The sequence below is a fragment of the Rufibacter latericius genome (assembly GCF_003721515.1).
Taxonomy (GTDB): Bacteria; Bacteroidota; Bacteroidia; order Cytophagales; family Hymenobacteraceae; genus Nibribacter; species Nibribacter latericius.
The window spans coordinates 1-230686 of sequence record NZ_RJJD01000005.1 but is presented as its reverse complement, the minus strand read 5'-3'; the positions used below and the strand labels follow the sequence as shown (position 1 = coordinate 230686).

Here is a 230686-nt window from a genome sequence, read left to right as displayed (position 1 = left end):
CGTCAAAACCTGTGTATGAAGCAGTCTTTGAGTCTAGATTAACTTCATGATCCAACAGTTCTGGTTTAGGAGTTAGGTATGTTTGTTCCCACTCTTTTAAACCCCCACGCCTAGTCAGGTCTATAAAAAAGGCTAATGCTTCCATATTGTGAGCTGCTGTTGCTTCAGATAGCTTTTCTGTTGGTCTGTTAAATGTAAAACATCACCTCAAACACTAATTACACTGCTTTTGTAGGACACTTACGCTCAAGGTCGCTTCTGCAGATGTCTGTAGGTTATCGTTCATGACGCAGATGTAAAGCGCGGTTGCTCCTTTGGGGATGGCTAAGTTGCGCGTGTTTTGGGGAACATTGGTCTCCTTAAAGAAGCAGGAATTTTTCACAGGCATAGAGCCCTTCGTCTGTTCAAAGTATCTTGCGTCTTCCAGACTGGTTGTTATATAGTAATGACATTTGGTGTTTACTGGCGATTTGGTTGAGCTGGAACTGGTTTTATCCAAAGCCCTCGCGCCAGCTAAAAGTATCTCGCTGGTTCCCCCAGTCATTGATAAAGTGGCTAATCTGGCTGCAGTGGACCAATCTATAGGTGGCTCTCCTTCGTCGCGAATGTCTATTTTGAAAACTATCCCTTGGGAATTTGCTGGTAGTTCAATGGCTTGTACAGTCCTGGAGCTACCTGTGTTGTAATAAGAGTGAAGCTTCGCCTTGGTGAGGGGTAGGGCGTCCACGAATTGATATTTGCAGACTACCTTGGTGCCATCCTTATGCCACTCGCGTAGGTCTTCCTGTGGTTTCCCATTCTTGTAGGTGACAATAGATTGGATCTTCCCATTTGGATACCAATAGGTGCAGAGTCCATTAGGAATGTCTGGGCTTTCGCTTAGCAGTTTCCCTTCCCATTGCTTTTTCCAAGAAGGATAGTAGAAGTCCCTGACAGTCCCAGATGGCTTACCATCAGGGGTTCTCTTTATGATGCGCGCGTATTTCGAGTCCTCTCTAAGGTCTGTTCGCTCCCAATCCTGATCAAAGTATACAGTATCTGTAGTAACCACTAATACCTGTTTGGCTTTAGTGTTTTGGGGCAATACCTTAGTGGTGATTGCTAATAGGCAGATTAAGAGTAGGGGTATTTTCATATATTGTTTTGTTGTTCTGAATATTATCCATTCATTGGTTTTGTTGCTTTAGGACCAGCAAAGCAAATTAAGAGTATTCTTCCTCAGCAGCTATCACTAATTCTTTAGAAGTGATCCTTTGACTTATTCTCCCAAACAACAGCTTTTCGTCTGTTTCCAGCTTCTCAATGTTGCTTTCAACGAAGGTTAAATATGTCCTCACTTCTGACTTATTTTTTAACCCATGATAGGCTTGGACTAGAAAAATAGAAGCTGCCAAGGTACTACTGTTAGGGAACTTGAAGTCAACTTCGTTTATAAGGAGCTTTATCCCCTCATCGTATCTGCCTGAGGCAATAAGCGCAGAGCCACGCGTGCCCCTTATATGCTCGCTTGTGGGTAGAATACTGTAGGCCAGCTCAGAGAATCTGTCTGCCTCAGCAAGGTTTTCCACCAGCAGGTAATTCCACGCTAACCCATTGTAGACGATGGGTCTATAACCAACATTCTCAGTCTCTTCCATCATTGGGATAAGGGTCTCTAGGTAATGTGTGGATTGTTGGTAATTGCCTAGTTTCAGGTATGCCAGTCCTATGTTCATGATGGGCAATACCAATCTTGGGTTCCTGGTCAAACAGTACTGATAGATCTTAATGGCCTGGGCATACTCCTTCGCCTCAAACAGGTCATATGCATCCATGAACTTTCCAGTAAGGCTTACTTCTGTTAGGTTTTCTTGTTTGTAGAATGGAATCCTGAAGATCGACAGGCCATCAGAGAAGACCCTCATCCCTTGGTAACTGCTTTTGGTTGGGATTAAACTGGTCACGCCTGTAAGGAGGCAGACCCAACCAATGACAGAAGAGGCATGTACCCCAGTCTCAGGGTCGATCCCAAACCCATTGAACCAGAAGAGTAGGGCTGCAGTCGCGAAATTGACAATGAAACCACCACTGGTGAATAGGATGAGTTTCAACTTGATCAATTTTGGGCTGTCGAAGTTGGCGAAAGCAAGCCCTGAGTTGACGTTGGAGTTTATGATTACCTTGACCCCCATGATCTCTGTACGATAGACTTCATGCCCTCTGCCCAGCACCATTCTCCTTGGGGTGCCCCCAACTAACTTAGCGAACAGAAGATGCCCCAGCTCATGGGTGATTAACGCTATCCTGTATCCAACATATAGCAAGAGCAGGTTTAAGGCTATGTTGGACCATTTGATGGCAATAGGTCCTTCTGGTATCCTCAGCAGGAGTCCAATACATAAGAAGATCCAATACGATTTAGGGGCTAACGCTAGAATGATTCTTGTATTCAAGGCTTTATTCTTTTGATTGATACTTTATGATTGGCTTACTTCTGATAATACTAACTTGTCTAGTAGCCTTGGTTGTGAGTGGTTATTAGGATGGTATTCTCTCGTGCAGCATCTCCATAGATTTCTTTTACTGCTGCGTTAAGCTTCAATGAGTCGATTGAGATTAAAACTGAGGGAGGTAACTCCTTAAGTCTGATGACATCCTTTGCATCCACCAGTATACCATCCTTCACGAACAGGTATTCAGAGGGGCTCTTCTCAAATGCGTTTACATGCTCAACCAGGGAAAGGAAGAGGGTTTTTCTCTTAGTGGCTTTAGAAAGGTCTGTCTCCACTTTGATGACCCCATCTTTCGCTGCTATTCCATAGGTCATACTGAGGTATTTTCTGTTCTTCTTGGTGTTTTCGATAAGCTCCACAGATTCTACGTCTTCCTCGTTTACATAGTGTTTCAATGAATCTTGGGGTGTTGGTCTGCCATCTAGGAGTATCAGAGGCTTCTTGCCCTTGAAAGCATCCAAAGGAGAGCTCTTGTGGCCTGTCTTCTTTGATGATGTCTTCTTCTGATGAGTTTGGGTAGTCTGTGCGAAACTGGCAATATGCAGTAAGGAAATGAAAAGGATAAGTAGTGGTTTTCTCATGCCAGGTTTGATAGAGGTATAGAATATTAATTCCATAATATATGCAATTAATATAATTTCAAAAACTAATGTTATTTGCTTCTAGATAGGTCTTGAAGGTGTCAAATGGATTTCCTATCGACTGTTTAGTTGAGTTTAATCATGAACTGATAGCAGCAAGGAGAACTTTGCCTCCTTGCAATGTCATGGGACAAAAAATATGAAAATGGTGCATGAGAACAAGGGTATGTACCAAGATGGGACATGTTGTAGGAAAGGTTTGAAAAGATTTGGTTATGATTCAACCAGCACAATCTTCTCTTTTGAGCTATGCTACCATAAAGGTTAGAATGGAACTCCTTGTCAAAGTAATTGAAGTAACGAAAGTGGTGAGACAGCAGATGAGACAGCAGGTCTTGATTTCTTCGATCTTTTAGCTTGTTGGATCGTTTATGCGTATCTTGTAAGAGATCTCACTTGATGATCACAATAGGGTAACAAGTGCTTCAAGGGCATAAAAAAACCTCCCTAGTTTCCTAAGGAGGTCTATGCTGGTGGTGATGATTGGAATCGAACCAACGACACAAGGATTTTCAGTCCTTTGCTCTACCAACTGAGCTACATCACCAGCATCTTTTAGAACCTTTCCGGGAGGTGTTTCGCTACCGTTCTGGTTAAAAAGTATGCAAATGTAAGGAGCCTGCGCGGATTTGCAAAACTTAGAGCAAAAAAATCTTTTCTGCCTTTTAAGAATACTTTGTTAAATTCGTTCGTAGTAGAAGCAGTTTCCATGTCTAAAATATCCTTTCTGTGATCAGTAATATTATCTTTTTGGTGGTGGCGTTGGTAGGTATCGGCCTGTTTGTGTGGCAGATCCGTAAGATTGTCTCCAACATCAACATGGGGCGTGACAAGACCATCTCGGGTGATGTTTCGCAACGCATAAATACCCTGTTGCTGGTGGCTTTTGGCCAGCAAAAAATGTTTAAGCGCCCGTTGCCGGCCGTGTTGCACCTGTTCGTGTACATCGGATTCATCGTGATCAACGTGGAGTTGATAGAGATTCTGATCGATGGCGTATTCGGGACGCACCGCATTCTGGGCGTTCTTGGGCCGGTGTACAGTGTGCTGATGGCGATCAATGAAGTGCTGGGGCTATTGGTAATCATCGCCTGTGTAATCTTCCTGGCTCGCCGGAACCTCACCAAAGTACCTCGCCTGACCCGCGGACCCGAGATGCGGGCCTGGCCCAAGATGGACGCGAACGTGATCCTGATCACCGAGATCGTGCTCATGCTGGCCTTGTTCGCTTTCAACATCGCCGACCAAAAACTGGCGCAGCTGGGTGGACATCAGTTACCGGGGGATTTCCCGGTCAGTGGCCTGATGGTAGATTTGTTCGGGAGTGACGTAAGCACCTTGCAGGTAATTGCCACCACTGGCTGGTGGGTGCATATTGTGGGTATCCTGGCGTTCATGAACTACCTGCCCAGCTCCAAGCACTTCCACATTATTACCTCGTTCCCTAACGTGTACTACACTAAATTGGAGCCGAAAGGCCAGTTCAGCAACGTGGAGAGCATCACGCACGAGATCAAAGCCATGTTGGACCCCAGTTACGTAGTGCCACCCGCACCTGAGGGCGTTGACCCTCAGAAGTTTGGCGCCAAAGATGTGGAGGACCTTACCTGGAAACAGCTCCTGGATTCCTACACCTGCACCGAGTGCGGACGCTGCACCAGCGTATGTCCGGCCAACCTTACCGGCAAGCTTTTGTCGCCCCGGAAGATTGTGATGGATACCCGTGACCGGATGGAGGAGAAAGGCGAGTCGCCGCTCATCTTCAACCCGGCTAAGTATACCGAGGAATCGGAGCGCGTGAAGGCTACCGAGGAACGCACCTTGCTGCGTGGCTACGTGACGCCCGAGGAACTGTGGGCCTGTACCACCTGCAACGCCTGCGTGGAGTCCTGCCCGGTGAACATCAACCAGCTGTCTACCATCATTGACCTGCGCCGCTACCTGGTGCTGGAAGAATCGGCGGCGCCGGCGTCTTTGAATACCATGTTCAACAACATTGAGAACAACGGCGCGCCGTGGGCGTTCTCACCGAGCGACCGCTTCAACTGGGCCGATGATTTGTACACGGTTTCTAAAAACTAGGCCATAATCAGAATAAACCTAACGCCCATTAGCTTTTGTGCAGCATGCCTAATAAATTAGCAGATGAGCACATTTTCTAATTAGCATACTACCCTAGATGTCAGAGAAAAAACAGATACAAGTACCGGTAATGGCAGATTTAGCTGCCCGTGGCGAAGTTCCAGAAGTATTGTTCTGGGTGGGCTGCGCCGGTGCTTTTGACGACCGATATAAAAACGTTACCCGCGCCTTCGTGCGGATTTTGGAACACGTAGGCACCAAGTACGCCGTGCTGGGCATGGAGGAAACCTGTACCGGAGACCCTGCCAAGCGCGCCGGAAACGAGTTCCTGTTCCAGATGCAGGCCATGACCAACATCGCCACGTTTGACGGCTACGGCATTAAAACCATCGTGACGGCCTGTCCGCATTGCTTCAACACCATCAAGAACGAGTATCCAGCCTTGGGCGGGAACTACGAGGTGATTCACCACAGCACGTTCCTGCAGAACCTCATCAACGAAGGCAAAGTGAAGATTGCCGGCGGCGGCGAGTTCAAAGGCAAGCGCATCACCTTCCATGACAGCTGCTACCTGGGCCGCGCGAACAACATCTACGAGGCGCCCCGCGAGGTATTAGCCGCCCTGGATGCTGACCTGGTAGAAATGAAACGCAGCCGTGCCAACGGTTTGTGTTGCGGTGCCGGCGGAGCCCAGATGTGGAAAGAGCCGGAGCCCGGAAACAAAGACATCAACGTAGAGCGTGCCGAAGAAGCTATTGGCACCGGCGCCACTATTATTGCATCGGCCTGCCCGTTCTGCATGACCATGATGGCCGACGGCGTGAAAAGCCAGAACAAAGAAGACTCCGTGCAGGTGTTTGACATTGCGGAACTCATTGCGCAAGCCGAGGGAATCAACGCGTAAGTTTGCGTAGCAAGTAGGGCAGCGATGTGGCAAAAGTGAAGCAAGAAGGAAAGCGTTTCAGGGCAGTTTAGAGGAAAACAGGTCTGAAACGCTTTTCTACTTTATAGAAAATAATGCTTCAAGTTTTTAACTTGGAGCTTGCCTTGCCGCAAGTTTGCAACTTGCGTAATCCACATGGAAGATTCGGAAGTTACAAACTTCCGCCATGGAAGCCACAAGTTATAAACTTGCGGCATGTGTTTGCTGGCAATATAGCTGTTAGGAAATAGGTTTGGAATATGACGTTACACTGTAACGTCGCTACAGACCGGAAATGTAGCCTCGTTACACTGTAACGAGGTGGTAAGGCAGGAGATTAAGGTAGAAATGGTTCCACCTTCGCCCTTGTTGGTGTTATCACCAACAAGCACGTTGCCGTTAGAAGTTGTAAACAGTATTCCGTTTTCCGGTTGTTTTCAGAAAATCAGCGGGAAAACACAGGTAAGGCACTTGCGTCTTGATACATGATACGCGATACTTGTGTCTAATTAAAATTAGCATATTACAAAAAATGTACGTTCCTTTTGAGCAATTACCGCCGTATAGCCGGGTGTGGGTGTACCAGATCAACCGTCCGCTGACCGAAGGGGAGGAGGCGCGCATGAACCAGCTGCTTCAGGATTTCGTAACGGAGTGGAGCAGTCACGGCCGCGATTTACAGGCCTCTTTCAGCATAAAGGAACACCATTTCCTGTTTCTGGCCACCAATGAAGAAGTGGCCTCGGCAAGCGGGTGTTCCATAGATAAATCAGTAGCCTTTCTAAGGCAATTAGAGCAGGAATTCAACGTTCAATTATTTGACCGTACCCAACTGGCTTTCAGGCAGGAAGGGGAGGTGCGGACGCTTCCAATGGCCAAAATAAAGGCCGAGGTTGCGGCCGGTAGTTTATCGCCAGATTCGCTTTATTTCGATACTTTAGTTCCAACGGTGGGGGCACTCCGGGAAGAGTGGCCTAAACCGGCAAAAGATACTTGGCTGGCTCGGTATTTCCAGGGCCAATAACGCGCAGGAATGCACATGATGCGACAGAACAAAACGCTTGTATTGGGGATGGCCTTGTCTTTGGCGGTGGCGGCTTGCGGGCCCTTCAAAAGCTCCGTGCAAAAAGGCAACAAGAACTTCGAGAAGGAAGAGTACCAGTTAGCCATAGATCACTACCAAGCTGCGCTGAAAAAAGGTCGCACCGGGGCCGAGGTCAATTTCAAGCTGGCCGAGGCGTATCGTTTGTCTAACCGTTTGTCGCTGGCGGAGCAATACTACAAAGCCGCCCTGGATGCCCGCAAAACCGAGGAAACCATGTTCCGATACGGCATGGCGTTGAAGGCCAGCGGAAAATACGAGGAAGCTGCCACGCAACTGCAGAGTTACCTGGCCGTGGCCTCTAACAAGACCTTCATTAGGTTGGCGCAACGCGAGGTGGAGAACCTGAAAGAGGTGGCTTCCATTCTCAACACGCCTACCTATAAGATTGTGAAACCAGTGCCGGCCGCCAATACCGCCGCCTCTGAGTTCTCGCCCATCATCCTGAACAATGAGGTCATTTTCTCTTCCTCCCGCGAGGACGTCAAATACAAAGGCAACGGAGAAGGCTTCCTGAACCTGTACGTAGTGCCCGTAGCCGACACCGGTAACACAGCCGCGCCGGTTCGTCCTTTCTCGGCGCAACTGAACGCCCCCGAGGTGCACGATGCTTCCCCGGCGTTCACCAATGAAGGCCGTACCATGATTTTCGCGAGGAGTAACTCTGGCAAGAAGAGCGGCACTGCCAACGTAGACCTCTACATCTCGCAATACAAAACCGGCGAGTGGTCTGAGCCGCGTTTGGCAAGCTTCAACGATCCGGTGGCCTGGGATTCCTCTCCGGCTTTCGCGCCCGATGGCCGTACGCTGTACTTCTCCTCTGACCGTCGCGGCGGCCAGGGCGGACGGGATATCTGGAAAACCACCCTGGACGAAGGCGGCCGTTTCTCCCGCCCCGAGAACTTGGGACCCACCATCAACACGCCGGGCAATGAGTCGTTCCCGTACGTGGCGGCAGACAGCACCCTGTACATCGCTTCAGACGGTCACCCAGGTTTGGGCGGACTGGATGTGTTCCGGATTAACGGTGATTCGGTCATCAACATGGGAACGCCCATCAACTCGGTTGGCGATGACTTCTCCATCCTGATTACCGGCAAAGACCAGGGCTTTTTCGCCTCTAACCGTTCCGGTGGGCAAGGCGGCGATGACCTGTATTCTTTCACGAAACGTCAGCCAAAATTGGTCAACTTCTTCGTGGATGGCCGTGTGCTGGAGCGTAACGAGAAAACCAACGCCACCACGCCTATGCTGGGCACGCGGGTGACGCTGCAAAATGCCCAAGGCGTGAAGATATCTGAGGCCACCTCAGACGCCAGCGGAAACTTCACCTTCAAACTGGACACGGCTAGCGTGTACTCCGTAATTGCAGAAAGAACGGGCTACTTTGCGGCCCGGAACTCGGTGATCACCCAGGGTAAAACCCCGCCACAAGACCAACTCACCAAACCAGTCACCGACATCCGGCTGACGACCACGCTTACGCTCTCCAAAATCGTGAAGAACAAAGCCATTGTGGTGGAGAACATCTTCTACGACTATGACAAAGCCAACATCCGTCCGGATGCGGCTGTGGAGCTGGACAAACTGGTGCAGACCCTGGTGGATAACCCCACCATCACCATTGAGCTGAGTTCGCACACCGATAGCCGTGGTAAGGACATCTACAACCAGGACCTGTCACAGCGCAGAGCGCAATCAGCGGTAGATTACATCATCTCCAAAGGCATTGATTCTAAACGCATCACGGCCCGGGGCTACGGCGAGTCAAGACCGGTGGTGCGCAACGCCAAAACTGAGGCCCAGCACCAGCAGAACCGCCGCACCGAATTCAAGGTGACCCGCATTGACGAACCCGCTCCGTAACCAAGAATTGTAAAGAACTGAAATACCAAAAGAAAAGCCTCCCAGAACCGGGAGGCTTTCTTATTTTTGCCCAGCAAAGGGTAGCTCCTCGTTTTGGGGCTGCTTTGGTGAAATCTGGCCCTAAACGGCTTTTACTTTTATCTTTCCCGCCATGGAAAACCGGTATCTGCAGCGCGGCGTGTCCGCCTCCAAAGAAGATGTGCACAACGCCATCAAGAACATTGACAAAGGCTTGTTCCCCAAAGCGTTCTGCAAAATCATTCCGGATCTGCTGGTGGGTGACCCCGAGTTCTGCAACATCATGCACGCCGACGGCGCCGGCACCAAATCTGCCCTGGCGTACCTGTACTGGCGCGAGACCGGTGACCTCTCCGTCTGGAAAGGCATCGCCCAGGATGCTATTGTGATGAACACCGATGACCTGCTCTGCGTGGGCGCCACGGATAACATCCTGCTTTCCTCCACCATAGGCAGAAACAAAAACCTGGTGCCCGGCGAGGTCATTGCCGCCATCATCAACGGCACCGAGGAAGTCCTGCAGATGCTGAGAGACAACGGCATTGGCATCTACAGCACCGGCGGCGAGACTGCTGATGTGGGCGATCTGGTGCGCACCATCATCGTGGACAGCACCGTGACGGCCCGCATGAAACGCAGCGAAGTCATTTCCAACCACACCATCCAGCCCGGCGACGTGATCGTGGGCTTCTCGTCTTACGGGCAGACTACTTATGAGAGCGAGTACAACGGCGGCATGGGCAGCAATGGCCTCACTTCGGCCCGTCATGATGTGTTCGCCAATTACCTGGCCAAGAATTACCCCGAGAGCTTTGACCCCGCCGTGCCGGCTGACCTGGTGTACTCCGGAAGTTGTAAACTCACCGATGTAAACGAAGAAACCGGCCTCACGGTGGGCAAACTGGTCTTGTCGCCAACCAGAACGTACGCGCCGCTGGTGCAGGCTATTTTGAAAGACTGCCGTTCCCAGCTGCACGGCATGGTGCATTGCAGCGGCGGGGCGCAGACCAAGGTGCTGCACTTCACTGAGAATGTACACATCATCAAAGATAACCTGTTGCCGATGCCGCCGCTGTTCAGGCTTATTCAGGAGCAGAGCAACACCAGCTGGCAGGAGATGTACAAGGTCTTCAACATGGGCCACAGATTGGAACTGTACGTACCCGAGGTCATCGCGCAGGATTTGATCAGCATCAGTAAGTCCTTTAACCTAGATGCGCAGATTATTGGCAGGGTAGAAGCCAGCGAGAAAAACGAACTCACTATTCAGAGCCCGTACGGCCAATTTTATTACGAAGGATAAGCTTGGAGAAGATTCAGGTAGGATTCCTTTCTGTTTAAGAGCCGTTTCTGGAAAGATGGCCTCTAAACAGAAAGGAATTTTATTTTATATATAGGTTTGGCATAATATTAGCATAAGTATTATTTATATGACTTAGCCAATATTGTTATGAAACGTTTATACATCCTGAGCTTTTTACTGCTGTTTCTGGGACAGGCGCTTCACGCGCAACCTGATCTGGATGCCGCTCTGCTGGTAGAAACCCAACGCGGCGAATTCTTTCAATTATCGGTAGGTGGGAAGCTTATCAACCCGGCGCCCGCAGACAGAGTATCGGTGGGTGATTTGCCTTCGGGGCGACATATTTTGAACATTCGGGTGCTGGGTAGGGGCCGGAGAGCGCAAAACATTACGGCTGAGGTGATCCTGACCCGAGGCTTTGAGAGCGTGTACGTGCTGGCACCGGCCGTGCCCGGAAGGACTTTCCCGTTGGTGTTGCGCAAGGTGGAGGAGATACCCTGGTCCAGGCCGGTGCCGCCTTCCGGTGGAAACGAGGTCTGCCGGTATGTGATGGAGAAACCTGATGTAGACCGCGTGTTGCGCTTTATGGAGGAAGAAGGCTTTGACGACCGTCGGCTGGAGATCGCCAAGGGCGAGATAAAACTGGCCGGCGGCATCATGACCGATGACCTGTTTCTGCTCATGAAAGCCATCACTTTTGAGGAACGCCGGGTAGCGCTGGCCAAATATGCTCATGCCTATGTGTGCGACCGGCAGCGTTTCAGCCGAGTTCTGGATGCCCTGGAGTTCAACAGCAGCAAACGGGAATTGCAGGATTTTATCTACAAGCAATAACCTGGAATGCTGGAAACAGAAAGGCCCCGCTTGTTCGCAAGCGGGGCCTTTCTGTTTAAGAAAAGATGCGATTAGCGCAAGCGGTCCATGGAACGTACGAGGTCTTCGTCACGCTTGATGAAACGATTGGCCAGTACGTTCATCAGTAATCCTACAGCCGGCAGATAAAAGCCTGAGAGGTACTCGCCCCGGGTCTGGGTTTTAACCAGGTCTTCGCCTACGTAGGAAGAAAAGTAGAAGGCTGCGAACATCAACGCTGCCATCACCAGGGAATTCAGCAAGCCCAGTTTCATCTGGGTGAGGCGGCTCTTGTACTGGAAAATCTCGTACAAGGCAATCAAAGCGGCCGCACCGGCCAGAATAGCAATGAAAATGGTGTTGGTAGAAGCAGCATCGGCAGCGCCATTTACCGGTCCTAAGGAATAAGCGGTTAAGGCGTACTCCTGTCCGTTAGCAGGGTTGGTCTTGGCCCAGATTGGCACAAAGAACATGGCAACCATGGCAACTACAATCAAAAACAGGAAAACGCTCTGGACTCTCTGTATCATATCTGTTTGGTTTCTATAACTTTTGCAAAACTACATAAAACTTTGCTATCAGAAATACCTGTTAGAGGCATTCATTTAGCGCAAGAAACGATTTTGCAAGAGATTGAAGAAGAATGGTTTCTGTGGTTTATGCACGTTTTAAGGATGGTTTTCCACAGCTCTGTGTGCAAAGAAAAGATTTTTTGGTTTGGGCAAAGCGGCTAAATTGCCTTACTGGCATGAACGTTGTAAAAGCCAGTTATATCTAAATCTTGGAATTATGAAAAGACTCGCGGTATTCAGTTTAGTAGGGTTGCTGTTAATGAGTGGCGGAACAGCATCGGCGGCAAGCGCCGGGACTAAGTATTCAACAGGGATCAGAGACAAGCAATCTGCCAAAGCTGAAAAGAAGCGAGCGAAGTTACTGGCCAAGTCGGCCCGAAAAGATGCCAAGTACCAGCAGGCCCTGGCCAAAGCCAAGGCCAAATACGAGCGCGACCAGGCCAACCTGAAAGAAGAATACAACAGAAAGCAGCACAGGCTGAACGATCATTTCGCCAAAAATGCCAACAGTGCCAGTTCCCTGGAGCAGGAGATGACCCGCCTACGGAACGACTATGAGCAGGAGAAACAAGCCTTGCAGTCAAAGTACGAACGCCAGCGCGATGCGCGTCAGGCCGCCTGGCAGGCCGAACGGAATGCGCCTACCGGCAATTCCTTCGCCAATCCTTTCTAAAAAGAAACCGGCTTCTGATAAGGGGCCGGTTTTTTCTTTTTGCCATCTTTAAGGAATCTGTTTTAAGGCTCTTTTTCAGAAAACGGGGGCTAAACCGAAGGGCTTTACGGTCAAGGCACCGTGAGAACCTATGCGGCAAGCGGCATTTGCGTATCTTTGCGACATGCGGTATTTCTTAGAAGTAACCTATGACGGCACCAGGTTCCACGGGTGGCAACTCCAGCCGAATGCCCTCACCGTGCAGGAGATTTTGGACGATTGTCTGCGCAAAGTGTTCCGGGTGCCCCTGGTAGAGACCGTAGGCAGCGGCCGCACCGATACCGGCGTCCACGCCACCCAGCAGTGGGTGCACGTAGATTTGCCGCAGGTACTGCCCAGCGCAGAAATCCAACACAAGCTCAACCGCATTTTGCCGCCCGACATTTCCATAGGGCAGGTTTTCCCGGTAGGCCCCGAGGCGCACACCCGCTTTGACGCCATCTCCAGGACATACGAATATCGCATCACGCTGCAGAAGAATCCTTTTCTAGTTAGGCACGCCTATTACCTCTCCCGGACACCCGATGTGACTCAGATGAACGAGGCCGCCCAGGTGCTGCTGCAACTGGAAGATTTCACCACCTTCTCCAAAGTCAAAGGCGACACCAAGCATTACCGCTGTACCATCACGCAGGCATATTGGCGCGAAGAAGGCAACCAGCTCATCTTCACCATTAAGGCTAATCGGTTTTTGCGCGGCATGGTGCGGCTGGTAGTGGGCACGCTTCTGGATGTTGGCAAAGGCAAACTGACGGTAGCCCAGTTCCGGACCCTGATTGAGCGGCAAGACCGAAGCCTGTCCAGTGGGGCCGCTCCCGCCGAGGGATTGTTCCTGCACCGCGTGGAATACCCCAAGGGGTACTTTGAGCAGCAGCAAGCCCTTTTTGAGCAGGCCGCGGCTTTGATGCCCAAAGAAAACGAGTAGCCCTGCTATCCAACGGCTTTAGGCCCGATTTCCAGAAAACAGGGGTAAAGCAAGGTTGATTTCGGGCTGGAGGCTTTGCATGGTCAGGAGATTTCCCTGGTATCCTTTTGCACCCCGACGGATAAGGTAGTAGCGATGTGGGAGGTGCCTTAATTCCGTGGTTTATTGCGTACTTTTGTATTTACAAAACAAAGGGTGTTTACGGGCCGTTTTACCAAATTCAGGCCCAAAACCGTTTTGTAGGGCGCTGAGTAGCACCGGCATGGCCTTGTTCTGCAGTAGCGGCAACAGAGCGGCACATTTATATCATTAGCGACATCTGTATACATGAGTGAAATAGGAGGAAGCAAAACCGGAAGCGCGTTTGACTGGGAGGTGCTGCGGAAGATATTCCGGTTTGTGAAACCGTACAAGAAGGTCTTTTACCTGGTGATTTTCCTGACGGTCGCCTCGGCTTTCCTGGCTACCGTCCGGCCGTTCCTGATCCAGGAGATGGTAGACAAGCAGATTCTGCAGTACGACTGGCAAGGCGTGAACCGCATGTTCATCTGGCTTATTGTGTTGCTGGTGGCCCATACGGCCGTATCGTACTTCCACACCTACTTCGCGGGTTGGCTGGGGCAGTACGTGGTACGCGACATCCGGGTAAAGCTTTACGAGCACATTCTCAAACTGAGGCTGAAGTTCTATGACCGCACGCCTATCGGGACGCTGGTGACTAGGAACGTAAGCGACGTGGAAACCCTGTCAGATGTGTTCTCTGAAGGCCTGGCCGCCATGATCGGGGATGTGCTTCAGTTGATCTTCATCCTGGGCTACATGTTCTGGATTGACTGGAAACTCACGCTGGTGAGTCTTTCCATGTTCCCGCTGCTCATTGTGAGTACCTATATCTTCAAGGAGAAAGTGAAGGAATCGTTCCAGGAGGTGCGTGGCGCGGTGGCCAAACTCAACGCCTTTGTGCAGGAGCACATCACGGGCATGATGGTAGTGCAGATCTTCAACAACGAGGAGCGCGAGATGAAGAAGTTCCAGGCCATTAACAAGGAACACACCCGCGCCAACATCAAATCAGTGCTGTATTACTCCATCTACTTCCCGGTAGCCGAGGTTATCGGCGCAGCCGGAACGGGTTTGTTGGTGTGGTACGGGGCCAAAGGCGTGATCCAGGATACGGTGACGCTGGGCTCGCTTATCGCCTTCATCATGTACATCGCTATGTTCTTTCGGCCCATCCGGCAGATCGCCGATCGGTTCAATACGCTGCAGCTGGGCGTGGTGAGTTCTGAGCGGATCATGAAACTGCTGGAAAGCCAGGAAATGATCTCTGATTCCGGCACGTACGCCCCTAAAGAAGTGCGCGGTGATGTGCAGTTTGACGATGTCTGGTTCGCCTACAACGACGAGAACTGGGTTCTGCGCGGCGTTTCCTTCGATGTATATGCCGGGCAAACCGTAGCCTTGGTAGGCGCGACTGGGGCCGGAAAGACCTCCATCATCAACCTGCTCAGCCGGTTCTACGAAATAAACAAAGGCACCATCAGGGTAGACGGCCACGACATCCGCGAGTACGATCTGGACTTGCTGCGCCGTCAGATTGGCGTGGTGCTGCAGGACGTATTCCTTTTCTCCGGCACCATCGCCGATAACATCAGCCTGGGTAATAAAGAAATCACCGAAGCCCAGATGTGGGAAGCCGCTCGTCTGGTAGGTGCCGATAGGTTCATTGAACGCTTGCCCGGTGGCCTGCACTACAACGTGATGGAACGCGGGGCTACTCTGTCTGTAGGGCAACGCCAGTTGATCTCGTTTGTGCGCGCCATGGTGTACAACCCCAAAATCATCATCCTGGACGAAGCCACCTCCAGTGTGGACTCTGAGACCGAGGAACTGATTCAGTTTGCCATTGCGCAGTTAATGGAAGGCCGTACCTCCATTGTGATCGCGCACCGCCTCTCCACCATCCAGAAAGCCGATAACATCATTGTGCTGGACCGCGGCGAGATCAAGGAAAGCGGCCGTCACGAAGAACTGATCCAGTCTGGTGGGTATTACGCCCAGTTGCATGAGATGCAATACAAGAACTTTGTGTAAGGAAACAAATCTGTTTAGGGACTGTTTTGCTGAAATCAGCCTCTAAACAGGCTTTTGAACCTCAGGTAAGGCATTGTAGCAAACGTGCCCTACCTTTGCCTTTCCTGCGGCAGTTAAAGCGGGAGTAAAAAGAAACAGATGCGTAAGAAGTTATTGATTTTCCTGGCGATAGTGGCCATTCTGGTGTTGGTGGGCTACACGTACCTGGGCGGTTTTGCCGAGGTGAAGGTTTCCCAAACGGTGTCTACTCCTGTGTTTATCGCGGGCAAGTACTATGCAGGCTCCATTGAGTCAGAGGCTCTGGGGCAGATTTACCAACAGGCGGGCAAGGCCGTAGACCAGAAGCAGTTGACCGGTGACTTTGCCGGCATCTACTACAACAATCCAAGTAAAGATTCTAAAACCATCAAGGCGTTTATCGGCGTAGCCATTCAGGACACTACCGCTGCCCTGCCCGCTGGGTTTACGGTACGCGTGGTGCCCGCCGGAAGGCCGGTGCTACGGGGAGAATTGGAGGCCAACATCATGCTGGCCCCCAAACGCATTTACGGTGAGCTGTTCGACTACGCCGAAGAGCAGAACCTGGCCTTGCAGGAGTTCTACGTGGAACGATTCCCCCAAGGCAAACCCGCCGTGATTGAAGTAGGGTTGGCTAAAAAGTAAGCTTCCGTTTCTGGGCTGGTTTCCTGAAAAGAACCCTAAAACAAACCTGAAAGCGCCTCTGGAGATCTTCTCCGGAGGCGCTTTTCCTTTAGGGCAAATCAGATTAGGTTTAACCGGGCATTTGGTGCTTTCAGGTGATCTTTAGAAGGTCAACACTTGAGCACGCGAGCAAGGCTTCTGCTTACTGAGGAAGCACTTTTGCCTGCCGGAGTTTGGACGGGGCGGCGGCTTTACCGATCGGTTCTGCTTTTGAGGTTTGCGGGAGGGCATATTCTACCTTTATCAGTTGGTGCAACTCATTGTCGCGACCTCGTATCTCGAAATCCACGACGGCCGGGGTTTGGTCCCAGTGGAAGCGCATCACGGCGAAATTGAGTTTGTCGTGCATCTCGCCCACGCGGTGTTGGTTGGGTTCGTTGACCAAGCCGCCTTTCCAGTAGTGGGTGAGGCCGCTGGTAGTAAAGTCGTAGATAGGGTAGGGCACACCCGGCCAGGTGATCTTGGAAAGCTCGGCAAAATGCCGGTCCCCGGAAAGTAGGATCACGTTGGCGGCTTTGGTTTTGGCGATCAGGTTGAACAGCCTTTGGCGGGACTTGGGGAAGTTGCCCCAGCGCTCAAAGCCATGGTCATTGGCGATGATCTGCAGCCCGCTGCCGATGAGGTGAAATTGGGCCTTACTGGTTTGTAGTTCTTTCTCCAGCCATCGCCACTGGGTTTCGCCTAAGATGTCGCCTTTCAGGTTGGGTTGATAATTGGGTTCTTTGCCCCGCAGCGAATCACGCTGGGAGCGCACATCCAGCAGAATGACTTTGACCTGTTTTCCGGCCGGCCCGAAGGTATGGGCGCTGTAGACTCCTTTCTGTTTTCGGCGGAGGCTTTGGAGGGGTTCGCCCATGAAGTCCCAGAAGAGTTGGGCGCTTTGGCCTTTGTGTTTGTATTCTTTGCCGGCGTTGTTTCGGCCGTAGTCGTGGTCATCCCAGACGCCAATGACGGGCACCGTCTCCACCAGTTTCTGATAACCCTCGTTTTGGAGCTGTTTTTCGTATTTCGCCCTCAAAACCTGCATGTCATCAGTGTCGCCGTAGATGTTATCACCTAACCAAACCCAGAGTTGGGGCTGGTTCTTAAGGATCTCGCGCCACAGCGGCTGCTCCCGGTCCTGGGAGTTGCAGGAACCCAGCGCAATCACCGAAAGCGGAGTTTGGCTACTGGCAACTGGCAATGATTCCAGGCGGCGCTCCGTATCTGCGGAACTGCAGGAGAAAAGGGTAATGACAAGAGAAAAAAGGAGCCAGTGTATGAGGTGATACATACGTAAGGGTACGGCAGTGTATTGAAGATGGATGCCGTGAGCGTTGGGTAATAACCACAAAAGCCACAGACAGGTTGTGGCTTTTGTGTTGATATAGAATGATATGTTTATTCAGCGGTAGTTCGGCCCAGATACAGAGAGAGGCCTAAAGATAAACTACTTAGCCCGAAACTGGCGTTAAATGAATTGCTTTTAGAACTGTAGTCTGATCCATCCGTTCCATATTTCATCTGGGAGTAGCCAATGGTTCCCATCATGAACTCCAATCCGATGGTATTAGAAGGAAAGAAAACGAAACCGGGCGTAATGTTTACCTCGCCTCCTTTGTTGGTGCTGGGAGTGGAAATATAATTGACAGGGAGTTCCTCATACTCTGACTTGACATAGATGTAGTTGGCGCTAGCTTGCCCAAAGAAGGCCGCTTTATTTCCCATAGCTTTGTAATACCGCACGAACGGCCCTGCTGTATAGGAATGAGAGTCATAATCAACAAGCAAATTGATGTAGTTGCCGTTAACCAGAACGATAGCAGGGCTGGGAGAGGTGCTTGACTCATAGCCAGCAGAAAGACCCATAGCCCAATTAGGGCTCACGAAAAAGCCAACCTTGGGGTTAATGGCAAACCGGTGATTCTTCTGGTTATCGTCGGAGAAATTGCTTTCTGTTTTAGAACTAGAATAACTTGCTGAGCCGGAGATAAGGGTTTTACCAAAGTCTTGGGCAAATGCCCAGATGGGGGTACTGCAAAGGACAGCAGCAATAAATAGTTTTTTCATGAAGATTGATTATAGAATAAAAGGTGTGTGGCTAGAGTAGTTTCTAAGCTTTATAATGATGAATAATTATATTCAGGTTTAATATATACCTGCAAATCTATAGAATTATTCACTAATGGAGTGAAGGTGTTATTATTATTATTATTAAGAATGGAAATATAATTATAGCACAAATCTTATTTTCTACTTGGTACTAGCTCAAGCCCACTTTAGAGATTAATCTATGAATTCTAAAGTTTATAGATGGGGCAGCAGATACAAAAAAAGAAGGACCAGCTTTCTACGGCTGGTCCTTTCGTTTAATTGGTGGCTTGCGCCTTATCTATTATATACAAGCCCCATGTAGGGGTACAGTTTAGCTTAGGCGCGCGTGTTCATGATCCTGAACGCTTCGGCCCGGGTGATCTCTTTTTTCAGCAACAGCAGATTACTCGGATTCACAATCAATAACTGAAACTGATTTTTCAGGTCATGATAGTAAATCAACATGGTTAAGTCTTCATAACCACGTCTGAAAATCTTGCGGGCTTTCGTCTTCAGATTGAATAGTTCCAATTTTATTTGCCTCCATTTTTCCATCATACCCACTACCTCCCCTCATCAAGAGTTTGTAGAGTAGTTATACTAAGATTTAAACTCCCGGGTTACTGTATGAAAAGCAGAAGTAAATTGCATTATACGGCCTTGGTTTAAATCATTGGCGTTGGTAAATGGCTTGTTTCATGCATTTTGTAGGTATTGTTTACTCGTTCGCCTATATTTTGTTTAGGCTTTTTCAGGGAAGGGTCAAACGCTAAGGAAAGGTGGAGAGAAACACCGCTCGTCTTAGTGGTAAATTCCGGTACAGTAGCGTGTTTTTACTAGACTTAGTACAAAACCTTTCTTAGAAAGTGTACAATTACACCGTTTTAGAGCCGACTTAGGCAAAATACGGGTAAAAGAGCCTACACACTGCTTGGGGCGGGGTAGGGCAGAGGGGTGATGTAGCTACTTACAGGAAAAGAAAGAAAAGGGAGAATAGGATGGAAGGCTATAGGAACGCTGTTTAAAAAAAAGAAACTGGGGTAATAAAAAGCCCAAGCACCAGTGAGCAAGGCGCAACTCAGTGCTTGGGTATCTTTCTCGTAACTTTGATTCAGTTCTCTGAGAACGTATAACCGCAGAAGTTATAGATCTCGGCCAGAGGGGCTACTGGGCGCATGGTTTGCTGCACCACCAGCGGGGGATTGTGGGTTGAGACAAAACCCCATCGATTACGGTTGCAGTAGTGCAACTCTTTCGGTAATTCCAGTTTTCGGTGTTGTTCCATGATATACTTCCTCCTGTTATAAAGATTGAAATATTGGGCGTTACCCCTACCTAAACACGGTACTTTTTGCAATATTATTCTTAAACCCAGTGCCGCCTTGTACCTTTGTTTCCTGTTGCACACCTTAGGCACTATATCTCCATGAAAACGAAAACCGGACGAGTACTGGCAGTGGCCATTCTGCTGGCGGTAGCGCTGCTGCAAGCCTTCACGTATGAGTACCTGGCAGCGGCCGCCTGGGGCAGTCTGGCGTTGGCAATGGCCTTATCCGGAGAACGGCTTCCAGCCGGACAAAGAACCCCTAAAACCCCCAAACAGTACCTGATGGCGTTTTGCCTGGTACTGGCACTGGGGTTGTTTGGTTACCAACTCTACCGAGATCTAACTGATAAAGGCGCCAGCCGGCTTCCTTCTACCACCCCCGTACATGAGTAATCCGGTTTTCAGGTAAGCTGCTAAAATTATGCCAGAAACGGGGTTAGATGTGCCTGGTGAGGTCCCTGATTTTGCTTCGTAGCTGGTCTAAGTGCGTTTGCTGTTGCTTCTGCTTGTCAATCTCCTCTAACTGATGCAAAAGCGCCTGCATTTCGGCTAAGTAAGCAGACCGGTCTTTCTTTAAGTGAGGGTGCTCTCCTTCTTTCCCCTCGGTTTTGAATACATTGCCTTCTCCGTAAATGACCCACTTTGAGTTCAGGTCTGGCAATTGCTTGAGCAGGGTGACCAGGTCATCCATACAGTAATCTTCCCCTTGCAAAATACAGCCCACTACATCTGGAGGCGTTTGGGTGAGCACGCTGAGTTGGTACACATCCAGCTCTTTGATGCGCATGTAGAAATTAAGGCGGGCGCTGGTTTGCTGTAGATTAATGGCCATGTTCACTTGGTTTTAGAGGTACGAGTAAACGGGTGCATCCAAATCTTTGTACAAAGGGAAATGCCGTACGAGGAGAGCGATGTCAATCCAACTCCTCATACGCAATTCCCAGGTTTTGTGTTAAAGCAGCCTTGGCAGACGAAGGAGGGCGTTTTGCATTTTGGGCCGGGTTTTCCCAAAATGGACCCAAAGCAGTGGGGAGAGTAAGGTGTTGCGGTATAGAAAACAGCAGGGTTTCCTGCTTGCCAATAGCCTACCCACTAAGGGATGTTACCCAAAGGACATTAAGCCCATTAGAAATTTACCTCCATAATTTTTCCTTCAAACCCAACGTTTTGAACCTTGAGGCAGTATTGGACTTAAGTTTGATAAAACAAGCCGAAAACCCAATTGGCAGATTTTTACTATATTTACCCGTTGTTTAAGGAAAATTCACAGTTCACTCCCCCAATAAAAACTTTTACATGAAAACCCAGTTTGAGCCGTTGGAATTGATCATGTTGGTAGACGACGATGATACAACCAATTTTGTAAATAAACGCCTGTTGACGAAACTGGGAGCCGCCAAGGAAATCCTGATCATGAAAAACGGGGCTGAGGCCCTGGAATACCTGAAGAAATCTGCTCAGGAGGGAGTGCCTTATCCAGACCTTATCTTCCTGGACATAAAGATGCCCGTGATGGATGGGTTCAGTTTCCTGGACGAGTACCACAACCAGGCTTTGTTCCAAAACGGCAGCATGATCATCCTCATGTTAACCTCCTCGGCCAGCTTCTATGACCTGGAGCGCCTGAAAGGATACACCTCGGTGAAAAAGCACTTCTCAAAAGCCCTCACTGAAAGCGATGTGAAAGAGATTCTGGCAGATTACTACCAAAAGAAATAAGACAGGTTATTTTCCTGAAAGCAGAAAGGCGCAGTGTGAACTGCGCCTTTCTGCTTTTAAGCCCGGGTACTTTTATTTCAGGTGGTAGACAGCCTTGGGCAGAGATTCTGAGGCAAGCGGCCAGGTGAAGTGCATGGCGGTTCCCCGGCCCTGAGACCGAATCCACACCCGGCCTTCCTTCTCCTGCATGATCTTCCGGACAATTGCCAACCCAATGCCGGTGCTGTCTGGGCGGTTCACATCGCTGGTGGTCTCAAACAGTTCAAAGACCTTCTCCTGGTTTTCGAGCGGAATACCGGGGCCGTCATCTTCTACCACAAACTCCCAGTGGCTGTCTTGCTCGGTTGCCTTTATCCAGATGTTGCCAACAGGCTGATCATGGTATTTGAGGGCGTTGTTTAAAAGGTTGCTGAAAATCTGCTGCAGGTAAATCTCCTCGGCCTCTACCACTGGCAGGTTATTGGGCACATGGATGCGGAACCCCACCGGAATGGTGAGCGTGGTGAGCACGTTTTCTACCAGTTGCCGTACTGGCACAAGCTTCGTCTGTATCTGCTGCCTGCCGGTCAGGGAATACGCCAGCACATCGGTGATGAGGTGTTCCATGCGCCGGGCCTGCGCCTGAATCATGGGTAGCACTTCCTGGGCTTCAGTGGAGTTTCCTTCACCCAGGTAGTCGGTCACGGCATCGGTTAAACCCAGGATGTTCTGCAACGGTGCTTTCAGGTCATGGGTGACCGTGTGGGCGAACTCATCCAGGGTTTTGTTTACTTTTTCAAGCTGATGGTTCTTTGTTTCCCGTTCCTGCAGCAGGGCGTTGATTTCCTGGTTAGAGGTTTGCAGTTCCTGGTTCAGGTGCTGGATTTCCTGCAGTTGGTACTCGGCCTCAATGGTGCGCACGCGCAGTTGCTCCATGAGTTCTATCAGCTGCATGTTCTGCCGCTTGATCTCGGCGTAGGGCGAAATCTCTGACTCTGTGTTGAAATATTCTGCCCACCCCTGAATAATGGCTTTGTTGATGGGCGGATGGTTAGAGGGAATGCGCTTTTGCAGCCGTACCCGGGTTCCTTTCTCAAAATCACTCTCTATCTGGAAAAGGTCTACCAGCTTACGCGAGCTGTAGATGCCCTGGCCTTTGCCGCCGGTGGGCATGTATTCCCGCCTCAGGAGATCGGAAACATTAGGAATGCCACGGCCTCTATCGGTTACAAAGGCTTCCAGCGACAAGATGCCCCGGTGCTCTACCATGCTGTATCGGATGGTGCCGTTGCCTACGTGCTCCAGCACGTTGCGGCAAATCTCAGACACGGCCGTGGCAAACTTGGTTTGGGAGGCCGTGGGCAAGCCAGAGAACTCAGAAAGCTGCATGGCCCGCTTGTAGGCCAGAACCACGTCCAGTTCATTCTGCAGCTTTATGGTGGTGATAGGTTGGTCCATGGCGGGTTTAGTCTGTGGCACGCACCACCACAACTAACGTGTCATCGGTGGTGCGGGTGTTGTCTTTATAGAGTACTGCCGCTATCAACGTAGGGTCATGCCTGCTCAGTTCCGGGTACTTGGTTAAATCCCAACGGGATTTTAAGCCATCTGAGTGCAACACCATAAGATTTCCGCGTTCCCAGGAGTGGTGTTGGTCATTGAGGGTGGTAGGCACGCTCATGCCCAGGGTTCCATTGTAGGACAGCAGGCTTTTGGCCTTGTCTGGTCCCAGCAACCGGCCGGCAATGTTGCCTACGCCGCAGAAAAACAAAGAGCTTGTTTCTGCGCTCCAGTGAGCTACGGCACCTACCGCACCCCGGGTTCTTTTGATGGCGGCGTGTACCCCCCGCAGAATCTCAGCGGGCGGCTGTTTGGGCTGCTGCTGAAATGCCTCCAAAGCGGCGGTAGCGGCGGCATGGGCGTGTTCCCCATGCCCTAACCCATCCAGCACTATTAAATAAGCCCCCTGATGCGAGAACCGAAGGCCCCAGCCATCGCCGCTTACCTTTTCGCCGGGTTTGGGTACCAGTACTGCTCCAATCTGAAACTTCTGTTCGCTTCTGGCCGCCGATTTCGGGGCTTTCCCTTTCCGGTAAATGCGGGAGAGGATCACCGTGCCAATGCCGCGCTGGGAATAGATGTCAAAGAAATCTGACTGTCGTTTGATGGCCCCCAGTCCCTGCCCCATACTCCCGAAGGTAGAGACCCCGTCTTCCATCATGCGCACCGGATCGCTCATGCCGGGGCCATTGTCCAGGCACAGCAATTCAATGCCGCAGGATTTTCCGTTTGCCTGGCAGATAGGTTTAACTAAAAGCTCTCCTCCTTTAGAGGTCGCATGCTTTACCAGATTCGTGGCCATTTCTGTGACCACTAAGCTTACGCGGCCTACTTCGGCCTCAGAAAACCCAGCAGCCTCCGCTATCTTGGCAATGTCACGCCGGACAATGTTCTGAAAGGTTCGGTCTGCGAGGGGGAAGTGATGATGTTCAGCAAAATTAAAGTCCATTTTTCCAACGGATAATGGTGACCGTGGTGCCTTTCCCGGGTTCGCTCTTGATGTCAAACTCATTCACGAGTCGCTTGGCTCCCGGCAACCCTAGTCCTAAGCTTTTTCCGGTAGAATAGCCGTCTTTCATGGCCAGGGGCAGGTCTATGATGCCGGGCCCTTCGTCCACAAAAATCAGGCGCACTCCCGGAATACTGTTTTTGCTGACAATCTCCAGGTGAGTGATGCCGCCGCCGCCGTAGCGCAGCATATTTCTGACTAACTCACTGGCTGCCGTAATAAGTTTGGTCTGGTTGACCAGACTCATGCCTATTTTGGTTGCCAACTCTTTGATTCGGTTCCGGAACAAAACCACGTCCTGCTCCTTTTGTATGGAAAGCTTCTCTTTAGATAAAACTATCATAGAGGCCCTCTTCATCAGTGTCAAGTTGGCCAATTTTAGTACGCAGTAGTTCCATGCCTTGCTCCACATCCAGTGCGGTATGCACGCCGGAGAGTGTAAGGCCTAATTCAACCAGCGTAATGGCTACCGCCGGCTGCATGCCTACCACCACGGTGGCGGCGTCCATGATCTTTGACATGGACGCGATGTTACCCAGAATGCGGCCCATGAAGGAATCCACAATGCTTACTGCAGAAATATCAATCAATACTCCTTTGGCCTCGGTCTTACTCACCATGTTGATGAGGTCGTTTTCCAGGGTGAGGGCCAGCCGGTCATATAAATCCACTTGGATGGTTACCAGCAGGAAGGGGCCCATTTTTAAAATAGGAATTCTTTCCATGGCAGTGTTTTCTTAAAAGCCGAAGTTTTGTTTAGATCCAATCTGGCCATTTAAACCAGCCTTTGATACCTGGATGTTCAGCATGGAGAAGGACATCTTCAAGGCGCTGGCCAGGGTGGCTTTGGTGTAAATGTTGGTCAGGTCAATGCCCAGGTGCACAATGGTCTGGGCAATCTCGGCTCTGATGCCGCTGATGATGCACTCGGCACCCATCAGGCGGGCGGCGCTTACGGTTTTGATCAGATGCTGGGCTACCAGTGAGTCAACGGTAGGTACGCCTGAGATATCCAGAATGGCAATACGGCTGCCGGTGGCTACAATCTCTTCCAGCAACGCTTCCATCACCACCTGGGTACGGGCACTGTCCAGGGTCCCGATGATGGGCAGGGCCAAGATTCCTTCCCACACCCGGATTACCGGCGTGGAGATTTCGCTCATCTCATTGGTCTGGCGCAGGATCACCTCTTCGCGGCCTTTGATGTACGTTTCGGTGGTAATCAGGCTCAGGCTGTCCATGATCTTGTTCATGGAGATGATCTCGCGGTACAGAACGGCGGTGTCATCTTTGAAACGGTCCTCCAGCGTATGGCTCAGCACTTCTTTCAGGCTAAGAATATAGGCGCTGGTCTCGCGCGGAGAAAACCCTTGGCGGGCGCGGGAAATAGAGATTTCGCTCAGGATATCGTGGATAGACTCGTAGCCCGATGACTCTGTGTCTTCTGCTTGAGGAGAAGCAAAAGCTTTCAGCAACGAGGACAGGAATTCTTCTGACTGCTGCTGCAACTCTGATACACTCATCAGGTCATCGCGGAGGGCGGCATCTTTCAATTGATTGGCCATCCAAGCTTCCAGAATTTGTTTTTTCTTTCCTTTAAGGGCAGCGGCGCTTTCTTTATTCATAAAGGGATATGTGTTGTCGGGGATAAAAGACGGTGAAATGGTTTATGCCTCTTTTCCGGAAAACAAACCGAAAACCACGGATGGCAGGCATTTCGGTAAAAGTAAGAAATAAAGCAACGAAACAGCCGTGTTCGCAATTTGTTTTTCAAGTTACCAGATTACGTGTGTGACATGCCAAAAAAAATCCCCGCCGTAAAAACAGCGGGGAGCAGTTGAAAGGACTAGATCAGAAGTGAGTTCAGAGGCTTTTCTGTTTCGGGCCTGTTTTGGTCAAAAGGGCCTGAAAGCGGAATTTGCCAGAGGGCTACTCGGTTTTAAGCGCCCGAACCGGGTTAGAGAACGCGGCCCGAAGGGCTTGTACACTTACGGTGGTCAAAGCAATCAGGAGCGTGAGCGCACCGGCGGCCAGGAACACCCAGTAGCCAATGTGAATGCGGTATGTGAACTCCTGCAGCCATTTATCCATGAAGTAATAGGAGATAGGCCCGGCAATGACGAAGGCAATGAGCACCAGTTTCACGAAGTCTATGGAGAACAGCCCCACGATGCTCGCCGAGGAAGCGCCCAGCACCTTGCGTACACCCACTTCTTTGGTGCGTTGCGCCACCATAAAGGAAACCAACCCGTAAAGACCCAGGCACCCGATGAGGATGGCAATCACCGAGAACACTTTGAACAGATGCGCCTGCCGTTGTTCCTCTTCGTAGAAGCGGGCAATGGAATCATCAAAGAACTCATAGTAGAAGACATCGTCTGGGTAAGCGGTCTGGTAGATGTTCTGCAGGTGCGCCAACGCGGCCTTCGCGTTTTTCTGCTCCAGCTTCACGTTCAGGTACAGGTAGAAATCAGAGAACGTAGACATGACCACCGGCGGAATATCGTCGCGCAGCGAAGAAAGGTGGTAGTCTTTCACCACGCCCACAATCTTGCCTTTGGACTGGTCACCGTTGACCATCACCATCTTACCGATTGCGTTTTGCGGGTCTTTTTCGCCAACCTGCCGCAAAAACGTCTCATTGACCAGGAACTCCCGCATGGTGTCGCTTTTCTCGTACATGCGGCCAGCCAACAACGGAATGTTGAACGTCTTCAGGTAATGCTCATCGGCTATTTTCATGTTCACGCTGAAGTTGCGCTGCAAAGAAAGGTCGTCGTACTTGAAAGAGGTGTTCATGTCAATGTTGGCCGAGGGCGGGGCAATGGCAAAAGACGTGGATTTGATAGCCGGATGCGCCTCCATCTGCGGCCGGAAAGCCATCAGTTCCTTCCCTCTTCCTGAGGGTAACTGGATGTTCACGATTGCCTCCTTGTCAAACCCCAGCGAGGCACTCCGGAAGTACTCCATCTGGTTGTGCACAATGATGGTGCAGATGATGAGGACCTGGCAGACGGTGAACTGCAACACCACCAGCGTACGGCGCAACGACAATCCGGCGGCCCGGGCCGTGGAAGCTTTGCTTTTGAGCGCCGAGATAGGCTGAAACCCCGAGATAACTAGGGCCGGATAGAACCCCGCAAAGAACGTCACCGCTACCAGCACCGCCAGCAGGAACAGCAGCATCTGAGGGTCTTTCAAAATAGAGAACGAGATCTGCAGTTCCAGCAACTTGTTCAAAGAGGGCAGCAGCAACTCGGCAAAAACCACCGACAGGGAAAGTGCTGTAAGGGTAATCAGGCCGGTTTCCAGCAGGAACTGCGTCATGAGCTGCGATTTGCTGGCCCCCAGTACCTTGCGCATGCCCACTTCTTTGGCTCGGCGCAACGCTTGCGCAGTAGCCAGGTTCACGAAGTTGATGGAAGCCACCAGCACCAAAAACATCCCGATGAGTCCCAATGCCCACAACGTGGTTTTGCTGATGGTGCGGTTGCTAAGGTTGCCGTATCGTTCATCAAAGTGTACTTGGCTGAGCGGCTGAAACGTGTACCGTTCTTTCTCGCCCGGAGAGCGGGGACGGTATTTGGCCACCACTTCGTTCAACCGGTCCTCGGCTTGTTTCAGAGACGCTCCCGGAGAAAGCGCAAAGTAGATCTGCTGGTTGCTGTTGGTGCTGTTCCAGCTGTCGTTGGTGAAGGTGTTGATCTTTTTGGAAGACTCATAGTCAATGAGCATCTGGAAAGGCAAATCAGTGTTGTCAGGCGCATCAGGAATCACGCCGGTCACTTTCAGGTTCACCTTGTTGTTCATGCGCAGTATCCGACCCACCGGGTTCTCGCTGGGGAAGAACTTGTCGGCGATGGTTTGGGTGAGCAGCACCGTGTTCACGTCTTTGATGGCCTGCTTGGCGTTGATGCCGTTGGTGTCAAAGTCGAACAGGTCAAAGAAGGCCGGCTCCACAAACAGGACGTTTCGCTCCTCCCTGAACTTGCGGGGCGCTTCTTTGGCATTGGTAGACAGAACGGTGAAAGTGCCGCCTTCTTCATTGTATAAGTGGGTGGCCGGGGTGAGCTCTGGCAGGGTTGCTTTAAGGGTAGCCAGCATGGGAACCGGAGTTCCTGCGGTGTTTTCGGGCCCGTTTTCAGAAATCTTGTCTACATTGATGCGGTAGGTACGGTCTGCCTTGCTATGAAACGTGTCATAGCTGAGTTCGTGGCGGATCACCAGGAAAAGCAGCAGACTGCAGGTGATGCCCAACGCCAGCCCGATGATGTTCAGGGAGGTGTAGCCCAGGTTGCGTTGGAGTGTGCGTACCGCTACTAAAAGGTAGTTTTTGAACATGGCAACCAGCGTTACAGGATAGCGAGCTCTTTCACATTCTCAGAGATAATCTGCCCGTCAAACAGGTTCACAATGCGGTGAGCGTAGTCGGCATCGGTGGGGGAGTGGGTCACCATCACAATGGTGGTGCCTTGCTCGTTAAGGCTGCTCAGCAGTTGCATCACCTCTTGGCCGTGGGCCGAGTCCAGGTTACCGGTGGGCTCATCCGCCAAAAGCAATTTAGGTTTGGACACTACCGCCCGGGCAATGGCCACCCGTTGCTGCTGACCGCCCGAGAGTTGCTGCGGGAAGTGGTTGCGGCGGTGCGCAATCTGCATCTGCTCCAGTACCTGTTCCACGCGCTGTTTACGCTCGGCATTGCCCACCTTCAGGTAAATCAAAGGCAGTTCCACGTTCTCGTATACCGTCAGTTCATCAATCAGGTTGAAGCTCTGGAACACGAAGCCCAGGTGCTCTTTGCGCAGGTTGGCCCGCTGCCGCTCACTGAACTTAGAGATTTCCTTCTCCAGGAAGTAGAACTCGCCGCTGCTAGGGTTATCTAGCAGCCCGATGATGTTCAGCAACGTAGATTTTCCACACCCAGACGGACCCATGATGGCCACGAACTCGCCTTGACGCACGTTCAGGTTCACATTCACCAGTGCGGTGGTCTCCACCTCATCGGTGGTATATTTCTTCTGAAGATTGACGGTCTTTAACATATGGTTGGTTGTTTATTGCTGGTTGGTGATTGTTATTTTATCCTATTGATCGGGTTTATTTTGCATTCTGTCCCCCTTTGAAGGGGGTAGGGGGATGATTACTCTTGCTGATCATGGTATTCCCGAAAATCGTTTTTAATTATTCCATCGCAATTGTTCTTTGGTTCTCCAACTGCCTTTGTCATCCCCCCACCCCCTTCAAAGGGGGACGAAATGCGTGAATCTTTTCAACTCAGGACTCAAAACTCAGGACTCAAAACTCAGGACTAGAGCTGAAGTAGGTCGTTTTGAAGCTCCTTTGGCAAAAACTGCCTTAAACCGACTTATTTCAGCTCCAGCTTGTCTTTGTCGTTGAAAGCATCATACGATGAGACAATCACCTGCTCGCCGGGTTTTAGGCCTTCTAGGACTTCATAATATTCTGGGTTCTGGCGACCTAAGCGGATGCTGCGTTTAGTGGCTGCTTTGCCGGTTTCATCCAGCACGTAGGCCCAGGCGCCACCCGTACTCTGGTAGAACCCGCCTCTTGGCAACAACACTGCCGGAGCCGGATCTGAGAGCTGCAATCTGATCTGAAGGGTCTGTCCGCGCCGGATGCCCTCCGGAACCTTGCCAATGAACTTCATGTCAACGGGAAAGCGGCCGTTGGTCACCTCTGAGTACACCAGGGCAATCTCCAGCGGGTAAGTCTGGCCGTTGTAGGTGAAGGATGCCTGCTGTCCGGCGAAGACGCGGCTTACGTAGTGTTGGTCCAGCTCGGCTTTCACTTTGAAACCGCTCAGATCATCAATCTGACCAATCACCTGCCCCGACTGTACCGGGGTTCCCAATTCTACCTGAATAGAGGAAAGCTGCCCTGAGATGGGTGCTTTGATATAAAGGTTCTTGAGGTTGTCTTCCATCATGCGCAGGTTGCGGCTGGTGCGGGCAATGGTGGTTTCCAGTTGGGCAATCTGCTGGCGGGCGTTGTTCTCCTCAAACCGCTGCGACTCTTGCTCAATGGCCCGTTCGGCTTTCAGGCGGTCATATTCTCTTTTGAAACTGAAGAACTCCTGCTGCGATACTGCTTTGGCTTCATACAGGGCAATGTTGCGCTGATACACATCCTTGGCGGCATCTACCTGGGCATCTAAAGTGGCCAACCGCCGACGGAGGTTGAATTTGTTTTGCTGCAAACTCAACTTGGAGTTCTGCAGGTTATTGATGAGGTCGTTCATGAGGGTCTCCTGATTCATGAAATCCAGCACCAGACGATTGTTGGTGAGTTTTAGGATAGGGTCACCTTGCTTCACGGGCTTGCCGCCTTCCAGGTACTTCTCGTCTACGGTGCCGCCTTCCACCGCCGGAATCAGGATGGTTTTGATGGGGTGCACGGTGCCGTCTACCGGAATAAACTCCTGAAAAGAACCCTGACTCACGGTAGCCATGGTAATCTTCTGGCTCTCCACGTTCAGCTTGGAGCTGTTATCACCGAAGGCGATGAAGTACGTGGCCAGGGCAATGAGGGCCACTGCCGTCGTATAACCGGCTATCTTCTTAGGCGTGAAGCGTTTCTTTTCTATGATGCGGTCCATGGTAGTAAGCGATTTGATTAATCCTTGTCAATTGCTGTGCCGGATTTGTAAAATGCATATTTACAGCTATTTAGGCAATCTGAGATTTTGAGAGTGTGCGCCAGCGGACACTTTTTGTTCATGCCCGAACAATCCCGGTCCCCGTGTGCAGCCCGCGCCGGCTTTCTGCGTCTTTTCAGGAAAACAGGTGTAAAATAGCTTTTCTTTCTGGGGCAAGGAAGCCGCAAGGTTTGGATGCCTGTCTAGCACCTCTGTTCCAAACCATACATCTGTGATACATAACCGAACACAAGTTCTTTGCTATAGGTCGATTAAACCAATGATTAACAGTTGATTACTAAGTTGGTCTGTTCTTTGAGGTCTTTTGCAGATAAAACCTAACCAAACGCTACTAACATATGAAGAAGCTCTTCTCTGCCGTTCTGTTTTCCCTTTTCCTGTCTTCTGCCTGGGCGCAATGCACTTCCACGGAGCAAGACAAAGCCGGGGTCACCGCTGCCTGCCAAGACTACATCCAGGCTTTCTACAAAGCCGATACCACATTGGCCTACCGCAGTGTGCATCCCTTGCTGCAGAAACGCGGGTTCTCCTATTCGGCGGCCAACCAGACGTATTCTAAGCAACTGGAGATGCCTTTCCCGGCGCTGGTAAGTCTGGCCAAACGCTGGAATGCCAACGGCAAGCAAGCCAATGAAAAGTCAGTTCAGGACGTCCAGATTCTGGACATCTGTGATAAAACCGCTTCGGCGAAGGTTACGGCGGTGTGGGGTATTGACTACATCCACCTGGTGAAGGAGCAGGACAAGTGGTGGGTCATGAACGTTTTATGGCAGTCTGTGCCGGCCCAAAGCAAGTAAAGTTTCTCTACTTCTGATTTAGCCCTCTTTTCAGGAAAACAGCCCGAAAAGAGGGCTTTCTTTTGCCCAAAGTAGATAACAGGAAAACGCAGGAGATGCTTGGAGAGGGGAAGCAAGGAACATTTAAAAAGCAGACTTCAGGAAAATCAGGGCCCAAAGGAGAAAAGATTTCAATCTGGAATAAGGTTTTAAGCCTGTAAGAGCCTTTTTTAAAGAAAAGAAAAACTTTTTTGAAATAATGTATGTATATACATTAAATGTATATACATTTGTCTCGTTCTCTTTCAGGGAACACCTTCAAAGTAGAATTTAAAACCTTAAAAAAGCAAAGACATGGCAACTATTAAATGGGCAGTAGACCCAATGCACTCAGAAGTTCAGTTCAAAGTAAAGCACTTGATGATCACCACCGTGACCGGTTATTTCCAGAGCTTCAACGTGGAGGCCGAGACCGAAGATGAACAGTTCACCAGCGCCAGCAGCGTGGAGTTCACCGCCGATGTGAACTCCATCAACACCAACAACGAGCAGCGTGATACGCACCTGAAATCAGCCGACTTCTTTGATGCGGAAAACCACGGCGAGATTCGGTTTGTGGGCAGCAAATATGAAAACGTAGGCGGCGATGATTACCAACTGCACGGTGACTTAACCATCAGAGGCGTGTCTAAACCTGTGACATTGAAAGTAGAGTTCGGCGGTATTGTGGTAGACCCTTACGGCCAGACCAAAGCCGGTTTCACGGTGAGCGGTAAAATCAGCCGCAAAGAGTTTGGCCTTACCTGGAATGCTGTGACTGAGGCCGGCAGCGTAGTGGTGAGTGATGAGATCAAACTACAGGCCGAGGTGCAGTTGGTGAAACAAGGCTAAGGCCTTGTCATAAAGGCAAGTGGCGTCTCGCTGCGTACCCGTGGATAGACCGAAGTAAACAGCTGTAACAGATTCTTTTTCAGCTGGTACCCGTACAAACTCATAAAAAAAGAGGGATGCAAACAGAAAAATATACCCCCGCCCAAAGAGGGGTAAAAGACATAGGTTGGCTGAAAAGCAATTTCATATTCAGCTTCTCCAGCCACTATAATCCGGTACGGGCAGGCTTCGGTTTGCTGCGGGTCTTCAACGATGATTACGTGGCGCCGGAGAACGGCTTCGGCATCCATCCGCACGCCAACATGGAGATCATCTCGGTGATGCTCTCGGGGTCTATGAACCACATAGATTCGCTGGGCTACAAAGAGGTGGTGCACAAAGACTGGGTGCAGATCATGAGCGCGGGCAGCGGCCTTCGGCACGAAGAGCACAACGTGGGCCAGGACGAGGTCAATTTCCTGCAGATCTGGATTGAGCCCAAACTGCAGAACATTACGCCCCGGTACCAGCGCCGCTTTTTCCCTGAGGAGAAGCGCCTGAACCAGTTGACTACCATTGTGAGCAACGAAGAAGGCCAAAGCCATTGCTGGATCAACCAGAACGCCAAACTGTCTCTGGGGTATTTTGAGCAAGGGCAGACATTGACGTACCGGTTCAATCCGGTGAACAAAGGAATTTTTGTCTTCAACATCAGCGGTACGCTGGAGGTGAATGGGCAGACGGTGAATGACCGTGAGGGCTTGGGTATGTGGGAGACAGATCAGTTAGATTTCAATTTTTCATCCGATAGCAGATTCCTCCTCATTGAGGTACCTATCAACCTTTAATCAGCAGAGTCATGGAAAACAGAATATTAGGCCTGCACCATATCACGGCTATTGCCGGATCGGCCAAGAAAAACGTGGATTTCTACACCAAAGTCCTGGGCTTGCGCCTGCTCAAAAAGACCGTCAACTTTGATGACCCGGGCACTTACCACCTGTACTACGGCGATGAGCGCGGCAGTGCCGGCACCATCTTAACATTCTTCCCCTACGAAGGCGCCCGCCGCGGCAACGCCGGCACCGGCATGGCCACCAACATCGGGTACTCAGTGCCCGCGGGCAGCTTTGATTTCTGGATCAATCGGTTTGAGAAGCACAACGTCATCTACAACAAGCCCTCAGAGAAATTCGGGGAGCAGTACCTGACGTTCCTGGATCCAGACGGCCTGAAACTGGAGCTGGTTATCCCTAAAAACCAGGACAACCGCGTAGCCTGGGAAACTGATGAGGTGAACGCCAGCGTGGCTACTAAAGGCTTCCACAACGTGACCTTGACCCTGCGCGACATCAAAGGCACCGCGGCCGTTCTCACCGATGTCTTTGGCTATACCTTGCTGGAGAAAAGCGGCAACCGTTACCGCTACATCACCGATGCCGTGGAGCACGCCGCCATCATTGACTTGGTAGAGTTGCCTAACGAAGCGCGGGGAATCGGCGGGGCCGGTACTAACCACCACATCGCGTTCCGGGTGAAAGACGAAGGAACGCTCATGCAGTTTCAGGAGAAAGTAAGACGCGCCGGCCTGGGCCTGCAGATCACCGAGAAGATTGACCGGAACTACTTCTACTCGCTGTATTTCAGGGAGCCGGGCGGAGTGCTGTTCGAGATTGCCACCGATAATCCGGGCTTCGGGATTGATGAGCCTTGGGATCAATTGGGTTCCAGCCTGTTGTTGCCGCCGCAATACGAGCCGCGCCGCGCCGATATCGAGGCCGTTTTACCGAATCTGGACTAAAAACGGAAAGGCTGCTTCAACGCAGATTTCAGTTGCCTTTTAAGGCCATTTTCCCGAAACTTGACTGAAAATGGAAGTATTCCACATTACCCGCGTGTACGCGGATGCTCACGGAGAAAGCCATTTTGACCTGATCGCCAAGCCCCTGCAAGCCGCAGGGGATATTGGCTTTCTGTCAACGCCCGAAGCGGTAGAAAGTATTATCTTTAGGAAAGTGCTGCCCAGCTATGACTATGACTTCCATACGGCTCCGGCCCGGCAGTACATCATTCTGCTGGACGGCGAGATAGAGATAGAAACCTCTCTGGGCGAAAAACGGCAGTTCAAAGCCGGCGATATTCTGCTGGTAGAGGACACCACAGGCAAAGGACACCGCACCCGTAATCTGCTTTCTGCAGTCAGGAGCTCCATTTTTGTGAACTTGAAAGACAAAGCAGAAGCATAATACAGTCTCTTTATTTATTTCCTTAAAAGTAAACCATGAACCTAGTAGTAGTATCCGGAAGTGCCCGCCCGCAGCGGCAATCGCACCAGGTGGCATTAGAAGTAATAAGTAGACTGGAAGAAAAAGGGCATAGCGTGCACTTGCTGGATGTGCGGGCCTTGAATTTCCCTTTGCTGGAGAACACCTTTGACAAAACCCCAAATCCATCAGCGGAAATGAAGGAAACCAGTGCCGCCATTGCCCAGAGCGATGGTTTGATCCTGGTTTCGCCAGAACACAACGGAAGCTACTCTGGTGCCCTGAAAAACACCCTGGACTATTTCTACAAAGAGTATTTCCATAAGCCCTTCGGGATTGTGGCGGTGTCAGCGGGCATGCTGGGCGGCATCAACGCAGCCAAAAGCCTGCAGCACTACGCCCTCACCCTGAACGGGATTGTGCTGCCTAACCCGCTCATCACCCCTAAGGTGCAGACGCTTTTCCAGGACGGACAGTTGATAGACGCTGCCTACGGAGGTCGTCTGGATAAATTCTTAGAGGATTTTCTTTGGTTAGGGCAAGCCATTCAGGCCACCCATGTTTTACCTTAAAAGGAACCAGATGTATACACACAAGAAACAGGTCATTACCCAGGGCAAGCCTTTATCAGAAACCGGCAAGGCGCTCATCATGATCCACGGTCGGGGGGCTTCCGCCGAGAGTATTCTGTCGTTGGCCGACCATCTGCCGGTAGAGGACTTTTCTTTGTTCGCGCCGCAGGCCACCAACCACAGCTGGTACCCTTACAGTTTCATGGCACCCACCGAGCAAAATCAGCCCGCGCTGGACTCTGCCTTGCTGGAAATCCATGACCTGGTGAAAACGATCGCGGGGGAAGGCATCAGCAGCCAGAACATCTATCTGCTGGGTTTCTCGCAGGGAGCGTGTCTCACCGCCGAATACGCGGCTAGAAATGCCCAGCCGTTTGGCGGCCTCTTCCTGTTCACCGGCGGCCTGATCGGCCCTGAGCTGAACACAAGCAAATACAAGGGAAACTTCGGGAACACCCCGGTCCTTATTACCACCGGCGACCCAGATCCGCACGTGCCGGTGAGCCGGGTAGAGGAAACGGTCAGCGTCATGGAAGCCGCCGGCGCCGTGGTCACTAAAAAGATCTACAAAGGCCGGCCCCATACCATTCTGCCCGAAGAAATAGCCCTGGCGCAGGAGATGCTGATCCAGGCCCAGGTAAGCGAATAACCAGAACACGGAAGCAAAAACATGGAATTAGATATCAGAAACAACCCGGCCGCGCATCAGTTTGAAACCACCGTTGACGGGAAAACCGCCGTGGTGCAGTACAGACTGAAGGATGACGTCATGACGGTGCTGCACACGATTGTCCCTGAAGAGTTGGAGGGCCGGGGAATTGCGGCCGCTTTGACCAAACAGGTCCTAAACTACATTGCCGCCGAAAAACTGCAACTGGTGCCTTTGTGCCCCTACATGGCCTCTTACCTTAAAAAGCACCCCGAGTACCAGCCGCTGGTGAAGAAATAACGCTGCTTTGTCCGCCAAGGCAAGCCTCCACGTGTAGAAGAAACTGTTTTACGTCCTTGTCTTATGATGTTCCAGGTTGATTTTAAAGGAGAAAAGGTGATCAGGGCTTCAAAGTACCAAACCATTCTGGAGGCGTCTTTGCAAGCCGGCATTCCGCATTACCACGCCTGCGGCGGAAAGGGCGAGTGTACCACCTGCCGCGTTCTGGTGCTGGAAGGGGCAGAGCAACTCTCAGACATCAACACCTGTGAACGGACGGTACGCGTGGTCCGGAACCTTCCGGAGAATGTACGGCTAGCCTGTCAGACACACGTGCAGGGCGAAGGCGTGAAGCTGAACCGACTCATCAAAGATGACCTGGACCGGTTTATTTTCATCCACGGCGAGGCGGAAAACACAACCCAGGTGATGGGGCAACGCGGTAAAATGGCCTTGTTCTTCATTGACATCCGTAATTTCACGCCCTTCATGGAGACCAACCTTCCCTTCGACGTGATCCACATCATGCGCCGGGTCTTCACCTTGTTCCGGAACGCCATTGAGCAATACGAGGGCAGGATCATAGACACGGCCGGTGATGGCCTGTACGCCGTTTTCGGGCTGAATTCCAGAATAAAGCAGGCAACGGAAAACGCGGTGCTGGCGGGAATCAAAATTCAGGAAGATGTCAAGGTTTTCAACAACACGTACATGAAAACCTACTTTGACCATGCCTTTGAAGTAGGCATCGGGCTGCACGTAGGGCAAGTGATCTACGGAAACGTGGGCATCGGGAACAACGACAGCCTCTCGGTGATGGGTTTCCCGGTGAATGTGGCGGCCCGCCTGCAAGCGTCTACCAAAGACCTGAACAACAGCTTTGTGATCTCTGAGACCGCGTTCAGCTTGCTTCGGAACCCACCCTATGTAGCGGGTTCAGCGAACATTCACCTGAAAGGCGTGAGCAATACCTTTCAGGTGAGGCTCATCGGCAAGCCCTTCCAGTATACCGCTACTGCCGTTCCTCCTGCAGAGTAAGCTCCCTGCAGTTTCAAGCCCGTTTTAAAGAATACAAGGGATTGGCCCTACAAAATATTGTAAAGACCAGGCACCGCCTTGTCTCTTTTACCGCCCTAATTTTCTCCTCTTTCCAGGTGTTCACCAGCGGACACTTTTTTGTTCAGCCCCGGACACCACATGTCCATGGATTTTGTAAATTCACCTTGCCAGCCACAGAAATGCCTTTTACCCAGTCTGGCACAGTTTAGGTGTACTTTTTACAAAACGTAACCAAAACCCGTGGAACAGAGCCTAGGTAAGATCCTGATCATAGACGACAACGAGGACATTCTCTTCTCAGCGAAGATGCTGCTGAAGAAGTATGCCCAGCAGGTACTCATTGAGAAAGACCCCCGCAAAATCCCGTTCCTGCTGAACCAGGACACCTATGACCTCATCCTGCTGGACATGAACTTCCACGAGGATACTACCAGCGGCAACGAAGGTTTTTACTGGCTCAAGGAAATCCTGGCCAAAGACCCTAGCGCGGTAGTCATCATGATCACAGCCTTTGGCGATGTGGAGATGGCGGTGCGGGCCCTAAAAGAAGGCGCCACTGATTTCGTGCTCAAACCCTGGCAGAACGAAAAACTCATTGCCACGCTCTCGGCGGCGTCCAAGCTCAAGACGTCCTATAAAGAGATCACTACTCTCAAGAAAACCAACAGCGCGCTTGCCTCGCAGTTAAGCCAAGGCGTGAACCTGGTGACAGGGCAGAGCCCAGCCATGCAGCAATTGTTGCACCTTATGAACCGGGTGGCCAAAACCGATGCCGATGTCCTGCTCCTGGGCGAGAACGGCACCGGAAAAGAAGTCATTGCGCGCAGCCTGCACCAACAATCGGCGCGCGCCGATAAGGTGTTCATCTCCGTAGATATGGGTTCGCTCACCGAGACTTTGTTTGAGAGCGAGCTCTTCGGGCACAAGAAAGGCGCGTTCACCGATGCCAAAGAAGACCGCGTAGGCCGGTTCGAAATGGCGAACGGCGGCACGTTATTTCTGGATGAAATCGGCAATTTATCCATGGCCATGCAGGCTAAACTGCTCACGGTGCTGCAGCGCCGCGAGGTCATCAGGGTAGGAACCGGGCAGCCCATTCCCATCAACGTACGCCTCATTTGCGCCACCAACATGCCTTTGCAGCAGATGGTGCAACAGGGGCGTTTCCGGCAGGATTTGCTGTACCGCATCAACACCATTGAACTGAATTTACCCGCATTGCGCGATAGGTTAGAGGATCTGCCGCTGTTGGTAGACCATTTTCTCAAGCGCTACGCCCAGAAGTACAAACAGCCCGCCAAAGGAGTCTCCGCCGCGGCGCTGGAGCGATTAAAGAGATATGACTGGCCTGGCAATATCCGGGAACTGGAGCACGTGCTGGAGCGCGCGTCCATCATCTCGGAAAACCACGTGCTGCAGCCCCAGGACTTCTTCTTTCTGCAGATGCAATCGCCTTCTTTTGGTGAAAACGTGCCCCAAACGCATAACCTGGATGAGGTAGAGCGGGCCACGGTAGTCAAAGCCATGGGCAAATACGACGGCAACATCTCCAAAGCCGCCAAAGAACTGGGCTTGTCCCGCGCATCGCTGTACCGCCGCCTGGAGAAGTATGGGCTTTAAGAACTTCCGGTTTCAGGTCATTTTGCGGGTGCTGCTGCTGGTAGCCTCGGTGTTCCTTTTTTTTGAGGTCGATTTCAAGTCTTCCCTGGTAGCTACGCAGGTGGCGGTGGGCATGCTCATTGTGGTGCAGACCGTGGCCCTCATCCTGTTCATTGAAGGCACTACTGAGCGGCTCATCAAGTTCCTGAACACCATCAAGTACGATGATTTCTCCGAGGTTTTCTCCTCGCGCGGTGAGGGGAAGGTCTTCGACGAGCTTTATCAACGCTATAATGAGGTCATCCGGAAGTTCCGCGACATTCGTTCGGAGAAAGAAGCCACCACGCAATATTACCAAACCGTGGTGCAGCACATCGGCATAGGCATCATCACGTTCAAGAAATCGGGCGAGATCCAGCTGATCAACAACGCGGCTAAGCGCCTGTTGCAGGTAGGGCAGCTTTCCCACGTGGAACATCTTAAAAATGAGGCGCCTCAGCTGGTGGAACAGTTGCTGGCTTTGCCCGCCGGACAGAGTAAGGTGCTTCAGTTGAAACACGGCAAAGAGCGGGTGCCGGTATCATTGTTTGTGGTGGATCTGGTCATGCGCGGCGAGGATTTTAGGTTGGCGTCTATCCAGAACATCCAGCGTGAGTTGGAAGAAAAGGAGATGGAAGCCTGGCAGAACCTCATCAGGGTACTTACCCACGAGATCATGAACTCCGTGACGCCTATTTCTTCCCTGGCAGGCAGCGTGGCCGCCGATATCCAGGACGTGCTGGAGGCTCAGACCAACGGGCAGATTCTTTTGCAGCGCGAGGAAACCGAAGATATGGGCATGGCTTTGCAGACCATTGAGCGCCGTAGCCAGGGACTGGTGCGTTTTGTGCAGGATTTCCGGAGCCTGGCCCGCGTACCGGTTCCCAAAAAGCAGTTCTTCTCCGTACCCGATATGCTCCGGCAACTTCAGACGCTGTTCCAGGAAGAACTGATGCACGAGAACATCCTGCTGCTGGTCAACTGCCCGTCGGGCGGGCTGCAGGTGCTCGCTGACCGGGAGTTGGTGGAGCAGGTTCTCATCAACCTCATCCGGAACGCTATCCACGCCCTCGCCGAACAGCCCACCAAAACCCTGCAGATAGAAGCCTTCCCCGACCAGGACAGCCGCGTGGTCATCCAGGTCACCGACAACGGGAGCGGCATCGCCGAGGAAGCGCAGGAACAGATTTTCCTGCCGTTCTACACTACTAAAGCCACCGGCACCGGCATCGGGTTGAGTTTGTCAAGGCAGATCATGCGGTTGCATAAAGGCTCGCTTACGGTGAGTTCTGAATTAGGGCAGGGCACCACATTCACCATGCGCTTTTAGGCTGATTTCAGGAAAAGAGGCCTAAAGCAAGTTCTCCAAAAAAGCTGGCGTAAGCTTTCCAGAAGCAGGAAAGTGTTTTCTAAATTGTTGCTACAGCGACGATAGCCTAAGGATCATAAAAAAGCCTAATTTTAGGAAGTTGTTCCTGTACTTCTTAAAATACTTATATGTGCCTTGCTGCGCCCTCTTCTCTCCGGTGGGTTTTATTCTTGCTGCTTTCCTTTGTTTCTCATCTATCCTTCGCCCAGGAGCCGCCGGTGAAATATGGAGTAGTTTCTGAAGAAGAGGTGAAGATGCAGGTGTATGCCAAAGACACCAGTGCGGCAGTAGTCGTATTGGCAGACTATGGTTACCTGCGCTTTCCAAACCCCCTGAGCTAAAAGTTTATCCTTGAGCGGGTTATCCGCATCAAAATCCTGAAAAAGGGAGGTTTGGAGTGGGCCAATGTAGAGATCCCTTATTACCAAAAGAGTGCCTCCCTGAAAGAGGAAGTTCTTCACCTTGCTGGGGCTACTTACAACTGGGGAAACGGGCAAATAGTCAAAACGGAACTGGAAAATACAGCCATATTGGACGAGAAGAAGGCAGAAGCCTGGTACATGAAAAAGGTTGCTATGCCTGCCGCTAAAGAAGGAAGCGTGTTGGATATTACCTATTCTATTGCCTCTGAGTTTATTTATAACCTCAAAGATTGGAGTTTTCAGAGCTCTGTGCCCGTTGCACACAGCGAATTCAGGGCCCAGATTCCTCAGTATTACAACTACCGCCCCTTTTTGCTTGGGTTTGAGCCTCTTTTGGTAAACGAAGTGAAGGCGGGTGTGCTGCCTTCAGGAAAAGTGAAAACCAAAGAATACAGATGGGTCATGAAGGATGTGCCCGCCATTACCCCAGAAGCCTACACCACTACCATTGAAGACTATGTTACCCGCTTGGAGTTTCAGTTGCTGTCTGTCAATCTGCCCAACGTGTCTTCGGGCCGGTTAGCGCTTACTTGGATTGGGTTCGCAGACGCATTGCTGGAAGAGGAGAGCTTTGGGCAGTTGTTAGAGAAAGCCGATTTCTATCAACCTGAGGTGCTCAAGTTTAAAGACATCCGTGATCCGGTGGAGCGGATAGCTGCCGTTCAAGAATTTGTGAAAAACCAGGTGAGATGGAATGGGCAGGATGGGTTTTTGGCTACGCAGAGTTTCCGGAAGACCCTTTCCACGAAAACCGGCAACGTGGCAGATATCAACCTTCTGCTTATTGGCATTCTTAGAACCACGGGGCTAGCAGTGCAACCAATAATTTTGAGCACCCGCGAGCACGGCATGGTTCCCCGGCATACTCCCATTCAGGAGAAGTTTAATTATGTGGTGGGTTATATACAGATAGGCGAGAAGAAATTTCTGCTGGATGCCACAGACCCCATTTTGCCGGTAGGTATGCTGCCAGACCGTTGCTTGAGCGGTGAAGGTTGGATGGTGAGTTCTCCGGGAGGGGGATGGGTATCGCTCCAGACAAGTGAAAAATCCATGAGTTTTCTAACTGCTGATGTTCAAGTTTTGCCTGATGGTTTGCTGAGTGGGAAGGGAAAGGAATCATTCAAGGGGTATTTAGGAGCAGGCATGCGTAAAGCTATTTTGGCGGCGGGCGAGGCTAGCAAACTTGAGGCCCACGCTGGCGCAAACCAGAGAATCAGGCGGGAGAAGGTTCTCGTCCAAAACCTGACGGATTACCGCAAACCGCTAAGTCTGGAATTTGATGTGGCAAGTGAAGGCAGCTTGGCCGGTAGCGAGCTCCTTTACCTGCAGCCCATGCTGTTAAAAGCCCCCATAGAGAACCCATTTAAACTAACCACAAGAAAATTTCCTGTTGACTTTGGTTACCCTTTAGAAGAGGTGTATATGTGTGCCTTCACGTTGCCCGAAGGCTACGTAGTAGAAGAATTGCCTAAGAACCTGAAACTCATTCTCCCAGAGGACGGAGGCACCTTCACCTATGCTTTAGAAGTGGCAGAAAACAAAATAAGGGTCACCAGCAAGCTGGCTATTGCCAGGCCTCTTTTCAAAGCCGAAGAGTATGGTTTGCTGAAGGAGTTCTACAGCCAAGTGATCGCCAAACACGCAGAGCAGGTTGTTCTAAGAAAGAAAGGATGAAAATGTTGTGTTTTCTCCATTTCTGTGAACCAGGCGGTTTAAACAAAAAGTACTGGCTCCAAATACCCTTTTCTCCTCTGTTTTAAGCGTGGTTTCACCAAAAGATGATTAAAGCGAAATACTGCCCCTTCTGTTTTCATCTGGCAGATTTGTATCTTTCACGGGTTAAATAGCTGTTATGCTGCTCTTGTTAGTGAGATATTCTCGGTTGTGTTGGTCTTTGATTATCCTGTTCTCTCTGTTATCTACTAAGGGGGAGGCATTTGGTCAGACAGGCAGCCGGGGAACCGTGGCGGGCACTATTATAGATGCCCAAACCAGGCAGCCGCTGGGTTTTGCCACTGTCTACATCGCGCAGACTACCTTTGGCACCAACTCCGCAGAAAACGGCACGTTCAAGCTTACGGACTTGCCTGCTGGAACGCATGAGTTGGTGGTATCTTTTCTAGGCTATGAAACGCTTACCCATAAGGTAACCCTTACGGTCGGTCAACAGCTTTCCTTCCGGTTTGAGCTTTTGCCCAAGGCTAATGCGCTGCAGGAGATTGTGATTCGGCCAGACAGTAACTGGCGCTACCACTACAGCGTCTTCGTGAAGAACTTCATCGGGCAGACGGCGAACGCTGCCAAAACCCAGATCCTCAACGCTGACGTGCTGTATTTCCATTTCAATTCAGAAGCTACTCTGTTGACAGCTGAGGCATCTAAACCGCTGGTTATTGAGAACAAAGCCCTGGGGTATCGGGTGTATTTTGAGTTGGCGGATTTCAAGGTCAATTTCGGCAACCACGAGACGTTCCATGCGGGGTACCCTCGGTTCGAAGAGATGAAGCCCCGCAGCAAGGCGCAGGAAAAACGCTGGCAGGAAGCCCGTCTCAAGGCCTACCATGGTTCGCTCATGCACTTCGTGAGGGCTTTGTATGGAAAAAAGTTAGAAGCCGAGGGCTTTAACGTGAGAAAGCTGCAGCGCCGGCCTAATCCCAATCGTCCGCCCGAAGAAGAGGTCCAGGCGGGTTTGCGGCGGGCCAGAGGTCTTCAGCCGGGAACCATCATGGTGAACAAAGTCGGTGCGCCGGAAGACAGCCTCAGTTATTGGCTGCGCATGCAACGTCTTGACAAAACCGTGGCTTACCTGTTCAAAGACCCTATCCCATATGAGCAAATGGTAGCTTCAGACGCATCTGGTGACCGGTTAAAGCTGCAGTTCACCGATATCTTGAACGTAGTGTACACCAAAGAGAAAGAGGAGCTGGCTTTTGTAAACCAAAGCGTTTTCTCCAAACGGCGCGCGCCATCCTTTCAGAACTCTCTGCTTTCCTTGCTAGAGCCCTCCACCTTCATTGAGCCCAGCGGCATAATCCTGAACCCGCATTCGCATTTTGTGGAAGGATACTGGGGTTGGGAAAAACTGGCTGAGATGCTGCCTCTGGATTATACTCCCTCAGCCAAATAACTTGCTGGATGCATGGGAAATACCGGGTTTTCGGCCTTGGCTACGTAGCTACGTCAAAATTGTTATAAATTTTAGATACTCATAGTAATTAGTATGTGAAATAGGGATATATTGTGTTCAAATTCTTCAGGAGCAGCAATAATTACTATTTTCTGTAAAAAAGAGCAGGGATTCTGCGGGAAAGAAAGAGGGGATGTGCTTTGTTTTTTATTCCAATTGTTACATCCACGAAAACAATACAAGAACTTATTTTGGGTGAGAAGGAAGTTCCTTAAAAGCATTCTTACCCAGAGAGATAAAATATAACAAAAAATCTATTTTCCAGGTCTTCACTAGAAGCTATTCATAAAAATTTTATAACTTAAATCAATTCCATTCCAAAAACCCGCTCTATGCCCACATCTACCCTTTTTAACACGCGGTCTTTGCTGGCCGTGGTCCTTGTTATGTTCCATTTTACGGCTTTCGGCCAGGAAATTCCCGTCAAGTTCGGGAAGGTGACCGAACAGGAGCTTAACATGAAAGTCTATGACAAAGACACCAGTGCCGCCGCCGTTATCCTAGCCGATTACGGGCGCTCTTACTTTACCTACAATGAAGATTTCAAAGTGAATTTTGAGCGGGTTACCCGCATCAAGATCTTAAAGAAAAGCGGTTATGACTGGGCCGACTTCGTGATTCCGTATTACCAGAAGAACAGCAGCAGAGAGCAGGTTACCAACATCAAAGGAGTTACCTACAACATGGAAGGCGGCAAAATGGTGAAAGTGAAGATGGACGACAAAGCCGTTTTCGATGAAAAAGAAACCGTCAACTGGTCAAACAAGAAATTCACGTTGCCAGCCGTGAAAGAAGGATCGGTGCTGGAGGTTTCGTACACCATCAGCTCAGATTTTCTCTTCAACCTGCATGACTGGAGCTTCCAGAAGTCTATTCCGGTAGTGCACAGCGAATACAGAGCCGCTATCCCTGAGTACTTTGAATACAAGCATATCCCCCAGGGGTATGAGCCCTTCGTGGTGAACGAGGCGGTACCCGCTAACATGACTTTCGCGGTGCGCTATAGTGGCCAGGATGTAGGCAGTGGACTTTCCTCTGGGCGAATTCCCGGAGGGATAGAGAACATCACCGCCAAAAGCGTAAACCACCGCTGGGTAATGAAAGACGTTCCTGCCATTGCCTCTGAATCTTACATCACCACCCTCAATGACTATGTCTCCAAGATTGAATTTGAATTAGAGTGGGTGCGCTATCCAAGCCAGGTTCCTAAGCGGATTGCGGGTAACTGGAGCAGCCTCACCGAGGAGTTGATGACCGACGAGCGCTTTGGCTTGCAGCTGAACCGCACCGGTTTCTTCAAAAACGAAGTAGCGGCCTTGCCGGCAGCCACTGATACGTTGGCCCGCCTCAACACCATCTATGAATTCGTGAAGAAGTCGGTGAAGTGGAACGGACAAGGCGGCAAATACGTCACCTCCAGCCTCCGGAAAGCCTTTGATACCAAAACAGGTAACGTAGCCGATATTAACCTCATGCTGGTGGCCATGCTGCGCGACGCTGGTTTTCAGGCCTATCCGGTGGTGCTGAGCACCCGCGACAATGGGCGGGTTCCTTATTCGCCGGTTTTGAGCAAGTTCAACTATGTGATCGCCTATGCCAAGATCGGGAACAAAGAAGTATTGATGGACGCCACCGATCCTTTGATGCCCCTCGGCATGCTGCCGAAGCACTGTTTGAACGACAAAGGGTGGTTGGTTTCCAAAGAAATTAGCGACTGGGTAACGCTCCAGTCAGCTAACCGCACCACAGAACTCATCAACGCCGATGTTCAGGTCCTGGCCACCGGTGTGCTAAGCGGGAAAGTGATGCAGTCTACCAACGGTGTTTGGGCCTTGAGCATGCGGCACAACGTGCAGGAAGCCGGCGAAGCCAAATTCCTGGAAAAACTGGTGAGTAGCCAGACCCAGTTGGAGCGCAAAGCCCCGGTACTGCAGAACCTCAAAGACCTGCACAAACCCATGGGCCTGCAGTATGAAGTGGCCAGCGCGGGAGATACCCAGCCCAAAGACATCATCTACCTGAACCCCATGCTCCTGAAGGCCCAACAGGATAACCCCTTCAAGAACGAGAACCGCAAGTACCCGGTAGATTTCGGGCACCCCACAGAGGAAGTGTACGTCTGCAATTTCACCATCCCAGAGGGGTATTCGGTAGAGGAGTTGCCTAAAAACGCCGTCATCGCCCTGCCAGAAAACGGTGGAAGGTTCACCTATGCCTTGCAGGTAACCGGCAACAAGATCCAGGTGATGAGCAAAGTGACCATCTCCCGGCCTATCTTCTACGCCGAAGAATATACTTACCTCAAGCAGTTCTACACCCAGGTGGTGGCGAAACATGCCGAGCAGATCGTGTTGAAGAAAAAAGGGTAATCTGGTTTTAGGCTTAATTTTCGAAAACCCATGCAAAAACGACTAACCCTGCTCTTGCTCGGCCTGCTGGTAAGTGCAACTTCCTGGGCCGGCGACACCCCCACGTATGCCGCGCTCACCATCAGCCCTGCCTTGTCTAAAGGTGCCAACGCCGTGATCCGGACCGAGGAAACCGTTTTTACGGTCACTTCCCCGAAATCGGCCACAGAACGCATCAAAAGAGTCATCACTGTCCTCAACGAGGAAGGGAAAAGACATGCCCAATTGGTAGTGCCTTATGACAAACTGAACAAAGTAGACTACATCAAAGGAGCGGTCTATGACATGCTCGGCAAGAAAGTAGGTACCCTGAAGGCGTCTGAGATCAAGGATTACAGCAATACCAGTGATTTCTCGCTCTATGAAGACAACCGGTTAAAGGTAGCGGCCCTGTCCACGCCTTCTTTCCCGTACACGGTGGAGTTTGAATACCAGACTACCTCCAACAACATGCTGTTCTACACGCAGTGGGCACCGCTGGACGGGGAGAAACTGGCCGTTGAAAAAGCCACTTTCCAGGTGGTGATGCCCCCCGGCATGTCTTTGCGGTACCATGAGCAATTGGTGCCCGAAAAAGTAAGTGTAAAGCAGGAAGGTGCGCAGCAGGTGTACAACTGGCAGGTGAAAGACCTGGCTCCCATAGAAGGAGAGATGTTTGGCCCTTCTTTCTGGGAGTTAGTGCCCAGAGTACGTACAGCGCCGGCTGCTTTTGAAGTGCAGGGCTACGCCGGAAGCCTGGAGACGTGGCAATCGTTCGGAGAGTGGCAGAACAAACTGAACGTGGGCCGTGACCTGATTCCGGAGGCCACCAAGCAGCAAGTCTTGGCCTTGGTGAAAGATCTGCCCACACCAGAAGCTAAGGTGAAAGCCATTTACCAGTTCATGCAAAACAAAACCCGGTACGTGTCTATCCAATTAGGTATTGGCGGGTGGCAGCCCTTTGAGGCTTCCATGGTGGACAGCAAAGGTTACGGCGACTGCAAAGCACTCAGCAACTACACCAAAGCCCTGCTGGAAGTAGCCGGTATCAAGAGCCATTATGCCCTCATCTACGCCGGAGAAGACAACCGGCCGGTTCTGAAAAGCTTCCCTAATAGCCAGTTCAACCACGTGGTGGTGTGCGTGCCCATGCCCAAGGACACGGTCTGGCTGGAATGCACAAGCCAGATGGCCGATGCAGGGTATACCGGTTCCTCTACCGGAGACCGCTACTCTCTTCTGATAACCCCAGAAGGCGGCAAGCTGGTATCCACGCCCAGATTCACTGCTTTTGACAATACCCAAAAGCGCACAGTGCAGGTAAAACTGAATGCCCAAGGCAACGGAACGGCAGAAGCTTTCACCCATTACGCCGGTACACAGCATGAAGACCGCAAAGGTGTCATCCAGCATTACACGCCCGAGGCGCAGCTTAAGTGGCTTTACAAAAACACGCAGATTCCAGCCTTCGAGATTAAGAGCTACAACCTGGAGAAAGTGAAAGACAAGCCGCAGGTCAAAGAGAAGCTGCAACTGGAACTGCCTCGGGTAGCATCGGTGAGCGGGAAACGTCTCTTCATCACGCCTAACCTCATGAACCGCTGGACCTCGTCGCCTACGGTGGTGGAAGGCCGTAAGTACGATGTCATCTGGCCCATGGCTTTTCAGGACGTAGACTCGGTGGAGTACGAGATTCCGGCGGGATATAAAACTGAGAGCATGCCGCAACCGGTGAAAATCGCCTCTATTTTCGGTGAGTACCAGTCCCAGGTGCAGATGAAAGGCAACAAGCTCATTTACGTGCGCCAACTGACCATGCACAAAAGCCGTCACAAGGCAGACCAATACAAAGAACTGGTCAATTTCCTGAAACAGATCTCCCGGGCAGATCAGCAGCAAGTGGTGCTGGCCGCCGAGACGACCTGATGCTTCAAGCCCCTAAACTGTGTCATGAACGGTTTAGGGGCTCTTTTTGTGAAAACAACCCCAAAGCCATCCTTATCCCTTTAATATATGAACACCAGATTTCTGAAGTCTTGGCTGGCGCTGCTGCTGTTGGTGGTAGGCGTGGCCACGCCGGGCTATTCTGAAGATCCTTTCAAGATGGGCCAGGTCACGCCCGAAGACCTGAAGATGACCTCCTATGCCCCAGACACCAGCGCCGCCGCCGTGGTGCTGTATGACCTGGGTGAGTCCAACTTCCTGTTCACCAAAGGAACCCAATTGCAGTTCAAGCGCATCATCAGAATCAAGGTGCTGAAGAAGAACGGGCTGGACCAAGCCGATTTCGTGATTCCGTATTACACCAGACGCGATGGAAGCAAAGAGGAAGTGTTCAATGTGAAAGGCGTTACCTACAACCTGGAAAACGGCCAGACCGTGAAGATGAAGCTGGACGAGAAAGCCATCTTTGACGAGAAACGCGATGCCAACTGGCGCCTGAAAAAACTCACCATGCCCGGCGTGAAAGTAGGCTCTGTCATTGAGCTGAGCTATATTATCAAATCAGACTTCATTAAACTACTTCGCGAGTGGGAGTTTCAGCACCGTATTCCGGTGAAGTGGAGCGAGTACCGCGTAGGCATGGTGCCCTTCTTTGAGTACAACCACGTGTCGCATGGATATCATCCGTACCACATCAAGGACGCGAAAGTAGAACGCAAGACAGTGTCTGTGGCCTGGAAAGATAATGTAGGGTTGGCGCAAGTAGACAAAAGCGGTGCCATGTCCATGTCGGTGGTGCAGTATCAGTGGGCTATGAAAGACCTGCCGGCCTTCACCGAGGAACCTTTCCTCTCCGGGGCCCAGGACTACATCTCCAAGATTGAGTTCGAGCTCTCCAAAGTGCAGTACCCAGACGAGCAGCCCACCTTCACCTCCGGCGATTGGGCCAGTTTCACCAAAGAACTCCTGAAAGAGGAAGAATTTGGAGGGCAACTGACCAATACCGCTTACCTGAAAAAGACCGCCGACGGACTGATCGCCGGAAAAACCGATACCCTGGAGAAAGTAAAGGCGGTAATGGAGTACGTGAAAAACAACCTGCGTTGGGACGGCAAGCACCGCATCTACACTGAGAACCTGCGCAAAGCCTTCGATGCCCGTTCCGGCTCGGCCGCCGAGATAAACCTGGTGCTCACCGCCTTGCTGCGCGAAGCAGGGGTGGCCGCTTACCCCATGTTGGTAAGCACCCGGGAGCACGGCAAACCCATGGTAAGCTCGCCTATGATCAGCAAGTTTGACTACGTGATCTCGTACGTGCAGCTGCGCGGGAAAAACTACCTTCTGGATGCCACCGAAAAAGACCTTCCCTTCGGGATGCTGCCTTTGCGCTGCCTCAACGATAAAGGCTGGGTGGTGCAGGGAACCGAAGGGAAATGGGTGCCCCTCACCGGTTCCGAAAAGAACATCCAGCTGGTCTCTGGGAGCCTTAAGATCCTGCCTACGGGCGAAGTGACCGGCACCCTTGCCGAGGATTTCCGCGGCGTGCCCGCTCTGCAGGCCCGTTCCGCCATCCGGGACAAAGGACAGGAGAACTACATGAAAGAGTTTGCCAATGCCGGTACAGACTGGGTTCGTCAGGAGATCAAAATCCACAACCTGGACAATTTGCAGGAATCTTTCCGGAAGGAGTACAAGCTGAACCGGGCCGGAGACCTCCAGCCCGCTACGCTCCTCTATCTTTCTCCCATGCTTACCCATGCCCAGGGAGAGAACCCGTTCAAGCTAGCCACCCGGCAATACCCCATTGACTTCGGCACGCCCGTAGAGGAAACCTACGCCTTCACCTACCAACTCCCCGAGGGTTACGAAGTGGAGGAGATGCCCAAGGCGGCCTCGGTGACCTTGCCCGGCAACGCCGCCAAATTCACCTACTTCGCCCAAATGACGAACGGCCAGTTGCAGATCATCAGTAAGCTCAACATCAACAAAACCTTTTATGAACCCACCGAGTACGGTAACCTGCGGGAGTTCTACAATAGGTTGGTGGCTAAACACGCAGAGAAGATCGTACTTAAAAAGAAGGGTTAAGCTTTAGGGGTGTTTTACTTAAAAGGCACTTAAAACCGCTCATGTACGCAGAATCTCTAAAAGAACCAGCTTATAACCAGAAGAAGCCTTGCCGTCCGCAAGGCTTCTTCTGGTTTAAGAGAGGGCCTATTCAAACCAATGAAGGTTCATAAATGCAATGTGCATGAGAGGTAAGGTAAAGTTGCTGTTGGGAGTGCTTTTTGTGATGAGCGGGATTGGTGTAGCATCTAGTGTGCAGGCTCAACCCAACAGACTTAACCACTGGGTGCAGTACACGGGAGTCTACTGGTTTAACCCCCAGTGGGCGCTCAACGCCAACCTACAATACCGTACCTACAAGCCGTTCAAAGACCCCCGTGTAGGCTTTGTGGGGGCCGAGGTGCAGCACCTGTTCAAGGACCTGCCAATCATGTTGGGAGCAGGGTACGCCCACCTGTTCAACCGCAACTACATCACCCCAGAGGAAACCAACCTCACCAATGAAGACCGGTTCTACCAACAGATCACCTTGCGCGGCAACCTCGGAAAGGTGGGCATCACGCACCGGTACCAGGTAGAAGAACGGTGGCTCACGCAAGGTTATCATACCCGCCTCCGCTATCTGGTAGCACTCCGGCTGCCCTTAGGACCGAAAAATCAGGAAGTGCGGCCCTGGTACGGCATCGTCCGGAACGAGGTTCGGGTGATCATCCGCGACCAGCCCTTTGACTCTAACCGGGTCTTCGGCGGAATTGGGTACACCTTCAACAAGCACTTCACCCTGGAAGGCATGTGGATGTCGCAGCTGGCCGGCGGCGGAAACCACCAACATTTCACCATGTTCGTCCTGCGGCATGATTTCGGACGGATGGAGGAATAGATCTACTCGTCCTGTTTAGGGTTCATTTCCCAGAAAACAGCCCCAAAGCGGAAAGCACACAAAAGAAAAGCCCGTTGCTCTGGAAGGAACAACGGGCTTTCATAATATTTCGTCGGAATGGCAGGATTCGAACCTGCGACCTCCAGCACCCCATGCTGGCGCGATACCAGGCTACGCTACATCCCGATCATTGGTATCTGTTACAAAGAAAGTGAAAATTCTCTTTCAGCGAAAGGGTAGAAAAAAAATGCTGCGGCTTTATGCCGATTTTCGCCAAAACAGGTCCTAAACACTTTGCTTGAATTTATCAGATTTTGCCCCGTAGCCTGAACTTCGCCGGAGGGCTTACTTCAGCACGAAGCCCTTGGGCAGTTCCGGTTTCTGCAGACCCGGGATGTAATACGTAGCCAGGGTTCTGGCCAGTAGCGGGTAGAAACCCCGTTGATTCGCCAGCACAATGAAGGTAAGCTTCTGGTCATCGAACCGGATGTAATCTGCCAGGGCCGGTCCGCCGGTATGGCCCGACACCTTATGGCCTTGATAGGTATCGGAAACAAACCCTACCCCGAACGGGCCTTTCTTACCGTCTTTCAGCGGAAGTCCGTTGACCAGCAGCGCCTGGGTGGCGGGTGTCAGGAAGGTACCTTGGTCCAGGGTTTGGGCAATCTTGGCCATGTCTTCAATGGAGGTGTAAATGCCGCCCGAGGTGTAGCCCGTGGCCCCAAACTGCATGTCGCTGACCTGGTACCTGTCTCCGTGATACGCATATACGGTGGCTTCTTTGGGCAGCACATCGGCCGTCCTGATGTGGGTATTGGGGTCTTCCTGGCCGTTGTTCACAAACGTGTGTTTCATGCCCAACGGCTCCAGCACATACTGCTTGAGGGCAGCGTAGAACGGTTTGCCGGTTTTCTTCTCAATAAGGTGCTGTAGAATCCAGTAATCGGCGCTCACATAAAAAGACTGGGTGCCGGGCTCGTAGGTCATCTCGTTTTCCTTGGCCAGCTCAAAGGCTTCCTTGGGTGTTTTCCCGGCGAAGACGTTTCCAATCCAGATGCCTGATTGGTGGGCGGCCAGTTGCTTCACGGTGATGGGTTTCCAGTAGTAGGGGATAGAGTCGAAGAGTTCGCCCATGGTTTGGTCGGGCCGCAGGATTTTCTCGTCGAACAGTTTGCCCAGGAGCAGGGCCGTGAAGAGCTTGGAGCAGGAAGCCGTCTGGAACACCGTCTCCTGGTCTACCGGCGCTTTCCAAGCCAGGTTCGCGAAACCCATCTGCCCCTGGTGGATGACTTTCCCGTCTTTGACCACGGCAAACGCGAGGCCGGGAATGTGGTAATCGGCCATGGCTTGCTGCAGGGCCAACTCGGCTTCTTTCCTGGGGGTCTTCTGCCCGAAAGAGGCGGTGCAAAAGAGAAAGCAAAAGATCAAACTAAGGGTGATGCGACTGAGAGATGCGTTCATGGGTTATCAGGTTAAAAGGTGGATTGTACCGCCGAGGGCTCTTGTAAGGGAAGTGAAATCCGATGAAAAGTACCCTAACCGGCTCTTAGCAAAGGTGATGGAAAACAGGGGAGAGGGCAATCCCATAAAAGGGTGATTTTTAGGGGGAGCACTACCCAAGGCTGCGGCAGAATGCTACATTTACAGGAGAATCTGCGCCGTATGCCTCTCCGGATTGTCTTTTGTTTTCTGTTGCTCCTGGCGATGACCAGCCGAAGGGAAGGCCATGCTGCCCCACCAACGGCGTATGTGTTCCTGCACCTGGACCAGGAAGACGGCCTGGCCAGCAGCCACGTGCTCGCCTTGGTGCAAGACCGCACGGGCTTTCTCTGGATCGGTACCAACAACGGCCTGCAGCGCTACGACGGACGCCGATTCATCCACTACCGTTATCAGGCCCAGAACCCCAATAGCTTGGCCTCTGACATTGTAGATGCCCTGCTGGAAGACAAAGCCGGAAACCTCTGGATTGCCTCGGCCACTACCGTAACCGTGTTCCATCCCGGGCAGCAGCGTTTCCGGCGCATACCCGTAGAAAAGGGGCTGAACAACACCCGCGTGCGGGACATTCAGCTGTACCAGGATGCAGAAGGGCGCATCTGGCTGCTCTCCGGCCAGAACAATGAGGCCTTGGTGTATTCCCCAGGGCGAGATGCTTTCGTGCCGGTTTCAGAAAAATGGCCCCAAAGCAGCAGAGCCCAACTGTTCCAGGCCTATGCACCTTTGGCCGGAGTGAGAACCGAAGACGAGTACCTGTTCCTGAAAGACAGTCGGGGAGCGGTATGGGGAGCCGGCGGCGAGTTGCAGGTCCTGTTCCCCGGGGAACCTGCCTTCCAAGTGATTCCGAAGCAGAATGCCCACCGCTACAGCCTGGACTTCAACCGTATCCTCAGCCTGCTGGAAGACCGCGAAGGCACCCTGTGGCTCGGCACCGATAAAGGATTGTATTACTTTCACCCGGGGCGGCAGCGGTTTTTCTCGGTGCAGCCGCCAACCTCATCTCCGGCCTCATCTGCCGCCAGAGGCGTCACCGATTTCCTAGAGTTGCCCGCCCGCAAGGAGCTGTGGGTGTCATCTGTAGAAGGTGACATCATGGTGTATGACTTGCAGTTCAGGTTCAGGCGACGGTACCAGTTCAGAGATGCCCAGGGAAACCCCTCGGCGGCGTGGTGCCTGCTGCCCGGCCCCGGCGGAGCGGTTTGGGCCGGAGGTTACGGAGGCCGGTTGCTGCAAATCAATCCGGCAGGGGCGGCGCCGTTACGCTATGTGCAGCCCACCGCGTTAACCGGACACATGCTGCTGCGGGCGGCGCAGGACAGATCCGGAACCCTGTGGCTAGGCACCGATCAAGGAAAGCTGGCGTACTGGCACCCCGAGAAGCAGGATTTTGTGCTGCTGCCGGTGCCAGATGCCCAAAACTGGGGCCGCATCCAGCGCATTCTATCGGGGCCGCAGAACGACCTGTGGGTGGCTACCTCGCACGGCGGGGTGGTCCAGTTAGACAAGGGCACTAGGGCCATCAAGAGAAAGTACACGACACAAAGCCAGCCTCGCCTGCTTTCAGATGAGACAGGAGACATGACCTGGTATGATGCCAACACCTTGGTCGTTACCTCTATTTCGGGCCTCCATTTCATAAACGTGCCTGAAAACAAGATCCGTGTGCTCACCACCGCCCAGGGGCTGCCAGCCAACGCGGCGCTTAACGTGCTCAAAAACTCCGGCGGTGATTTGTTTCTGACTACCCAGTACAACGTGTTCAGGTGGAGCAGGGCTTCTGGGAACATCACCCCGTACGGAGCCAAGGACGGTATTCTGCACCAGACGTTTCCGTTTCACGCGTCTTCGCAGTTGCAAGACGGGCGCATGCTGCTGGGTACGCTGCAGGACTTCTTTTATTTCCATCCAGACAGCCTTCTGGAGAAATTACCGCCGCCAGAGGTGCAGATCACCGGAGTGCAGATTTTTAACCAGCCTATTTCCCTGGATTCGGCGGTAAGGAACGGGCAGCGGCTGGAGTTGAGCCATCGGCAGAATTTCTTCACGGTGGAGTTCGCGTCGCTCAGCTACTATGACCAGGACAAGATCACCTATTACTATCGGTTGCAGGGCATTGATCCCCAGTGGGTGAAAGCGCAGCAGGGGCAAGCGGCCAGTTACACCAACGTGCCTGGCGGCCAATACCTGCTCCAGATCAAAGCCGAACGGAACGGGCAGTTCTCGCCGCATGTGACTATCCTGGCCATCCAGATCAGGCTGCCTTTCTGGAAAACGGGCTGGTTTTACGCACTCCTTCTAATCATTATGGCGGGAGTGTTGTATGCGCTTTACCGTTTGCGCATCCATCGGTTGATGGCCTTGCAGCAGGTGCGTACCCGCATTGCCCGTGACCTGCACGATGACGTAGGTTCCACCCTCAGCACCATCAATATTTTAGCCGAAGTAGCCCAGAAACAGTTGCCGGAAGACCCCGAAAAAGCCAAAGGCTACCTGCACAAGATCAGCGGGTACTCTCAACAGATGATGGACCGCATGGACGATATTGTCTGGTCCATCAATCCGTTAAATGATTCCATGCAGAGCCTTGCGGCCCGCATGCGGGAGTTTGCGGTGGAGATGCTGGAGCCCAAAGAAATTGCCTTTCGCCTGAATGTGGAAAAGCCGGTGCTCTCTTTGCAACTGCCCCTCAACATCAGGCATGACCTGTACCTTATCTTCAAGGAAGCCCTCAACAATGCCGCCAAATATGCCCATTGCCGGCAGGTATCGGTTACGTTGGATATGCAGGGCTCCCGCTTGTGCATGAATATCCAGGACGATGGCCAGGGATTCACTCCCTCCGCCAACTCCGCCGGAAACGGGCTCGGGAACATGGAACGTCGGGCCCAGTCGCTGCAGGGGCATCTGCAGATTCGCTCCCGGAAGCACGAAGGCACCACTATCCAGTTAGAAGTGCCCCTCAGAAAACCAAAGAAAGGCCTAACCTCTGCTACCCATGACCAAACTGCTCCTCTATGAAGACAATGCGCCACTGCGCGAAAGTCTGTCGTTGCTTTTGAACCATGCCGAGGGGTTCACGGTAGCCGGGGCTTTTCCCACCTGTGACCAGGCTCTGACCGATTTGGAGAAGCTGCAGCCAGACATCGTCCTGATGGACATTGACATGCCTGGCATCGGCGGCATAGCCGGATTAAAACTCATCAAAAGTCACTACCCGGATGTAAAGGTGATCATGCTCACCGTGTTTGATGACAACCAAAATGTGTTTGAAGCCATGAAAGCCGGGGCAGACGGATACCTCCTGAAGAAAACGCCACCCGCCAAACTCCTGGAGGCTATGCAAGATGTCTGCGATGGCGGCGCGCCCATGACTTCTTCGGTGGCAAGGCAAGTGTTGCAGTTGTTCGCTCAACCGCCCCAAACAGCACCCCCGAAGGATTACCAACTCAGCGAGCGGGAGAAAGACGTGTTGCAGGGACTGGTGAACGGCTACAGCTATAAAATGATTGCCGCAGAACTGTACATCTCCCTGGAAACCGTGCGGTCACACATCAAGAAGATCTACGAGAAACTGCAGGTGCACTCCAAAACCGAAGCCCTCAATAAAGTCTACAAAGGGAAAATCCTGTAAGCAAGGTTTCCCTCCTTATGGCTGATGGTTAGGATTTCCCTTCAGCGTGTTTTTCGAACCTTTTCCTGAAAACACGCTGAAAACAAAAAGGTAGAGCTGCTTTATGAGAAGTGTTTTTTATCGAAGTGATCTAACAGAAAAGCCATCTTCCGCTTCAAAAGGGAAGATGGCTTTTCTGTTAGTTTCTGCAAAACAGGCTTGAAACGGGCCTACTCCAGATCTTCAGTCTGCAGCTGACGCTCATAAAGGGCGCGGTACAGGCCCTCAGATTCCAGCATCAGTTCTTCGTGGGTGCCGTGCTGCACTACTACGCCATCGTCTAAAACCAAAATCCTGTTGGCCAGTTTCACGGAGCTTACCCGGTGCGAGATGATGATGGAGGTACGGTTGGCCATCACGCGCTGCAAACTGTTCAGAATGGCATTCTCCGTTTTGGTGTCTACCGCCGAAAGTGAGTCGTCCAGAATCAGGATTTTAGGCTCACGAGCCAGGGCACGGGCGATGGACACGCGCTGTTTCTGTCCGCCGGAAAGGGTGATGCCGCGCTCGCCCAGTACGGTGTCAAACTGCGCCGGGAAGTGCATGATGTTCTCGTAAACATCGGCGTCTTTAGCGGCCTGCAGCATCTTGTCCTCGGGCAAGGCATCTACCCCAAACCCGATGTTGTTTCTAATGGAGTCTGAGAACAGGAACACGTCCTGCGGCACGTAGCCAATCTGGCTGCGCAGGTTACTAATCTTGTAGTTCCTGATGTCTTCGCCGTCCACCAGAATACGTCCGCCGGTGGCGTCATACAAACGGCAAACCAACGCAGCGATGGTGCTCTTGCCCGAACCCGTGTTGCCAATCACTGCCAGCGTATCACCGGGATTGATCTGGAAGGACAGTTTCTTCAAGGCATGGATGCCGGTATCTGGATACACAAAGTCCACCTCGTCAAAGACAATAGCGCCTTTGATGTCTTTCTCCAGGTTCTTCTGTGAGATGATATCGGTTTTGGTGTTCAGGAACTCGTTGATGCGCTCCTGCGAGGCCGCAGCGCGCTGCACCAGAGAAGTCGTCCAACCCAAGGCCGTCACGGGCCAGGTGAGCATGTTCACATAGATCAGGAACTCCGCGATGACCCCTGGGGTGATGCTGCCGTTAATCACCTGCTTTCCGCCCAACCACACGGTAATGATGGTGCTCAAGCCAATCAAAAACAGAATAAGCGGGAAGAACAGCGAGTTTACGAAGTTCAGCTCCAGCGATTTGTCTTTGTACGTGTTGCTGGCCGTGGTGAAGTTGGCGTGCGAGTCCTGCTCGCGCACAAACGATTTCAGCACCCTGATGCCCGAGAACGCCTCCTGCACAAACGTAGTGATTCCTGAAAGGCTCCGCTGGATTTCGTCTGATTTCTTCTCAATGATGTTGTTCACATAATAGATGCTCACCGAGAGAATAGGCAGCGGCAACAACGTGTAGATGGTCAACTCCACGTTCACCGAAAGCATGTACGGGATTACCATCAGGAATAGAACCACCAGGTTGATGCCGTACATAATGGCCGGTCCAAGGTACATCCGCACGCGGCTTACATCCTCAGAAATACGCGCCATCAAATCGCCGGTGTTGTTGCGGCGGTAGAAGGAGAGGGGCAAGGTCTGATAGTGGGCGTAGATCTCGTTTTTGAGGTCGTTTTCAATCAGGCGGCTCATTACAATGATGGTCTGCCGCATGAAAAACAGGAAAATTCCGCGCAGCAAAGCCATGAGCACAATCACAGCCCCATAGAACAAGGTGCTTCGGGCGAAGGAATCGTAGACCTGCTCTTGCTGGGCAAAACCGTCATGCAGGTTGTACATGGTAATGCCCTCGCGCACCAGGTCAAAGGCGTGCCGCACCACCTGCGCCGGAATGATGGCGAAGATGTTGGAGACAATCACAAACACAATGCCCCAGAAGAACCGGAACTTGTATTTGAGCAGATATTTATTGAGGTATTTGAGCGATTTCACAGGCTGCGGTTAAAGAAAATACGTACTAACACTTGTTAGGATTTTCTTGGTCTTCAAAAATATAAAATTAATTTTGCATCAAAATTACCGATTCGCTTCCCCAAAATCTAACAAAGTCCAATTGGTATTTAAGGTAAAACAAACATGATAGAAGTTAAAGATCTAACTACTGAGCAGGAAACCTCGGTTTTCAGCCAAATAAGCGAATACAACCATGAGCAAGTGGTGTTCTGCCACGACCATGACACCGGCTTAAAAGCCATCATTGGCGTGCACAATACCGTTTTAGGTCCTGCTTTGGGTGGTACCCGTATGTGGACATACGCAACTGAGGCAGAAGCGCTGCGCGATGTGCTGCGTCTTTCGCGCGGTATGACGTTTAAATCTGCCATTTCGGGTTTGAACCTAGGCGGCGGGAAGGCCGTGATCATCGGCGATTCCAAAAAAGACAAGACTGAAGCCATGATGCGCAAGTTCGGTCGTTTCGTGAACAACCTGAACGGAAAGTACATCACCGCCGAGGACATGGGCATGACCACCCAGGACATGGCCTACATCGGCATGGAAACGAAGTACGTAGCTGGTTTGCCAGAATCACAGGGCGGAAGCGGAGACCCATCGCCGGTGACTGCTTACGGAACCTACATGGGCATGAAAGCCGCCGCCAAGAAAGCGTGGGGCAACGACAGCCTGGCTGGAAAGAAAATCTCCGTGCAGGGAACTGGTCACGTAGGTGGTTATTTGATCGATTACCTGGCCAAAGAAAACGCCCAGTTGTTCATCACCGATATTGACCAGGACCGCTTGAAGCGTATCTCCGCGGCTACCGGTGCCACTGTAGTTGGTCTGGACGAGATTTATGACGTAGACGTGGACATCTATTCGCCTTGCGCCATGGGAGCCACCATTAATGACAATACCCTGTCTCGCCTTAAGTGCCAGGTGATTGCCGGTTGCGCGAACAACCAGCTGAAGAACGAAGACATCCACGGACCAGCTTTGGTAGACATGGGCATCGTGTACGCGCCAGACTTCCTGATCAACGCCGGTGGTATCATCAACGTGTATTCAGAAGTGAAAAAGCTGAACCGCGAGTGGGCCATGCAGCAGACCGAGCAGATCTACAACACCACGCTCAACATCTTCGCGAAAGCGGAGGCTGACGGTACGCACACGCAAAGAGCAGCTACTGAAATCGCGCAGAAACGCGTAGATGACATGGCCAAAATCAAGCAGACCTACTAGGTACCGCTTCTTCCTTTGGGAGAGCTAAAGATAGTGAATGCGTTTTCGGACTGGTTTGAAGAAACCGGGCCGGAGACGCATTCTGCTTTTAGAACTACCCCTCCGAGGAAGGGAATCCCGCTATGTGTCAGGAAGCGGTTGAACGGCAGTTCTGGTTGTCGGTGATAACACCAACAACGGCGAAGCAAAGTCGGGTCAGATATGCAAGGGCTCTCTTGAGAGGTCCTGGTAGCTTTTGTTCTTTGCGCCAGAACCATGGAGACAAGGCATGCCTTGTCTCCATGGTTCTAAATAATCCAGATTGAATAACCTATCCAGAAGCCAGGAGTGTATGTTCCCTGTGGCAGGTTGGGGCGAAGGCCTACAGTGAGGCCGAGGCACGGCCTGCTGCAAGCAGGGACTGTTCAATTGGCATTGCCCTAAGTGAGCTATGAAACAGAGGACGGCAGCCAGGTGGTACGAAGAGGTGAAGAAAAGACTGTTTGAGCGTCAGCGAGTTTCTTTTCTTCTTGATTCTTTTGGTCACTTTTCTCATCAAGGAGAAAAGTGACAAACCCCAGCAGACCGCGGCTTCAGCCTTGAGGCTTGGTAAGAAGGAATTAGAAAGTAAAGGCAGAAGGAAAGTCACTGAGGTAAATCCGTACCATAATAAACTTGAGGCTGACGCCTCACGGAAGTTGCAAACTTCCGACCATGGTAGGTCCAAGTCACAGACTTGAACCAGAGAAAGGGGGAGGAAGGAACAACAACAAAAGAAAAGAAGGAGAAGAAAACAAGGCTTTCCGTTTCACGCTTCATTTCCAAAAAGAAGCCTCAAAAGAGAAATAGGGAAGCCCCTTCTTTTAGCAGAACTAAATTAAAAGAACTCCGGTTTGCTTCTTGCTCCTTTCCTTCGGACCTTTGCGGCTGAATTGGGAGCCGGGTCGTATAAGCCTCTAAGGCCGCCCGCTTCAACCCAACTTTTACCGTAATTTACACGTTCACCACGTTCTTTCCTTATTATCATGCTCAACCGCAGAATACTCCGAATCAAAGCGATGCAAGCTATTTACGCCTACGTGCAGGCGGAGGGCTCTGACTATCAGTTAGCCCTGGACTTGATTTCGGATAGGTTTGCCCCAGACCTGATGGCCATTGAGGCGCAGGACCGTAGAAAACTGGAGGGCCAGAAGCAGATCGCCAGCCTGCTGTTCAAAGAGTGGTACGAGACCCGTAAGTTCGATACGGAAGAAAAAGACCGTGAAATCTTAGACGCCACCCAGGCCGCCGTGAACTTCTACCAGAACTCGCTGCGCAAAGACTTGAAGTTCTTCGGGAACCAGATGCTCACCGCCGCTGAGGAAATCTATGACCGCTACCTGCTCACGTTAATGGTTGGCCAGGAACTGGTGAACCAGATTGAGGGCGAGGAGCAGAAAGCCGCCACCCGGTTCACTGAGCGAAAAGACGTAAACCTGCGCAAACTGCTAGACAACAAAGCCCTGCAGAAACTGCTCAGCAATAAATTCCTGGAGCAGCGCGTGATCCGGAGAAACCTGAGTTGGGCCGGCGAGATGGAGGTAATCCAGAAAATCTACCGCAACAACCTCAAGAAAGACGAGGAAGTATTGGCCTACCTTGAGATTGTAGAACCAACCTATGAGCAGGACCACGAATTGCTCAAACATATCTTCAAAAACGTTATCTTTAAGGACGAGAACCTGCAAACGCTGTTCGAGGAGAAAGACTTGAACTGGGTAGAGAACAAATCGGTGGTCAAAAACCTGGTGAACAAATCCATCAAAATGCTGGAGGAGAACACAGATGAGAACCTCGCCCTGTTAGATCTGTCGGCCAGTTGGGAAGACGACAAGGCGTTCTTTGAGGACCTCTACAACGAGACCCTGAAGGACGACGAGAAGTACGAAAAAATGATTGCGGAAAGCGTGCAGAACTGGGATGTGGAGCGGGTGGCCTTGATGGACAAAATCATCCTGAAGATGGCGCTTTGCGAAATGCACATTTTCAGAAGCATTCCCGTGAAAGTGTCTATCAATGAATACATTGATATCTCCAAAGTATACAGCACGCCAAAGAGTAAGCAGTTCATCAATGGCGTTCTGGACAAATTATCACAAGACCTGATTGCGAGCGGAGCCATCCGGAAGTCGGGAAGAGGGTTGCTGGACAACAAATAATCCCGGCCAGATTTCGTTCGTATGGATATAACGAGTTTCCGAAGCCTCGCTTTGGGTCTGTTTCCCTGAAAACAGACCCAAAGCGAGGCTTCGGAAACTCACTCATAACAACCTACTATAACACTACCTGAAACTATGGGCAAAAAAACCAATGCTATCCTTGCCTTTTCCACCGGTATCGCCACAGGGGCGGTATTAGGGATTTTGTTTGCACCGGAGAAAGGCCGTGAGACCCGTGACAAACTGAGTTTTCAATTAGAGAAATACCGCGCCAGGCTGCTGGATCTTTCCAATGACCTGATTGCCGGAAGAGAAGAGCAGGGTTCTGCCGCCAAAACCGAAGGACAGCGTGTCATCAAAGACGCCCGCGACAAAGCCGAGCGCCTTTTGCTGGACGTAGACTCCCTCATCAACGAAATAAACAGTAAAAAGGAAATATAAGCCCTGCCCATGACAACCGTTACCCTTATTCCCGGCGACGGGATAGGTCCTGAGATCACAGAAGCCGTGAAGGCGATCTTTGCAGCCGCAGAAGTGCCCATCACCTGGGAAGAAGAAAACGCCGGACAAACTACCTTTGACGCCAAAGGAGAATTGATTCCTCAGTCTTTGATAGACTCCCTGGAGCGCAACAGAATCGCGCTGAAAGGTCCTATCACCACGCCGGTGGGCAAAGGCTTCAAGAGCATCAATGTGCAGCTGCGCCAGAAATTCGATTTATATTCTAACGTACGCCCCGCCAAAACCACGGCCGGTGTGAAAACCCGCTTCGAGAACGTTGACCTGGTGCTGTTCCGCGAGAACACCGAAGGGCTTTACTCCGGTCTTGAGATGTACGATGAGCGTTTGGGTATCTCTGACTCCGTGGCTCGCGTGACCGTGGAAGGCTGCCATAAAATTGTACGCGCCGCTTTCCAGTACGCTGCTACGCACAAACGTCCTAAGGTAACCGTGGCCCACAAAGCCAACATCCTGAAATCGGCCGGAAGACTTATTCTGGAGGCTGCCGCCAACGTGTCTAAAGAGTTTCCGGAGGTACAGTGGGACGAGAAGATCATCGATAACATGTGCATGCAGCTGGTGAGCAAGCCAGAGCAGTTTGAGGTGATTGTGACCACCAACCTGTTCGGGGATATCCTTTCTGATTTGTGCGCTGGTCTGGTAGGCGGTCTGGGCGTGGTGTCCGGAGCGAACATCGGTGATGACATGGCAATTTTTGAAGCCGTTCACGGTTCTGCTCCTGATATCGCGGGTCAAGGCCTGGCGAACCCAACCGCTTTGCTGCGTTCGGGCTTGATGATGTTGCAGCACATGGGCTTGCATGAGCACGCTGACCGCATTGAGAATGCCCTGGAGATTACCCTGCTGGACAAGAGCTGCTGCACCCGTGATTTGGGTGGAACTGCCTCTACCTCAGAATTTGCGCAGCATATCATTTCTAATTTGTAACTTGTCCTGTACTTAAACTAGGCTAAACAATATATGAAGAAGCAATTTGTAATCGCATTGTTGCTGGCCGGAGGCCTTTGGACCTCTAGCTGCGAGAAAAAAGCAGCAACAGAAGAAACCGCCACTGCCACTGAGCAGAACGCATCTGAAGGCAGCGCTCCCGTTGCCGCCAATGACCCGGCCACTAACCCTAATGTCGCCAGCCAGGAAGCCGTGAACCCCAATGCCCCTAAGCCGGTCATGACGTTCAAGGAAACGGAGTTTGACTTCGGAGACATCAAGGCTGACAAGAAAGTAGAGCATACCTTCACGTTCACCAACACCGGAAAAGCGCCGTTGATCATTGAGAACGCCAGCGCTACCTGCGGCTGTACCGTTCCAGAATGGCCACATGAGCCTATTGCGCCTGGTGGAACCGGTAACATCAAAGTGGTATTTGACCCAACCGGCAAAACCGGTCAGCAGTCTAAGCAAATCACTATCACAGCTAACACTGATCCGCAGATCAACCAGGTAAGCATTAAAACCAATATCACCGGCACAGTGCCACAGGCCGGAGCAGACGGACCTGTTCGTATGTAATCTTGAACAACCTTATGCTAACTGTATTATTGCAAGCTACCCCCGGGGGAGCAAACCTTTATTCCAACTTCCTGTTCATCGGGTTAATCATTCTGGTGTTTTATTTCTTCATGGTGCGGCCGCAGCAGAAGAAAGCCAAAGACCAGAAGAAGTTCAGGGAAGAACTGAAGCGCGGCATGAACGTGGTCACCATTGGTGGTCTGCATGGCCGTTTGCTCAGCATTGACGATGACACCGTCTGGATTGAAGTAGATAAAGGAATTAAACTAAAGTTTGACAAAGTAGCCATTGCGGTAGAAGCCACTAGCCGGGTGAATGCCAACACCCCCGCAGATACTACTACCACTTAAAAGTTACCTTGCCGTTTCATAGAACAAAGCATGCCCTCCTCTGGTTACTAAGGCCGTTTTCGCCCAAGCAGAAACAGTACTGGAGGGTGGTATTGCTTTGTTTTTTTACGGCCAGTACGTTCTGGCTGCTCAATGCCCTGAACAAGAGCTACACCACCCAGGTGTCTTACCCTATTCAGTTCAAGTACAACCCCAAAGCGCTGGTGCCGGTGAAGCCTCTGCCCGAGGAAGTGATCATCAACGTGACCGGCAAAGGCTGGAAGCTGCTCCGCAAGAACCTTTTCTTCAACATCAAGCCCGCCGAGCTCACCATCAGGGGACTGCCGAATTTAAAGCGGTTGCCCGGTCAGGCGTTGCGCCCGGCTATCTCCAATGTGCTGGATGGCCTGAACCTGAACTTTGTGGTGACAGACACCATCAGCTTTGATTTTGACCGGCTGGTGACCCGTAAATTCCCGTTGGCCATTGACACCACGCAGGTGAAGCCAGTGCCAGGTTACGTGTTTCAGGGACCGGTTAAGATTCTGCCAGACTCCGTTACGTTCACCGGGCCAGAGCTCATCCTGAACCAATTCCCCAACCCCTTTCTGCTGGATTTGCCTGAGCAGAAATTTGCCGCGCCTTTCAAAGGAGATGTGCCGCTCACGCATGACTATACTTCTTTAGTGAAAGCAGACGTGAGCGAAGCCGAGGTGCAGTTCAACGTCATCTCTCTGGAGCGGAAAGAGGTCACCGTGCAGCCGGTTCTACAGAATTTTCCGGCGGGGCATAACCTGCGGCTGGTGAACGGACCGCTCGTGCTCAGCTATTCGTATTTGCCGCGTTACCGTGACTCTATCCGGGTAGAGCAGTTTCAGGTTGCCCTGGACTTCCAGAAATTCAACGCCGCAGACTCTTCTATTGTACCTACCATCCTGCAGAAAGGTGCCCACGTAAGGCAGGTTACTGTTCTGCCGGGTAAGGTGCAGATTTCGCTAACGCCTCAGTAAACCATGCTTAAAATAGGAATCACCGGCGGAATAGGCTCTGGTAAAAGCATTGTGTGCCGCTGTTTCCAGTTGCTGGGCGTGCCTGTATATGATTCTGACACCCGAGCCAAATGGGTGATGAACCATGACCCCGAACTGCGCGACCAACTCATTTCCACCTTCGGGCCCGAGACGTTTGACGCCCAGCAGAACCTCAACCGACCTTACCTGAGTCAGAAAGTTTTCCACAACGCCACCGAACTAGCCAAGCTGAACGGATTGGTACACCCGCAGGTGCGCAAGGATTTTTACCGCTGGATGGAGCAACAGCAAGTTCCTTATATTCTCAAAGAAGCGGCCCTCATGTTTGAGTCCAACGCCTACACCCAGGTAGACCACGTGCTCACCGTCTCGGCACCTTTGAACCTCCGGCTAACCCGCACTCTGCAACGCGATGCCCACCGCACCGCCGCCGAAGTAGAAGCCATCATCGGCAAACAGCTCTCCGAGGAAGAACGCGTCAGCCGCGCACAATTTGTCCTCTACAATGACGATGAGCAATTGGTGCTGCCACAGGTAGTAAGCCTGCACGAACGCTTTCTGCAACTAGCCCGGTAGGGTGTTTTGAGCCTGTTTTTAAGAAAATAGGGTATAACCAACAAGTGTAAACACGCTATCCCTCCCTTCAAGGGGTTAATCTCTGCTTTTTATAGTTCTTTCGGTAAACACCGTACCCGTTGAAAGAACCCAATTCCAGCCTTTCGGTTGAGCGCCTTGTCAGGTTCCGGTGCCGCCAGGCATTGCGACTGCAAGGAGCAAAGGAAGCTGGCGCAGCGCGATGCCGGAAGGCGGGGCCTCGCGGCCGTGAGCGCTCGGAGGGAAACTATGCAACAACTCAGCTTATGAGTTAACGGAAACAGCGGCGCCACGGCAGCACAAGCGGACTAAAGTTCCAGAAACAAGCTTAGTAAATTGTGGACACCAGAAAGCAGAGGCATGCCCAAGCCAAAGAATTAGCCCACGCCCACGCCCAAGCAAATAATCCATTTTACAGCTTCTTTTCAGAAAATGCACCTGAAACAGGTAAGTCCTATTTAATGATCGGGTAGCGGGTGAAGGGTTTGGTGGGGTCAAAGATCTTGCGGTACGTGACGTGGGTTTTGTAGATGCGGGCACCCAGGCCGCGGGTCACCAACATCATCTTCGGGTTGAAGTCGCCTACCCAGTTCATCTCAATCTCGCGGGCACCGTACTCGTTCAAAGGTCCCTGGGCATGCACGATCATGTAAGAATCCACCCCTTTGGCCTGAAACTCGGGCACCACGCCAAAGATGACTCCAAACACTTTCTTGTCTTTGCGCTTGCTGTAGCGCCATTGGTGGTAGAGGAATTTGAGTTTGGCTACTAAATCGAATTTGCCGTTAAGGTGCTTGAAGATCTGGTTAAGCTCAGGGAGCATGATGAAAAAGGCGATGGGTTTCCCTTCAAAATACACGAAGTTGATGATCTGCTCCACCATCACGGGTTTCATGCTTTTCACCATCTTGAGGGCTTTCTCCATGGTCATCTCGTTGATGCCGGAGTGGCCCGCCCAGGCTTTGTTGTACACCTCCAGGAAATCCTGCGCCAGTTTTTCCAGGTTGTTTTTGGAAGGATGCCCAAAACTGTAGCCCGGGGTAGCATCCAGCACTGCTGACCGTTGGTAAACCTTGTCCCCGAACCGCGCGTGAGTGTCCATGTAGTAAGTGTACTGCTTGAAATACACCTGAAAACCGTAGTTCTCAAACAACTGCTGGTAGTACGGCGGATGGTAGAACATGCCGAAGTTAGGCTCGGTGAATCCCTGTACCAGTAAGCCCCACCACCGGTCCCGCTCCCCGAAATTGATGGGCCCATCCATGGCTTCCATGCCCTGCGCCGCCAACCAGTTTTTACAGGCATTGAACAGCACATCGGCCGTGGCCTGGTCATCAATGCACTCAAAGAAGCCTATGCCGCCAGTCATGTACTCAGACGCGTCTTTGGTTTTGTTGTTCACGAACGCCGCCACCCGGCCAATGGTCTGCCCTCGGTTGTCCTGGAGAATCCACCGGATAGCGGTGCCGGTCCTGAAGTTAGGGTTCTGCTTCGGGTCAAACACCTGCTCAATGTCCTTGTCCAGCGGCCTGATCCAGTTGGGGTGGTCCTTGTAAATGGAAGAAGGCAGGTCAAGAAAGGCTTTGACGGTGGCAGCGTTTTTTACTTCAAGTAAGTGCATAAGCGGCAGGGCTAAGAAAGGCAAAACTACGCAATCTGCGGCACATGCGTTTATTGGCTATTTAGAGGAAAAGAGGATAGAAGAAATAACAAAGCTGCTTTTAAGGGAATTTCAGGAATTCGGCCCCTAAATGGATGGAAGCCTGCCAGAGATCTAGGGTTTGAGTTGGCTTTTAAAGCAGGATGGCAGGAGGGGCGCAGCAAGAAGGACGCAGTAGAAAATAGGATTGAACAAACACCTGAAAAGCCGCTCCAGAGATATGGAGCGGCTTTCTGCTTGATTTGCAACCTAAAACTATTGGACTTCTTAATCTACCTTATAGATACTTCCTTTGGCATTGTTCCCGAACCAGTTTGCGGTTTTGGCATCTGCATTAATTGTGCTAGAAGGGGCGGCAAAAACTCCCCACCCTAAACTGTTGTAGATTTCACAGTCAATTAACTTTACGGCGCCTCTCACGGTTATATTAGCCGTTGGGCCTATTTCTCCCGGTATATTTGTTCCGCCGTAGCTCACGTTCACTTCGTTCAGCTCATTAAGCGGGCTTCTGCTTTCGAAAATAATTCCCTGCCAGTAGGCTAACTTATTCTGCCCATGAAAACCGGTAAAGGAGACATCAGAATCTTTCAACCCCTTGGCCACTAAATACCCATTGTTTTGTACTCGTAGCACTCTGTTCTCGTTGAACTGTACAACAATGGGCTTTTGGGGTTGAGAAATCATTTTCACCCCGGTTCTTATGTACAGATCGCTTAAAACATGCACATAAAGTCCGCCTATAGGTGTGGGCCAGGCTACTTCTCCTCCTTCACTCACAACCCCTTCTGTCTCAAGGCCGTTGTAGCCGTTGTTTAAGTTGAATCTGGAGTGGTTGTCTAATCTATAGATCTGGTTAGGATCAATAAACAGCGCTGCCCCGGTATTATGGCTGAAAACGTTGCTCGCAAAATCTGACAGATATCCTCCCCCGGGTGCTACAACCAAACCATACCCGCCGCTGTTGGTGATGGAGGAATGGGTAAGTTTCAAGACGCCTCTCGTGCCGGGCTGATTAGGATTGGCCCAAAGCAGCACATTGGCTTTTAAGTCTCTATTGCCTACTCTATAGCTGGTTTCACCCCCATAGGCCACTTCCGTATGAGTTAATTCGCTGGTAACTTTTGCAGAATTGATCACAATTCCTTTCCAGGCTCCTTTCAATTTACTCCAGCCGGTAAAGGTGATTTTCTTGTCTGCAGTACCTATGGCTTTTAAGGTACCCATTCCCCTTACTTCCATTCCTTTCCCGCGCATGAATTCTACGGTAACGCCAGGGGCAACGGTCAGGTCTCCTTCTACCGTTATATCATCAATTGCAATATACTTCACCCCGTTTTTCAGGGCTGGCCAGTTTGAGGTATGGTATTCTGGAATGCTCCCTGAAATAGCCACCCCTTTTGAATCGTTCTGAACCACAAAGGTGGAAGCGGCATCTAACATGTGAGCAACCGAAGCCGCCACGTTTAAGGGCATGGTGCTGTTATCAGTGAAGGTATTGTTTGCGAACTGCGTAAGGTTGCCTGCTGACATGCCGTAGCCATTTGCGTGTTTGAAAGTAGAGTTGGTCACTCTAAAGCTGGCATTAGACATATAGCCCCCCACAATGCCCACGTTTGTCTTCACATTCATCAACAGAGGGTCAAGGTCACTGCTTCCGCCGTACGCTACTTCCACATAATCAAAGGCATTTAAATCACTTGTAGATTCAACCATGATTCCTCTCCAGAACCCAGGGGTCTTGTTTCTACCGGTGAAGACAATCTTTTTGGTAGCGTTGCCTATGGCATTCAGGGAACCTCCATAGGCTATTCGCAATCCTTTGTCAGCCTCAAATTCCACTACCACACCAGGCTCCACCCTCACCGGGGCCGACACCCGCAGAAATCCGGTCACTATATAATCGGCTTTGCCGGGTTCTGAGAACTTGTCTTTCAAAACGAGGTCAGAAATGATATCGGTGCTCAGGATGGTGGCGCTATTGGGGTCTGAAACAGGAGTGGCGGTAACCTGTACGGTATCCTTTTTCTGCCCGTTTTTGCTTGAAACGGTTAATTCCAGTTTGTAGTCGCCGGCGGCATCTGGCACGAAGGTGGGTTTCACCTTTTTGGGGTTGGTGAGGTCAGGCGTACTTCCGGCGGGCTTCAGCACCACAGACCAGTTGTATGAGATGGAGTCGTTTCGGCTGTCTTTGGAGCCGGAGCCATCCAGGGTAACGGTTTGGCCTACCTGGGTTGTCTGGTCTGCGCCGGCATTGGCCATGATGGTTCCTATCACGGGTGCAGGAGCATCTTCTTCGTCTTCCTGGCAGCTTGCCAAGAGGGTAGAGAGCGCCACCAAAAGCAGTGTCAAGGTTTTGGCGGTGCCTGAAACAAGGCCCGCTTTACGGATGGAGAATAAGGCGCGCCTTCCTTTTTGAGGCGCAGAAAGTAAGGTGATGGGCGAATTTTTCATAAGATTTATACATAAGGATTCTTTGTCATCCTGGGGGAGCGGGACTACCAAAGGGTTGAAACAAAGGGTTTGATTGACTGAGCTGGAATCGCGGTTCTGTGGGTAAGACAGGCCCGAAAACAGAACGGTTGCCCGGCTCTGGAAAAAAATCAGAAAAAAAATCAGACGGGTATGAAACGGCTTCTTTTTACCAGGCAACCCTGGATGATGTCTGAGAGGAAAGGACTAAGGCTTCGCTCAGTTCCATCTAAAAGATGCTCTAATGATATTGACTGCTGCCCGGCTGGGTGAAACTGTTTTAGGGCCAATTCATTTAAACAGGGCAAAAAAGGAGGTTCACTATAATTTTTATAAATTTATTTTAGCTCAGGCAACGGTTCGTTGAGGGGGCCTGTCTTACCAGCAGAACCCCAAACCTATGATGATGAAAAAATATACCGCCTACGTCTCCGCCCTCCTGCTTTTGGTGCTGGGGCTTTTCAGCTGGGGCTGTGACCAGGAACAGGGAGATGAACTGCCGCTCTCGTTCCAGGACTTCAAGATCTACCCAGATGAGATGTATACCCTCAAAAACAACGGCGGATGGAGTACATTTGAACTAAGGCCCTTGGTCAATGACAGCATCAGAACCCAGGTGACCATCAAATACAGCCAACCCGTTCACGGGCAACTTGCCTCGGGCTGCAACGGGGGCACCGAGATGTGCTACGTGTTCAAAGAAGATTTCGTGGGAGATGACAGCCTCACCTACACCGTGTGTAGTGATAAGATCTGCAAAACAGAGAAAATCCTGCTGCACATTGAAGAGCCTCTGCCAACCTCCCAGTGCATCTCTAAGCTTGGCGCCGATTCTCTGGAGACGACCATGAACACGCCTAAGGAAATCAAACTCTTCGCCAATGATATCCTTTTCTGCCCGGGTGGTAGCTCGTACGGGCCCATTGTGGTGCAGCCGCGGCATGGGAGCCTTCGGTTCTATGATTATGGCGGCACGTCTTATAAAAGCGTCACGTTCATCTACACGCCGCACGCCAATTACGTGGGCGAAGATTCTTTTACCTACCGTGCCGATATGGGCTACGGGGTTTCGCAGGATATGCCCGTGAAAGTGACGGTAAAAGCCAACTGAGAGACCTTATCCAAGATTGTATATACCCTCCATCAGAATACCAGATCATATAAAATCGAATTGAATAAAGAATAAAGCGTCTTCCCAGATTTAAAGAGAACCGGTGGCCACTGAAGAAGAAATCATAGCGGGTTGTAAGCAGGAGAAAGCTGCTTTCCAGGAGAAGCTGTTTCAGCTGTACTCCCGCCGGATGATGGCGGTCTGCACGCGCTATACCAAATCCAGGTTTGAGGCCGAAGACATTTTCCAGGAGGCTTTTGTGAAGGTCTTCAAGAACATAGCCACCTACAACGGAGGGTCCTTTGAGGGCTGGATGCGCCAGATCTTCGTGCATACGGCCATCAACCACTTCCATAAAAACAAGAAGTACCAGGAACAGCTGGATTACAGCACCGTGGAGGAGGTGGTTCCCAATGACGATGACATCATCAGCACCATCTCGGCCCAGGAACTGCTGGGTCTGATCAACCAACTGCCCGAAGGCTACCGCCTTGTTTTTAACCTGTATATTGTGGAAGGCTTCAACCACCGCGAGATAGGGGACATGCTCCAGATTGCGGAAGGAACCTCCAAGTCACAGTTGGCCAAGGCGAAAAGCTATCTCAAAAAGATGCTCCAAAAACATTCAATCTCTGAACAATGCTGACGGATAAAGAACAAGAAGAGATAAGGCGCAAACTGCTGGGGCTGGAAGAAGAACCGCCTCTGGAGAGCTGGAGCAAAATAGCCGCGCAGATAAGACCGCCCAAAAAACGGCGGCCGCTGGGCTGGTTTTTCCTGGCCGCCTTGCTGTTGCTGGTAGTGCCCGGCGGCGTGTATTACCTCATCCAGAACAAACCAGAGACATCGCTTACCCAAGTCAGCCGAAACGAGAGCCCGGAGCCTGGCTTTAAGGCAGAAATTCCCAAAACAGCCGAAAAACAGGAACCGCTTGCACCTACTCCTGAATCTCGCATTTCCCGCCGGGTGACTCCTGAGAGCAGCAATATAGACACAAAAGAGCAGTCCCCGGTTTCACCGGAGATTGGCCAGAACGAGCCCAAAACACCTGGAGAAACCCAGAAAACCAGACGGAGCCGAAGAGGCGTTTCATTACCGGTTCCGGTACTACCAGGAGGAAAGATCCTGGTGCAGGTTCATCCTAAAGATTCCCTTCCGCAGGATAGGCCTGATACCCGCGCCCCAAGAGCCGCCAAAGATGTCCCTATAGCAACAGTAATCGCCAAAGACTCAGTAAAGAGCCTTGAAACCGTTCCGGCAGAGGAACAGGCCCGGGTAACGGTAGATTCTGCCAGTACAAGTGTAACGGCGGCAGATTCTTTGCAGCAGCCAATGCCAATAGACAAGCCAGAGACACCCGTGGCAGATTCTGCGGCCACGACGGCAGAGGAGAAGAAAGTAAAACCAGCCAAGCCCTGGTTTTTTGGCTTTACGGTGGCGCCGCGCTATTCGTTCAGGTCGTTTAAGCCGGTGACGGCAGACGAGGTGTACATCTACAACGTAGCCAGCCGCAAGGGCATGGACCCTGAGCGGATGGGCTATGAATTTGGCCTGAACCTGGGACGAATGATCAAACGGAACCTCTACCTGGAAACGAGCCTGTCTTTGATGAAGCTTCGGGAAAACGTTTCGTATTCGTACTCCTCGGGGCAGATAGACTCCGTGGTGACCACCGCCGCGCCAGATGGTACCCAGTTGTTGAAGCCTTATTATACCGTAGACGAGCGCCAGCTGAAGAGTTCGTTTGTGTACGGAGGACTGCGGGTAGGCCTGACCTATTTCTTCCTGGAGAAGCCGCGCAGCCGGTTCAACCTTACCGTGGCCGGCGGAATGAATCTGCTGGTCAAGGGCCGCACCCAGGAATACATCAATGGCGAGTGGATAGAGACCATCACTTTCCCCTCAAAGGAAAACCTGCTGGAGCAGTCCAACTACAACCTGCTCATCGGGGCCGGGTATAACGTCATGCTGTTCAACAAAGTGGAGCTGATGTTCATGCCTAGCCTCAATTACTTTCTGGGCTCTACGTTCAAAGAACGGGAGCCTTTTGGGTTGCGTCCCTACACTTTGGGCTTCAACCTGCAGATAAGAAAACGGTTCAACGACTAATCTTGGAGAAACAAAAAGAGCCGCACCTGAAAAGTGCGGCTCTTTTTGAGCAGATTTAAGAAAAACAGGCGTAAAGCGGAGGCTTGATCAGATCACCAACCGTACGCCGCCCAGTTCCTGCAAGCCATAAACGAAACGGTCGCCGGGCGAGCCGATGAACATGAAGTTCTTCGGGATTTTCCATTTGCTGGAGAGTTCCTGGATGAGCTCCGGCCCGAAATGTCCTCGGATGACCACGAAATCCACCTCCAGCTCAGGATAGGCCTTGTCCAGTACTTCTACCTCGTGCATCAGTTTCTTGGGCGGTTGCTCTCCCTCCCTAATGACGTTCACAATCTTGATGCGGCTGGTTTGCTCATTCTCTACCACGTAGCGCATCACTTGATTGATATTCGCGATGTTGTCGCCCCGGGTGAAGAACACGAATTCCTGCGACCGGATGGTGTTGATGAGGCGCATCATGGTGTACGAGGTCCAGGGGAGGATTTTCTCCAGAGGTTTCCCCATCTGCTGCAGCACGTAGGTGAGCAGACGCAACAACCTTATGCGGAACAGCATGATGAACACCACTGACACCGTCGGGATGAAGTACTTCAGGAACACCCACACGTAGGCCGGGTTTAGGATGGCATTTCCCAAAAGGGCCGCTAAAACAGCCATGATGGCCATGAACACCACCAAGCCCGAGGCCCGCACCGGACGTGGCAGACGGTTTCGGCGCATCTTAAGCAAGATATTCCCTACCCCAAACAAGGCCATCACTGAGAGGAAGGAGATGGTGTACACGCCCGCCAAAGCCGCAATGTCGCCGCCGGTAATGACCAGAATAGAGACACACAGCAGAAAGAAGCTGATCATGATCAGGTACGCAGAGCCCCGTTTGTTTGTGGTCAACAAAAACTGAGGCAGGCAACGGTCCAGCGTCATCCGGTGCACCAAACCCGTCACCCCCACATAAGACGTGAGTACGGCCCCACTCAGTACCATGGCGGCATTGACAGACACCAGCACCGCCAGCCAGTTACCACCCGCAATCTCCCCTAAGTAAGCCAACAGAGCCGTCTGGTGCTCGGCTACCTGGGTCATAGGAATGATGGCGATGGCCAGGAAAGCGGTAAGCGGATTGAAGATGGTCACCGCCAGCCACATGTTGCGCAGCGTTTTGGCGAACACCCCCGGTGCCTGCTCCTCCACGAAATTAGCCGAACTCTCAAACCCCGAGATCCCGAGCATGGCCGCCGCAAACCCAAAAAACAGGGCTCGCCAGATGCTTCCCTGTAGTGGTTGACTGTAATTGAGCACCAGCGTGTCAAACCCGTGGTTGAAAAGGTAGAAGAAGCCTATTAGAACCAGCAGCGTGAGCGTGCAGATGTGCGTGATGAAGATGACAATGGCCACAATGGAAGACTCGCCAATGCCCATGATGGTCAGACCCATGAAAAAGGCCAACAGCCCAACAGTGGCATAGATAATAGGGAGCCCTTCCCAGAGATGGTGCACGTAGTGCATGGCTTCACTGGCCGAGATCACAGCAGTGGCCATATACGACAGCAAGGTGAGGCACGCCGCCAGAGAAGCCGTGCTTTTGCTGGTAGTATTGAGCAGCGCGTTGTAGGCGCCTCCGTTCAGAGGCAGGGCACCCACCACTTCTCCATAAATACTCCGGAACAGATACAAGACCCCGCCCACCAGCAGAAGAGCCACCCAGGCATACTGCCCCGAGTAGATAATGGCCAATGCCGAGACATACAGACAGGAAGAGGTGATATCGTTCCCGCAGATGGCAGTGGCTGCCAACTCCTTCAGCTTAGGCGCATGAGTAGGGGAGATGGCATTCGTAAGATCTTTTTTCATCAGTTTGTTAGAAAGAGCACGCGTTTGGTTTCTTTTTTAACCAAGCTATCAGGGATTCTCAGTTGTCCTGTACTCATGGGGTAAAGGTATCTGAATACAATACATAAATCCAGTCTCTATACGGAGGAAGTTATAAACGAAGATATCAAATCCATGGATTGTATTTGGCAAAGAATCTCAGGAAAAAGCGGGGCAGACCATCCCTCCAGAACCTCCAAACGCGCGGGCTGTTGTTAGCGGCAAGGCAGCAAGAGGGGCAGGGGAATTGGGAGGGAAATATGCTGCGGAGTAGAGGTTTGTAAAGAACCGATGATCCGCAAAAGGAAGCACCTGCAAAGAAGGTTTTTTGAAGATAAAGAACGGCAGATCAGGTGGGTGGAAATCTCCTTTCGGGAGGAAAGTCAGCATTGATTCTGCTTGTAAGTCATAGAGTAGGAGAAGTGAATTCTTCTTATTTGCTATTTTATTTAGCAATTTGCATAGCCTTTGCTAATTTTATCCGTAAATAGCCACAAAATAGCAGAGACTGAATGGAAGCAGCGATTATCCCTTTGCACCCCGTAGAAGAGCAGCGGTTCCTTGTCATCATTGACCAAGGCAACTCCCTGCCCCTGTACACCACCACCGTGCAGGCCGGTTTCCCGAGCCCTGCCACCGATTACTCCGCCGATCCCATCGACCTGAACACGTATGCGAGTAACCACCCGGCTAGCACCTTTCTGGTGAAGGTGGTGGGCGACTCCATGATCGGGGCGCACATCATGCCCGGAGATCTGGCCATCGTGAACCGTGATATCAGGGCATCCAGCGGCATGGTGGTACTGGCTTTCGTGGAGGGCGGCTACACTATCAAGCGGCTGGAGGTGAAGCAGGAGGCGGCCTATCTGGTGTCTGAGAACGAGAAATATCCGCCCATCAAGATAGACTCGCCGGAAGGAGGCCTTATCTGGGGCGTGGTAGTGGGCATTCACCGTAAGTTCTAGTCTCATGACAAGCCTTTTCGCTCTGGTAGACTGCAACAACTTCTACGCCTCCTGCGAACGGCTCTTCCGGCCGGAGTTAAATGGGCAGCCCATTGTGGTGCTCTCCAACAACGATGGCTGCGTGATCGCGCGGAGCAACGAGGCCAAGGCACTTGGCATCAAGATGGGCGTGCCCTTGTTCGAGATCAGGGAACTGGCCGAGCGGGAGGGCATCCATGTCTTCAGCTCCAACTACGAGCTCTACGGCGATCTGAGCCAGCGTGTGGTGAGAGTGCTCTCAGAGTACTCGCCCAACGTGGAGGTCTACAGCATAGATGAATCTTTTCTGGACCTGGGCAATTTTCTCCACGTGGATTTAGAACAACACGCCCGAGCCATCTGGGAACGGATGCCCCGCGCCATCGGTATTCCCGTGGCTGTGGGGGTGGCTCCCACCAAGACCCTGGCAAAGTTGGCCAATCGGCTGGCCAAGAAATCAAAGAAAGCCAACGGCGTGCTGGTGCTCACGGACCCATCGCACATAGAAGCGGCCCTGAAGGCTACGGAGATTGGCGATGTCTGGGGAGTTGGCCGGCGCTACGCCAAAAAGCTGGCGCAGTACGGGGTGTATACCGCCTATGACCTCACGCGGCAGACTGACAGTTTCGTGAAAAAGCATCTGACCATTGTGGGACTCAGGACCGTGAAAGAACTCAGGGGGGAACCCTGCATAGAACTGGAGATGGTACCGCCGGCTAAGCAAAACATCTGCACCTCCCGGGGATTCGGGCAGCCGCTCACGGAAGTCGCAGATATTGAGGAGGCCCTGGCTACGCATGTTGTTAGGTGCGCCTCCAAACTCAGGAAACAGAAAAGCTGCGCCAACGCTTTCACTGTTTTCCTGGAGACCAGCCGTTTCCTGAACCCGGGACAAGGGTATTTCAACAGCCGTACCGTACGCCTGGACAGCCCCAGCAGCAGTGAGTTGGTGCTGGTCCCGGCGGCGATGGAGGCGCTCAGGGCCATCTTCCGGCCAGGCTTCCGCTACAAGAAGACTGGCATCATCGTCACAGGCCTCTGCCCTGCCACCCAAGTGCAGGAGAACCTTTTCACGGCCAGTACCCGGCAAAGGGACAGCAGCCTCATGCAGACCCTTGATTTCCTCAGGCAGCGGTTCGGACACAGTGCCCTGCGTTACGGGGTGCAGGGAACGGGCAAGAAATGGCACATGCAGCGTTTTAATCTTTCCCCGTGTTATACCACCCGCCTGGAGGACCTGATTCAAGCCACTTAACCCAAAGCAGGCCTAAAGCTATAAACCAACTCTGTTATAGCTATAGGCCTGAAGATTAGAGAACGGTTTGCCTGTCGCCTGTTTTAGGGCTCTTTTTGTAAAATCAAGTCCAAAACGCCTGTAAGCGGAGGTCTGATGCTGTTAGGAAAGGTTCTGCCGGAACTTTCGGTCTGCCGACCTTATTTGGTCTGACTGGAACTCACCAGCCTGCCAACCGTCTTCCTGAAACCATTTGCAGAGGTAAAGCCCTGCTTTGGTTCTGTAGTCTATGGTCATGATCTTGTCGCCCATCAGGAGCTGAACCGCATCCCCGGCCTTGAATAAGTGCTTTTGCATACGTTTAACTCTTTGGTTTTATAAATAAGCAGCGACGGATCTTTTTAGGAGAATGCAGGCTGCCGGGAAAGTTCTTCTCTTTTCTCATGTTCTTCTTTTCCGAACCTGAGCAACAGGCGATGGTGCGAACGCAAAGCCATCAGAAACGACTTGTTCTCCAGGTACGGTAAGCCGAACTCAAGCGCCGTCTCCTGCACGATGCCGGAGATGGCCGGGTAATGGATATGGCAGATTTTGGGGAAAAGGTGATGCTCTATCTGGCGATTTAACCCTCCGCAGAAGAAGGCCGCAAACGCACTGCGGGGCGCGAAGTTGGCCGTGGTCTGCATTTGGTGCGCCGCCCATGACTCCTCAATATTCCCTTCCAAGTTAGGCTCTGGAAACGAGGTGCCCTCCACCACATGGGCCAACTGGAATACCGAGCCCAGAACCATACCTTCGGCGAAGTGCATCAACAGGAAACCTAACGCAAATTGCCACCAGGTGACATCTAGCACCACCAGCGGCAAAGCGATAAACAGCCCGTAATACACTGCTTTGTAAAAAAAGAGGTTAAAATATTCTTTTCTGGGGTGGTTAAGGGTAGGTACCTGCCCAATGCTCTTCTGAAAGAACTTGACATAGTCCTTCCTGAGAACCCACGAGAGGGAAGCCAGCCCGTAAAGCGCCAAGCCATAAAGGTGCTGGTACCGGTGCATCTTGGAGAGGGGCTCGTCTTCGGTGATGCGCACCAAACCCGGGGCAATCTCAAGATCCTCGTCATGGCCCGGGATGTTGGTGTAAGTGTGGTGTACCTGGTTGTGGGTGATGCTCCACACGTAGGGGTTCGCGCCGATGAAGTTAAAGATCAGACCCAGAGTCTTGTTCACCCTCCTGTCAGAAGAGAAAGCCCCGTGGATGGCGTCATGGCAGATGTTGAACCCAATGCAGGCACTGAGCACCCCCAGCAGAACTCCCAGGGCGGCCATTGCCGGAACAGGGAGATCCCCCAAAAGAATAAGCAGGTAGACAGAGACGAAGCTCGCCAGGAAAAAAATGGTTTTGCCCCACATGGCTGTGTTGGCATGTTTAGAGAGGCTATGTTCTTTGAAATAAGTGTCTACTCTTAAGCGTGTAGTGGAGAAGAAAGCCGCGTGGGCATTGTTGATGAATCTAAGTTTTTGGGGCATTTTGTGGAAATCAAGATAAAAGTAGGCCAAAGAGCCCATTTAAGCCCCGAAAGGAAAAAAGCAGGTGATTTGGTTGATAAAGGTAAAGGCATTTCTCACCTCCAGGTCAGTGCTGGAAATAGAGTTATAGGTTGATAAACAAAGTTAAAGCAATTAAATCGCCTTCTGGGCGAGGATTACGTCAGAAAAAGGTTACCTGTACAAAGGCCAATACCCTTCTGTAGATACTGTTGTAGATACTGTGCCTTGGTTTGTTGCATGGAGATTGAAGAAGTGCCTTTTGAGCAGGCTTGAGGCAATTACTGAGTAAAGGAAGCTAGCTAAACAAGATGTTTGAAAAATGGGGATCTAGAGTATTAGAACGGATGAGGTTAGTGATATGTTGTTTACCTGCTTGATAATTTCTTGAAAGCGAGGGGCACTAAATGAATCTAGCCGAGATTATTGATGGTATTTATCTGCTTCCTGAAGAATCAAAATCGATGTTTAAAGGGAGTGTTATGGAGGTAAAGCCGTCAAAAGGTGCCATTCTATTGCAAGCAAGCAGGGTTGAAACTAGCATTTGCTCTATAAAGAAAAGAATTGCCCGGGCCTATGCCCGCCGAGGCGAAAATGAGGTAACCTTCTGGTTCGGCAAGCTACGGCAGGAGATTTCAATGCCGGGACCTAAGGCAAACATTGGGGATAAAGGAAAATCAAGCAGAAATTGAGCCCCAAAGTATAAGGCATCACCAGTACGATACTGGTGCCCAAGGTACATCTTACTCAATGACAGAATCATCCAGGGAGGTTCCTTGTAGCTTCACCTGGTAGGGCCATTGCTCGTCGTTTTCATCCTTCCCATCGGCGAGATGCTCCCAATGCTCCGTGGGCGCCCCACTTACCACTAACCAAAGGTACTTTGTCTTTTCAGGGACGGAGAAACTCCCGGTGCCTGATCTTGAAGAATACACCTTGCCGTATACCCGGCTCCCGTCCTCTTTCACTGCCAGGAAACCGTACCGCCACCCGGCTTTCTGGGTCTCGATTGCCCTGAAGCCTTTCGCCCCGGGAACTCCTTTGAAACCAAGCTTTACCTTGGTTCCGGCGGCCGGTACCTGCAACTTTATTCCATTGTAACCATAGTTCTGCGGGCATTTATTCTCCGCGATTTGGTACCATCCATTCCCAACTGCTTTCAGCGAACTGAGGTGCTGGTTAGCGTATTTGCTCGAAACCTTCTCGACCCGTTCCATGTCCCAGGTGATAAACCTGCGGGCCGCATCAAAGATCTCATCGTTGAACTCCCGCTGGCTGGTGGAAGTCAGCCGTTTGTAGGCCATGACGGGGTCTTCTCCCTTCAACGCTTCCCGCCAAAGTCTGCCAATGAACTCAATCCCGTGTTTCTGTGACCAGTACTCCAGTACAAAAGGGGAATGGTATTGGTTGGTCTCGTGCAGGAACGCATAGTGGGTCTTCTGCATGAAGCTTGCCAGGTGGTAATTCTCAAAGGTTATCCACTCAGGGTAGACTTGCCACAGCATGTATTGGGAGGTCATTTCGAAAATGGGTTGGCCACCTCCTTCCGGAGCCGAGGAAAAGCCCCATGCTCCGTCCGCATGGACCAGGTATTGGAAGGCGTGCCCCAGTTCGTGCGCCAAAGCACCGTAAGGCGCCTTGGCCATTCGGGAAGGAGGTGTCCAGAGGATACCAACCTTTTGTTCTTCCCCTCCGCCATAGGCTGTCCCATCCTTGCCCCCGAATATGTAGAACAATACTTTGTATTTATCTGTCACTGAATTCCCCTTCTCCACAAACTTCAGCCTGTCTACATAAAATTTATAGAACCTTTCGCTCTCCTCCAATGCCTCCTCCACCTTGAAATGTGAGGCAACATCAGGGTGCTTCAGTGGGTCATCCCCCAATTCCTTCGTCCAGAAAACCGCGATATTCTCTGATTCGGCCATCCTCCGGAAACTGTACTCACTCCCATTGTCTGTATAGTCATTGCCTTGCGGCACTTTCCATACCTTGGCGGGTAGGTATAGCTCCTTTTTAGGGAGGCTGTCATTTCCTTCTAGTAGCCCTGGCGCTGGTAACGGCAAACTTTGGTTTGTCGCAAACGAAGTTGCCAACGCCAATAGCATGCTTATGGAGAAAGGGTTTGGGATCATTATAGGAAATATTTTATGCAGCGGTGACAGAACCGTTGAGTTGTCCACAAAGAAGTTAAAGGAAGAGCAGATTAGTAAGTAAGCTCATCCTTTAAAGTATTTTCTACAAGCCTTGTATTATAATCTGATAGGTAGCTTGGCTTTAGCAGTCTGTCTGAACCCAGCAGATTCTCGGCCTCCAAGCCGTGATCCTATACTCTCGCTTAGTTCAGGTATAACAACGAACCAGTAAGTCAAATGTAAATTTTCGTGCGGGATGGGACTCTACTGATATTAGCGTATGTCAATACAATATTAACATACATTGAAAATAAATGGAATGATTACACCTAAGCTCTTGGGTGCCTATAAATTACGGTAAAAAAATGGAGAGGAGGAGATTGGCAGTTTGTAATTGAAGGGTCGGGATAGGTTGACTTGATTGGAAAGCTATGGGTTAGGGTGGATAGGTCTGTTCTGGTCAGCCAACCTTTCTTCTGATGCCTAGGGTAAGACTCTGAATGGGAATGGCTTCCTTGGGAAACGGAAACCCGAGTTTTCCATATAGTTATCGGTTTTTGCCGTTAAAGCAATTGGCAGTCAGGCAGAAATCGTCTGCGGCAGGGTTGCACATCTGGCATTGGCCTCCCAGAGCGAGGCACTCCAGATTTGGTGGACTACCTAGAGGGGGCAAATTCTGCTCTGCCTTACTTATTAAGTAAACAACAAGGAGGCTCTACGCTGGGAAATACTGGGAAATAACCTAAGATGGCGCAGTAGCTGTTTTCCTGGTCCACGGTCAAGGAAGATGAAGGGCAAGCCTATGAAGATCACTTCGCACCCAAGCATTGCTTTCTCTTAAGCATCCTCTCGTTTAGGGTTCCGGGCATTATTTCGGCCTCCGCTTCTTTATGGAATGACCTGGCTTCACAGTGTTTTAGGCTCGTTGGATAAAATACGGAATTTTCAAAAAGGGCTCAAATCAGGTGATGATTTTCAAAGGGTATGCAGGATTAAATGTGTAAATTATATAAGCAAAAGAATAACTGGTTTTAACCTTCAAACAATAAAACTATGTTGGTACATTCAAGCATTTTCATCTACAAACCCCCTTCACATTTCCGAAGTAATCAAGGGGTAACTCCCTTTAAGTGGTTCTGCGTCCTAGGTAGTATTCTCTGGTTAAGTCTGTCCGCCTCCTGTTGGGCTAAGGTGCCCTTACCCGCTAAAGTGGATGTCCTAAACGCAGTAACTTCCGATTCCTCGCCTATGCTGTCGGGCAGGGGTGGCAAGAGGGCAGTAAATCGTCGGGTAGATGGTCCCGGGTACACCCCCATCAACGTCTCCTCTCTGGAGACCCTAATAGGCAAAAAGATTGTGAGCATAGCGGAAGGGAAGGACCGAACCTTTGAGTTTGATGCTATACAACCAGATGTCGTTACTGCGTACACCCTTCTCCTTGCCGCAGATGGGACCGTGTATATGTACTATTTCGGGCAATATGTGGAGCCGGTCCCGGGGCTTACCGGGGTGAAGGCCATTGCGGTAGGCTACCACCATTATCTAGCATTGGGGGCAGACGGAAACGTATATGGCTGGGGAGAGGGCAACTACTGGCAACTAGGGGAGGGTTATTACGAGGGCTCTCCTACGCCGGTGCAGATACAAGGCCTTTCCAACATCAAGGCAGTCGCCAGCGGAGGGTACCATTCCCTCGCCTTAGATGAAGCAGGGAACGTTTTTTCCTGGGGAGACGGTGGATTCCAGCTTGATAATTATTATGCCCCTGGTGGAAACAACCTCCATATGATGAGGAAGGTATGGGGCCCAGGAGCAACAGCCATTGCGGCGGGCGACTGGCACTCTCTCCTGATCGGGGCAGACGGGATGGTCTACGAATGGGGATACCATAGATCATCGCAGGGAATCCACCCGGATATTCCAGCTCGGAAGTCGTTCTGGCAATCCCCTCTCCCTATAAAGCAGGTACAGGGCATAGTGGGGGCACGGGCGGTTGCAGCTGAGCTTTTCACCTCTCATGCCCTGAGCGTTGAGGGGAAAGTGTACCAGTGGGGGTATGTCCGGAAAGAATTCCAAGGACTATACCCGGTTCCTGGGGGAGAGGGGGAAACCATCTCCTACACCTACTACGAGGACAAATCATCTTATACCGCGGAAGAGGTGCAGGTTCCCTTTCCTCCAACCTGCGTGGATCCTGTTGTCGCTTTCACTGCCTCCACAGCCACACTGGGTTTTTCCACCACTTTCACGGATCTCTCCACTAACGTGACCCAGGATGCAGTTTACGCCTGGGATTTTAACGGGGATGGTGTCTCTGATAGCAACGCCAAAGGAAACGCCTCCTTCACCTATCCCGCAGCGGGCACGCACACGGCCAGACTAACCATTGGTAACGGCATCTGCGAAAAGAGTCATGTGATCACCGTCACGGTGAAAGCACCTATTGTCTCCGGTGTTCAATGGGATTACCGCTTTGGTGGAACGGGCAATGACCAACTCTATACTGTACTCCAAACCAGTGACGGAGGATTTCTTCTGGGTGGGACTTCCACTTCCTCCAACACAGGCGATAAAACAGAGACCACCCGGGGAGGCAAAGACTACTGGATCGTGAAGGTAGACAGCACGGGCATCAAACAATGGGACAAGCGTTTCGGAGGCTTTGCCGATGATGAACTGCGGTCCCTGACCCAAACCAGCGATGGTGGCTTCCTGCTGGCCGGCAGTTCTCTGTCTGAGACAGGCGGAGACAAGTCAGAAGTGAGCCGAGGCGGTCTGGACTACTGGATCGTGAAAGTGAACAATAGTGGCGTCAAACTCTGGAACAAACGTTTTGGCGGTTCCGCCGATGATCAGCTGCGCTCTGTCACCCCAACCTCAGACGGAGGCTTCCTACTGGGTGGTTACTCTGCCTCAGATATAAGCGGAGACAGAAGACAGAGTAACCAGGGACTCACCGATTACTGGATAGTGAAGGTTACCGGCACCGGCACCAAGCAGTGGGACAGGCGTTTTGGAGGAGCGGCTGCGGATGAACTACACACCATGGTCAATACTCCGGATGGCGGCTTTCTCCTGGGCGGCTTTTCTGCCTCGCGCATCAGCGGAGACAAGACAGAGGCAAGCCGGGGAGGCAAAGACTTTTGGATAGTAAAGGTGGGTAGTACCGGAGCCAAGCTATGGGATAAGCGCTTTGGGGGAACTGACGAAGATGTACTGAACTCCCTCGCCGTAACCCCAGATGGTGGCTTTCTGTTGGGGGGAACCTCTCTCTCAGGAACGGGACCCGATATGTCAGAAGTGAGTAGGGGAGGTATGGATTACTGGGTAATCAAAGTGAACAGCGCGGGCACCAAGCTTTGGAATCGCCGTTTCGGCGGCTCCGCTGACGATGAACTGAACGGTGTAATCCTGACCAGCGATGGTGGTTTTCTCTTGGGTGGCCGGTCTGCCTCAGGCATCAGCGGGGACAGAAAGCAAGCCAGCCAAGGCCTCACCGATTACTGGATCGTGAAGATCAGCGGCCCCGGTGCCAAGCAGTGGGACAAACGCTATGGAGGTTCCGCCGAGGATGAATTGCACGCCATGCTTCAAACCAGGGATGGTGGCTACCTGCTGGGAGGATTCTCTGCCTCCGGCGTAAGTGGGGATAAGACGCAGCCCAGCCAAGGGCTAACCGATTACTGGATCTTGAAGGAAGGAAACGCCGGTACCAGCCAAGCCTCCTTAACCACTCTGGATGACGGGCACTCAAACCAGGTAGCTGGAACCGCGGAAACCGGAGAGCAGGTCTTAACCGCCGATCCTAATCCCTTTGCTGAGAAGATGCTGGTCCGGTTTCATCTCGCCCGTCCAGGCCACATGAGCCTCAAAGTATACAATGACCATGGGCTTGAGGTCGCAAGTCTGTTTGACGGAGAAGGAGAGCAGGGTAAGCAATACGCCTTTGAATGGTCTGCGGAGAAACTAGCACCGGGTATCTACATTGTTAGGCTGGCCACCGCTAAAGGGAAAGCGGTCCACAAGAAGGTGCTGCTAGTCAGGTAGGGAGATGATCCCCGTGCGAACGGTAGAAAATGTGGGCTGATCGCATGCGCAAAGGAGCTTACAAGTTTCAACCAGGCTTTATAGCTGGCAAAATCCCCACCGGTTACGTCTTATGAGGGAGTCGGGGATATGCGTCAAATGAGGACCCGGAAAAAAGCCGGGTTCATGCAGCAGGAGTTCCTTGCAGCGCTGGATTGGAACGAGAGCCTGTAGGTGCTTATCGAGAAACTGCGGGAAGCCCAAAAGAGTGCTATCCCTGAAACCTGATTATTAGGGTTGTAATATATAGCCTGGGTGCTTGTGCCGCCCAGGCCATGTCCCATTCCTTGCCTCCGGGACGCAGTTGGACCATGCTCCTTCTACTTACTGGCATCTCTAAACCATCTCATTGAACAACTTTGTTGATACTATAAAGAAATATCTCCAACATGCGTCAGCAAATTCTAGCGTTTTGTATACGCTTCCATATAAGTTGTTGGCGGTACCCCGTAAAGCTCCTTAAAGGCTGTTGAAAATGACGTGAGGTTTGTAAATCCTACAGCAAATGCCACCTCAGAGATATTAAGACGTTTGCTGGAAAGCAGGTCTGCCGCTTGCTGCAGGCGAACGTTCCGAATAAAATCACTTGTGGATTGGTTTGTAAGTTCTTTCATCTTACGGTGTAAGTGGACGCGACTTATTCCAATTTCTCTTGTGATCATTTCTATGTTCAAGGCCGGATTATCAATGTTCTGGTTGATGATGGCGATAAGTTTAGTCAGCAGTTTCTCATCGGCTGACTTCATGGTTACTTTCTGGACTTTGTCATTCTGGTACTGATTTCCACTGAAGTTGTTGCGGAGCATCATGCGGTTCCTGATGATGTTATGCACCGTCGTTTTCAAGATCTCCATGTTGAAGGGTTTCACCAGATAAGCATCAGCGCCTATGCCCAAGCCCTCCAATTTGTCTTCCTCCTCTGATCGGGCGGTCAGCAGGATAATGGGGATGTGATTGAAGTTCACATTCTGTTTGATCTTCCGGCAGAGCGTAATCCCGTCCATTTCTGGCATCATTACATCACTGATAATCAAATCAGGTGCTTTATTCAACAAAATGGAAAGCGCTTCTTTCCCGTTAGCGCTTTCTGTCATGAGGAACTCAGCGGAAAGTTCCTCACAGATATACCTCCTTATTTCTTCATCATCATCCACGACCAAAACGCGGCTTTTAGCTTTTGATTTGATTCTAACCTCTTCCATGTCCGGGAAAATCTGGACTGCTGCTGGTTCTGGCTGAGGTACTGGAAGCTGAGTGGGTAGGAGTGCTTCGGGCTTCAGATGGTCTTTCCCTAGGGGTAATTGCATGACAAAGCGAACTCCCGGGCCTTCCTGGTTACGTTCAGCCTTGATGCTGCCGGAGTGGAGCTCTACAATAGACCGCGTTAAGTGTAACCCAATACCCGTTCCGCCCACAAAATGATTATGGGGCGACTGGACTTGGTAAAAGCACTCAAAGATTTTCTCTGCCTCGCTTTCCTCAATGCCGATCCCATTATCTGAAATCACAATCTCAAAATAGTGGCGCAATTCATCTGTGGCTGTTTCATCCTCGCCTGCACGGAGGTTAATATCGATTCTTCCGTTGTCGGGGGTGAATTTGAAGGCATTGGACAGCACATTTAGAATGACCTTGTCAAATTGATTAGGGTCGATCCATGCCGATAGCTGTTCCATCTGGTGGTGGAAGACGAAGTCAATGTTTTTGGCCCGGGCTTGCTCATCAAAGATAGCGCAAAGCTCCTGCAGGAAGCCCACCATTTCCGTTTCCTGGAACCGTAACTGTAGTTGGCCCTTGTCAATCTTGCGAATGTCCATGAGCTGGTTGATCAGGCGCAAGATGCGGTCTGCGTTGCGTTGCATGGTGGCGTAAGATTTCTGCCGGTCTTGGTCTTTGTCTATAGATATCAGCTTTTTAAGCGGGCTAATGATCAGGGACATTGGTGTGCGAATCTCGTGCGAAATATTGATGAAGAACTGCAGCTTGGCATCGTTGATCTGTTTTGCCTGCAGGTGCTCCTGCATCTTCTGGCGGGTGCGCTGCCGCTGCTTAATCAGCATCGCTGCTAACAGGAATACCGCTGCCAGTATAAGCGCGTAGAACACCTTTGCCACGGTAGAGAAATACCATGCCGGGGAAATAATGATGGAAATCTCCTTTACTTCAGAAAAAACGCTGTAGTCTTTTGCTCTGACCCTAAAGCGATAGGTTCCGGGAGCCAGATCAGTAAAGTTTACGGTGTTGGTTCCTGGGCGTAGGCTAACCCAATTTCCGTCATGCAGCGAGTATTGGTAAGTGATCCGCTCAGGATTGGCAAAATCCAGCGTGGATAGTTCTATGCTGAAGGAATTATCATGGTGCGAGAGGTGGAATACGTCAGCATCCATCACGGCTGTATCCACAATAGAGTAGCTGCCGGATTTCATGCCTTTTTTCACGGCTTGGTTATGCAGGTAAAAGCCTGTGATGCGAACCGCCAGCCTTTTCTCCGGAGAGGAAATTACATCAGGGATTTCCCTAGGGTGGAAGTAGGTGATGCCATTGATCCCGCCGAAGATGATTTGTCCCTTTCTGTTGACATAGGCAGCCCCTTTGCTGAACTCATTTCCCTGTAAGCCATCGTTGGCATAAAAATTCACAAACCGACCTTTGGCCGGGTTTAGCTTTGAAACCCCGTAGTTCGTACTAATCCAGAGATTGCCGCTTTCATCCCCTTTGACGGCGCAGATGACATTGCTTGGTAATCCATCCTCCATGGTGAAGGACTTTATCTTCTTTGTTTTGCTGTCCAAATGCTTCAGGCCCTGAGAAGTACCTATCCAGATGTTGCCTTTTGGGTCTTCATACATGGAGTAGACAATGAGGCCATGCAATAGCCGGTTAACCCCGTGGGTGGAAGTAAAGCTCTTGGTTTTTAAGTCTAGGCAGCCAATGCCGTCATAGGTTCCAATGTAAAGCTTATCCTTGCTCGTAAGCAGCAGGTAGTTTATCCAGCGGTTATGCAGGAAATTTTCTGACCCCGTGTTTGCTGAACCTGGAACGGCGTCATAGTGCGTGACCTTCTGTGTGCGTAAGTCCAAGGAGAACAGGCCGGCACCCATACTGGCGATCCACAGCGTTTTTTGCCGGTCTTCCGTGATACTATAGATACGCTCCACCAGATTAGAATTCTCATCCCGAAGGGTAGAGATGTAGTCACACGTGCCAGTCTTTGGGTTTAATCTCGCCAAGCCATTTTGGTAGGAGCCCAACCACAGATTTCTATCGGAGTCCTCAAAGATGCTCATGATGGAAGAAGGCACAGAGATAGAACTGCTCGTGCGGCTGAAATGGGCAATTTGTTTGCCGCTTGCATCTAACCCGTAAAGGCCATCGCTGTCAGTGCCAACCCAGAGCGTGCCCTGGTGGTCCTCAAAAACATTCATGATGGCATTGGAGCCGATGGAATTGTTATTGATGGACTTATAGCCAATATACTTGAAGTTGCTGGCGCTGGCAGGTAGCAGCATGACGCCTTTCTGGTAAATCCCCAACCACAGATTACCGGCCTGGTCCTCCAGAAGGGAGTGCACCTTTGACTTTTTGAAATCAAAGGTGGCGACATTGAAATTCCCTTCTGTGATAGTCTTTTTCTTCAGGTCATAGATCTTGACTCCCTCACCATCGGTTCCCAGGTAAAGCATACCCTTTCTCCCCAGGTGCATCGCCCGGATGGGTAGATTAGGGGAGGGAAGGTAGGGGATCTTATCAAAGCTGTCGGTGGGTTTTCTATGGACAAAAAGCCCGTTGCTGGCACTGCTCACATACACATGACCCTCCTTGTCCTGGCAAATACCGGTAATGGTGTTTCGGGGGGATGATTCGGATCCGGGGAAATCCTTTTTCTTGCCATCCTTGCTGATCCGGAAGAGGCCTTTGTCTTGAGAGCCTACCCAGAGGTTTTGGTTTGTGTCTTCAAAGAGGTAATCGATGACATCGGCTGGGATCTGCTGTTTGATCTGGTGGATCTTAGGTTCCGTCCCGGCAAACGTCAGCGAATAAACCCCGAAGCCAGAGGTCCCAATCAATACCTCACCATTCTGCCGTTCGGTTATATGGAGAACGTGGGCATCGTATCCCTCGCTGCCTTTGGGGAGCAGGGGTATTTGCTTAAAGGAATCTGTGGCATGGTCATAGAACTGCAACCCATTATAATACCCGACGAGCAGGTGGCCTTTACTGTCCTCATAGAGGAGGCGGACATAATTGTTTAGTATGGAGTGAGGATCCTTCTTATCATGTTTGTAAACGGTAAACTTAGCCCCGTCAAATTTATTCAGCCCGTCTTGGGTAGCTACCCAGATGATGCCCTTGCTATCTTGAAATACCTGGTGGATGAGGCTGTTGGAGAGTTCCACATCCACGGAAAACATCTTCCCAGACTGGCCAACCGCAGTATGGTAGGTCCAGAGAAGTAGAAAAAGAAGCTTAAGACAGATCTTCACTTAGAAAGAGATAAGGTATAGTATAATATCGTCAAAGGCTCCTTTGGGAAGCCTGGTTTTTGCCTTAGTGCAGACTTCTTCCACATTCTGAGAACAGAAGGATAAGCTATTTACTCAAAAATAATGGGATGTTAAAAGATACTTGTGAAAATGACAATAATAGTCTTTGAAGCGCTCATCTCATTAGGATTTCTGTTCAATATCTGTGTTTTAGCGCTGTTTTTTAAAAAATAGGCTCAAATCAAAGAAGTAGACGAATCTAGCAGGTAGCCAGGCTTTCAAACGCCGAAAAGGGACACCCTCTACACTGGTTCTACCATGATAGCCTGCGGAGAGTGACTGGTTTTGTCTCGCTGTGAAGTACCTCTGTTTTTGGCTTGTTTTTGAAAAACAAGGCAAAAACGACCGGTAGAAGTCAGTATTGGGTACATCGGAGCTCGTTTCTCTGCCTATTGTTGGCATAATCTTAAACCTGCAACTGCTGCAGGTGCGTGCTGGGCAGCCCCTATCCAGAGCAGATTCAATCGCTGGTTCGCGCCGGAGCTGGATTCAAGTTACGCTAGGCCATTGAAGATTCTGCCAGCTCAGTTTGGCTTCTGTGTTTAAGGTATTCCCACAAACATCCTGCACCTGGAAGATCGGAAAAAACCCATCAAGATACCGCGTGGGTTAGCAGGTGACACAGCTCATCTTTGTCTCTCCTTTTCCTGTCTTTTCTTCCGGCCTATCTATCCATGAATGGGCTTTAGATAGTTGCCTTTTTACGTTTTTGTTAAAAAGTAGGTGGTGGAGTGTAGCCATCCCTAACCATACCCAACCGGGTTTTTAGCCAGATTTTGATGTTATGTAACATCAGACAAATGATATGTAACACAGGAATTTGCCAATGAAACATGGCATGAAAGACGTGTTTCATAAATAAGTCCATCTTAACCCTTAGCAAAATACATTAGCATATGTTTTTAAAAACATAGGAAGCCCATCCAGTCCATTTACCTCTGAAATTTAAGAATAGCACAAATTAAATTCCATTATGTTAAACAGCGGAAATCCTTTAACGAGAGAGAAGCGACAATTAAAAAAACTATAAGTGCCCATCTATAAAGGTTCTATTACAAGGTTGGGAGGGTTGAAATCCCTTCATCTGATTTTCACACAACCAGGATGAATACTGAAGGAAGCAAAGTATCAGAGTTGTTCAATTGTACACTAGCGTAATTCATATGAAGAAATTTCTACGACAAAACCAGAATTTGCTAAAATATGCCTGCATGGGGGTTTACGTCCAATGGTTCCTTGTTGGGACAGCATGGGCGTCTAATAGTATCCCCCAACCAAAAAGCAGTAATGAAATCAACCTGATCGCAGAGAACGCAGATTTCCTGGTGGGCAGGAGCGCTGCTCCACAAACCAGGACTATTACGGGCAAAGTGTTACTGAGCGACGATGACCAGGGCGCGCCAGGGGTAAGTGTCTATGTGAAAGGCACCACCATAGGTACCTCTACTAGCATAGATGGAACCTACACCATCAATGTGCCTTCGCAGGAGGCCGTATTGGTTTTCAGCTTTATCGGGTACGTTACGCAGGAAATGGCTGTAGGCAGTAAATCGCAGGTCAATGTTACCCTGAAAGCGGATGTCAACAGCCTGGAAGAAGTAGTGGTGGTGGGGTACGGTGAGCAGAAGAAAGAAAGCGTGGTTGCCGCCATTACCCAAACCACCGGCAAAGTGCTGGAGCGTGCCGGGGGGGTATCCAGTATCGGGGCGGCATTAACGGGAAACGTACCGGGCGTAGTTACTTCAGCGAGTACGGGTATGCCGGGTGAAGAAGACCCATTAATTGTAATTAGGGGATCAAGCTCCTGGAATAATTCTTCGCCTTTGGTGCTGGTGGATGGTATTGAACGCCCCATGACCAGTGTGGACATCAGTTCCGTTGAATCTGTCTCCGTGTTGAAAGACGCTTCCGCTACGGCGGTGTATGGTTCCAGAGGGGCCAACGGCGTCATCATTATTACCACCAAAAGAGGAGCCGAAGGTGAGGCGATGATCAGGGGACGGGTGAACTCCACCGTGAAAGTCCCTTCTAAATTACCCGGCAAATATGATGCGTATGATGCCTTGTGGGTCCGTAATCGGGCCATAGAAAATGAATTGGCGCTTAGGCCATCGGCCTGGAACGATTACCTCCCGTCAGCCATCATTGACAAATACCGCTTCCCGGCCAATGAAGCAGAAAGGGAACGGTACCCCAATGTAGACTGGGCAAATACGTTGTTCAGAGACTATGCCATGTCTTATAACGCCAGCTTGAATGTAAGCGGAGGTTCTAAATACGTGAAGTACTTTACCAGTGCAGATTTCCTGCGTGAGGGAGACCTCATGCGGCAATTTGACAATAACAGAGGCTACGAGCCCGGCTATGGCTTCAACCGGTTGAATGTGCGCAGCAACCTGGATTTCCAAATCACTCCCACCACTGTCTTCAAAGCAAACCTCTCCGGTTCCTATGGTGTGAAGAAAAGCCCCTGGGGAGCAAGCGGCAACGAATACGGCATGTGGATTGCCGCTTACAGCAATGCCCCTGATGTGTTTCTTCCCCAGTACTCAGACGGTTCTTGGGGGTATTTCGCCCAAAATCCAGGCTTAGCAGAAAACTCAGTGAGGTCCTTGGCCATCAGTGGAATTCAATACAGGACTACGGCGCGCCTGAACACAGATTTTGTGCTGGAGCAGAAATTGGACATGCTCTTGAAAGGACTCGATTTCAGAGGGATCATCGCCTTAGACAATACCTTTATTGAAAGGGACAGAGGCGTAAATGACTTGTACAATACAACCCAGGAAACCTGGATAGATCCGGTTACCGGCACCGCTGTCTTCCGCCAAAGCTTTGACCCTAATAACAGGTTTGATTTCCAGGAAGGTGTGAAGTGGTCTGCCACTCCCGGGGCAGTAGACAATGGGGCTTCCCAACGGAGGCTATTCTATCAGGCTCAGTTGAACTACAAAATCAACATTGCAGAAGACCACGACATTACCGCCATGGGGCTGGTGAACCGCAATGAATTAGCGATAGGCAGCCAGGTGCCGCAATTCAGGGAAGACTGGGTATTCCGGACTACTTACAACTATGCCGGCAAGTATATGCTGGAGTACAACGGCGCCTACAATGGATCAGAAAAATTCAGCAAAGAGAACCGGTTTGCCTTCTTCTCCTCCGGGGGTATTGGGTGGCTACTTTCCAGAGAGAAATTCATGGAATCCATCTCTTTTCTGGATATGCTGAAAGTGCGCGCATCCTACGGAGAAATTGGGGATGATAATATCAATGGAAGGTGGCTCTACTTAACCCAGTGGGCCTATGGCGGGCGGAGCCGCCTAGGTATTTCTGGAGAAGCGGCTGAGCAGAGTCCGTACACCTGGTACAAGGAAAACTCTGTCGGGAATGAGGATGTTCGTTGGGAGACGGTAAAGAAATACAACGTTGGTCTTGACTACGGCTTTCTCAACGGGGCTATTCACGGGAACATAGATTTCTTCCGGGACGAGCGGAACGATATTCTCCTGGCTGGTGGCAGCAGATCAATCCCTTCTTACTATGGCACGGTTGCCCCGGTTGCAAACTTAGGGAGAGTGCAGAACCAAGGATATGAATTTGTGCTGAACCTTGAACACAAACTAAGAAACGGAATGAGGTTCTGGTCTAATCTTAACATGACTCATTCCCAAAACAAGGTCCTTGATGCCGATGACGCCGGGCTTCTCCCGGAATACCAGAAAAGGGAAAACAAGCAGATCGGGCAAGCTTATTCTTACGTGAACCAAGGCTATTACAACAATTGGGATGAATTGTATGCCAGCACGGCGCACAACACCAATGATAACCAGAAGATGCCCGGCAATTATCTGATCACCGACTATAACGGAGACGGGGTTATTGATCAGTTTGACAACATCCCTTACGGCTTTACCGGCACCCCGCAAAACACCTACAACAGCACCGTTGGGTTTGACTGGAAGGGATTCAGTGCCTTTGTACAGTTCTACGCTGTGAACAATGTTACCAGACAGGTGGTGCTTACCAGTCTGAGCTCACAAAACCACGTGGTCTATGAGGAGGGGAGCTACTGGAACAAGGAGAATTCCAATGCAGACACGCCTATGCCGCGTTGGCTTTCAACCCCCAGCGGATACAACAGCGGCAACAGGTACATGTATGACGGTTCTTACCTGCGCCTGAAGAATGCCGAACTGGCCTATACCTTCAATTCAAAGGCAGTCAAAAGAATCGGGTTCAACAATGTGCGGGTTTACCTGAACGGAAACAACCTCTATGTATGGACCAAGATGCCAGATGACCGCGAGTCCAATTTCGCCGGTACCGGATGGGCCTCACAGGGAGCTTACCCTACCGTGAAGCGCTACAATTTAGGAGTTGACATAGTTTTTTAGCAGAAAGAAGATGAACAGATATATAAAGACCTTAGTAAGGTGGAGCCTTGCGCTCAGTATGATGCTTACCGCATCCTGCGAGAATTATTTAGATGTCACAGACGAATCTGTCATATCGCCGGAGGAGGCATTCAAGAACTTCACCAACTTCCAGGGATATACCGAGGAGCTTTACCATTGCATTCCGGACTTCTCCAACGCTTACTGGACAAATTCCTGGAATTGGGGAGATGATGAGATCCAGTCCACCGCCCGCGATTTCCACTTTGCCGTGAAAATAGACAACGGGAATTTCTGGGGATGGCAGTCAGAGCACGATGGCTGGCAGGCCGGCTGGATGGATAGAAACACCACCTCCACGAATGATGACCGGTTTAACAAATCTATGTGGAAACTAGGCTGGTACGGAATCAGAAAAGCCAACATGGGCCTGGCGAATCTGGATAAAATGACCGATGCCACCGAGGAAGAAAAGAACCTGATCAAAGGGCAATTGCTGTTCTTCAGAGGCTGGTTCCACTTCCAGTTCATGCAGTACTTTGGCGGGCTGCCGTACATAGATTACGTACTTCCCAGCGACGAGAAATTAACGCTACCCCGTCTGAGCTACCAGCAATGCGCCGAGAAGGCGGCCCAGGACTTTAGAGCCGCCGCCGATTTATTGCCGGTAAACTGGGACAACACCACCGCCGGGAAAAGAACCTTAGGGAAGAATGAGCTGCGCATCAACAAGATCATGGCGCTGGGGTACCTGGGTAAGAATTACCTGTGGTCTGGCAGCCCCTTGATGAACCTTGAATCAACCGGTAGCAGAAGCTATAACCCTGAGCTGTGCAAAAAGGCCGCTGGGGCATTTGCCGAGTTGTTGAAGTTGTCAGAAAGCGGTGAGGCTCCCCATAAACTGGTGCCTTTTAAAGACTATTACAAGAACTTCTACACCACCGGGCAGAACTGGCAGATACCAGGCAGCACCGAAGCCATTTTCCGGGGCCCTTACTACGGGGCCAACGGATCAAACTGGGGAACCAGTAAGCAATACCAACCTTCGCCTATGCTAACCGACGGGGATGTGAAATTCCTGCCTACGGCTAACTATGTGAATTACTATGGCATGGCAAATGGGTTGCCCATCACTGACATCACCAAGGCTGATCCTGAATCTGGTTATGATCCTGAGTACCCTTGGCGGAACCGTGATCCCCGTTTTTACAATGACATTGTGTATGATGGGGTAAAAGTTGTCCAAGGGTCTATTCCTGATGCGGTGAAAGATGATCGGTATGCTAACCTTTTCACCGGAGGTAATTTCAGGAACATTAGTACGGGTAGCCGCACCGGCTATCTGCTCTACAAATTCATTCCCATCACGGCCAATAAGTATGACAACGGATACGATTACGGTAATAGCCTTAATATTCACCTTCCCTGGATGCGGTTAGGGGATGTGTACACCATGTATGCCGAAGCTGCCGCGCAAGGCTATAGTTCTCCCGTTGGCAAAGACCTAGGATACAGCAAGACCGCAGTAGAGGCTATCAATGCCCTCCGTGACAGAGCTGGTGTAGGGCATGTCGCTGATAAATTCTTAGGTTCCCTGGATATGTTTATGAGTGAAGTACGGCGCGAACGGGCAGTGGAACTCGCTTTTGAAGGCCACCGCTTCAATGATTTACGCCGTTGGTTGCTGTTGATTGAAAGCCCTTATACCTTAAAGACCTCCCTGGAATTTAACCGCGCGGGAGCTTTAAACACGACTGATCCTAAGCAGAACAAAGTAGTCAACCTACGGGAGCAGGTCATACTAGAACGCAAATTCAGCAGCAAACACTATTGGTTACCCTTGAAAACAACTGATGTGAGCATGTACCTGGAATTCAGCCAGAACCCAGGATGGTAAAGGGGTAATAATCCAAAATAGGTAATCTAAACTTGAGCATGATGAAAAACATCTATATAGTACTACTATGCGCAGTCGTCACGGGTCTTCCCTTGGGATTGCAGGCACAGGTAACTGACAAAATTGATATTAAAGCCACCGTGCGCGGCGTAGAGGGAAAGCCGCTCAAAGGGGCGGTAATCAGCAGCGGTGACGATGCCGCCAATACCGTCACCGACTCTCTGGGCGCGTTTTCTTTAATGGTGTCTCCCAATGCCACTTTATCGGTGAGCGCCTCTGGGTACGAGAAAAGAGCAGTAGGCGTGACGCCAGCTTTAAGCGAAATCAACCTGGTGTCCAGTGGCAATACGCAGCCGGTGCAGGTCGCTTTCCGGAAAGTAAATCAGGTTAATGTTCCTCAAGGGGTCTCGGTGGTGAACCTACAGGAGATCTTGGAAAACAATTACACGACTAGCAGCCTGGAAGGCATGGAAGGTTTTGCCGGAGGATTCAGCGGCAATATCTGGGGAATGGACAGCTACCTCATTCTGGTAGATGGAGTGCCCCGCGATGCGGGCAGCGTCATGCCAACGGAGATCGCCCAGGTGACTTTCCTCAAGAGTGTGTCTGCGGTGGTTCTTTACGGAAGTAGGGCAGCTAAAGGGGTTGTGTACATCACCACCAAAAGAGGAGAGGTGCAGGAGCAACAAATCAAAGCACGGGTAAATGCGGGCATGTTCGTCCCGAAGGCGTATCCAAAGTACCTCGGCTCCGCTGAGTACATGACCTTGTATAATGAAGCCCGGCAAAACGATGGCTTGGATCAGCTCTATAGTGACGCGACAATTTATAATCACGCATCCGGTGCTAACCCTTTCCGGTACCCAGATGTGGACTACTATTCCCCTGATTATCTGAAAAAGACCTATAATCGGTATGATGGTACCATAGAAATCTCAGGAGGCAACAAGCAGGCCCGTTACTATACCAACATGGGCTTCAATACCGCTGGGTCTCTCCTCAACTTTGGCGAAGCGGTAAAGAACAACCGGAACGAACGCTTTAACATCCGGGGCAATGTGGACATTGACCTGAATAGCTTTATCACCACCAGAGTAGACGCTTCTGCCATCTATCAAAATGGGTTTGGGGTGAACACCAATTACTGGAATGGTGCCGCCACGCTGCGCCCCAATCGGTTTGCTCCGTTAATTCCCATCAGCATGATTGAGGAAAGTGATGAGGCCTCCCGTCAGCTGGTAGAAAACAGCAATTACATCATAGACGGCAAGTACTTGTTGGGAGGAACCCAGTTAGACCAAACCAACCCTTTTGCAGCTATCTACGCTGGAGGTAATAACAAATTTACTAGCCGTCAATTTCAGTTTGGCACAGGAGTAGGCGTGAACCTGAATAATGTTCTGCAAGGATTAACCTTCGAGACGAATTTCGGGGTTGATTACTCCACCTCGTATAACCAGTCATTCAACAACAACTATGCGGTATACCAGGCCAATTGGAACAATTATGCCGGGGGTGACCAAATTAGCAGCCTGACCAAATTTGGGCAAGATTTCAAAACTGGGGCTCAAAACGTCAGCAATAGCTGGTACCAGCAAACCCTTGCCTTTTCAGGCCAATTCAATTACCTGACCACCGTTCAAGACAACCACCATATATCGGCTATGCTTATAGCCAACGGGTATCAACAGTCTCAGTCGGCGGTTTACCACGAAACCAGCAACGCCAACCTGGGACTCCACCTCGGCTACGATTTCCTGAATAAATATTTTGTTGACTTCAATGGAGCCTTGGTGCATTCCGCCAGATTGCCCGAAGGGAACCGGCAGGCCTTTTCACCCACCGTATCCTTAGGATGGCGGATCAGTGACGAAGCCTTCATGAAGAATTCATCCGTGGTAGATAACCTGAAAGTGTCCGTCACAGGAGGGGTGCTGCACACAGACCTGACCATCAACGACTATTATCTATACCAGAGCATCTACACGCAGACAGACGGAGCCTGGTATAACTGGAGAGATGGGGCCCTGAGCCGAACCACTGACTCAAGACGCGGGGAAAACCCTGACCTCACGTTCTCCAAAAGAAAAGAAGTAAGCCTTGGGGTTGAAGCATCCTTTCTTAACAGGCTAATTACTTTTGAAGGGTCTGTCTTTGCGAATAAAATCACCGGCAATGTGGTGCAGGCTTCCGTTCTGTATCCCAGTTATTTTACTACGGGTTGGCCAAATTCCTCCTTCATTCCCTATGTCAACTATAACGATGATCAACGCGTCGGCTTTGACTTCAACCTGAATGTGAACAAACGGCTGGGGGAAGTAGACCTGACTTTTGGGTTGGTAGGAACTTACTATGATTCTAAAGCCACCAAGCGCGCCGAGCTGTACGAAGACAGTTATCAGAACAGGCAGGGGAAACCGCTGGATGCCATCTGGGGGCTGCAAAGCGCCGGGTTCTTCATGAACCAGGAAGACATACAGAACTCACCTACGCAGTCCTTCGGGCAGTTAAAACCCGGTGATATCAAATATGTAGACCAGAATGGCGATGGCATCATCAATACCCAGGATGAAGTCTATCTTGGGAAAGGCGGTTGGTACGGGTCTCCGCTTACCACCGGCATTAACATTACCGCTAAGTGGCGGAACCTGACCTTCTTTGCTTTGGGAGTAGGCAGGTTTGGCGCCCATGCCATAAAGAACAACTCCTACTTCTGGGTAGACGGCGAAGACAAGTATTCTGAGGTGGTGCGTGGTCGCTGGACCCAGGAAACCCAGAATACGGCTACCTATCCGCGGTTGACAACCCTCAACAGCGACAACAATTTCCGCTCCTCTGATTTCTGGCTGTACAGCACCAACCGGTTTGACCTGGCCAAAATACAGATCTCCTACAGCCTTCCTACAACCATTCTGAAAAAATCCTTCCTCCGGGAGTGGGATGTGTACCTCAGTGGCGCTAACCTGTTGACGATCTCTCCGGAACGGGAAGTGATGGAGTTGAATGTGGGGAACTCCCCCCAAACCCGCTTCTATAATTTTGGTTTGAAGGCGTCCTTCTAATTGGGTTTTGAATAAGCATAATCATATGAAAAAGAAATTACTCTTATTTCTGGCGGTCGCTTTTATGGCTGGCGGCTGTGATGATTTGATTGAACCAGGCTTAGAAAACCTTCGGGGCCTGGATGATATGTATGAAGAGGCAGAATATGCCCAGGGCTTCTTGTTGAACGGCTATGTGCGTATCCCCACCAACGGGTGGGCCTTCAATGATGTGGCTACTGATAATGCGGTCAGTAACGACCGGAACAACGCTTACCAGAAAGTGGCCACCGGCCAATGGACCTCAAACAACAACCCGTTTGATGAATGGCGGAACTCCAAAGCAGCCATCCAATACCTGAATATTCTGCTTCAGGAAAGTGAAAAGGTGAAATGGGCAAAGGATGAGAAAGTAAGCCAGATGTTCAAAGACCGTATCAACGGGGAGGCATACGGGTTACGGGCCCTTTTCATGTACCATCTGCTGAGAACCCATGCAGGCGAGAGCGGAAGTGGAGAACTACTGGGAGTACCCATCGTTTTGGAGCCGGAAAAGACAAACTCAGACTTCAACAAGCCTCGGGCCACCTTTGAAGAGTGCATGCAGCAAATCTATCGCGATTTGGATAAGGCAGAAGAACTACTCCCCCTGGATTTTGAGGATGCAACTACGCTGCCTCCTGCCTATAGCGGAAGCAACCAAGCCGAATACAACCGGGTGTTCGGGCAATTTGCCCGCCAACGCATGTCAAAGCGAATTGCCATGGCCATAAGAGCCCAAGCTGCCTTATTAGCAGCCAGCCCGGCCTATGGTTCTGGTAATACCACCACCTGGGCCAATGCCGCTGACTACGCAGGAAAAGTATTGCAATTGAAAGGAGGCGTAAGCGGGCTAGATCCCAATGGACTAACCTGGTATTCGGCTGCTTCGGTGATCAATGAGTTGGCGGCAGGAAATAACCCACCAGAAATACTTTGGCGGAGTGATGTGGCCTTAAGCAATGACCTGGAGCGGCAGCATTTTCCTCCCACTTTGTATGGCAATGGCCGGTTAAATCCTTCCCAGAACCTGGTAGACGCATTCCCAATGGCGAACGGCTACCCTATCATGGAAGCTTCCAGCGGATACAAGGGCACGGCTCCCTATGATAACCGCGACCCGCGCCTGAAACTCTTCATCTCGGTAAACGGGAGTACGGGTGGCCCGAACAATACGGCCATCATCACCGCCTCCGATGGCACCACCAATGATGCCCTAAACCGGGTGGAGACCTCAACCAGAACCGGGTATTACCTCAGGAAGTTGCTTCGCCAGGATGTCAACCTCAACCCAGTCACGACCAACACCCAGAAGCACTACAAGCCCCGCATCCGGTACACGGAGATTTACCTCATCTACGCCGAGGCAGCCAATGAAGCGTGGGGGCCAACCGGAACGGGAGCTGTGGGGTTCTCTGCCTATGATGTGATCGCTGCCATCCGGAAACGGGCCGGTATCAGCCAACCCGATAATTACCTGGAGTCTATCAAAGCAGACAAAGAAGCCATGCGGGAACTCATCAGGAATGAGCGCCGGCTGGAGCTGTGTTTTGAGGATTTCCGCTTCTGGGACCTGCGCCGCTGGAATGCCAACCTCACCGAAGAAGCGAGAGGAATAAGGATACAGAACGGAAACCATGAGATCATATCCGTGGAAGCGAGGGTGTACGGAGCGCATATGAAATACGGCCCAATCCCTTACAGTGAAATTCTGAAGTTCAATAACCTGTCACAGAACAGAGGGTGGTAACAGAGCCATACCTATTCCCTTTAAACATAGGGCACTTTATTAAAAAATACGAAAGATGAAGAAGATATATCTTAGCTTTTTAAGCTTACTAGTTACCTTGACTTCCTGTGAAAACGAGGAGTGGGAGTTCCCCGATAATGAATTCCAATCCACGTACTTCGCCTACCAGTATCCGGTACGTACCATTGTGCTGGGGGAGGATATTTTTGACACAACGCTGGACAATCAGCATAAGTGTAACATTATGGCTACCACCGGTGGAGTCTATGAAAACAAGAAAGACGTCACCATTGCCGTAGAAGTAGACAATTCTCTGAGCGCCGGGTTGCTGTTCAGCCCGAACGGGGATGCGCTCACGGCCATGCCCAGCAATTACTACAAACTGGCTTCAGACAAAATCATCATTCCGCAGGGCAAGACCATTGGAGGTGTGGAGGTACAACTCACTGATGAATTCTTTGCCGATCCTTTGGCCTTGAAGAGGAACTACGTCATTCCCATGCGGATGACTTCGGTACATAATGCAGATTCCATCTTGTTAGGCAAGCCCCTCATTGAGAATCCCAACCGGGCGGTGGCAGGGCATTGGAGCATCGTTCCCAAGGACTTTGTGCTGTACGCAGTAAAGTATGTCAACCCGTGGCATGGATTTTACCTGAGAAGAGGCAAGGATGTGATAGAAGGGAAGAACGGTGATGCCTCCCTGAACCAAACCATTGTAAGACACAAGCCTTACGTGGAGAATGATGAGGTTGTGAAGCTCACCACCCAGTCCTTAAGCCAGGTGGAGTTACCGGTTGTATTTAAAGACAAAGCCGGAAAAAGCATTACGTGCAACCTGCTACTGTCCTTTGCCGAGCAGGGAAGTTGCACCATTTCAACCAACGCATCGGAATACAAAGTGACAGGCACCGGCAAATTCGTGAAGAGAGGAGAAAAGAAAAGCTGGGGGAATGCAGACAGAGATGCCCTTTACCTGAGTTACAAGATTGAGTTAGAGGACATGAACGTCACCTCCACCGATACCGTCGTGTTGCGGGACCGGGGGGTTGCGATGGAAACCTACACGCCGGTGCTCAAATAATTGTCTAATCGTTTGTTTTTGACAACATGAAACATTTATACAAAATAGGGTTTTGCCTTGCCAGTGTATTCCTGACAACCGCCTGTGACTATGAGCCGCTTGAATTTGAGGCGGAAAAACCGCCGAGCATTGTATTGCAGGAGGAGATTGACGCCTATGATGACTTGAAAGCCTACATAGCCAGAGAAGCCAATCCGGGATTCAAACTTGGAGCGGGAATGGTCTGGACCGATTACAGCCAGAAAGGAGTGTTATACCGGCTCGTGAACCGGAACTTCGATGAAGTCACCTTTGGGAACGCCCTGAAGCATGGTGCGATCGTCCAAGCCGACGGTAGCCTGAATCAAGCTACCCTGGAAAACCTGAAGGAAACAACGGGCAAGGCGGGAATTTCTGTGTTTGGCCACACGCTTGCCACGCACTCCAACCAGAATGCGGCGTATCTGAAAAGTCTGATCGCTCCCACCATCATCCCTGCCACAGGCAACGGGGGTACTTCGGGAACTGATGTAGTCGCTAACTTCGAGACCGATGAACTAGGGAAGACCTATGCCATGACCAACGGGGGCAGCGGCACAGTGGTAAATGACCCAACCGGAGAGTCGGGCAAGGTGCTCAATGTGAAAGGTGTGCAGTCCCATCCCCAATTCACGGTTACTTTACCTAACGGAAGAACGCTGGGCAATTACCTCTCTTTGACGCTGGATTTCTACGGCACTGGTTCCACCGGACTGTATGGCCAGGGCATGAGGATGAGCATTGATGGCGGCGCCTTGGTTGGTTTCAACTCCCCTTCCGCTTATGGGAGTCCAGACGGAGGATGGGGAAGAGGAAAGATTGTGATGCAACTGGCCACGCTTAACTTAACCGAGGCGCAGAAGAAACTGACGAGTTTCACGGTGGCCGTCGGCTCAGGGACTGGCTCTGCCAATTATTACATTGACAACGTCACCATGCAGTGGAAACTCACCGACATCATCGTGGAGAAAACCGCTGAGGAAAAGAAAACCATCATCAACGATGCCTTCCAACGCTGGATCTCCGGCATGGTCACCGCCTCCAAGGGCTTTGTAAAGGCCTGGGATGTCGTAAGCGAGCCCATGGATGATGAGAAGCCTTCTGAGGTAAGAACCGGAACCGGCAAAACCGTAGCCTCTGATGAGTTTTACTGGCAAGATTACCTGGGCAAAGAGTACGCCGTGACGGCTTTCAAAACTGCCCGGGCCAATGCCAACGCCACAGACCTGCTATTCATCAATGACACCAAACTAGAGCAAAACTTGGATAAAACCAGAGGACTCATTGAGTACATGAAGTACATTGAGGCAAATGGCGGGAAAATAGACGGCATAGGAGCCCGACTGAACCTTACCCTTACCTCAGATAAGCAGAACATTTCCACTATGTTCCAGTTGCTTGCCGCCACCGGTAAAATGGTCAGGATCTCCGGGTTAAGCGTGTCACCAGGCGTTACCGCAGACAAAGTGACTCCAGAGCAATACATGGCCCAAAAAGAAATGTTCCAATACGTACTGGATGAATACGTGAAGACAGTGCCTGCTAAACAGCGGTACGGGGTCACTATCTCCAGCCCTGTAGACGCCACCGAGCCTTCTGGCCTCTGGACCCAAGGACTCATTAGAAAACCAGCGTACTCCGGCTTCGCCGAAGGTCTGAAAGGATTGAAGTAATTGAAAACTTCTCTGGTGAAATAAACCAGCGTTTAAGGGCTGTTTTTCTGAAAATGGCCCTTAAACGCTGGTTTTTTCCTGTAAGCTCAACGTGAGATTAGCCAAGCTGTAGGAAGGTGCTATCTCCATAGTTACAAGCATGATGTAATTCGGTTTCCAACGCTGAGAAGTCTCGTTGAAACCAATCTTGCAAACAGGCGGGGCAAAGCTGCGCCATTTTATTGCGGGGTCATCTCCTGTAATGGTTTTGAGTACAATTTGCAAAAAACGGCCACTAAACGGAATTCCATGAACTGTTTCCGTTCACTCAAAAGAGGGAACCTCAACGCCGTAGTTCAGCAATACACCTTATCTTTATTCCACTCCAACAAACATTGTGACAACCAAGATTAACCTATGAGAAAGCTTTTACTAACCGTCCTCACCATCTCCCTTTGCGTCATAAATTCCTGGGCTCAGGAAACGGTGAAGGTAGCTCCCGCGGGGTTTGACAAACTCCGGCCAGAAATTCCGCACGGGAAAATTGATACGGTGGAGTACACGGCAAAGCAACTGGGCACCAACCGGAAGGCGTTGGTGTACACGCCTCCGGGCTATACCAAGAAAAAGAAATATCCGGTCTTGTACCTGCTGCACGGCATTGGCGGCGATGAATTTGAGTGGCTGCGCAACGGCCAACCGCATATCATCCTGGATAATCTCTATGCCGAGGGTAAACTGGAACCCATGATTGTGGTGCTGCCCAACGGGCGGGCCATGAAAGACGACCGGCCCGTCGGCAATGTCTTTGACAGCCTCAAAGTGCAAGCGTTCACCGCGTTTGAGAAAGATCTGCTGGAGAACCTGATTCCGTTCGTGGAGAAGACCTACCCGGTAGAGAAAGACCGGAAGCGCCGGGCCCTGGCCGGATTATCTATGGGAGGCGGACAGTCTCTGAACTTCGGGTTGAAGAACCTGGACACATTTGCCTGGGTAGGCGGGTTCTCATCGGCACCCAACACGAAAATGCCTGCGGAACTGTTCCCCAATCCGGCGCAGGACAAAGGCAAGCTGCAGTTGCTCTGGATTTCCTGCGGCGTGGAGGACAACCTGATGAACATCACTCAACGCACCCATGAATACCTGGAGCAGCATGGCGTGCCGCACGTGTACTACCTGGAGCCGGGCGGCCATGACTTCAACGTTTGGAAAAACGACCTGTACATGTTCTCACAACTTTTGTTTAAACCCGCCAAGGCAACTAAGAGCGCTAAATAAGCCACCGGTTTTACTAGCCGAGGTTTGTAATCAGGGCAAAAGCATCGTAGGAAAGTTGGTTCTGAGGTGATTTCCGGAAAACAGGTCCTAAACGCTTTTGTTCCCTTGCTTCGATGAGAGGAAGAGTGGCCGGTGATCTAATGGGTAACACGTTTTACGCATTCTGGGGCAGGTTATGTAACATGAGCGCAAACTTTTGGTACAGCTGGCCCGCTGAATGTAACATGAAGCGGAAGAAATGAACGGCTTTTATGGGGGCTTCTCCTGCGGCTTAGATACATTTGATTTTTGTACCTCTTAGTAAAGAAGCAAGAGGGGTGAAGTCTGGTAAGTTACATCATGAAGTGTCCGGCAAAGGCTGGAAGCTGGGGCACCGAAGACAGAGCCTGAGTGCCTGAGATAGCTGGTTAAAAGCAAGTAGAAGAAATGAAGATAACAACATTCTATAGCACGGTAAGAGCCGCCCTTTTTGGGGTCGTGCTTTTAAGTGGAGCCTGTAAAGTTGCCCAAAAAGAGACAAGTGAATTGACGCTGAAAGACGCGTTCAAAGGCAAGTTCCATATTGGGACGGCGCTTAATACGCAGCAGATTACGGGGCAAGATGCGGCTTCGGTGCAAGTGGTGAAGGAGAACTTCAACGCTGTGGTGGCCGAGAACTGCATGAAAAGCGGAATGATACAACCGCGCGAAGGGCAGTTCAAATTTGACTTGCCAGACCAATTCGTCAAGTTTGGGGAGGAGAACAAGATGCTCATCAACGGGCACACGCTCATCTGGCACTCCCAGGCGCCCCGCTGGTTTTTCACCGACAGCCTGGGCCGTAACGTGTCTAGAGAGGTGTTAATCCAGCGTATGAAAACCCATATCTATACCGTGGTGGGCCGCTACAAAGGGCGGGTGCATACCTGGGATGTGGTGAATGAAGCTATTCTGGAGGACGGTTCCTGGCGAAAAAGCAAGTTCTATGAGATTATCGGGAAAGACTTCATCAAGCTCGCCTTCCAGTTCGCGCGCGAAGCTGATCCCAAAGCCGAACTCTACTACAATGATTATTCCATGGCTCTGCCTAAGAAAAGAGCGGGCGTGGTGGAGATGGTGAAAGAACTGCAGCAGCAGGGCGTTAAAATAGATGGAATCGGTATGCAGGGCCACATCGGGTTGACCTATCCTACCACAGAGGAGTTTGAGAAAAGCATTCTGGCGTTCGCCGGTTTGGGGGTGAAAGTGATGATTACGGAACTGGACCTGACGGTATTGCCTTCGCCCGGCGGAAATATAGGGGCCGAGGTATCAGCTAACTTTGAGTACCAGCAGAAGATGAATCCTTACCCGAATGGCTTGCCAGATTCGGTGAGCCAGGCTTTCAATGAGCGGTACTTAGATTTCTTCAAACTCTTTTTAAAGCATCAGGATAAAATCTCCCGCGTGACTTTGTGGGGCGTAAGCGACAAAGACTCCTGGCGCAACGGCTGGCCAGTACGCGGGCGCACGGATTATCCGTTGCTATTTGACCGAGACAACAAACCCAAGGCCGTGGTGAATTCCATCATTCAGGCTGCCAAACAATAAACTACGTATGCGTTTTCAAAAATTGAAAAGAACATTTCCGATCTTCCTTTATTTAGTAATCAGTATTTCCTCTTTGGCACAGGCGCAAAATACTACTGTTAAGAGTCCTGACGGTCGGCTTCAGGTAGAGGTGCTTTCGCAGAACGGTCAACCGCAGTACCGGGTCAGCTACGCCGGGGAACCCATTCTGGAGAACTCGCCGCTAGGCCTGAAAACCAATCTGATTGATTATTCCGGTAACCTGACCCTGGAGGGCGCGAAGCAGAACAAGATTGACCAGACCTACCAGCAGGAGAAATCCAAACGGTCGCAGGTGCATTACCTGGCCAATGAGTTGGAATGCACGTTTGTGAACAAAGACAAGAAAGTGCTGCAGGTGGTGTTCAGGGTAAGCAACAATGACATCGCTTTCCGGTACCAACTCCCCGAGCAAGGAGACCCGCGGGCGCTGGTGGTGGAAAAAGAAACAACCGGCTTCAACTTCCCCACACAGGCTAAAGGTTTCCTGACGCCGCAGTCCAAATCCATGGTGGGTTTTGCCAGAACCAAGCCGAGCTACGAGGAAGGGTACCAAGTGGAGCAGGACATCGCGGCGAAATCTGCGCATGGGCAGGGCTACACGTTTCCGGGGCTTTTTAGAATCGGCGCAAACTGGGCACTTATTTCAGAGACCGGCGTGAGAGGCCTTTACTGCGGTTCCCACCTCAGCGACCCTACGCCAGACGGCACGTACACCATCGCGTTCCCAGACATCACCGAGAACAACGGGTTCGGGAGCACCGGAGCCGCCATCGGCGTGCCGGGTACTACCCCTTGGCGCACCATCACGGTAGGCAAAGGTTTGAAGCCCATTGTGGAGACCACCGTCGCCAATGACGTGGTGGAGCCGCTGTATGAACCGTCCATCCAATACGATTACGGCAAAGGAACCTGGAGCTGGATTATGTGGCAGGACCAGAGCATGAAATACGACGACCAGGTCACGTACATTGACTTAGCGGCGCAGTTGGGGTACCAGTTTATCCTCATTGATGCCCTGTGGGATAAGAATATTGGGTACCCGCGCATGGAAGAGCTTATCCAATACGCGGCGTCTAAAAAGGTAGGCGTCTTCCTGTGGTACAACTCCAACGGAACCGTCAATGATGCGCCCCAAACGCCCCTCAACAAAATGAATACCGCCATCGCCCGCAAAAAGGAAATGCAGTGGATGAAAAAGAACGGGGTGAAAGGCATTAAAGTCGATTTTTTCGGAGGAGACAAACAGGAAACCATGCGCCTCTATGAAGAAATCCTCTCGGATGCGAATGATTACGGGCTGATGGTGGTTTTCCATGGAGCCACGCTGCCGAGAGGCTGGGAACGCATGTTCCCCAATTACGTGGGCAGTGAAGCCGTACTGGCCTCCGAGAACCTGATGTTCAGCCAGCACGCCAACGACCGCGAGGCCTTCAGTGCCACCTTGCACCCCTTCATCCGGAACGCCGTGGGTAGCATGGAGTTTGGCGGCGTGGTCCTGAACAAGCGCTACAACCGCACCAATAACGGCGGCAACTACCGCAAAACCACCGATGTATTCCAGTTAGCCACGTCGGTGCTGTTCCAGAACCCGGTGCAGTTTTTCGCCCTTGCGCCCAACAACCTGCAAGATGCTCCCGCTTTCGCGATTGATTTCATGAAGCAGGTGCCCACCACCTGGAACGACACCAAGTTCCTGGATGGATACCCCGGTAAGTACAGCGTACTGGCCCGGCAACACGGAGCCAACTGGTATGTGGCCGGCGTAAATGCCCAATCTGAGCCCGTGAACCTGAAACTCAGTTTACCCATGTTTTCCGGAAAAGAGGTCGTTTTCTACGGCGATAACAAAGACGGCAGCAGCTACACCAAAAAAGTGAAAGTAGCCAAGAACGGTGAGCTCAAAGTCACCATTCAGCCACAGGGCGGCATTGTGATGGTGGGCCAGTAATGTAAAAACCTGTCTTGCGTTTTGGGGCTGTTTTTCTGAAAACGGGCCCAAATCACTGAGCTATTACCTACATTAAAAAGTTCTCAAAGAGTAGGAGCGTGCTCTGTTTCTTAACCCTGTTTGGGGCTTGATTTTAGAAAAACAGGCCTCAAACAGCTTAGGAGCCAAGCGCATTACCCGCTGTAACCAACGTTACCCAAAAGGAGAGATTCGCCCCATGCACAGATTTCAAAAAAAGGCTTTACGGATTTTTATCGGTTGTCTGGTAATCAGTATGGCCTTGCTGTGCCCTGTGTCTGCTCAAACTTCCGCCCCCCTAAAGCTTTGGTACACGCAGCCCGCCAAACAGTGGGTGGAAGCCTTACCCGTGGGGAACGGACGGTTAGGGGCCATGGTGTTCGGGAATCCGGTGCAGGAAACCATTCAGCTCAATGAGAATACAGTGTGGGCCGGGCAGCCGAACCGCAATGATAACCCGCAAGCAAAAGAAGCCTTACCCGAAGCCCGGAAGTTGATTTTTGCCGGGAAGTATGAGGAAGCCCAGAATCTGGTGAACCAAAAATTCATCAGCAAAACCTCCCACGGCATGCCGTATGAGACCGTGGGCAACCTGAAGCTTTCGTTCCAAGGCCATGAAAACTACACCTATTATCACCGGGAACTGGACCTGGAAAAAGCCGTGGCTACGTCGCGTTACCGGGTGAATGGGGTGAACTACCAAACCGAGGTCTTTTCCTCGTTCCCAGACCAGGTGATGGTGGTAAGGATTTCCGCCGATAAACCGGGTTCCATCAGTTTCTCAGCCACCATGGACCGACCCAAAAACGCACAGGTTTCTACCCAAGGCAAGGACATGCTGCTCTTGTCCGGTAAAACGGGTACGGTAGATGGCGTGGAAGGCAAGGTCCAGTTTCAGGCCAGAACCAAAGTACAGGCCACCGGCGGAACTGTGCAGGCCAATGAAACCAGTGTGCAAGTGGAACGGGCAAATGAGGTGACCATTTACATCTCCATCGCCTCCAACTTCAGGAACTACCAAGACATCAGCGGCAACGCCGGGAAGCAGGCCGAGGCCTATCTTCAGAAAGCTCTGAAAAAGAAGGTTAACGTCCTCTACCAGGACCATGTGGCGGACTATAAAAAGTACTTCGACCGGGTAAGTCTTAATCTAGGAAAAACCGAGGCCGCTAACCTGCCCACCGACCAAAGAATAGAGAAATTCAGGAACGGGAACGACCCTGATCTGGTCGCGCTGTATTTTCAGTTTGGCCGCTATCTGTTGATTTCGGCCTCGCGGCCCGGGGGGCAGCCTGCCAATCTGCAGGGCATCTGGAACGACCAACTTACCCCGCCCTGGGACAGCAAGTACACCGTGAACATCAACACGGAAATGAATTACTGGCCCTCGGAAATCACCAACCTCACGGAACTGAACGAGCCGCTGGTAAAGATGGTGCAAGAGGTAGCGGAGTCCGGGCGGCAAACGGCTCAGGATATGTACGGTGCCCGAGGCTGGGTATTGCACCACAACACCGATATCTGGCGCATCAACGGTCCCGTGGACGGGGCTTTCTGGGGCATGTGGCCCATGGGCGGTGCCTGGCTTTCGCAGCATCTGTTTGACAAATATGCGTACTCCGGAGACAAAGCGTATCTGGCTTCGGTGTACCCCGTCTTAAAGGAAGCCTCGCGGTTTTTCCTGGATTTTCTGGTGGCTGAACCCGTGAATCAATGGTTGGTAGTGGCCCCTTCCATTTCGCCGGAGAATGCGCCCGGTCTGCACCATAAAGCGTCCATCGCAGCAGGTACTACCATGGACAACCAACTGGTGTTTGACCTGTTCAGCAAAACCATCAAGGCGGCGGAAGTCCTTAAAACCGATGCTGCTTTCACCGCAGAACTAAAGGCAAGTCTGCAAAAACTGCCGCCCATGCAGGTGGGCAAGTGGGGACAGCTTCAGGAGTGGATGGCTGACTGGGATAACCCCAAGGACAACCACCGCCATGTCTCGCACTTGTACGGACTTTACCCGTCTAACCAGATCTCTCCGTACCGAACCCCGCAGTTGTTTGCGGCGGCCAGAACGTCGCTGCAGGCCCGCGGCGATGAGTCTACGGGCTGGTCGATGGGTTGGAAAGTGAACCTCTGGGCCCGGCTACTGGACGGAAATCACGCCCTCAAACTGATTCAGGACCAACTTACGCCCTCCATCCAGCCAGACGGTGAGCAAAGGGGAGGCACCTATCCTAACTTATTTGACGCACATCCTCCGTTTCAGATTGACGGAAACTTCGGGTGCACGGCCGGCATCGCCGAAATGCTCCTGCAAAGCCACGACGGAGCCCTTCACCTGCTTCCCGCCTTGCCAGATGCCTGGCAGAAAGGTAGCATCAAGGGACTCCGGGCTCCGGGTGGGTTTGAAGTGGATTTAAACTGGGCCGGTGCGAAGCCCAATGAGATAATTGTTCAGTCTTCTTTAGGCGGGACTTGTAGAATCCGGTCGTATTATCCGCTTTCTGGCAAAGGGCTGCAAAAAGCAACTGGTACCAATCCGAATCCTTTTTACCAGGTCCCGGCCACCAAAGAACCGCTGATTGCCTCGGGCGCCAGTTTGAAGAATACGCCACCTAGAACCATCTATGAGTATGACCTGGCCACCAAAGCTGGTAAGGTATACAGGTTGCAGCTGGCAAAGTAAGGCAAGCGGACCAGTTCTATTACTGGTGAAAGTAAGCGAAAGCGTTTAAGGCTGTTTTTCTGAAAACAGCCTTAAACTAGGTTTAAGTGAGGGTTTTGAATAACCCTTTGGCAGCATTCTGAACCTTAGAAATACAGTATTTGATGGAGAACTAACCCGTAAACACATGAACTATAAAAGAAGTCTTTCCCTCCTGGCTGTCTTGTTTTGGCTGCATACGGCGGCCTTAGCCCAAGACCCTAATTTCTACATCTTCCTGTGCTTCGGGCAATCCAACATGGAGGGTCACGCCAAATTTGAGCCACAGGACACCACCGCCAACAACCGGTTCAAGGTCCTGGAAGCGGTGGACTGTCCCGAACTGGGAAGGAAAAAAGGTGAGTGGTACCCGGCTACTCCTCCACTGGCAAGATGCAACACCGGTCTTACCCCCGCCGATTACTTTGGTCGCACCTTGCTCGCTACCCTTCCGGAAAACATCAAAGTGGGGGTGATCAACGTGGCGGTGGGAGGCTGCAAAATAGAATTGTTTGAAAAAGGCACCTACCAATCCTACGTGGCGACGGCCCCCGACTGGATGACGGCGGCGCTGGTACCCTATGACAAGAACCCGTACGGCCGACTGGTGGAAATGGCAAAACTAGCTCAGAAAGACGGCGTTATCAAAGGCATTTTGATGCACCAGGGCGAGTCTAATACCGGAGATGAAGCTTGGCCTTCCAAGGTGAAAGGCGTGTACGATAATTTGGTGAAAGACCTGAACCTCAATCCCAAAAAAGTGCCTTTGCTGGCCGGCGAAATGGTAAGTAAGGAGCAGGGCGGTAAATGCGCCAGCATGAACGCCATCATCGCCAAGCTGCCTCAGGTAATACCAAAGGCCCACGTCATTTCTTCGGAAGGTTGCCCGGCCGTGACTGACCAACTGCATTTCTCGGCTGAAGGATACCGCAAGCTGGGCAGAAGATACGGCGCTAAAATGCTGACTTTGTTGGGGTATAAAAACGTTCGGGCGGAGTAGTGGCTTTCCAAAAGAGAATATAGATACGTATGAGTAAGAAACTTTCGCGCATAGCTTTACTGACCCTTCTTTCCCTCTGCTGGACCTTGCCTTCACGAGGGCAAGGTGCCCAGAACCCTATCATCCACGCCGATGTGCCGGATATTGCCATCATACGGGTGGGGGACACCTATTACATGAGCAGCACCACCATGCACATGAGCCCGGGCGTGCCCATCATGAAGTCAAAAGATCTGGTGAACTGGAACCTGGTTGGCTATGCCTATGATACCTTGGCTAATTTGGATGAATTGACCCTCACGAACGGGAAAAGCACCTACGGAAGAGGCTCGTGGGCCAGTAGTCTGCGGCACCACAAGGGCACCTTCTATTTGACCACTTTTGCGCAAACCACCGGAAAAACGCATGTGTACACCACCAAAGACATCGAGAAAGGTCCCTGGAAAGCGATTTCTTTCAGGCCGTCTTACCATGACCACACCATTTTCTTTGACGATGACGGAAAGGTGTATTTGATCTACGGGGCCGGTAACTTGAAAATACTTGAGCTCCGGGAAGATCTATCAGGGCCGAAGCCCGATACCGAACGGGTACTCATCGACAACGCCAGTGCCCCGGCCGGACCAAACGTGGGTTTACCCGCCGAAGGGTCGCAGCTTTTCAAGGTAAATGGCAAGTACTACCTGTTCAATATCGCCTGGCCCAAAGACGGCATGCGCACGGTGATTGTGCATAAAGCAGATAAGATCACGGGTCCCTATGAAGGCTGGGTGGCTCTGCAGGACAAAGGCGTAGCCCAGGGGGGATTGATTGACACGCCAAAGGGTGATTGGTACGCCTACCTGTTTCGGGATTATGGGGCCGTGGGCCGTATTCCGTATCTGGTGCCGGTTACCTGGAAAGACGGCTGGCCTGTTTTGGGAGTTGAAGGCAAAGCGCCCGATAACCTGAACCTACCTGCCAGCAAAGGCCTGATGCCGGGCATTGTGGCCTCAGATGAGTTCACCCGCAAGAAAGGCGAGGCGACCCTGCCTTTGGTTTGGCAGTGGAACCACAATCCAGACAACAAGCTATGGTCCGTCACCAAACGGAAGGGCTACCTGAGCCTGACCACCGGCCGGATAGATACCTCTATCCTGCTGGCCAGAAACACGCTTACCCAACGCACCATCGGGCCGGAGAGCACTGGTTCAACTTTGATAGATGTGTCCAACATGAAGGACGGCGATTTTGCTGGCTTGGCCTTGTTGCAGCAACGGTATGGCTTAGTAGGGGTGAAATCAGAAAACGGGGCCAAATCCATTGTCATGGTCAATGCTCAATCCGGAAGGCCAGAGGAAGTGGGGCGGATTCCCCTTCAACAGAATAAGGTGTATCTGAAGGCCGAGTGTGATTTCAAGGAGCGGAAAGACGTAGCGAATTTCTTCTACAGCCTGGACGGAAAAACCTGGACCAAAATCGGCTCGTCGCTGAAAATGGCTTATACTATTCCGCATTTCATGGGTTACCGTTTCGGGTTATTCAACTATGCTACCAAAACGCCCGGCGGTCAGGTAGATTTTGATTATTTCCGGATAAACGGGCAAATAACCCAAGCAGAGTAATTCCCAGTTTCAGCAATACAGACAAAGCTGCTAGAGGGTGACTTTCAGAAATTTGAGTGTTAAACATGAGTAATCCTTTCAAGACAATCAGCTGGGTTGGGGCGCTTTGGCTGGTGTCGGGTTTTGCCCAGGCGCAGAATCCCATCATCCAGACCACCTATACTGCCGATCCGGCGCCCATGGTGTATAACAACAGACTGTACCTGTATACCAGCCACGATGAGGACGAATCTACTTGGTTTACCATGAACGACTGGAAGTTGTATGCCACCGATGACATGGTGAACTGGACCGATCACGGCACTATTCTGTCCTATTCAGATTTCAGCTGGGCCAAGATAAACGCGTGGGCCCCGCAGTGCATTGAGCGGGGAGGTAAATTTTACATGTATGTTCCCGTCACCACCAAGGATAACAGAGGTGCCATTGGGGTAGCGGTTGCCAACAGTCCGTACGGGCCATTTACAGATCCCCTGAATAAGCCCTTGGTCCAAAGCGGGGTGGGTGACATTGATCCTAATGTGTTCATAGATGACGATGGGCAGGCCTATCTGTACTGGGGCAACCCCAATTGTTATTACGTCAAGCTGAACGAAGACATGATCTCGTACCAGGGAGAGGTGTTGAAGGTACCCAACACGGTAGAATCGTTCGGCAAGCGCGAAGGCAACCCGGAAAGGCCCACCACCTACGAGGAAGGCCCGTGGCTCTACAAGCGCAAAGGGCTGTATTATCTGCTCTTCGCCGCAGGCCCTATTCCAGAGCATATCGGCTATTCCACCAGCTCCAGCCCCACAGGCCTCTGGAAATATCAAGGTGTTTTGATGCCCACCGAAGGCGGCAGTTTTACCAATCACCCGGGCATCATTGACTTTAAAGGGAAGACCTATTTCTTCTATCACAACGGTGCCTTGCCGGGCGGAGGCGGTTTTACCCGCTCCGTTGCGGTGGAAGAAGTGGCCTTCAAAAAAGACGGTACCATACAGCCTCTGAAAATGACGAAGGGAATTACCAAAGGCTTGGCTCCTGTGAATCCATTTGTGAAGAACGAGGCAGAAACCATGGCTTGGTCTGAAGGGGTGAAATCTGGGCAGAATGCCAACGTTGGCGTATTCGTGACCGCCCTGCGGGACGGGGCTTACACCAAAGTAAAAGACGTTGATTTCCGGAAAACAGGCGCCTCCAAACTGACCGCCCGGCTCGGAACCACCCACAATGGCAATGTGACCATGGAAGTCCGGTTGGGAAGTGTGGAAGGCGAGTTGATTGGTACCGTGAACGTGCCACTCACCGGCGGGAATGACCGCTGGGCCCTGGTATCTACTGATGTTAAAAAAGTAACCGGCGTGCACGATGTCTATTTTGTCTTCAAAGGAAAAGCAGCCACCAACATCCTGTTTTTCGACTACTGGAGATTTTCAGAATAGTCCTTAACAAGTAATCCCATCAAACTTGTCTGAAGCTCCTGTTTTAAGGGGGATTTCAGGAAATCAGGCTCAAAACAAAACAGCTAATATTTTAAGATGAAGAGAATGAAATTTGAATTTGCTCCTTTTAGAAGTCGCCGGGCAGGTTTGCTCTGTGCTTTGATGGTCATTTGTTTTTCGATCGGATTTAATGCAAACGGCCAGAATTCGAAAAAACGTGCTCAAAACGCCCCGGTGTTTTCCAATTCTGTCTATGAAGGAAACGATCCTGTATACAATAACTATCCGTTAAAGGAGGGCGAATTTTACAACCCTATTTTGCAGGGAGCTTATCCAGACCCGGCCATCACCCGCAAAGGCGATGATTACTACCTGGTTGCTTCCACTTTCGCTATTTTCCCTGGGGTTCCCGTTTTCCATTCAAAAGATCTGGTAAACTGGACGCAAATAGGGCACGCTTTAGACCGAGTTTCACAGCTGGATGTGCATGATACGCCTATCAGTGCCGGGGTGTATGCGCCAGATATAGAGTACAACCCCAACAATGACACCTTCTACATGATTGTGACGGCATTTGCCGGAGGAGCAGGGAACATTGTGGTGAAATCGAAGGACCCGGCCAAAGGCTGGAGTGAGCCCTACAAGCTGAAATTCGGCGGAATAGATCCCTCTATGTTCTTTGATGATAACGGGAAAGCTTATGTAGTACACAACGATGCCCCACACAAAGGCAAAGAACTGTACGAAGGGCACCGTGTGATCAAGGTATGGGAATATGATCTTGCCAAAGACCAAGTCATTGCCGGTACCGATAAGATCATCGTAAACGGTGGCGTGGACCTCGCGAAAAAACCCATCTGGATTGAGGCCCCGCATATCTATAAGAAAAACGGACGCTATTACCTGATGTGCGCCGAGGGAGGTACGGGCGGAAACCACAGCGAAGTGGTTTTCGTGGGCGACTCCCCAATGGGGCCCTTTATCCCGGCTCCCAATAACCCTATCCTGTCGCAGAGAAGTTTGAACCCTAACAGACCAAACAAAGTAGATTGGGCCGGCCACGCCGATTTAGTGCTAGGTCCGGATAACAAATACTACGGCGTGTTCCTGGCCATCCGTCCGAATGAAAAGGGCAGAGTCAACATCGGGCGCGAGACGTTTATCCTGCCGGTTGACTGGTCAGGTGAGTTCCCCATTTTCGTTAATGGATTGGTGCCTATGGAGCCAAAGCTGAAAACACCAGCAGGGGTGGTAAACAAAACCGGAAAAGAAGGTTTCTTCCCTAATGGCAATTTCACCTTCAAAGATGACTTCACTTCCAAGAAGCTGGACTACCGCTGGGTTGGGTTAAGAGGCCCGCGTGAGGCGTTTATTTCTCCATCCAAGAAAGGTTTACAGATCACCCCGTTCGCTACCAATATCAAAGAACTGAAGCCTACGTCAACGCTCTTCCACCGCCAACAGCACAATACCTTCTCTTACACCACCACCCTTGATTACAAGCCTGCTTCAGAAAAGGATTTGGCGGGTATTACGTTGCTGCAAAGCGAGAAATTCAACTACGTTTTCGGGCTTACTAGAAAAGGCAAAGACTATTATTTAGTGCTGGAAAGAACAGAGAAAGGTACCTCTAAAATTATCGCCAGCCAGAAGATAGATGTTAAGAAGCCAATTCAATTGCAGGTGAAAGCCGCCGGAGATAGCTACCAATTCAGTTATGCCCTGAATGGAACCGACTTTGTGAATGTAGGTGGCGCTGTGTCGGGTGATATTCTTTCCACCAATGTGGCGGGTGGTTTTACGGGTACTTTGATTGGTTTGTACGCCACTTCTGCCAACGATGCACTTCCTCAGTAAAACTGCCTAACTATCATAGAATCAATTGCACGGTGACAAAGGAGATTCGTCTACTGTTTGGGTAGACGGAACTCCTTTGTTCGCCTTTCAGAAATTACATACTCCTATTGAATAAGAAGCTGTTTAGCGTTTTTATTTCAGGTTATGCCGCAAGCGTCCGCTTGTGCATTTAGATATTAAGCTTCTGTTTAGGGGCCCTTTTTGGGAAAGTAGCCCCGAAAAGGAGACACAAGCAGACGCTTGCCCCAGATCAAGGCGTCCATCCTTCAGAAATTGTATAACCCTATTACATAGTTAAACCTTACCTATCCATCATCTTTATGACTTATAAACCGATAAACGTAGCAAAAGCGTGGCTTTTCGCCTCCTTCCTGATTTTTGCCGCCCCGGCCATGGCGCAGGACGGTACCATCTATCCACTCAAAGCTCCTGCCGAGCCTAATGCAATCAAACTCGGCCCGGGTGGGGTAGAGGGCCAGAAAGCGCCCGAGACCTGGTTTAAGCAGTGGGGCGACCCTATGGCCCGGAACATCTCCACGGCCACGCTCACCCCTTTTCTGCCTGCCCCGGGCAAGGCGAATGGCACCGCCGTGATTGTAGCCCCTGGCGGCGGTTTCCGTTGGCTTTCTATGGATAACGAGGGCTGGGAAGTAGCAAAAGCGCTTGCGGATAAAGGAATTGCCGCCTTTGTCCTGAAATACCGGCTCCACCCCACGCCAGAATCACTCGACGACTTCAAGGCTTGGATGGATAGACCCCGTACGCCGGCCCCGGCTGCGTCTTCCACTACTTCGGGAGGTGCAACTCCGCCCGCTTCGCAGCTACCTGACTTGTCTAACCAGCTAGAGGACGCTGAAGCTGCCTATGTCATGATCCTGAAACGATCCAAAGAATGGGGGGTAGATCCTAATAGAATAGGCATGATCGGTTTCTCAGCCGGTGCCGGGCTCACCATGCATTCCACCCTCCACTCCAAAACCATGAAACTTGCCTTTATCGGACCTATCTATGGCGGCATGGGCCCGGTGGAAGTACCTAAGAACGCTCCGCCCATGTTCAACGTTATCGCGACCGATGATTTTCTCTTCCGCGGTCAGTTTGGCGTGATTGATTCCTGGTACAAAGCAGGCATCCCAGTTGAGTTCCACCTCTACCAGAACGGTGGCCACGGCTTCGGCCTCGGTAACCCCGACAGAACCAGCAACCGTTGGTTTGACGCCTTCATGCACTGGCTGAACGTGAACAAATTCCTCACCGCCAAGGCAGGGAAGTGATCAGACAGTCAGTTGATGAACGTTGCACTTAAGAACGTACTGCCAGCTCAGCGGGAAATTTCAACGGCACTTTCCGCTGGGCGGCATAATGGCAACCATTAGCCATGTGAAAGCTTGAACCAACTTTATAACATCAGCAAGATGGAATCTCTCAATTATCAGCAATATGGTATTCATCAAATGAAACCCACTAGCGGAAGGATGAAGTATTCGGGCCAGACGAGGGTTCATGTTGCGGTTGATTGTATCATTTTCGGGTTTGACGGCGAGAACTTCAAACTGTTATTGATTAAAAGGGGCTTTGAGCCGGAGATGCACAGATGGAGTTTAATGGAGGGCTTTATACAGCCAGACGAAAGCCTGGGGGCGGGTGCCCAACGGGTTCTTAAACAGCTTACCGGGTTAGAGGGCGTGTACCTGGAGCAAATTCCGGCGTTTGGCGAACCAAACCGCGATCCTATGGAGCGCACTATTTCCGTTCCGTACTTTGCCCTGGTTGACATCCAGAAATATGAGGCGCAATTAAGCTTTGACTACCAGGCCGAGTGGTTTCTGCTCAGTGAAACGCCAAACTTGATCTTTGACCATAACGCTATGGTGAAGATGGCCAAGACGAGGTTACGCTATAAGGCAGCGTTCCACCCTATCTTGTTTGAGTTGTTACCCGATAAGTTCACCCTCCAACAGCTTCATACCCTTTATGAAAAGCTATATGAGAACACCTTTGACAAAGGTAACTTCACCCGAAAAGTACTATCCACTGGCTTGCTAGTCCGATTGAAGGAAAAGGATAAAGAGCACTCCAGAAAGGGAGCGTTCTACTTCAAGCTGGATAGAGAGAAGTATCATAACAACTTTGAGGCTTTTTTGAATTTTATTCCAAGCTTAGATAAAGTAATTGGGTAAAAGCAGAGAGCTGATAATGGGCTGCAAGTATGAGCGGGGTAATTGTATTTCAAAGGTAGGGTGTGACTTTTCAATTGGAATGGCTTAGGCCGGAGACCAGATGGATCTATTCTGGCTTAATTGCTCATTGGGAATTCAATAGTGTAGAAAGTGCAAGAAGTGCTGCCCCTCTAAAGTATTGTTTTCAGGTTCATTTCCAAGTAAACATAAATGACTATCTCTCTTTGATTTTGAAAAGCTTCAACCCAACTGATTGTGGAATTTTTAAGATGTGCTTCACTGTTAGTATCTGCTAGACTTGAAGAGAAAGTAACCGGCAGAACCTAGGCAGACAAGCAGCAAACAGATTGTTTGAAGCAGGAATCATTTTGAAGTGAGATGCCTAGGCTAGGTAAATACTTGTGAATATACAAAGTATATTCGGTAGCCTGTTCAGTTTTCCGCACAGGTTAGCCAGATATAATATGTATGTTTGGCCCCTACATAAGGCAATTACATGAATGACTCAACGAATATTTGTTTGTCCTGTGGGTTCTGCTGTGACGGTACCGTGATCGGTTTCGTACAGATCGGCCGTGAAGAGGCGCCGGCATTGAGGGAATTGATGATGGATACTGAGAATGCAAATGGCGAGGGTTTTTTCCTTCAACCCTGCAAAAGCTATTGCGATGGCTGCAGTATCTATTCCAGAAGGCCGAGGCAGTGCGCCAGTTTCGAGTGCGCGCTCTTGGAATCCTTCGAACAAGGGGAGTTGGATTTCAATTCGGCTATCGGGATAGTCGATGAGGTCAAGCAAAGGAAAGCCGATATTGAAGGAAGGTTGGCGCTACTGCAGCTTGAGCTACAATCCCAATCCTTTTACTTTAAGATGGCTGAACTGAACAAGCTGATCATGAAAAGCAAGCCAGGATTATTATGGACGCATAACCATCTGGATCTGGTATCGGACCTCAAGCAACTTGACACCCTGCTGTCAAAAGAGTTCGGGGTCTCACTGTTGGAATAGCAAAAGATTATCGGTCTGATAAAAAGATTCTAGGTAATCACCTTTGCTGATGATTCAACGAAAGTGGGGTGCCTCCCGGTTTCAACGACACCTCCACATTTCAATATTCCCCGAAAATGTCGTCCCGGGAACCGGGCGATGGTTTAGTTCGTGAGCCGAGTACCTGCGGGGACAGAATAATCGGATTCAACCCAGGATACCTGCCAAATCCTCATAGGTGAGCGGCTTGGGGAAAAAGGAGGCTGAGGGAACCTCAACGGGCCAGTCCAGGTTGGCGTAGCTGGCCTTCCCGCTGTTCAGGATAACCTTCGTGTGACGGTAATCCACCAGTCCGAGTTTGGCGAGCTCCTTTGCGAAGGCAATCCCGTCCATGCCGGGCATCTGGATGTCGGTGATAATCACCTGGGGGAGCGTTCCCCTCTCAGCGTCCATCCTCAGCATCGCCAGCGCCTCCGAACCTTCCTTAGCGGAGACGACCTCCCCTACGGAGCCGAGTCTCTTCAATAACCTTTTCAGCAGGAAGATGTAAATCCCGTCATCATCCACGAGCAGCACTTTCTTAGTCGGATCCATCTCCATCGGCATTATGTCACTACAATGACACCCTGCCAATGCTTTTGAAGCCGCCTCTCGCAACGGTAGGGTTGAAAGGTGAGCGTCCCTGGAAGCGCTGTGCGTTCCCATGGGGGGAGGTCCAGTGAGTAGAACCTCCCTTGACCTATACGTGCCCTGCGTAAAAACAGACGGCTATAAAGATGCCAGTGACCGGGGTTTAAAAGCATCTGCCTTTTAGGAGTGTTTCAGCACCCTGGAATATGCCCGTCGAAGGGATTAGGTGATTGTAATTCCTTGGCAATCATTGTCACCAGGCTTGGAAGAACAGCCATTGGCATCCTCTTAAACTTTGAACGATCACTTGGATGCGCAACCCAGTGCTTATCCAATGGGGGGAAGCTTCCCCTTGAAATATACTTTGAAGGTGGAGCCTTCCCCCACGACACTCTCCACCTGAATCTCTCCGCCCATGTCCTCCACCATGTTCTTGACAATAAACAGCCCGATCCCGGTGCCTTCCACCTCATCCCTCAGCCGGGTGTAGCGGGTAAAGACCGCCTCCTTTTTGCCTTCCTCAATCCCTGAGCCATTGTCGCTCACGGTCAACAGAATGGAATCTGGCAACTCCTCCGTTTTGATGAGGATCTCAGGCCGCCTGTCAGGCGCCTTGTACTTGATGGCGTTGCTGAGCAGGTTGTAGATGATGCTTCTGACGTTCTTTCTGGAAAAATTAATCTCTGATACCCCCACCTCTGAGGTGATTTTAGCGTTGGTCTCAGAGATTTTGTCTTTCAGGGAGAGGATAGCGTCCTCTATCACGTTCTCGAAGTTCACCCGCTCGGGGGCTTTGGTGAAGTCAGTGTCGTTCACGCCAATGTCTACCAGGTCATCCACCGTTTCCTTCAGTTTGGCAATGGACTGGCCTAACCTCTCCAAGACCTGGATCGTCTCTTCCTCGTCGCCGTTTCTCTCATTGAGGATGCCCACCAGGGCCTCTATGTTTGAGATAGGCCCCTTGATGTCGTGGTAGAGCGCGTGGATAATGATCTCATGGTTCCGGTTGAGCTTCTCATATCCCTTCAGGATCTGAATGCGGTCGTTGATATCGATGAACGTGATGATGACGCCATTGCTCCTGTTCTCCTTCCTGATGATGTAGGGCAGGATGTTCATCTGGTACCAAACCTTGTCTGTGGTCTGTATCTCCTTCTCCAGGCTTTTGTTGCTGTCAATCACCTCATGGATGTTCTCGATGATGGTGGGGAAGCGGATGTTATTGGACACCTCATTTATGTGCCGCCCCACGTCACTGTCGGAGAGCTTGAAGTGCGTCATGGCCGCCGGGGTGAACTTGCGAAGGATCATATCCGCATCCACGAAAAGCTGCGGGATGATGGTGTTGCTGAAGTAGTTCTCCAGCTCATCGTTCAGCTCGATGAGTTTATCCAGTCTATCGGTGTTCCCAGGTGAGTTCCCCATCAAAATAAAGGCGGCTAAGGTTATTAAATTCGAGAAGGTAGTATTTAAGGGTGTTTTCAGGACCCAACTATGGCTTATCCCAGAAGCATGCGGCAGGCCGTCTCCCAGCCGAGGCATTTGGATCATCTCCCGTGCGCCACGTTCACGGGGTCTGGCCCTCCTACATAGAAGAAACGGCACCTACGGGAGTGGCTGTCCAGGGCCGGTGCAATTATAGCCGCGTTTGGCGAATCGCCTCACCGGCCTAACTCCCCGGCAGGGTTCGCCGTAGCGGATACGCAGTTTCCCTACGGGTATTGGTTTTCCATCATTCAACCCTATACGGGAAAGGGGGATTCCCGGCCGGTTCCTGACCAAAAGGCGCTTTGCCCCGAATCGCTCTGGGTAAGGTTCGGCACCGCTTTCCGGGATTCCCACCGATTTCAGGGATTGGTCCTCCACTACGACCAGGTAGGTGGTAGAGAGGATGGAATCTTGCCTGGCATCCTCCTCTGTGCCGGGGCTTAGCTGGGGGGCATGCCTTAGATGCGGAACCCGTTACCCAGTAGGTGGGTGACCTGATGGGCGGTGTCGTTCGAGGGCACCTGGTTGTTGCCGGGCTTGGGGCACTCCACCTTACCTAGTACTGTAATGAATCTCTGCTCCATGGTTTCCTGCAAGGTGTTGTCTACGCTAGGTCCTGCTACTATCCGGGAGTGCAATGCTGGCAGGGGAAAAGTTTCAGGGGAGGGAACGGGATACCTTCCTAAAAGCGGGTTGATATTGAGGATGCCGCACATATGCGGGCTCTATCCATTCATTCAAATTGGACTGTCGAGGGGGAATACGCAGCAGACATACCGTAAAATCCAGGGGCTTTATCAACTAGGCAGGCCGCTTTATGCGGGATGATAGCCGCTGCGTGAAAAGCTGACCTTCTTACTGCTTTAGTAAATGGTCCACATTGGCGATGCCTAAGCCTGCCAGCACGCGGGTTTGTACGGTCAAGGCGCCAATCAGACGCACCTCCGGCTGAGGCCATTTCCTGATAAGGGTGGGAATAGCCAGAATGCCGGCTTCCTCTGCCTTGTCCGGATTTTCCTGAATATCTATAATCTCGAGCTGGTAGTCACCAGGGAAGTATTTCTTGAGGATAGCATTCAAATTTTCCTCAGCCCCCACGGAGGTGGTGCTGTTTCTGTTTATGAATAGTTGTATCCAGTAATTAGTCATTATTTTTTGTGCTAGGTACTTTGCGTTCCTTTGGGCCCGGGAAGGTCTTTCCCATGAGAGTACTTCCTTAGGCTACTATAGGGGTGTTGGAGAGCAGGCCGCTTATACCGGTGATAGGCTGGCCAATCTGCATTCCCTCCTCGTTTATCAAGATCTGGCGGATGGAGGCGTCATGCCGGGAGCCGCGCATCTTGAGTACGGTGATACTCCGCTGCATCTCGCCAGTCAACTCCACGTACCTCAGCAAGATGATGGTGTCAGTGATGGTGGCGATGTCGCCCTCGGTGATGGAGGCCCCGCCAGTGAGCATGTGCGTGGTGGCGGTGAACATCGTGGTGACCTTTTCGTGCCTCAGGAAATTGGTGAGCGCCACCACAAACTCCTGAAATCCCTTTTCGGAAGGGTTGCGGGTCAGGGCCGAGATGCTGTCAAGGGCGATGCGGTCGGGTCTGAATTCCTTTACGAGTTCCTGTATGTTGATGAGGTGGTCTTCCAGCGAGCAGACCTCCGGATAGGTGGAGACTACCTTCAGCAATCCCTCGGTCTCCAGTTGCCCCAGGTCCTGGCCCCAGCCCTTGGCATTCCTGAGGATCTGCTCCCTGCTTTCCTCGAAAGCCAGGAGCAGGCAGCGCTCCTTCTTCTCTTTGGCGCCGTTTATGAAATTAGAGGCCAAAAGCGTCTTACCGGCTCCCGTGGCTCCGGAAACCAGGACAATGGAGCCTTTGAAAAACCCGCCGCCGCACATCTGGTCCAGTTCACGCACCCCAGAGGAGACGCGTTGGTCCGATGCCTGCTGGGTCAGTCTCATGGCCGAGATAGGGACGATCACTATCGCCTGCGAGGGCACGATGGTAAAGGGGCTCTCCCCTTTCACGTGGTTGCTGCCCCTGAATTTCAGGATCTCGATGGTGCGCCGGCGCCGCTCGTTCGTGAGCACATTGCGCAGGATCATGACATTGTCCGCCAGGAACTCCTCCACTCCGTATCGAGAGATAGCCCCGTATTCTTCCGTCCGCTCAGTGGTGATGAGGGCCGTGGCTTTCACCCGCCTGAGCGTCATGGTCACCTTGGACATCTCCTGCCGGATGATATTGTGCTCGGGGAAGTGGGTGAAGATGCTGCCGATGGAGTCAATGACAACTCGCTGGGCGTTGTTTTTGGCGATGGACCTTTCCAGCCTTATCCTGAAGGCGCTCAGGTCAAACTCCCCGATGGTGATAACGTCTTCCTCCTTGGGGGAGGCATCTATGAACGTCCATTTTCCCTCGGACTCCCATAGGTCTATGTCCCAGCCGAACCCTTTCAGGTCATTCCGGATGTCCTCCACCTGCTCCTCAAAGGTCACGAACACTCCATTCTGGTTGAATTTCAGGATTCCCATGGCCAGGAACTGGGCAGCGAACAGGGTCTTGGCACTCCCGGAACTGCCGGCTAGTAACGTAGTCCGCCCAACAGGCAAGCCGCCCTCTGAGATAAGGTCAAAGGCATCAATACCTGTCTGAAGTTTGGGAATGCTCATAAACGGTTAACTAAGAAGGTGTAGGGTGGTGGAAAGATGGCAAACGCGCGACAGGTGAACGGTAGTGATTTTCAGGCGCCTGGAGACAAAAGTAGTGGAAGGCAGCCAATAAAAGAACTGTAGAGGGATATATAGTAGCCTGCAAGGGATTGATGCTCCTAGGGGCTTTCTTGTGGTGACCTATTTTGATCCTTATAAAGTTTGAAACCATCAAAAGAGGGACGTCTCCCGACCCTCAACGGGTATTCCATTAATGGAGCGAACTACCACTGATATGTTAACCAAGGATGGAATAATCTGGGAGCAGAGAGATGAGGACTTGGTTGGCAGGGGGAAGTTAAAGGGTTTGGTAATAAGGGGAGGTGCCCTTGTCAACATTGCCCTACTAGGATTTATTCCTAAGTTTGGGAGAATCCATAACCCCATTGATAAAATTCTACGCTCTCCTGTTCTTTAGCCTTCTAGCCCAATTATACCTTCTTACCCCCCTCGCTACGCAAACCGCCGGTTTCTCCTAGGCAAGGAGCATCACCAGCCCAACCATGGACCACATAGCCTCAGGGCAGGCGGTAGCCTGCGACCTCAACGGCATTCCCGCCTCGCTTCGGGGGAATAGACGGAGTAGATACTAAGATGCCCTGAATGTTAAAGAAGAACTGATGGAAAATCTTTTTCTTGAAGAGAATGGAAAACTTCGTTCAGGCGTGAAAGAAGCCAGATGCTTGCAAACAATTTGCAAATAAAAAAGCACTTACAAGTTTAACCTCGTAAGTGCTTTTTAGTAAGTGGGACGTGCTGGATTCGAACCAGCGACCCTCTGCTTGTAAGGCAGATGCTCTGAACCAGCTGAGCTAACATCCCTTTTTTTGTTTTTCGTTGACCTTTTGTCCCCGTTTGATGATGCAAATATGGGGGTTGTTTTTTAATCTACCAAATCCAGTTTTGAAAAAAATGCTAAAATTTCTGAAGAACCGTTTCACCATTGGAGGGGCGCTAGGCTTGCCGTATATTTAACGCCTGAAAATCAGAAAGTTTGTGAAAAGCAGAAAACGGGTAAGTCGGTTGATTTTTTTTGGGGTAGCCGGAATTTTTTTCGTCATGGCCTTGGCCGTAGGGGTGCTGTACCTGTATCAGGATAAAATCATAGGGCTTTTTGTGGCCGAGGCCAATCAGCACATCAAGACCAAAGTGGCCGTGGAGAAGATAGAGGTGACCTGGTGGGAGCAGTTTCCGCAGGTAGCCATCCGGATGGAGAATGTAGAGATAACCGAGACCGTGCCGGGCAGCAAGGTTCCGCTGGCCAGAATGAAGAAAGTCTACAGCACCTTTGACATTTGGGATTTGTTGCGCGGCACTTACCACCTTCGGGAAATGCACCTGGAAGACGGAACCGTACACGCCCGGGTGTTGCCTAATGGCGAGGCAAACTATCTTTTTTACCAGAGTACAGATACCGTTCAGGGAGACAAACTCAGCTTTGAACTACAGCGCATCAGCCTCCGGAGGGTGCAGGTGATTTACCAAGACCTGAAACGGAAGCAGCGGTTCCAGGCCCAGGCGCACGCCGTCTCGGCCAGTCTGTCAATGGAGGAGCCCATCCTGAAGATTGAGGCGAGCGGCAATACCCGCATCCATGCCATCAGCATTGGCAGCAATGATTACTTCAGAGACAAGGAAGTAACCCTGCACAGCCACCTAAGCCTGAACACACAGAAAAAAGAAATTTCCATAGAACCTTCTGAGGTGAAGATCGGGAGGGCCGTGTACGAGGTAAACGGTCAGATTGCTCACCGGGGAAAAACCCAACTGGACCTGCAGGTCAAAGGCAAGAACACCGATGTGCAGTCTATCCTAGCCTTGCTGCCACCCAAATTCTCCAGGCAATTTTCAAAGTACCGCAGCAGCGGGAATGTGTATTTCAGTGGCGGGGTGAAAGGAGAAATGTCTTCCAGGAAGAACCCACAAGTGACCCTTTCTTTTGGGGCGCGAAATGCTTCTTTCTTCCACCCAGACTACCGCGAGAAAATAGAGCAGGTGAACCTGGAAGGGCGCTTTACAAACGGGGCCCAGCAAAGTTGGCAAACCTCGGTGCTGGAGTTACGCAAGATCCAGGGCAAGCTGCAGGGCAATCCTTTCAGCGGAGAGGTGGTATATAGGAACTTCGCCAACCCAGACCTGCAGGTGCAGTTGAAAGCCCAAGTTGATGTGGGGCACGTTTTGGGGCTGTTTCCGGTAAAAGACATCAAAAGCGGAAGCGGGCAGGCTCAGGTGCAGTTCGCCTTCAGTGGAAATGTAGGGGCCTTCAGGAGAAACCCTAATGGGGCGGGAATCAGCGCCAGCGGCGAGGCTACCTTGAAACAAGTGCGCCTGCAGTTAAGGCAGCACCCGGTGCCTTTGACGAACCTGACCGGCTCGTTCCTGTTCCGGAAGAATGACGTGGCGGTCTCCGGTCTCAAGGGCCGCATGGGCAACTCTGATTTTCAGGCCAATGGTACTCTCCATAACGTGCTGGCCTGGCTTTTCCTGAAGAACCAGACGCTGCGGGTAGGGGCAGAGGTGAAGGTTGGGTCTCTGGATTTAAATCAGGTGTTGACGGCTTCCTCGGGCGCGAAAAGTCTATCTGGTTTAGGAAAAGGCAAGGTAGCTTCTTCCTACGCGTTCAACATGCCCGCCCGGCTGGAGTTAGACCTTAAAACCTCGGCGCAAAAAGTGAAATTCAGGCGGTTTAGAGGCAGGCAATTACACGGGCGCATCCAGCTCAAAGACAAGGTGCTCTCTACCCCCGGAATGGCGGTGCAAGCCGGTGGAGGGACTTTCAGTATCCGGGGCCGGATGGATGCCCGCAGGCCGTTGATCAAGGTCACCTCTGTCGCTAACCTGGAGAACATCCGGGTGGACAGCCTCTTTTATGTGTTCGAGGATTTCGGGCAGAACTTTATCATGCAACGGCACCTGCGCGGCGAGCTAACGGCCCAGATTGAGTCAGACACCTACCTGGACCATCACCTGTCACCCCGAACCGATCTGGTGCAGGCCCAGGTTAAAACCATCCTGCGGAACGGCCAGCTGATCCAATTCGCGCCCATGCAGAAACTCAGTTTGTTTGTGAAACGCGACGAGCTGGCGAATCTCCGGTTCTCTGAGATCAGGAACAACTTCTACATCAGGAACCGCATCGTCTACATCCCCGAGATGGAAATCAAATCCAGCGCCACCCGTTTGTCATCTATGTCGGTCTCGGGCACGCACACCTTTGACCAGGTAATGGACTACCACGTGCGTCTGCCGCTCAAAGCCAACCGCCGCGACAAAGACGAACGCTTTGGCGTGGTAGCCGCCGGGCCCACCTACAACCCCAACTTGTTCCTCACCATCAAAGGCCGGGAAGGCAACTTCAAAGTAGCCTATGACCAGCAGCGGGTAAAACAGAAAGTGGCCACTGACCTGAAGCGCGAGAAGAAGGTGCTAAAGGAAATTCTCCAAGGCAAACATCCAGAAAAGAAAGAAACCAAAACCGTAAAGCCCTCAACAGAATACTTTGAGTTTTAAGGCTGTTTTGTAGAAAACGGCTTGGAAACGCCTTTTGAATTTGGTCTCCTTTTCAGAATATGGGCGGGAAACGATGCTCTATGTTAGAAGTCTTTCTATCTTGCTTTTCAGCCAGCACCTTAATCCCCTATGAGAAAAATACACCATCGGCTTCTGCCGTTTCTGTGGCTTGGGCTTTTTGCCTGTCAGACCAACCCAACTGCTACTACCCAAAGCGCCTCGGCGGATGCCAAAGTCTATTACCCCGAGAAAGGCGATAAATGGGAGCAGAGAACGCCAGAGCAGGTAGGCATGGACCCCGAGTTGCTGTCACAGGCGGTGCTGTACGCCCAAACCCAGGAAACCAAGATGCCGAAGGATTTCTCCACCCAGGAAGAAATCTTCGGGAAGTTGCTGGGGCCGATTCCTAAAAGCCGGGCGGGCACCAACGGCATCATCCTGCGACACGGCTACATTGTGGCCGAGTGGGGCGATACCAAGAGCGTAGATCCCACCTACAGCATCGCCAAAAGTTTTCTGTCTACCATCCTGGGCGTGACCCTGGACAAAGGCATGATCAAAGACATCAACGATCCGGTGGCCAACTACATCAAAGACGGCGGCTATGACTCGGAGCACAACCGCAAAGTGACCTGGCACCACCACGCCCAACAGACAAGCGAGTGGGAAGGAGAACTCTTCGGGAAGACGCACACGTTTGTGGGGAAAGAGGAATTTGGCAACGGCGAACGCAAACCAAGAGAACTCAAAGAGCCCGGCACCTTCTATGAGTACAACGATGTGCGCATTAATCGCTTTTCTCTATCACTGCTGCGCCTCTGGAAAAAGCCCCTGCCAGAGGTCCTGAAAGAGCAGATCATGAACCCTATTGGCGCTTCTGATACGTGGCAGTACCTGCCCTATAAGAACTCTTACGTGGACGTAGACGGCAAACAATTGCCCAGCGTAAGCGGCGGTACCCGTTGGGGCGGCGGCCTCTGGATCAACACCCGTGACGAAGCCCGTTTCGGCTATCTGTTCCTGCGGGAAGGCAAGTGGAAGAACAAGCAGATCGTGTCTAAAGAATGGGTGAAGAAAGCGACCACGCCCGGCCCGCATGGCCCTGATTACGGCTATCTCTGGTGGCTGAACACCCAGAAAAAGCAATGGTCTAGTGCCCCGGCCACTAGTTTTGCGGCATTGGGCGCGGGTTCCAACACCATTTGGGTAGATCCGGAGCATGATCTAGTGGTGGTATGGCGCTGGCACGGCACCAACGGAGACGAGTTCTTCAAGCGCATTCTGGCCTCGGTAAAGAAGTAAAGAGAAGAGGGAATTCTGTTGGCGTTTAGGGCTGGTTTTCAGAAAAAGCGGCCCTAAACGCCAACTCGTTTTAAGCCGTGTCGTTTGTGTAATTCTACACCAACACATTGAAACTATGGCTGAAGAAACCACCACTCTTTTGAAAGATTACTCAGATCAGGAAAAAGGAGCTTACCTGGGCGCATTGGCGACCATTGCCTCGGCAGACGGACATGTGTCTGAAGACGAAATTCAGTTTCTGCAACTCACCAGCGAAGCGGCAGAACTGCCCGAGAACCTACAGCAGGAAATTATCTCTATCGCTAAAAATCCTTCCCAAATAAGTCTGCAACGGTGCCTGGATGTGCTCAAAGGCAGCCCGCTGCGGTTCTCTTTCATCACCGATATTATCAGCTTCGCGAAGTCTGACGGGCAGTACACCGCCGATGAACAGCAGCGTATTGCGGAGGTAAGCAAATACCTGGGCATTGACCAGAAACAGTTCAGCATTCTGGACCAGTTTGTGGACAAAGCCAACCAAGCCCAGCAACAAGGCGAAGACCCAACTTCGCAATCGTTCCTGAATAAAAGCGGTTTTGGCGATATGTTCAAGAATTCTGGCATTTCCACGGGCATGGTGACCGGGATGTTGGGCGTTCTGGCTCCCATTGTGATCAGTGGCATGATGAACCGACGCCGGGGCGGATATGGCGGCGGTTACGGCGGTGGAATGATGGGTGGCGGCATGGGCATGGGCGGAGGCTTAGGCGGATTGCTGGGCGGCCTGTTAGGCGGCGGAATGGGAGGCGGAATGATGGGCAGAGGCGGCATGTACGGCGGTGGCCGCATGGGTGGCCTGGGCTCCATGGCTTCCATTCTGGGCGGCTTAGGCGGCCGACGTGGCTATGGCTCCGGAATGGGCGGCGGAGGCTTAGGCAGCCTGCTAGGCGGTATTCTGGGCGGCGGCCGAAGAGGCTCCGGCTGGTAACAGTAATCCCATTCTCAAAGCACTCCCTGTTTAGTGGCCAATTCTGTAAAATCAGCCGCTAAACAGGGAGTTTGCTTTAACATTGGGCGAACCCCAAAATGATGTTTCTGAAGAGAAATGTCTGTTGCCTTTGTTGGGGATGATACTATAATTGTGGGGCCAAGAAAGAATGTGTACGACGTTACAGGGTAACGTCGCTACGGAATAACCCGGCCATGTAGTCTCGTTACCCTGTAAGGAGGTACTTGCGAAAGGGCAACCCCAAGGGATTGCCCCTACCTCAGCCGCCGGTCATCAGACTCATCTCCACATCTTCAAATCAGCTACTCTTCCTGCTTCACGAACACGGTCTGGCTTGGTAACGCGAACTTGGCGCCGTGTTTTTCCACAATCTCCACAATCTGGTAGTTAATCTCCTCTTTCACGTCAATGTACTGGTCGTAGTCAATGGTGTCGATGAAGTACAGCACCATAATTTCTTTGGAGTGAGGACCTAGGTTGAAGAACCGCACGCGGCCATCCTGGTTTGTGCGTGGGTAGGCATCTATCAAGGCTTGGATATCAGTGACAATGGCTTTCAGTTGTTCCGAGGTGGTGTTGTAAGTAAGCATCAAGTCAAACTTTACCCGTCGGAAGGTGCGCAGCGTGAGGTTGTCCAGTGGTTTATCAATCATGCTTTTGTTGGGCAGCGTCACGTAGCTTTTCTCCAGCGTCCGGATGCGGGTACTTCTAAAACCGATTTTCTCCACGGTGCCGGTTATCTCGCCCACCTGCACCAGGTCGCCCACCACAAACGGATGATCCAGGAAAATGGTGAAAGAGGCCAATAGGTTCTCCAAACTTTCCTTCGCGGCAAACGCGATGGCCAAACCACCTACTCCCAGACCAGCTACCAAACCGGCTACGTTCACCTTAAACACCGCCCCCAAAATCACGAAGAACCCGATGATGACGAGAATCACCTTGGTGAAATCCACGAAGAACGGCACCAGTTGGTCATCTAGCTTGGAGAGCGTTTTAGCGGCTCTTTTGGAAAACATCATCCCGATGAAGTCCACCAGCCGCAAGATGACCCACGTAAGCGAGCAGATCAGGAAAATGCTGTAGATGCGTTGCAGCACGCGCTTGAGGCCCAGCTCTTCTTTCCCCGGCAACCCCAGTTCCGGCGGATAGTTGAGGTTGTCAAAGGCGATGTAGAGAAACACCAAAAAGGCAAGCACCTCCAGCGGAGTCACCAGCAGCCGCTTGAACTCCTCTTTGGTCACATCTTGGTTGATGCGCTTGATGATTCCCCGGAACAGGATGGTAGACAGCAGCCGCGAGGCCACCGTTTTGAACAGGAAACCGCACAGCATGATCCCCACGAAAATGAGGTATTGCTGCACCGTATTTCCCAGAAAGACAAAGCGTAAAATATCTGAAACCTGGTTCTGCATCTGTTAAAAGTTTGGCTGCCTGCAACCAATACATGGAGACAAGGGTCTTACAAGAAATGAATGGCAAATCTATGAAACGAAAAATCTTATTCCAGCTTTTTGCCCTAGGGCTGTTCCTCAGCGTGACCGCCTGCCAGATTCCCGAAAACGATATCACCCAGGAGGCGGAGCAAACTGCCGAGACCGGTGGTCAGTGGCTCGCCTTCGCTGAACTTCAGTGCGGGAACAACCCCTGGGGGTACTGCAATACAACTCCAGACACGAAAGTTTGCGTGAAAAAGTATGTGCAGGACCAGGGATTTACCGTTTTAGAGGTCACCCTCACACCGGCTCCCGCTGATCTGGTCACCTGTGCCGCCTGCCATTGCCCCACCGGCCGCACCTTCAAAGTAAGGGTGCAGGAAGCCGATGTAACTAAGCTGGAGAAGGTAGGGTTCAAAAAGCAATAAGCATTAACCCCGCACAAAATTTTCCTCAGGGCTAACCTTTATCTGGACAACATTTTCCTATCCGGAAGGAACGCTTTAAAACGCATCTGCCATTTCAAGCCTGGTTTCTGTAAAACCGGCCCGAAACGGCAGATATGTTTTATAATATACAGCCCCTCGTTTCGGCTGATCTCTCTGAAACCAGGCCCGAAACTAAGTTTTGAGTTACAACAACTGGCTTAAGGCAATTTCGAAGCACGTCTTGGCGATCTCGGTTTTCTGCGGATTGCGTACGTGAGCTTTCTCCAGCGCCAGCCTGATGGTGCGGGCGATATCAGTGAAGATGGCTTCATCCGTGATTTCCACATCCTGCTCCATCAAGTAGGCAAACACGCGCGCCATGCCGCAGTTGGCCACAAAATCTGGAATGACGGATACCTGCTGATCGGCGAACTCGCCGGTAGCCCCGAAGAAAATCTCCGGATCTTTGAACGGCACGTTGGCTCCGCTGGAAATCACCTCCAGACCGTTCCGTTGCATGCGCTCCACCTGCTCGGTAGATACCAGCCGCGAAGCCGCCGCCGGAATAAAAATCTCGGACTTCAAATCCCAGACGCGGGTATTCACCTCCTCAAAAGACAGTAGGTTCTCGGCCTGCAGGGCATTGCCCACGCGGTTAAGGAAAAGCTGAGTGATTTCCTCGGCAGAGAAGCCCTCTTCGTTGATCAGTCCGCCGGCTCGGTCAATAATGCCCACAATTTTCACGCCCTCCGAGGCCAGATAATAGGCCGCCGCCGCGCCCACGTTGCCCCACCCCTGTATAATTGCCCGTTTGCCTTGCAGCCCGCCACCCCACAGTTCATAGTAATGGGCTACCGCTTTGGCCACGCCGTAGCCCGTGATCATATCGGCCACGGTGTATTTGCGGGGCAGGGAAGGAGAAAAATGTGCGTCTTCCAGCACTTTACTCACACCTTGGCGCAACTGGCCCAACTTATTTATTTTCTGCGGCTCGGTAGCCTTGAAGTGTCCGTTCACAATGCCCTCCTGCGGATGCCACAGGCCGTATTCCTCGGTAATGGGAATCACCTCATGAATCTCGTCCACGTTCAGGTCGCCGCCGGTGCCGTAATAATTCTTGAGCAACGGGTACACCGCCCGGTACCAACGCTCCAACACGCCTTGCTTTCTTGGGTCTGCCGGATCAAAGTTGATTCCTGACTTTGCGCCGCCAATGGCCGGGCCTGATACCGTGAACTTCACCTCCATGGTTTTCGCCAGCGATTCTACCTCGCGTTTGTCCAAGCCTTTGCGCATGCGCGTTCCGCCTCCGGCCGCGCCGCCGCGCAACGAATTGATGACCACCCAGCCTTCGGCCTCGGTTTCAGCATCTTTCCACTCAAAAACGATTTCGGGGCGCTTGTTCTCAAATTTGGCGAGGAGGTCTTTCATAGCAAGAAGGGGTTCTTTGTTGTTTGGGTGCAAAGGTACAGGTTAACGGCTGTTTGTTTTTAGAGAATTTGAAGTTTCAGGTTGATGGGAGGGAAGTGTCCTTACGGTTGATGTGAGAGAAGTGTCAATACCGTTACACTTTTACAGGCGCAGGGTTGGTTTGTCTTGTGCATGCAGTTGGCTTGTGCTGGCGAAGGGCTGCAGTTTGCGTAGGTGCATGAGCAGTGTTGTTGCATAGCTGAGCTCCGAGCGCTCACGGCCGCGAGGCCCCGCCTTCCGGCATCGCGCTGTGCCAGCTTCCTTTGCTCCTTTCAGTCGCAATGCCTGTCGGCACCGGAACCTGCCTAGGCGCTCACCCGAAAGACTGGAAACAGGAATGCGCTAAAAGACTTAATAAAACCTCAACCTTCCCTCCTTTCCATGGTTCAAGTCTGTGACTTGGACCTACTATGACCGGCAGTTTGCAAAGCAGTGAGGCGAGAGCCTCAGGAGTGTGTTTAGGACCTTCTTTCGAGAAAACTGGCCCTAAATTCAGCTCCAGTAAATGGCGCCGCCGCAGTTGTCATGATGGGCACCGGTGACGCTGCGCAGGCAGTTGGGTTCCTGGCGCCAGCGCAATACACCCAGGAAAGCGAAGATGAGGGCTTCCTTAAAATTTACTAATTCGGGCTTGGGTACTACTACCTCAAAATTGGGACCTAAGTACTGCCTGATTTGCTCTACCAAAAAGGAGTTGAAGGCACCACCGCCGGTAAGCAGCAGTTTGCCCTGGTTCTGGGGCGTGTAGCGTTGCACCGATTGCGCGATCTGGAAGGCCATGTGGTGGCAGGCGGTGTGCAATTTGTCCTGAACCGAAGCGTTAAAAGCCTGCAGGGTTTTCAGGCTATGCACATCGGCCCACTCTTTTCCGATGGATTTCGGGAAAGGGGCTGTGAAATAGGCTGGTTCGTTGAGTTGGTCGAAAAGGGCTTGGTGGAACTGGCCGGAGCGGGCAAAGTCGCCGTTGCGGTCATAAGGTTGGCCCAGTTGCTCGGCTAAGGGGTTCAGGAGCATGTTGCAGCACGAGATATCAAAGGCCACGCGGCGGTCTTCGCCTTCCTGCGAGATGTTGGAGATGCCGCCCAGGTTGAGGCAGAAGTCGTACTCAGAAAACAAAAGCCGGTCCCCGATGGGCACGAGCGGCGCGCCTTGTCCGCCCAGGGCGATGTCCAGCGTCCGGAAGTCGCAGATGACGGGCAGACTGGCGGCGGCAGCCAGGTAGGCGCCGCTTCCTACCTGAAAGGTGAGGTGCTGCTGGGGCTGGTGGAAAACGGTATGCCCGTGCGAGGCCACAAAGTCTACCTGCAGCTGGTGACGATCTACAAAAGCACTGACTAACTCGCCCAAATAGTGCCCGTAAGCCCGATCCGTAGAAATTATTTCGGCGGCTGTGACCTCTGTAAGGCCCACCAGGCGCTGTTCCCAAATATTTGAATATGGAACTGTTTCAGTATTAAGTATTTTATATATCCAATTGTCATCATTATACGTAAATCTGCAATAAGCCAAGTCAACTCCGTCTAACGAAGTACCCGACATAATACCTATAACATGGTAAGTCGCCATGCGTTAAAGTAACGTAATGTTCAGGTATGAAGCAAAGCGGGTTGCAGGGCGGGTTTAAAGGCGCGGTGACGCGTCTATTGTAGTATTGATTTTTGTGTGTCCTTATGAAAAGTTTATTATCCAGAGTGGAATCTAAGAAGATTGATAAGGCTGCGTCTATGCTGAAGGTGTTGGCGCACCCAAAAAGGCTGGCCATCGTGGATCTTCTGGGTAAGGAAGACAAGATGACTGTGACAGAGATTTACCAGTACCTGGATCTGCCGCAGGCCATCGCTTCACAGCATTTGATCACGCTGAAAGACAAGGGGGTGCTCTCGTCCTTCAAAGTTGGCACCAAAATCTATTATTCCCTATCCATCCCGAAGCTGATTGATGTGATTGACTGCCTGGAGGAGTGTTGCGGCGACCTGTAATGTTTCTGCCTGCCTCGGAGTAGTTTCCCTCTCTCATCAAGTAAGTATCCCCCAGAACCGTTTCCAGCCTGTTTCTAAGGAAGTAGGCCAGAAACGGTTTTATTTTTTAGGCGGGTACTATATTAAAAGTAAAGCAAATGGCTGTGCATTCCCACTAAAGGCCGAAACCTGTGTACTGCAAAGATTTTGTTGGTAGAAGAGTGTTCCTGTTAAAGTCTCCTTATCTTAACTATTCCTATCCAACACTATACCTCAGATTTATAGCTGCTTTTCCTATGGATTGCTTCCGCAGTACGTTCGTTTTTATAAGGTGCCTAAGAAGCGCTTGCCTTCTGCTTTTCTTCGTCTTTTCCTGCTCCGATGATGATGATGGCGGGCCAAGGCTCCCCGAGGCCACCCGGCAAGGGTTGAACACCTTCGGCTGTTTGGTGAATGGGAAGGTACATGTGCCTAAGGGGGGCAGTATTTGGAGCGATAAATCCTACGAGTGCTACAACATGTACCTCTTCCAGTCCTACAACCCTGTAAAAGGCTGGTTTTTCAAAGTGTCCGCCTCAGACTTGGAAGACCAAAATAAGCCAATGGTGTCGTTAGGCACTTACGCACTGGAGATCATGGAGGGGGGAGTGTACCCCCTGACTACTCCTTACATCGAGGGCAAAGCCTTCGGGGATTACTTCCAAAAGGCCCCAGTCGGGCTGGAAGAGTACAGCGTATCCTCGCCGCTCAAAGGCGAATTGCGCATCACCAGGTTGGACCACCAGAAGAGAATCGTGGCGGGTGCGTTCTGGTTTGACGCGATAAATGCAGTGGGCGATAAGGTAAAAGTGCGCGAGGGCCGCTTCGACATGAAGTTTTAAGGTCGATTTTAGAAAATCAACCTTAAAACGAATTAGTATCCATTGGTTACTCTTTATACTTCAACACCAGCACTGCCGGTACAGGCCGTTGACCTTCTTTGTCTGAGGGTTTGATGGTGTCTTTGCCTTTCACGTACAGCGCGCTGGAGCCGCCTCCGTCAAGGTTCAAGGCCTCCCGGCAACCTAATTCCACCATCAAACGGGCCAGTTGCTCTAAGCTGGCACCCTCGGCAACGCCTTTGTTGCGACCTTCCACCATTAAAATGATCAGTTTCTGATCTGGGGTGTATCCCATGACGGTACGCGGGTTCGGCCCGATGAAACTGGCACCGCCGCGCATTTCTTCCTCTGCCGTGATATGTGCTTTGCCGTCCTGCACCAAAACCGGGCCGCCACCTACTGCCACCCGTGGTTTCCAGCGTTTCATGTTTCTGGCCGTGCGTCTGGAAGGTGCCGGATTTGGTTGGCCGTTGGCTCTGACGGCGTAGGGTGCAGTTAACTCCATGGTTTTCTTCTTCTTGCCCACGTTGTAGGCCCAAGCTACATCGGCGGTGCGGTTCCGGAAGAACCCGATGGCGCCGGTGGTGGGATAGTAGGTGAGCGTATCCGGCCCGTTCGGGTTTTTGCGCCTGACCGGCGCTTGTGGGGCCAAAACCTTGCCGTTGTTGATGACCAGGTTGAGGTTGCTGTTATCAGCGAAGGAGAAAAAGGTAGTGTTCACCACGGCCAGCACGTTGCCGGTTTCCTGCTCATAGTACTGTTTGGGCGTGTAGCGCTTGCCGTTGCCTATTCTGGTCAGGATCTCCAGTTTAGGGTCTTTCAGGTCTGCTTCCAGGTAGTAGGCTCTAAACGGTTTGCCGTCCAGGGAATCTGCGGTAAAGAACACTTTCACCGAGGCCGGCAGCCCTGCCTGATGTTCTGGGGAGGGTTGCCATTTTACTTGCGCAAATCCGGAAAGGGAAATGAAGGCAAAGCAGAGGACGAAGAGCTTTTTCATGACGCCAAGATAAAGCGTAGATGGTCAGGTTTTCTGTTTTAGCCTTCTTTTCAGGAAAACAGGCTTGAACCGAGGGTGTGGTGATTTTTGGTGTTTGCCTTTTGTGCTTTGGTGGAACCATCTGGATTGTTGGTGATAACACCAACAATGGCAAGTAAGACAGTCGGGAAACGAATGTAGGGGCAATCCCTTGAGGTCGCCCTTTACTTTTGCCACAGCATAGGGCAACCACAGAGGATTGCCCCTGCAAGCACCTGCAACATTAACTCCCAGCGGTTTAGGGCATCCACAAAAAAATCGGGACGCTCTTTGGAGGAACGTCCCGATTTTAGGGGTGATTTTATGAAAACAGGCGCTAAACGTGGCTTTCAGCCGATTGTTTCTCCAGGTCGAAGAGGTCGGTGAGCACGTCAATAAGGGTTTCTGCTTCGCCGCGTTTGCAGGCGGCCTTGAGCTGCAGTACCGGCAGTTTGATGATTTTCTGCATCATGGATTTGGTGACCTCGTCCATGTGCTTGGCTTCCTCAGCGGAAAGCTTTTTCATGTAGCGGGCCATTTCCTCCTGACGGATGGTTTCCAGTGCATTCTTCAGTTTCTGGATGGTTGGGGAAACGTTCATCTCCTTTGTCCAGTCCTGGAAACCTGCGATTGACTCCTTGATGATCTGCTTTACCTGAGGCACGGAGTCCAGACGGCGCTGCAGGGCCTCGGAGGCTTTGTTCTGGATGGTATCGATGTTATACACCAGCACGCCCGGAATCTGCTCTACCTGCGGTTCTACGCTGCGCGGTACGCTCAGGTCAATGAAGAACTTGTAGGTCAATACATTCAGGCGGCTCACCATTTCTTTGGTGAAGAACGGCTCGTCGCGGGCCACGGAGGAGATGATGACATCGGCCTCTTTCATGGCTTCCACCAGGTTCTCGAACGGCACTACTTCCAGTTTGCATTCCTCGGCCAGGAGCTCGGCTTTGGCTTTGGTGCGGTTAGAGATCTTTACGTTCTGGAAGTTGGAATCTGAGAGGTGACGGCAAACATCAGCCCCAATCTCGCCTAAGCCTACCACCAATACTTTAGGGTTGGCGATATCGGCGGTGAGGCTTTCTACCAGTTCCAGGGCAGCGTAAGACGTGGAGGCGGCTCCGTCACGGAACGAGGTCTCCTGTACTACGCGCTTGTTGGTGAAGAAGATGGTGTGCAGTAGGCGGTGCAGGAACGGTCCGGCAGCCTCGTTGTCCACACTCCACTGGTAGGCTTGTTTTACCTGATTGGAGATCTGCATATCGCCCACCACCTGCGCGTCAAGGCCCATGGCCACGTTGAACAGGTGCTGCACGGCATCAGCGTGCTCGTTTACGATGGTGAAATAATCCAGGTACTGGGAAATATCGGAAATACCCTTGCTGATGCCCAGCAGCTTCACGATCTCGTGGCTGTAGTCATCGTCAGAGGTATAATAGACCTCGGTGCGGTTGCACGTGGATAGCACTAAAATGTCAGTTGCCTGAATGAAATTTTTGAGCGTTTGCAGGAACTGTCGGCACGACCCCTCATCCAAGGCGATAAGCTCTCTTATGTCTAAGGGAGCTTTTTTATGTGAAAGACTGACGGCTCTAAAATTGTGAAGCATACGGCAGTTTTAGAATAGCATGCAAAATTACGGCGCGATCTTTTAATAATGAATTACTTTTGTATCTTTCTTTTATTTATACTCATTACAAATTGCGCAGAACAGACGCTTCTGCTGCTATCTTCGTTTAGAGAGAACACAATCACTAGACGGGCGTATCTCTTCTAGCGTTGCCTTTGTACATGATCCCGACCTCCATTTATTCCAAGAAATCTAGGTTAAAGCTCCTGATTATCGCGGTTGCCCTTTTTATAGGTGCCGCTACGGTTATTTACACCAACCTACTGGTAGCTAAACTCTCTGAACGTGAGCAACAATTGATTGACTTGTACGCCAAAGGTTTGCGCTACATGATCAACGCCGAGATTGACTCAGACAACCTGGTGTTCATTCAGGAAGAGATTATTGACGCGAACCGCTCGGTGCCAGTGATCCAGACCGATGAAAAGGAGAACGTCATCGCCTATAAGAACCTAGATATTCCCGAAAAGATTTCCGAAAACCGGAAAAAAAGGCTTCTACAGCGCGAAATAGCCAAGATGAAAGCGCAGCACAAGCCTATTGTGGTGTCTTATCAGCAGGAGTTCAAGAACTACATTTTCTACAAAGATTCTGAGTTGCTCACGCAGTTGCGGTATTATCCATATGTGCAGCTCACGGTCATTGCCTGTCTCTCTGTCATTGCCTACTACGCCTTCAGTTACTCGCGCAAAGCCGAGCAGAACCGCGTTTGGGTGGGTCTGGCCAAGGAAACCGCGCACCAGTTGGGCACGCCATTGTCTTCATTGATGGCCTGGTACGAGTACCTGAAAGGTAGCCCGAGGTTTGAGAACGAGCCTATTATAGAGGAGCTGGGCAAGGATGTACGCCGCCTGGAAATTATCACCGAGCGTTTCTCCAATATCGGGTCGGTGCCGGTGCTCAAAGACGAGCCGCTGCAACGGGTGCTGGAAAATGCCATAGGGTATCTGCGCAACCGCGTCTCCAACAAAGTGGCTTTCTCTATAGAATCTGAGTTTCCGCCCGAGACCACGGCCAAAGTCAACATTCCGCTGTTTGAGTGGGTGATTGAGAACATCTGCAAAAACGCTGTAGACGCCATGGAGGGCAAAGGCAGCATCACGCTTCGACTAGTGAAAGCCAATATAAAGGATGCTATCGCGCTGGATATTCAGGATACGGGGAAAGGCATTCCGAAGACCAAGCAGGAAGAGGTGTTCGTGCCCGGTTACACCACCAAGAAACGCGGCTGGGGTTTAGGCCTGGCTCTTGCCAAGCGGATTATCGAAAACTACCACCAGGGCCGCTTGTTTGTGAAGTCCTCTGAGGTTGGGAAAGGCACTACATTCCGGGTGGTGTTGAACCGATAAGGCATTTAGAGGCTGTTTTCGGGAAAAGAGGCTAAAAACTTAATTCCGGAAGAGGGTCCGGAGTTTGTAGAACATGCTTCGGGGCGAGTACCATTTAGCGTGATAGCCACCCACTATCACACTTTCTCCCAAGGCTTGGGCATCTAAGTTCAGTAGAACAGGTTCATCTGGAGCTTTAAGCAGCTTATCCAAGTTCCTCTCCTGAGGCACATAGCCTATAAAAGAGAAAATCAATGCTGGATTTTCGTGAGGCAAATTTGCGGGAACCCGAAGCGAAAAATAGCCATCTGCATCTGTTAAGGTAACAATAGTAGTGCCTTTGATTTGTATGGTTACTCCTGGCAAAGAGATTTGCTCCTTGGCATCCAAAACCCTTCCTTTGAGAGTTAAGAGGCTATCTTGTGTTGAAAATTCTTTTTGGGCTTCTTCCTGTTCTTGGGTTGTAACTGAGATCGGCGTAGAATTAGAAGCTTCTGCCTCCACGGACTTCGAACTGAGCCAGACGGCTAAGGCCAATGTCATTGTCTTCCAAGTCCATCGGTTTCTGGAGGCAGAAACAGAAACCAGCTCTCTTTCTAGCTGTTTTTGGCTAAACCGTCCGCAAGTATTGCCTTTCTTTTGTTCCAGCCAATCCACCACTTCGGCATCTGACATCGCGGTGAAATCCATCACTGTTTTAGAGCAACTTTGGCAAAAACGGCCCTGGTTCTGAGGAGTCATGGCCTGCCAATTCTGGTGGCAGGGCTGGGGCACGGAGACGGTGAGGCGGCGGGTTGGCATGGCTCGATGGTTTGTCTAAATATAGGGAGTTTCGCCGCTTTCAGAATATTTTCCTTAACTTTTACCCTGAATTTCTACACCAAATAGAACCTGTGAGCTTTAAAAGTCTTTTCCGCCGCAAGAGTTTATCCGCTGTTTTGCATACCCCACCTGCCGATGTCGCCGTCCACCCTGGAGCGGTAGAAGAAGGTTTGGAACGTAATCTTACCGTCAGAGACTTGACTTCCCTGGGGATTGCGGCCATCATTGGCGCGGGTATCTTTAGTACCATTGGGAACGCGAGTTACGAGGGAGGCCCGGCGGTATCCATGCTGTTTGTCTTTACGGCCATTGCCTGTGCGTTCTCAGCGTTGTGTTACGCACAGTTTGCGGCCACCATTCCGGTGAGCGGATCGGCGTACACGTATGCGTACACCTCGTTTGGGGAACTGGCGGCCTGGATTATTGGCTGGGCCCTTATTATGGAATACACGGTGGGCAACATTGTGGTGGCCATCTCCTGGAGCGATTATTTTACCGGGCTTATGAGCGGCATCGGGATGGATATTCCGGTGTGGCTCACCATGGGTACCCAAAGCGCACACAAAGGCTACAATGAGGTGATGGCGCTTTTGCAGGCCGGGCAACCGCTCACGGCTGCAGATCCGGTGCAATTGGAGGCATACAACACGTGGCGGGCCGCCCCAGATTTTCTGGGCGGGAAACTGGTGATTGACCTGCCCGCGTTTATGATCAATGCTGTCATCACTACTTTGGTGTACATTGGTATAAAAGAGTCTAAAAACGCGTCTAACCTGCTGGTGCTGTTGAAAATGGCTGTGGTGTTGGTGGTGATAGCGGTAGGCGTTTTCTACGTGAGTCCGGCTAACTGGAGTCCTTTTGCTCCTAACGGCATCGGGGGCGTGTTGAAAGGCGTGTCAGCGGTGTTCTTCGCTTATATCGGGTTTGATGCCATCAGTACCACTGCCGAGGAATGCAAGAATCCACAACGAGATTTGCCCCGGGCTATGATTTACGCGCTCATCATCTGTACCGTGTTATATGTGATCATTACGCTGGTGCTTACCGGCATGGTGTCTTACAAAGAACTGGCCGTGGGCGATCCTTTAGCGTACGTTTTCACGAAAGTAGGCGTAGACTGGTTGGCCGGTGTAGTGGCGGTGAGTGCCATTTTTGCGATGGCCTCGGTGTTGCTGGTGTTCCAGATCGGGCAACCACGCATCTGGATGACCATGTCGCGCGATGGTTTGCTGCCTCCGGTTTTCTCTAAAGTACACCCTCGCTTCAGAACCCCTTCTTTCTCTACTATCGTGACCGGTCTCTTTGTGGGCGTTCCGGCCTTGCTGCTGAACATGGATTTGGTAATTGACCTTACCAGTATCGGGACGCTCTTCGCCTTCGCCCTGGTGTGTGGTGGTATCCTGATGATCGATCCGCAGGGTACTTCCGATGCGCGTTTCAAGGTGCCTTACCTGAACGGGAAATTCCTGGTGCCGTTGATTCTGGCCGTGATTGGCGGTTTGGTGTTGGTGTATAACCGCGAGGCCATTGATGCGTTCTGGAGTGCCGTGGCCTGGAAAGGCGGTTACGAGGAGTTTCGCCACCAGATTCCTATGTTGGTGTTCCTGATTTCCTGCGTGCTGATGGCCTGGGTTTCGTTCCGGAAAAATCTCTCGCTGTTGCCGGTGCTGGGGCTCCTGACCAACCTGTACCTCATGACCCAACTAGGCGTGAACAACTGGTTGCTGTTTTCTATTTGGTTGTTGATCGGGTTGGCTATTTACTTTGGGTACAGCTTCAAACACAGTAAGTTGGCCACCCGTGTGCCTGTGGTATAGCTTCTGCCGCAGGTATTTTGCGGAAAGCCGTACGTGGGAAGCATAAAAAGGTTTAAATTATTTTTCTTTATAACCCGATAGGTGGTATCTTGCTTATACTTGGGGCTGGCAGAACTGTGCGCTTGCCTGTTTAAAGCTTAGGCCGTGGTTGAGAGAGAGATATTAGAGAGCAATCTGCACCTGACGTACCGGAAAGATTTGGATATCCTGTTCCTGCGGTGGTTTCGGGACCCAGATTCTGTACAGCTTCGGCAAGGATACCTGCACGCCCTTGATTTAGCCAAAGAGGTAAGAACCGCCTATTACATGTTTGATTTACGCAGCCGGGGGCAGGTGTCTGCAGAAGACGAAGCCTGGTTACTGCAGACGTTCTTCCCGCTTCTAGAGGAGGAGTTGAACTATCCCAGCTATTACGCCAATCTGGTAACCCCCACCCATTATGCCTACATCCGCGACAATGTGGGGCTGGAACTTCTGGATAAGTATAGTGACCTCACCAAAATGGCCGTCTTTACGGCAGAGCAAGATGCCGTGGCCTGGCTCCTCAAATCCCGCGCCGACCGCTAGTTCCCGTTCCTTTATTTCGCCCGATTCACCAACAGCACTCCGCCCAGAATGACGGCCATGCCCACGTAGTGCATCAGGTGGATGGTTTCGCCATCGGCAACGCCCCAGATCAACGCCACAATGGGCATGAGGTAGGTAGAGGTGCTGGCAAACAGCGTGTTGGTCATGTGGATGAGCTTATTATAGAATACCAACCCAATGGCCGTACTGAACACGGCCAATAACGTAATGTACCCCAACGCTTCCCAAGCGGCAGGTTGCGTGGCCATCTTTTCCAGCGCCGGGGTGGTGCAGAGATAAGCAAATGCAATAGGGCCAACGGTAAGCAACGCCAGACTAGCCATGGTCAGCGGCTTGATGCCCGCCAAACAGTGTTTGATGATGTTCAAACTTCCGCCGTACAGTACCGTGGCCAACACCACGTACAAGCCATAAAAAGAGTTGGACGAGCTTTCCTGCGCGCTCCCCATGAAAATCAAGACAGCCGTGCCCACAATCCCAATCAGGATACCCAGCACCCGCAAAAGCGTGATCTTCTGCTGAAAGAAAATCGCCCCGATGATGAGCGTGAACAGCGCCGTAAGGGAATTCAGGACGCCCGCTAAGCCGCTCGCCAGCTGCGTCTCGGCGTAAGCGAACAGAAACGCCGGAATCAGGTTGCCAATCAATCCGCTCAGTAAAAGGAACTTCCATTGATGAGGCTTGGGCGCTTTCAACCCCTTTAAGGCAAAAGGCAGCAAAGCCAGCGTGGCGATGGTAATCCGGATGGCACCTAATTCATCGGAGGAAAAAACTTCCAGCCCTTTCTTGATCAAGATAAACGAGGTGCCCCAAATGAGCGCCAGGCCAATCAAGATCACCCACGCCAAAGTGGGGGTAGAGGTGGTGGAATGGGCAACGGCGGGGGAGGTAGTTTGGGTAGACACGGCGGCTGGGCGAAAATGGAAGGGCAAAGATACTATTTGCTGCTTACTAGTAAGTAGATGCAGAAAAGATATCAAAGGGTTTGGAGCCTAGTTTGCTAAAAATAGGCCTTAAGCGCCTCGCTTCTCCAAGGCGTCAGATCAAGCCTGTTTAGTAGGGAAGAAAAAGAAAAGCTTTTCGGGGCCGATTTTCGTAAATCAGCCCTGAAACGCTTCTTCGGTTTATAATTTAGAGCTTACGCCTCCGCGTACTCCATAGAATTAGCAATCTCGTCCAGAATGGCGTAGATTTCCTGCGGGTCTTCGGTCTGCACCAGGCGGGTTCGGTAGCCTTTCACATTAGGCAAACCTCTGAAGTAGTTGGCGTAATGGCGGCGCATCTCAAAGATGCCCAGGCGCGGGCCTTTCCACTCCAGACCTTTATCGAAGTGCATTTTGCACATGTCAATGCGCTCCTGAATAGTAGGCGGGGCCAGCAGCTCGCCGGTCTGCATGTAGTGCTTCACCTCCCGGAAAATCCATGGATACCCGATTGAGGCGCGGCCAATCATAACCCCATCCACGCCGTATTTATTTTTGTACTCCACGGCTTTCTCCGGAGTGTCAATGTCACCGTTCCCGAAAATAGGGATTTGGATGCGTGGGTTCTCTTTGATTTTCCGGATCAGGGTCCAGTCGGCCTCGCCTTTGTACATCTGTACGCGGGTGCGGCCGTGCACAGTCAAGGCTTTGATCCCGATGTCCTGCAAGCGTTCAGCTACTTCTTCTACGTTTTTGGTGGAATCGTCCCAGCCCAGACGGGTTTTCACGGTTACCGGTAAACCAAACGGCTCTACCGCCTGTACAATGGCCGAGGTCATGGCCACCATCTTAGGGATATCGCGCAGCAAGGCCGCGCCGGCACCTTTGCAGGCCACGTTTTTCACCGGGCAACCGTAGTTGATGTCAATTAAATCGGGGCCTACCTGCGCCGAGATCACCGCCGACTCGCGCATGGAGTCAATATCAGAACCGAAGATCTGGATCCCGATGGGCTGCTCGTAGTCAAAGATGTCCAATTTCTGGCGACTTTTGGCGGCATCCCGTATGAGGCCTTCAGAGGAGATGAACTCCGTATACATTAAGTCGGCGCCGTTGGCCTTGCACACTGCCCGGAAGGGTGGGTCGCTGACGTCTTCCATAGGCGCCAACAGCAGCGGGAAGTCCGGTAGCTCTATCTGACCGATTTTTACCACGTGATTGAGTTTAAATATTTCGCGTAAATTTACCTCATTAAAACCACACCGCCTATATGAAAGGTTTCATCTCACCTACGCTGCATCCGTTTAAGTCACTTTTGTTGTTCACGGGGTTTGTGGTGGCGGGCCTGTTCATCGGGAATTTCCTGGCCATGGTGTTGGTGAAAGTCCTGTGGGGTTTCGGGCTGATGGAGATTTCCCAGATGCTGTCCCGGCCCAGTGACTATCCTGAGAGCCGCAGCGCGTTGGTGCTGTTTCAGGGCGTGGTGCATTTGGTAGGCTTCACCATCGCTTCTCTTGCCTTTCTTCGGTTCAATGCCCATCGGCCGTATGATTTCCTTTCGCCCAGGTTGGCGGTTCCTTTCTATTTGATGCTGGCTAGTGCCTTGCTGCTGTTGGTGATCATGCCGGCGGCTTCCTGGGTAGTGCATTGGAACGCGAACATCGATTTCCCGTCTTTTCTGGAGGCGTTTGAGCGCTGGGCCAAAGCCAAAGAAGATGAACTGCGCGAGCTTACCCTGGAGTTGACTAAAATCAGCACTATTCCGCAGTTGATCCTGGGGCTGGTGGTATTTGCCGTGCTGCCCGCCATTGGCGAGGAGTTGGCCTTTAGAGGCATTGTGCAGCGGGAATTGCAGCGCTGGTGGCGTAACCCGCACCTAGGCATCTGGGTGGCGGCCATCGTCTTCGGAATTATTCACATGCAGTTCTATGGGGTGGTGCCGCGCATTCTGCTAGGGGTGTTGTTTGGGTACCTGTACTGGTGGTCTGGTAATATCTGGGTGCCTATCCTGGGGCACTTCATCAACAACGGCTTCATGGTGCTCATGATGTTCTTGGCGCAGCGCAATGCCGTGGCCATCAACGTGGAGTCTACCGAGCCCGAGAACCTGCCTTTGTCGCTGTTTTCGGTGGTGCTGAGTGCCGGTATCCTATACAGCCTGTACGCGGCCTTCCGTAGATTACCTTCTGCCGCCGTAGAGGAAGAGCCCCGTTTCTAACCTTGTTTTCAGAAATCAGCCCTAAAGCCGCAGGCGGGTTCTCCCTTGCGCCCTGGTGTTGCTTAATCCTTGTAAATGGAAAAAGAGAAAAAACAAATGAGTAATCTGCAGCAGCGCGTGCTGGCCGGAGCCATCGGTGGTGCTGTTTTCATAGGGGCCATTTACCTGAACGAGTGGACGTTTTTCGTGCTGTTTCTGGCGCTCACCATCCTAGGGCTGCTGGAATTTTACCGTTTACTTTCTTTCAGAGGGTTTCAGCCCAATCGGGTGATCGGTGCCTTGCTGGGCATTGGTTTGTACGGGTTGGGCTTTGCCGTGGAGCGCGGCGATGTCTCCAGTGACTGGCTTTTCCTGCTGCCGCCCGTGATGCTGCTGGCCTTGGTGGCCGAGCTGTACCGCAAAAAAGAGCAGCCCTTTACCAATGTGGCCCTCACACTGGTGGGTGTTTTCTACATCGCGGCTCCGTTTACGCTGTTGCACGTACTGGCTTTTCTGCCAGACAGATACAGCTGGCAGATTATTCTGGGTGTTATGTTCCTGATCTGGTCCTCAGACACAGGAGCCTATGCGGCGGGTAAAACCTTTGGGAAAAATAAATTATTTCCGCGTATTTCGCCCGGCAAAACCTGGGAGGGCTGGGTTGGCGGCGTGCTTTTGTCTTTGGGTGTGGCATGGATATTGTCCCTGTACTTCCATGACCTGGAACTGGAGCACTGGGTAGGCGTGGCCGTATTGGTTTCTGTGTTCGGGGTTTTGGGCGACTTAGTGGAATCCATGCTCAAAAGAAGCCTGGACGTGAAAGACTCTGGGACCCTCATTCCTGGGCACGGCGGCATCCTGGATCGGTTCGATAGCCTGATTCTGGTGGTACCCTTTTTAGTGGCTTTTTTAGAATTGGTGAAGTAAAATAACCTATTAATAAAAGCGCCAACATTAGTATTGTTTTGCAAAATTGGTAATTTTGGGGCCTGATATTTTCCCCTGATTAGCAAATTAATAATTTATGGCAGCATATAACAGTAAGATGGCTTATAAAGAACCAGCACCTATCAAGGACAAAGAGAATCCTTTTGAGTCCATGATGTCCCGTTTCAACATTGCGGCGGAAGTGCTGGGTTTGGATGACGATACCTATGAAGTTCTGAAATCGCCTACCCGTCAGGTAATTGTGAATTTACCCGTGACCATGGATGATGGCAGTGTGCGCGTATTTGAAGGCTTCCGGGTGGTGCACTCTAATATATTAGGCCCTTCTAAAGGTGGTATCCGGTATGACAAAGGCGTTTTCCTGGATGAGGTGAAAGCCCTGGCTGCCTGGATGACCTGGAAGTGTGCCGTAGTAGACATTCCGTACGGCGGAGCCAAAGGCGGAATCGTGTGTGATCCTACTGCCATGTCCGCCGGTGAGCTGGAGCGCTTGACCCGCGCCTATACCGTGGCTTTGATCGATACTTTTGGTCCTGACCAGGATATTCCGGCCCCGGATATGGGTACCGGTCCGCGCGAGATGGCCTGGTTGATGGACGAATACTCCAAAACCAAAGGCATGACCGTGAACTCCGTGGTAACAGGTAAGCCGTTGGTACTGGGCGGTTCTTTGGGCCGCGTAGAAGCGACCGGCCGCGGTGTGATGGTATCGGCGATGGCCGCGATGGAGAAACTGGGCATGAACCCAACCCAATCTACCGCTGCCGTGCAGGGCTTCGGGAACGTAGGTTCCTGGGCAGCGAAACTGTTGGCTGAGCGTGGGGTGAAAATCCTGGGCGTAAGCGACGTGAGCGGCGCTTACTGGAACGAAGGCGGCATCAACATTGAGGAAGCCATTGCCTATAAGAACGCGCATAACGGTCGTCTGGAAGGTTACGGGGGCGCAGAGCCCATCAGCAACGATGAGCTGTTGACCTCAGCGGTGGATTTATTAGTGCCGGCTGCCGTAGAAGACGTGATCACCGCCCGCAACGCGCACCAAATCCAGGCTAAACTGATCGTGGAAGGCGCCAACGGCCCAACCTCGGCTAACGCCGATAAGATCATCAATGAGAAAGGCATCATGGTAGTGCCTGATATTTTGGCCAACTCCGGCGGGGTGACCGTGTCTTACTTTGAGTGGGTGCAGAACCGTTTGGGCTACAAGTGGAGCCTGGACATGGTGACCGAACGCTCTGACCGGATCATGACTGAGGCCTTCAACAAAGTGTACGCTACGTCTCAGAAATACAACGTTCCCATGCGTATTGCCGCCTACATTGTGGCCATTGACAAGGTCGCGCAGACCTATAAATTCCGGGGCGGCTTCTAAGCAAGACACCCTGAGAAAGGATTGAAATTCATCTATTCTTGCCGCCTTCCGTCTTTTTTCTAGACAGGAGGCGGTTTTTTTTATATTTTTGTTGTTGAGCCCAACGCGTATCTGATGAAAATTCATAAAGAAGGACGAAAGATTCTGTTTTTTACCCTGTTAGGATTGCTGATTGTAAACATGCTGCTTTACTATTTCAACAGCGAGCACCTGACGTTCAATAGAATCTTCTCCGGCGTTTCGTTTATCGTTTTCCTGCTCATTCTGCAGTTTTTCCGGAGCCCGTACCGGAACCTGCTTCTGCACGAGGACCTGGTGGTAGCCCCCGCCGATGGCAAAGTAGTGGTGATTGAGAACGTGGAGGAACCGGAGTACTTCAACGATGTGCGCAAGCAGATTTCCATCTTCATGTCGCCCATCAACGTGCACATCACGCGTAACCCGGTTTCCGGAATCGTGAAGTATTTCAAATACCACCCCGGAAACTACTTTGTGGCCTGGCACCCAAAATCAAGCACCAAAAACGAGCGCACCACGGTAGTAGTGGAGTCTCTTGCTGGTCCCGAGGTGTTGTTCCGGCAGATCGCTGGTGCCATGGCGCGCCGAATTGTGTGGTATGTGACCGAGGGTGATGAAGTAAACCAGGGCGAGGAGTTTGGGTTCATCAAATTCGGCTCACGGGTAGACATCTTTGTTCCGGTAGACACCGAGGTGAAAGTAGAACTGGGTCAGAAAACCAAAGGCGGGCAGACCGTCATCGCCCAATTGAAAACCAGCAGTTCGGGCTCGTTCTTCGGGTAAGTTGGTATTACCTATCAAGACGTTTTCTGAGATTCAGATTTATATAAAATGAAGAAGCCTCATCTGGGAAAGATGAGGCTTCTTCATTTTAGTTTAGGGGTGTTTTCTAGAAATCAGGCCCAAATCGCTGATTCAAGAAGTCTTGCTACTTCATACGCGATACTTGAAGCTAGCTTAGAACCAGTTCTCGGCCATTTTCATCAATTGCTCCAGGTATTTCTGATCCACTTCGTCGAAATCATCCAGGCGGTCGCTGTCCACGTCCAATACCATTTTCACTTCGCCATCTTTGATCACCGGCACCACAATCTCGGATTTCGATGCGCTGCTGCAGGCGATGTGCCCCGGGAACGCTTCCACGTCTGGTACCAGAATGGTTTCGCGGCGGGTATAACAGGCACCGCAAACGCCTTTGTGGAACGGGATACGCGTGCAGGCCACCGGTCCCTGGAAAGGCCCCAGTACCAGTTGGTTTTCTTTCACCAGGTAAGCGCCCACCCAGAAAAAGTTGAACCCTTCTTTCAGAGCCGCCATCACATTGGAAAGATTGGCGATCAAATCGGTTTCCGGCGCTACCAGGGCTTCTATCTGCGGAAGCAGGGCTTTGTATTTCTCTTCTTTAGAGAGGGTCTTGTCAATAAATAAGTCTTCGGCCATGGGGAATGTGCTGATTTGTAAATGTGCTGATGTGCTGTTGTTCTGGGAAGCACAGCTTGTTCTTGAACGGCAAAGGTAGCCTCCCAAGTTTCCTGGAGCAACTGTCCTCTGGTATACCAAGGCAGCTAGGTGGGTTGCTTTTTGTTTCAGGGCCCTTTTCGAGAAAACAGGCTCAAAGAAAGAAGTCTGCTAAAGGAACTGGTGCTGGTTTCGATAAACCGTAAGTTCGTCGTCGCCTACCTTCATTCGGGAGGAAAAAGGCAAAGCCGGAAGTTGGGGAGCTTTAACGCCCTCTCCCAGCTTTTTCGGACTTTTCAGGACCCTGATTTCGTCCCAAAGGTTAGCCTGAAGAAACGCCTCCAGCAACAACGTTCCCCCTTCCACCAGCACCGACTGTACATTCCGTTGGTAAAGGTCGGTCAGCATCTGGGGTAAAAAGTCTTCATCGGGCGAAAGGATGGCAAACGTGGTCTGGATGGTGGCTTGTTTCTCTTGGTAAGTGTACACCAAGGTGGGCTGAGAATCGTCTAGCAAGTGATGGGTAGCCGGAATGTTCAGGTGTTTGTCGATGGCGATTCTTAGCGGAGCCGGACCGGGCCAGTGGCGGGTATTCAGTTGGGGGTTATCGTGGAGTGCCGTGCGAGTGCCCACCAGAATGGCCTGTTCCTCGGTGCGCCATTTATGGACAAGTTGTTTCGCCAAGGAGCCTGAGATCTGGGTGGCTTGATAGTTGGGCAGGGCAATAAACCCATCCGCTGATTCCGCCCATTTTAACACCAAATAGGGCCGTTTCCTGATCTGGAAAGTGAAAAAACGACGGTTCAACTCAAGGCCTTCTTCCTTCAATACCCCGATGTGAACTTTGCAGCCTGCCTCCGTTAGTTTCCGGATGCCCCGACCAGACACCAAAGGGTTGGGGTCAGTGTTGCAGATGACCACGTCCCGTACCCCGTGCTGGATCAGGAAATCGGCGCAGGGCGGAGTTTTGCCGTAGTGGGAGCAGGGCTCCAACGTCACATATACCTGGCAATGGGGAAGCAAGCTTTTATCCTGAACACTGTTGAGGGCATTCACCTCGGCATGCGGCCCTCCGTATCTCTGGTGCCACCCTTCCCCAATGATCTTGTTTTCATGGACCACCACGCAACCCACAATGGGGTTAGGGCGGGCCCAACTGGTACCAAGGGCAGCCAGGTCCAGAGCCCGTTGCATGTACTTCTCATCTCTGCTCATCTTGTGCATGTACGCGTTCTGGTTTATTCTTTGCCCGAATATCGGGTGTTTTTTCAGAAATTGCCCAAAACCGACTTTATGCAGACCATTGAAGCCTTACTGGAGAACCTAGCCCGCCAACTGGAGGCCTTTTATGAAAAGCCTGAAGCACGCACCATAGCTGACTGGGTCCTGGAGCATGCCTTAGGGGTGGGGAGATTTGAGTTGCTACAGCGACGGCGGGAAGAAGCCTCAACTGTGCTTGAGAAAAAGGTGCAAGGATATCAGGAACGACTGCTCCGGCATGAGCCCCTGCAGTATGTGTTAGGCGAAGCCTCCTTTTATGGACGTGAGTTTGTAGTGACCCCCTCTGTCCTGATTCCCCGTCCGGAGACGGAAGAGCTGGTACAACGCGTCATTAAAACCTATCAGCACCAACAAGGAGTTAAATTGTTGGACATCGGCACAGGCAGCGGGTGTATCCCTATTACTTTGGCGGCGGAGTTGCCTTCTGCGGAAGTCTGGGGACTGGATGTTTCTATTGAGGCCTTGGCTGTGGCAAAGCTGAATGCAGAAAAGCTCCAGCAGCGGGTAACTTGGCTCCAATACGATATCCTGCGTGAGCTTCCAGCCATAGAGATGGGAAGTTTAGATGCGGTGATCAGTAATCCGCCGTACGTGCTGGAAGACGAGAAAACCCAGATGCGCCAGAACGTGCTGGACTTTGAGCCGCACCTAGCCCTATTTGTCCCTAACCATGATCCTTTGCTTTTTTACCGCCGAATAGCCTTGGTGGCGCAGCAGTTCCTTAAGAGAGGCGGGAAGTTGTTCTTTGAGATCAATGAACGCTTTTCAAAGGAAACCCTGGAGATGTTGCAGGAAATGGGGTATGAAAACGTGCAAGTGTATGAAGATCTGCGGGGCAAAGACAGGATATTGGTGGCGGTTTGGCGTTGATTTCCTTTGAAGCATCATGAATATAACCACCTTACAGGAAATTATTATAAAAAGCCCTACCTTTGCGGCTGAAAAAATGATATCCAGATAAGAAGGTTATCCGTAAAGAGCTCGGCTCTTTAAACAAGCCCAGTACCTATGAACCAACCTGCTTCCGCGTACACCGCTCATGAAACCGCTGTCATTGACGAAGGTTGCCGCATTGGAGAAGGGACCAAGATCTGGCATTTCTCACATATCATGTCTGATTGTGTCATAGGCAAACGCTGTAATATTGGGCAGAATGTGGTGATTTCCCCCGGCGTCATTCTGGGGGAGAATGTCAAAATCCAAAATAACGTATCGGTTTACACCGGGGTGGTGTGCGAGGATGATGTTTTCCTGGGCCCTTCTATGGTGTTTACCAACGTGCTCAATCCCCGGAGCGCCATTAACCGTCGGGGCGAATACCTGAAGACTATTGTGCAAAAAGGAGCGAGCATCGGGGCCAATGCTACCGTGGTGTGCGGTCATACCATTGGAGCCTATGCCCTTATTGGTGCCGGAGCCGTGGTCACCAAAGATGTGCCTCCTTACGCGTTGGTGTACGGGAATCCTTCCAAACAGCATGGCTGGGTAAGCGAAGCCGGACATAAACTGGCCTTTGATGACCAAAACGAAGCCATCTGCCCAGAAACAGGTGAGAAATACGTTTTAGAGAATAATCAAGTAACTAAATCATCCATTCAAATAGATTAACTGTGTACCAGCAACTCCTCAACAAAGAAGCCAAATTAGCAGTCATCGGATTAGGATATGTAGGACTTCCCATTGCCCTGGAGTTCGCCAAACAAATCAGTGTTATCGGGTTTGACATCAATGCTCAGCGGGTTGAGTTGATGAAAAACAACGTGGACCCTAGCGGTGAGCTGGAGGCTTCTGCGTTTGAAGGGTGTGACATCACCTTCACCAACGACCTTGAAGTACTTAGAGAGGCCCGTTTCTTTATTGTAGCGGTTCCTACCCCTATTGATGCTTACGCTTTGCCAGACCTGAAGCCTTTGCTTGGAGCCTCTACCACCGTGGGTAAGGTTCTGAAAAAAGGTGATTTCGTGGTGTATGAGTCAACCGTGTACCCGGGCTGTACTGAAGAAGACTGTATTCCGGTATTGGAGCGCGAATCTGGTCTTAAATTCCACACCGATTTTAAAGTGGGTTACTCCCCAGAGCGCATCAACCCGGGCGACAAAGAGCACACGCTTACTAAGATCGTGAAAGTGGTATCTGGCTGCGATGAAGAATCTCTAGATATTATTGCTAAAGTTTACGAACTGGTGATTCAGGCCGGTGTGCACCGCGCTTCTTCCATCAAAGTGGCCGAGGCTGCCAAAATCATCGAGAACACGCAGCGTGACGTGAACATCGCTTTGATGAACGAGTTGTCCATCATCTTTGACAGGATGAACATCAACACCTATGAAGTGTTGGAGGCCTCCGGCACCAAATGGAACTTCCTGAAATTCTTCCCTGGCTTAGTAGGCGGTCACTGCATCGGCGTGGACCCTTACTACCTGACCTATAAAGCCAAAGCGTTGGGTTACGATTCCAAAATTATCCTGAGCGGCCGTACCATCAATGACGGTATGGGCGCGTATGTGGCCAGCAAAGCCATCAAGATGATGATCAAAGAAGGAAAAGCTATCTCTAAGGCCAAAGTACTAGTGATGGGAGCAACCTTCAAAGAAAATGTGGAAGACATCCGTAACTCCAAAGTGGCCGATGTGATCAACGAACTGAAAAGCTTCGGGGTGCAGGTAGACGTGGTGGATCCCTATGCATCTTCTGATGAACTGGAGCATGAGTACGGTTTCGCCTTAACTTCTGAGCCAAGCAACGACTATGATGCCGTAGTAGTAGCCGTGAACCACAAAGATTACTTAGGTCATGATGAAAACTACTTCAAAGCCATCTCTGCCGATAATCCTATTGTCATAGACTTGAAAGGTATTTATCGCGGAAAAATCAATACATTGCCTTACTGGAGCTTATAAACACGTACTATGAGTAAAATTCTTGTCACCGGCGGAGCAGGCTATATTGGCTCCCACACCGTGGTAGAACTGGCACAGGCTGGTTATACACCCATCATCGTTGATAATTTCAGCAATTCTGAGGAACGGGTGCTGGAAGGACTAGCTCAGATTTTGGGCAAGGAAGTAACCTGCTACAAAGTAGACTGCACCGATGCCGCTGCGTTACAGGAAGTTTTCTCAAAAGAAAGTGACATCGCCGGGGTTATCCACTTCGCGGCCTATAAGGCGGTAGGAGAGTCGGTGAAAGAGCCTTTAAAGTACTACCACAACAACGTGGCAGGATTGGTGACGCTTCTGCAGGTGATGGAAGCGAGCAAAGTAACCCAGCTCGTTTTTTCTTCTTCCTGCACCGTGTACGGAGTTCCCGAAAGCCTTCCGGTAACTGAGCAAACCCCTACGCAGAAAGCGAACTCGCCTTACGGCAATACCAAGAAGATTGATGAGGAGATTCTGCAGGATGTAGCCAATAGCGGAAGCTATTCCGTGAAGTCTATTGCGCTTCGGTACTTCAATCCGGTAGGAGCGCATGAGTCAGCTCTGATTGGGGAGTTGCCTTTGGGTATCCCAAGTAACTTGGTACCCTTCATCACCCAAACGGCTGCCGGTATTCGGGAAAGTCTAACTGTGTTTGGAACAGACTACGACACCCCAGATGGAAGTAATATCCGCGATTATGTGCACGTCGTAGATTTGGCTAAGGCTCACCTTGCTGCCATCAAACGTCTGGAGAAACCAGATGCCTTACCTTACGAAGTATTCAACATTGGTACCGGTCAAGGCAGCAGTGTTCTGGAAGTGATCAAAGCTTTTGAAACTGCCACGGGCCAAAAATTCAACTACAAAATAGGACCACGCCGCGCGGGTGATGTGCCGGCGATTTATGCCGATGTAACCAAGGCCACGCAGGAACTAGGCTTCAAAACTTCCTTATCATTGGAAGACAGTTTGGGCAGCTCCTGGGCTTGGCAACAGCAGTTGATGAAGAAATCATAGAAGTTAATACAAAGTAGAATGAAAATATTAATCACCGGAGGAGCCGGTTTCATTGGTTCCCACGTAGTGCGGTTATTTGTAACAAAGTACCCCAACTATCAAATTTTCAATCTGGATAAACTTACGTATGCAGGAAATCTTCAGAACCTGACGGATATTGAAGATGCTCCTAATTACACCTTCATCAAAGGCGACATCACCGATCAGGAGTACATCAACGGGTTGTTCCAAGAGCACCGATTTGATGCCGTAATGCACTTGGCCGCCGAGTCACACGTAGACCGTTCTATCACTGACCCAATGGCATTTGTGCGCACGAACGTGAACGGAACCTGCAATTTGTTGCACGCGGCCAAAGAACTCTGGAAGTCTGATTTCACCGGGAAGATATTCTACCACATCTCCACCGATGAGGTGTATGGTTCACTGGGTGAGGAAGGCATGTTCACCGAGGAAACCAAATACGATCCCCGCTCGCCTTATTCGGCCTCCAAAGCCAGTTCAGACCACTTTGTGCGGGCTTACTATCACACCTATGGCTTGCCGGTGAAGATCTCTAATTGCTCCAACAACTACGGACCCAACCACTTCCCCGAGAAGCTGATTCCGCTGGCGCTGAACAACATCAAGAACAACAAACCGGTGCCGGTGTACGGCAAAGGCGAGAACATCCGCGACTGGTTATATGTGATTGACCATGCCCGTGCCATTGACAATGTATTCCACAAAGGCAAAGAAGGCGATACTTACAACATAGGCGGCGTGAACGAGTGGCGCAACATTGACCTTATTCACCTGCTGTGCGATATCATGGACCAGAAATTGGGTCATGAGCCAGGCACCTCCCGCAAACTCATCACCTTCGTGACTGACAGGGCTGGCCACGATTTACGCTACGCCATTGACTCTTCCAAGATCATGAATGAGCTGGGGTGGAAACCATCTGTTACGTTTGAGGAAGGTCTGGAGAAAACGGTAGACTGGTACCTGCAAAATGAGGAATGGTTGCAAAATGTGACTTCCGGTAGCTACCAAGAATACTATAAGGAGCAATATGCCCGCTAAATTTCAATAGAAATGCGTTTAGAAGCTGTTTCCATAAAAGCAGCTTCTAAATGCATTTTATTTAAGCATACTACTTCCAATAGAAGAAAGTCTTCTACTGGAAGTAGTATGAACCAATCATTCAAAAGAATCAGACTGAGAGAGCAGAAAAGCTTGTGTTTTGAAGGTAGTTTTCTCAAAGTAGCCTTAAAAGGGGCACATGATTCCTAATTCTTAATTGTTTACAGTGTACGAGCATCCTTTCCACAACGGCTCTTTAGAGCAAACTTCCTTTCTAGTAACCGGCGGTGCCGGATTCATCGGTTCTAACCTGGTAGAATATTTATTGAAGTACAACGCCAAGAAAGTGCGGGTGCTGGATGACTATTCCAACGGCTTTCACAAAAACCTGAAGGCTTTCCAGGATAATGACAGACTAGAGGTGCTGGAAGGAGACATTCGGGATCTGCAAGCCTGCATGAAAGCCTGCGAAGGAATGGACGTGGTGTTGCATCAGGCCGCTTTGGGTTCAGTGCCCAGAAGCGTAAAAGACCCGGTGACTTCCAACGCGGTGAACGTGGGCGGCTTTGTGAACATGCTCATGGCCGCCAAAGAACAGAACGTGAAACGCTTTGTCTACGCCGCCTCTTCCTCAACTTACGGTGACAGCAAGTCGCTGCCCAAGGTGGAAGACAAGATCGGCAAGCCGCTTTCCCCTTACGCGGTGACCAAGTACGCTAATGAGTTGTACGCCGATGTGTTCGGAAAAACCTACGGCATGGAAATCATCGGGCTGCGGTACTTCAACATCTTCGGCCCACGCCAAGACCCGAATGGCGCTTATGCAGCCGTGATTCCTTTGTTTATCGACGCGGTGTTGAACAACCGCGGGCCAAGAATGAACGGTGATGGCGAGCAAACCCGTGACTTCACCTTCGTGGAGAACTGCGTGGAAGCAAACATTCGCGCGGCTTTAGTGGAGAACCCCGAGGCCACTAACCAAGTCTACAACATTGCGGTGGGCGACAGAACCTCGTTGAACGACCTGTTCAACATCCTGAAGGAAGAAGCCGGCGTGGATGTGCAGGCGGAGTACGGTCCGGAGCGTGCCGGGGACATCCGCGATAGCTTAGCTGATATCTCCAAAGCACAGCGCCTATTAGGGTATAACCCACAGATCAGAATTCAGGAAGGACTTCAAAGAACTTTGGCTTGGTTCCGCGATAACCAAGATTTCATTTACAACCAGAAATAAGACATGAAAGGAATCGTCTTAGCCGGAGGCTCAGGAACAAGGTTACACCCGCTCACGCTCGCTGTTAGCAAGCAATTGATGCCGGTGTATGACAAACCCATGATCTATTACCCGCTGTCCACTTTGATGCTGGCCGGGATCAGAGACATTCTCATCATTTCCACGCCGCACGACCTTCCCATGTTCGAGCGTCTGCTGGGCGACGGCAGTCAGATCGGGTGTAATTTCAGCTACCAGGTGCAGGAAGTTCCGAATGGATTAGCCCAGGCATTTGTGTTAGGCGCGGATTTCATCGGGAACGACAAAGCCGCTTTGATTCTGGGAGACAACATCTTCTATGGGTCAGGCATGAGTAAACTGCTGCAAGCCAACAATGACCCTGATGGCGGGGTGGTGTATGCCTATCATGTGAATGACCCGGAGCGCTACGGCGTGGTGGAGTTTGACCAGAACATGAAAGCCGTCTCTATTGAAGAGAAACCAAAGCAACCGAAATCAAGCTACGCAGTGCCCGGCCTTTACTTCTATGACAATGATGTAGTAGAGATCGCCAAAAATCTGGAGCCTAGCCCGCGTGGGGAGTACGAAATTACCGATGTAAACAAAGAATACCTGCGCCAGGGCAAGCTGAAAGTAGGCATTCTGGACCGCGGTACGGCTTGGTTAGATACCGGCACCATCCAATCCTTGATGCAGGCGGCTACGTTTGTGCAGGTGATTGAGGAGCGTCAGGGACTGAAGATCGGGTCTATTGAGGAGGTGGCCTACCGAATGGGTTTCATCAATGCCGAGCAACTTCAGCGCGTAGCCGAGCCCCTGCGCAAAAGCGGTTACGGTGATTATCTATTAAGCGTCCTGAGAGAGCAGAAAGTAGTTGCGAACCTCTAGCAAATTGTAAAGTAGAGACAAGTAATATCAAGAAGCCCTGTGAGAGTATAACCTCACCGGGCTTTCTGTTTTTGGGCTGTTTTTGGAAATAGGTGCTTGAAACAGATTAGTTAGGAAACAGCAAACCAACCACCAAGCCAGCCAGAATGAGCGCGGGAGCCGGAATTTTCGTCCATTGCAGCAGCGCAAAGGTGAGCACCACCAACCCGAAGTTGTAAGGTGTGTTCTCGATGGGGTGGTACAGCATAATGGCGGCGGCACACACCATTCCGCAGCCTACGGCGTTGATGCCTTCCAAAGAAGCCTGAATGACACGGTACTTCCTGAGTTCCTCCCAGAACCGGATCACGAAGAAGATCAGGAACGTGCCCGGCAGGAAAATAGCGATGGTGCAGACCACGCCACCTAGAATCTGTCCGCCCCAGCCGTACGGGCGCATGGCCAGGGTGCCGATGTAGGAGCAGAAAGAGAAGACTGGACCGGGTAAAGCCTGCACCAACGCGAACCCAGACAGAAACTCCTTGGAGTTTAGATAACCCTTGAACTCCACAAACTCGGTGTACATCACAGGAATCAGAACTTGGCCACCGCCAAAAATAAGGCTGCCGTTCCGGTAGAAGTTCTCAAACAGCAGCACCGCCCGAAGTTGCGTAAACCTTCCTAGCAAAGCTGCTGCAATCAAAACTCCTAGAAACAACAGGAAATTGGCCCATTCTACCTTCATGGGTTTTTTCTCTAGCACCGGCTGGCTCTGGAACCTTAATGCTGTTAGGCTACCACCTATCAGTAGCAGCAGCGGAAAAACCCAGGGAGATCGGAAGAAAAAAGCCAGGATAGCGGAGAACACCATGATTACGATGCCGCCTTTGGTGTAGACTACTTTGGAGCTGATCCGCCAAGCGGCGAAAGCCACGAAACCAACGGCCATAGGTTGGATAAATCGGGTGAAACCCAAGGGTGCGCCTTTGCCTTGCAAGAAAGAGATGATGAGGGCTGCCGCAATCATAATGAGAGCAGCGGGCGCAATCCAGACCAACAGTGTGAGGTACGCCAGGTTTGGGCCGCCCACTTTGAACCCGATGGCGGTGATGGTTTGGGTAGAAGAGGGGCCAGGCAGAATCTGGCACAGAGCATTCAATTCCAGCAGTTCCTTCTCGGTGATGTAGCGCCGCTTTTCCACCAAAAGGCGCAACATCATAGCAATATGCGCCTGAGGCCCGCCAAACGCCGTAAGCGAAAGCGAAGCCACATCCTTCAGGAAGAGATAGTTACGAGGGCGCAATAGAACGAGGGGTTGGAAGCGTTTCTGGCCTGTTTTCTAAAAATAGGCATAAAAACGAAAGGAGCCCTTAAAGGCCCCTTTCTATGATACGGTAAACAGATTATTTTTTCAGACCCAGCTCCACCAGGCGCTCGTTGAGGAACTCTCCGGCGGTGATGTCTGGAAATTGTTTCGGGTTCTGGGCGTCAATGCAGCTCTCCAGGCAAGTCAGGTCCATCTCAGAACGCGGGTGCATGAAGAATGGGATAGAGAAGCGGGACGTGTTCATCAGCTCGCGCGGTGGGTTCACAACGCGGTGGATGGTAGACTTCAACTTGTTGTTGGTGTGGCGGGACAGCATATCGCCCACGTTCACGATGATCTGCTCAGGCAAGGCCGTGATCGGGATCCATTTACCGTCACGGCGAAGCACCTGAAGGCCATCGGCGGAGGCACCCATCAGCAAGGTGATGAGGTTGATGTCCCCGTGCTCGGCGGCGCGTACGGCATCGGCAGGGACGGCATCCGGGTTCTCGATAGGGAAATAATGGATCGCACGCAGAATGCTGTTCCCGTTGTGTACTTTGGCCTCGAAATAGTCTTCAGAAAGACCCAGGTACAGGGCTAGGGCGCGCAGAACCTGCTTGCCGGCGGCTTCCAGACGGGTGTATGCCTCCAGGGCTACTTCCCGGAACTCGGCTACCTCTTCAGGCCAAACGTTGTCTGGGTATTCTTCTTTGATAGGGTCGTTGTCAGTAACTTCCTGGCCCACGTGGTAGAACTCCTTCAGGTCACCGGTGTTGCGGCCCTTGGCGTGCTCTTTTCCTTTGCCCACGTAACCGCGTTGTCCGGCCAGGCCGGGGATCTCGTATTTTTGCTTTACGTCATCGGGCAGGGCGAAAAATTTTTTGATGGCCGCGTATAAACGATCTGTCAACTCATCGCTTAGGCCGTGGTTTTTCAGGGCGGCAAAGCCGATGTTTTGGTGCGCATCGCCCATGGCCTGTACGAAAGCGGCTTTGCGGGCCGGATCGCCGGAGGTGAAATCGGCTAAGTCCACCGATGGGATTTCCTCTAATAATTTATCGTTCATAAACCTGTCCTGACGTGTTTTTGAATGGCTTTTAAAATATGCTGCAAGTTACGAAATTTCTATCTTTGAAACCTTCTACGTACTTATACGAAAACCTAACTATGAAAAAGAAACACTTGTCTTTTGTAGCGATAGCAGCCATGCTTCTAGCCGCTGCCTGTGACGGAAAACGCTCTGACACCGCGACTGGAACAGATACCACCGCCACCACCGACCATTCTGGCATGGCCCACGATACCGCCGGAGTACAGCACCAGGGTGCTATGGGTACGCCCATGGAAAAAGGTGGCTTGAAAGTCTATTCCTACAGCAACTCCGTTGATTTCCCAGATGCTGACCTGGACCTGAACCAACCCGAGGAGAACGGCAAGGTGACAGGCGACTCGGTGCAGTTCAATTACGAAGTGAAGAACTTCCAGTTGAGCCAGCAAACCACCGATGCCGGAACCCACGAGCACGCCAACTCCAAAGAAGGCCAGCACATCCACAACATTGTGGACAACGAGCCTTACACTGCGCATTACAAGCCAACGTTCAAGAAAGCCATCAAGCCAGGCCAACATGTAGTCTTGTCTTTCCTTTCTCGTTCGTACCACGAAAGCATTAAGCACGAAGATGCCTATGACCTGCGCGTGATCAACGTGGGCAATGCCCCGGCCAGTGCCGCTAAGTTCGATGAAAATGGACAGCACCTGTTCTATAGCCGTCCCAAAGGTGAGTACAAAGGTGCCGACACCCGCAAGGTGATGCTGGACTTTTACCTGGTGAATACCAAACTAGCCAAAGACGGAAACAAAGTACGCGCCACCATCAACGGCAATGAGTTCATCTTAGACCAGTGGTTGCCGTACCTGGTAGAGGGTCTGCCCATGGGCGAAAACACCTTCAAACTGGAACTGATCGATAACCAAGGAAAAGTGATTCCTGGGCCTTTCAACACCGTAGAGCGTAAAGTGACGCTGGCACAATAACCGTTTTCGACCTAAAATCATGAAAGCCGCTCCAAAACAGGAGCGGCTTTTTTGTTGGGTAAAATCAGGATGTGGGTGGGTAAAGGTAGAGATAAGACATGTCTTATCTCTACAATGGTTTCGTCTTCTTTTTGTCATCCTGAAAGGATAAGGAGAGCGCTTCAAGGACAGTGCTTCGTCTGGCTATGCTCGCGGCATCTGTTGATAATCCATTTCTGGCCTGTTTTCCAGAAAACAGCCTTAAAACAATTTACGGCCGCTGCATAGGGGAGAGGCCGGCAAAAATTGTCATGGAATAGTTGTAATAAGTGAGAGGCGGATGCTACAAATGAAGTAATTGCTTGCGCAAGCCGCTGTTTTTGAGGAAGTTTATAGAAAGTAGGGCTAAAAACAGCACATCTGGCTTGCTCAGGCAACCAAGCCACGGAAAGCTGCATCTATAGGATATCCGCTTTCCGTGGGGAAGTTCATTTGTTAAGGGCCTTTCACTCAGCGTTGACCATGATACAGCTCCAGAACATCCATAAATACTACTCCATGGCGCAGAACAAGCTCCATGTGCTGAAGGGAATTGATCTGCACGTACGGGAAGGGGAGCTGGTCTCCATCATGGGTTCCTCGGGCTCCGGTAAATCCACGCTGCTCAACATCCTGGGTATCCTGGATGACTACGATACCGGAAGTTACACGCTGGCCGGAACGCCCATCAGGAATCTCTCCCAAGCCAAGGCCGCTTATTATAGAAACAAGTTCCTGGGCTTCGTCTTCCAGAGTTTCAACCTGCTGTCGTTCAAAAACGCCATGGAGAACGTGGCTTTGCCGCTCTATTACCAGAAAGTGGGCCGAAAAGAGCGCAACAAACGCGCCCTGGAGTACCTGGGCCGTGTGGGTCTGAGAGAATGGGCTGAGCACTCGCCCAACGAGATGTCTGGCGGGCAGCGGCAACGCGTGGCCATCGCTAGAGCCCTCATCAGCCAGCCTCGCCTGATTTTAGCCGATGAGCCTACCGGAGCCCTGGATACCACCACATCGTATGAGGTGATGGAGATTTTCAAGGAAGTGCATAAGCAGGGCATCACAGTGGTGATTGTGACCCACGAAAACGACATCGCGGACCAGACCGAACGCGTGATCCGCCTAAAAGACGGCCTTATCCTGGACGATGGCCTGGGAAACAAAACCGAGGAATTTCTGACTCCCGTGGCCTATACGCAAGCTTAACCCCGCCACCCCATGTTTGATGTAGATAAATGGCAGGAGATTCTGGGCACCATCCGGAAAAACAAGCTCCGTACCTTCCTTACCGCCTTCGGGGTGTTCTGGGGCATCTTCATGCTGGTGATGTTGTTGGGCTTCGGGCAGGGGTTGCAGAACGGCGTGTTCAACCGCTTCGGCGATGGAGCCAAAAACGGAATTTTCTTCTCGGGTGGAAAATCTTCCATGCCGCACGCCGGTTTGGGTCCTGGCCGGGAAATCAAACTCACGAACGAGGATTTAGCCACCATTGAGCGCGAAGTGCCGCAGGTACAGATTATCTCGCCGCGTAACCGTTTGTGGGGCGAGTACACCATCAACTACAAAACCGAGAACGGCTCTTACCAGGTCTTCGGTTCTACACCCCAGTTTCTGGAGGTGAACGGCGAACGCCTCAAAGTAGGCCGGCTGCTTAATGAGAATGACATCAAAGAGAAACGCAAGGTCATTGTTCTGGGCGAGAAGGTGCGCGAGGTGCTGTTCAAAGACAAAACCGGGCTTGAAGAGTACGTGAACATCCAGGGTATTCACTTCAAAGTGGTGGGCATTTTCACGGTTCGCGGCAACAACGGCGGCCGGCGCGAGGAACGGGCGTACATTCCGTTTTCCACTTTGCAGAATACCTACAACCAGCCTAACCAGGTGCAGTTGGTGGCCATGGTGGCTCGGCCCGGCGTGAAGGCGGTGGTAATTGAAGACAAAGTGAAAGCCCTGTTGGCTCAACGCCATAAATTCTCAGCGGAGGATGCCCAGGCGTTGGACATCAACAACGGCGAGAAAGAATACGAGCAAATTATGGGGCTGTTCAACGGCATCAACATGTTTGTGTGGGTAGTAGGCATCGGCACGCTCATCGCCGGTATTGTGGGCGTAAGTAACATCATGTTGATTATTGTGAAGGAACGTACCCGCGAGATTGGAGTTCGGAAAGCCTTGGGTGCTACGCCGGTGTCCATCGTGAGCATGATCCTGCAGGAATCGGTGGTGATTACGGCCTTCTCTGGTTATTTGGGATTGTTGGCCGGGGTAGGTGTACTGGACCTGATGCGTTTTGCCTTGGAGAAATCCGGGGCCGATCTGCCGTTCTTCGCCAATCCGGGAGTGAACCTGGGCGTGGCGGTCTCGGCCACGGTGCTGCTGGTACTGGCCGGGGCTCTGGCCGGTCTGATGCCTGCTCTCAAGGCCGCCAGCATCAAACCCATCGAAGCCTTGCGCGCGGATTAATTATGAATTAGGAATTAAGAAGTAAGAATTGGTGCAGACAGGTGTCCCCACATCTTCTTTTCCAAGAACTCAGAAGCTGTTTTTAAGCCGATTTTATAAAACAGGTTCAAAACGATTTATTGACTCAGAACTAAAGACTCAGAACTCAGAACTCCCCAAAAATGATAGATGTAGACAAATGGGCTGAGATTTACGCCACCGTCCGGAAACACAAGCTACGGACGGCGCTCACGGCGTTTGGCGTGTTCTGGGGCATCTTCATGCTGGTGCTTCTGCTGGGCGCGGGCAAAGGGCTGGAACACGGCATTACCAACGACTTCAACATCGCCAAGAACGCGGTTTTCGTCTGGACGCAGCGTACCAGCGTTCCTTACATGGGCCTGAAGGCCGGTAGGTTCGTGCACCTGACCAATGACGATGTGAAAGCCATTCAGGAGCAGTTGCCGGAAGTGGGCATTCTTTCGCCCAGCAACGGTCTGGACGGAACCTTCATCGTGAGCTACGGTGATAAGAACTCGTCCTTTAACGTGAGCGGCGATTACCCCGAGATGCTGTACGTAGATCCGCTGACCATCAGCACGGGCCGTTTCGTGAACCGCATTGATATTGAGGAGAAACGCAAGGTGGCGGTGATAGGTCCGCGGGTGCAGGAAGTGCTGTTCAAGACCGGCGTGGACCCCATCGGGAAATACATCAACATCAAGGGAAGCCATTTCCAGATAGTGGGCATGTTTACGCCTGTGGGCAAAGGCGAGGACATTGTCAACGCATCTCAGACCATCTATATTCCCAATACCACGCTGCAGCAGACGTTCAACCAGCCTAACCGCATTGGGCACTTCAAGATTATTCCCGCACCCGGCGTACCTGCCGAGGTGGTGGAAGAAAAGGTGAAAACCCTGCTTGCCCAACGCCACCAGGTAGCGCCCACCGACCTGAAAGCCTTTGGTTCAGCCAACGTGGAGAAAGAGTTTAAAGACGTGCAGGGGCTGTTCGCGGGTATCTCGGGGTTCAGCTGGATCGTGAGCATCGGGACTATCATCGCGGGCATCATTGGCGTGGGCAACATCATGCTCATCGTGGTGAAAGAGCGCACCAAAGAGATCGGCATCCGGAAGGCGCTGGGTGCCACGCCATGGTCGGTGATCAGTTTGATTTTGCAGGAATCGGTGGTGATTACCAGTATTGCCGGCATCTCGGGGCTGATTGCCGGCACCGGGCTGGTGGCCTTGATCAATTACCTGATGGTGCGGTTTGAGATAGATGCCGGCTTCTTCGCTAGCCCTGAGGTAGATCCCAGGGTAGCCTTGATGGCCATTGTACTGTTGGTGGTCATGGGAGCCTTAGCCGGGCTTATTCCGGCTACCAAAGCCGCGCGGGTAAACCCTGTGGAAGCATTGAAGGATGAATAATTACCGCTTTGAGCCTGAATTATAGAATATGACTCTAAAACACCTCTGCGGCATGAAGAGAGCCGGGGATTTGAAATAGCACATTAAAACACATTAGCACATTAAAGCAATGAAAAAGGTATTCCTAGGCTTGTTCATCGTCTTGTTTCTGGCCGGTAGCGTCTGGATTGGGTATTACTTCTACAAGAAATCGAACGCTGATCCGGTGGTGTATAAGACTGAGAAGCCGTTTTACACCAACATCGTGAAGAAGACGGTGGCGACGGGCTCTATTGTGCCGCGTAAGGAAATCCAGATAAAGCCACAGGTGAGTGGCATTGTGGAGGAACTGTACGTGGAAGCGGGCCAAACGGTGAGGGCGGGGCAAACCATCGCCAAGATCAGGATTGTGCCTAACATGGTGAGCGTGAACAACGCCGAGACCAGCGTACAGACCGCTCGCATCGCGTTTGAGCAGGCCAAGCGCGAACTGGCCCGCCAGAAGTTGCTCTATGACCAGAAAGTAATTGCCGAGCAGGAATACAACAAGTTTGTGCTGGACTATAAGCTCCGGCGGGAAGACCTGACCTCGGCGGAGAACAACCGGCAACTGGTGAAATCGGGTACCTCCCGGCGCACCGGAGGGTCCAACATCATCATCTCCACCGTAGACGGCATGGTGCTGGATGTGCCCGTGAAAGTGGGTGCCTCAGTGATTGAGCGCAACAACTTCAACGAAGGCACCACCATCGCGGCCGTAGCCGACATGAAGAGCCTCATCTTTGAAGGCAAGATTGACGAGTCTGAGGTAGGCAAGCTGCGTGAGGGCATGGATCTGAACCTCACCATCGGGGCCATCGAGAACAAGGTGTTCAAGGCCAAGCTGGAGTACATCGCGCCCAAAGGCGTGCTGGAGGAAGGCGCCGTGAAGTTCCAGGTGAAAGCGCAGGTGATGCTGCAGCCCGGCGATTTCCTGCGGGCCGGCTACAGCGCCAACGCAGATATTGTGCTGGACCAGAAAGAGAACGTGCTGGCCATCAAGGAAGGTTTGCTGCAGTTCGGGAAAAAAGGCAAAGACAGTGTGTTTGTGGAGGTAGAGACCGGGCCGCAGCAGTTCAAGAAGAAACTGGTGAAAACCGGCTTGTCTGACGGCATCAACATACAGGTGGTAGACGGCCTCAAAGCCAGCGACAAAGTGAAAGTAGTGGAGGCGGCTTCGCCGGATGAGGGAAAAAAGGCATCGTAAACTAACCGGGTAAGTCCTGAGAGAAAACAGCCGGCAACTGCTGCCGGTCCTAAATAAATGTCATATTAAATAAACTAAAAAAATGATGAAATGGATAACCTCAGGAGCGTTAAGCCTTGTCTTCTCCCTTCTGTTTTTCACCGCCCAGGCCGGGGGCATCAGCCCGACTGAGCTGAAAATGGACAAGATCATGAACACCTACGCCATCAAGATGAAAGCGGCCTTTTTAGAGAAAAACGACCAGAAAACGATGGACATGATCAAGAGTGCCTCCCAGGAAGCCGGTACTCAGATAAACCAGATGAAGTCCGAGATAGAACAGTGGGCGAAAGCTCTCAAAGGAATGAAAGGCCCCGAAAAGGAGGCGTTTGAGAAGCGGTACGCAGAAAAGCCTTACTTCAAAACCATCTTTACCCTTATGCTGGACCCTGCCGTGAGCCAACGCCTGCAAGCCAATCCGGCGCTGGCCAAAGCCTTGGAAGACGGAAACGCCGCGTTCCCTAACTTCAAATCCAGGGAGGAAAGTAACATAGAGGAAGAGTCTTCAGAAGGAGATCAGGAATAACCTCTTTTGCGGGAATCCAAAACAGAACGCGACAACTCCGCAGAGGGTTGTCGCGTTCTGTTTTAGCTGCGTTTTACTGAAAATAAGCATAAATCGGTTTATTTTACCAGTGCACTTGCCCTGTACCCTACGCCCCAGAAACTATGAAAGAACGTGCTTTCTCCCTTAAACTGAAGTTTGACCCTACCAACAGCATCACCGCCACCGGCAAACACGTGCGAGACGGCCTCTCCACGGTGCTGCGCACCGGCGATTACCTCTGGATGAGCTGCGATGAGCAGACCACCCTGGAACGCCTGAAAAAAACCGGGGAACACTCCTTTGGCGAGCACGTGCACTTTGACCTCACTCAGTACCTGGACCTGCCTGATGGCAAAAACTCTGAGATAGACATTGAGGGCCTGGGCGAAGGCGGCGGCTACCTGTGGCTGGTGGGTTCGCACAGCCTCAAACGCAAAAAGCCCCGAAAGGAAGACTCCATGGAAAAGCAAGCCAAGCGCCTGGCCAAGGTTTCCTCTGATCCTAACCGGTACCTGCTGGCCCGTATTCCGCTGGTGCAGGATGCCGAAACCGGGGAGTACACGCTCTGCAAAAAATGCTCAGACCTGGATGATCCTTCCAAAACCCTTCGGGCGGCTCAACTGGTGGGTTCCAAAAAGCAAAACCAACTGATGGAGGCGTTTCAGGACGACATCCACCTCAAAGATTTCCTGCCCATCCCCGGCAAAGACAACGGGTTTGACATAGAAGGCATGGCGGTGCACGAAGACCGCATCTTCGTGGGTTTGCGCGGTCCAGTGCTGCGGGGCTGGTCAATGGTGGTGGAGTTGCAACTGGAAGACGGCGAAGAGAAAGGCACCCTACAACTGAAACCCAACAAAGACGGATCGCTCTACAAAAAACATTATCTGCACATGGTGGGCAAAGGCGTGCGGGAACTTCGGGCCAAAGACAATGACCTCTACATCCTGGCAGGCCCTACCATGGACCTGGACGGCACTATTGCCGTGTACCGCTGGCCCAATGCCATGGTCCAATCTCTGGAAGGAGAGCAAGTGGTGCACCGCAAAGAACTGGACCACCTCTTTGATGTGCCCCACGGCAGCGGCCCCCACTCCGGACAGGACAAAGCAGAAGGGCTGGGGATTTTTGATGAAGATCACTTGGTTGTGGTCTTTGACAGTCCCAGGGAGGATCGCAAAGTGGGAGAGAACACCGTTCTTGCAGATGTGTACAAGATCAAGCTTTAGCTAAATTTCAGAGTTCTGCCAATAAGCGTTCTAAGGGAACGTTGAAAACAATGATTCCTCTCTTCAACGGTTTCTGTTTTCAAGCCGATTTCTTGTAAATGGCTCGTAAACAGATATCTTTTCCTGAACATCTTAACGCATGAAACACGCCTTTTTTCTGCTTTTCTTTGTCTTCGGCACTGCAATGGCGGGGTTCTGCCAGGTGAAAGGAATCATTGTTGATAAGGAAACAAATAAACCGGTGGCGTTCGCCAACATCTGGGTAGAGAACGAGAACCTGGGCGCTACTTCTTCAGAAAAGGGGGAGTTCAGTCTGGGGCAGTCTGATATGCAGGGCAAAACGCTCGTCATCTCCTGCCTGGGCTACGAGAAAGCCCGCGTGACCATTCCGGGCGAGGTGCTGCGGGTGGCGCTCACGCCCTCAGCAATTGCCTTAAAGGAGGTCACGGTGAAGAAGAGTACCAAGCGCAACAAACTCATCGTGAACCGGCTGGATGACAACACCGAATACTCCTTCGGGAGCAACGGAACTCCTTGGATTGTAGCGCAGTACATTCCGTATAAACCAACCTATGCAGCCACGCCTTTCCTGGACGAGGTTTCGCTGGTGTCATTAAGCAACCTCAAAAATGCCACGTTCAAGCTTCGTCTCCTGCAGGTAGGAGAGAACGGCGCTCCGGGCAGCGACCTACTTTCGGTGCCGCTTCTTGGCGTAGCGCCCAAGGGCATCAAAACCGTCAAACTAGACCTAAGCCAGCACGACCTCAAAATTCCAGAGCAGGGTTTTTTCATTGCCTTTGAGTGGCTTATCCTGAAACAAAACCGCTACGAGGCGATAGACCCGGAAACCGGCGCCAAGGAAGTGCCCGCCAGAATCACCTACGAACCCAGCATCCGGTGCTACGGTCCCGACCAACGAACTCCCAACGGCTGGATTTACCACCAAGGCAAATGGACCAGCACCAGCCAGCGCGAAGGAGATGCCATTACCTCAGCCACGCCACATTTTCAGCTCACCTTGAGTAATTAGATTTTTAAAGGCGACTTATTACACCCGCTGCTAAATAAAACGCCTGTTCAATACCTCTACAATTCTCCTCACTTGTCATCCTGAAAGGACCTTGTGGGCAAACTAGAAAAGCGTTGTAGAAAACGTTATTACTGTGTGCCCACAAGGTCTTTCCAAGATGACAAGTAAGGGGTGGTAAGAGGAATCCTATTTGGAAGGAAGACAACAATTAGGAAGAGAAAAGAGCAGCAGAGCAGGGAAGAATCCTAAAAACGGCAGGCAAAGAAAGAACGCTCCTGCACTTTAGGCCTCTTTTCTGAAAATCACTTTCAAAACAACTTCATAAAAAACGCCCGCTCTGGTTATCCAGAGCGGGCGTTTTGCTATCACTGAAAGTAACAGTTAGTCGCGCTTGGTTTGCAAAGCACCGGTGCTTTTGGGAGCAGTGTTTTTAGGTTTGCCCATGGCGTCGTAGACTACCTGCATCACTTTGGTACGGGTGTTCAGTTTGCTTAGTACAGAGCTTTCACGGGTAGGATGCACGCGGTTAGACAGGAACACATACACCAGTTGGTTCACGGGGTCAACCCAGGTATAGATGCCGGTGAAACCGGTGTGCCCGAAGCTTTCTGCCGGGGCGCTTGGGGCGGCGTTGCCGTTCTCGGTGCCGGGCTTAGACGGACGGTCGAACCCGAGGGCGCGGTAGTTGTCTGGGCAGAACTGGCACTTGCTGAACGTGCTCACCGTTTTATTGGCGATGTAGCGTTTGCCAGCGTAAATGCCGTCGTTGAGGTACATCTGCATCACCTTGGCCAAGTCATTTGCATTCCCGAACAGCCCGGCGTGTCCGCTGATGCCGCCCAACATGGCCGCGCCCTCGTCATGTACGGTGCCGTGCAACAGCTGCTTCCGGAACAAGGTGTCTACCTCAGTGGGCACGATGCGTGACAGCGGGTAGTGCTTGTATGGGTTGAAGGTGAGGGTGGTAGCTCCTAACGGTGCGTAGATGTTCTTTTTCAGGTAAGTCTCAAAGTCTTCGCCGGTAATGTTCTTTACCACCAACGGGGCCAGAATGAAAGACAGATCTGAATACACGTAACCCGGTTTGTCGTTCAGCGGAGATTCCTTAATTTCCTTGTAGATCTCGTCGGCGTAATCTTTCCGGATGAACAGGTTCTGCGCCACTTTGTAAGGGTACTTGTCAGAAGAATCGGCTTTGAAGACGTTGCCTTTCAGTTCTCCGTTCTTTTTCACGGCCTCTTTCCAGAACGGAATCCAGGATTTCAGGCGGGCCTGGTGCGTGAGAATGTCGCGGTACTTCAGGTCGGCTTTGTTTGATTCCTGCATCAGGGGCAGGTACTCGCCCAAAGTTTTGTCCACATCGAACTTGCCTTCGCCGTTCAGTTTCATGAGGGCCGCCAACGAGGTGGTGATCTTGGTCACCGAGGCCAGGTCATACAGATCGGTGTTTCTGACGGCAGCCTTGTTATCATAGGTGTGGTACCCGAACGACTTGTAGTAGATCACTTTTCCGTTCTTGGCCACCAATACCTGCGCACCCGGTGTGGCTTTGGCCCGAATGGCTTGGTTCACCAAAGTATCGATCTGGGCAAGGTCCTGCGATTTCAGGCCTACTGCTTCTGGCACGGTGTAGGCTAAACGCACCCCGCCGTCGGTTTTCAGGCCGTCGTTGATCCGGAAGGAATTGGACACGTTCACCGGCAGTTTGCCTTTGGCAGCTACCCCCCCGAAAATGATCTGGGCGGCTATGTCTTGGGTGAGTTCGTTTTCCTGGTACGTGGCCAGCACACCGTGGGCCTTCTCAATGTCCTCGAACCGGGTGAGGCTGTACACGTTGCCAAACACACTCACAATGGTCTGCTTGGAACGGATCAGGTCTTTCAGGAACAGGTTCATCTCGGCGGTGATGCCAAAGGTGCCGCTGCCGCTGGCTTTCAACTGCAGTTTGTGCACCCCTACCAGAATGGTGTTGTAGCTTTTCAGTTTGTCTTTCAGCACCTGAAGATCAGCGATGGAGCTGGTAGGCGGCAAGAAGAAATTATCTACCAACGCGTATTTAGACAGGCTCCGCTGGAACTCGGTCTCAGTGCTGGTACCCAGGGCCAACGCGGCAATCTTCAAGGTGTCCAGCGTTTTGATAGGTAGAACCTGGTTTTTGTTGCGCAACAGCGTGACCGAAGCTTCTGTTAATTGACGCTTGATATACTCAGCGGTAGGGTTATTTAGGTCGGCAATGAGGTTCTTGGTTTCAATGGGCTGCCATTTGTCCAGTCCGGCCCATTGTTTGGCGGCCAGTACTTTCTTGCAACGGGCGTCTACTTCGGCCTGAGTGATTTCTTTGTTCACGATGGCTTTCTTCACCTCCTCAATGGTGGTTTTCACGTCCATGGTGTTCAGGAGCACATCGTTCCCCGCCAGTAACGCTTTCACGTCCACAATACCGGGGGCATAGAACTTGGCCACGCCTTGCATGTTCAGGGCATCGGTAAAAACCAGGCCTTTGTAACCCATTTCTTTCTTGAGCAGATCGCTTACGATGTTCTTGGAAAGGGTAGAGGCTACGTCTTTGGTGTTGTCCAGAACGGGAATGTTCATGTGGGCCACCATGAGGCTGCCCAACCCATTTTTCATGAGTTCTCTGAACGGGTACAATTCAGTAGAGTCCAGACGAAGTTTAGAGAAATGCAGCACCGGCAAGCCGTAATGCGAGTCTACGTTGGTATCACCGTGGCCAGGGAAGTGTTTGGCGTTGGCCATTACCTTGTTGTCCTGCATGCCTTTCATGTAAGCCATGGCCTTGCGGGTCACGTTGTATTTGTCCTCGCCGAAGGAGCGGAACCCGATCACGGGATTGTTTGCGTTGTTGTTCACGTCTACCACGGGCGCGAAGTTCACGTGAATACCCAGGCGGCGGCATTGGCGGGCAATCTCGGCGCCCATGTCATAAATCAAGCTCTCGTCTTCAATTCCGCCCAAACTCATCTGGTACGGGAACGACACCGTGCTGTCCAGGCGCATGCCCAAACCCCACTCGCCGTCAATGGAAATCATCAAAGGCACCTTGCTTTCGCGCTGATAACGGTTGGTCATGTGCGCCTGCCGCACGGGGCCGCCTTGGAAGAAGATAAGGCCACCTACCTTGTAAGTCGTCACCAACCGGCTGATGGAATCTATGTGTACCTGGTTTTTATTGGAGTACACCGGAATCATAATCAGCTGCGCAATGCGTTCCTCAGGCGTTAAGGTCTTGAACACCGAGTCTACCCATTTCTGGTTTGCGCCCAAATGCGGCGGATCGGTTTTAGGGTTGAAAACCGGAACGGCGGGTTTCTTAGCCACCGCTTTCTTGGAGGCTACTTTTTTGGCCGGTGTTTTTTTAGAAGTAGATTTTTTGGCGATGATAGTCTTTTTAGCACCAGCTTTACTTCCACGGGTTTGGGCATGGATGGTAAAGATGCCAGCTACAAAGAGTAAAAGGAACGCGAGGGGAAGGTAACGATGTTTTTTCAAGGCAAATGACAAGAAGATGGTGGGGTGTAGCGGTAAACGGGCGCAATTTACGGCAATATTCTCAAAAACAGGGCCAAAGCCCGGTAAAGTTCAAAATTAAGCCACCGCGCTCTGTAGTAGTTTGATGGTGCCAGCGGAGGCATCCATCTCGGCTTCTGCCCCCACCGGAACCGTGAATTTATGGGTGATGTGCCCAATCATAGCCCCGGAATACACCGGCACTTTCAAAGGCTGCAAGTGCTGCTCCAGCACCTCTTCCAACGTGAGAGAACCGTAGCTGCTTTTGCCGGGCTCGCAGTCAGAGCATTTGCCAAACACCACGCCTTTGACCTGGTCCAGCACGCCAGCTAGTTTCAATTGAGTGAACATACGGTCTACCCGGTATACTGCCTCGTTGGTGTCTTCCAGAAACAGAATGGCGTCTTTCCAGAGAGGGAGGTAGTCAGAGCCCATCAGGGCGGTGAGCACCGTGAGGTTGCCGCCCATGAGTTTGCCGCGGGCCGTGCCGGGCGTAATGGTGGTGATACGGTCTTTGGTGAAAGTAAGGTTATCTCCCAGTTCTTTGGGGTTCTCAAACAGCGCGGGGCTGGCGTCAAACAAGACCTGCCGGAAAGAATCTACCGAGAACTTGTTCCAGGTAGCGGAACCCACCGGGCCATGGAAAGTCACCAACCCGGTTTTGGCGGTAATGGCCAGCAGCAAAGCCGTAATGTCTGAGTACCCGATGAGGGCTTTGGGGTTTTTCTGGATGGTTTTGTAATCCAGCAGCGGAAGCAATCGGGCGCAGCCCCAACCTCCGTGAATAGCCAGAATGCCCTGTACGCTTTTATCTGAGAACATGGCGTTCACATCCTCGGCCCGCGCCTGATCCGTGCCGGCCAGGTACCCGAACCGGTCAAACACGTGCTTTCCCAACTTCACCTTCAGCCCCAACGCCTCCATAGACTCCTTCGTGATCTGGACCACCTCTTTGCTGAACGCCGCGCCGGCCGGACAAATGAGGCCTACCGTGTCACCAGGTTTCAGGCGGGGCGGCAACACCGTCTTCGGGCCTTTTTCTGGGGTGACGCTGGGCGAAAAACCCAATAAGGGAAGTGTGGCGGCAGCCACCGAGAGCGAAGCCAACACCTCGCGACGAGATCGGAAAGCCATAGGTCAGGGGTTAAAGGAAGGGGCCTGATAAGCAGCCCTTAAAATAAAGAGATTGTTTCTGTCTCGCGTGTTTCGGGGCTTATTTTTCAAAATTAGGCTCTTAGCGGAAAAGCATCATAATTCATCCCCAGCCATCGCTTCAATTTCAAGGAGGAATTTTGATGCTGTCAAAATCTTAAAGAGATTACGGGTTCTAAAACGATCCCTCTATGCAGCTCTTTACCTTTGGGCGCCGTTGGCTCTCTTTCCAGTATCTGTTCCTGTTTTTCCTGCTGGGCTGTAAAACCGCCCAAAAAGCGCCGGAAATTGCGACGGGCCCGCCGCCGCCGCCTCCCTACGGTCCCGAGGTCATCAAACAGCAGGTGCTGGCCTCTGAGATTGGGAAGAACCGGTTTGTGGGCTTTGCCTTGTTTGACCCTGCTTTGGGGAAAATGGTGGTAGAACACAACTCTGATAAATACTTCGTGCCCGCCTCCAACACCAAGCTGTTCACCTTCTACGCCAGCTTGAAGATGCTGGGCGATTCTATTCCGGCACTTAAGTACGTAGTGCGCGGCGATTCGCTCATTTTCTGGGGCACCGGCGACCCAACCTTCGCCCACATGGACCTGAAGAACACGATGGCCTATGATTTCCTTAAGAACCGCAAAGAGAAGCTGTACTATCTGGAGGCACCCTTCGCCAGCACACCTTTCGCCACCAACTGGGGCTGGGACGATTACAATTACTATTACCAGCCCGAGCGCAGCATTTTCCCCATCCATGGCAACATTGTGAAGTTCGCCCGTAGGGGAGGTTCAACCCAGCGGTACACTACAACACCCGCCCTCTTCAAGTCCACCATCAAAACCGATACCGCCCGCTACACCCATGGTGATGCGTTCGTGCGGGCCTGGCGCACCAATGACCTGACGTATTACCCCAAACACGCCTCCGCCGATTTTTCCGTGGAAGTACCGTTTATCCCTTCACCCGATATGACCGTGCGGCTGCTCTCCGATACCCTGAAGAAGAAAGTCACCTTGCTCAAGAAGCGGGCTTTGCCCCAAGGTGCGCAAACGTTCTATGGCTTGCCCTCAGACTCGGTGTACAAACGCATGCTGCAGGTCAGCGACAACCTATTTGCCGAGCAGTTGATGGTGCTTTGTTCCGGTACGTTGTCAGATACGTTGTCGGTGGAGCGGGCTATTAAATACGTCGTGAAGAATTACCTGGCCGACTTACCAGATGCGCCGGTGTGGGTAGATGGCTCGGGGCTTTCCAGCATGAACCTGTTCACCCCTCGCAGCATTATTGCCCTTTTGCAGAAACTACAGCAGGAACGTCCAGTGGAACGTCTCTTGCCCCTCATGGCCACCGGCGGAAGACCCGGTACCTTTCGGAACATCTACAAAGCCGAGCCGCCCTTCGTCTTCGGGAAATCTGGTACGCTGGCGCACGTGCACAACCAGAGCGGCTATATCATGACGAAAAGCGGGAAGCTGCTGCTCTTTAGTTTCATGAACAATAACTTCAGCGTCTCCTCTGGTGAAATCCGCAATGAGATGGTCCGTATCATGACGGAAGTGCATGAGAAGTACTAACCAGTGCCTTTATTTTTCAGCGAAGTCCGTTTTAAGGCTCTTTTAACAGAATCAGCCTTGAAACGGGCTTCTTTCTACTTGCCTTCCACTGGTTCAAGTCTGTGACTTGGACCTGTTATGGTCTGAAGTTTGCAACTTCAGTGAGGCGACAGCCTCAGGTTCATATTATGCTCTGCTTTTCATTTAATCCTAGCATAAGCGGGGTTTTTCCCTTGAGGTGAGATAAAGAGGGGTGTTCTCACAAATGACCATAACTGCATCTCAAGTTAGCTAGGAGCCTTTACTTTTAATTACTTTCTACTACCTTCCCTACTAACTTCTGGGCTGAATTACTTATCACCCGCGTTTGTCACTTTTCTCCTTGATGAGAAAAGTAACCAAAAGAATCAAGAAGAAAAGAAACTCGCTGACGCTCAGACAGTCTTTTCTTCATAAATGGTGACACCCTGCTGCCGTCCTCTGTTTCATAGCTCACATGGGCCACTGGCATTAGAACAGTTCAAGCGTGCAACAGGCCGGTTCTCGGCCTCATGGTAGGCCTTCGCCCCGGTCCGCCGCAGGTGAGCTACTTTGCTTTGGAACCGCTGCAATTCCTGCATCGTCCTGCGGACTGGAAGTTGAAAAAATAGAATCGCCTCGTTTTGGACGGGATTTGTGGAAATCAGGTCTAAAACGAGGCGATTCTATTTGAGGTGCTTTTTCTCTTACTGGAACAACGATGCGGTTCTTAGGTCAATGAGGGAAGCTTGTGGGGTAATGCGTTTGGCGCGCAGGAAACGTTTCAGTTCTGAGGCGTCATGGTTGGGGGCGGCGGGGTCCATGCTGTTGATGCGCACGCGGCCTGCTGAGTGGATGAACTCGTTGTTCCCGATCCACATGCCCACGTGCACCACGCGTTCTGGTTTCCCGTCTTTGGCCGGAGAGCCGAAAAACAGTAAATCGCCGGGTTTTAGGTTCTGGAAACCATTAGCGGTATCCACCAGTTCGCCGGAGTTTACCTGCTGGGAGGCATCGCGCGGGAGAACCAGGCCATTCATGAAATACACAGTTTTGGTGAAGCCGCTGCAGTCTACGCCTTTGAAGGAAGTGCCACCCCAGAGATACGGTAAGCCCAGCAGTCGTTTAGAGGTTTCCACCAGGTTCTGCTCGGTGGGTTTGCGGGTGGCGGCCCATTGGCTGTATTTCTCTACCTCAGATGAGGAAACGAAGGCCGTACGTCCATCCGGGAAAGAGACCTCATAGAAGCCCTTGGCCTGGTTTTTCACCACCATCACATCGCCGTAGACCAAATCAGAGACCGTTGCGCCTTTGGTGTTGGGCGCGGCATAGGCAAACCCGTACGGATTGGTGTACAGCAGCTTCTCGCCCTGCTGCCAGGTGGTGAAAGCAGCGTTGTCCATCAGTTTGATAGCGCTGGCGTCAACCCACGCCAGGTATTTGTCTGGAGTTTGCACCAAGAACCAGCCGCCTTTATGTTTCCAGACGCGCAGCGGGGTACCCATGGTGGCTTGGGTAGCTAGCTCGGCGGGGTGCTTGGGCTCAGACCTAAGGTTGGCCACCGATAACGTAACCACCGCGAAAGATTGTTCTTTCAACTCGCCCTGCGGCAATACCTGAATGCTGTCTTGAAAAGAAATACCGGCGGTGCGCAAGCGGTCCAGTAACGCGGTTTTAGCGGCCGGCAAATTCGTTTCGCCCGTCAGCACGGTTCCGTTGGTTTTGACATCGAACAAGGCCACTCGTTTGTCTGGGGCAAACTGTTGACGGATGGTCTCCACATGCGGCGCAAGCACTGAGGGAGCCACGGTGGCCTGCGCGGTGACTGGCTCCGGAGTAGGTTTGCTGCTGGAGCAGGCCGCCAGAAACCCCAGCAGTAAGAGAATAGGTGTTTTCTTTTTCATGTACCTTGGTCTGTGGGCGAAATATAGTACTTTTCGTTTTAACCAGAACAGGAAGAAACCCGAAGTCGTTCAGACAGCGGTTGCAGAACGTTCCTTCTTGTCTCTTTGCTCCGGGTTCCGGCCTTTTTTCAGAAAATGGCGGGCAAACCGAATCAGTAGATCAGGCCCGTTTTAGTCCTCTTTTCGGGGAAACAATCCTGAAACGCACCTCTCTTTGAGTATCTTTGCGGCCAAGAAGAACCAAACATGATGACTATTCCCTCCGCTACCGCAGTTTCCATAATCGACTATACACCTGCCCATGCTGCCCGTTTCCGGGAACTGAACCAAGCCTGGATTGAGCGCTACTTCGAGATGGAAGAGCTGGACTTTAAATCATTGGGTGACCCAGACGGCTACATCATCGCCAAGGGCGGGCACATTTTCATGGCCGAGTACAACGGTGAGATCGTAGGAACCTGCGCCTTGATCAAAGTAGATGACCACACCTACGAGCTGGCCAAGATGGCCGTAGATGACAAAGCCCAAGGCCTGAAGATCGGGAAACGTTTGGGCGAGAAAGCCATTGAGAAAGCCCGGGATCTGGGTGCAACCACGCTCATGCTGCTCTCTAACCGAAAACTGGAAACGGCGCTTCACCTGTACCACAGATTAGGTTTTGTGGAGGTCCCCGATGAACTGAAGGAATACAAACGCGCCGACATTAAGATGGAGCTGGCGCTCTGACCAAGATCCCCATCATCTTTTACATACTTCTATGAAATTTTTTTACTCTCTGTTGCTGGTGGTAGTGCCCCTCGCGGCTTCGGCGCAGAGTGCTACCGTGCAGGACCGGGCCAATCTTCAGCCGCTCACGGGCGTGCGGGTGGTACCCACGCAAGGCGGCAGCGCCCTCCTCACCGATGCCAAAGGCAAGTTCAGTATCCGCGGATTACAGGAAACCGATAGCCTGCGCTTTGAGCGCGTTGATTATCAGCCGCGCACTGTGGCGGTAAACCAACTGGCGGGCATGCGCTACCGGGTGTTGCTTTCTGAGCGGAGCTATTCCCTGGACGAAGTGGTGGTATCGGCTAGTAAGTTTGAGGAGAAACGGGCCGATGTGCCCCAGCAGATCCAGGTACTGAAAGCACGCGATTTGGCTTTCCAGAGCAACCAGACCACTGCCGATGTCTTGCAGCAAACCGGGCAGGTACTGGTGCAGAAAAGCCAGGCCGGCGGCGGAAGCCCTATCCTACGCGGGTTTGAGGCGAACAAGGTCCTCATGGTCATAGACGGGGTGCGTTTGAACAATGCCATTTACCGCGGCGGCCACCTGCAGAACGTGATTACCGTAGACAATGCCTCGCTGGAGAAAGTGGAAGTGGTGTTTGGCCCGGGCTCAGTGGTGTACGGTTCCGATGCTTTGGGTGGCGTAGTCCATTTCTACACCAAGAACCCCCTCTTAGCCGATAGCACCGGCACCCGCGTCACGGGCAGTGCCTTCACGCGCTACGCCACCGCCAATCAGGAGAAGACCGGCCACGTGGATGTGTCAGTGGGCGGACGCCAGTGGGGTAGTTTCACCAGTTTTACCTATTCAGATTTCGATGACCTGCGCCAGGGCGCAACCCGGAACCCGTTCTACGGAAACTGGGGACTTCGGCCATTTTACGCCCAGCGTGTGAACGGTGAAGACGTGATGGTGCCCAACGCTAACATCAACCTACAGAAATTCACTGGTTACAAGCAGTACGATGTCTTGCAGAAAGTCCTGTTTCAGCCCTCGGCCAACACCTCGCATTTGCTGAACGTGCAGTTTTCTACTTCCTCAGACATCCCGCGCTATGACCGCCTCACCGAGGTAGATGCCCAGGGTCGCCTGAACCATGGCGAGTGGTACTACGGACCGCAGGAGCGTTGGCTCGCGGCCTACACCTTCGCCACCAAAGGCCGAGGCTGGCTGGAGAACCTGCGCGTAACGGCTGCTTACCAGAGTGTGGAAGAAAGCCGTCATAACCGTCGGTTCAACCGTGGTCCGCTGCAAAGTCGCTTTGAGCATGTAGACGTCTATACCCTGAACGCCGATATCAGCCGTTTGCTGGGCACGCATGAATTCCGCTATGGTCTGGAAGGAACCTACAATGAAGTCTCTTCAACTGCCCACGGAACCAGCCTGACCACGGGTGAGCGCACGCCCCTAGATACCCGTTACCCCAGCGGCGGTTCTGACATGCGTACCGCCGCTGCTTACTTTACGCACACCTGGGAGATCAGCCCGCGCTGGATTCTTTCTGATGGCGTTCGCGTGAGTAGGGTAGAGCTGAACGCCGATTTCAGGGATAAAACGTTCTTCCCGTTTCCGTTCGATGAGGTAAGCCAGAAAAACACCGCTGTCAACGGCAATCTGGGACTGGTATTCCAGCCTGGGCATGAATGGCGGTTTGCCGCGGTGGCTTCCTCGGGGTTCAGAGCACCGAATGTTGATGATTTGGCGAAGGTGTTTGAGTCAGTAGCCGGGCAATTGGTCGTACCTAACCCCGATTTGAAACCGGAATACACCTACAACGCTGAACTCTCCATCGGGAAGACCATTGCCCGGAGCGTACGGGTAGAGGGCACCGGTTTCTACACCTGGTACCGCGATGCCATCACTACCCAGCCGTTCACGTTCCAGGGACAAAGCGAGCTTGAATACAACTGGCAATTGAGCCGAGTAGTGGCAAGTGTGAACGCAAACAAAGCCTATGTCTATGGGTTAAGTGGCTCCGTGAACGCTGATATCACCCAGGCTTTCCGGTTGGCTTCCACGCTCACCTACACCTATGGCCGTATCCAATCCTCTCCCAGCGAAACGCCCTTAGACCACATTCCACCGGTATTCGGGAAAACCAGTTTGTACCTGACCTTGCCTAGGTTCCGGTCAGAGTTCTTCGTGCAGTACAACGGCTGGAAACACCTGGAAGACTACAATCCCGTGGGAGAAGACAACCTGCAGTACGCCACACCCCAGGGAGTGCCCGCCTGGTACACGCTTAACCTGAGAACCGCCTACCAGTTCCACCCACGGCTTCAGTTCCAGGCCGCGTTGGAGAACATCTTGGACCAGTTCTACCGCGTGTATGCCTCTGGCGTTAGTGCCCCCGGCCGAAACCTGGTACTCACGTTAAGAGGGAATTTCTAAGTAATAAAGATATAACCCGCCGTTTATGCCCCGTTTTCTGAAAACGGGGCATAAACGGCGGGTTTGTTTTAGACCTAACAGCCTGAGCGGAAACCAGAGGTTTAGTTAAATCTCCTTAAGAGTTGTCAGTAGTTCCTCTAACGCCCGTGCTCTTTGCCTGGTGATATCCATTACCTTGTTGGCTCTCACCACTTGCCACATCGTGCCTTGGGCTTTGCCGTAGGTCGCATCAATCAGTTCGATTTCCTTTTCTTTGAACACAACCCATTGTCGCTGGGCTGCCATCAGCTTAGTTTTCCCTACGGCGTCTACCTGGGTTAAAAGCGCTTTGTAGGTGCTGTTCAGTTTTTTGTCCCACTCTTCCAGCGCAGCATAGGTGCAGTTGCACATACCGGCGGTGCTTTGGTTTTCCTGCTTATCAAGGCACTGAGTTAACTTCAGGTCTATTGAATCTGGCTTCTGTTTTTGCTGCGAAAAAGCCAAATCAGCCCAAAAAAGAGAAGCGGCGGTCAACAGAAACGGAACTATGCGTGTGGGCATTAATGGCTGATCGTTGAGGTTACTGTACCTGGGTTTTGTCTACGCGCTTGGGTGTTTTCTTACCTTGCACAAAGTCCTTGGCACCCATGGCCACGGCTTTGATCATGTTGGTCATATGAGCCATGTCCAGGCTTTCCACCTCATCGTCTACGGAGTGGTAGAGTTTGTCCTGGTCAATCTGTACCGAGGAGATGGTGTGGGCCGGTACGCCCAGACGGGCCAGGGTGGCGTTGTCTGAACGGTAAAACAGGTTTTGGCTAGGATAAGGGTCTGGATGGAAGCTGTACGGTGTGCCTTTCACCGCCTGCTGCAGCAACGTGCCGAAGTCTGATTTCTCGAAACCGGTGATGTAGGCGCTGTTGGGCCCGAACTTGGAGCCTTTGCCAATCATCTCGATGTTGAACATGGCCACAATCTCATCGGGGTTCAGTTGCTTGGAGAAATACTGCGAACCGAATCCCCCGATTTCCTCGGCCGTGAAAGCCACGAAGATGAGCGTGCGCTCTGGTTTGGGTTGTTTCTTGAAGTGCTTGGCCAGAGTGATCACGGCGGTGGTGCCTGAGGCATCATCATCGGCGCCGTTGGCGATGGAGTCACCGGCCACGGGTTTCATCATACCAATGTGGTCATAATGGCCCGAGAAAACCACGAATTCGTTCGCGCGCTTGCCCGGAATCATGCCTGCCACGTTGGCTAAAGGCATTTCCTCTACCTCGTTCTTGATCTCGATGTTAAACGAGCTTACCTCGGTGAGCGTGGAAAGCACGAAGATAAGCGTATTGCCTTTGCCCAGTTCCATCACCGGGCGCGCCTGCCTAAAAGAACCAGCAAACCGCTTGAACATCTCCTGATGCTTGGGGTGCACCACTACCAGCACGTCTTTGTCCAGCTTTCGGGCGGTGGTGAGGCCTTGCCTGAAATCATCGTTCTCGCCAATGAACACGGGCTTAGGCGCTTTCTCCTCCCACTCAAATTTGCGGTGCACAGTGCTGTAAAAGAACTCGTCTGGGTTCAGCGACTGCTTGTTGAGGGTAACATCGGCTTTGCCGGGCTTAAGGGCGTACATCTTGAATTCCTGCCGGAAATCTGTGTCGCCGGTGAGCGGTTGCAGGCCTATGGTTTTGAACTCGTTGGAGATGAAATCGGCAGCTTTCTCTATGCCGGGGGTAAACGTCTGGCGACCCATCATGTCATCGGCGGCCAGGGTCTTGATGATGCGGGTGACGTCTTTCTGCTGAATGGTTTTCTGCGCCAAAGCCCCGGTCAGCGGAAGAAGGGAGAGGCAAAGGACAAGCGTTTTTTGAAGGTTCATAGTTTGGGCGAAGGTCTGATGGCAAATAGAATGTAGGGTAAATATACTCGGTTCTGGGTAACTATAACGGGTTCCTGTACCTGCGCTCGTGAATCTTTCCGCCGAAGGCAAAAGGAGGCAAATTCCGGGTGGTTTTTTTAAGCCATCGGCAGGGAAGCTATTTGCTGCTCTCCTGCTGCTGTTGCTCTGCCGGGGATACCAACTGGTAGCAATTTTCGGGCTGTTTTCCTGAAAAGGGGCTAAAAATAGAACGGAACACCTCATCGGCAGTTGCAATTAATTTCTGAGAGAAAGGAGAAGGCCTAGGAAAAGATAGGAGCAAGGCATCAGTACCCTATTTTCTGGCTAGCGTTACTTGAAGAAAACGGAGGAAAGAAGCCAAGGAAAAGAGGTTGATTGTAATACTTTCCGAAGATTGCCTCAAGTGGTTGGGAGAGTGATTAAGGACGAAAGTCCAAGCAAATGGGAGGTTGTTTTCGAAAAGAGATATGGCTGTTTATGAGGTAGTTTTCTTAAAATTGAGATAAACTGCTATATATAATTTGATAGATGCTTTAGAGAAGAAGTACCTGACCGGTTTATTTGGTGATTTGAAAATAATTGGAGAAAAGTCAGAAGGGAACGCAACTATTCGGTCGCGTTTTCGATAAAATGGATTCGCCGAGTTATGATCCCGGTGAGCCAAACCTTAATGGCTTTGGTAAAGAAAACGATCTATACACCTAACATTTCTTAAAATTATGGAAAATCAATTTAACAACCAGCCAGGTGCTGCCGCACAAGATGCTACTTCTTACTCACAAGATTCAGCTCAGAATTCATCTAGAAGCCAGGGCCAAAGCTCAGGACAAGGAGGAATCTTAGGAAGCATCACCAGCGGCCTTAGCAACATTCAGGTGCCACAGGCGGTGAAAAATCTGGGTACTTCTGTTTCCCGTTCTTACAGCGGCATGAGCACAACTCAGAAAGTATTGGGTGGCGCTGCTTTGCTGGGAGCCTCTTACTGGGTTGCCAACAACCAAGGCTGGATTGGCCAAGCAAAATCAAGCATCAGCAAATCCGGCGTTTCTGGCAAACTGGGCAAAAAGTCAAAAGGCTCAAAAAACCAGCATTCTGCTGACCAATATTCTACAGGCCAGTACAACTCTTAGTTATCAGGCTTGAGGTTGGTTGCAATACAGGTTTCCCATTTTAGGGCCATTTCCTGGTTGTAACTCCAAAAACAGAAAAGCCGGACACTTTAGAGTGTCCGGCTTTTCTGTTTTTGGAGAAGAGCGGTTGCTTATCGGTTGCCTCGGCCCCCGGAGTTTCTGCCGCCTCCCTGCCGCTGGTCTGAGCTTCCGCCGCCGCTTTGGCTGGAACTGCGGCGTTGGTCTGGGCGTCTGTTGCCGCTATTGTTCTGCCCGCCGCCGCTGCGCGGACCGCGGCTCTGGCCATGGTTTCCGCCGCCGGCAGTGTTTCTGCGGGCAGCTTTATCGGTGGCTTTTCCGCCGGCCAGCGGTAGTTTAGAGTACTCAACGTGGAACGGCTGGTCTTCCTCTATCGGAATGATCTGCTTGGTGAGTTTCTCTATGTCACGCAGGTACGGGAGCTCGGTATCGTCGCAGAAAGAAAGGGCCATTCCCTCGGCACCGGCGCGGCCTGTACGGCCAATGCGGTGCACGTAAGTCTCTGGCTCGTTGGGCAAGTCTACGTTAATCACGTGCGTTAAATCGTCTACGTCAATGCCGCGGGCGGCAATATCAGTAGCTACCAGGGCTTTCAGTTCGTTGTTTTTGAACTGAGTCAGGGCTTTTACGCGGGTGCTCTGGGCTTTGTCTCCGTGAATAGACTGCGCTGAGATGCCTGCTTTAGACAGTTCCTTGGCAATGCGGTCTGCGCCGTGTTTGGTGCGCGAGAAAACCAATGCCCGCTGAATGTCTTCGCCTTTGAGAAGGTGCTTCAGCAAAGCGCGTTTAGTGGTTTTGTCCACGAAATAAACTTTCTGAGCGATTTTCTCGGCGGTGCTGGAAACCGGGGTTACCTCTACGTACACCGGCTCGCGCAGAATGCTGGAAGAAAGCTTCTGGATCTCCTGCGGCATGGTGGCCGAGAACAACAGCGTCTGGCGGTGGGTAGGAATCTGCGCGATGACTTTGCGTACATCGTGGATAAAGCCCATGTCCAGCATGCGGTCGGCCTCATCCAGGATGAAGGTCTCAATGTGTTTCAGGGATAACAATCCCTGGTTCATCAGGTCAAGTAACCTGCCCGGGGTGGCTACCACAATGTCAACGCCCCGTCTGATCTGCTCTACCTGTGGTACCTGACCTACACCGCCGAATACTACGGTGTGTTTGATCTTGGTGTAACGGCCGTACGCCTGAATGCTGTCGCCGATCTGCAGCGCCAGTTCGCGGGTAGGCGTTAAAATAAGGGCCCGAATAGCTTTGGCCGGGTGCGCCGGACCTGCCTCGTGCAGGCGCTGCAACAGCGGCAAGCTGAAAGCGGCGGTTTTTCCGGTACCCGTCTGGGCGCAACCCAATAAATCATCGCCGTTCAATACGGGCGGAATGGCTTGTTCCTGGATGGGGGTTGGGGTAGTGTATCCCTCTTCCTGCAGGGCTTGCAGCAGAGGTTCTATCAAATTAAGTTCTGAAAATGTCATTATGAAAAGTAACGGCCGGTTCTGTTGGCCAAGCACAAAAAAAAGACGCAGCAATTGGCGCCTATCCCTAGAAGACACAAAGATAGGTAAAAAGATTCAGTCGCGTTTTTTAGCCGGTTTTGGCCAAAATGGCCATGAAACAGACGTGCTTGAGGCGAAGCTCTTGGGGAAGGCAACCTTCGCGCCCAAAAACGGTTAATAGGAGTTAGGTTTAGAGCACCTGAACATTTAAAACACGCTTAATCATTTATAGTTTATGGAATCAGAAAAGACGTACAAACGCGATAAAACCACTAAAAGAGCCTCCAAGAAAAGACTGAATAAATGGCTGCGGTCAAGCATAGCAGGGCTGGCCGGGGCTATGGCCGTGACTGTTGTGCACGAGACCGTGCGCCGCTTTTACCCCAAAGCTCCCCGCATGGATATCTTGGGCATGCGCGCCATTGCAAAAGGTTTGCGGTACGCCGGGCAAACCCCACCCGATGATGACAAACTGCACACCTGGTCACTGGTAGGTGATATTGTCTCAAATGGCTTGTATTACAGCTTAACCGGCGGAGGCAAGAAAGCCTGGTGGCGAGGAGCGGTTCTTGGGGCAGCGGCTGGAGTAGGCGGCGTCATATTGCCCGGACCCATGGGCTTAGGCGTAGCGCCTAGCGCCAGAACCAAACAAACTCAGGCCCTTACCATTGGCTATTACCTGCTTGCCGGCGTAGTAGCCGGTGGCGTGGCCAAGTGGCTGCGTAAGGTGAAGGTGTAAGTCCAGATCTAGTGAACAAAACGAAGCCGTTTAAGGGCTGTTTTAGAGAAAACAGCCCTTAAACGGCTTTATCCTTAAGGCTTGCAATGGCAGAGTACCTCGCGTTTGATAGGCTCGGTTTTATAATTGGGGAGGGTGACTTCTTTCATGTACACCACCGACAGTTCGTTGATTTGTTCCTGTTGAGGGTGGTTCTCGTTCCAGCGGCGCATAAGGTAAAAGCAGTAATAAGGCCGCATGTATTCATTGGGCACAAACAGGTAGTTCTCTGAGTATTTGCGCCAACGGTCGTTCTTGAAGAGGCTCACCACCGAGGCAGGCTTCACGGTATCGGGTTCTTTGCCTTGCTGGTTCAGGTCTACTTTCTGGTTGCCGTTAGTGATTCCCTCCAGTACGTACCATCCGTCTTCCTTGAAGACATTAGGGGCGAACATGCTCCAGTTCTGATCCAGGCGAGGCACCAAAGCGGCCCATTGCAACTTGGCCGGTACCTGTAAATAAGGGATGCCCAAAGTGCTCAGGTTCCACCAGAAAGCCATTATCAGAGCCACCAGTACCAACCCTTCCCGCAGGTATTTTAGTTGAAACCCATTGGAGAATTGGGGAGAATTCCACTTCAGTTGCATCTCCAGTTCTACCGGCGAGCGCATTCCTTTGCCCAACCTGGACCAACGTTTATGCAGTTTGGCGTAGCCCTTCCGCAAGTAACGGTCTACTGTGTCCATTACCGGAGTGGGCAGCAGCCCAATTACCGCCGAGATGCTGATCAGGTAAAACAAGCCTACAAACAAAGACAAACTGATCCCGATGTGCAAACCCACAATAGCTACAATGAACAGCATCCGGAACCAGGTAGTGCGCCAAGGGATTAGCAGTACAAAGGGCAGCCACATCTCCAGAAAATAAGTGGCGTGTGTGAGTTGCTTCATCAGCAGCGGGTACTGGTAAAGGATTCGGCCACCAGGCATCAGGATTTGGTCGATGCTTAAGGCGTAATATAATGCGGTGCCATCGGTGGTCCAGTCGGGGCCGTTTTTGAGGAGCGCGGTGAACACGTATACCCAGCCCACCTGCAGGAGATAAGCCGCCGAGGCCATGCTCAGGTAGTGGGTGTTGGTTTCTGAGGTGAGGGAACGGCGGGCATCTACGGAGTAATGCCGATGCCAAGGTAAAAACATACCCCAAAACAACAGCATCCGGAGCAGGCTATCACCGGACTGGGTAATAAGCGGATTTCGGTTCTGCAGGGAAAGCAGCAGAATCCAGGAAACGAAGGTAGCCAAGCGCGTATGGTACCCCAGCAACAGGCAGACGGCCGCCACACCCGCTATGCAAAACAGGACTAGTTCAAATTGCCAAAGACCACTGAGGGTGTGAAAAGAGAAGAAATATTGATTCCAGGCGTTGGCGTGCAGCACGTGCAAGGGAAGTACCCCAATGTTTGAATAATGCGCCTCCAGATCTGAAGCCCTGATGCCAATGTCCAGCAACAATACACTGGCCACCCATATTCGCATGAAGGAAATGGCCCGGGTATCTGTGTAAAATACGCGATGCAGATACTGTCTGAGTAGATGCATAGGGATAAGGATGAAGAAAGGGAAAACAGAAAAGGCAAAACCAATGGGCCTTGCCTTTTCTGTGATACAGGAACGTTCTTAAGAACGTTTACTTTAGACCATTAACGGCCGGTAGTAGTGGTTCCTGTGGTGGTGCCGGTAGTTGTACCAGTGGTAGTACCAGTGGTAGTTCCGGTAGTGGTGCCAGTTGTACCAGTGGTGGTTCCGGTAGTAGTACCAGTTGTTCCAGTTGTTCCAGTAGTACCTGTTGTGCCAGTTGTACCAGTAGTGGTGCCGGTGGTAGTTCCGGTAGTGGTACCAGTGGTAGTTCCAGTAGTGCCAGAGGTAGTTCCGGTAGTGGTACCAGTGGTAGTTCCAGTAGTGCCAGAGGTAGTACCGGTAGTACCCGAGGTGGTACCAGTAGTACCGCTTTCGGTGCTCATATCAGTGGATGTAGTATCCGTGGTTGTCTCAGAAGCGCCTGAGCAAGACGTTAACGCCGAGGCTGCTACAAATGCGGCAACTGCGAACATGTTTACAAAAGTCTTTTTCATAGTTTTGACAGGTTAATGAATGGTTATAAATGGTTTCCCTTTTCAAGTTCATCTTTTACGCACACTTATTAGAAAGGTGCCATTTTTTACTAAAAATTATCTACAAAGCGCGTTTTCTTTCCCCGGAGCCTTATCTTAGACGTACTAAAGAACAGGCTTCCACCTCCATGTTCCCGAATTATGCTTCCTTCCTCTCCAACTATCCTCTTTGACGGTGTCTGCAACCTTTGTAACGGATTTGTACAGTTTGTGATCAATAATGATCCAAAAAGTTATTTCAGGTTTGCCTCTTTACAGTCCGATACTGGCCAGGAGGTGCTTAGAATCCATGGTTTACCAACGGAACAATTCAAGAGTGTATTGCTGGTGGAAGACGGAAAGATCTACACCCGGTCTGCGGCTGCCCTGCGCATTGTGCGCCGTTTAAGCGGCGGCTGGTCTGGTTTGTACGTTTTTGTCTTAATGCCGAGGTTCCTGCGGGACCCGTTGTATGATTGGGTATCCAGGAACCGCTACCGTTGGTTTGGCCAGCAGGAGAGTTGTATGCTTCCAACTCCCGAGTTAAAGGCCCGTTTTCTGTAAATCAGCCTTAAACTAGAAGAAGGGCTTCTTGCAGATACTACAGTTTGCGTCAACGCAAGCAGATAGAAAAAGAAGAAATGAGTGGTAGAGACAAGGCATGCCTTGTCTCTACGGTTCAAACAGAAAGCAATCCCACAAAACGCAAAAGGGCTGCTCCACCAGAACAGCCCTTTTCTTACCTAACATCGTGCTACGCAGTGAGTGCCTACTAATTACATACTCAGGTACAAATTTCGCTCAGAGTAAATCTTGGTGAAGTATTCGTCTTCCAGGTTGTCTATGAAGTAGATGGCTTCGCCGGTTGACTTCATTTCTGGTCCTAGCTCCTTGTTCACCTCAGGAAATTTGCTGTGGGAGAATACCGGTACCTTGATGGCGTAACCGTTTTTCACTGGATTGAAGGTGAAATCGGTTACTTTCTTCTCGCCCAACATCACTTTGGCGGCGTAGTTCACATACGGCTCTTGGTAGGCTTTCGCGATGAACGGCACCGTGCGGCTGGCGCGTGGGTTCGCCTCAATGATGTACACAATCTCGTTCTTGATCGCGAATTGGATGTTGATCAAACCAACCGTTTTCAGCGCCAAGGCGATTTTCTTCGTGTACTCATCAATCTGGTTCAGTACGTTCTCGCTTAGGTCAAAAGGAGGCAGTAACGCGTAGGAGTCACCGGAGTGGATACCGGCGGGCTCAATGTGCTCCATTACGCCCAGGATGTGCACGTTCTCACCGTCGCAAATGGCATCAGCCTCGGCTTCGATGGCGCGGTCCAGGAAGTGATCCAGAAGTACTTTGTTGCCGGGGTTGTCCTTCAGGATATCCAGTACCTGCGCTTCCAGTTCCTTCTCGTTAATCACGATCTTCATGTTCTGACCACCCAATACGTAGCTAGGACGCACAAGCAGCGGGAACTTCAGGTCTTTGCAGACTTCCAGCGCTTCCTCGGCAGAAGTAACGCTCGCAAATGGAGGATACGGGATGTTGTTTTCTTTCAGGAGGGTTGAGAAGGCACCGCGGTCTTCGGCTAAGTCAAGGCTTTCATAGGTAGTTCCCATGATCTTGATGCCATAGCGGGTAAGTTTTTCAGCCAGTTTCAGAGCGGTCTGTCCGCCAAGCTGTACGATGACGCCTACAGGGTTTTCGTGCAGGATGATGTCATAGATGTGCTCCCAGAACACCGGCTCAAAGTACAGCTTGTCAGAGATGTCAGAGTCTGTAGAAACCGTCTCGGGGTTGCAGTTGATCATGATGGTCTCGTAGCCACACTCGCTGGCAGCCAGTACGCCGTGCACGCAGGAGTAATCAAACTCAATACCTTGCCCGATGCGGTTTGGACCGGAGCCCAACACTACCACTTTCTTGCGGTCAGAGACTTTGCTCTCGTTCTCGCCGTCAAAGGTGCTGTAGTAGTAAGGCGTCACGGCCTCGAACTCAGCGGCGCAGGTATCTACCATCTTGAACACGCGCTTGATGCCCATGCTGGTGCGTTTCTCGTGCACTTCGCTTTCCTTGCAGCGCAACAGGTACGCCAGCTGTCTATCGGCGAAGCCTTTCACTTTGGCGCTGCGCATCAAATCCACCGGAATGTTGTCGATGGTGTATTTCAGGATCTCACGCTCGGTCAGCTCCAACTCTTCAATCTGCTGCAAGAACCAAGGGTCAATCTTAGTTACTTTCTGGATGGTGCTGGTAGCTACGCCAAATTTCATGGCATCTTTGATGGTGAACAGACGGTCCCAGCTAGGGTGCTCCAAGCTGTACATGAGCTGGTCGTAGTTGGTCTTTTCCTTGCCATCGGCGCCCAAGCCGTTGCGCTTGATCTCCAGGCTTTGACAAGCCTTCTGCAAGGCTTCCTGGAAGGTACGGCCGATGCCCATTACCTCGCCCACAGACTTCATCTGCAAGCCCAATTGTTTGTTCGCACCTTTGAACTTGTCAAAGTTCCAGCGCGGTATCTTCACAATCACGTAGTCCAGCGCGGGCTCAAAGAACGCCGAGGTGGTTTTGGTGATGGAGTTTTTCAGTTCGTCCAGGTTATAGCCAATCGCCAGTTTGGCGGCTACTTTGGCAATAGGATAACCCGTGGCTTTAGAGGCCAGCGCCGAAGAGCGGCTCACGCGCGGGTTAATCTCGATGGCGATGATGGTGTCATCCTCGGGGTTCACCGAGAACTGTACGTTACAGCCACCGGCAAACTGCCCGATGCCGTTCATCATCTTGATGGCCAAATCCCGCATCTGTTGGTAGATGGTGTCTGGCAAAGTCATGGCCGGCGCGACCGTGATAGAGTCACCCGTGTGGATACCCATCGGGTCAAAGTTCTCAATAGAGCAGATGATGATCACGTTGCCGATGTTGTCGCGCAACAGCTCCAGCTCATACTCTTTCCAACCCATGATGCTTTGCTCTACCAGTACCTCGTGGGTAGGGCTGGCGTGCAGACCGCGGGTTAAGGCCTGGTCAAATTCCTCAGGAGAGTTCACGAAACCACCGCCGGTTCCACCCAAGGTGAACGACGGACGAATCACGAGCGGAAAGCCGATTTCCTGCGCGATTTCCTTCCCTTCCAGGAACGAGGTAGCGGTGTTGCCTTTGCAGACATTTACGCCCAGGTCCAGCATGAGCAGGCGGAATTTCTCACGGTCTTCTGTGGTCTCAATGGCTTTAATATCTACGCCAATGATCTTCACGCCGTATTTTTTCCAAATACCAGCTTTTTCGCAGTCAATTGCCAGGTTCAACGCAGTCTGTCCGCCCATGGTAGGCAATACCGCGTCAATCTTGTGTTTCTCCAGAATCTCAATGATCGACTTCTTCTCCAGCGGCTTCAGGTACACGTTGTCCGCGGTAATAGAGTCGGTCATGATGGTGGCGGGGTTGGAGTTGATGAGGGTAACCTCAATCCCCTCTTCGCGCAGGGAGCGGGAGGCTTGGGAGCCAGCATAGTCAAATTCACAGGCCTGCCCAATTACAATAGGACCGGAACCAATGATCAAGATCGACTTAATGGAATTATCTCTAGGCATTAGTAAAGCGGTATGTATAAATTGCCCAAAGTTAAGGCAGAAAGTTTAGAACTGTGGCCAAAAAATGAGGTCAGCCGAAAATTCCTTGAAATAATCTTAATTAGCTGGAGGTTGAGCAGGAAATTCTTTAATCAGGGGAGTTGTGACAATATACTTATGACCTGAAGCCCATGTTCTGGCGTTGGATGTAGAAGTCCTGGCGTTGAATGTAGAACAGATCCAAAGCTTAGAAGCTGTTTAGTAAAGTCAACGCATGGACCTCCCGTGTACGGAAGACTTTTTTGCATTGTGTTAGCTTTAATGGGGAAGGTAGCGTCCTTTCATCCTGCCGGATGATGTCGTTGTAGTGCAACGACGCTACATATTGGCCTGTAGCGACGTTACATTGTAACGTCGTACGCACTGAGGAAATCCGTTTCAGGCCCGATATCCAGAAAACAGGCCCGAAACGATTAGGACTGTAAAAACGAAACTCCCCGGCGCTCCCATTCAGAGGCCAGTTCCAGTTTAGGCAAAAGCGTTTTCAACAGCCAATTTTCCATTTCTGCACCGGCATGGAAAGGCGTAATATCCACCGGCAGTTCGTCTTTGAGGTGTTGCATGCGGGCCGTGTGATGCACCCGGGAATCCAGAATCACGAAAGCGCCTTTGTCCTTTTCGCGCCGCACCAAACGTCCGAAGCCCTGCCGCAACTTATGCTGACTGGCCGGATAGTAGAACTTGCTCCAGAAGAAACCGCCTTCCACCTCACGCCGGTGCGCCACCAACGGATTACCCAATGAGGGATTCGGCAACCGGAAAACAATCACCTGCGAGAGCGTAACGCCCGGAAAATCCACGCCTGACCACATGCGGTCCAGCCCCAGCAAAACGGAATGCTCTTCCTGCCGGAACCTCCTTATCTCCCACAAACTGGTGCCTTCCTGTTTCAACAACTCAATGTCATAGGCGGGCAGGCGCGGGTGCAGCCAACGGTAGGCGTCTTCCATGTCTCTTCGGCTGGTGAAAAGGACCAGGGTTCTGCCGTTCAGGGCCACAATGCACTTGAGCAGCGTTTCCATGGAAGTCTGGAGCCAGGCCTGTTTCTGGTCCTGCGCCATTCTGTGTTCATAGCAGGGAATAAACGCGGGCACCACGGCGTGGACCTTCTCCTGCTGCTCATAGTTGAACGGCGACAAATACCGGACTTCCTGGGCGAATGGCTCCTGCCGGCCCAGTTGGTTTCTAAAGTATTGCGTGTTGCCACCCACGTACAGCGTAGCCGAGGTGAATAGCAGGCTGGGATAGACGTTCTGCAGCTTCTCCATCTCGTCCTGCAGGTAATACGGCATCTTACTCACCGACCAGTTCTGACCGCTTTTCTCCAACACATGAATCCATTTGCGGGCCGGGAAGTCGCTGGTGATTTTCTGGAGCGAATCGGCAAACTCTGCGGCTTTCTCCTTGTAGGTTTCCAGGCGACTGAAGGTCTTGTCCTCGGGCTGTTTCAGGAGCTTGAGGATGCGGTCAATCTTGCCGGCCACAAACTGGATGGCAGTCAGGAGTTCCTGCAGGGCTTGTTCAATATCAGCGCTGAACTCCCGTTTAACCCAGCGGCCATTTTCTTCCAGGGAGATTTCCTCCTGCCAGCGCTGCTCTCCTTGGATAGGCAACGCCTGAATCAGCTCACCACTGGCCCTGATGGTGGCGCAGTCGCGGTGAATGGAATCAATCTCGTCCAGTACCAATTGGGCCGTTTCGGTTTCCACGTGATGTGCCACGCGTTCCGCCACTCTGTCCAGGAAGCCTTTGCGGTAATCCTTGCCCAATAATGGGCGCAGAAGCCTGGCCTCCACCACTCCCAGGCTGAAGTTCATACTTAGGGCGCTTCGGGCGAAATCAGGGAATTGGTCTGCCTCGTCAATGATGCAGTGTTTGATGAGATCGGTGAGTTTAGGCGGCAGCTGTAGCAGTTTGTGGTGGTTCGTCACAATAATATCGGCCGCATAGGCCAGCTCCATGTGCTTGGCGTACGTGCACTTGGCGGGTTCCTGGCACAGTTTGGGTACGCAAACTTCCTGCGCATTCGCCTCCATGAGTAGACGGTACGTATCTGGCAGAATGGCCCTGATGTTGTGCGGAATCTCTTCCACTTCGCCTTGGGTATGGTGCACGCGCAGCACCAGGTACAGCCAGCTCAGTCCTTCCCGGATGGTGCCTTTCTCCTGCACCACCAGCTCGTCATACAAATCCAGCAGCGCAGAAACACAGACATAGTTGTTCTTGCCTTTCACAATGGCAGGCCGAAGGTGGGAATGTAGACCTCCCTTGAAGCGCAGCCGCGGAATCTCGCCCTGCATGACTTGTTCCTGCAGGTTTTTGGTAGCCGTTGCTACCACTACTTTGCGACCAGGATTGAGGCGCAGCAGCTCAGCGGCGGCGATAAGGTAGCCCATGGTTTTGCCGGTGCCTGTTCCCGCTTCGGCCACAAACGTGCCTTTATCGGTTAAAGCTTTGTTGCAGAACTGGGCGTACTGCATCTGGGCGTACCGCTCCGGCAGTCCGTGTTTCTTGTACCAGGCGTGGAGGGCATCATGGACAAGTTGGTCCGATGGTTGGGCAATGTCTACCCTCGGCTTTACCGCGGTGGCATCGGTTACGGTAGGGAGCCAGGAGGTGAGCAGTTCCCGCAAGTGAAACGGCAACACCGGTACCTCAGAGGTGGGAAGCGGCGTGAGCCAGTGTAAATCCAGCGGCTCCAACGTTTCGATGTGCTCGGCAGCGGCTTGTAAGGTGCGCCAGGCACTGCCCATGTACACGGTGCCTAAGTCCAGTACCTGCCTTAGTAGCTGCATGAATAACGTAGGCTCGCCGGGTTCATCTTCCGGAGTGCTGGAGATTTTCTGCAACAGCACCTCTAACAGTTTGAAAAGTTGCGTGTGCAGGGCCGCTAAGGCCACGTGCATGGGTTGGGAAGCAGGCTTTTTCTGGGCAGCAGTGGAAAGGGCTACCACATCGCCTATCTCCATCAGGTTCAGGTGCGGCAGAAAGAAAGAAGAAAGTACAGCCAGATCGGCGCAGATGGGCGGTGTGGGCATTCCTGCCAAGATGTAATGCTTGAGCCAGGTTTGCTCGTGACGCTCGTGAAAGAAAAACACGTGCGTGAAGGTGCTTAGGTATTCCTGAACCTCGGCTTTCAACTCTTGCCAGAGGGGAGCGCTTTTTGCCTGTTCCTTGCTGATTTTGGAGAGTTTCTGCACGCTGCGGCCAAACTCCGCCTCGGGGTTGATAAACCATTCCTTCAGCACCGCATTCCCTTTCTGCAACGACAATACCCCTACCTGCAGCAGCCCATGTTTGGAACCATAGGAGCCGGTGGCATATAAATGCACGATCGCAAAGGATGGGGAATCAGCTTTCATCAAGACCTCGTTCACACTTCAAAGCAGAACCACAAAGGTACGTTATGCTAAGGAATTTGCAGTAAAATAGTGGTTGATGCTAAGCAGTTTAGAGGATGGGTGTTTTGGGCTTGTTTTCAGAAAAAGAAGCCCGAAACCCATAAGCACTCTCTTTTAGGTTTGTCCCCCGATAGACCGAAAGAGACGCTTTGAGCCTGTTTTCTGGAAAGAAGGCTTCTCTCCGCTAGCGCGAGCCTCCGGCTCGTGTCCGCACGTATTGCTGGATGCTCCTCATTTTGGCATTCTGAAAGCATATTGTGGGAAAACGGTAATAGCGCTTACCACAAAGCTTTTCTAGCTCGCCCACAAGATCTTTCCAAGATGACAAGTTGGAGGAGGGTTCCGTTTCAAGCCTCATTTTACCAAAATACCTTTAAAACGAAAAAAGCCGCACAATGCGTGCGGCCCTTTCCTATATATGCAGTTGTGTGTTCCTTGTGGTTAGGCAGCAGCCTCGGCCAGGGTAGGGTAATCGGTGTAGCCTACTTCGCCGGTGTTGCTGTAGAAGGTGTTGTAGTCCGGGACGTTCAGCTCGGCTTGCTCCGCGAAACGCTCTACCAGGTCTGGGTTCGCGATGAACGGTCTGCCGTAGGCCACCAGGTCTGCTAACCCGTCTGACAGGATTTTGTTTCCGGTTTCCTGCGTGAAGCCGCCGTTGATGATGAGCGTTCCGTTGTACAGCGGACGGAAGTGCTTGGCTACTTCTTTGATGGCGTAGGGCAACTCGGCAACTTTAGGAGAAGCCTCAGTCAGGTGCAGATACGCCAGGTTGTAGTCGTTCAGACGCTTCACAATGTACTCAAACGTAGGCGCGGTTTCCTCATCCACGGTAATCCCGAACTGCTCGTGCATAGACGGGTTCAGACGAACACCCACGCGGCTCAGGTCAATAAGTTCTTTCACGGCATCCAGCACCTCAAAGAAGAAGCGGGCGCGGTTCTCAACAGTTCCGCCGTATTCATCGGTGCGCTGGTTTGAGCAGCGGCTGAAGAACTGGTGGAACAGGTAACCGTTGGAAGAGTGGATCTCTACGCCGTCAAAGCCAGCTTCTACCGCGTTGGCAGCGGCTTTCCTGAAGTCCTCCACAATGCCTTTGATTTCCTCGGTCTCTAAAGCTCTAGGCGTCACGGTTGGTTTGAAACCTTCCTCGGTGAATGCCTGGTCGTTGGGGTTAACCGCCGATGGTGCCACCGGTAGTTCGCCGTTGTGGAAATCTGGGTGCGACATACGGCCCACGTGCCAGAGCTGCGCGAAGATTCTGCCGCCTTTCTCGTGCACGGCCTTGGTCACCCCTTTCCAGCCTTCAACCTGCGCAGGGGAGTAAATGCCCGGGATGTTGACATACCCCACGCCCTGTGGGCTCACCGGCGTGCCTTCTGAGATGATAAGGCCGGCGCTGGCGCGTTGCGCGTAGTATTTGGCGTTCAACTCAGTAGGTACGTTCTCTGGGTTATTAGACCGGCTGCGGGTCATAGGGGCCATTACCAAGCGGTTGTTCAGTTGGAGAACTCCCTTTCTATAAGGCTGTAACAGCGATTGATTTTCTTTCTGACTCATCTTTTTACTTTGTTGTTAAAACATCAGTTGTATATACAACTATATGCATAAAAAAATATTACTGATCTCTTTCCCTGAGTTTGTCCATCAGTTCGCCAATTTTGATGGCTTCTTCTTCACTGATCTGGCTGTATTTCTCCTCCAGGTTCTGCATGATGGTGTCGGTTTGCTTCAGCAACTCCAGGCCTTTCTCAGTAATCATGATGTCTACTTTGCGGCGGTTATCAGAACATTGGCACCGGGTCACCAGTCCTTTCTCCAACAGTTTGTCAACCAAACGGGTGGCATTGGAGTCACGGTCCAGCATTCGTTCCTGAACCAGGCCTAACGTAGCCGGATTTGGGTATTGCCCTCGAAGAATACCCAACACATTGTGCTGCTGCAACGATATCCCATACTGCTTCAACTGGCAGGAAAACCCTTTTTGCAGCCAGTTACCCGTGAACATGATGTTTACCACCATGCGGCGGTAAGGGCTGCCAAATGTCTTCTGCTTCAATTCATCCTCTAATTTCATGGGCTTACGGCCGTTGGTCCGGCAAATATACGTTGCTCTATTGTATATACAACTATTGTAGATATATAGTTTCAAGAAGGCCTAAAAACAAGAGACTTTTACATAGGTAAAATGATGCCTGCTTTTATAGCCTTTTTTCGGTAAAACAGCCTCAAAACAGACTTGCAAGCAGGTTTTAGTTTTGGCCTGAAGTATTGCCTAACTCTGTTTTTAGTGTTGCTAAGGTAACTTGGTTTCCAGGTTTAAACCAGGTTAGGCCCTGCCAGAGGAGCTATATAGCCGGTGGTAGCCGGGGATTCTACGGTGCTGTCTGGATCTGCGTCTTCGGTGATGTCTGTGGCGGCATCATCACGGTCCTTGGCTTCCTGGTCGGCGGGCTTTTTCGCCTCGCAGGCACCCAATAGAAACAGGCTGGTAACGGCGGAGAACATTCCCGTTCTCCAGAAGGAGCGACTAACAAATAAAGTGGTTTCTTTTTTCATAGAAGTAGATAGTTCAGTTCGTGTTCTACTCTACGGAAAACTCAGGAATGTTGGTAAAAAAAGTGGGCAGCCGAATTCAAATTGGCCGCCCGAAGAAGATTGACCTGTCGTTTTATTGAGCGAGAACCTGATCCAAAGCAGGGGTAAGATCTTCAAACTTGGCATAGCCTCTGGTGACTAGATACAGTTGTTCTCCGTTCTGCGCCACCATGGACGGGAAACCCTGAATGCCCCACGCCTGAACCTGCGCAAACTCCTGCTGGGCTAGCATGCGATACTTCTCATCCGCGAAGCGCTCCCGGAACTGCTCCTCGGTAAGGCCTGCTTCCTGCGCCAGTGGCAGATAGATTTCTATCTGGTTGAAGTCTTTGCCCTCCTTAAATTGTAAATCCTGAATGGCTTTGGCGTATTTCACCTGCTGGTCTGGGCGCAGTTCTTTGAAGATGCTCAGCACAATAGCTGGTGGCTCTGAATTAGAGATGTACGTGCCTTTGTCCAGCACCTCTGTGAAATACGGTTCACCCATTTTCACGCCTGTTATTTCATTGAGCCTGGGCATAGCCTGTTTGATGTAGCTAGCCATGCTCCCGATGGGCCCCACACGCTCGCCCAGAATCATGCCCCCGCTCAGCACTTCAAAATGGAATTTGTCAGCATAGGCAGCGTGCAACTTCTCAATCTGCGGACCCATGGCAAAGCACCAGCCGCAGAGGGCATCGGAGATATAGAAAAGAGTAGGCTTATTATTAGTAGTCATGAGTTCTGAGTCTTGAGTCAAGAGTTATAAAATGGGTAAGCTGCTGGAGCGTTTTGGATTCGTTTTCAGAAAACCAAGCTAGGAACAGCGGCTACAAAGGTAGATAACTAACTCTTGGCCTTAGGCTTCAAACTGGTTTCTACGGGTAAACCCTTGCATGGTATTATGTGACGATATCTGAGTGTCCCCCTTTGAAGGGGGTAGGGGGATGACCATGTCGTATGAAGAGCCAAAAGCTTCTGCTCAGTTATAAGTTTTCTTCCTCACTTAAGGGCAACCACAAGGGATTGCCCCTACAAATTAGGAATGCCTTCATCTGCCCGGACAATCATCCCCCTACCCCCTTCAAAGGGGGACGAAATGCGTGGTAAATCTTTAACAAGCACCTTGTGTGAGCTACTAAAGAAAATCCGGTTTCGGGGCTATTTTCTTTTAAATAGCCCCGAAACCGGATGCCAACAATCAGCAACTAACAATCAGCAATCATTTCGCTGTAAGCCGATTTTCTAGCATGCGGTTGTTGTACTGCTGAATAAAGGCTTTCAGTTTATTTTCCATGGCTACCCTGATGAGCGGTTCCTTGTCCTTGAGGTTGTCCTTCAGGAATTTGTCTTCTTTGTAGTTGAACAGCCCAAGCGTGTTGGTGCCGTCAAACTGCAGGAAGTAGTCGCCCTCGGTCCATTGGTAGCTGCCTTGATAGCTGATGGCGAAGTTTCCTTCCGCTGGGTTTAGCATGTTCTTTCCGAAGGAGAAGTACGGCTGGTCGTAGCCCAGATAGCCAAGCACAGTGGGCATGATGTCCAGTTGCTGCACCACGCGGTCTCGGTCCACACCTCTGAAGGTAGAATCGCCGGGGGTGTAGAAGAGAATAGGCACGGCAAAGTTGCCCCAAGCCGTCTGGTATTCGGGGTAGAAGGTGTGGGTGGCAGAGTGATCTGCAGTGATGACGAAGAGGGTGTTCTTGAACCAGGGAGCTTGGCTCGATTTCTGGAAGAACTTGCGCAAGGCCATGTCTGAGTACCCGATGCACTCAAAAATCTCAAACGGACCTTTCTTAAACTTGCCTTGATACCGCTCCGGCACCTTGTACGGGTGGTGCGAAGACGTGGTGAACACCGCGCTCATGAACGGCTCCTGGAACGTGTTGAGTTTGCCGGCCATGAACTGCAGGAACTCCTCGTCCCAGATACCCCACATGCCGTCAAAGTCCTCGGGTTTGCCGTACTCGGTCATGCCAAAGTATTGCTCTATGCCAATCAGGTTCATGAACGCATCAAAGCCCATAGAGCCGTTGGGAGCCCCGTGGAAGAAAGAGGTATGATAGCCTTTCTGGCGAAGGGTGCGGGGCAGACTGGGCAGGTTGTTGCTTACGTACTGCGTCAAGACAAACGGCTCCTGGATGCTGGGGATGCTGGTGAGCACCGACGGCAGCGCATCAATGGATTTCCGGCCGTTGGCGAAGGAGTTCCAGTACACTTTGCTTTGCCCCATAAGCGAATCCAGAAAAGGCGTGAACCCGGTGTAGGTGCCGTTCTCCAGATGCCGGTTGTAACGGCCAATCGCCTCCTTCCCGAAACTCTCCAGGATAATCACCACCACATTCTTCTTCTGGAACCTGGCAGAATCCACAGGCTGATGGATGGGGTTGTACACCTGCGCCACCTGCTCCTCGGGGAAATAAGCGAGCTTCTGGTAGCTGGTCTTGTTGATGGTTCTGATGATGGAGAAAGGCGTGTTGAGCACGATGTACATCTCCTGTGGCCGTTCTACGTATTCGCCGGCATTACTAAGCGTGATCGGGCGCGTGCTGTGCCGGAAACCGCCGCGCATGGCTGCAATGCTCAATCCAATGGTCAGCACCAGCACTACAGTGTGCCATGGGTAATAAAACCACGGATTGTACGTAGGTGCTTTCTCCAACTTGATGCGGTTGTACAGCCAGGCCATCAACGCCACCAAGCCTAGCCAAATTAGGGCCACATACCAGAAATCAACTAAGAAACTGGAAGCAAAACCACCCCAATCCTCGTTGGCAAACTCCCGCACCACGCTTCCAGTAGTGCGACGGAGCGTAAAGCGGTAATATATTAAGTCAATGCAGTTCAGAGCCAAGCCCAAGCTGTTGAAGACCAGAAACACCCATTTGACTACCTTCTGGTACACAGGGTGGTACCGAAACCTAAACGGCAGCAGCATGAGCACCAAGAACAACAGATTGGTATAGATGATAGCCGCCAAGTCGAACTTCAGTCCGCCCCACATGAGGTACAGCAGATCAGAGAAAGACGTCTCAGCAAAAAAGCATCGGTTGAATAGATAGAAGAGGACCCGGCAAACGGTATAAAGCAGCATCGCTACACCCAGCGCCAGCAACATGGCAATATGAACGCTCCGCCGCAATGCCCTCGGCTGAAAAGATTTTATCATGTTCCACAGAAAGAACCGCAAAATTAGGGAATAATCATGGAGTGCGTAGGGGAATGTACTGTTGGGAAAGGAAACCAGACAGGTGAGGAGCAGAAAACGCTTTTTGAGGCTCTCGCTTCACTGCTTTGCAAACTACCGGTCATAATGGGCCCAAGTCGCGGACTTGAACCTTGAGAGAAGAAAAAGAAGATTAAGAACCAATACTGCAGCTATACAACGCACCAGTTGAAAGAACCCTATTCCAGTCTTTCGGGTGAGCGCCTAGGCAAGTTCCGGTGCCGACAGGCATTGCGACCTTCAGGGAGCAAAGGAAGCTGGCACAGCGCGAACCCGGAAGACGGGGCCCCGCGGCCGTGAGCGCTCGGAGGGAAACTATACAACAAGAAAGCTTATAAACTCACGCAAACTGCAGCCCTTCGCCAGAATAAGCCAAATGCATGCATGATCAACAACAACAACAACAACAACAACAACAACAACAACCATTTATCCGCCGAAATAAATAAAGCAGCCCTAAAACAGATTCACCGTTTCAAGGCTGCTTTCCGAAAAGGACACACAAAACAGATTATTTCTCAAACGACTCTTTCAAGTCATCCACCGCTATTTTCTGGGCATCTCTGGCCTCTTTCAGCACGGCGGCCATCCCGAAGAATTCATGCGTCACGCCTTTGAACAACTTATGATCTACTGTAACACCAGCAGTTTCAAGCCTCTCCGCTAACTTCCGGCCTTCGGTTTGCAGTGGGTCCAGTTGGGCGTTGATGATGGTAGTAGGAGGTAAGTTTTTCAGGTTGGCGCCCACTAGGTTGATCCAAGGATTCTTGCCATCGGCGGGGGAGCGGAGGTATTGCTTGAAGAACCAGGCCATCATAGGTTTGTCCAAGGGTTTGGCTGCGGCATACTTTCGGTAAGACTCTGTGGTGGTATCGGTTCCGGCAATGGGATACACCAGCACCTGATGTACCGGCATCTGTACTTTCTGGTCGCGGGCCATCATGCTCACGGCGGCCGCAAGGTTTCCCCCGGCGCTTTCGCCCACCACCGCTACTTTCTTAGGATCACCTTTAAGGGATGCCGCGTTTTTCAGGGCCCATTTATACGCCGCGAAAGAATCGTTGTGGGCGGTAGGGAATTTGTTTTCCGGGGCCTGTCGGTAAGCCACTGAGATGACCACGGCATCGGCTTGCTCAGCCAAGCCTCTGGCCGAGGCGTCGTAGGTGTCCAGATCGGCAATCACCCAGCCGCCACCGTGGTAGTAGACAATGATCGGGTAAGTGGTTTTGCCGGTTTGGGGTGTGTACACGCGGGCATGGATCTGCCCACCCGTGACCGGTATCTTTTTGCCCACGGTGTCTACTTTAGAGGGAGGCATGGGAATGTTGTTTTCCTTCATCAAATCCATTACCGCGGTGGTAGGGGTGGGGTTTAGCCGGGCCTCCTGGGCGGTCAACTGCGGAATGGGTTTGGCGTGGTAGCTGCCTAGTTTGTCGGTGATGGCTTGCATGGGACCGGTAATCTCATCGGCCCAGACGGGTTTGGCACCGGTGGGTTTCAGGCTGGTGGCTACCAACTCGGCGGAATCGGTGAGGGGAGTGGAGGACTCATAAACAGAGGAGGAGTCCACAACATCCTCGCGGGAGGTGCTTTCGGTTTCCACGGGTCGTTTGCTTTCGCAGGAACTAGCCAGAAAGCAAACGGACGCAGCCAGGGCTAAGCCGCCTTGGCGGAGAAAGGATAATGATCTTATTTTCATAGTAGTAGAGTTGGCGTTAACAGAGGTGGCCTGTGGTTTCTTACATACGAGGTGGTTTTAAATACGGATTACGGTTTGCTCAAACAAGCCCATTATCCGCCGAAAGCCAGAGGCGGGGGCTCTTGCGTCTAAAGGAAAACTGGTTATCTTTGTTCAGGCATAGCTGTGTCCGGCGAGAGTAGCTCAGTTGGTAGAGCATCAGCTTCCCAAGCTGAGGGCCGCGGGTTCGAGTCCCGTTTCTCGCTCCAATTTTTCTCTTATTTTCTTTCCCCGGTTCCTCAAGATGGGCATGTGTAGCGTTTTTTCTTTTCGCCGTTCCTGGCAATTTTTCGCATTCGTTTTATTTGTTTCAATAGCTAGCTGTACGGCTCCACGGTCGGTAATCCAGTCCGGACGGGTTACGCCCCACGGGGAATTCAAGGTAGGCGCGAACTTCGGCGGGAACATCGCCTCAGAACCCATCAGCCAACTCAAAGACGTTGGCGAAGACGCCATTAAGGCCCTTGCCAACCGCGACTCAGTGTATTATGACGGATTAGTGAAATCTGCTACCAAGGCGGCCATTGCCTATACCCTTGACCCGGTGGGTCCCAATTTCGATTTCTATGTGCGCTACGGAGTGTTGCCGCGCGTGGATGTAGGGTATAAATATGCCTCGGGGGTGCACGTGCTGGATGCCATGTACCAGTTCATGGGCCCGTTGGCCGGCTCCGCCAAAAGCACCGAAAGATGGTACGGTAGTGTTGGCTTGCAGTACGCCGGGCAGAAGTCTGATATTTTGTCAAAAATTTTCCTGGACAAACTTTCCCCGATTCTGCAGTTCGAGGCCTCCAGAAGAGATGTGCTGGTGCCGTTGGTGTTCAGCCGGTCCTTTGGGGTAGACGAGGAGTTCGGGAACATCTCCTTCGGGGTGGCTTACAACCATACCTTCGTGGAGTATGGCCTCATCCCCGGACGTCTCTACGAGAAAGTGGGCGGCGGACAAGCCGTGAAAATAGAAGGCCTTACCAGAAAGGGAGACTTCCCGTCTTACGGTCTCTTCGTGAACGCTAAGATTGGCGCCAAGCGCATTTACCTGCTGCCCGCATTGTCTATGTTCTACCAGAAATACGGCACCTTTGAGTTGCTGAAGGGCGAGCAGGTAGATTACTCTGGTATCACCATTGTGCCTTCTTTGGGTCTGCAGATTGGGTTAGGCCAAGGCAAAGCCGGGAGGTAGCGGTCTGGCGTTTCAGGGCTGTTTTCAGGAAAACGGCTCCAAATCATAAAACCCCGAAATTATTGAAGCCCGCTGCGGTTAGTCTTTTGGCTAACCGCAGCGGGCTTCTTTCGTTTAGGACTCGGTTTCCAGAAATTGGCGCTGAATCTAAGACAGCAGGTACGCGCAGATCACCAGGAACGAGTAGACAATGTCATAGCTCTTGAACTTCTCGCGCAGCATCTTCAGAGCCTTGTTGATGTGGTTCTCTATGTTGCTGTTGCTGGTGTTCAGGGCTTTGGCGATCTCGGTGTTGCTGAGGCCCTCGGCCCGGCTCATGACAAAAACCTGGCGCCTGACCGGTGGCATAGAGGCGCAGGTTTCTTCAAACAGTTGAACCAGTTCTTTGTGTTCCAGGGCAGTTTGGGTCGAGTTTTCAGAAACCACGCCATAATCGGCCAGGTATTGGCCGAAGGCGAACTCGTACACCCGATGCCGGGCTTTGTTATACACCAAGTTTTTAGCGGTGGTAAACAGATAGCCATCCAGGTTCTGAGTGGGGTCAAGAGAGGCTCTTTTTTCCCATACTTTCAGGAATACCTCCTGCACAATTTCCTCGGCATCCTCGCGGCTCCTGACAAGCTTCATGGCGAAGGCAAAAAGTTTGGGTTCAAGGGCTAGGTACAGGCGTTCAAAGGCCGCCACGTCACCGGTGGTGAGGGCCGCTACGTCTGCCGTGAAACTTTCCTTGCCTTCTGCCTGCATGGTCTCTTGGTTGAAGTACCTGACTTTCATGCTACTACATCTTTTCTCTTCCAACGCCTACAGCTCTCCAACGTGACATAGTTTAGAAAACCCTAAAATAGGTATGTTAAATGTAGAGGAATTTATAGAAAAAACAAAAAGCCCAACTTTTGTTAAAAATATTTGAAAGCCGAGGTGGTGCAAAGCCATAGTTGTGTGTAATAGGTAAAAGCCCCACCATTTATCACCCATGGACCAAAACCTACTAGACCGATTTTACAAAGGAGCCTGCTCTCCCGAGGAGGTCAAGACGGTATTAGAGTGGTTTAAAACCCAACGACCTACCCCCGCGCAGGACCTTCACCTACAGGAACTGTGGACCCAAGCCGAGAAGCACCAAACGCAACCGGAGTATGCCCATGACGCAGACAAAACCTGGCGCCGTTTAGAGGCCATTATCCAGGAACAGGCCCAAAACGCACAGCCAGAAACCAAGGTGCTGCCCTTGCACTCAAGTGCCTGGTCTACCTGGGCCCGCGTGGCCGCCGGTATCTTGCTTCCGTTAGGGTTGATTTGGTTTGTTGCCAGTCAATATTTCCAGAAAGCGTCCGTTGAGGGAAAGCTGATGGCGGTACAGACGGCTCCCGGCGAGCGGAAAACCATCCAACTAGAAGACGGGTCTTCCATTGTGTTGCGGCCGGGCAGCAAGGTGACCTATCTGGTTCCTTTCGCCGAGGGTAGAAGGGACATCAGCTTAGAGGGTGAGGCGTTCTTCCAGGTAGCCAAAGACAAAAATCGGCCCTTCGTGGTGAAATCGGGCGCTATCTACACCCAGGCCCTGGGAACTTCCTTTAACATCAGATACGAGCCGAAGGATACTGCCATTTCCGTAGCGCTGGCAACAGGCTTGGTGAAGATCGGGAGCGTGGAAAAAAGGGATGCCGCGCCGTTGGCGAATCTGGTGCCGGGCCAACAACTGGTCTTCAACCGCAAAAACCGGAAACATGCCGTGAGTACCTATGAAACCCGCGAGGTGCTGGGCTGGAAGGACGGGGTGCTGTATTTCAAGAAAGCCAACCTGCAGGAAGTGGTGGCCAAGCTTGAGAACTGGTATGGAGTTGACGTGGAGGTAAAAGGAGCGCAGCCCTCTAGTTCAGAAACATGGAGCTACACCGGCGAGTACCGCCAGCAGAGCCTGCCCCAGGTACTGGAAGGCATCGGGTTCGTGAAGAACTTTACCTATGAAATAAACCAGAAACAAGTTCAGATAAACTTCAAAAGACCTTGAGCGAATGAGATAGAAACCTGTTCTTTTAACAGGTAAGCCACTGGGTGGCCTACCTGTCAAGTACCTCGGCAAACCCCAATGTTGGCGCATCAGGGCTGCCAAAGGCAATTCAACAACTTACACTAAACACTCCCAAGATATGGAAAAAAAAGTTTACGGCTTCTTACAAGGAATAGCCCGTAGAGCTTTGGCGGTTTTGCTGCTGCACGTAGCTCTCTTCTCTTCCGGTTACGCCGCACCCGCTGAGGGGCCGGCAAGTACCATTCAAAAAACCAAAATCACTCTTTCTATCACCAACGGCACCCTGCAGGATTTCTTCCGGAAAGTAGAGTCCGAGACCCTGTACAAATTCTCGTTTGATGAGAGCGAGGTGTCTGGCCGGGCCAAGGTTTCTGTCCAGGCGAAAAACGAACCGCTGGACAAGGTGCTGGAGAAAGTAGCGGCTACCACCAACCTGGAGTTCAAGCAAGTGAACAACAACATTCACGTGCGTACCAGAAGAACAAATATGACGCAACCCAAAGCGTATGTAGCCCCGGTGGCGCAGGATGTTCTTCGGGTGTCAGGGAAAGTGACCGATGAGAACGGAGCCGGTTTGCCGGGCGTAACCGTTTCAGTGAAAGGAACCACCAATGCCACTTCCTCAGACGTGAACGGGAATTTTTCCCTCACCGTCCCAAACGGAACAGGAACCCTGGTACTTTCTTACATCGGGTACATGACCCAGGAAGTCGCCATTGAAAACCGTTCTACTATCAACGTAAGTCTGGCCCCAGATATGAAAGCTTTGCAAGAAGTTGTAGTGGTAGGTTATGGTGCCCAGGAGAAAGAAGACATTACGGGTTCTGTGTCTGTGATTGATAACACTGCGTTTGATGCCCGCCCTAATACCCAAATTGGTAACTTAATACAAGGTAAAACTGCCGGGGTTCAGGTATTGACCAACTCTGGTAAGCCATCGGCGGGGTTTAACATCCGCATCCGGGGTACAAGCTCTATCCTTGCCAACAGTGATCCATTGTATGTGGTAGACGGCGTTCCTTCAGCGGATACCAGAAGCCTTAACCCGGCAGATATTGAAAGCATCTCTATCCTGAAAGACGCTTCTTCTGCCGCTATCTACGGTGCCCAAGGTGCCAATGGGGTGGTGTTGATCACTACCAAACGTGGTAGAACCGAGAAACCGACCTTTGAATTCAGTACCTACACCGGAGTTTCGCAAGTGTGGAACACCCTGGATGTATTAAATGCCGAGCAGTACCGTGACCTGATGACCGAACTAGGCCAGAATACTGATTGGAGCCGCTACCAGGAGAATACTGACTGGCAGAAAGAAGTTTTCCAGAACGGAAGCTCTCTGAACTACCAGTTGTCTGTCTCAGGAAAAACTGACAAAACCAACTACTACATCTCTGGTGGCTGGATGAAGCAGAACGGGGCTGTGCGCAGTTCTACCATGGACCGCGCCAGCTTTAAAGTGAACTTTGAGCAAAAGCTTTCTAACTGGTTAACCGTTGGTACCAACATGGGCTATACCCGCTACCATGATGTTGACGTAGCCGATAACCAGGCTGTAAACCAGGGTGGTGTTATCTTAGGCGTTTTGTCTACTCCGCCTGTTATTGGGGTGTATAACGCCAATGGAACCTTCACCAGCAACCCGTTTCAAGACTGGGAGAACCCCATTTCCAGCACTGACGGCTCAGAAAGAAATTACCGCAACCAACGCCTGTTAGGTAATGTGTACGGCGAATTACAATTGCTTCCTGGTTTGAAATTCCGTTCCAGCTTCGGGATTGATTTTATCAGCGCCATCAATGACTATTTCCTGGATCCATTCAGGACAAGCTATGGGCGTGCTAGAAAAGGGATTGGCCGTAACAGCACCAACCTGACCGATTACTGGATCATGGATAATACCCTTACTTACACTAAAACGCTGGGGAATCATAATTTCAGCGCGATGGTGGGTTCTGTACAGCAAAAGTACAAATGGGAAAATAACAGCATAGAGCGTACTGAGTTTTCTGGTACGGCTGTGACTACCCCAGGTGCTGGAGCAGTGATCCAAACAGCAGATGCAAACAAATCCATTAGAACCAACAGCTCCTTCATCAGCCGGGTGACCTACGATTTTGCAAACAAATATCTATTAACGGCGAATTTCAGAGCAGATGCATCTTCTGTATTTGGTCCTGAAGTACGCTGGGGGTATTTCCCGTCTGCTTCCGTAGGTTGGAGACTCTCAGAGGAAACATTCTTCCCTAAAACCAATGTGGTGAATGATGTTAAATTGAGAGTAGGTTGGGGATTAGTAGGGAACGACACAGGCCTTGTGCCATATGCCTTCTTGCCACGGGTAGGATACGGCGCTAACTACCCAATTGGGGGTGCTACCCAGCCAGGTAATTACCCGCTTTCTATTGGTAATTTCCAGTTAGGCTGGGAAGCTTCAGAGCAAACCAACGTAGGTTTAGACCTGGCTTTCCTGAATTCCCGTATCTCCTTAACAGTTGATGCTTACCTGAAGAAAACCACTGACATGTTGTTGCCGATTGAAGTGCCAAGATCAACTGGCTTCAACGGTGGTGATGCCAACGTAGGAAGTCTTCAAAACAAAGGACTTGAGTTCCTGGTGAGCTCACAAAACTTGGTAGGTGATTTCTCCTGGACTACTGACCTGAACCTTTCGTTCAACAGAAACAAAATAACCAACATCCTAGGTCAGAATTTCTATGGCGGCGGCGTAGCAGGCAGAGGCGACGCGAGCTTGTCAAGAGAAGGTTCTCCTTTGGCCTTGTTTTACGGGTATCAGTGGGGCGGGGTAGACCCAGCTACGGGTATGGCCTATTACATCAACCAAAACGGTGAAAGCACTTTCACTCCTTCTCCAGATGACCGCACTATCATTGGTAATCCCAATCCAGACTTCATCTACGGGGTAACCAACACGTTCTCCTACAAAAACTTCGGCTTAAGCATCTTCCTGCAAGGCTCGCAGGGCAATGACATCTTCAATGCCACCCGTATTGAGATGGAAGGTATGTCAGATCCTAAAAACCAAGGTATCTCCGTGATTAACCGTTGGAGAAACCCAGGTGACGTGACCGATATCCCTAGAGCAGTTTGGGCCAATACAGATAACTCCCGCATTTCTTCCCGTTTTGTAGAAGACGGTTCTTATGTGCGTCTGAAAACCCTGACTTTGAGTTACAATCTTCCTTCTACTTTGTTGTCTAAGATCAAGCTGAACTCCCTGCGCATCTATGCCACCGGTGAGAACCTCTTCACTCTTACAGACTACTCAGGCTTTGACCCAGAGGTAAATGCTTTTGGGGGTGCTAATAGAGCCCAAGGCATTGACTTTGGAACTTACCCGCAGACACGCAACCTAATCTTAGGTCTGAATCTTTCCTTCTAATTGAGTAAGTTATGAAACTGAATAAAATAGCCATCTATACCTTAGCGGGTGCCCTCCTGATGGGAGCCCCTGCCTGCGAAGACTTTCTGGAACAAGAGCCCATTTCTGAGTCAACGCTAGAAAACGCCTATAAAACGGCCACCGATGCCGAAGCTGCCTTAACTGGCGTTTACGAGTCGTTCCAAGCCGAATATTATATCTGGGATAACTTAGTATTCAGTGAGATTCTCTCCGATAACTACTATGCTGGAGGTGATAACGCGGAAATTTTTGCGGTAGACAACGTGGCCATCACACCCACCAACAGCCGCCTCTGGAACAACTGGAGCCAGATCTACAACGCCATCGCCAAAGCCAATGTGGTGCTGCAGAAAGTGCCGTTGATCACAGATCCACAGTTGTCAGAATCCCGTAAGGCTCAGATTTTGGGCGAGGCAGCTTTCCTACGCGCTTACCACTATTTCCAACTAGTGAAAATGTGGGGCGGTGTTCCTTTGATGCTGGAACCGGTAACGTCTCTGGACCCAGGGACTACGCAGAAGCCACGAGCCACTGAAGTAGAGGTGTACAACCAGATTGTGACGGACCTGACCTTTGCCTTGGATAACCGCCTGCCGGATACGTACGGTGGCGAGGCCAGCGTGAACAAGGCCCGTGCAACCCGTGGAGCAGCCAATGCTTTGTTGGCCAAAGCCTGGGCCCAACGCCCAGACCGGGATTACAACAAAGTAGTGCAGTATGCCGATGCCGTGATCAATAGCCCGGCGGGCTACCAGTTGCTGGGTAACTTCAATGACCTGTTTGACGGAGCCCATTACAACAATGCCGAGTCTATCATGGAAGTGCAGTTCATTGGCGGAAACGAAGCCAACTGGGGACCGCAGATGTTGCTCCCGCCTTCTTTGAGTGGTGATACCTGGCGCAAATTCATGACGCCGTCTCATGATCTGGTGAATGCCTACGAATCTGAGGATGACAACATCCGGATGAACACCACCATCTTATTTGAGAATGCGCCTTGGTCAGATGAGTTCTGGTCAGTGAGCACGGGAGGTCGTGTGCCGTTTGCCTACCGTTGGAAAAGCGCCAACGGTTGGGCTAGCACCAACCGCCAGTACATCTTCAGGTTAGCGGATATCATGCTCCTGAAAGCCGAAGCCCTGAACGAACTGGGCCGTCTTGAAGAAGCCAGAACTGTGCTGAACACCGTGCGCAGAAGAGTGAATCTTGGAGTCAACACTTCTACCACGCAAGAACAGATGAGAGAGGCCATCTTGAAAGAGCGCCGTCTGGAGCTGGCTCAGGAAGGGCACCGTTGGGATGATCTTCGTCGGCTTGGAAAAGCCATTGACACCATGACGAAACTCAACGAGATAGACCTGCGCACGAATACTAAGAAAGAATACAATGTAGCGGCACACGAGCTGTTCCTGCCTATTCCGCAGTCAGAAATCAACCGCAATCCTTTACTGGTACAAACTCCAGGATATAACTAATCCCTGGGGTAGACAACGCCTCCTTCGCACCACATGGGTGCATTTTCCTGAAGGTGTTTCGGGGCTGTTTTTCCAAAAACAGCCCCGAAACTAACCTGGGTGCGTGGCAATGATTTGTGACGTTGGCCTGGGGGAAAGGTGAGTGCCTGTAGCAGGAAGTCCTAAAGAATTCATGTCTAAATAATCATCTCCATGAAAAAAATTAACGTGTTTTTTCAGCTCTTGGCCCTGCTGTTTGTGGTGGGTGCCTGCGAGGAGCAAGACAACATTGAGCCTGTGGGCAACTGGGAACTGAGTTCCCCGGCACTGGCAGGCCCCGCAGAGAATGCCACCATTTCGTTAGACCAGAGCGCGCCTAACACCGCCATCCGTTTTGACTGGGCTCCCGCGGTATCCAGCAAGAATTATGGCGTGACCTATAAATTTGTGTTAGACTCTGCTGCTAATGCAGATTTTAGCACCCCAATCCTAAGCATGTCCACCGGCAACGGCGGGAAAAACTTGTTCATAGAGCCTACTGCAGCTCAGATAGACCAAGCCTTGTCTATGGCGGGGTATGACGCCAACACAACAGTTCCGTTAAAATGGGCCGTAGTGGCGCAATCCTTGAGCAAGGAGATTGTTTCTACGGGCAAGCTAGTTTCTGTAAAGCGCTTTCAGAATGAGACTACCTCACTGTACCTTTCTGGTTCTGCCACTGAGAAAGGAACGGATGTAAGCCAAGCCATTATGATGCGCGCCCTAAAAGACAGCGACGGAAAACCAACCAATGTATTTGAAGCCTACACCAGATTAACTGCAGGCGGCACTTTCCTGTTCTACAGCCAGCCGAATGCCAACTCCATTGTATTTGGCGCAGCCGGCAATGGCACCTTGCGTAAAAAAGGAACGCCCATACCCGCTCCGGGTTCTGGTACCTACCGCATTACGGCTGACATGAATAACAACACCTACAGCTTCGTGAAAATAGACAAGTGGAGTGTGGTTGGTGGAGCCTTTGCCTCTGGCTGGGGCGGAGATGAACCGCTGGACTACCAAGGCAACGGGGTTTGGACCTCTATCGTTGATGTTGCCAAGGCCGAGGGCTTTATTTTCAGGGCGAATGGTGATTGGGGAATAGTGATGAAGCGGGTAAAGGGAACCACCAACCAACTGGTCATGGAGTCACAGGCTGTGGGCGAAGGAAAACAATTTGAAGATATTCCGGCTCCAGCCACAGGCAAACATCTTATCACCTTAAACTTGTCTGGAGACCAATACACCTATTCTTTGGTGAAAGACAACAGGCCAACTACTATGCCTGATAAACTGTACTTGTTGCAAGGTAACAATGTAGTAGCTGAACTTGTCACCAACGGTGACACCTTCACTTCAAACGTATTCCTGGCCCTGGAAAACGGCAAATCCTATACGCTGAATACAGCAAGAGATGGTTCTGGCACGACATTCACCACTTCGGCCAAAATTGGAGAGACTTCCACTCCAGATGCAGATGCAGTATCTACCACAGTAGATTTTGCAGAGGGTAGTGGTGCCATTGCCGTTACTCGCAGCCAAGCATATCAAATCACCTTGAACTTCGCCACCAAGAAACTAACCTGGAAGTACTACAACATCAAGCTTTTCCATTGGGATGACGCCGGAGGAGGATGGGATGCCCGCAATGAGTACCTGTTGACCTATAAGCACCCGTACATCTTTGAAGGCACTGTAGCCCTGAATGCCAACTATGACCTGAAGTTTAACTCCCCGTGGGAGGTTCAGTTCGGGACCAACAGCGCGGCCCTGAGCGGAACCATGACCAATGGAGGTCCTAACTACAAGGGCATTAAGCAGGCGGGTAATTACAAGGCCACCATCACCGTGGCTAACGATTACAAAACCGCCGAGTATTCCTTCGTGAAGCAATAAAAGAAGCGGGCGCTTCGCCTTTCGCAAAGGGAAAAGCGCCCGCTTTCTTTGAAAGCTGTTTTAGGGCTTGTTTTTCAAAAAGAGCCTTAAAGCTGAAGATACCTGGAAACAGGGAAGTTGGAAACGGAGATCGTTGACCACAAAGGTTATAATCTGTTTCCACTAGCAGCAGTGTGTTCCATTAGGCAAGCCGAAGCAACCCTCTTGCAGCGTTGGCTTGTTCCTTTACTGAGTAACCATGGGAAGTCCCTTCTTTAAGAAAATAACCAAACTAAGTATGCTGGCGTTGCTGGTTGGCTCTTTGGCCAGTTGCGGCGGCGGCGATTCAGACCCAACGCCGGCTCCACCGCCGCCCCCTTCTGGTAACGGTACCAGCCAGGTAGCATTTTGGCTCACCAATCCAGACAAATCGGTGCTGTTCAAAAAGCAGAACGTGACCCTGAACTTCAAAGCCGAGACCAACAATAACCTGACCATCGAGCTGGACACCACCCAAACCTACCAGACTGTAGATGGCTTTGGCTACACCTTGACCACCGGCAGCGCCTACGTGCTTAACCAGATGGCCTCGGCCAGCCGTGCCGATCTGTTGAAAGAGTTGTTTGCGGTTGATGGCGAGGAAAACACCATCGGGGTGAGTTACCTGCGCCTGAACGTGGGTGCCTCTGACCTGAGCCCCACCGTGTATTCGTACCAGGATGTGATGGGCACTGCCTTCAGTTTGGCACCAGACCAGGCGTATTACATTCCGGTGCTCAAGGAGATCTTGGCCATCAATCCGAATATCAAATTACTCGCCTCGCCATGGTCACCCCCGGCCTGGATGAAAACGAACAACAGCCCCAAAGGCGGTTCTCTGAAGCCAGAGTTTTACGATGACTACGCCGAGTATCTGGTGAACTACATCCAAAGTATGAAGGCGGCCGGCATCACCATTGACGCGATCACGATACAGAACGAGCCTCTGCATGACGGTAACAACCCCAGCATGTACATGTCGGCGCAGGACCAGGCGAACTTCGTGAAAAACAACATCGGGCCGGCCTTACGCGTGGCAAACCTGGCTACCAAGATCATCTTGTATGACCATAATTTAGATAAACCGGAATACCCCATCAGCATCATGAATGACCCAGAAGCCAAACAATATGTAGACGGTTCGGCCTTCCACCTGTATGCGGGTAACATCAGCGACATGACTACCGTGCACAATGCCCACCCAGATAAGAACGTGTACTTCACTGAACAATGGGTAGGTGCAGGAGAGGATGACAAAAACTTTGGTTCAAATCTTAAGTGGCACATGACAAACGTGATTATAGGTAGCATGCGCAACTGGAGCAAGAACGCGCTGGAGTGGAACCTGACCGCCGATCAGAACAACCGTCCTTACACGGATGGTGGCTGCAACACCTGTTTGCCTGCCGTGACTGTGAGCGGAAACAATGCAACGCGTAATGTGGCCTACTACATCATCGCGCACGCGTCTAAGTTTGTGCGGCCGGGATCGGTGCGGGTGAAAACTACCCTCCTGAATGCTCAGAACACCGAGACATTCAACACCCTGCAGCACGTGGCCTTCAAGAACCCGGCGGGTAAGAAAGTGCTGTTGGTGCTGAACGAAACCGGTTCTGACCAGACCTTCAACATCCGGTACCGCGGCCAGATTGTCTCTACTACCCTGAGAGGCGGCGCGACCGGTACCTACGTGTGGTAAACCTTTTCCCCGTTTAGAGGCTGTTTTACCTGAACCAGCCTCTAAACGGATTACTGCACTTCAGTAAAGATTAAGATTCACTTTTAAAAACCCAACTCGGCGTAGGGCCTTTGTTTGGAGGCATTTCTCTGACGCACTTTACACCCTTTTCCCTCTTTTGTCATTCTCTCTCCTTTGTCATCCTGAAAAGACCTTGTGAGCGAACTAGAGAAGCTTTGTCGTAAGCGCTATTACCGTTTGCCCACAAGATCTTTCCAAGATGACAAAGTAGGAATGAGTATTGGAAAGGTGCGGTTAGAGCTACTTCTTATTAGGGCTCTACTTCAAAAGCCCGATAGTCTGAGTTAACATCAATTTATTTCTATTCATGATTCATTCCCTCAAAAAACAATGGGTACGCACCCTTATCATCGGTGGGCTTTGCCTGGGCGGTGCTACGGGCTGTACTTCTAACAAAGGCCTTTTCTCTAAGAACGAGGCGGACCTTTGGCTAACTACCGCTGATCAAACAGCACTATTCCAGAAGCAGGCCCAACCGTTGGTGTTCAGCTCGAATGCTGTCCCTGCTACTTCGGTGATTGATATTGATGACCAGCAGACCTTCCAGGAGATAGACGGTTTTGGCTATACCTTGACCGGCGGCAGCGCGTACCATCTGCACAAAATGACTCCGGCAGCCCGGGCGGCTATCCTGAAAGAACTATTTGCGACGGATGGAAACAACATCGGTGTGAGTTATCTGCGCCTGAGCATTGGCGCGTCTGACCTGGACGAGAAGGTGTTTTCCTACAACGACCTGCCCGAGGGCCAGACGGATCCTACCATGGAGAAGTTCAGCCTGGCGCCGGACCGCGAGTTTCTGCTTCCTGTTTTAAAGGAGATTTTGGCCATCAACCCTAAAATCATGATCCTGGGCTCGCCGTGGTCGCCGCCCACCTGGATGAAGACGAACAACAACTCTAAAGGCGGTTCCCTGAAGCCAGAGTGGTACGATGCCTATGCCAAGTACTTCGTGAAATACGTGCAGGAAATGGCCAAAGAAGGCATCACCATCCATGCGATCACGGTACAGAATGAGCCTTTGCACCCGGGCAACAACCCTAGTTTGCTCATGCTCGCGCCAGATCAGGCGGTATTCGTGAAGAATCATTTAGGGCCTGCTTTCCAGAAAGCGAACGTAAAAACCAAGATCATCCTCTACGACCACAACCTGGATCGTCCGGATTATCCTATCTCTATCCTGAATGATCCTGAGGCGAAGAAATACATCGATGGCTCGGCGTTTCACCTCTACGGCGGCAAGATCGAGGCCATGTCTGAGGTGCACAATGCCCACCCAGATAAGAACGTGTACTTCACCGAGCAGTGGATTGGTGCTCCCGGCAAGTTCCTGGGCGACCTGAAATGGCACGTTCGCGAACTCATCATAGGCGCTCCCCGCAACTGGTCCCGCAACGTATTGGAATGGAACCTGGCCGCCGATCCGCAACAGAAACCCCACACCCCGGGCGGTTGCACTGAATGTCTTGGTGCCCTGACCATTGACGGAGACAAGGTGATCCGGAACCCGGCTTACTACATCATCGCGCACGCGTCCAAGTTTGTGCGTCCGGGCTCGGTGAGAATCGCTTCTAACATTCCTACCAACCTGCCGAACGTCGCTTTCAGAACTCCGAAAGGCGAGCGCGTGGTCATTGTGCTGAACGATGGCGATGCATCCCAGACGTTCAACATCCGGCATAAAGGCAAAACTGTATCGGCTACGTTAGCGGCAGGCGCGGTAGGCACGTACGTTTGGTAATTTCTGGAGGGAGCAGAAGTTAGCTAGGTGCTGTTTGGGGGGTGTTTTAAGGAAAATATACTCTAAACAAATTTACTTTGCTGGCCCAGAATCCTCTACTCAATTTTTCTCTCAATTAATCCATCACTCATTCCAAAAGATGAAGAAAATACATTCCCTGGCATCCCTCGCCTTGCTGACGGCAGGCATCGCGGTTTCCTGCTCGCAGGTAAAAACGAGTCAAAGCAAAACCAGCAATACTAATTTTCAGGTAAACAACCGCTCGGTGACAGTCTACACCACCGCCAAAGACACAGAGCATCGTCTGTCCCAAACCGGAACGGCGCGTTTTCAGGATTTCGGGCAGCCGCTGGAGACGCAGGTGTGCGTGTTCGTGGACCCGAACAAAACCTTCCAGACCATGGTAGGAATTGGCGGTGCCATTACGGATGCCACGGCCGAGACTTTCGCCAAAATGCCGAAGGACAAGCAGCAGGAGATCATGAAGGCCTACTATGACCCTACTAATGGCATCGGGTACACGCTGGGCAGAACCACCATCCACAGCAGTGACTTCGCCAGCGGCTCTTACACCTATATTGAAGAGGGTGACAAAGACCTGAAGACCTTTAGTGTGAAGCATGATGAGCAGTACCGCATCCCGTTCATCAAGCAGGCCATTGCCGCTGCGGGCGGAAAACTGACTATGTACGTGAGCCCCTGGAGCCCGCCGGCCTTCATGAAAGACACCAAGACCATGTTGAAAGGCGGAAAACTCCTGCCGGAGTACCGTCAGGCGTGGGCCAATTATTACATCAAGTTTATCAATTCCTATGAGCAGGCGGGCATCCCAATTTGGGGCCTGAGTGTGCAGAACGAGCCGATGGCTACGCAAACCTGGGAGTCCTGCATCTTCACCGGCGAGGAGGAGCGCGATTTCATCAAGGAGTATTTAGGGCCTACTTTGCACAAAAGTGGCATGAAAGACAAAAAACTGATTGCCTGGGACCACAACCGTGACCTCATCTACCAACGCGCCAGCACCGTGCTGAATGACCCGGAAGCTGCCAAATATGTGTGGGGCATAGGCTACCACTGGTACGAAACCTGGACCGGCTCTGACATGCTGTTCGATAACCTGCGCAAAGTGAAAGAGACTTTCCCAGAAACCAACCTCATCTTTACCGAAGGCTGCATTGAGAAGTTCGATTTCAACCGCATCAATGACTGGTCACTGGGCGAGCGTTACGGCTACTCCATGGTGAACGACTTCAACGCCGGAACCGCCGCCTGGACCGACTGGAACATGGTGCTGGACGAGAAAGGCGGACCGAACCACGTGGGTAACTTCTGCTTCGCGCCGATCCACGCCGATACCCGCAACGGAAAGGTGCATTACACCAACAGCTTTTACTACCTGGGCCATTTCTCCAAATTCGTGAAGCCGGGTGCCAAGCGCATCATCAGCTCCTCTAACCGCGATGCCCTGCAAACCACGGCGTTCCTGAATCCAGACGGCAAAGTAGCCGTGATCGTGCTCAACACCACGGACAAACCGCTGGATTACAAACTCTGGATCAACGGCAAAGCCGCCGATGCCAAGAGCCTGCCGCACTCCATCGCCACGCTGGTGCTGTAAGCATGTTTAGCTAAGATTTTTAAAGAGACGCAAGTGAAAGCTTGCGTCTCTTTGTTTTAAAGCCCTTTTTGATAAAACAGCCTGAAAAAGAACAGGCCCCAAGAATCATTTCATGGGGCCTGTTCTTTTAAGTTCTTACCAGATACTAGTTGCTTAAACTGGTGACTTGGAATGTCCTGCAGCCGATGTTACTCTGCCGTAGTTGGGTCCATGATGGCAGCTACCTCTTTAACAGAGTTCGCGGGAAATCCGCCTTGACGGGCGTGTTCCCGCACCATTTCGGCGTTGGGCGCGATGTACACGCAGTAGATCTTGTCTTCGGCCACATAGCTGTGCTGCCACGTGATCTGAGGGCCCATATTGGTTAGCACCCCACAAGAAGTCTGTGCAATGTCTTTCAGTTGATCGGCGGTGAGGTTGCCGGCGCCGGGAATTTCCCGTTCAATGACATATTTGGGCATGACGTGAATGGATTGAGGTTGTCCTACTCGTCTGGCTTTTCGGAATCGCCCCGTTTAGAAGTGGTCTCTGGTCTCCACCTGGCTTTTAGAGATGTATCCATACCTTGTTGATCGCTGTAGATCTGGGGGCTTCAAACGACAGGCTTTCGCCTGAGGGGGGTGGTTTCAAAATGTGATCAGGAAAGAGCCTCCGGAGCAGGGCTTCCGGCGGGTTTGGACTTGTCTTCCGGCAGGGGAATAAACTCTGCATTATCTGTGGGCGGGAGCAAAATGCGGCCTTCTTTCCAGTCGGCTTTGGCTTGTTCAATGCGGTCTTTCCGGCTGGAAACGAAATTCCACCAGATAAACCGTTCGCCCAGCGGTTCGCCGCCCAGCAGCATGAGAGTGGTGGGTTCTTTGGCCAGAATGATGGGGTCTACGCCTTTGTTGAACACCAGCATCTGCCCGATGGAATAAGTGCGTCCGGAGACTTCCACGCTTCCTTTGGCCACGTAGATGCCCCGCTCAGAATGTTCTTTGGGCAGGCCGAAGCGGGCGCCCGGATCCAGCACTACGTGCAGGTAAAAGAGAGGCGAATGGGTTTTGACACCGTTCCGTAGGCCATAGGCATCGCCGGCAATCAGGCGCATCCAGACGCCGGCATCGGTGAAGATGGGAAGCTGTTCTGGTTTGTAGTTGTCGAAAGCCGGAGCGGCTTCCTCGTCTTTTTCGGGCAGGGCCACCCACGTTTGGATCATCTCCAGGTTTCCGCCGGCCAAGGCCGAAGGGTCTTCGAACCGTTCTGAATGCGCGATGCCGCTGCCGGCCGTCATCCAGTTCACTTCGCCGGGCCTGATGATCTGCTCCACGCCCAGACTGTCGCGGTGCATGACCTGGCCGCCAAACAGGTAGCTCACCGTAGACAACCCGATGTGCGGATGTGGCAACACGTCCATGTTGTGCACCAGCGGCGGCTGCACATCTACCGGACCGGCGTGGTCCATGAAGATAAATGGGCCTACCATCCGGCGTAGCCGAAAAGGCAGAATCCGGCGTACATCCATTCCGGGGGCCAGCGAGGCTTTCCGGGCTTCTATGACAATATCCAGCATACTCTATTTTACGGGTGGTATTACTTTTTGCTCTTCCTATTCATCATCCAGACAATGGCCTTGCGCAAAAACAAAGGCGGGTATTTGTAGCCCTTTTTCGCCAGCCGTATTCCCATCTGGGGATATTCATGTGAAGCGGCCACATTGGTGCCCAGGCCATCTACATAGCGGTTGTACATGCAGAAAGCGGCAGCAATAAGCACCGTGTCGTGTATTTCTTCGTCTGAGGCTCCTTTGGCCTTGGCCCGATCTATGTCTTCCTGCCGAACGGCTTTCCCGCTTTGCTGGACCTTTCCGGCAACCGTCAGCAGCGCCTTCATTTTCTCTGAGATAGGGGCGGTATCTTTGTTTTCTACCGTGCAGCTTACCGTTTCGCCGGTGTCTTTGAAATGCACGTTGGCCGCCGCCGAGTGGGATTGGTGGCAGTACTCGCAGTTGTTCAGTTTAGACACGTACGCCGCAATGAGCTCCCGCTCAGCCGAAGTGAGGGTAGAGGGCCCGTGCAGCAGGGTGTGGGCCAGATTAGACAACGCCTTCCCCGTTGGTCCTTTGTAAAAGAGCAGTTCCACGATGCCGGGTTGGTTCACCCCCGTGTTGATGTAGGTCATACCAGCTTGATTTATGTGAATTGATACCCATTTTTCGGCTTCCAGGTAATTCCTGTGGGGGCAGGTGCCAAAACCAAATTCCTGTTTTGGACGTGTTTTCATGAAGATAACGTTAAAACCGAAGGATACCAACAGGAACTTACCCCAAGGATAGTAGGTGCAGAGCTGCCTCCAGTGCTTTTTTCTTTCCCTTCTTACAAAGAGATCGTAACATTGGCTATGGAAATAGGCATCACCACCTTCGTAGAGAACACCCCAGACCCGGGCACCGGCAAACTGTTGGCCCCGCATGAGCGCATGCGCAACCTGATGGAAGAAATTGAGCTCGCCGATCAGGTAGGGCTGGATGTCTTCTCCATTGGCGAGCATCACCGCCCCGACTTCATTGTCTCCTCTCCAGCCGTGGTGTTGGCCGCAGCCGCTGTGAAAACCAAGAAGATCAAGCTGTCTAGTGCGGTGACGGTACTGAGCTCCGATGACCCAGTGCGGGTATTCCAGGATTTTGCCCAGGTGGATTTGCTCTCAGAAGGCCGGGCAGAGATCATGGCAGGCCGAGGGTCTTTCATCGAGTCTTTCCCGTTGTTCGGGCAGGACCTAAGCGATTATAACGAGCTGTTTTCTGAAAAGCTGGAATTGCTTATTACGCTTAACAAAAGTGAAAAGGTCACCTGGTCTGGCAAGCACCGACCCGCCATTGATGATCTGGGCGTGTACCCCAGACCATACCAAACCGAATTGCCCATCTGGGTAGCCGTAGGCGGAACTCCGGCGTCTGTCATACGAGCTGCCCAACATGGTTTGCCCATGGCGCTGGCCATCATTGGCGGCATGCCCGAGCGGTTTGTGCCCTTTACTGATCTGTATAAGAAAACCTACTTGCAGTCTGGTTATCATGTAGAAAAGTTGCAACTCGCCATTAACTCGCACGGTTACATCGCAGATGATTCGCAGAAAGCCGCCGATGAGTTCTACGGGCCTTACGCTTACCTCATGGGCAAGATAGGCCGCGAGCGAGGTTGGTCAGGCATGAGCCGGGAACAGTACGACTTCATGCGCGGTCCCGAAGGCTCTTTGTTGGTAGGCAGTCCGCAACAAGTGATTGACAAGATTCTCTGGGAACACGAACTGTTCGGTAACACCCGTTTCCTGCTCCACATCAGCGTAGGGACCATGCCGCATGCGCAGGTAATGCACGCTATTGAGTTGCTGGGTACGGTAGTGGCACCGGCGGTGAAGAAGGCGATATCATCGTAAAGACCAGGCACAACCTTGTCTCTGACGTATTCCTGGCTAACGTTATTGCTTGTCGCTTTCGATTCCTGATCTAGCGATAATTGGTATAATGCTACCTTCGGCCCCGAACCGCCAGCTTCTGCCCTTTGTGTTGGGCAACACTATCCGGGTGGGGAGGGTACAGGAATTTGCGTAGTTCCTGTAGGTAACTGAAGCTACCGTTGGGCAGGTTGCTCAGGATAATGAGGGCGCTGTGCTCTTTGGGGTTGCGCAGCAGGTAGGAAGAAAATCCGTGCCATAAACCGCCGTGGTATACGGCCGTGTCACCGTTCTCCAGCGGACGGATGCGCCAGCCAAACCCATAGTCTTCGGTTTGTTTTTTCTTCTTATTAAGAATTGACCCCGTAAACGCTTCCTCCAGGGTTTCTTTGCTTACTAATTTTTGGGTGTACAGCGCCTGGTCCCATTTGTAAAGGTCATCTACGGTAGAGTAAATGCCTTTGTCACCCAGCACGGTGTCCAGGTAGTCAGAGGTTCTTTTCTGCCGGAAACGGGTGTGGCCGGTGGCTATTTTGCCGGTGAGGGTAGCTACATCGGGGCTGTAGGTGAAGGTGTGCTTCATCTCCAGGGGTTCAAAAATGCGTTCGCGCAGGAAAGAGGCGAAAGGCATTTCGGAGACCTTTTCTACAATAGAGGCCAAAAGGCTGTAGCCCGTGTTGCTGTAATCGAAATGGGTGTTGGGTGGGTAGTACGGCTGAGGACGGTGCGCCACCATCAGGTTGACCACATCCTGGTTGGTGAGGTTCTTGTTGCGGTCCGGCCAAAGCTTATCACTGAAATACGTGTAGTTGGACAGACCCGACTGGTGCGTTAACAGTTGCCGGATGGTGATGCCGTGGTACGGGAAATCTGGGAAATACTGCTGCACGCTGTCGTCGTAGCTCAGTTTTTCGTCTTCCTTGAGCATCATAATGGCCATGGCCGTGAACTGCTTGGAGACCGAGGCCAATTGAAAAGCGGTTTCAACGGTCAGCGAGTCTTTCTTGTAGAAATCAGCTAAGCCGAAAGCGTTTTTGTAGATGACCTTGTCGTATTTGGTCACCAGCACCGTGCCGTTGAAGCCCCTCCGTTTGTGGAAGTGCTTGAACACAGAATCTAGTTGGCGGGTCAGTTTCTGGATACTGTCGGCGGTAAAGGAGGCCGGAATAGCTATCTGCTCTTTCGTTTCCTTGTCTTTTCCCCAAAACGCATTCTTTTTCCCAGATTCCTGGCACCCGAGCAGGAACAAACAGAAAATTGATGCCCCCAGACATCTAAGAAGGACGTGTTTTGCTTTGAGAAGTGCCATACCAATATTTACCAACAAGAAAACGGACTATAAATATAAGGCAACGGAAGAAAAACTTTTCAATAAAAATTGGCCGAGCTGCCAGAATCCTGCTCAGCGGCCTGAATTAGACGATCCTTTCTGTTTCATCATTCTGTCTGCCCATTGGATGAAGTATTTGATGTTGGGAGCATCGGTGTGGCCGCCGTCATGCTGGCGCCAGGCCAATTCCCCTTCCAGCAAGCCTACATTCACGCCGGGCATCTTTGCAGTTTTGTAGTCATGGCCTACGCCCAGATCACGTGCTCCCAGCAATTTGAAGGCCGGTCCGGCTGCTACGGTAGCCATGTAACTTCCTTGTTGGTCTAACCATTTGGCATCGCCTTGTTCAGGGATTCCATAGCTGATGAAAGTGAGCCGAGGGGCACACAAGGCAATTAATTGGTGCGCGTCTACCGGAATATCATTGGCCGTTTTAGAACCGAAAGTAGCCTCAGAGGCGCCGTATTTGAGGAAATTGCCCGCCATCCAGTGGTACTCGCCGCTGCTGGTCAGGCTTTCCACGGCCTCGCCGAAGTTACGGCGGTGCAGTTTGGCGCCACCTTCGCCCGAGGAACCTATCAGGCCCATGTAGAAACGCTGGTCAAAAGCCATGGCCGCCAGAGCCGCCTTCCCGAACCGCGACACGCCTTCTATGCCCACCCGCTTGGCATCTACCGCGGGGTCGGTCTCCAGGTAATCCAGTCCGCGGGAGGCACCCCAGGCCCAGGCGCGTAACGCACCCCAATCGTCCGGCTTTCGGGTTTGGCCTTTGTTTACCAACCCGATGATGCCTTTGGTGAGCCCCGCGCCATTATCGGCTTGGATGCTGCCTGGTTCAATTAACACGTAGCCCCAACCCGCTGCTAATAGCTGGTGCGTGGTAGGCGGGTCGCCGGCGGGCGGCGGACCGAAACTAGGGGTTGCGGCAGTGATGGGGGTATAGGCCGGATATTGCTCAAACACCGCCTTTAGCGAAGGATCTTGTTTTATCAGCAGTTTTTTGAAAGCAGCATTGATCTTCTCCATGCTTTCTTTGGGCGGTTGCGCCGGAGCCGGCAAAGCACTTCGGCTGAACATCATCAACACCGGCACCGGACCTTTGGCGTTGGCGGGCGTAACCACCGTCATGGCAATGTTCACTTCCAGCAAGGGGTAGTCTGAATTGTCTACCTTTCCTACCAGTTGCTTGGCGTTGACGGGTATCCAGCCTACCATCTCCCGCTCAGAGATCACTGTCTTCCAGGTTACTTTGGGCACGTTTTTAGGAATCCGGCCGAAAATCTCCCGCTCAAAGTCTTCCACGATCTCGGGTCTGCGCTGGTTCCACCACATGGCGGGCGTGGTTACCTTCTTGCCGTTTTTCAAAGCGAGCAGTTCCGGCAGGTTGGGGTAGGGGTTCGCCTTGGCTTCATCGTAATTCGCTGCGTTAGGGGATTTCTCGTCTCCGCTGGGCCCCGGCCGAAGCGCCTTGATGCCCAGTTGCTTCATCATGTGCTGATGATCTTGCTCGGCTGTGAAGTTGATCGGGGTCGGGTATTTGGTGGAAGTTCCCGTGCTAGCCTGCTGGGCAGAGGCGGAGGAAATAGTAACGGCAAACAGGAGGTAGAAGAGTTTTTTCATGAGGGCTCTTTATTTCCTCAAGATAGGTATAAATCTGAACCGAAAGGACAGTTATCCTTCGCTTGTCCTAAGGCATGCCTTAAAGGCGAGTTGGTGTTAGACGAGTGTTTCACAATAGGGCTTGTTGGGTGGGAAACCTTCGTTGGCACAAGGCTACGTCTCGCTTTTGGAGTTTGGCTTATTGGTTTTACAAGCCCTTTACTTTTACGCCTTTGTGCCCGTCCACCAGCATTGCTTCAATTTCGCCTTGGCTGTTCTCGGTAAACTCAACGTCTGACCAGTAGGTGCGCTGAATAAATTTGGTGTCGGGTTTTTTAGCGTCGGCCACCGGAATCAACGCACCCCACGAGCAAGACAGATTCCCCTCTTTGTAGCTAACTTCCATGACCAAATCTTTGACATAGAAATTAGAGTCAAACTGGTATTTGCCCACCAAACGTGATGCTTGCTCCGGAGCTACAGCCCTTTTTGTGAGGTTTGTTTTAGGGGCGGGCTTTTTCAGGACCAGGGCAGCCAACTGCATTCCCAGGTTTGCTGGCAGAGAGATGTAGTTGTTTGAAAGGGCAATAACGGTCAAGTTATCATCTGGGTAAATGCCGAAATACGAAGAGAAGCCCGGTGACCGGCCATTCATCTGGACTCTTTTTCTATCCAGGTGATTTCTGATAAACCAGCCGTATCCTACGTTATCGCCATAATCGGTGAAAATCTTTTGCCATGATTCTTTTGACAAAAGCTTGTTGTTAGTGATGGCGGTGGAGAATTTGTATAGGTCTTCTGTGGTGGAGTAAATGGAGCCGTGGCCGGTTTTGGAAGTCCAATTAATTTGGTAGGCGTTTTCTACCTCATAATGGCCAACGGCTGCATACCCATTGGCTAGGTTTGGGATGATCTCGCTTTCTCCGTGGGAATGGCCGGTATTCGTCAGCTTCAGGGGATCGAAAATGCTTTCTTTCAGATAGCTGCCAAACGGTTTTCCGGTTACTTTTTCAATAATGTAGGCTAAAACAATATAATCAGAACGGCTATGGTTGTATTTGCTGCCGGGAGGGAATAGCAGTGAATCTTCTTTGAAGTAATGGATGAGCTGGTCTACCGAATGCTGGAATTTTGTGATGCTATCGTAATCCACTTTTTGGTTTACCCCGATGGCCGGAATACCAGATCTCTGGCTTAAAAGGTGGTGTAAGGTTAAACGGTTTCCTGGTTTGTAATCGGGAAGATACTTGGCCACAGGATCATCTAAGGATATCTTCTTTTCTTCGGCCAATTTCATGATAGCCGCCGACGTAAAGATCATGGAAGCAGATGCCAGGAAGAATTTCGTTTGAGGCGTATTTGGCAGGTTATAAGTCCGGTTCATTTGTCCGTAGGCTTTTGAAAACAGGACCTTGCCATTCTGGGCAATCAACACACTACCGCTATAATTATTGGTTTGCACATACGGCATGATCAAAGCATCTATTTCTTTGCTTTGGGCCTTCGTTGATAAAATCACCGCTAAAACCAATCCGAGAGAAAGAAGTGTTCTTGCCATTCTGTGATCTTTGATTAAGTTTTCCACCATTTGATTCTGCTTCTACCTTAAACAGTTACCGGAGACATCGTTCGGCAACGGCATCGTGCATAGGCCATGTAAGGTATGGTTTACCCGTGGTTGGTGTTTCGTGCTTATGTGAAAAGGCTAATCCCTGACTTTGTAAACAAGCTTCTACTCTTCCTTTTGCGTCTTCTTGGATATCGCCTGCTATGCAGAGGCGGGAAGGATAAGGAGGCAAAAGGAGATGGATTCAATAGGCCAGTGACTGCCTTAAGTTAAAAAAATCAGTACCAAAATGGCAGGCAAGAATGAGTTGACCAACAAACCATTGGAACAATCACAAGTGACTGCTGAAGCTAAGAAATTCTACCCAAATTAAAGCGCAGAACTTCTGTTTCTTGATGAATTTCAATAACTTAATAAGGATGGAAGTGGAGCATGAAATACCTTCTACCTGATTCTCTTTCCAGAACAGAAAAGGTCTTACAAGCTCTCTAGAATTAGGCTTCTGTTTTCGATGTGTTTTCCGGATTATAGGCCGAAAAGGAAAGTCTTCCTTAAAACTAGTTTGTAGGCCTGGTCTTCCGTGTCACGAATTGCAAAGCACCCTAACTTTAAACCAGATGCCGTCACAACCATTTAAAGGGAAAGTAGTCTGGATTACCGGTGCTTCCAGCGGAATTGGAGCCGCACTTGCTTTGGCCTTGAGCAGTCAGGGTGCCCTTCTGCTTCTTTCGGCACGGAATGTAGAAAACCTTGAAAAGGTAAAAGCTAACTGCACCAACCCCGATTTAGTGACAGTCCTACCCGCTGACATGGCCGAAATTGATTCGCTACCTGAAATTGCCGCACAGGCTTGGTCAGTGCACGATAAAATTGACTACGTTTTTCTGAATGCAGGCTTTGCCGTAAGAGACAGAATCATCAACACGGAGGTGGAACTGATCAAAAAAGTAATGGACGTCAACTTTTTCAGTGCGGTGGTGCTCACCAAAGCCTTGTTGCCCTTGATGAAAGCCAGAGCAAGCGGCCATTTTGTGGTCACCAGTAGCCTATCCGGAAAATACGGAATTCCCCAGTTAGGAGCTTATTCTGCTTCCAAACACGCGTTGCATGGGTTCTTTGATTCGTTAAGGGCAGAACTGGAAACGGATGAGATAAAGATTACTCTGGTGATTCCGGGCTTAGTGAAAACTGATATTTCTGTAAAGGCTCTGAAAGGAGATGGCTCTGCATATGGGAAAATGCAGGAATCCATCTCCAGGGGCATCTCACCGGAAGCTTGCGCCAAGGGCATCATTCAAGCAGTAGCAAACGGCAAAAATGAAGTCTTGATTGGCGGTTCAGAAATAGCTAGTGTTTGGGTAAAACGGCTCTTCCCGGGTTTGTTTTCCTATTTGATCCGGAAACATCCTTTGCAAAAATTAAGGAAACTGGGAGTATTGAAAAAGAGAAGTTCGCAGGAAACCAACGATACCTTTGAAAGAACATAACAGGCTGAATTCAGGGAAATACGTCTTGGCTAGCAATAGCTTTTTTACTGGTCATAACTTGAACAAAAGAGTTGGTGGTTCTTTGGCTTCGTTGACGTTGTTTACCCTTGGTTGATCAAGGGGAGATATTTTCTTCGGTTCTCAAAAATGATCCAAAGGAGAATCAGCCAAATCACGATGGCAATGGGCAAACCGCTGGTGTCCACGAAAAGATGGGTTAGCAGAATGCCTACCATCACAGGGAAAACTACCAATGCACCCAAAGCCCGGGTTTTGGGGATGATAACAAGAATTCCACCCAAGATTTCTGCTAAGCCAATCAAAGGAATGAGCCAGGAGATTTCTGTCAATGCCGCTGTATCCCTTAGGAGTGGTTCTGGCAAACCTTCGGGAACGGGCATGTAATTAAAGAATTTGTTTAAGCCCCCGTTGATGAGTAATAGCCCGAAAAGGAGGCACAGCCCAGTTAAGATCTTCTGCTTCATACGTGTTAAGTTTTATCAGTCTTTTGTATGGATAATCGGTTGATTTCGGTCCGTTTTTTAAAATTCAAGTAATAAACACCCCAAGGCATGTTCTGCGAGGGGAATTATGTTTTACCCCTCGCAGAAGTAGAAACTTTTGCCTTGTTATTAAGTTTGTTACTCTTCTTTAGCTAGAACTGAGCGGAGGTATTGGTCTAAGTTCTCTAACCCGGCGGCAAACCCTTCTTTAAAGCCCATCTGAACAATGGTTTCTAAATCTTCCAGTGTTTTAAAGGATAGTTGGATCGTTACCAGGGTGTCTTCTTCCTTCGCTTTAAATGCATTTTCCCATTTTACCTGTGGTTTGGTGTTGTCTCTCACGGCTTGTTCATCACAGAAAGCATCTGTGCCCGAAAAATAGGTTTGGGGTCTTATCTGATCAAAGTCAAACAGGCACCAATGCTTATCTCCTTCGGGGCTTAGCATGTAATAATGCCAGCGGCCTCCTTGGGTAAAGTCCATGGTTTTGGTGACGGATTTATAAGGTTTGGGAGCCCACCACTGGTCCAGAATGGCAGCTTCTGTCCAGGCAGCCCATACTAATTCAAGGGGTGCCTCAAAGGATCTTTCTACGTTGATCTGGTTATTTTCCTTGTCTACCAGAAAATTGAATAAAATAGTCTTGTTCATTTCTTATCTAATTTAAGTTGTTTTAATACTTCGTCAAGCTGATCAAACCGTGTGGCCAGTAGCTGCCTGAACTGTTCCAGCCATTTCTCAATATCTTTCATCTTGCTGGCGTTCAAGTGGTAGTGAATTTCCCGGCCTTGCTGCTCCTGTTTCAATATCTCACATTCGGTCAAAATCTGAATGTGCTTAGAAATGGCCTGTCTGCTGCTGTTGAAATGTTCGGCAATGGCATTGGGTGTCATGGAACTTACTGCCAGCAGCAGAATGATGGCCCTTCTGGTGGGGTCGGCTATGGCTTGGAATGCATCTCGTCTCGTTTCCATCTTCTTTAACTTGCTACCATATGGTTGCGAATATACATGCAACTATTTGGTTGCGCAAGATTTTTCTTGTTTTTTTTTAAGGCTTAGGGGATGAAGTGCTTGATCTGGTAGTCTTTTTATAAAGACTGCCAACGGCCTCGTGTAAACAGCGTGCTAGGCCGTCGTTTATACTAGACGTTGACACGTTGTTGTGGGGCGTTATTTTTCTTTTCAATTTATTTGAGTTATTTTCCAAATGCCCCTCTCTTTTTCAAGCTTCACAATCGGGTGGTAGTGGTCGGCGTAACTCTTCTTGCCTTCATAATTATCGAAGAACCTTAACGTGGCAAGCCAGCCGTCTCCGCTCTTTTCCAGACTGCTAACTTCCACGTCGGCAAAGGGCTCTTGGCTCCTTATCCAGTAGTAATAGTAGAGCCAGTGCAATATTTGTCGTACTCGTAGGCGTCCGCTTCTCTGTAAACTGACCAGTCAACTTTGCCCATATATTCAGCACAGCCTGAGATTCTTTGTTTCTCCTGCTGGATAAATTTTTCTGAGACCGTGGGCAGCTTTCTTACCTGTTCAAAGTATGACTCGTACTCTACCTTGCTTTTCCCTGCAATGCCTTCCACTATCTTTACTTCAATTGGTGTCTTTGGATCAGGATTGTTTACATTCTTGATATACCAGCGGTGGAACGAAGTCGCTATGTTTTTAAGCTGTCGGGTTTCCTCTGTCTCTTGAGGAGAAACTTCCAACTTTTCAGCTGGTTGACTGTTGGTTGTATCCTTTTCCGTTATGACTTCTTGTGAAAGAACCGCATTATCCTTTACAGTATTGTTTTCCTTTGGCTGCTCTGTGGAGCAACTAAGCAATCCCAAAACCGTGAGCGATAGAATTGTTCTTTTCATATTTATAATGCACCACAACGGACTCGTGTAAACAGCTTGCAAGGCCGTCGTCCGAAGCTGACTTTTATACAGTCCTATGTTTGCAAAAACTAATTAACTTGTATAAAAGAGAAGAAAGGAAGGAACAAGATTCATTATACAATAAG

The 230686-nt window shown here is 51.3% G+C and carries 180 protein-coding genes and 4 tRNA genes (1 of these 184 cut by a window edge); 109 read left to right on the top strand and 75 right to left on the bottom strand.

Annotated elements, in window-relative coordinates; genetic code table 11:
• The 5 genes from EFB08_RS10545 to EFB08_RS10525 all read right to left on the bottom strand — a co-directional run.
• A protein-coding gene (locus tag EFB08_RS10545; RefSeq protein WP_123126911.1) for a hypothetical protein crosses the window boundary here: on the bottom strand, window positions 1-145 show its start. Its footprint begins 767 nt before the window's first position; the window shows 145 of its 912 coding nt (coding positions 1-145); its start codon is at window positions 143-145; its stop codon lies beyond the left edge, outside the window.
• Between the two features lie 69 nt (window positions 146-214).
• On the bottom strand, window positions 215-1135 hold the full coding sequence (locus EFB08_RS10540; RefSeq protein ID WP_123126910.1) for a toxin-antitoxin system YwqK family antitoxin: 921 nt from the start codon (window positions 1133-1135) through the stop codon (window positions 215-217).
• A 67-nt stretch (window positions 1136-1202) separates the two neighbouring features.
• Window positions 1203-2432: a tetratricopeptide repeat protein gene (locus tag EFB08_RS10535; protein ID WP_123126909.1), complete on the bottom strand. Its 1230-nt coding sequence runs from the start codon at window positions 2430-2432 to the stop codon at window positions 1203-1205.
• A gap of 59 nt (window positions 2433-2491) precedes the next feature.
• The gene (locus EFB08_RS10530) at window positions 2492-3073 is read right to left on the bottom strand and encodes a hypothetical protein (protein WP_123126908.1); all 582 of its coding nucleotides are present in this window, start codon (window positions 3071-3073) and stop codon (window positions 2492-2494) included.
• A 531-nt stretch (window positions 3074-3604) separates the two neighbouring features.
• Window positions 3605-3680: transfer RNA gene (locus EFB08_RS10525), tRNA-Phe, on the bottom strand.
• 182 nt (window positions 3681-3862) lie between these two features.
• Here EFB08_RS10525 and EFB08_RS10520 point away from each other — a divergent pair.
• From EFB08_RS10520 to EFB08_RS10495, 6 genes are all read left to right on the top strand, one after another.
• Window positions 3863-5215, top strand: a complete 1353-nt coding sequence (locus tag EFB08_RS10520) for a 4Fe-4S dicluster domain-containing protein (protein ID WP_123126907.1) — start codon at window positions 3863-3865, stop codon at window positions 5213-5215.
• Between the two features lie 97 nt (window positions 5216-5312).
• Window positions 5313-6119: a (Fe-S)-binding protein gene (locus EFB08_RS10515; RefSeq protein WP_223808761.1), complete on the top strand. Its 807-nt coding sequence runs from the start codon at window positions 5313-5315 to the stop codon at window positions 6117-6119.
• 550 nt (window positions 6120-6669) lie between these two features.
• Entirely contained in the window at window positions 6670-7161 is a 492-nt protein-coding gene (locus EFB08_RS10510; RefSeq protein WP_123126905.1) for a hypothetical protein, read from the top strand.
• Window positions 7162-7176: 15 nt separating this feature from the next.
• Window positions 7177-9105: an OmpA family protein gene (locus EFB08_RS10505; RefSeq protein ID WP_227006294.1), complete on the top strand. Its 1929-nt coding sequence runs from the start codon at window positions 7177-7179 to the stop codon at window positions 9103-9105.
• Window positions 9106-9256: 151 nt separating this feature from the next.
• A complete protein-coding gene (locus tag EFB08_RS10500; RefSeq protein WP_123126903.1) occupies window positions 9257-10426 on the top strand; it encodes an AIR synthase related protein in 1170 nt (389 codons plus the stop codon).
• Between the two features lie 147 nt (window positions 10427-10573).
• Window positions 10574-11260 carry a DUF4476 domain-containing protein gene (locus EFB08_RS10495; RefSeq protein ID WP_123126902.1) on the top strand — a complete coding sequence of 229 codons (687 nt, stop codon included), beginning with the start codon at window positions 10574-10576 and terminating at the stop codon, window positions 11258-11260.
• 71 nt (window positions 11261-11331) lie between these two features.
• Here EFB08_RS10495 and EFB08_RS10490 read toward each other — a convergent pair whose 3' ends face one another.
• Complete coding sequence (locus EFB08_RS10490) at window positions 11332-11808, bottom strand: DUF4293 domain-containing protein (RefSeq protein WP_123126901.1); 477 nt, start codon at window positions 11806-11808, stop codon at window positions 11332-11334.
• Window positions 11809-12067: 259 nt separating this feature from the next.
• On the opposite strand from EFB08_RS10490, the gene EFB08_RS10480 reads away from it, so the two are divergent.
• The 4 genes from EFB08_RS10480 to EFB08_RS10465 all read left to right on the top strand — a co-directional run bounded on the left by EFB08_RS10480 (window position 12068) and on the right by EFB08_RS10465 (window position 16244).
• Complete coding sequence (locus EFB08_RS10480) at window positions 12068-12523, top strand: efflux RND transporter periplasmic adaptor subunit (protein ID WP_123126899.1); 456 nt, start codon at window positions 12068-12070, stop codon at window positions 12521-12523.
• A 130-nt stretch (window positions 12524-12653) separates the two neighbouring features.
• A complete protein-coding gene (gene truA / locus EFB08_RS10475; RefSeq protein ID WP_317125595.1) occupies window positions 12654-13487 on the top strand; it encodes a tRNA pseudouridine(38-40) synthase TruA in 834 nt (277 codons plus the stop codon).
• Window positions 13488-13814: 327 nt separating this feature from the next.
• Window positions 13815-15581, top strand: a complete 1767-nt coding sequence (locus EFB08_RS10470; RefSeq protein WP_123126897.1) for an ABC transporter ATP-binding protein — start codon at window positions 13815-13817, stop codon at window positions 15579-15581.
• Window positions 15582-15719: 138 nt separating this feature from the next.
• Window positions 15720-16244 carry a GyrI-like domain-containing protein gene (locus EFB08_RS10465; RefSeq protein ID WP_123126896.1) on the top strand — a complete coding sequence of 175 codons (525 nt, stop codon included), beginning with the start codon at window positions 15720-15722 and terminating at the stop codon, window positions 16242-16244.
• A gap of 181 nt (window positions 16245-16425) precedes the next feature.
• Here the strand turns inward: EFB08_RS10465 and EFB08_RS10460 are convergent, their stop codons facing one another.
• The 4 genes from EFB08_RS10460 to EFB08_RS23470 all read right to left on the bottom strand — a co-directional run bounded on the left by EFB08_RS10460 (window position 16426) and on the right by EFB08_RS23470 (window position 19641).
• Window positions 16426-17556 (bottom strand): alkaline phosphatase D family protein, encoded by a 1131-nt coding sequence (locus EFB08_RS10460; protein WP_123126895.1) that lies wholly within the window; start codon window positions 17554-17556, stop codon window positions 16426-16428.
• 107 nt (window positions 17557-17663) lie between these two features.
• Entirely contained in the window at window positions 17664-18332 is a 669-nt protein-coding gene (locus EFB08_RS10455) for an outer membrane beta-barrel protein (RefSeq protein WP_123126894.1), read from the bottom strand.
• Between the two features lie 360 nt (window positions 18333-18692).
• A complete protein-coding gene (locus tag EFB08_RS10450; RefSeq protein ID WP_227006293.1) occupies window positions 18693-18887 on the bottom strand; it encodes a hypothetical protein in 195 nt (64 codons plus the stop codon).
• Window positions 18888-19467: 580 nt separating this feature from the next.
• On the bottom strand, window positions 19468-19641 hold the full coding sequence (locus EFB08_RS23470; protein ID WP_165864856.1) for a hypothetical protein: 174 nt from the start codon (window positions 19639-19641) through the stop codon (window positions 19468-19470).
• Between the two features lie 141 nt (window positions 19642-19782).
• On the opposite strand from EFB08_RS23470, the gene EFB08_RS10445 reads away from it, so the two are divergent.
• Window positions 19783-20076 (top strand): hypothetical protein, encoded by a 294-nt coding sequence (locus EFB08_RS10445; protein WP_125077708.1) that lies wholly within the window; start codon window positions 19783-19785, stop codon window positions 20074-20076.
• Window positions 20077-20119: 43 nt separating this feature from the next.
• On the opposite strand, the gene EFB08_RS10440 is transcribed toward EFB08_RS10445, so the two are convergent.
• Window positions 20120-20515: a hypothetical protein gene (locus tag EFB08_RS10440; RefSeq protein ID WP_123126892.1), complete on the bottom strand. Its 396-nt coding sequence runs from the start codon at window positions 20513-20515 to the stop codon at window positions 20120-20122.
• A 464-nt stretch (window positions 20516-20979) separates the two neighbouring features.
• On the opposite strand from EFB08_RS10440, the gene EFB08_RS10435 reads away from it, so the two are divergent.
• A complete protein-coding gene (locus tag EFB08_RS10435; RefSeq protein ID WP_123126891.1) occupies window positions 20980-21402 on the top strand; it encodes a response regulator in 423 nt (140 codons plus the stop codon).
• A 72-nt stretch (window positions 21403-21474) separates the two neighbouring features.
• Here the strand turns inward: EFB08_RS10435 and EFB08_RS10430 are convergent, their stop codons facing one another.
• The 8 genes from EFB08_RS10430 to EFB08_RS10395 form a co-directional block, all read right to left on the bottom strand.
• Window positions 21475-22839, bottom strand: coding sequence for a sensor histidine kinase (locus EFB08_RS10430; protein ID WP_123126890.1), 1365 nt, complete (start codon window positions 22837-22839; stop codon window positions 21475-21477).
• Window positions 22840-22846: 7 nt separating this feature from the next.
• A complete protein-coding gene (locus EFB08_RS10425) occupies window positions 22847-23890 on the bottom strand; it encodes an ATP-binding protein (RefSeq protein WP_123126889.1) in 1044 nt (347 codons plus the stop codon).
• Window positions 23880-24293 carry an anti-sigma regulatory factor gene (locus EFB08_RS10420; protein ID WP_123126888.1) on the bottom strand — a complete coding sequence of 138 codons (414 nt, stop codon included), beginning with the start codon at window positions 24291-24293 and terminating at the stop codon, window positions 23880-23882. Before EFB08_RS10420 ends, EFB08_RS10425 begins: the two co-directional genes overlap by 11 nt.
• Window positions 24277-24675 (bottom strand): STAS domain-containing protein, encoded by a 399-nt coding sequence (locus EFB08_RS10415; RefSeq protein WP_123126887.1) that lies wholly within the window; start codon window positions 24673-24675, stop codon window positions 24277-24279. The genes EFB08_RS10420 and EFB08_RS10415 overlap by 17 nt, the downstream gene beginning before the upstream one ends.
• Before the next feature lie 12 nt (window positions 24676-24687).
• Window positions 24688-25575 (bottom strand): STAS domain-containing protein, encoded by an 888-nt coding sequence (locus tag EFB08_RS10410; RefSeq protein ID WP_123126886.1) that lies wholly within the window; start codon window positions 25573-25575, stop codon window positions 24688-24690.
• 304 nt (window positions 25576-25879) lie between these two features.
• Window positions 25880-28291, bottom strand: a complete 2412-nt coding sequence (locus EFB08_RS10405) for an ABC transporter permease (protein WP_123126885.1) — start codon at window positions 28289-28291, stop codon at window positions 25880-25882.
• 11 nt (window positions 28292-28302) lie between these two features.
• The gene (locus EFB08_RS10400) at window positions 28303-28992 is read right to left on the bottom strand and encodes an ABC transporter ATP-binding protein (protein WP_123126884.1); all 690 of its coding nucleotides are present in this window, start codon (window positions 28990-28992) and stop codon (window positions 28303-28305) included.
• 323 nt (window positions 28993-29315) lie between these two features.
• Complete coding sequence (locus EFB08_RS10395) at window positions 29316-30566, bottom strand: efflux RND transporter periplasmic adaptor subunit (RefSeq protein ID WP_123126883.1); 1251 nt, start codon at window positions 30564-30566, stop codon at window positions 29316-29318.
• A 398-nt stretch (window positions 30567-30964) separates the two neighbouring features.
• Between EFB08_RS10395 and EFB08_RS10390 the strand changes: the two genes are divergently transcribed.
• The 18 genes from EFB08_RS10390 (at window position 30965) to EFB08_RS10305 (ending at window position 50992) form a co-directional block, all read left to right on the top strand.
• Complete coding sequence (locus tag EFB08_RS10390) at window positions 30965-31423, top strand: nuclear transport factor 2 family protein (RefSeq protein WP_123126882.1); 459 nt, start codon at window positions 30965-30967, stop codon at window positions 31421-31423.
• A gap of 333 nt (window positions 31424-31756) precedes the next feature.
• Window positions 31757-32293, top strand: a complete 537-nt coding sequence (locus EFB08_RS10385; protein ID WP_123126881.1) for a YceI family protein — start codon at window positions 31757-31759, stop codon at window positions 32291-32293.
• A gap of 116 nt (window positions 32294-32409) precedes the next feature.
• Window positions 32410-33120 carry a pirin family protein gene (locus EFB08_RS10380; RefSeq protein WP_123126880.1) on the top strand — a complete coding sequence of 237 codons (711 nt, stop codon included), beginning with the start codon at window positions 32410-32412 and terminating at the stop codon, window positions 33118-33120.
• Between the two features lie 11 nt (window positions 33121-33131).
• Entirely contained in the window at window positions 33132-34073 is a 942-nt protein-coding gene (locus tag EFB08_RS10375) for a ring-cleaving dioxygenase (protein WP_123126879.1), read from the top strand.
• Between the two features lie 70 nt (window positions 34074-34143).
• Window positions 34144-34518 (top strand): cupin domain-containing protein, encoded by a 375-nt coding sequence (locus tag EFB08_RS10370; protein WP_123126878.1) that lies wholly within the window; start codon window positions 34144-34146, stop codon window positions 34516-34518.
• A gap of 35 nt (window positions 34519-34553) precedes the next feature.
• Complete coding sequence (locus tag EFB08_RS10365; protein ID WP_123126877.1) at window positions 34554-35108, top strand: NADPH-dependent FMN reductase; 555 nt, start codon at window positions 34554-34556, stop codon at window positions 35106-35108.
• A 10-nt stretch (window positions 35109-35118) separates the two neighbouring features.
• Window positions 35119-35757 (top strand): alpha/beta hydrolase, encoded by a 639-nt coding sequence (locus EFB08_RS10360; RefSeq protein ID WP_123127054.1) that lies wholly within the window; start codon window positions 35119-35121, stop codon window positions 35755-35757.
• Window positions 35758-35778: 21 nt separating this feature from the next.
• The gene (locus EFB08_RS10355) at window positions 35779-36057 is read left to right on the top strand and encodes a GNAT family N-acetyltransferase (protein ID WP_123126876.1); all 279 of its coding nucleotides are present in this window, start codon (window positions 35779-35781) and stop codon (window positions 36055-36057) included.
• 63 nt (window positions 36058-36120) lie between these two features.
• Complete coding sequence (locus tag EFB08_RS10350) at window positions 36121-37074, top strand: adenylate/guanylate cyclase domain-containing protein (protein WP_123126875.1); 954 nt, start codon at window positions 36121-36123, stop codon at window positions 37072-37074.
• Between the two features lie 261 nt (window positions 37075-37335).
• Window positions 37336-38715 (top strand): sigma-54-dependent transcriptional regulator, encoded by a 1380-nt coding sequence (locus tag EFB08_RS10345; RefSeq protein WP_123126874.1) that lies wholly within the window; start codon window positions 37336-37338, stop codon window positions 38713-38715.
• Window positions 38705-40063: a sensor histidine kinase gene (locus EFB08_RS10340; RefSeq protein ID WP_123126873.1), complete on the top strand. Its 1359-nt coding sequence runs from the start codon at window positions 38705-38707 to the stop codon at window positions 40061-40063. The genes EFB08_RS10345 and EFB08_RS10340 overlap by 11 nt, the downstream gene beginning before the upstream one ends.
• A 167-nt stretch (window positions 40064-40230) precedes the next feature.
• A complete protein-coding gene (locus EFB08_RS10335; protein ID WP_123126872.1) occupies window positions 40231-40443 on the top strand; it encodes a hypothetical protein in 213 nt (70 codons plus the stop codon).
• Window positions 40444-40449: 6 nt separating this feature from the next.
• Entirely contained in the window at window positions 40450-42201 is a 1752-nt protein-coding gene (locus EFB08_RS10330; protein WP_123126871.1) for a DUF3857 domain-containing protein, read from the top strand.
• 289 nt (window positions 42202-42490) lie between these two features.
• Window positions 42491-43654, top strand: a complete 1164-nt coding sequence (locus tag EFB08_RS10325) for a carboxypeptidase-like regulatory domain-containing protein (protein WP_165864854.1) — start codon at window positions 42491-42493, stop codon at window positions 43652-43654.
• A 392-nt stretch (window positions 43655-44046) separates the two neighbouring features.
• Window positions 44047-46083 carry a DUF3857 domain-containing protein gene (locus tag EFB08_RS10320; protein ID WP_123126869.1) on the top strand — a complete coding sequence of 679 codons (2037 nt, stop codon included), beginning with the start codon at window positions 44047-44049 and terminating at the stop codon, window positions 46081-46083.
• A gap of 30 nt (window positions 46084-46113) precedes the next feature.
• A complete protein-coding gene (locus EFB08_RS10315) occupies window positions 46114-48027 on the top strand; it encodes a DUF3857 domain-containing transglutaminase family protein (RefSeq protein WP_123126868.1) in 1914 nt (637 codons plus the stop codon).
• Between the two features lie 87 nt (window positions 48028-48114).
• Window positions 48115-50133 carry a transglutaminase domain-containing protein gene (locus EFB08_RS10310; RefSeq protein ID WP_123126867.1) on the top strand — a complete coding sequence of 673 codons (2019 nt, stop codon included), beginning with the start codon at window positions 48115-48117 and terminating at the stop codon, window positions 50131-50133.
• A 163-nt stretch (window positions 50134-50296) separates the two neighbouring features.
• The gene (locus tag EFB08_RS10305) at window positions 50297-50992 is read left to right on the top strand and encodes a DUF2490 domain-containing protein (protein WP_165864853.1); all 696 of its coding nucleotides are present in this window, start codon (window positions 50297-50299) and stop codon (window positions 50990-50992) included.
• Window positions 50993-51104: 112 nt separating this feature from the next.
• Here the strand turns inward: EFB08_RS10305 and EFB08_RS10300 are convergent.
• A tRNA-Pro gene (locus EFB08_RS10300) sits at window positions 51105-51178 on the bottom strand.
• A gap of 159 nt (window positions 51179-51337) precedes the next feature.
• Window positions 51338-52453 carry a serine hydrolase domain-containing protein gene (locus EFB08_RS10295; RefSeq protein ID WP_123126865.1) on the bottom strand — a complete coding sequence of 372 codons (1116 nt, stop codon included), beginning with the start codon at window positions 52451-52453 and terminating at the stop codon, window positions 51338-51340.
• A gap of 171 nt (window positions 52454-52624) precedes the next feature.
• Here EFB08_RS10295 and EFB08_RS10290 point away from each other — a divergent pair, with 171 nt between their 5' ends.
• Both EFB08_RS10290 and EFB08_RS10285 read left to right on the top strand, forming a co-directional pair.
• Window positions 52625-55510 (top strand): sensor histidine kinase, encoded by a 2886-nt coding sequence (locus EFB08_RS10290; RefSeq protein ID WP_125077707.1) that lies wholly within the window; start codon window positions 52625-52627, stop codon window positions 55508-55510.
• The gene (locus EFB08_RS10285; RefSeq protein ID WP_123126863.1) at window positions 55488-56123 is read left to right on the top strand and encodes a response regulator transcription factor; all 636 of its coding nucleotides are present in this window, start codon (window positions 55488-55490) and stop codon (window positions 56121-56123) included. Before EFB08_RS10290 ends, EFB08_RS10285 begins: the two co-directional genes overlap by 23 nt.
• Window positions 56124-56332: 209 nt before the next feature.
• Here EFB08_RS10285 and EFB08_RS10280 read toward each other — a convergent pair whose 3' ends face one another.
• Window positions 56333-58120 carry an ABC transporter ATP-binding protein gene (locus EFB08_RS10280; RefSeq protein ID WP_123126862.1) on the bottom strand — a complete coding sequence of 596 codons (1788 nt, stop codon included), beginning with the start codon at window positions 58118-58120 and terminating at the stop codon, window positions 56333-56335.
• Between the two features lie 144 nt (window positions 58121-58264).
• Between EFB08_RS10280 and EFB08_RS10275 the strand changes: the two genes are divergently transcribed.
• The 8 genes from EFB08_RS10275 (at window position 58265) to coaE (ending at window position 65509) form a co-directional block, all read left to right on the top strand.
• On the top strand, window positions 58265-59365 hold the full coding sequence (locus tag EFB08_RS10275) for a Glu/Leu/Phe/Val dehydrogenase dimerization domain-containing protein (protein ID WP_123126861.1): 1101 nt from the start codon (window positions 58265-58267) through the stop codon (window positions 59363-59365).
• A gap of 1037 nt (window positions 59366-60402) precedes the next feature.
• Window positions 60403-61542, top strand: a complete 1140-nt coding sequence (gene nusB, locus EFB08_RS10265) for a transcription antitermination factor NusB (protein WP_227006292.1) — start codon at window positions 60403-60405, stop codon at window positions 61540-61542.
• A 135-nt stretch (window positions 61543-61677) separates the two neighbouring features.
• On the top strand, window positions 61678-61983 hold the full coding sequence (locus EFB08_RS10260) for a YtxH domain-containing protein (protein WP_123126858.1): 306 nt from the start codon (window positions 61678-61680) through the stop codon (window positions 61981-61983).
• 9 nt (window positions 61984-61992) lie between these two features.
• Window positions 61993-62991, top strand: coding sequence for an isocitrate/isopropylmalate dehydrogenase family protein (locus EFB08_RS10255; RefSeq protein WP_123126857.1), 999 nt, complete (start codon window positions 61993-61995; stop codon window positions 62989-62991).
• A gap of 33 nt (window positions 62992-63024) precedes the next feature.
• Window positions 63025-63573, top strand: coding sequence for a DUF1573 domain-containing protein (locus tag EFB08_RS10250; RefSeq protein ID WP_123126856.1), 549 nt, complete (start codon window positions 63025-63027; stop codon window positions 63571-63573).
• Between the two features lie 14 nt (window positions 63574-63587).
• Window positions 63588-63923, top strand: coding sequence for a preprotein translocase subunit YajC (yajC, locus tag EFB08_RS10245; protein WP_123127053.1), 336 nt, complete (start codon window positions 63588-63590; stop codon window positions 63921-63923).
• A gap of 86 nt (window positions 63924-64009) precedes the next feature.
• Window positions 64010-64912 (top strand): YbbR-like domain-containing protein, encoded by a 903-nt coding sequence (locus tag EFB08_RS10240; protein ID WP_125077706.1) that lies wholly within the window; start codon window positions 64010-64012, stop codon window positions 64910-64912.
• 3 nt (window positions 64913-64915) lie between these two features.
• A complete protein-coding gene (gene coaE, locus EFB08_RS10235; RefSeq protein ID WP_123126854.1) occupies window positions 64916-65509 on the top strand; it encodes a dephospho-CoA kinase in 594 nt (197 codons plus the stop codon).
• A gap of 472 nt (window positions 65510-65981) precedes the next feature.
• On the opposite strand, the gene EFB08_RS10230 is transcribed toward coaE, so the two are convergent.
• Window positions 65982-67148 carry a hypothetical protein gene (locus EFB08_RS10230; RefSeq protein WP_123127052.1) on the bottom strand — a complete coding sequence of 389 codons (1167 nt, stop codon included), beginning with the start codon at window positions 67146-67148 and terminating at the stop codon, window positions 65982-65984.
• Window positions 67149-67454: 306 nt separating this feature from the next.
• A complete protein-coding gene (locus EFB08_RS10225; RefSeq protein ID WP_125077705.1) occupies window positions 67455-69638 on the bottom strand; it encodes a PKD domain-containing protein in 2184 nt (727 codons plus the stop codon).
• A gap of 424 nt (window positions 69639-70062) precedes the next feature.
• Between EFB08_RS10225 and EFB08_RS10220 the strand changes: the two genes are divergently transcribed.
• The 3 genes from EFB08_RS10220 to EFB08_RS10210 all read left to right on the top strand — a co-directional run bounded on the left by EFB08_RS10220 (window position 70063) and on the right by EFB08_RS10210 (window position 72876).
• Complete coding sequence (locus tag EFB08_RS10220; protein WP_165864852.1) at window positions 70063-70767, top strand: Ig-like domain-containing protein; 705 nt, start codon at window positions 70063-70065, stop codon at window positions 70765-70767.
• A 103-nt stretch (window positions 70768-70870) separates the two neighbouring features.
• A complete protein-coding gene (locus EFB08_RS10215) occupies window positions 70871-71413 on the top strand; it encodes an RNA polymerase sigma factor (RefSeq protein ID WP_123126851.1) in 543 nt (180 codons plus the stop codon).
• A complete protein-coding gene (locus EFB08_RS10210) occupies window positions 71407-72876 on the top strand; it encodes a hypothetical protein (RefSeq protein ID WP_123126850.1) in 1470 nt (489 codons plus the stop codon). Before EFB08_RS10215 ends, EFB08_RS10210 begins: the two co-directional genes overlap by 7 nt.
• Before the next feature lie 87 nt (window positions 72877-72963).
• On the opposite strand, the gene EFB08_RS10205 is transcribed toward EFB08_RS10210, so the two are convergent.
• Window positions 72964-74730: an APC family permease gene (locus EFB08_RS10205; RefSeq protein WP_123126849.1), complete on the bottom strand. Its 1767-nt coding sequence runs from the start codon at window positions 74728-74730 to the stop codon at window positions 72964-72966.
• Window positions 74731-75260: 530 nt separating this feature from the next.
• Between EFB08_RS10205 and EFB08_RS10200 the strand changes: the two genes are divergently transcribed.
• On the top strand, window positions 75261-75713 hold the full coding sequence (locus EFB08_RS10200; RefSeq protein ID WP_123126848.1) for a LexA family protein: 453 nt from the start codon (window positions 75261-75263) through the stop codon (window positions 75711-75713).
• A gap of 4 nt (window positions 75714-75717) precedes the next feature.
• The gene (locus EFB08_RS10195) at window positions 75718-76986 is read left to right on the top strand and encodes a Y-family DNA polymerase (RefSeq protein WP_123126847.1); all 1269 of its coding nucleotides are present in this window, start codon (window positions 75718-75720) and stop codon (window positions 76984-76986) included.
• A 141-nt stretch (window positions 76987-77127) separates the two neighbouring features.
• Here EFB08_RS10195 and EFB08_RS10190 read toward each other — a convergent pair whose 3' ends face one another.
• Together EFB08_RS10190 and EFB08_RS10185 are read right to left on the bottom strand one after the other, a co-directional pair.
• Window positions 77128-77322, bottom strand: a complete 195-nt coding sequence (locus tag EFB08_RS10190; RefSeq protein ID WP_123126846.1) for a DUF2158 domain-containing protein — start codon at window positions 77320-77322, stop codon at window positions 77128-77130.
• 44 nt (window positions 77323-77366) lie between these two features.
• Window positions 77367-78491 carry a fatty acid desaturase family protein gene (locus EFB08_RS10185; protein ID WP_123127051.1) on the bottom strand — a complete coding sequence of 375 codons (1125 nt, stop codon included), beginning with the start codon at window positions 78489-78491 and terminating at the stop codon, window positions 77367-77369.
• Between the two features lie 425 nt (window positions 78492-78916).
• Here EFB08_RS10185 and EFB08_RS10180 point away from each other — a divergent pair, with 425 nt between their 5' ends.
• Entirely contained in the window at window positions 78917-79201 is a 285-nt protein-coding gene (locus tag EFB08_RS10180; protein WP_123126845.1) for a hypothetical protein, read from the top strand.
• Window positions 79202-79252: 51 nt separating this feature from the next.
• On the opposite strand, the gene EFB08_RS10175 is transcribed toward EFB08_RS10180, so the two are convergent.
• Window positions 79253-80644 carry a DUF6055 domain-containing protein gene (locus tag EFB08_RS10175; protein ID WP_125077704.1) on the bottom strand — a complete coding sequence of 464 codons (1392 nt, stop codon included), beginning with the start codon at window positions 80642-80644 and terminating at the stop codon, window positions 79253-79255.
• A gap of 1209 nt (window positions 80645-81853) precedes the next feature.
• On the opposite strand from EFB08_RS10175, the gene EFB08_RS10165 reads away from it, so the two are divergent.
• Complete coding sequence (locus tag EFB08_RS10165) at window positions 81854-84691, top strand: PKD domain-containing protein (protein WP_165864851.1); 2838 nt, start codon at window positions 81854-81856, stop codon at window positions 84689-84691.
• 443 nt (window positions 84692-85134) lie between these two features.
• Here the strand turns inward: EFB08_RS10165 and EFB08_RS10160 are convergent, their stop codons facing one another.
• Window positions 85135-89214 carry a hybrid sensor histidine kinase/response regulator transcription factor gene (locus tag EFB08_RS10160; RefSeq protein WP_227006291.1) on the bottom strand — a complete coding sequence of 1360 codons (4080 nt, stop codon included), beginning with the start codon at window positions 89212-89214 and terminating at the stop codon, window positions 85135-85137.
• Between the two features lie 1271 nt (window positions 89215-90485).
• Between EFB08_RS10160 and EFB08_RS10155 the strand changes: the two genes are divergently transcribed.
• From EFB08_RS10155 to EFB08_RS10075, 17 genes are all read left to right on the top strand, one after another.
• A complete protein-coding gene (locus EFB08_RS10155; RefSeq protein WP_123126840.1) occupies window positions 90486-93671 on the top strand; it encodes a SusC/RagA family TonB-linked outer membrane protein in 3186 nt (1061 codons plus the stop codon).
• Between the two features lie 10 nt (window positions 93672-93681).
• A complete protein-coding gene (locus EFB08_RS10150; RefSeq protein WP_123126839.1) occupies window positions 93682-95568 on the top strand; it encodes a RagB/SusD family nutrient uptake outer membrane protein in 1887 nt (628 codons plus the stop codon).
• Window positions 95569-95609: 41 nt separating this feature from the next.
• Window positions 95610-98630 carry a SusC/RagA family TonB-linked outer membrane protein gene (locus EFB08_RS10145; protein WP_123127050.1) on the top strand — a complete coding sequence of 1007 codons (3021 nt, stop codon included), beginning with the start codon at window positions 95610-95612 and terminating at the stop codon, window positions 98628-98630.
• 25 nt (window positions 98631-98655) lie between these two features.
• Entirely contained in the window at window positions 98656-100398 is a 1743-nt protein-coding gene (locus EFB08_RS10140) for a RagB/SusD family nutrient uptake outer membrane protein (protein WP_123126838.1), read from the top strand.
• 55 nt (window positions 100399-100453) lie between these two features.
• Window positions 100454-101482 (top strand): DUF5627 domain-containing protein, encoded by a 1029-nt coding sequence (locus EFB08_RS10135; RefSeq protein WP_123126837.1) that lies wholly within the window; start codon window positions 100454-100456, stop codon window positions 101480-101482.
• Window positions 101483-101508: 26 nt separating this feature from the next.
• Window positions 101509-103173, top strand: a complete 1665-nt coding sequence (locus EFB08_RS10130) for an endo-1,4-beta-xylanase (protein ID WP_123126836.1) — start codon at window positions 101509-101511, stop codon at window positions 103171-103173.
• A 396-nt stretch (window positions 103174-103569) separates the two neighbouring features.
• Complete coding sequence (locus EFB08_RS10125) at window positions 103570-104430, top strand: alpha/beta hydrolase (RefSeq protein ID WP_123126835.1); 861 nt, start codon at window positions 103570-103572, stop codon at window positions 104428-104430.
• A 426-nt stretch (window positions 104431-104856) separates the two neighbouring features.
• Window positions 104857-105999: an endo-1,4-beta-xylanase gene (locus EFB08_RS10120; RefSeq protein WP_123126834.1), complete on the top strand. Its 1143-nt coding sequence runs from the start codon at window positions 104857-104859 to the stop codon at window positions 105997-105999.
• 22 nt (window positions 106000-106021) lie between these two features.
• Window positions 106022-107968, top strand: coding sequence for a glycoside hydrolase family 97 protein (locus tag EFB08_RS10115; RefSeq protein WP_227006290.1), 1947 nt, complete (start codon window positions 106022-106024; stop codon window positions 107966-107968).
• A 217-nt stretch (window positions 107969-108185) separates the two neighbouring features.
• Window positions 108186-110666: a glycoside hydrolase family 95 protein gene (locus tag EFB08_RS10110; RefSeq protein ID WP_123127049.1), complete on the top strand. Its 2481-nt coding sequence runs from the start codon at window positions 108186-108188 to the stop codon at window positions 110664-110666.
• A gap of 166 nt (window positions 110667-110832) precedes the next feature.
• Window positions 110833-111684, top strand: a complete 852-nt coding sequence (locus EFB08_RS10105) for a sialate O-acetylesterase (RefSeq protein WP_123126832.1) — start codon at window positions 110833-110835, stop codon at window positions 111682-111684.
• A gap of 29 nt (window positions 111685-111713) precedes the next feature.
• Entirely contained in the window at window positions 111714-113288 is a 1575-nt protein-coding gene (locus EFB08_RS10100) for a glycoside hydrolase family 43 protein (protein ID WP_123126831.1), read from the top strand.
• A 65-nt stretch (window positions 113289-113353) separates the two neighbouring features.
• Complete coding sequence (locus EFB08_RS10095) at window positions 113354-114715, top strand: glycoside hydrolase family 43 protein (protein ID WP_123126830.1); 1362 nt, start codon at window positions 113354-113356, stop codon at window positions 114713-114715.
• Window positions 114716-114820: 105 nt separating this feature from the next.
• Complete coding sequence (locus EFB08_RS10090) at window positions 114821-116572, top strand: glycoside hydrolase family 43 protein (protein WP_394342966.1); 1752 nt, start codon at window positions 114821-114823, stop codon at window positions 116570-116572.
• Between the two features lie 320 nt (window positions 116573-116892).
• Window positions 116893-117846, top strand: coding sequence for an alpha/beta hydrolase (locus tag EFB08_RS10085; RefSeq protein WP_123126829.1), 954 nt, complete (start codon window positions 116893-116895; stop codon window positions 117844-117846).
• A 201-nt stretch (window positions 117847-118047) separates the two neighbouring features.
• Entirely contained in the window at window positions 118048-118752 is a 705-nt protein-coding gene (locus EFB08_RS10080; protein WP_123127047.1) for an NUDIX hydrolase, read from the top strand.
• Between the two features lie 496 nt (window positions 118753-119248).
• Complete coding sequence (locus EFB08_RS10075) at window positions 119249-119758, top strand: YkgJ family cysteine cluster protein (protein WP_123126828.1); 510 nt, start codon at window positions 119249-119251, stop codon at window positions 119756-119758.
• Between the two features lie 186 nt (window positions 119759-119944).
• Here the strand turns inward: EFB08_RS10075 and EFB08_RS10070 are convergent, their stop codons facing one another.
• From EFB08_RS10070 to EFB08_RS10040, 6 genes are all read right to left on the bottom strand, one after another.
• The gene (locus EFB08_RS10070; protein WP_165864850.1) at window positions 119945-120331 is read right to left on the bottom strand and encodes a response regulator; all 387 of its coding nucleotides are present in this window, start codon (window positions 120329-120331) and stop codon (window positions 119945-119947) included.
• 363 nt (window positions 120332-120694) lie between these two features.
• The gene (locus EFB08_RS10065; RefSeq protein ID WP_123126826.1) at window positions 120695-121792 is read right to left on the bottom strand and encodes a sensor histidine kinase; all 1098 of its coding nucleotides are present in this window, start codon (window positions 121790-121792) and stop codon (window positions 120695-120697) included.
• A 521-nt stretch (window positions 121793-122313) separates the two neighbouring features.
• Window positions 122314-122439, bottom strand: coding sequence for a hypothetical protein (locus EFB08_RS23880; protein ID WP_262707475.1), 126 nt, complete (start codon window positions 122437-122439; stop codon window positions 122314-122316).
• A gap of 271 nt (window positions 122440-122710) precedes the next feature.
• Window positions 122711-123004: a circadian clock KaiB family protein gene (locus tag EFB08_RS10055; RefSeq protein WP_123126824.1), complete on the bottom strand. Its 294-nt coding sequence runs from the start codon at window positions 123002-123004 to the stop codon at window positions 122711-122713.
• Between the two features lie 67 nt (window positions 123005-123071).
• On the bottom strand, window positions 123072-124523 hold the full coding sequence (kaiC, locus tag EFB08_RS10050) for a circadian clock protein KaiC (protein WP_123126823.1): 1452 nt from the start codon (window positions 124521-124523) through the stop codon (window positions 123072-123074).
• A 786-nt stretch (window positions 124524-125309) separates the two neighbouring features.
• A tRNA-Val gene (locus EFB08_RS10040) sits at window positions 125310-125384 on the bottom strand.
• A 174-nt stretch (window positions 125385-125558) separates the two neighbouring features.
• Here EFB08_RS10040 and EFB08_RS10035 point away from each other — a divergent pair.
• From EFB08_RS10035 to EFB08_RS10025, 3 genes are all read left to right on the top strand, one after another.
• Window positions 125559-128072 carry a YhdP family protein gene (locus EFB08_RS10035; protein ID WP_123126821.1) on the top strand — a complete coding sequence of 838 codons (2514 nt, stop codon included), beginning with the start codon at window positions 125559-125561 and terminating at the stop codon, window positions 128070-128072.
• A 129-nt stretch (window positions 128073-128201) separates the two neighbouring features.
• On the top strand, window positions 128202-129374 hold the full coding sequence (locus tag EFB08_RS10030) for a serine hydrolase domain-containing protein (protein ID WP_123126820.1): 1173 nt from the start codon (window positions 128202-128204) through the stop codon (window positions 129372-129374).
• A 115-nt stretch (window positions 129375-129489) separates the two neighbouring features.
• Window positions 129490-130341, top strand: coding sequence for a tellurite resistance TerB family protein (locus EFB08_RS10025; RefSeq protein ID WP_123126819.1), 852 nt, complete (start codon window positions 129490-129492; stop codon window positions 130339-130341).
• Between the two features lie 323 nt (window positions 130342-130664).
• Here EFB08_RS10025 and EFB08_RS10020 read toward each other — a convergent pair whose 3' ends face one another.
• Entirely contained in the window at window positions 130665-131777 is a 1113-nt protein-coding gene (locus EFB08_RS10020; RefSeq protein ID WP_123126818.1) for a mechanosensitive ion channel family protein, read from the bottom strand.
• A 71-nt stretch (window positions 131778-131848) separates the two neighbouring features.
• Between EFB08_RS10020 and EFB08_RS10015 the strand changes: the two genes are divergently transcribed.
• Window positions 131849-132226: a hypothetical protein gene (locus EFB08_RS10015; protein WP_125077702.1), complete on the top strand. Its 378-nt coding sequence runs from the start codon at window positions 131849-131851 to the stop codon at window positions 132224-132226.
• A 204-nt stretch (window positions 132227-132430) separates the two neighbouring features.
• Here EFB08_RS10015 and EFB08_RS10010 read toward each other — a convergent pair whose 3' ends face one another.
• On the bottom strand, window positions 132431-133657 hold the full coding sequence (locus EFB08_RS10010) for a Glu/Leu/Phe/Val dehydrogenase dimerization domain-containing protein (protein ID WP_123127046.1): 1227 nt from the start codon (window positions 133655-133657) through the stop codon (window positions 132431-132433).
• 531 nt (window positions 133658-134188) lie between these two features.
• Window positions 134189-135262, bottom strand: a complete 1074-nt coding sequence (locus tag EFB08_RS10005) for an anhydro-N-acetylmuramic acid kinase (RefSeq protein ID WP_123126816.1) — start codon at window positions 135260-135262, stop codon at window positions 134189-134191.
• A 104-nt stretch (window positions 135263-135366) separates the two neighbouring features.
• Between EFB08_RS10005 and EFB08_RS10000 the strand changes: the two genes are divergently transcribed.
• A complete protein-coding gene (locus EFB08_RS10000; RefSeq protein WP_066830613.1) occupies window positions 135367-135675 on the top strand; it encodes an ArsR/SmtB family transcription factor in 309 nt (102 codons plus the stop codon).
• A gap of 314 nt (window positions 135676-135989) precedes the next feature.
• Here the strand turns inward: EFB08_RS10000 and EFB08_RS23875 are convergent, their stop codons facing one another.
• Window positions 135990-136121: a hypothetical protein gene (locus EFB08_RS23875; protein WP_262707474.1), complete on the bottom strand. Its 132-nt coding sequence runs from the start codon at window positions 136119-136121 to the stop codon at window positions 135990-135992.
• A 51-nt stretch (window positions 136122-136172) separates the two neighbouring features.
• Here EFB08_RS23875 and EFB08_RS09995 point away from each other — a divergent pair, with 51 nt between their 5' ends.
• Complete coding sequence (locus tag EFB08_RS09995; protein WP_125077701.1) at window positions 136173-136535, top strand: hypothetical protein; 363 nt, start codon at window positions 136173-136175, stop codon at window positions 136533-136535.
• 46 nt (window positions 136536-136581) lie between these two features.
• Here EFB08_RS09995 and EFB08_RS09990 read toward each other — a convergent pair whose 3' ends face one another.
• The gene (locus EFB08_RS09990) at window positions 136582-137532 is read right to left on the bottom strand and encodes a phosphodiester glycosidase family protein (protein ID WP_123126814.1); all 951 of its coding nucleotides are present in this window, start codon (window positions 137530-137532) and stop codon (window positions 136582-136584) included.
• 355 nt (window positions 137533-137887) lie between these two features.
• Complete coding sequence (gene hemA / locus EFB08_RS09985) at window positions 137888-139162, bottom strand: glutamyl-tRNA reductase (protein ID WP_123126813.1); 1275 nt, start codon at window positions 139160-139162, stop codon at window positions 137888-137890.
• Between the two features lie 182 nt (window positions 139163-139344).
• Between hemA and EFB08_RS09980 the strand changes: the two genes are divergently transcribed.
• Window positions 139345-140532 carry a sensor histidine kinase gene (locus EFB08_RS09980; RefSeq protein WP_123126812.1) on the top strand — a complete coding sequence of 396 codons (1188 nt, stop codon included), beginning with the start codon at window positions 139345-139347 and terminating at the stop codon, window positions 140530-140532.
• A 39-nt stretch (window positions 140533-140571) separates the two neighbouring features.
• Here the strand turns inward: EFB08_RS09980 and EFB08_RS09975 are convergent, their stop codons facing one another.
• Entirely contained in the window at window positions 140572-141201 is a 630-nt protein-coding gene (locus EFB08_RS09975) for a carboxypeptidase-like regulatory domain-containing protein (RefSeq protein ID WP_165864849.1), read from the bottom strand.
• Window positions 141202-141449: 248 nt separating this feature from the next.
• Between EFB08_RS09975 and EFB08_RS09970 the strand changes: the two genes are divergently transcribed.
• Together EFB08_RS09970 and EFB08_RS09965 are read left to right on the top strand one after the other, a co-directional pair.
• Complete coding sequence (locus EFB08_RS09970; protein ID WP_227006289.1) at window positions 141450-143150, top strand: amino acid permease; 1701 nt, start codon at window positions 141450-141452, stop codon at window positions 143148-143150.
• Window positions 143151-143294: 144 nt separating this feature from the next.
• A complete protein-coding gene (locus tag EFB08_RS09965) occupies window positions 143295-143717 on the top strand; it encodes a hypothetical protein (protein WP_123126809.1) in 423 nt (140 codons plus the stop codon).
• Between the two features lie 11 nt (window positions 143718-143728).
• Here EFB08_RS09965 and EFB08_RS09960 read toward each other — a convergent pair whose 3' ends face one another.
• Both EFB08_RS09960 and dusB read right to left on the bottom strand, forming a co-directional pair.
• Window positions 143729-144670, bottom strand: coding sequence for a DMT family transporter (locus EFB08_RS09960; protein ID WP_227006288.1), 942 nt, complete (start codon window positions 144668-144670; stop codon window positions 143729-143731).
• A 206-nt stretch (window positions 144671-144876) separates the two neighbouring features.
• A complete protein-coding gene (dusB, locus tag EFB08_RS09955; protein WP_123126808.1) occupies window positions 144877-145875 on the bottom strand; it encodes a tRNA dihydrouridine synthase DusB in 999 nt (332 codons plus the stop codon).
• A 56-nt stretch (window positions 145876-145931) separates the two neighbouring features.
• On the opposite strand from dusB, the gene EFB08_RS09950 reads away from it, so the two are divergent.
• The 4 genes from EFB08_RS09950 (at window position 145932) to EFB08_RS09935 (ending at window position 149979) form a co-directional block, all read left to right on the top strand.
• Window positions 145932-146879, top strand: a complete 948-nt coding sequence (locus EFB08_RS09950) for a CPBP family intramembrane glutamic endopeptidase (protein ID WP_123126807.1) — start codon at window positions 145932-145934, stop codon at window positions 146877-146879.
• Window positions 146880-146975: 96 nt separating this feature from the next.
• Window positions 146976-147785, top strand: a complete 810-nt coding sequence (locus tag EFB08_RS09945; protein WP_227006287.1) for a phosphatidate cytidylyltransferase — start codon at window positions 146976-146978, stop codon at window positions 147783-147785.
• Window positions 147786-147903: 118 nt separating this feature from the next.
• Window positions 147904-149178 (top strand): Glu/Leu/Phe/Val family dehydrogenase, encoded by a 1275-nt coding sequence (locus tag EFB08_RS09940; RefSeq protein WP_123126806.1) that lies wholly within the window; start codon window positions 147904-147906, stop codon window positions 149176-149178.
• Window positions 149179-149292: 114 nt separating this feature from the next.
• Window positions 149293-149979 carry a phosphatidylserine decarboxylase family protein gene (locus EFB08_RS09935; protein ID WP_123126805.1) on the top strand — a complete coding sequence of 229 codons (687 nt, stop codon included), beginning with the start codon at window positions 149293-149295 and terminating at the stop codon, window positions 149977-149979.
• Between the two features lie 174 nt (window positions 149980-150153).
• Here EFB08_RS09935 and EFB08_RS09930 read toward each other — a convergent pair whose 3' ends face one another.
• Both EFB08_RS09930 and ribD read right to left on the bottom strand, forming a co-directional pair.
• The gene (locus EFB08_RS09930; RefSeq protein ID WP_123126804.1) at window positions 150154-150636 is read right to left on the bottom strand and encodes a GAF domain-containing protein; all 483 of its coding nucleotides are present in this window, start codon (window positions 150634-150636) and stop codon (window positions 150154-150156) included.
• Window positions 150637-150825: 189 nt separating this feature from the next.
• Window positions 150826-151878 carry a bifunctional diaminohydroxyphosphoribosylaminopyrimidine deaminase/5-amino-6-(5-phosphoribosylamino)uracil reductase RibD gene (gene ribD / locus EFB08_RS09925; RefSeq protein ID WP_227006286.1) on the bottom strand — a complete coding sequence of 351 codons (1053 nt, stop codon included), beginning with the start codon at window positions 151876-151878 and terminating at the stop codon, window positions 150826-150828.
• A 69-nt stretch (window positions 151879-151947) separates the two neighbouring features.
• Between ribD and prmC the strand changes: the two genes are divergently transcribed.
• From prmC to rfbA, 7 genes are all read left to right on the top strand, one after another.
• Window positions 151948-152805 carry a peptide chain release factor N(5)-glutamine methyltransferase gene (prmC, locus tag EFB08_RS09920; RefSeq protein WP_123127042.1) on the top strand — a complete coding sequence of 286 codons (858 nt, stop codon included), beginning with the start codon at window positions 151948-151950 and terminating at the stop codon, window positions 152803-152805.
• Between the two features lie 138 nt (window positions 152806-152943).
• A complete protein-coding gene (locus EFB08_RS09915; protein ID WP_123126803.1) occupies window positions 152944-153543 on the top strand; it encodes an acyltransferase in 600 nt (199 codons plus the stop codon).
• 2 nt (window positions 153544-153545) lie between these two features.
• Window positions 153546-154835, top strand: coding sequence for a nucleotide sugar dehydrogenase (locus EFB08_RS09910; RefSeq protein WP_123126802.1), 1290 nt, complete (start codon window positions 153546-153548; stop codon window positions 154833-154835).
• A 9-nt stretch (window positions 154836-154844) separates the two neighbouring features.
• Window positions 154845-155870: a UDP-glucose 4-epimerase GalE gene (gene galE / locus EFB08_RS09905; protein ID WP_123126801.1), complete on the top strand. Its 1026-nt coding sequence runs from the start codon at window positions 154845-154847 to the stop codon at window positions 155868-155870.
• A gap of 18 nt (window positions 155871-155888) precedes the next feature.
• Window positions 155889-156935: a dTDP-glucose 4,6-dehydratase gene (gene rfbB, locus EFB08_RS09900; RefSeq protein ID WP_123126800.1), complete on the top strand. Its 1047-nt coding sequence runs from the start codon at window positions 155889-155891 to the stop codon at window positions 156933-156935.
• A gap of 226 nt (window positions 156936-157161) precedes the next feature.
• Entirely contained in the window at window positions 157162-158169 is a 1008-nt protein-coding gene (locus EFB08_RS09895; protein WP_123126799.1) for an SDR family oxidoreductase, read from the top strand.
• A 3-nt stretch (window positions 158170-158172) separates the two neighbouring features.
• Window positions 158173-159057, top strand: a complete 885-nt coding sequence (rfbA, locus tag EFB08_RS09890; RefSeq protein ID WP_123126798.1) for a glucose-1-phosphate thymidylyltransferase RfbA — start codon at window positions 158173-158175, stop codon at window positions 159055-159057.
• A gap of 106 nt (window positions 159058-159163) precedes the next feature.
• On the opposite strand, the gene chrA is transcribed toward rfbA, so the two are convergent.
• Window positions 159164-160339, bottom strand: coding sequence for a chromate efflux transporter (chrA, locus tag EFB08_RS09885; RefSeq protein WP_123126797.1), 1176 nt, complete (start codon window positions 160337-160339; stop codon window positions 159164-159166).
• 100 nt (window positions 160340-160439) lie between these two features.
• Complete coding sequence (locus EFB08_RS09880; RefSeq protein ID WP_123126796.1) at window positions 160440-161411, bottom strand: isopenicillin N synthase family dioxygenase; 972 nt, start codon at window positions 161409-161411, stop codon at window positions 160440-160442.
• A 101-nt stretch (window positions 161412-161512) separates the two neighbouring features.
• Here EFB08_RS09880 and EFB08_RS09875 point away from each other — a divergent pair, with 101 nt between their 5' ends.
• The 8 genes from EFB08_RS09875 to EFB08_RS09840 all read left to right on the top strand — a co-directional run bounded on the left by EFB08_RS09875 (window position 161513) and on the right by EFB08_RS09840 (window position 170342).
• Window positions 161513-162382 carry a hypothetical protein gene (locus tag EFB08_RS09875; protein WP_123127041.1) on the top strand — a complete coding sequence of 290 codons (870 nt, stop codon included), beginning with the start codon at window positions 161513-161515 and terminating at the stop codon, window positions 162380-162382.
• Between the two features lie 501 nt (window positions 162383-162883).
• A complete protein-coding gene (locus EFB08_RS09870; protein WP_123126795.1) occupies window positions 162884-163603 on the top strand; it encodes an ABC transporter ATP-binding protein in 720 nt (239 codons plus the stop codon).
• Window positions 163604-163615: 12 nt separating this feature from the next.
• Window positions 163616-164860, top strand: a complete 1245-nt coding sequence (locus EFB08_RS09865) for an ABC transporter permease (RefSeq protein ID WP_123126794.1) — start codon at window positions 163616-163618, stop codon at window positions 164858-164860.
• A gap of 161 nt (window positions 164861-165021) precedes the next feature.
• Window positions 165022-166272, top strand: a complete 1251-nt coding sequence (locus EFB08_RS09860; protein ID WP_123126793.1) for an ABC transporter permease — start codon at window positions 165022-165024, stop codon at window positions 166270-166272.
• A 109-nt stretch (window positions 166273-166381) separates the two neighbouring features.
• Window positions 166382-167497: an efflux RND transporter periplasmic adaptor subunit gene (locus EFB08_RS09855; protein ID WP_123126792.1), complete on the top strand. Its 1116-nt coding sequence runs from the start codon at window positions 166382-166384 to the stop codon at window positions 167495-167497.
• Between the two features lie 82 nt (window positions 167498-167579).
• Entirely contained in the window at window positions 167580-168062 is a 483-nt protein-coding gene (locus EFB08_RS09850) for a hypothetical protein (RefSeq protein ID WP_123126791.1), read from the top strand.
• Window positions 168063-168205: 143 nt separating this feature from the next.
• Window positions 168206-169312: a DUF3616 domain-containing protein gene (locus EFB08_RS09845; RefSeq protein WP_123126790.1), complete on the top strand. Its 1107-nt coding sequence runs from the start codon at window positions 168206-168208 to the stop codon at window positions 169310-169312.
• A 139-nt stretch (window positions 169313-169451) separates the two neighbouring features.
• A complete protein-coding gene (locus EFB08_RS09840) occupies window positions 169452-170342 on the top strand; it encodes a carboxypeptidase-like regulatory domain-containing protein (protein ID WP_123126789.1) in 891 nt (296 codons plus the stop codon).
• Window positions 170343-170723: 381 nt separating this feature from the next.
• Here the strand turns inward: EFB08_RS09840 and EFB08_RS09835 are convergent, their stop codons facing one another.
• Complete coding sequence (locus EFB08_RS09835) at window positions 170724-173681, bottom strand: glycoside hydrolase family 3 N-terminal domain-containing protein (protein WP_394342969.1); 2958 nt, start codon at window positions 173679-173681, stop codon at window positions 170724-170726.
• Window positions 173682-173948: 267 nt separating this feature from the next.
• Window positions 173949-175004, bottom strand: coding sequence for a S66 peptidase family protein (locus tag EFB08_RS09830; protein ID WP_123126788.1), 1056 nt, complete (start codon window positions 175002-175004; stop codon window positions 173949-173951).
• A gap of 209 nt (window positions 175005-175213) precedes the next feature.
• Between EFB08_RS09830 and EFB08_RS09825 the strand changes: the two genes are divergently transcribed.
• Entirely contained in the window at window positions 175214-176587 is a 1374-nt protein-coding gene (locus EFB08_RS09825; RefSeq protein WP_123126787.1) for a D-alanyl-D-alanine carboxypeptidase, read from the top strand.
• A 704-nt stretch (window positions 176588-177291) separates the two neighbouring features.
• Here the strand turns inward: EFB08_RS09825 and EFB08_RS09820 are convergent.
• Complete coding sequence (locus EFB08_RS09820; protein WP_123126786.1) at window positions 177292-178488, bottom strand: NlpC/P60 family protein; 1197 nt, start codon at window positions 178486-178488, stop codon at window positions 177292-177294.
• Between the two features lie 246 nt (window positions 178489-178734).
• On the opposite strand from EFB08_RS09820, the gene EFB08_RS09815 reads away from it, so the two are divergent.
• The gene (locus EFB08_RS09815; protein WP_123126785.1) at window positions 178735-179214 is read left to right on the top strand and encodes a GNAT family N-acetyltransferase; all 480 of its coding nucleotides are present in this window, start codon (window positions 178735-178737) and stop codon (window positions 179212-179214) included.
• 31 nt (window positions 179215-179245) lie between these two features.
• Entirely contained in the window at window positions 179246-181648 is a 2403-nt protein-coding gene (locus EFB08_RS09810) for a TonB-dependent receptor (protein ID WP_123126784.1), read from the top strand.
• A 105-nt stretch (window positions 181649-181753) separates the two neighbouring features.
• Here the strand turns inward: EFB08_RS09810 and EFB08_RS09805 are convergent, their stop codons facing one another.
• Window positions 181754-182188 (bottom strand): lysozyme inhibitor LprI family protein, encoded by a 435-nt coding sequence (locus EFB08_RS09805; RefSeq protein WP_123126783.1) that lies wholly within the window; start codon window positions 182186-182188, stop codon window positions 181754-181756.
• Window positions 182189-182207: 19 nt separating this feature from the next.
• Window positions 182208-183500 carry a M20/M25/M40 family metallo-hydrolase gene (locus EFB08_RS09800; protein WP_123126782.1) on the bottom strand — a complete coding sequence of 431 codons (1293 nt, stop codon included), beginning with the start codon at window positions 183498-183500 and terminating at the stop codon, window positions 182208-182210.
• Between the two features lie 740 nt (window positions 183501-184240).
• Here EFB08_RS09800 and EFB08_RS09795 point away from each other — a divergent pair.
• Window positions 184241-184651 carry a hypothetical protein gene (locus tag EFB08_RS09795; protein ID WP_123126781.1) on the top strand — a complete coding sequence of 137 codons (411 nt, stop codon included), beginning with the start codon at window positions 184241-184243 and terminating at the stop codon, window positions 184649-184651.
• Window positions 184652-184782: 131 nt separating this feature from the next.
• On the opposite strand, the gene EFB08_RS09790 is transcribed toward EFB08_RS09795, so the two are convergent.
• Entirely contained in the window at window positions 184783-186126 is a 1344-nt protein-coding gene (locus EFB08_RS09790) for a DEAD/DEAH box helicase (RefSeq protein ID WP_394342964.1), read from the bottom strand.
• A gap of 277 nt (window positions 186127-186403) precedes the next feature.
• Between EFB08_RS09790 and EFB08_RS09780 the strand changes: the two genes are divergently transcribed.
• On the top strand, window positions 186404-186907 hold the full coding sequence (locus tag EFB08_RS09780; protein WP_227006285.1) for a hypothetical protein: 504 nt from the start codon (window positions 186404-186406) through the stop codon (window positions 186905-186907).
• A gap of 74 nt (window positions 186908-186981) precedes the next feature.
• Here EFB08_RS09780 and EFB08_RS09775 read toward each other — a convergent pair whose 3' ends face one another.
• Both EFB08_RS09775 and EFB08_RS09770 read right to left on the bottom strand, forming a co-directional pair.
• Entirely contained in the window at window positions 186982-188487 is a 1506-nt protein-coding gene (locus EFB08_RS09775; RefSeq protein ID WP_123126778.1) for an HTTM domain-containing protein, read from the bottom strand.
• Between the two features lie 101 nt (window positions 188488-188588).
• Window positions 188589-189020, bottom strand: a complete 432-nt coding sequence (locus EFB08_RS09770) for a hypothetical protein (protein ID WP_193553965.1) — start codon at window positions 189018-189020, stop codon at window positions 188589-188591.
• Between the two features lie 180 nt (window positions 189021-189200).
• Here EFB08_RS09770 and EFB08_RS09765 point away from each other — a divergent pair, with 180 nt between their 5' ends.
• Window positions 189201-189602 carry a thiol-disulfide oxidoreductase DCC family protein gene (locus EFB08_RS09765; protein WP_123126777.1) on the top strand — a complete coding sequence of 134 codons (402 nt, stop codon included), beginning with the start codon at window positions 189201-189203 and terminating at the stop codon, window positions 189600-189602.
• A 212-nt stretch (window positions 189603-189814) separates the two neighbouring features.
• On the opposite strand, the gene carB is transcribed toward EFB08_RS09765, so the two are convergent.
• The 8 genes from carB to EFB08_RS09725 all read right to left on the bottom strand — a co-directional run bounded on the left by carB (window position 189815) and on the right by EFB08_RS09725 (window position 203564).
• The gene (carB, locus tag EFB08_RS09760) at window positions 189815-192628 is read right to left on the bottom strand and encodes a carbamoyl-phosphate synthase large subunit (protein WP_123126776.1); all 2814 of its coding nucleotides are present in this window, start codon (window positions 192626-192628) and stop codon (window positions 189815-189817) included.
• A gap of 452 nt (window positions 192629-193080) precedes the next feature.
• Window positions 193081-196029: an ATP-dependent DNA helicase gene (locus EFB08_RS09755; protein ID WP_123126775.1), complete on the bottom strand. Its 2949-nt coding sequence runs from the start codon at window positions 196027-196029 to the stop codon at window positions 193081-193083.
• A 480-nt stretch (window positions 196030-196509) separates the two neighbouring features.
• Window positions 196510-197625: an alkene reductase gene (locus EFB08_RS09750; protein ID WP_123126774.1), complete on the bottom strand. Its 1116-nt coding sequence runs from the start codon at window positions 197623-197625 to the stop codon at window positions 196510-196512.
• Between the two features lie 58 nt (window positions 197626-197683).
• Entirely contained in the window at window positions 197684-198142 is a 459-nt protein-coding gene (locus EFB08_RS09745; RefSeq protein ID WP_123126773.1) for a MarR family winged helix-turn-helix transcriptional regulator, read from the bottom strand.
• A gap of 242 nt (window positions 198143-198384) precedes the next feature.
• Window positions 198385-198624: a hypothetical protein gene (locus tag EFB08_RS09740; RefSeq protein ID WP_123126772.1), complete on the bottom strand. Its 240-nt coding sequence runs from the start codon at window positions 198622-198624 to the stop codon at window positions 198385-198387.
• A gap of 112 nt (window positions 198625-198736) precedes the next feature.
• A complete protein-coding gene (locus EFB08_RS09735; protein WP_123126771.1) occupies window positions 198737-199381 on the bottom strand; it encodes a DsbA family protein in 645 nt (214 codons plus the stop codon).
• A 483-nt stretch (window positions 199382-199864) separates the two neighbouring features.
• Window positions 199865-201808 (bottom strand): LTA synthase family protein, encoded by a 1944-nt coding sequence (locus tag EFB08_RS09730; protein ID WP_123127038.1) that lies wholly within the window; start codon window positions 201806-201808, stop codon window positions 199865-199867.
• A 568-nt stretch (window positions 201809-202376) separates the two neighbouring features.
• Entirely contained in the window at window positions 202377-203564 is a 1188-nt protein-coding gene (locus EFB08_RS09725; protein ID WP_123126770.1) for an alpha/beta hydrolase, read from the bottom strand.
• A gap of 172 nt (window positions 203565-203736) precedes the next feature.
• Between EFB08_RS09725 and EFB08_RS09720 the strand changes: the two genes are divergently transcribed.
• Window positions 203737-203812: transfer RNA gene (locus EFB08_RS09720), tRNA-Gly, on the top strand.
• Window positions 203813-203853: 41 nt separating this feature from the next.
• The gene (locus tag EFB08_RS09715) at window positions 203854-204783 is read left to right on the top strand and encodes a hypothetical protein (RefSeq protein WP_123126769.1); all 930 of its coding nucleotides are present in this window, start codon (window positions 203854-203856) and stop codon (window positions 204781-204783) included.
• 147 nt (window positions 204784-204930) lie between these two features.
• On the opposite strand, the gene EFB08_RS09710 is transcribed toward EFB08_RS09715, so the two are convergent.
• Window positions 204931-205557, bottom strand: a complete 627-nt coding sequence (locus EFB08_RS09710; RefSeq protein ID WP_123126768.1) for an RNA polymerase sigma-70 factor — start codon at window positions 205555-205557, stop codon at window positions 204931-204933.
• Between the two features lie 199 nt (window positions 205558-205756).
• Between EFB08_RS09710 and EFB08_RS09705 the strand changes: the two genes are divergently transcribed.
• From EFB08_RS09705 to EFB08_RS09675, 7 genes are all read left to right on the top strand, one after another.
• On the top strand, window positions 205757-206794 hold the full coding sequence (locus EFB08_RS09705; RefSeq protein WP_123126767.1) for a FecR family protein: 1038 nt from the start codon (window positions 205757-205759) through the stop codon (window positions 206792-206794).
• A gap of 139 nt (window positions 206795-206933) precedes the next feature.
• The gene (locus tag EFB08_RS09700; RefSeq protein ID WP_123126766.1) at window positions 206934-210215 is read left to right on the top strand and encodes a TonB-dependent receptor; all 3282 of its coding nucleotides are present in this window, start codon (window positions 206934-206936) and stop codon (window positions 210213-210215) included.
• A gap of 11 nt (window positions 210216-210226) precedes the next feature.
• Window positions 210227-211711, top strand: coding sequence for a RagB/SusD family nutrient uptake outer membrane protein (locus EFB08_RS09695; protein ID WP_123126765.1), 1485 nt, complete (start codon window positions 210227-210229; stop codon window positions 211709-211711).
• Between the two features lie 192 nt (window positions 211712-211903).
• A complete protein-coding gene (locus tag EFB08_RS09690; protein ID WP_123126764.1) occupies window positions 211904-213622 on the top strand; it encodes a SusE domain-containing protein in 1719 nt (572 codons plus the stop codon).
• Window positions 213623-213860: 238 nt separating this feature from the next.
• Entirely contained in the window at window positions 213861-215339 is a 1479-nt protein-coding gene (locus EFB08_RS09685) for a glycoside hydrolase family 30 protein (protein WP_227006284.1), read from the top strand.
• Between the two features lie 367 nt (window positions 215340-215706).
• Window positions 215707-217140 carry a glycoside hydrolase family 30 protein gene (locus EFB08_RS09680; RefSeq protein ID WP_123126762.1) on the top strand — a complete coding sequence of 478 codons (1434 nt, stop codon included), beginning with the start codon at window positions 215707-215709 and terminating at the stop codon, window positions 217138-217140.
• Between the two features lie 139 nt (window positions 217141-217279).
• Window positions 217280-218758 carry a glycoside hydrolase family 30 protein gene (locus tag EFB08_RS09675; protein ID WP_123126761.1) on the top strand — a complete coding sequence of 493 codons (1479 nt, stop codon included), beginning with the start codon at window positions 217280-217282 and terminating at the stop codon, window positions 218756-218758.
• A gap of 188 nt (window positions 218759-218946) precedes the next feature.
• On the opposite strand, the gene EFB08_RS09670 is transcribed toward EFB08_RS09675, so the two are convergent.
• The 3 genes from EFB08_RS09670 to EFB08_RS09660 all read right to left on the bottom strand — a co-directional run bounded on the left by EFB08_RS09670 (window position 218947) and on the right by EFB08_RS09660 (window position 221020).
• Window positions 218947-219219, bottom strand: coding sequence for a DUF4242 domain-containing protein (locus EFB08_RS09670; protein ID WP_123126760.1), 273 nt, complete (start codon window positions 219217-219219; stop codon window positions 218947-218949).
• Between the two features lie 176 nt (window positions 219220-219395).
• On the bottom strand, window positions 219396-220310 hold the full coding sequence (locus tag EFB08_RS09665) for a pirin family protein (RefSeq protein WP_123126759.1): 915 nt from the start codon (window positions 220308-220310) through the stop codon (window positions 219396-219398).
• 20 nt (window positions 220311-220330) lie between these two features.
• Window positions 220331-221020 carry a carboxymuconolactone decarboxylase family protein gene (locus tag EFB08_RS09660; protein WP_227006283.1) on the bottom strand — a complete coding sequence of 230 codons (690 nt, stop codon included), beginning with the start codon at window positions 221018-221020 and terminating at the stop codon, window positions 220331-220333.
• 117 nt (window positions 221021-221137) lie between these two features.
• Here EFB08_RS09660 and EFB08_RS09655 point away from each other — a divergent pair, with 117 nt between their 5' ends.
• Entirely contained in the window at window positions 221138-222172 is a 1035-nt protein-coding gene (locus EFB08_RS09655; RefSeq protein ID WP_123127037.1) for an LLM class flavin-dependent oxidoreductase, read from the top strand.
• Between the two features lie 91 nt (window positions 222173-222263).
• On the opposite strand, the gene EFB08_RS09650 is transcribed toward EFB08_RS09655, so the two are convergent.
• The 3 genes from EFB08_RS09650 to EFB08_RS09640 form a co-directional block, all read right to left on the bottom strand.
• The gene (locus tag EFB08_RS09650; RefSeq protein ID WP_227006282.1) at window positions 222264-223439 is read right to left on the bottom strand and encodes a serine hydrolase domain-containing protein; all 1176 of its coding nucleotides are present in this window, start codon (window positions 223437-223439) and stop codon (window positions 222264-222266) included.
• A 153-nt stretch (window positions 223440-223592) separates the two neighbouring features.
• Window positions 223593-225140: an alpha/beta hydrolase family protein gene (locus tag EFB08_RS09645; RefSeq protein WP_123126756.1), complete on the bottom strand. Its 1548-nt coding sequence runs from the start codon at window positions 225138-225140 to the stop codon at window positions 223593-223595.
• Between the two features lie 187 nt (window positions 225141-225327).
• On the bottom strand, window positions 225328-226677 hold the full coding sequence (locus tag EFB08_RS09640) for a serine hydrolase domain-containing protein (RefSeq protein WP_165864848.1): 1350 nt from the start codon (window positions 226675-226677) through the stop codon (window positions 225328-225330).
• 626 nt (window positions 226678-227303) lie between these two features.
• On the opposite strand from EFB08_RS09640, the gene EFB08_RS09635 reads away from it, so the two are divergent.
• Complete coding sequence (locus EFB08_RS09635) at window positions 227304-228173, top strand: SDR family oxidoreductase (RefSeq protein ID WP_123127036.1); 870 nt, start codon at window positions 227304-227306, stop codon at window positions 228171-228173.
• Between the two features lie 101 nt (window positions 228174-228274).
• On the opposite strand, the gene EFB08_RS09630 is transcribed toward EFB08_RS09635, so the two are convergent.
• The 4 genes from EFB08_RS09630 to EFB08_RS09615 all read right to left on the bottom strand — a co-directional run bounded on the left by EFB08_RS09630 (window position 228275) and on the right by EFB08_RS09615 (window position 230540).
• On the bottom strand, window positions 228275-228658 hold the full coding sequence (locus tag EFB08_RS09630) for a DoxX family protein (protein WP_123126754.1): 384 nt from the start codon (window positions 228656-228658) through the stop codon (window positions 228275-228277).
• A 156-nt stretch (window positions 228659-228814) separates the two neighbouring features.
• A complete protein-coding gene (locus EFB08_RS09625; protein WP_123126753.1) occupies window positions 228815-229327 on the bottom strand; it encodes an SRPBCC family protein in 513 nt (170 codons plus the stop codon).
• Window positions 229324-229650 carry an ArsR/SmtB family transcription factor gene (locus tag EFB08_RS09620; RefSeq protein WP_123126752.1) on the bottom strand — a complete coding sequence of 109 codons (327 nt, stop codon included), beginning with the start codon at window positions 229648-229650 and terminating at the stop codon, window positions 229324-229326. Before EFB08_RS09620 ends, EFB08_RS09625 begins: the two co-directional genes overlap by 4 nt.
• A gap of 392 nt (window positions 229651-230042) precedes the next feature.
• Window positions 230043-230540, bottom strand: coding sequence for a hypothetical protein (locus EFB08_RS09615; RefSeq protein WP_123126751.1), 498 nt, complete (start codon window positions 230538-230540; stop codon window positions 230043-230045).
• Window positions 230541-230686 lie beyond the last annotated feature (146 nt).

What these genes read in the sequence shown, in the direction of transcription:
- EFB08_RS10075 (WP_123126828.1), top strand. Translation starts at nt 119,249, where the DNA reads ATGAATGACTCAACGAATATTTGTTTGTCCTGTGGGTTCTGCTGTGAC.
- hemA (WP_123126813.1), bottom strand. Translation starts at nt 139,162, where the DNA reads ATGCTTCACAATTTTAGAGCCGTCAGTCTTTCACATAAAAAAGCTCCC.
- EFB08_RS10150 (WP_123126839.1), top strand. Translation starts at nt 93,682, where the DNA reads ATGAACAGATATATAAAGACCTTAGTAAGGTGGAGCCTTGCGCTCAGT.
- EFB08_RS10435 (WP_123126891.1), top strand. Translation starts at nt 20,980, where the DNA reads ATGAAAACCCAGTTTGAGCCGTTGGAATTGATCATGTTGGTAGACGAC.
- EFB08_RS10090 (WP_394342966.1), top strand. Translation starts at nt 114,821, where the DNA reads ATGAAATTTGAATTTGCTCCTTTTAGAAGTCGCCGGGCAGGTTTGCTC.
- EFB08_RS10285 (WP_123126863.1), top strand. Translation starts at nt 55,488, where the DNA reads ATGACCAAACTGCTCCTCTATGAAGACAATGCGCCACTGCGCGAAAGT.
- EFB08_RS10440 (WP_123126892.1), bottom strand. Translation starts at nt 20,515, where the DNA reads ATGGCCATTAATCTACAGCAAACCAGCGCCCGCCTTAATTTCTACATG.
- carB (WP_123126776.1), bottom strand. Translation starts at nt 192,628, where the DNA reads ATGCCTAGAGATAATTCCATTAAGTCGATCTTGATCATTGGTTCCGGT.
- EFB08_RS10310 (WP_123126867.1), top strand. Translation starts at nt 48,115, where the DNA reads ATGAACACCAGATTTCTGAAGTCTTGGCTGGCGCTGCTGCTGTTGGTG.
- rfbB (WP_123126800.1), top strand. Translation starts at nt 155,889, where the DNA reads ATGAAAATATTAATCACCGGAGGAGCCGGTTTCATTGGTTCCCACGTA.
- EFB08_RS09930 (WP_123126804.1), bottom strand. Translation starts at nt 150,636, where the DNA reads ATGGCCGAAGACTTATTTATTGACAAGACCCTCTCTAAAGAAGAGAAA.
- EFB08_RS10405 (WP_123126885.1), bottom strand. Translation starts at nt 28,291, where the DNA reads ATGTTCAAAAACTACCTTTTAGTAGCGGTACGCACACTCCAACGCAAC.
- EFB08_RS10505 (WP_227006294.1), top strand. Translation starts at nt 7,177, where the DNA reads ATGATGCGACAGAACAAAACGCTTGTATTGGGGATGGCCTTGTCTTTG.
- EFB08_RS10015 (WP_125077702.1), top strand. Translation starts at nt 131,849, where the DNA reads ATGAAACGAAAAATCTTATTCCAGCTTTTTGCCCTAGGGCTGTTCCTC.
- EFB08_RS10305 (WP_165864853.1), top strand. Translation starts at nt 50,297, where the DNA reads ATGAGAGGTAAGGTAAAGTTGCTGTTGGGAGTGCTTTTTGTGATGAGC.
- EFB08_RS10205 (WP_123126849.1), bottom strand. Translation starts at nt 74,730, where the DNA reads ATGAAAAAAGATCTTACGAATGCCATCTCCCCTACTCATGCGCCTAAG.
- EFB08_RS09780 (WP_227006285.1), top strand. Translation starts at nt 186,404, where the DNA reads ATGGAATCAGAAAAGACGTACAAACGCGATAAAACCACTAAAAGAGCC.
- EFB08_RS10355 (WP_123126876.1), top strand. Translation starts at nt 35,779, where the DNA reads ATGGAATTAGATATCAGAAACAACCCGGCCGCGCATCAGTTTGAAACC.
- EFB08_RS09625 (WP_123126753.1), bottom strand. Translation starts at nt 229,327, where the DNA reads ATGAACAAGACTATTTTATTCAATTTTCTGGTAGACAAGGAAAATAAC.
- EFB08_RS09840 (WP_123126789.1), top strand. Translation starts at nt 169,452, where the DNA reads ATGAAACACGCCTTTTTTCTGCTTTTCTTTGTCTTCGGCACTGCAATG.
- EFB08_RS09725 (WP_123126770.1), bottom strand. Translation starts at nt 203,564, where the DNA reads ATGAAAATAAGATCATTATCCTTTCTCCGCCAAGGCGGCTTAGCCCTG.
- EFB08_RS09805 (WP_123126783.1), bottom strand. Translation starts at nt 182,188, where the DNA reads ATGCCCACACGCATAGTTCCGTTTCTGTTGACCGCCGCTTCTCTTTTT.
- EFB08_RS09640 (WP_165864848.1), bottom strand. Translation starts at nt 226,677, where the DNA reads ATGGCAAGAACACTTCTTTCTCTCGGATTGGTTTTAGCGGTGATTTTA.
- EFB08_RS10210 (WP_123126850.1), top strand. Translation starts at nt 71,407, where the DNA reads ATGCTGACGGATAAAGAACAAGAAGAGATAAGGCGCAAACTGCTGGGG.
- EFB08_RS10155 (WP_123126840.1), top strand. Translation starts at nt 90,486, where the DNA reads ATGGGGGTTTACGTCCAATGGTTCCTTGTTGGGACAGCATGGGCGTCT.
- EFB08_RS09615 (WP_123126751.1), bottom strand. Translation starts at nt 230,540, where the DNA reads ATGAAAAGAACAATTCTATCGCTCACGGTTTTGGGATTGCTTAGTTGC.
- EFB08_RS10250 (WP_123126856.1), top strand. Translation starts at nt 63,025, where the DNA reads ATGAAGAAGCAATTTGTAATCGCATTGTTGCTGGCCGGAGGCCTTTGG.
- EFB08_RS09975 (WP_165864849.1), bottom strand. Translation starts at nt 141,201, where the DNA reads ATGGATTTCACCGCGATGTCAGATGCCGAAGTGGTGGATTGGCTGGAA.
- EFB08_RS09935 (WP_123126805.1), top strand. Translation starts at nt 149,293, where the DNA reads ATGAAAATTCATAAAGAAGGACGAAAGATTCTGTTTTTTACCCTGTTA.
- EFB08_RS09645 (WP_123126756.1), bottom strand. Translation starts at nt 225,140, where the DNA reads ATGAAAAAACTCTTCTACCTCCTGTTTGCCGTTACTATTTCCTCCGCC.
- EFB08_RS10515 (WP_223808761.1), top strand. Translation starts at nt 5,313, where the DNA reads ATGTCAGAGAAAAAACAGATACAAGTACCGGTAATGGCAGATTTAGCT.
- EFB08_RS09940 (WP_123126806.1), top strand. Translation starts at nt 147,904, where the DNA reads ATGGCTTATAAAGAACCAGCACCTATCAAGGACAAAGAGAATCCTTTT.
- EFB08_RS09820 (WP_123126786.1), bottom strand. Translation starts at nt 178,488, where the DNA reads ATGAAAAAGAAAACACCTATTCTCTTACTGCTGGGGTTTCTGGCGGCC.
- EFB08_RS09680 (WP_123126762.1), top strand. Translation starts at nt 215,707, where the DNA reads ATGATTCATTCCCTCAAAAAACAATGGGTACGCACCCTTATCATCGGT.
- EFB08_RS10470 (WP_123126897.1), top strand. Translation starts at nt 13,815, where the DNA reads ATGAGTGAAATAGGAGGAAGCAAAACCGGAAGCGCGTTTGACTGGGAG.
- EFB08_RS09705 (WP_123126767.1), top strand. Translation starts at nt 205,757, where the DNA reads ATGGACCAAAACCTACTAGACCGATTTTACAAAGGAGCCTGCTCTCCC.
- EFB08_RS10480 (WP_123126899.1), top strand. Translation starts at nt 12,068, where the DNA reads ATGAAAAGACTCGCGGTATTCAGTTTAGTAGGGTTGCTGTTAATGAGT.
- EFB08_RS09915 (WP_123126803.1), top strand. Translation starts at nt 152,944, where the DNA reads ATGAACCAACCTGCTTCCGCGTACACCGCTCATGAAACCGCTGTCATT.
- EFB08_RS10380 (WP_123126880.1), top strand. Translation starts at nt 32,410, where the DNA reads ATGCAAACAGAAAAATATACCCCCGCCCAAAGAGGGGTAAAAGACATA.
- EFB08_RS09800 (WP_123126782.1), bottom strand. Translation starts at nt 183,500, where the DNA reads ATGAACCTTCAAAAAACGCTTGTCCTTTGCCTCTCCCTTCTTCCGCTG.
- EFB08_RS10020 (WP_123126818.1), bottom strand. Translation starts at nt 131,777, where the DNA reads ATGCAGAACCAGGTTTCAGATATTTTACGCTTTGTCTTTCTGGGAAAT.
- EFB08_RS09845 (WP_123126790.1), top strand. Translation starts at nt 168,206, where the DNA reads ATGAAAGAACGTGCTTTCTCCCTTAAACTGAAGTTTGACCCTACCAAC.
- EFB08_RS09660 (WP_227006283.1), bottom strand. Translation starts at nt 221,020, where the DNA reads ATGAAAACACGTCCAAAACAGGAATTTGGTTTTGGCACCTGCCCCCAC.
- EFB08_RS10360 (WP_123127054.1), top strand. Translation starts at nt 35,119, where the DNA reads ATGTATACACACAAGAAACAGGTCATTACCCAGGGCAAGCCTTTATCA.
- EFB08_RS10430 (WP_123126890.1), bottom strand. Translation starts at nt 22,839, where the DNA reads ATGGACCAACCTATCACCACCATAAAGCTGCAGAATGAACTGGACGTG.
- EFB08_RS09710 (WP_123126768.1), bottom strand. Translation starts at nt 205,557, where the DNA reads ATGAAAGTCAGGTACTTCAACCAAGAGACCATGCAGGCAGAAGGCAAG.
- EFB08_RS09860 (WP_123126793.1), top strand. Translation starts at nt 165,022, where the DNA reads ATGATAGATGTAGACAAATGGGCTGAGATTTACGCCACCGTCCGGAAA.
- EFB08_RS23875 (WP_262707474.1), bottom strand. Translation starts at nt 136,121, where the DNA reads ATGTACCTTCCCATTCACCAAACAGCCGAAGGTGTTCAACCCTTGCCG.
- EFB08_RS09740 (WP_123126772.1), bottom strand. Translation starts at nt 198,624, where the DNA reads ATGAAAAAAGAAACCACTTTATTTGTTAGTCGCTCCTTCTGGAGAACG.
- EFB08_RS10260 (WP_123126858.1), top strand. Translation starts at nt 61,678, where the DNA reads ATGGGCAAAAAAACCAATGCTATCCTTGCCTTTTCCACCGGTATCGCC.
- EFB08_RS10030 (WP_123126820.1), top strand. Translation starts at nt 128,202, where the DNA reads ATGAGAAAAATACACCATCGGCTTCTGCCGTTTCTGTGGCTTGGGCTT.
- EFB08_RS10455 (WP_123126894.1), bottom strand. Translation starts at nt 18,332, where the DNA reads ATGAAAAAACTATTTATTGCTGCTGTCCTTTGCAGTACCCCCATCTGG.
- truA (WP_317125595.1), top strand. Translation starts at nt 12,654, where the DNA reads ATGCGGCAAGCGGCATTTGCGTATCTTTGCGACATGCGGTATTTCTTA.
- EFB08_RS10370 (WP_123126878.1), top strand. Translation starts at nt 34,144, where the DNA reads ATGGAAGTATTCCACATTACCCGCGTGTACGCGGATGCTCACGGAGAA.
- EFB08_RS10410 (WP_123126886.1), bottom strand. Translation starts at nt 25,575, where the DNA reads ATGAATAAAGAAAGCGCCGCTGCCCTTAAAGGAAAGAAAAAACAAATT.
- EFB08_RS10315 (WP_123126868.1), top strand. Translation starts at nt 46,114, where the DNA reads ATGCAAAAACGACTAACCCTGCTCTTGCTCGGCCTGCTGGTAAGTGCA.
- EFB08_RS09865 (WP_123126794.1), top strand. Translation starts at nt 163,616, where the DNA reads ATGTTTGATGTAGATAAATGGCAGGAGATTCTGGGCACCATCCGGAAA.
- EFB08_RS10070 (WP_165864850.1), bottom strand. Translation starts at nt 120,331, where the DNA reads ATGGATCCGACTAAGAAAGTGCTGCTCGTGGATGATGACGGGATTTAC.
- EFB08_RS09695 (WP_123126765.1), top strand. Translation starts at nt 210,227, where the DNA reads ATGAAACTGAATAAAATAGCCATCTATACCTTAGCGGGTGCCCTCCTG.
- EFB08_RS10420 (WP_123126888.1), bottom strand. Translation starts at nt 24,293, where the DNA reads ATGATAGTTTTATCTAAAGAGAAGCTTTCCATACAAAAGGAGCAGGAC.
- EFB08_RS09620 (WP_123126752.1), bottom strand. Translation starts at nt 229,650, where the DNA reads ATGGAAACGAGACGAGATGCATTCCAAGCCATAGCCGACCCCACCAGA.
- EFB08_RS10350 (WP_123126875.1), top strand. Translation starts at nt 36,121, where the DNA reads ATGATGTTCCAGGTTGATTTTAAAGGAGAAAAGGTGATCAGGGCTTCA.
- EFB08_RS09675 (WP_123126761.1), top strand. Translation starts at nt 217,280, where the DNA reads ATGAAGAAAATACATTCCCTGGCATCCCTCGCCTTGCTGACGGCAGGC.
- EFB08_RS10120 (WP_123126834.1), top strand. Translation starts at nt 104,857, where the DNA reads ATGAAGATAACAACATTCTATAGCACGGTAAGAGCCGCCCTTTTTGGG.
- EFB08_RS09980 (WP_123126812.1), top strand. Translation starts at nt 139,345, where the DNA reads ATGATCCCGACCTCCATTTATTCCAAGAAATCTAGGTTAAAGCTCCTG.
- EFB08_RS10415 (WP_123126887.1), bottom strand. Translation starts at nt 24,675, where the DNA reads ATGGAAAGAATTCCTATTTTAAAAATGGGCCCCTTCCTGCTGGTAACC.
- EFB08_RS10540 (WP_123126910.1), bottom strand. Translation starts at nt 1,135, where the DNA reads ATGAAAATACCCCTACTCTTAATCTGCCTATTAGCAATCACCACTAAG.
- EFB08_RS10135 (WP_123126837.1), top strand. Translation starts at nt 100,454, where the DNA reads ATGAAGAAGATATATCTTAGCTTTTTAAGCTTACTAGTTACCTTGACT.
- EFB08_RS09810 (WP_123126784.1), top strand. Translation starts at nt 179,246, where the DNA reads ATGAAATTTTTTTACTCTCTGTTGCTGGTGGTAGTGCCCCTCGCGGCT.
- EFB08_RS09855 (WP_123126792.1), top strand. Translation starts at nt 166,382, where the DNA reads ATGAAAAAGGTATTCCTAGGCTTGTTCATCGTCTTGTTTCTGGCCGGT.
- EFB08_RS09870 (WP_123126795.1), top strand. Translation starts at nt 162,884, where the DNA reads ATGATACAGCTCCAGAACATCCATAAATACTACTCCATGGCGCAGAAC.
- EFB08_RS09770 (WP_193553965.1), bottom strand. Translation starts at nt 189,020, where the DNA reads ATGAAAAAGACTTTTGTAAACATGTTCGCAGTTGCCGCATTTGTAGCA.
- galE (WP_123126801.1), top strand. Translation starts at nt 154,845, where the DNA reads ATGAGTAAAATTCTTGTCACCGGCGGAGCAGGCTATATTGGCTCCCAC.
- EFB08_RS09630 (WP_123126754.1), bottom strand. Translation starts at nt 228,658, where the DNA reads ATGAAGCAGAAGATCTTAACTGGGCTGTGCCTCCTTTTCGGGCTATTA.
- EFB08_RS10085 (WP_123126829.1), top strand. Translation starts at nt 116,893, where the DNA reads ATGACTTATAAACCGATAAACGTAGCAAAAGCGTGGCTTTTCGCCTCC.
- EFB08_RS09665 (WP_123126759.1), bottom strand. Translation starts at nt 220,310, where the DNA reads ATGCTGGATATTGTCATAGAAGCCCGGAAAGCCTCGCTGGCCCCCGGA.
- EFB08_RS09825 (WP_123126787.1), top strand. Translation starts at nt 175,214, where the DNA reads ATGCAGCTCTTTACCTTTGGGCGCCGTTGGCTCTCTTTCCAGTATCTG.
- EFB08_RS10460 (WP_123126895.1), bottom strand. Translation starts at nt 17,556, where the DNA reads ATGTATCACCTCATACACTGGCTCCTTTTTTCTCTTGTCATTACCCTT.
- EFB08_RS09945 (WP_227006287.1), top strand. Translation starts at nt 146,976, where the DNA reads ATGAGTAATCTGCAGCAGCGCGTGCTGGCCGGAGCCATCGGTGGTGCT.
- EFB08_RS10425 (WP_123126889.1), bottom strand. Translation starts at nt 23,890, where the DNA reads ATGGACTTTAATTTTGCTGAACATCATCACTTCCCCCTCGCAGACCGA.
- EFB08_RS10000 (WP_066830613.1), top strand. Translation starts at nt 135,367, where the DNA reads ATGAAAAGTTTATTATCCAGAGTGGAATCTAAGAAGATTGATAAGGCT.
- yajC (WP_123127053.1), top strand. Translation starts at nt 63,588, where the DNA reads ATGCTAACTGTATTATTGCAAGCTACCCCCGGGGGAGCAAACCTTTAT.
- EFB08_RS09715 (WP_123126769.1), top strand. Translation starts at nt 203,854, where the DNA reads ATGTGTAGCGTTTTTTCTTTTCGCCGTTCCTGGCAATTTTTCGCATTC.
- rfbA (WP_123126798.1), top strand. Translation starts at nt 158,173, where the DNA reads ATGAAAGGAATCGTCTTAGCCGGAGGCTCAGGAACAAGGTTACACCCG.
- EFB08_RS09990 (WP_123126814.1), bottom strand. Translation starts at nt 137,532, where the DNA reads ATGAAAAAGCTCTTCGTCCTCTGCTTTGCCTTCATTTCCCTTTCCGGA.
- kaiC (WP_123126823.1), bottom strand. Translation starts at nt 124,523, where the DNA reads ATGAGCATTCCCAAACTTCAGACAGGTATTGATGCCTTTGACCTTATC.
- EFB08_RS10055 (WP_123126824.1), bottom strand. Translation starts at nt 123,004, where the DNA reads ATGACTAATTACTGGATACAACTATTCATAAACAGAAACAGCACCACC.
- EFB08_RS09735 (WP_123126771.1), bottom strand. Translation starts at nt 199,381, where the DNA reads ATGACTACTAATAATAAGCCTACTCTTTTCTATATCTCCGATGCCCTC.
- EFB08_RS10080 (WP_123127047.1), top strand. Translation starts at nt 118,048, where the DNA reads ATGAAGTATTCGGGCCAGACGAGGGTTCATGTTGCGGTTGATTGTATC.
- EFB08_RS10290 (WP_125077707.1), top strand. Translation starts at nt 52,625, where the DNA reads ATGCTACATTTACAGGAGAATCTGCGCCGTATGCCTCTCCGGATTGTC.
- EFB08_RS09730 (WP_123127038.1), bottom strand. Translation starts at nt 201,808, where the DNA reads ATGATAAAATCTTTTCAGCCGAGGGCATTGCGGCGGAGCGTTCATATT.
- EFB08_RS10400 (WP_123126884.1), bottom strand. Translation starts at nt 28,992, where the DNA reads ATGTTAAAGACCGTCAATCTTCAGAAGAAATATACCACCGATGAGGTG.
- EFB08_RS10375 (WP_123126879.1), top strand. Translation starts at nt 33,132, where the DNA reads ATGGAAAACAGAATATTAGGCCTGCACCATATCACGGCTATTGCCGGA.
- EFB08_RS09655 (WP_123127037.1), top strand. Translation starts at nt 221,138, where the DNA reads ATGGAAATAGGCATCACCACCTTCGTAGAGAACACCCCAGACCCGGGC.
- EFB08_RS10185 (WP_123127051.1), bottom strand. Translation starts at nt 78,491, where the DNA reads ATGCCCCAAAAACTTAGATTCATCAACAATGCCCACGCGGCTTTCTTC.
- EFB08_RS10385 (WP_123126881.1), top strand. Translation starts at nt 31,757, where the DNA reads ATGGCAACTATTAAATGGGCAGTAGACCCAATGCACTCAGAAGTTCAG.
- EFB08_RS09880 (WP_123126796.1), bottom strand. Translation starts at nt 161,411, where the DNA reads ATGAACGATAAATTATTAGAGGAAATCCCATCGGTGGACTTAGCCGAT.
- EFB08_RS09670 (WP_123126760.1), bottom strand. Translation starts at nt 219,219, where the DNA reads ATGCCCAAATATGTCATTGAACGGGAAATTCCCGGCGCCGGCAACCTC.
- EFB08_RS09775 (WP_123126778.1), bottom strand. Translation starts at nt 188,487, where the DNA reads ATGCATCTACTCAGACAGTATCTGCATCGCGTATTTTACACAGATACC.
- EFB08_RS09745 (WP_123126773.1), bottom strand. Translation starts at nt 198,142, where the DNA reads ATGAAATTAGAGGATGAATTGAAGCAGAAGACATTTGGCAGCCCTTAC.
- EFB08_RS10510 (WP_123126905.1), top strand. Translation starts at nt 6,670, where the DNA reads ATGTACGTTCCTTTTGAGCAATTACCGCCGTATAGCCGGGTGTGGGTG.
- EFB08_RS10530 (WP_123126908.1), bottom strand. Translation starts at nt 3,073, where the DNA reads ATGAGAAAACCACTACTTATCCTTTTCATTTCCTTACTGCATATTGCC.
- nusB (WP_227006292.1), top strand. Translation starts at nt 60,403, where the DNA reads ATGCAAGCTATTTACGCCTACGTGCAGGCGGAGGGCTCTGACTATCAG.
- EFB08_RS10295 (WP_123126865.1), bottom strand. Translation starts at nt 52,453, where the DNA reads ATGAACGCATCTCTCAGTCGCATCACCCTTAGTTTGATCTTTTGCTTT.
- EFB08_RS09875 (WP_123127041.1), top strand. Translation starts at nt 161,513, where the DNA reads ATGAAAAAGAAACACTTGTCTTTTGTAGCGATAGCAGCCATGCTTCTA.
- EFB08_RS10320 (WP_123126869.1), top strand. Translation starts at nt 44,047, where the DNA reads ATGCCCACATCTACCCTTTTTAACACGCGGTCTTTGCTGGCCGTGGTC.
- prmC (WP_123127042.1), top strand. Translation starts at nt 151,948, where the DNA reads ATGCAGACCATTGAAGCCTTACTGGAGAACCTAGCCCGCCAACTGGAG.
- EFB08_RS10065 (WP_123126826.1), bottom strand. Translation starts at nt 121,792, where the DNA reads ATGGGGAACTCACCTGGGAACACCGATAGACTGGATAAACTCATCGAG.
- EFB08_RS10335 (WP_123126872.1), top strand. Translation starts at nt 40,231, where the DNA reads ATGTGCCTTGCTGCGCCCTCTTCTCTCCGGTGGGTTTTATTCTTGCTG.
- EFB08_RS09815 (WP_123126785.1), top strand. Translation starts at nt 178,735, where the DNA reads ATGATGACTATTCCCTCCGCTACCGCAGTTTCCATAATCGACTATACA.
- EFB08_RS10230 (WP_123127052.1), bottom strand. Translation starts at nt 67,148, where the DNA reads ATGCACTTACTTGAAGTAAAAAACGCTGCCACCGTCAAAGCCTTTCTT.
- EFB08_RS09995 (WP_125077701.1), top strand. Translation starts at nt 136,173, where the DNA reads ATGTACCTCTTCCAGTCCTACAACCCTGTAAAAGGCTGGTTTTTCAAA.
- EFB08_RS10275 (WP_123126861.1), top strand. Translation starts at nt 58,265, where the DNA reads ATGATAGAAGTTAAAGATCTAACTACTGAGCAGGAAACCTCGGTTTTC.
- EFB08_RS10225 (WP_125077705.1), bottom strand. Translation starts at nt 69,638, where the DNA reads ATGAAAAATTCGCCCATCACCTTACTTTCTGCGCCTCAAAAAGGAAGG.
- EFB08_RS10105 (WP_123126832.1), top strand. Translation starts at nt 110,833, where the DNA reads ATGAACTATAAAAGAAGTCTTTCCCTCCTGGCTGTCTTGTTTTGGCTG.
- EFB08_RS10180 (WP_123126845.1), top strand. Translation starts at nt 78,917, where the DNA reads ATGAATCTAGCCGAGATTATTGATGGTATTTATCTGCTTCCTGAAGAA.
- EFB08_RS10095 (WP_123126830.1), top strand. Translation starts at nt 113,354, where the DNA reads ATGAGTAATCCTTTCAAGACAATCAGCTGGGTTGGGGCGCTTTGGCTG.
- EFB08_RS10190 (WP_123126846.1), bottom strand. Translation starts at nt 77,322, where the DNA reads ATGCAAAAGCACTTATTCAAGGCCGGGGATGCGGTTCAGCTCCTGATG.
- EFB08_RS09795 (WP_123126781.1), top strand. Translation starts at nt 184,241, where the DNA reads ATGGAAAATCAATTTAACAACCAGCCAGGTGCTGCCGCACAAGATGCT.
- EFB08_RS10390 (WP_123126882.1), top strand. Translation starts at nt 30,965, where the DNA reads ATGAAGAAGCTCTTCTCTGCCGTTCTGTTTTCCCTTTTCCTGTCTTCT.
- EFB08_RS10130 (WP_123126836.1), top strand. Translation starts at nt 101,509, where the DNA reads ATGAAACATTTATACAAAATAGGGTTTTGCCTTGCCAGTGTATTCCTG.
- EFB08_RS10100 (WP_123126831.1), top strand. Translation starts at nt 111,714, where the DNA reads ATGAGTAAGAAACTTTCGCGCATAGCTTTACTGACCCTTCTTTCCCTC.
- EFB08_RS10025 (WP_123126819.1), top strand. Translation starts at nt 129,490, where the DNA reads ATGGCTGAAGAAACCACCACTCTTTTGAAAGATTACTCAGATCAGGAA.
- EFB08_RS23880 (WP_262707475.1), bottom strand. Translation starts at nt 122,439, where the DNA reads ATGGAGCAGAGATTCATTACAGTACTAGGTAAGGTGGAGTGCCCCAAG.
- EFB08_RS10490 (WP_123126901.1), bottom strand. Translation starts at nt 11,808, where the DNA reads ATGATACAGAGAGTCCAGAGCGTTTTCCTGTTTTTGATTGTAGTTGCC.
- EFB08_RS10220 (WP_165864852.1), top strand. Translation starts at nt 70,063, where the DNA reads ATGAAAAAATATACCGCCTACGTCTCCGCCCTCCTGCTTTTGGTGCTG.
- EFB08_RS10005 (WP_123126816.1), bottom strand. Translation starts at nt 135,262, where the DNA reads ATGGCGACTTACCATGTTATAGGTATTATGTCGGGTACTTCGTTAGAC.
- EFB08_RS10125 (WP_123126835.1), top strand. Translation starts at nt 103,570, where the DNA reads ATGAGAAAGCTTTTACTAACCGTCCTCACCATCTCCCTTTGCGTCATA.
- EFB08_RS23470 (WP_165864856.1), bottom strand. Translation starts at nt 19,641, where the DNA reads ATGGAACAACACCGAAAACTGGAATTACCGAAAGAGTTGCACTACTGC.
- EFB08_RS10255 (WP_123126857.1), top strand. Translation starts at nt 61,993, where the DNA reads ATGACAACCGTTACCCTTATTCCCGGCGACGGGATAGGTCCTGAGATC.
- EFB08_RS10340 (WP_123126873.1), top strand. Translation starts at nt 38,705, where the DNA reads ATGGGCTTTAAGAACTTCCGGTTTCAGGTCATTTTGCGGGTGCTGCTG.
- EFB08_RS10395 (WP_123126883.1), bottom strand. Translation starts at nt 30,566, where the DNA reads ATGGACCGCATCATAGAAAAGAAACGCTTCACGCCTAAGAAGATAGCC.
- EFB08_RS10010 (WP_123127046.1), bottom strand. Translation starts at nt 133,657, where the DNA reads ATGAAAGACCTCCTCGCCAAATTTGAGAACAAGCGCCCCGAAATCGTT.
- EFB08_RS09765 (WP_123126777.1), top strand. Translation starts at nt 189,201, where the DNA reads ATGCTTCCTTCCTCTCCAACTATCCTCTTTGACGGTGTCTGCAACCTT.
- EFB08_RS09685 (WP_227006284.1), top strand. Translation starts at nt 213,861, where the DNA reads ATGGGAAGTCCCTTCTTTAAGAAAATAACCAAACTAAGTATGCTGGCG.
- ribD (WP_227006286.1), bottom strand. Translation starts at nt 151,878, where the DNA reads ATGCACAAGATGAGCAGAGATGAGAAGTACATGCAACGGGCTCTGGAC.
- EFB08_RS10195 (WP_123126847.1), top strand. Translation starts at nt 75,718, where the DNA reads ATGACAAGCCTTTTCGCTCTGGTAGACTGCAACAACTTCTACGCCTCC.
- EFB08_RS09700 (WP_123126766.1), top strand. Translation starts at nt 206,934, where the DNA reads ATGGAAAAAAAAGTTTACGGCTTCTTACAAGGAATAGCCCGTAGAGCT.
- EFB08_RS10140 (WP_123126838.1), top strand. Translation starts at nt 98,656, where the DNA reads ATGAAAAAGAAATTACTCTTATTTCTGGCGGTCGCTTTTATGGCTGGC.
- EFB08_RS09750 (WP_123126774.1), bottom strand. Translation starts at nt 197,625, where the DNA reads ATGAGTCAGAAAGAAAATCAATCGCTGTTACAGCCTTATAGAAAGGGA.
- coaE (WP_123126854.1), top strand. Translation starts at nt 64,916, where the DNA reads ATGCTTAAAATAGGAATCACCGGCGGAATAGGCTCTGGTAAAAGCATT.
- EFB08_RS09635 (WP_123127036.1), top strand. Translation starts at nt 227,304, where the DNA reads ATGCCGTCACAACCATTTAAAGGGAAAGTAGTCTGGATTACCGGTGCT.
- EFB08_RS09690 (WP_123126764.1), top strand. Translation starts at nt 211,904, where the DNA reads ATGAAAAAAATTAACGTGTTTTTTCAGCTCTTGGCCCTGCTGTTTGTG.
- EFB08_RS10110 (WP_123127049.1), top strand. Translation starts at nt 108,186, where the DNA reads ATGCACAGATTTCAAAAAAAGGCTTTACGGATTTTTATCGGTTGTCTG.
- EFB08_RS10175 (WP_125077704.1), bottom strand. Translation starts at nt 80,644, where the DNA reads ATGATCCCAAACCCTTTCTCCATAAGCATGCTATTGGCGTTGGCAACT.
- EFB08_RS09830 (WP_123126788.1), bottom strand. Translation starts at nt 175,004, where the DNA reads ATGGCTTTCCGATCTCGTCGCGAGGTGTTGGCTTCGCTCTCGGTGGCT.
- EFB08_RS10145 (WP_123127050.1), top strand. Translation starts at nt 95,610, where the DNA reads ATGAAAAACATCTATATAGTACTACTATGCGCAGTCGTCACGGGTCTT.
- EFB08_RS09850 (WP_123126791.1), top strand. Translation starts at nt 167,580, where the DNA reads ATGATGAAATGGATAACCTCAGGAGCGTTAAGCCTTGTCTTCTCCCTT.
- EFB08_RS10445 (WP_125077708.1), top strand. Translation starts at nt 19,783, where the DNA reads ATGAAAACGAAAACCGGACGAGTACTGGCAGTGGCCATTCTGCTGGCG.
- EFB08_RS10500 (WP_123126903.1), top strand. Translation starts at nt 9,257, where the DNA reads ATGGAAAACCGGTATCTGCAGCGCGGCGTGTCCGCCTCCAAAGAAGAT.
- EFB08_RS10465 (WP_123126896.1), top strand. Translation starts at nt 15,720, where the DNA reads ATGCGTAAGAAGTTATTGATTTTCCTGGCGATAGTGGCCATTCTGGTG.
- EFB08_RS09755 (WP_123126775.1), bottom strand. Translation starts at nt 196,029, where the DNA reads ATGAAAGCTGATTCCCCATCCTTTGCGATCGTGCATTTATATGCCACC.
- EFB08_RS10495 (WP_123126902.1), top strand. Translation starts at nt 10,574, where the DNA reads ATGAAACGTTTATACATCCTGAGCTTTTTACTGCTGTTTCTGGGACAG.
- EFB08_RS10365 (WP_123126877.1), top strand. Translation starts at nt 34,554, where the DNA reads ATGAACCTAGTAGTAGTATCCGGAAGTGCCCGCCCGCAGCGGCAATCG.
- EFB08_RS09950 (WP_123126807.1), top strand. Translation starts at nt 145,932, where the DNA reads ATGAAAGGTTTCATCTCACCTACGCTGCATCCGTTTAAGTCACTTTTG.
- EFB08_RS10200 (WP_123126848.1), top strand. Translation starts at nt 75,261, where the DNA reads ATGGAAGCAGCGATTATCCCTTTGCACCCCGTAGAAGAGCAGCGGTTC.